Source organism: Citrobacter meridianamericanus, from assembly GCF_041320245.1.
Taxonomy (GTDB): domain Bacteria; phylum Pseudomonadota; class Gammaproteobacteria; order Enterobacterales; family Enterobacteriaceae; genus Citrobacter; species Citrobacter meridianamericanus.
This window is the reverse complement of the sequence record NZ_CP101036.1, coordinates 115344-345352: the sequence shown is the minus strand read 5'-3', so window position 1 is coordinate 345352 and position 230009 is coordinate 115344. Positions and strand designations below refer to the sequence as shown.

Annotated in this window: 214 protein-coding genes, 1 tRNA gene, 2 other RNA genes, 4 pseudogenes and 1 riboswitch (2 of these 222 cut by a window edge); of the genes and pseudogenes, 107 read left to right on the top strand and 114 right to left on the bottom strand. The window is 51.2% G+C overall.

The window, feature by feature from the left end; translation table 11 throughout:
• Positions 1 to 850: the 5' portion of an aspartate-semialdehyde dehydrogenase gene (gene asd, locus NMD08_RS01605; RefSeq protein WP_286539406.1), read on the bottom strand. It extends 257 nt beyond the left edge of the window; the window shows 850 of its 1107 coding nt (coding positions 1–850); the start codon lies at positions 848 to 850; its stop codon lies off the left edge, out of view.
• Between the two features lie 191 nt (positions 851 to 1041).
• Here asd and yhgN point away from each other — a divergent pair, with 191 nt between their 5' ends.
• The gene (gene yhgN, locus NMD08_RS01600; RefSeq protein ID WP_151224134.1) at positions 1042 to 1635 is read left to right on the top strand and encodes an NAAT family transporter YhgN; all 594 of its coding nucleotides are present in this window, start codon (positions 1042 to 1044) and stop codon (positions 1633 to 1635) included.
• A 404-nt stretch (positions 1636 to 2039) separates the two neighbouring features.
• A pseudogene (locus NMD08_RS01595) lies at positions 2040 to 2364 on the top strand (hypothetical protein).
• A gap of 94 nt (positions 2365 to 2458) precedes the next feature.
• Here NMD08_RS01595 and gntU read toward each other — a convergent pair.
• From gntU to NMD08_RS01570, 5 genes are all read right to left on the bottom strand, one after another.
• On the bottom strand, positions 2459 to 3799 hold the full coding sequence (gntU, locus tag NMD08_RS01590; protein ID WP_003023477.1) for a gluconate transporter: 1341 nt from the start codon (positions 3797 to 3799) through the stop codon (positions 2459 to 2461).
• The gene (gene gntK, locus NMD08_RS01585) at positions 3799 to 4329 is read right to left on the bottom strand and encodes a gluconokinase (RefSeq protein WP_003023475.1); all 531 of its coding nucleotides are present in this window, start codon (positions 4327 to 4329) and stop codon (positions 3799 to 3801) included. Before gntK ends, gntU begins: the two co-directional genes overlap by 1 nt.
• Before the next feature lie 141 nt (positions 4330 to 4470).
• Positions 4471 to 5466, bottom strand: coding sequence for a gluconate operon transcriptional repressor GntR (gene gntR, locus NMD08_RS01580; RefSeq protein ID WP_106107687.1), 996 nt, complete (start codon positions 5464 to 5466; stop codon positions 4471 to 4473).
• A 129-nt stretch (positions 5467 to 5595) separates the two neighbouring features.
• The gene (gene yhhW / locus NMD08_RS01575; RefSeq protein WP_003023472.1) at positions 5596 to 6291 is read right to left on the bottom strand and encodes a quercetin 2,3-dioxygenase; all 696 of its coding nucleotides are present in this window, start codon (positions 6289 to 6291) and stop codon (positions 5596 to 5598) included.
• A gap of 123 nt (positions 6292 to 6414) precedes the next feature.
• Positions 6415 to 7452, bottom strand: coding sequence for an oxidoreductase (locus NMD08_RS01570; RefSeq protein ID WP_151216879.1), 1038 nt, complete (start codon positions 7450 to 7452; stop codon positions 6415 to 6417).
• Positions 7453 to 7908: 456 nt separating this feature from the next.
• Here NMD08_RS01570 and yhhY point away from each other — a divergent pair, with 456 nt between their 5' ends.
• From yhhY to NMD08_RS01535, 7 genes are all read left to right on the top strand, one after another.
• Positions 7909 to 8397, top strand: a complete 489-nt coding sequence (yhhY, locus tag NMD08_RS01565; RefSeq protein ID WP_151216880.1) for an N-acetyltransferase — start codon at positions 7909 to 7911, stop codon at positions 8395 to 8397.
• Positions 8398 to 8444: 47 nt separating this feature from the next.
• A complete protein-coding gene (locus tag NMD08_RS01560; protein ID WP_187259962.1) occupies positions 8445 to 9329 on the top strand; it encodes a hypothetical protein in 885 nt (294 codons plus the stop codon).
• Between the two features lie 271 nt (positions 9330 to 9600).
• Positions 9601 to 10755 carry a type VI secretion system tube protein TssD gene (tssD, locus tag NMD08_RS01555; protein ID WP_370619427.1) on the top strand — a complete coding sequence of 385 codons (1155 nt, stop codon included), beginning with the start codon at positions 9601 to 9603 and terminating at the stop codon, positions 10753 to 10755.
• Between the two features lie 20 nt (positions 10756 to 10775).
• Positions 10776 to 11270: a YrhA family protein gene (locus NMD08_RS01550; protein WP_151216883.1), complete on the top strand. Its 495-nt coding sequence runs from the start codon at positions 10776 to 10778 to the stop codon at positions 11268 to 11270.
• Positions 11271 to 11288: 18 nt separating this feature from the next.
• Positions 11289 to 11546: a hypothetical protein gene (locus NMD08_RS01545; protein ID WP_370607901.1), complete on the top strand. Its 258-nt coding sequence runs from the start codon at positions 11289 to 11291 to the stop codon at positions 11544 to 11546.
• A gap of 40 nt (positions 11547 to 11586) precedes the next feature.
• Positions 11587 to 11865, top strand: coding sequence for a YrhB domain-containing protein (locus NMD08_RS01540; RefSeq protein WP_048232943.1), 279 nt, complete (start codon positions 11587 to 11589; stop codon positions 11863 to 11865).
• Positions 11866 to 11887: 22 nt separating this feature from the next.
• A complete protein-coding gene (locus tag NMD08_RS01535) occupies positions 11888 to 12139 on the top strand; it encodes a hypothetical protein (protein ID WP_049014307.1) in 252 nt (83 codons plus the stop codon).
• A 72-nt stretch (positions 12140 to 12211) separates the two neighbouring features.
• On the opposite strand, the gene ggt is transcribed toward NMD08_RS01535, so the two are convergent.
• Positions 12212 to 13957, bottom strand: coding sequence for a gamma-glutamyltransferase (ggt, locus tag NMD08_RS01530; protein ID WP_016151116.1), 1746 nt, complete (start codon positions 13955 to 13957; stop codon positions 12212 to 12214).
• A gap of 118 nt (positions 13958 to 14075) precedes the next feature.
• Between ggt and NMD08_RS01525 the strand changes: the two genes are divergently transcribed.
• The gene (locus NMD08_RS01525) at positions 14076 to 14516 is read left to right on the top strand and encodes a DUF2756 family protein (protein WP_370619425.1); all 441 of its coding nucleotides are present in this window, start codon (positions 14076 to 14078) and stop codon (positions 14514 to 14516) included.
• Here the strand turns inward: NMD08_RS01525 and ugpQ are convergent.
• From ugpQ to livK, 10 genes are all read right to left on the bottom strand, one after another.
• Positions 14513 to 15256, bottom strand: coding sequence for a glycerophosphodiester phosphodiesterase (gene ugpQ / locus NMD08_RS01520; protein WP_151216886.1), 744 nt, complete (start codon positions 15254 to 15256; stop codon positions 14513 to 14515). The genes NMD08_RS01525 and ugpQ overlap by 4 nt on opposite strands.
• The gene (locus NMD08_RS01515) at positions 15253 to 16323 is read right to left on the bottom strand and encodes a sn-glycerol-3-phosphate import ATP-binding protein UgpC (RefSeq protein WP_151216887.1); all 1071 of its coding nucleotides are present in this window, start codon (positions 16321 to 16323) and stop codon (positions 15253 to 15255) included. Before NMD08_RS01515 ends, ugpQ begins: the two co-directional genes overlap by 4 nt.
• A gap of 2 nt (positions 16324 to 16325) precedes the next feature.
• Positions 16326 to 17171, bottom strand: a complete 846-nt coding sequence (ugpE, locus tag NMD08_RS01510) for a sn-glycerol-3-phosphate ABC transporter permease UgpE (protein ID WP_151216888.1) — start codon at positions 17169 to 17171, stop codon at positions 16326 to 16328.
• A complete protein-coding gene (ugpA, locus tag NMD08_RS01505; protein WP_151216889.1) occupies positions 17168 to 18055 on the bottom strand; it encodes a sn-glycerol-3-phosphate ABC transporter permease UgpA in 888 nt (295 codons plus the stop codon). The genes ugpE and ugpA overlap by 4 nt, the downstream gene beginning before the upstream one ends.
• Positions 18056 to 18118: 63 nt before the next feature.
• Positions 18119 to 19435 (bottom strand): sn-glycerol-3-phosphate ABC transporter substrate-binding protein UgpB, encoded by a 1317-nt coding sequence (gene ugpB, locus NMD08_RS01500; RefSeq protein WP_151216890.1) that lies wholly within the window; start codon positions 19433 to 19435, stop codon positions 18119 to 18121.
• A 294-nt stretch (positions 19436 to 19729) separates the two neighbouring features.
• Positions 19730 to 20443, bottom strand: coding sequence for a high-affinity branched-chain amino acid ABC transporter ATP-binding protein LivF (livF, locus tag NMD08_RS01495; RefSeq protein ID WP_151216891.1), 714 nt, complete (start codon positions 20441 to 20443; stop codon positions 19730 to 19732).
• A gap of 17 nt (positions 20444 to 20460) precedes the next feature.
• Positions 20461 to 21228 carry a high-affinity branched-chain amino acid ABC transporter ATP-binding protein LivG gene (gene livG / locus NMD08_RS01490; RefSeq protein ID WP_003023438.1) on the bottom strand — a complete coding sequence of 256 codons (768 nt, stop codon included), beginning with the start codon at positions 21226 to 21228 and terminating at the stop codon, positions 20461 to 20463.
• Entirely contained in the window at positions 21225 to 22502 is a 1278-nt protein-coding gene (gene livM, locus NMD08_RS01485; protein WP_003023436.1) for a branched chain amino acid ABC transporter permease LivM, read from the bottom strand. The genes livG and livM overlap by 4 nt, the downstream gene beginning before the upstream one ends.
• Entirely contained in the window at positions 22499 to 23425 is a 927-nt protein-coding gene (gene livH / locus NMD08_RS01480) for a high-affinity branched-chain amino acid ABC transporter permease LivH (RefSeq protein ID WP_003023435.1), read from the bottom strand. Before livH ends, livM begins: the two co-directional genes overlap by 4 nt.
• Before the next feature lie 61 nt (positions 23426 to 23486).
• Positions 23487 to 24596 (bottom strand): high-affinity branched-chain amino acid ABC transporter substrate-binding protein LivK, encoded by a 1110-nt coding sequence (livK, locus tag NMD08_RS01475; protein WP_370619423.1) that lies wholly within the window; start codon positions 24594 to 24596, stop codon positions 23487 to 23489.
• A 546-nt stretch (positions 24597 to 25142) separates the two neighbouring features.
• Here livK and panM point away from each other — a divergent pair.
• On the top strand, positions 25143 to 25526 hold the full coding sequence (panM, locus tag NMD08_RS01470) for an aspartate 1-decarboxylase autocleavage activator PanM (RefSeq protein WP_151217210.1): 384 nt from the start codon (positions 25143 to 25145) through the stop codon (positions 25524 to 25526).
• Positions 25527 to 25683: 157 nt separating this feature from the next.
• Here the strand turns inward: panM and livJ are convergent, their stop codons facing one another.
• From livJ to ftsY, 5 genes are all read right to left on the bottom strand, one after another.
• Complete coding sequence (gene livJ / locus NMD08_RS01465; protein ID WP_370619421.1) at positions 25684 to 26787, bottom strand: branched chain amino acid ABC transporter substrate-binding protein LivJ; 1104 nt, start codon at positions 26785 to 26787, stop codon at positions 25684 to 25686.
• A 271-nt stretch (positions 26788 to 27058) separates the two neighbouring features.
• Entirely contained in the window at positions 27059 to 27913 is an 855-nt protein-coding gene (gene rpoH / locus NMD08_RS01460) for an RNA polymerase sigma factor RpoH (protein WP_003023425.1), read from the bottom strand.
• A gap of 270 nt (positions 27914 to 28183) precedes the next feature.
• Positions 28184 to 29242 (bottom strand): permease-like cell division protein FtsX, encoded by a 1059-nt coding sequence (gene ftsX, locus NMD08_RS01455; protein WP_103769551.1) that lies wholly within the window; start codon positions 29240 to 29242, stop codon positions 28184 to 28186.
• Positions 29235 to 29903 carry a cell division ATP-binding protein FtsE gene (gene ftsE, locus NMD08_RS01450; RefSeq protein ID WP_003023420.1) on the bottom strand — a complete coding sequence of 223 codons (669 nt, stop codon included), beginning with the start codon at positions 29901 to 29903 and terminating at the stop codon, positions 29235 to 29237. Before ftsE ends, ftsX begins: the two co-directional genes overlap by 8 nt.
• A 2-nt stretch (positions 29904 to 29905) precedes the next feature.
• Complete coding sequence (gene ftsY / locus NMD08_RS01445; protein WP_370619419.1) at positions 29906 to 31432, bottom strand: signal recognition particle-docking protein FtsY; 1527 nt, start codon at positions 31430 to 31432, stop codon at positions 29906 to 29908.
• A 150-nt stretch (positions 31433 to 31582) separates the two neighbouring features.
• Between ftsY and rsmD the strand changes: the two genes are divergently transcribed.
• Both rsmD and NMD08_RS01435 read left to right on the top strand, forming a co-directional pair.
• Complete coding sequence (gene rsmD / locus NMD08_RS01440; RefSeq protein WP_151216895.1) at positions 31583 to 32179, top strand: 16S rRNA (guanine(966)-N(2))-methyltransferase; 597 nt, start codon at positions 31583 to 31585, stop codon at positions 32177 to 32179.
• Entirely contained in the window at positions 32169 to 32444 is a 276-nt protein-coding gene (locus NMD08_RS01435) for a DUF1145 family protein (RefSeq protein ID WP_042311836.1), read from the top strand. The genes rsmD and NMD08_RS01435 overlap by 11 nt, the downstream gene beginning before the upstream one ends.
• Positions 32445 to 32496: 52 nt before the next feature.
• On the opposite strand, the gene NMD08_RS01430 is transcribed toward NMD08_RS01435, so the two are convergent.
• The 4 genes from NMD08_RS01430 to NMD08_RS01415 form a co-directional block, all read right to left on the bottom strand.
• Complete coding sequence (locus NMD08_RS01430; RefSeq protein ID WP_261990785.1) at positions 32497 to 33006, bottom strand: DUF1240 domain-containing protein; 510 nt, start codon at positions 33004 to 33006, stop codon at positions 32497 to 32499.
• A gap of 1 nt (position 33007) precedes the next feature.
• Positions 33008 to 33889, bottom strand: a complete 882-nt coding sequence (locus NMD08_RS01425) for a hypothetical protein (RefSeq protein WP_370619417.1) — start codon at positions 33887 to 33889, stop codon at positions 33008 to 33010.
• A 6-nt stretch (positions 33890 to 33895) separates the two neighbouring features.
• Entirely contained in the window at positions 33896 to 34375 is a 480-nt protein-coding gene (locus tag NMD08_RS01420; RefSeq protein ID WP_151223961.1) for an Hcp family type VI secretion system effector, read from the bottom strand.
• Between the two features lie 236 nt (positions 34376 to 34611).
• Positions 34612 to 34971, bottom strand: a complete 360-nt coding sequence (locus tag NMD08_RS01415) for a DUF2500 domain-containing protein (RefSeq protein WP_187259956.1) — start codon at positions 34969 to 34971, stop codon at positions 34612 to 34614.
• Positions 34972 to 35112: 141 nt separating this feature from the next.
• On the opposite strand from NMD08_RS01415, the gene NMD08_RS01410 reads away from it, so the two are divergent.
• Complete coding sequence (locus NMD08_RS01410) at positions 35113 to 35739, top strand: lysoplasmalogenase (RefSeq protein ID WP_151216897.1); 627 nt, start codon at positions 35113 to 35115, stop codon at positions 35737 to 35739.
• Between the two features lie 74 nt (positions 35740 to 35813).
• Positions 35814 to 38012: a Zn(II)/Cd(II)/Pb(II) translocating P-type ATPase ZntA gene (gene zntA / locus NMD08_RS01405; RefSeq protein WP_252838540.1), complete on the top strand. Its 2199-nt coding sequence runs from the start codon at positions 35814 to 35816 to the stop codon at positions 38010 to 38012.
• Positions 38013 to 38053: 41 nt separating this feature from the next.
• Here the strand turns inward: zntA and tusA are convergent, their stop codons facing one another.
• A complete protein-coding gene (gene tusA / locus NMD08_RS01400; protein WP_005121576.1) occupies positions 38054 to 38299 on the bottom strand; it encodes a sulfurtransferase TusA in 246 nt (81 codons plus the stop codon).
• A 168-nt stretch (positions 38300 to 38467) separates the two neighbouring features.
• Here tusA and NMD08_RS01395 point away from each other — a divergent pair, with 168 nt between their 5' ends.
• Together NMD08_RS01395 and NMD08_RS01390 are read left to right on the top strand one after the other, a co-directional pair.
• Positions 38468 to 39133 carry a 7-cyano-7-deazaguanine/7-aminomethyl-7-deazaguanine transporter gene (locus tag NMD08_RS01395; protein WP_370619415.1) on the top strand — a complete coding sequence of 222 codons (666 nt, stop codon included), beginning with the start codon at positions 38468 to 38470 and terminating at the stop codon, positions 39131 to 39133.
• Between the two features lie 72 nt (positions 39134 to 39205).
• Positions 39206 to 39763: a DcrB family lipoprotein gene (locus NMD08_RS01390; protein WP_151216899.1), complete on the top strand. Its 558-nt coding sequence runs from the start codon at positions 39206 to 39208 to the stop codon at positions 39761 to 39763.
• 3 nt (positions 39764 to 39766) lie between these two features.
• On the opposite strand, the gene NMD08_RS01385 is transcribed toward NMD08_RS01390, so the two are convergent.
• Positions 39767 to 40984 carry an MFS transporter gene (locus NMD08_RS01385; protein WP_187253820.1) on the bottom strand — a complete coding sequence of 406 codons (1218 nt, stop codon included), beginning with the start codon at positions 40982 to 40984 and terminating at the stop codon, positions 39767 to 39769.
• Positions 40985 to 41116: 132 nt separating this feature from the next.
• On the opposite strand from NMD08_RS01385, the gene NMD08_RS01380 reads away from it, so the two are divergent.
• The 3 genes from NMD08_RS01380 to nikR all read left to right on the top strand — a co-directional run bounded on the left by NMD08_RS01380 (position 41117) and on the right by nikR (position 43258).
• A complete protein-coding gene (locus NMD08_RS01380; protein ID WP_151216900.1) occupies positions 41117 to 42166 on the top strand; it encodes an AI-2E family transporter in 1050 nt (349 codons plus the stop codon).
• A gap of 62 nt (positions 42167 to 42228) precedes the next feature.
• Complete coding sequence (gene acpT / locus NMD08_RS01375) at positions 42229 to 42807, top strand: 4'-phosphopantetheinyl transferase AcpT (protein ID WP_151216901.1); 579 nt, start codon at positions 42229 to 42231, stop codon at positions 42805 to 42807.
• Between the two features lie 49 nt (positions 42808 to 42856).
• The gene (nikR, locus tag NMD08_RS01370; protein ID WP_151216902.1) at positions 42857 to 43258 is read left to right on the top strand and encodes a nickel-responsive transcriptional regulator NikR; all 402 of its coding nucleotides are present in this window, start codon (positions 42857 to 42859) and stop codon (positions 43256 to 43258) included.
• A gap of 17 nt (positions 43259 to 43275) precedes the next feature.
• On the opposite strand, the gene NMD08_RS01365 is transcribed toward nikR, so the two are convergent.
• Genes NMD08_RS01365 through NMD08_RS01355 form a run of 3 tightly spaced genes read right to left on the bottom strand, consistent with a single transcriptional unit; the run spans position 43276 to position 48211 of the window.
• The gene (locus tag NMD08_RS01365) at positions 43276 to 44400 is read right to left on the bottom strand and encodes an ABC transporter permease (protein ID WP_187259953.1); all 1125 of its coding nucleotides are present in this window, start codon (positions 44398 to 44400) and stop codon (positions 43276 to 43278) included.
• Positions 44400 to 47147, bottom strand: coding sequence for a ribosome-associated ATPase/putative transporter RbbA (rbbA, locus tag NMD08_RS01360; RefSeq protein ID WP_370619413.1), 2748 nt, complete (start codon positions 47145 to 47147; stop codon positions 44400 to 44402). Before rbbA ends, NMD08_RS01365 begins: the two co-directional genes overlap by 1 nt.
• Positions 47144 to 48211 carry an HlyD family secretion protein gene (locus NMD08_RS01355; protein ID WP_151216905.1) on the bottom strand — a complete coding sequence of 356 codons (1068 nt, stop codon included), beginning with the start codon at positions 48209 to 48211 and terminating at the stop codon, positions 47144 to 47146. Before NMD08_RS01355 ends, rbbA begins: the two co-directional genes overlap by 4 nt.
• 401 nt (positions 48212 to 48612) lie before the next feature.
• A riboswitch (M-box (ykoK) riboswitch) is annotated at positions 48613 to 48796 on the top strand.
• 57 nt (positions 48797 to 48853) lie between these two features.
• Between NMD08_RS01355 and NMD08_RS01350 the strand changes: the two genes are divergently transcribed.
• On the top strand, positions 48854 to 49867 hold the full coding sequence (locus NMD08_RS01350; RefSeq protein WP_370619411.1) for a magnesium transporter: 1014 nt from the start codon (positions 48854 to 48856) through the stop codon (positions 49865 to 49867).
• A gap of 217 nt (positions 49868 to 50084) precedes the next feature.
• Here NMD08_RS01350 and NMD08_RS01345 read toward each other — a convergent pair whose 3' ends face one another.
• Positions 50085 to 51206 (bottom strand): PIN domain-containing protein, encoded by a 1122-nt coding sequence (locus tag NMD08_RS01345; protein ID WP_052946600.1) that lies wholly within the window; start codon positions 51204 to 51206, stop codon positions 50085 to 50087.
• A gap of 611 nt (positions 51207 to 51817) precedes the next feature.
• On the opposite strand from NMD08_RS01345, the gene NMD08_RS01340 reads away from it, so the two are divergent.
• Complete coding sequence (locus NMD08_RS01340) at positions 51818 to 52162, top strand: abortive infection protein (RefSeq protein ID WP_069219449.1); 345 nt, start codon at positions 51818 to 51820, stop codon at positions 52160 to 52162.
• A gap of 183 nt (positions 52163 to 52345) precedes the next feature.
• On the opposite strand, the gene NMD08_RS01335 is transcribed toward NMD08_RS01340, so the two are convergent.
• Positions 52346 to 53347 carry a DUF4238 domain-containing protein gene (locus NMD08_RS01335; RefSeq protein WP_069219448.1) on the bottom strand — a complete coding sequence of 334 codons (1002 nt, stop codon included), beginning with the start codon at positions 53345 to 53347 and terminating at the stop codon, positions 52346 to 52348.
• Positions 53348 to 53716: 369 nt separating this feature from the next.
• On the opposite strand from NMD08_RS01335, the gene NMD08_RS01330 reads away from it, so the two are divergent.
• The 8 genes from NMD08_RS01330 (at position 53717) to NMD08_RS01295 (ending at position 62157) form a co-directional block, all read left to right on the top strand.
• Positions 53717 to 54514, top strand: a complete 798-nt coding sequence (locus NMD08_RS01330) for an RNA polymerase sigma factor (protein WP_155761566.1) — start codon at positions 53717 to 53719, stop codon at positions 54512 to 54514.
• Entirely contained in the window at positions 54501 to 55109 is a 609-nt protein-coding gene (locus NMD08_RS01325; RefSeq protein WP_145033333.1) for a hypothetical protein, read from the top strand. The genes NMD08_RS01330 and NMD08_RS01325 overlap by 14 nt, the downstream gene beginning before the upstream one ends.
• Before the next feature lie 7 nt (positions 55110 to 55116).
• The gene (locus tag NMD08_RS01320; protein WP_370619407.1) at positions 55117 to 57789 is read left to right on the top strand and encodes a UvrD-helicase domain-containing protein; all 2673 of its coding nucleotides are present in this window, start codon (positions 55117 to 55119) and stop codon (positions 57787 to 57789) included.
• Between the two features lie 17 nt (positions 57790 to 57806).
• Entirely contained in the window at positions 57807 to 58532 is a 726-nt protein-coding gene (locus NMD08_RS01315; protein ID WP_370619405.1) for a PD-(D/E)XK nuclease family protein, read from the top strand.
• Positions 58533 to 58625: 93 nt separating this feature from the next.
• On the top strand, positions 58626 to 59789 hold the full coding sequence (locus NMD08_RS01310; protein WP_081328883.1) for a multiubiquitin domain-containing protein: 1164 nt from the start codon (positions 58626 to 58628) through the stop codon (positions 59787 to 59789).
• Entirely contained in the window at positions 59789 to 61192 is a 1404-nt protein-coding gene (locus NMD08_RS01305; protein ID WP_370619403.1) for a ThiF family adenylyltransferase, read from the top strand. Before NMD08_RS01310 ends, NMD08_RS01305 begins: the two co-directional genes overlap by 1 nt.
• Positions 61192 to 61524: a DUF6527 family protein gene (locus tag NMD08_RS01300; protein ID WP_069219443.1), complete on the top strand. Its 333-nt coding sequence runs from the start codon at positions 61192 to 61194 to the stop codon at positions 61522 to 61524. Before NMD08_RS01305 ends, NMD08_RS01300 begins: the two co-directional genes overlap by 1 nt.
• A gap of 189 nt (positions 61525 to 61713) precedes the next feature.
• Positions 61714 to 62157, top strand: coding sequence for an antitoxin Xre/MbcA/ParS toxin-binding domain-containing protein (locus NMD08_RS01295; RefSeq protein ID WP_069219442.1), 444 nt, complete (start codon positions 61714 to 61716; stop codon positions 62155 to 62157).
• Between the two features lie 69 nt (positions 62158 to 62226).
• On the opposite strand, the gene NMD08_RS01290 is transcribed toward NMD08_RS01295, so the two are convergent.
• The 7 genes from NMD08_RS01290 to NMD08_RS01260 form a co-directional block, all read right to left on the bottom strand.
• The gene (locus NMD08_RS01290; RefSeq protein WP_155761565.1) at positions 62227 to 63375 is read right to left on the bottom strand and encodes a hypothetical protein; all 1149 of its coding nucleotides are present in this window, start codon (positions 63373 to 63375) and stop codon (positions 62227 to 62229) included.
• The gene (locus NMD08_RS01285; protein ID WP_175329937.1) at positions 63368 to 64807 is read right to left on the bottom strand and encodes a TnsD family Tn7-like transposition protein; all 1440 of its coding nucleotides are present in this window, start codon (positions 64805 to 64807) and stop codon (positions 63368 to 63370) included. Before NMD08_RS01285 ends, NMD08_RS01290 begins: the two co-directional genes overlap by 8 nt.
• Positions 64808 to 64824: 17 nt before the next feature.
• Positions 64825 to 66249: an ATP-binding protein gene (locus NMD08_RS01280; RefSeq protein ID WP_370619400.1), complete on the bottom strand. Its 1425-nt coding sequence runs from the start codon at positions 66247 to 66249 to the stop codon at positions 64825 to 64827.
• A 76-nt stretch (positions 66250 to 66325) separates the two neighbouring features.
• Positions 66326 to 67978, bottom strand: coding sequence for a transposase (locus NMD08_RS01275; RefSeq protein WP_370619398.1), 1653 nt, complete (start codon positions 67976 to 67978; stop codon positions 66326 to 66328).
• An 81-nt stretch (positions 67979 to 68059) separates the two neighbouring features.
• A complete protein-coding gene (locus NMD08_RS01270; RefSeq protein ID WP_370619396.1) occupies positions 68060 to 68488 on the bottom strand; it encodes a hypothetical protein in 429 nt (142 codons plus the stop codon).
• A 10-nt stretch (positions 68489 to 68498) separates the two neighbouring features.
• Positions 68499 to 69299, bottom strand: a complete 801-nt coding sequence (locus NMD08_RS01265; RefSeq protein ID WP_046670971.1) for a TnsA endonuclease N-terminal domain-containing protein — start codon at positions 69297 to 69299, stop codon at positions 68499 to 68501.
• Between the two features lie 154 nt (positions 69300 to 69453).
• Positions 69454 to 70647, bottom strand: a complete 1194-nt coding sequence (locus NMD08_RS01260; protein ID WP_088902982.1) for an NAD(P)/FAD-dependent oxidoreductase — start codon at positions 70645 to 70647, stop codon at positions 69454 to 69456.
• Between the two features lie 229 nt (positions 70648 to 70876).
• Between NMD08_RS01260 and pitA the strand changes: the two genes are divergently transcribed.
• The gene (gene pitA / locus NMD08_RS01255; RefSeq protein ID WP_370619393.1) at positions 70877 to 72376 is read left to right on the top strand and encodes an inorganic phosphate transporter PitA; all 1500 of its coding nucleotides are present in this window, start codon (positions 70877 to 70879) and stop codon (positions 72374 to 72376) included.
• Positions 72377 to 72440: 64 nt separating this feature from the next.
• Here pitA and uspB read toward each other — a convergent pair whose 3' ends face one another.
• Positions 72441 to 72776, bottom strand: coding sequence for a universal stress protein UspB (gene uspB, locus NMD08_RS01250; protein ID WP_151216907.1), 336 nt, complete (start codon positions 72774 to 72776; stop codon positions 72441 to 72443).
• Positions 72777 to 73168: 392 nt separating this feature from the next.
• Here uspB and uspA point away from each other — a divergent pair, with 392 nt between their 5' ends.
• Both uspA and dtpB read left to right on the top strand, forming a co-directional pair.
• A complete protein-coding gene (uspA, locus tag NMD08_RS01245) occupies positions 73169 to 73606 on the top strand; it encodes a universal stress protein UspA (protein ID WP_003023368.1) in 438 nt (145 codons plus the stop codon).
• A 281-nt stretch (positions 73607 to 73887) separates the two neighbouring features.
• Positions 73888 to 75360 carry a dipeptide/tripeptide permease DtpB gene (dtpB, locus tag NMD08_RS01240; RefSeq protein ID WP_048215357.1) on the top strand — a complete coding sequence of 491 codons (1473 nt, stop codon included), beginning with the start codon at positions 73888 to 73890 and terminating at the stop codon, positions 75358 to 75360.
• An 86-nt stretch (positions 75361 to 75446) separates the two neighbouring features.
• Here dtpB and NMD08_RS01235 read toward each other — a convergent pair whose 3' ends face one another.
• Positions 75447 to 75950 (bottom strand): Rrf2 family transcriptional regulator, encoded by a 504-nt coding sequence (locus NMD08_RS01235; protein WP_005122505.1) that lies wholly within the window; start codon positions 75948 to 75950, stop codon positions 75447 to 75449.
• A gap of 230 nt (positions 75951 to 76180) precedes the next feature.
• On the opposite strand from NMD08_RS01235, the gene NMD08_RS01230 reads away from it, so the two are divergent.
• The gene (locus tag NMD08_RS01230) at positions 76181 to 77380 is read left to right on the top strand and encodes an NAD(P)/FAD-dependent oxidoreductase (protein WP_210904176.1); all 1200 of its coding nucleotides are present in this window, start codon (positions 76181 to 76183) and stop codon (positions 77378 to 77380) included.
• Between the two features lie 43 nt (positions 77381 to 77423).
• Here the strand turns inward: NMD08_RS01230 and rsmJ are convergent, their stop codons facing one another.
• Both rsmJ and prlC read right to left on the bottom strand, forming a co-directional pair.
• Positions 77424 to 78173: a 16S rRNA (guanine(1516)-N(2))-methyltransferase RsmJ gene (gene rsmJ / locus NMD08_RS01225; protein WP_003023353.1), complete on the bottom strand. Its 750-nt coding sequence runs from the start codon at positions 78171 to 78173 to the stop codon at positions 77424 to 77426.
• 8 nt (positions 78174 to 78181) lie between these two features.
• Positions 78182 to 80224 carry an oligopeptidase A gene (gene prlC / locus NMD08_RS01220; RefSeq protein ID WP_370619391.1) on the bottom strand — a complete coding sequence of 681 codons (2043 nt, stop codon included), beginning with the start codon at positions 80222 to 80224 and terminating at the stop codon, positions 78182 to 78184.
• Positions 80225 to 80438: 214 nt separating this feature from the next.
• Here prlC and NMD08_RS01215 point away from each other — a divergent pair, with 214 nt between their 5' ends.
• Positions 80439 to 81281 (top strand): 23S rRNA (adenine(2030)-N(6))-methyltransferase RlmJ, encoded by an 843-nt coding sequence (locus NMD08_RS01215; protein WP_187259780.1) that lies wholly within the window; start codon positions 80439 to 80441, stop codon positions 81279 to 81281.
• Between the two features lie 104 nt (positions 81282 to 81385).
• Entirely contained in the window at positions 81386 to 82738 is a 1353-nt protein-coding gene (gorA, locus tag NMD08_RS01210; protein ID WP_187259781.1) for a glutathione-disulfide reductase, read from the top strand.
• Between the two features lie 66 nt (positions 82739 to 82804).
• On the opposite strand, the gene dinQ is transcribed toward gorA, so the two are convergent.
• Positions 82805 to 82888, bottom strand: a complete 84-nt coding sequence (dinQ, locus tag NMD08_RS01205; protein ID WP_003837776.1) for a damage-inducible type I toxin DinQ — start codon at positions 82886 to 82888, stop codon at positions 82805 to 82807.
• Positions 82889 to 82915: 27 nt separating this feature from the next.
• Here dinQ and NMD08_RS01200 point away from each other — a divergent pair, with 27 nt between their 5' ends.
• The gene (locus NMD08_RS01200; protein WP_005122496.1) at positions 82916 to 83047 is read left to right on the top strand and encodes a hypothetical protein; all 132 of its coding nucleotides are present in this window, start codon (positions 82916 to 82918) and stop codon (positions 83045 to 83047) included.
• A gap of 223 nt (positions 83048 to 83270) precedes the next feature.
• On the opposite strand, the gene NMD08_RS01195 is transcribed toward NMD08_RS01200, so the two are convergent.
• The gene (locus NMD08_RS01195; protein ID WP_151223968.1) at positions 83271 to 84665 is read right to left on the bottom strand and encodes a cytochrome-c peroxidase; all 1395 of its coding nucleotides are present in this window, start codon (positions 84663 to 84665) and stop codon (positions 83271 to 83273) included.
• Between the two features lie 427 nt (positions 84666 to 85092).
• Between NMD08_RS01195 and NMD08_RS01190 the strand changes: the two genes are divergently transcribed.
• A complete protein-coding gene (locus tag NMD08_RS01190; protein WP_151216912.1) occupies positions 85093 to 86742 on the top strand; it encodes an alpha,alpha-trehalase in 1650 nt (549 codons plus the stop codon).
• 27 nt (positions 86743 to 86769) lie between these two features.
• On the opposite strand, the gene NMD08_RS01185 is transcribed toward NMD08_RS01190, so the two are convergent.
• Complete coding sequence (locus tag NMD08_RS01185) at positions 86770 to 88359, bottom strand: STY4199 family HEPN domain-containing protein (RefSeq protein WP_187253830.1); 1590 nt, start codon at positions 88357 to 88359, stop codon at positions 86770 to 86772.
• A 168-nt stretch (positions 88360 to 88527) separates the two neighbouring features.
• On the opposite strand from NMD08_RS01185, the gene NMD08_RS01180 reads away from it, so the two are divergent.
• Both NMD08_RS01180 and NMD08_RS01175 read left to right on the top strand, forming a co-directional pair.
• The gene (locus tag NMD08_RS01180; protein WP_151216914.1) at positions 88528 to 89067 is read left to right on the top strand and encodes a GNAT family N-acetyltransferase; all 540 of its coding nucleotides are present in this window, start codon (positions 88528 to 88530) and stop codon (positions 89065 to 89067) included.
• 86 nt (positions 89068 to 89153) lie between these two features.
• Positions 89154 to 89504 carry a glycoside hydrolase family protein gene (locus NMD08_RS01175; protein WP_151223970.1) on the top strand — a complete coding sequence of 117 codons (351 nt, stop codon included), beginning with the start codon at positions 89154 to 89156 and terminating at the stop codon, positions 89502 to 89504.
• 18 nt (positions 89505 to 89522) lie between these two features.
• Here NMD08_RS01175 and NMD08_RS01170 read toward each other — a convergent pair whose 3' ends face one another.
• The 4 genes from NMD08_RS01170 to NMD08_RS01155 all read right to left on the bottom strand — a co-directional run bounded on the left by NMD08_RS01170 (position 89523) and on the right by NMD08_RS01155 (position 92576).
• Positions 89523 to 90125 (bottom strand): response regulator transcription factor, encoded by a 603-nt coding sequence (locus NMD08_RS01170; protein ID WP_187253833.1) that lies wholly within the window; start codon positions 90123 to 90125, stop codon positions 89523 to 89525.
• Between the two features lie 404 nt (positions 90126 to 90529).
• Positions 90530 to 90640 (bottom strand): EAL domain-containing protein, encoded by a 111-nt coding sequence (locus NMD08_RS01165; RefSeq protein WP_210904174.1) that lies wholly within the window; start codon positions 90638 to 90640, stop codon positions 90530 to 90532.
• 148 nt (positions 90641 to 90788) lie between these two features.
• Positions 90789 to 91229, bottom strand: coding sequence for a winged helix-turn-helix domain-containing protein (locus tag NMD08_RS01160; protein ID WP_151216916.1), 441 nt, complete (start codon positions 91227 to 91229; stop codon positions 90789 to 90791).
• A 588-nt stretch (positions 91230 to 91817) separates the two neighbouring features.
• Positions 91818 to 92576: an SDR family NAD(P)-dependent oxidoreductase gene (locus NMD08_RS01155; RefSeq protein WP_370619387.1), complete on the bottom strand. Its 759-nt coding sequence runs from the start codon at positions 92574 to 92576 to the stop codon at positions 91818 to 91820.
• Positions 92577 to 92695: 119 nt separating this feature from the next.
• On the opposite strand from NMD08_RS01155, the gene NMD08_RS01150 reads away from it, so the two are divergent.
• The 3 genes from NMD08_RS01150 to NMD08_RS01140 all read left to right on the top strand — a co-directional run bounded on the left by NMD08_RS01150 (position 92696) and on the right by NMD08_RS01140 (position 96288).
• The gene (locus NMD08_RS01150; RefSeq protein ID WP_370619385.1) at positions 92696 to 93595 is read left to right on the top strand and encodes a LysR family transcriptional regulator; all 900 of its coding nucleotides are present in this window, start codon (positions 92696 to 92698) and stop codon (positions 93593 to 93595) included.
• 47 nt (positions 93596 to 93642) lie between these two features.
• On the top strand, positions 93643 to 94671 hold the full coding sequence (gene yhjD, locus NMD08_RS01145) for an inner membrane protein YhjD (protein ID WP_151216919.1): 1029 nt from the start codon (positions 93643 to 93645) through the stop codon (positions 94669 to 94671).
• Positions 94672 to 94965: 294 nt separating this feature from the next.
• Complete coding sequence (locus NMD08_RS01140) at positions 94966 to 96288, top strand: MFS transporter (protein ID WP_003023312.1); 1323 nt, start codon at positions 94966 to 94968, stop codon at positions 96286 to 96288.
• A 44-nt stretch (positions 96289 to 96332) separates the two neighbouring features.
• Here the strand turns inward: NMD08_RS01140 and NMD08_RS01135 are convergent, their stop codons facing one another.
• Both NMD08_RS01135 and pdeH read right to left on the bottom strand, forming a co-directional pair.
• Positions 96333 to 98393, bottom strand: coding sequence for an AsmA family protein (locus tag NMD08_RS01135; protein ID WP_370619383.1), 2061 nt, complete (start codon positions 98391 to 98393; stop codon positions 96333 to 96335).
• 77 nt (positions 98394 to 98470) lie between these two features.
• Positions 98471 to 99238 (bottom strand): cyclic-guanylate-specific phosphodiesterase, encoded by a 768-nt coding sequence (gene pdeH, locus NMD08_RS01130; RefSeq protein WP_187253838.1) that lies wholly within the window; start codon positions 99236 to 99238, stop codon positions 98471 to 98473.
• A gap of 230 nt (positions 99239 to 99468) precedes the next feature.
• Between pdeH and NMD08_RS01125 the strand changes: the two genes are divergently transcribed.
• The gene (locus NMD08_RS01125; RefSeq protein ID WP_370619381.1) at positions 99469 to 100398 is read left to right on the top strand and encodes a sugar kinase; all 930 of its coding nucleotides are present in this window, start codon (positions 99469 to 99471) and stop codon (positions 100396 to 100398) included.
• 60 nt (positions 100399 to 100458) lie between these two features.
• Here NMD08_RS01125 and NMD08_RS01120 read toward each other — a convergent pair whose 3' ends face one another.
• The 3 genes from NMD08_RS01120 to hmsP all read right to left on the bottom strand — a co-directional run bounded on the left by NMD08_RS01120 (position 100459) and on the right by hmsP (position 105625).
• The gene (locus NMD08_RS01120; RefSeq protein ID WP_151216922.1) at positions 100459 to 101952 is read right to left on the bottom strand and encodes a pitrilysin family protein; all 1494 of its coding nucleotides are present in this window, start codon (positions 101950 to 101952) and stop codon (positions 100459 to 100461) included.
• A gap of 222 nt (positions 101953 to 102174) precedes the next feature.
• The gene (gene dctA / locus NMD08_RS01115; protein WP_003023301.1) at positions 102175 to 103461 is read right to left on the bottom strand and encodes a C4-dicarboxylate transporter DctC; all 1287 of its coding nucleotides are present in this window, start codon (positions 103459 to 103461) and stop codon (positions 102175 to 102177) included.
• Between the two features lie 157 nt (positions 103462 to 103618).
• Positions 103619 to 105625, bottom strand: a complete 2007-nt coding sequence (gene hmsP / locus NMD08_RS01110) for a biofilm formation regulator HmsP (RefSeq protein WP_151216923.1) — start codon at positions 105623 to 105625, stop codon at positions 103619 to 103621.
• A gap of 399 nt (positions 105626 to 106024) precedes the next feature.
• On the opposite strand from hmsP, the pseudogene megL reads away from it, so the two are divergent.
• Together megL and NMD08_RS01100 are read left to right on the top strand one after the other, a co-directional pair.
• Positions 106025 to 107211 (top strand): annotated as a pseudogene (gene megL, locus NMD08_RS01105) (methionine gamma-lyase).
• Between the two features lie 117 nt (positions 107212 to 107328).
• Positions 107329 to 108627 carry an aromatic amino acid transport family protein gene (locus NMD08_RS01100; protein ID WP_151216925.1) on the top strand — a complete coding sequence of 433 codons (1299 nt, stop codon included), beginning with the start codon at positions 107329 to 107331 and terminating at the stop codon, positions 108625 to 108627.
• Between the two features lie 31 nt (positions 108628 to 108658).
• Here NMD08_RS01100 and NMD08_RS01095 read toward each other — a convergent pair whose 3' ends face one another.
• The 13 genes from NMD08_RS01095 to NMD08_RS01035 form a co-directional block, all read right to left on the bottom strand.
• Entirely contained in the window at positions 108659 to 109861 is a 1203-nt protein-coding gene (locus NMD08_RS01095) for a sigma-54-dependent Fis family transcriptional regulator (RefSeq protein ID WP_187253841.1), read from the bottom strand.
• A gap of 176 nt (positions 109862 to 110037) precedes the next feature.
• On the bottom strand, positions 110038 to 111042 hold the full coding sequence (gene dppF, locus NMD08_RS01090; protein ID WP_003024319.1) for a dipeptide ABC transporter ATP-binding subunit DppF: 1005 nt from the start codon (positions 111040 to 111042) through the stop codon (positions 110038 to 110040).
• Entirely contained in the window at positions 111039 to 112022 is a 984-nt protein-coding gene (gene dppD / locus NMD08_RS01085) for a dipeptide ABC transporter ATP-binding protein (protein WP_187253842.1), read from the bottom strand. The genes dppF and dppD overlap by 4 nt, the downstream gene beginning before the upstream one ends.
• A 10-nt stretch (positions 112023 to 112032) precedes the next feature.
• A complete protein-coding gene (dppC, locus tag NMD08_RS01080) occupies positions 112033 to 112935 on the bottom strand; it encodes a dipeptide ABC transporter permease DppC (RefSeq protein WP_003837734.1) in 903 nt (300 codons plus the stop codon).
• Positions 112936 to 112944: 9 nt separating this feature from the next.
• Positions 112945 to 113964 (bottom strand): dipeptide ABC transporter permease DppB, encoded by a 1020-nt coding sequence (dppB, locus tag NMD08_RS01075; protein ID WP_151216926.1) that lies wholly within the window; start codon positions 113962 to 113964, stop codon positions 112945 to 112947.
• A gap of 161 nt (positions 113965 to 114125) precedes the next feature.
• Positions 114126 to 115733: a dipeptide ABC transporter periplasmic-binding protein DppA gene (dppA, locus tag NMD08_RS01070; RefSeq protein WP_151216927.1), complete on the bottom strand. Its 1608-nt coding sequence runs from the start codon at positions 115731 to 115733 to the stop codon at positions 114126 to 114128.
• Positions 115648 to 115884 carry a hypothetical protein gene (locus NMD08_RS01065; RefSeq protein WP_127674029.1) on the bottom strand — a complete coding sequence of 79 codons (237 nt, stop codon included), beginning with the start codon at positions 115882 to 115884 and terminating at the stop codon, positions 115648 to 115650. The genes dppA and NMD08_RS01065 overlap by 86 nt, the downstream gene beginning before the upstream one ends.
• A 512-nt stretch (positions 115885 to 116396) precedes the next feature.
• Positions 116397 to 116530: non-coding RNA, RtT sRNA (locus tag NMD08_RS01060), on the bottom strand.
• Between the two features lie 31 nt (positions 116531 to 116561).
• A non-coding RNA gene (locus tag NMD08_RS01055) (RtT sRNA) lies at positions 116562 to 116695 on the bottom strand.
• Between the two features lie 31 nt (positions 116696 to 116726).
• Positions 116727 to 116803, bottom strand: a tRNA-Pro gene (locus tag NMD08_RS01050).
• A 91-nt stretch (positions 116804 to 116894) separates the two neighbouring features.
• Positions 116895 to 118589: a kdo(2)-lipid A phosphoethanolamine 7''-transferase gene (gene eptB / locus NMD08_RS01045; protein WP_370619379.1), complete on the bottom strand. Its 1695-nt coding sequence runs from the start codon at positions 118587 to 118589 to the stop codon at positions 116895 to 116897.
• Between the two features lie 213 nt (positions 118590 to 118802).
• Positions 118803 to 120005 carry an MFS transporter gene (locus tag NMD08_RS01040; RefSeq protein WP_151223980.1) on the bottom strand — a complete coding sequence of 401 codons (1203 nt, stop codon included), beginning with the start codon at positions 120003 to 120005 and terminating at the stop codon, positions 118803 to 118805.
• 252 nt (positions 120006 to 120257) lie between these two features.
• On the bottom strand, positions 120258 to 120959 hold the full coding sequence (locus NMD08_RS01035) for an autotransporter outer membrane beta-barrel domain-containing protein (protein ID WP_151223981.1): 702 nt from the start codon (positions 120957 to 120959) through the stop codon (positions 120258 to 120260).
• A gap of 157 nt (positions 120960 to 121116) precedes the next feature.
• Between NMD08_RS01035 and tag the strand changes: the two genes are divergently transcribed.
• Both tag and NMD08_RS01025 read left to right on the top strand, forming a co-directional pair.
• The gene (tag, locus tag NMD08_RS01030; RefSeq protein ID WP_151216931.1) at positions 121117 to 121686 is read left to right on the top strand and encodes a DNA-3-methyladenine glycosylase I; all 570 of its coding nucleotides are present in this window, start codon (positions 121117 to 121119) and stop codon (positions 121684 to 121686) included.
• Positions 121676 to 122116, top strand: coding sequence for an N-acetyltransferase (locus NMD08_RS01025; RefSeq protein WP_151216932.1), 441 nt, complete (start codon positions 121676 to 121678; stop codon positions 122114 to 122116). The genes tag and NMD08_RS01025 overlap by 11 nt, the downstream gene beginning before the upstream one ends.
• Here NMD08_RS01025 and NMD08_RS01020 read toward each other — a convergent pair.
• Positions 122085 to 124418, bottom strand: coding sequence for a molybdopterin guanine dinucleotide-containing S/N-oxide reductase (locus NMD08_RS01020; protein WP_252838550.1), 2334 nt, complete (start codon positions 124416 to 124418; stop codon positions 122085 to 122087). The two genes, NMD08_RS01025 and NMD08_RS01020, sit on opposite strands and share 32 nt — an antisense overlap.
• A gap of 159 nt (positions 124419 to 124577) precedes the next feature.
• Between NMD08_RS01020 and NMD08_RS01015 the strand changes: the two genes are divergently transcribed.
• The 6 genes from NMD08_RS01015 (at position 124578) to ghrB (ending at position 130497) form a co-directional block, all read left to right on the top strand.
• On the top strand, positions 124578 to 125240 hold the full coding sequence (locus tag NMD08_RS01015) for an OmpA family lipoprotein (protein ID WP_151216934.1): 663 nt from the start codon (positions 124578 to 124580) through the stop codon (positions 125238 to 125240).
• Positions 125241 to 125341: 101 nt separating this feature from the next.
• Positions 125342 to 126358 (top strand): LacI family DNA-binding transcriptional regulator, encoded by a 1017-nt coding sequence (locus tag NMD08_RS01010; RefSeq protein WP_210904164.1) that lies wholly within the window; start codon positions 125342 to 125344, stop codon positions 126356 to 126358.
• Between the two features lie 99 nt (positions 126359 to 126457).
• Complete coding sequence (locus NMD08_RS01005) at positions 126458 to 127207, top strand: sugar phosphate isomerase/epimerase (RefSeq protein WP_187259792.1); 750 nt, start codon at positions 126458 to 126460, stop codon at positions 127205 to 127207.
• A 3-nt stretch (positions 127208 to 127210) separates the two neighbouring features.
• Entirely contained in the window at positions 127211 to 128149 is a 939-nt protein-coding gene (locus tag NMD08_RS01000) for a sugar kinase (protein WP_370619376.1), read from the top strand.
• Between the two features lie 70 nt (positions 128150 to 128219).
• Entirely contained in the window at positions 128220 to 129500 is a 1281-nt protein-coding gene (locus NMD08_RS00995; protein ID WP_151216936.1) for an MFS transporter, read from the top strand.
• A 22-nt stretch (positions 129501 to 129522) separates the two neighbouring features.
• Positions 129523 to 130497, top strand: coding sequence for a glyoxylate/hydroxypyruvate reductase GhrB (ghrB, locus tag NMD08_RS00990; protein ID WP_151223985.1), 975 nt, complete (start codon positions 129523 to 129525; stop codon positions 130495 to 130497).
• A gap of 58 nt (positions 130498 to 130555) precedes the next feature.
• Here ghrB and NMD08_RS00985 read toward each other — a convergent pair whose 3' ends face one another.
• Positions 130556 to 131266, bottom strand: coding sequence for a DUF3053 domain-containing protein (locus tag NMD08_RS00985; protein WP_003837709.1), 711 nt, complete (start codon positions 131264 to 131266; stop codon positions 130556 to 130558).
• Between the two features lie 379 nt (positions 131267 to 131645).
• On the opposite strand from NMD08_RS00985, the gene NMD08_RS00980 reads away from it, so the two are divergent.
• The 3 genes from NMD08_RS00980 to cueP all read left to right on the top strand — a co-directional run bounded on the left by NMD08_RS00980 (position 131646) and on the right by cueP (position 133151).
• Positions 131646 to 131936, top strand: coding sequence for an HTH-type transcriptional regulator (locus NMD08_RS00980; protein ID WP_151216938.1), 291 nt, complete (start codon positions 131646 to 131648; stop codon positions 131934 to 131936).
• Between the two features lie 278 nt (positions 131937 to 132214).
• Entirely contained in the window at positions 132215 to 132427 is a 213-nt protein-coding gene (gene cspA, locus NMD08_RS00975) for an RNA chaperone/antiterminator CspA (protein ID WP_000014594.1), read from the top strand.
• 184 nt (positions 132428 to 132611) lie between these two features.
• Entirely contained in the window at positions 132612 to 133151 is a 540-nt protein-coding gene (gene cueP / locus NMD08_RS00970; protein ID WP_370619373.1) for a copper-binding periplasmic metallochaperone CueP, read from the top strand.
• Between the two features lie 63 nt (positions 133152 to 133214).
• On the opposite strand, the gene glyS is transcribed toward cueP, so the two are convergent.
• The 3 genes from glyS to NMD08_RS00955 form a co-directional block, all read right to left on the bottom strand.
• On the bottom strand, positions 133215 to 135284 hold the full coding sequence (gene glyS, locus NMD08_RS00965; protein ID WP_187253849.1) for a glycine--tRNA ligase subunit beta: 2070 nt from the start codon (positions 135282 to 135284) through the stop codon (positions 133215 to 133217).
• Between the two features lie 9 nt (positions 135285 to 135293).
• On the bottom strand, positions 135294 to 136205 hold the full coding sequence (glyQ, locus tag NMD08_RS00960; protein WP_001168551.1) for a glycine--tRNA ligase subunit alpha: 912 nt from the start codon (positions 136203 to 136205) through the stop codon (positions 135294 to 135296).
• Between the two features lie 95 nt (positions 136206 to 136300).
• A complete protein-coding gene (locus tag NMD08_RS00955; protein ID WP_370619371.1) occupies positions 136301 to 136603 on the bottom strand; it encodes a YsaB family lipoprotein in 303 nt (100 codons plus the stop codon).
• A 172-nt stretch (positions 136604 to 136775) separates the two neighbouring features.
• Between NMD08_RS00955 and NMD08_RS00950 the strand changes: the two genes are divergently transcribed.
• Entirely contained in the window at positions 136776 to 137771 is a 996-nt protein-coding gene (locus NMD08_RS00950; RefSeq protein WP_187253850.1) for an acyltransferase, read from the top strand.
• Here the strand turns inward: NMD08_RS00950 and yiaB are convergent.
• The 3 genes from yiaB to xylA form a co-directional block, all read right to left on the bottom strand.
• A complete protein-coding gene (gene yiaB, locus NMD08_RS00945; protein ID WP_370619369.1) occupies positions 137768 to 138121 on the bottom strand; it encodes an inner membrane protein YiaB in 354 nt (117 codons plus the stop codon). The two genes, NMD08_RS00950 and yiaB, sit on opposite strands and share 4 nt — an antisense overlap.
• 167 nt (positions 138122 to 138288) lie before the next feature.
• Complete coding sequence (gene xylB, locus NMD08_RS00940) at positions 138289 to 139743, bottom strand: xylulokinase (RefSeq protein ID WP_370619367.1); 1455 nt, start codon at positions 139741 to 139743, stop codon at positions 138289 to 138291.
• Between the two features lie 71 nt (positions 139744 to 139814).
• Positions 139815 to 141137 (bottom strand): xylose isomerase, encoded by a 1323-nt coding sequence (xylA, locus tag NMD08_RS00935; protein ID WP_151216944.1) that lies wholly within the window; start codon positions 141135 to 141137, stop codon positions 139815 to 139817.
• A gap of 361 nt (positions 141138 to 141498) precedes the next feature.
• Between xylA and xylR the strand changes: the two genes are divergently transcribed.
• A complete protein-coding gene (xylR, locus tag NMD08_RS00930) occupies positions 141499 to 142677 on the top strand; it encodes a D-xylose utilization transcriptional activator XylR (RefSeq protein ID WP_151216945.1) in 1179 nt (392 codons plus the stop codon).
• Between the two features lie 73 nt (positions 142678 to 142750).
• Here xylR and NMD08_RS00925 read toward each other — a convergent pair whose 3' ends face one another.
• Positions 142751 to 143575, bottom strand: coding sequence for a protein bax (locus NMD08_RS00925; protein ID WP_151216947.1), 825 nt, complete (start codon positions 143573 to 143575; stop codon positions 142751 to 142753).
• Positions 143576 to 143891: 316 nt separating this feature from the next.
• On the opposite strand from NMD08_RS00925, the gene malS reads away from it, so the two are divergent.
• Positions 143892 to 145922 carry an alpha-amylase gene (malS, locus tag NMD08_RS00920; RefSeq protein ID WP_370619365.1) on the top strand — a complete coding sequence of 677 codons (2031 nt, stop codon included), beginning with the start codon at positions 143892 to 143894 and terminating at the stop codon, positions 145920 to 145922.
• Between the two features lie 174 nt (positions 145923 to 146096).
• Positions 146097 to 147347 carry a valine--pyruvate transaminase gene (avtA, locus tag NMD08_RS00915; protein ID WP_151223990.1) on the top strand — a complete coding sequence of 417 codons (1251 nt, stop codon included), beginning with the start codon at positions 146097 to 146099 and terminating at the stop codon, positions 147345 to 147347.
• A gap of 35 nt (positions 147348 to 147382) precedes the next feature.
• On the opposite strand, the gene NMD08_RS00910 is transcribed toward avtA, so the two are convergent.
• Together NMD08_RS00910 and yiaJ are read right to left on the bottom strand one after the other, a co-directional pair.
• Positions 147383 to 147856 carry a 4Fe-4S dicluster domain-containing protein gene (locus NMD08_RS00910; RefSeq protein WP_005120516.1) on the bottom strand — a complete coding sequence of 158 codons (474 nt, stop codon included), beginning with the start codon at positions 147854 to 147856 and terminating at the stop codon, positions 147383 to 147385.
• A gap of 117 nt (positions 147857 to 147973) precedes the next feature.
• Positions 147974 to 148789: an IclR family transcriptional regulator YiaJ gene (yiaJ, locus tag NMD08_RS00905; RefSeq protein WP_048213806.1), complete on the bottom strand. Its 816-nt coding sequence runs from the start codon at positions 148787 to 148789 to the stop codon at positions 147974 to 147976.
• Between the two features lie 217 nt (positions 148790 to 149006).
• On the opposite strand from yiaJ, the gene yiaK reads away from it, so the two are divergent.
• From yiaK to araD, 8 genes are read left to right on the top strand one after another with little or no spacing between them, the layout of a single operon-like run.
• Entirely contained in the window at positions 149007 to 150005 is a 999-nt protein-coding gene (gene yiaK, locus NMD08_RS00900) for a 3-dehydro-L-gulonate 2-dehydrogenase (protein ID WP_151216954.1), read from the top strand.
• A gap of 11 nt (positions 150006 to 150016) precedes the next feature.
• The gene (locus tag NMD08_RS00895; protein WP_151216956.1) at positions 150017 to 150481 is read left to right on the top strand and encodes a YhcH/YjgK/YiaL family protein; all 465 of its coding nucleotides are present in this window, start codon (positions 150017 to 150019) and stop codon (positions 150479 to 150481) included.
• Positions 150482 to 150493: 12 nt separating this feature from the next.
• A complete protein-coding gene (locus NMD08_RS00890) occupies positions 150494 to 151426 on the top strand; it encodes a DUF4862 family protein (RefSeq protein WP_370619363.1) in 933 nt (310 codons plus the stop codon).
• Positions 151427 to 151457: 31 nt separating this feature from the next.
• Positions 151458 to 152777, top strand: coding sequence for an MFS transporter (locus tag NMD08_RS00885; protein WP_187259801.1), 1320 nt, complete (start codon positions 151458 to 151460; stop codon positions 152775 to 152777).
• A 54-nt stretch (positions 152778 to 152831) separates the two neighbouring features.
• Positions 152832 to 154334 carry an FGGY-family carbohydrate kinase gene (locus NMD08_RS00880; protein ID WP_370619361.1) on the top strand — a complete coding sequence of 501 codons (1503 nt, stop codon included), beginning with the start codon at positions 152832 to 152834 and terminating at the stop codon, positions 154332 to 154334.
• Positions 154334 to 154996: a 3-keto-L-gulonate-6-phosphate decarboxylase UlaD gene (ulaD, locus tag NMD08_RS00875; protein ID WP_370620231.1), complete on the top strand. Its 663-nt coding sequence runs from the start codon at positions 154334 to 154336 to the stop codon at positions 154994 to 154996. Before NMD08_RS00880 ends, ulaD begins: the two co-directional genes overlap by 1 nt.
• Positions 154989 to 155849: an L-ribulose-5-phosphate 3-epimerase gene (locus NMD08_RS00870; RefSeq protein ID WP_187253857.1), complete on the top strand. Its 861-nt coding sequence runs from the start codon at positions 154989 to 154991 to the stop codon at positions 155847 to 155849. The genes ulaD and NMD08_RS00870 overlap by 8 nt, the downstream gene beginning before the upstream one ends.
• Positions 155843 to 156538, top strand: a complete 696-nt coding sequence (araD, locus tag NMD08_RS00865; RefSeq protein WP_151223994.1) for an L-ribulose-5-phosphate 4-epimerase — start codon at positions 155843 to 155845, stop codon at positions 156536 to 156538. The genes NMD08_RS00870 and araD overlap by 7 nt, the downstream gene beginning before the upstream one ends.
• Before the next feature lie 4 nt (positions 156539 to 156542).
• Here araD and NMD08_RS00860 read toward each other — a convergent pair whose 3' ends face one another.
• A complete protein-coding gene (locus tag NMD08_RS00860; RefSeq protein WP_187253858.1) occupies positions 156543 to 157358 on the bottom strand; it encodes a helix-turn-helix domain-containing protein in 816 nt (271 codons plus the stop codon).
• Between the two features lie 252 nt (positions 157359 to 157610).
• Here NMD08_RS00860 and NMD08_RS00855 point away from each other — a divergent pair, with 252 nt between their 5' ends.
• Together NMD08_RS00855 and NMD08_RS00850 are read left to right on the top strand one after the other, a co-directional pair.
• On the top strand, positions 157611 to 159011 hold the full coding sequence (locus NMD08_RS00855) for an MFS transporter (protein ID WP_370619359.1): 1401 nt from the start codon (positions 157611 to 157613) through the stop codon (positions 159009 to 159011).
• A 10-nt stretch (positions 159012 to 159021) separates the two neighbouring features.
• Entirely contained in the window at positions 159022 to 160977 is a 1956-nt protein-coding gene (locus NMD08_RS00850) for a glycoside hydrolase family 127 protein (RefSeq protein ID WP_370619357.1), read from the top strand.
• Between the two features lie 92 nt (positions 160978 to 161069).
• On the opposite strand, the gene NMD08_RS00845 is transcribed toward NMD08_RS00850, so the two are convergent.
• Positions 161070 to 161810, bottom strand: a complete 741-nt coding sequence (locus NMD08_RS00845) for a MipA/OmpV family protein (RefSeq protein WP_151216970.1) — start codon at positions 161808 to 161810, stop codon at positions 161070 to 161072.
• A 121-nt stretch (positions 161811 to 161931) separates the two neighbouring features.
• On the opposite strand from NMD08_RS00845, the gene NMD08_RS00840 reads away from it, so the two are divergent.
• Entirely contained in the window at positions 161932 to 162885 is a 954-nt protein-coding gene (locus NMD08_RS00840; RefSeq protein ID WP_151216971.1) for a LysR family transcriptional regulator, read from the top strand.
• A gap of 16 nt (positions 162886 to 162901) precedes the next feature.
• Here NMD08_RS00840 and NMD08_RS00835 read toward each other — a convergent pair whose 3' ends face one another.
• The 7 genes from NMD08_RS00835 to NMD08_RS00805 all read right to left on the bottom strand — a co-directional run bounded on the left by NMD08_RS00835 (position 162902) and on the right by NMD08_RS00805 (position 171463).
• Positions 162902 to 164038: an HlyD family secretion protein gene (locus NMD08_RS00835; RefSeq protein ID WP_151216973.1), complete on the bottom strand. Its 1137-nt coding sequence runs from the start codon at positions 164036 to 164038 to the stop codon at positions 162902 to 162904.
• Positions 164039 to 164043: 5 nt separating this feature from the next.
• A complete protein-coding gene (locus tag NMD08_RS00830; RefSeq protein WP_187253861.1) occupies positions 164044 to 164367 on the bottom strand; it encodes a DUF3302 domain-containing protein in 324 nt (107 codons plus the stop codon).
• Positions 164368 to 164551: 184 nt separating this feature from the next.
• Positions 164552 to 166090: an aldehyde dehydrogenase AldB gene (gene aldB, locus NMD08_RS00825; protein ID WP_151216974.1), complete on the bottom strand. Its 1539-nt coding sequence runs from the start codon at positions 166088 to 166090 to the stop codon at positions 164552 to 164554.
• Between the two features lie 92 nt (positions 166091 to 166182).
• Complete coding sequence (gene yiaY / locus NMD08_RS00820) at positions 166183 to 167334, bottom strand: L-threonine dehydrogenase (RefSeq protein ID WP_187259807.1); 1152 nt, start codon at positions 167332 to 167334, stop codon at positions 166183 to 166185.
• Between the two features lie 188 nt (positions 167335 to 167522).
• Positions 167523 to 169367: a selenocysteine-specific translation elongation factor gene (gene selB / locus NMD08_RS00815; RefSeq protein ID WP_151216978.1), complete on the bottom strand. Its 1845-nt coding sequence runs from the start codon at positions 169365 to 169367 to the stop codon at positions 167523 to 167525.
• The gene (selA, locus tag NMD08_RS00810) at positions 169364 to 170755 is read right to left on the bottom strand and encodes an L-seryl-tRNA(Sec) selenium transferase (RefSeq protein WP_370619355.1); all 1392 of its coding nucleotides are present in this window, start codon (positions 170753 to 170755) and stop codon (positions 169364 to 169366) included. The genes selB and selA overlap by 4 nt, the downstream gene beginning before the upstream one ends.
• Before the next feature lie 99 nt (positions 170756 to 170854).
• Positions 170855 to 171463: a glutathione S-transferase gene (locus NMD08_RS00805; RefSeq protein WP_075145483.1), complete on the bottom strand. Its 609-nt coding sequence runs from the start codon at positions 171461 to 171463 to the stop codon at positions 170855 to 170857.
• Positions 171464 to 171663: 200 nt separating this feature from the next.
• On the opposite strand from NMD08_RS00805, the gene NMD08_RS00800 reads away from it, so the two are divergent.
• The 5 genes and pseudogenes from NMD08_RS00800 (at position 171664) to NMD08_RS00780 (ending at position 176252) form a co-directional block, all read left to right on the top strand.
• Positions 171664 to 174171, top strand: a complete 2508-nt coding sequence (locus tag NMD08_RS00800; RefSeq protein WP_370619353.1) for a type VI secretion system Vgr family protein — start codon at positions 171664 to 171666, stop codon at positions 174169 to 174171.
• Positions 174172 to 174822 (top strand): T6SS effector amidase Tae4 family protein, encoded by a 651-nt coding sequence (locus NMD08_RS00795; RefSeq protein ID WP_052755108.1) that lies wholly within the window; start codon positions 174172 to 174174, stop codon positions 174820 to 174822. It abuts the gene before it with no gap.
• A complete protein-coding gene (locus NMD08_RS00790) occupies positions 174819 to 175433 on the top strand; it encodes a hypothetical protein (protein WP_252838562.1) in 615 nt (204 codons plus the stop codon). Before NMD08_RS00795 ends, NMD08_RS00790 begins: the two co-directional genes overlap by 4 nt.
• Before the next feature lie 86 nt (positions 175434 to 175519).
• Positions 175520 to 175813 (top strand): annotated as a pseudogene (locus NMD08_RS00785) (RHS repeat protein); the annotation flags it as partial.
• Between the two features lie 82 nt (positions 175814 to 175895).
• Positions 175896 to 176252 carry a hypothetical protein gene (locus tag NMD08_RS00780; protein ID WP_196615070.1) on the top strand — a complete coding sequence of 119 codons (357 nt, stop codon included), beginning with the start codon at positions 175896 to 175898 and terminating at the stop codon, positions 176250 to 176252.
• 448 nt (positions 176253 to 176700) lie between these two features.
• On the opposite strand, the gene NMD08_RS00775 is transcribed toward NMD08_RS00780, so the two are convergent.
• Positions 176701 to 177837, bottom strand: coding sequence for an HlyD family secretion protein (locus tag NMD08_RS00775; protein ID WP_370619350.1), 1137 nt, complete (start codon positions 177835 to 177837; stop codon positions 176701 to 176703).
• A gap of 2 nt (positions 177838 to 177839) precedes the next feature.
• A complete protein-coding gene (locus NMD08_RS00770; RefSeq protein WP_151216985.1) occupies positions 177840 to 178202 on the bottom strand; it encodes a DUF3302 domain-containing protein in 363 nt (120 codons plus the stop codon).
• Between the two features lie 533 nt (positions 178203 to 178735).
• Here NMD08_RS00770 and mtlA point away from each other — a divergent pair.
• From mtlA to mtlR, 3 genes are all read left to right on the top strand, one after another.
• Positions 178736 to 180649, top strand: coding sequence for a PTS mannitol transporter subunit IICBA (gene mtlA, locus NMD08_RS00765; RefSeq protein WP_151216986.1), 1914 nt, complete (start codon positions 178736 to 178738; stop codon positions 180647 to 180649).
• Positions 180650 to 180787: 138 nt separating this feature from the next.
• A complete protein-coding gene (mtlD, locus tag NMD08_RS00760; protein ID WP_286542863.1) occupies positions 180788 to 181936 on the top strand; it encodes a mannitol-1-phosphate 5-dehydrogenase in 1149 nt (382 codons plus the stop codon).
• Positions 181933 to 182523, top strand: coding sequence for a mannitol operon repressor MtlR (mtlR, locus tag NMD08_RS00755; protein ID WP_151216987.1), 591 nt, complete (start codon positions 181933 to 181935; stop codon positions 182521 to 182523). The genes mtlD and mtlR overlap by 4 nt, the downstream gene beginning before the upstream one ends.
• Positions 182524 to 182535: 12 nt before the next feature.
• Here mtlR and NMD08_RS00750 read toward each other — a convergent pair whose 3' ends face one another.
• Positions 182536 to 182742 carry a hypothetical protein gene (locus tag NMD08_RS00750; RefSeq protein WP_151216988.1) on the bottom strand — a complete coding sequence of 69 codons (207 nt, stop codon included), beginning with the start codon at positions 182740 to 182742 and terminating at the stop codon, positions 182536 to 182538.
• Positions 182743 to 183034: 292 nt separating this feature from the next.
• Between NMD08_RS00750 and NMD08_RS00745 the strand changes: the two genes are divergently transcribed.
• From NMD08_RS00745 to trmL, 5 genes are all read left to right on the top strand, one after another.
• Positions 183035 to 183397, top strand: coding sequence for a YibL family ribosome-associated protein (locus NMD08_RS00745; RefSeq protein ID WP_151216990.1), 363 nt, complete (start codon positions 183035 to 183037; stop codon positions 183395 to 183397).
• A gap of 262 nt (positions 183398 to 183659) precedes the next feature.
• Positions 183660 to 185315, top strand: a complete 1656-nt coding sequence (lldP, locus tag NMD08_RS00740; protein ID WP_151216992.1) for an L-lactate permease — start codon at positions 183660 to 183662, stop codon at positions 185313 to 185315.
• Positions 185312 to 186088 carry a transcriptional regulator LldR gene (lldR, locus tag NMD08_RS00735; RefSeq protein WP_151216993.1) on the top strand — a complete coding sequence of 259 codons (777 nt, stop codon included), beginning with the start codon at positions 185312 to 185314 and terminating at the stop codon, positions 186086 to 186088. Before lldP ends, lldR begins: the two co-directional genes overlap by 4 nt.
• Positions 186085 to 187275, top strand: coding sequence for a quinone-dependent L-lactate dehydrogenase (lldD, locus tag NMD08_RS00730; protein WP_151216995.1), 1191 nt, complete (start codon positions 186085 to 186087; stop codon positions 187273 to 187275). Before lldR ends, lldD begins: the two co-directional genes overlap by 4 nt.
• Before the next feature lie 49 nt (positions 187276 to 187324).
• A complete protein-coding gene (trmL, locus tag NMD08_RS00725) occupies positions 187325 to 187798 on the top strand; it encodes a tRNA (uridine(34)/cytosine(34)/5-carboxymethylaminomethyluridine(34)-2'-O)-methyltransferase TrmL (protein ID WP_151216997.1) in 474 nt (157 codons plus the stop codon).
• A 161-nt stretch (positions 187799 to 187959) separates the two neighbouring features.
• On the opposite strand, the gene cysE is transcribed toward trmL, so the two are convergent.
• From cysE to NMD08_RS00700, 5 genes are all read right to left on the bottom strand, one after another.
• On the bottom strand, positions 187960 to 188781 hold the full coding sequence (gene cysE, locus NMD08_RS00720; RefSeq protein ID WP_151216999.1) for a serine O-acetyltransferase: 822 nt from the start codon (positions 188779 to 188781) through the stop codon (positions 187960 to 187962).
• Between the two features lie 78 nt (positions 188782 to 188859).
• Positions 188860 to 189879, bottom strand: coding sequence for an NAD(P)H-dependent glycerol-3-phosphate dehydrogenase (gpsA, locus tag NMD08_RS00715; RefSeq protein WP_252838567.1), 1020 nt, complete (start codon positions 189877 to 189879; stop codon positions 188860 to 188862).
• On the bottom strand, positions 189879 to 190346 hold the full coding sequence (gene secB / locus NMD08_RS00710; RefSeq protein ID WP_003024155.1) for a protein-export chaperone SecB: 468 nt from the start codon (positions 190344 to 190346) through the stop codon (positions 189879 to 189881). The genes gpsA and secB overlap by 1 nt, the downstream gene beginning before the upstream one ends.
• A 47-nt stretch (positions 190347 to 190393) precedes the next feature.
• Positions 190394 to 190645: a glutaredoxin 3 gene (grxC, locus tag NMD08_RS00705; RefSeq protein WP_003024152.1), complete on the bottom strand. Its 252-nt coding sequence runs from the start codon at positions 190643 to 190645 to the stop codon at positions 190394 to 190396.
• A 50-nt stretch (positions 190646 to 190695) separates the two neighbouring features.
• Positions 190696 to 191127 carry a rhodanese-like domain-containing protein gene (locus tag NMD08_RS00700; RefSeq protein ID WP_005120473.1) on the bottom strand — a complete coding sequence of 144 codons (432 nt, stop codon included), beginning with the start codon at positions 191125 to 191127 and terminating at the stop codon, positions 190696 to 190698.
• A gap of 249 nt (positions 191128 to 191376) precedes the next feature.
• On the opposite strand from NMD08_RS00700, the gene gpmM reads away from it, so the two are divergent.
• Genes gpmM through NMD08_RS00685 form a run of 3 tightly spaced genes read left to right on the top strand, consistent with a single transcriptional unit; the run spans position 191377 to position 195150 of the window.
• Positions 191377 to 192921 (top strand): 2,3-bisphosphoglycerate-independent phosphoglycerate mutase, encoded by a 1545-nt coding sequence (gene gpmM, locus NMD08_RS00695; protein ID WP_040231588.1) that lies wholly within the window; start codon positions 191377 to 191379, stop codon positions 192919 to 192921.
• Between the two features lie 33 nt (positions 192922 to 192954).
• Positions 192955 to 194214, top strand: a complete 1260-nt coding sequence (envC, locus tag NMD08_RS00690; RefSeq protein WP_252838613.1) for a murein hydrolase activator EnvC — start codon at positions 192955 to 192957, stop codon at positions 194212 to 194214.
• A 3-nt stretch (positions 194215 to 194217) separates the two neighbouring features.
• Positions 194218 to 195150 (top strand): divergent polysaccharide deacetylase family protein, encoded by a 933-nt coding sequence (locus tag NMD08_RS00685; protein ID WP_370619347.1) that lies wholly within the window; start codon positions 194218 to 194220, stop codon positions 195148 to 195150.
• Here NMD08_RS00685 and NMD08_RS00680 read toward each other — a convergent pair whose 3' ends face one another.
• From NMD08_RS00680 to kbl, 3 genes are all read right to left on the bottom strand, one after another.
• On the bottom strand, positions 195151 to 196188 hold the full coding sequence (locus tag NMD08_RS00680) for a glycosyltransferase (RefSeq protein WP_370619345.1): 1038 nt from the start codon (positions 196186 to 196188) through the stop codon (positions 195151 to 195153).
• Between the two features lie 191 nt (positions 196189 to 196379).
• Positions 196380 to 197405 (bottom strand): L-threonine 3-dehydrogenase, encoded by a 1026-nt coding sequence (gene tdh, locus NMD08_RS00675; RefSeq protein ID WP_003024132.1) that lies wholly within the window; start codon positions 197403 to 197405, stop codon positions 196380 to 196382.
• A gap of 9 nt (positions 197406 to 197414) precedes the next feature.
• Entirely contained in the window at positions 197415 to 198611 is a 1197-nt protein-coding gene (gene kbl / locus NMD08_RS00670; RefSeq protein WP_370619343.1) for a glycine C-acetyltransferase, read from the bottom strand.
• A gap of 215 nt (positions 198612 to 198826) precedes the next feature.
• On the opposite strand from kbl, the gene rfaD reads away from it, so the two are divergent.
• The 7 genes and pseudogenes from rfaD to NMD08_RS00635 all read left to right on the top strand — a co-directional run bounded on the left by rfaD (position 198827) and on the right by NMD08_RS00635 (position 206095).
• Positions 198827 to 199759 (top strand): ADP-glyceromanno-heptose 6-epimerase, encoded by a 933-nt coding sequence (gene rfaD / locus NMD08_RS00665; RefSeq protein ID WP_003827312.1) that lies wholly within the window; start codon positions 198827 to 198829, stop codon positions 199757 to 199759.
• 9 nt (positions 199760 to 199768) lie between these two features.
• The gene (gene rfaF / locus NMD08_RS00660; protein WP_252838568.1) at positions 199769 to 200815 is read left to right on the top strand and encodes an ADP-heptose--LPS heptosyltransferase RfaF; all 1047 of its coding nucleotides are present in this window, start codon (positions 199769 to 199771) and stop codon (positions 200813 to 200815) included.
• A gap of 3 nt (positions 200816 to 200818) precedes the next feature.
• Positions 200819 to 201787, top strand: coding sequence for a lipopolysaccharide heptosyltransferase RfaC (rfaC, locus tag NMD08_RS00655; protein WP_151217009.1), 969 nt, complete (start codon positions 200819 to 200821; stop codon positions 201785 to 201787).
• 16 nt (positions 201788 to 201803) lie between these two features.
• A pseudogene (locus NMD08_RS00650) lies at positions 201804 to 202829 on the top strand (O-antigen ligase family protein); the annotation flags it as partial.
• A gap of 250 nt (positions 202830 to 203079) precedes the next feature.
• Positions 203080 to 204093, top strand: a complete 1014-nt coding sequence (locus tag NMD08_RS00645; RefSeq protein ID WP_370619340.1) for a glycosyltransferase family 2 protein — start codon at positions 203080 to 203082, stop codon at positions 204091 to 204093.
• A 1-nt stretch (position 204094) separates the two neighbouring features.
• Entirely contained in the window at positions 204095 to 205150 is a 1056-nt protein-coding gene (gene rfaQ, locus NMD08_RS00640; protein WP_370619338.1) for a lipopolysaccharide core heptosyltransferase RfaQ, read from the top strand.
• Complete coding sequence (locus tag NMD08_RS00635; RefSeq protein ID WP_252838571.1) at positions 205151 to 206095, top strand: glycosyltransferase family 8 protein; 945 nt, start codon at positions 205151 to 205153, stop codon at positions 206093 to 206095.
• Positions 206096 to 206119: 24 nt separating this feature from the next.
• Here NMD08_RS00635 and NMD08_RS00630 read toward each other — a convergent pair whose 3' ends face one another.
• From NMD08_RS00630 to NMD08_RS00615, 4 genes are read right to left on the bottom strand one after another with little or no spacing between them, the layout of a single operon-like run.
• Complete coding sequence (locus tag NMD08_RS00630; RefSeq protein WP_370619336.1) at positions 206120 to 207112, bottom strand: glycosyltransferase family 8 protein; 993 nt, start codon at positions 207110 to 207112, stop codon at positions 206120 to 206122.
• Between the two features lie 44 nt (positions 207113 to 207156).
• Positions 207157 to 208176 (bottom strand): glycosyltransferase, encoded by a 1020-nt coding sequence (locus NMD08_RS00625; protein WP_252838572.1) that lies wholly within the window; start codon positions 208174 to 208176, stop codon positions 207157 to 207159.
• Between the two features lie 30 nt (positions 208177 to 208206).
• A complete protein-coding gene (gene rfaP / locus NMD08_RS00620; protein WP_151217019.1) occupies positions 208207 to 209004 on the bottom strand; it encodes a lipopolysaccharide core heptose(I) kinase RfaP in 798 nt (265 codons plus the stop codon).
• A complete protein-coding gene (locus NMD08_RS00615) occupies positions 208997 to 210121 on the bottom strand; it encodes a glycosyltransferase family 4 protein (protein WP_151217020.1) in 1125 nt (374 codons plus the stop codon). Before NMD08_RS00615 ends, rfaP begins: the two co-directional genes overlap by 8 nt.
• A gap of 424 nt (positions 210122 to 210545) precedes the next feature.
• Between NMD08_RS00615 and waaA the strand changes: the two genes are divergently transcribed.
• On the top strand, positions 210546 to 211823 hold the full coding sequence (gene waaA / locus NMD08_RS00610; RefSeq protein ID WP_370619333.1) for a lipid IV(A) 3-deoxy-D-manno-octulosonic acid transferase: 1278 nt from the start codon (positions 210546 to 210548) through the stop codon (positions 211821 to 211823).
• 8 nt (positions 211824 to 211831) lie between these two features.
• Positions 211832 to 212311: a pantetheine-phosphate adenylyltransferase gene (gene coaD, locus NMD08_RS00605; RefSeq protein ID WP_370619331.1), complete on the top strand. Its 480-nt coding sequence runs from the start codon at positions 211832 to 211834 to the stop codon at positions 212309 to 212311.
• 36 nt (positions 212312 to 212347) lie between these two features.
• Here the strand turns inward: coaD and mutM are convergent, their stop codons facing one another.
• The 4 genes from mutM to radC all read right to left on the bottom strand — a co-directional run bounded on the left by mutM (position 212348) and on the right by radC (position 214566).
• Positions 212348 to 213157 (bottom strand): bifunctional DNA-formamidopyrimidine glycosylase/DNA-(apurinic or apyrimidinic site) lyase, encoded by an 810-nt coding sequence (gene mutM, locus NMD08_RS00600; protein WP_370619329.1) that lies wholly within the window; start codon positions 213155 to 213157, stop codon positions 212348 to 212350.
• A gap of 98 nt (positions 213158 to 213255) precedes the next feature.
• Positions 213256 to 213423, bottom strand: coding sequence for a 50S ribosomal protein L33 (gene rpmG, locus NMD08_RS00595; RefSeq protein ID WP_003024094.1), 168 nt, complete (start codon positions 213421 to 213423; stop codon positions 213256 to 213258).
• 22 nt (positions 213424 to 213445) lie between these two features.
• The gene (gene rpmB, locus NMD08_RS00590; RefSeq protein WP_002436699.1) at positions 213446 to 213682 is read right to left on the bottom strand and encodes a 50S ribosomal protein L28; all 237 of its coding nucleotides are present in this window, start codon (positions 213680 to 213682) and stop codon (positions 213446 to 213448) included.
• 218 nt (positions 213683 to 213900) lie between these two features.
• Positions 213901 to 214566 carry a DNA repair protein RadC gene (gene radC / locus NMD08_RS00585; protein ID WP_151217024.1) on the bottom strand — a complete coding sequence of 222 codons (666 nt, stop codon included), beginning with the start codon at positions 214564 to 214566 and terminating at the stop codon, positions 213901 to 213903.
• Positions 214567 to 214738: 172 nt separating this feature from the next.
• Here radC and coaBC point away from each other — a divergent pair, with 172 nt between their 5' ends.
• The 3 genes from coaBC to slmA all read left to right on the top strand — a co-directional run bounded on the left by coaBC (position 214739) and on the right by slmA (position 217108).
• Entirely contained in the window at positions 214739 to 215959 is a 1221-nt protein-coding gene (coaBC, locus tag NMD08_RS00580) for a bifunctional phosphopantothenoylcysteine decarboxylase/phosphopantothenate--cysteine ligase CoaBC (RefSeq protein WP_286539491.1), read from the top strand.
• Positions 215937 to 216395, top strand: coding sequence for a dUTP diphosphatase (gene dut / locus NMD08_RS00575; protein ID WP_006687626.1), 459 nt, complete (start codon positions 215937 to 215939; stop codon positions 216393 to 216395). The genes coaBC and dut overlap by 23 nt, the downstream gene beginning before the upstream one ends.
• A 116-nt stretch (positions 216396 to 216511) precedes the next feature.
• Complete coding sequence (slmA, locus tag NMD08_RS00570; RefSeq protein ID WP_005122608.1) at positions 216512 to 217108, top strand: nucleoid occlusion factor SlmA; 597 nt, start codon at positions 216512 to 216514, stop codon at positions 217106 to 217108.
• Between the two features lie 39 nt (positions 217109 to 217147).
• Here slmA and pyrE read toward each other — a convergent pair whose 3' ends face one another.
• Both pyrE and rph read right to left on the bottom strand, forming a co-directional pair.
• On the bottom strand, positions 217148 to 217789 hold the full coding sequence (pyrE, locus tag NMD08_RS00565; protein WP_061066836.1) for an orotate phosphoribosyltransferase: 642 nt from the start codon (positions 217787 to 217789) through the stop codon (positions 217148 to 217150).
• Between the two features lie 65 nt (positions 217790 to 217854).
• Positions 217855 to 218571 (bottom strand): ribonuclease PH, encoded by a 717-nt coding sequence (gene rph / locus NMD08_RS00560; RefSeq protein WP_003024054.1) that lies wholly within the window; start codon positions 218569 to 218571, stop codon positions 217855 to 217857.
• 125 nt (positions 218572 to 218696) lie between these two features.
• Here rph and NMD08_RS00555 point away from each other — a divergent pair, with 125 nt between their 5' ends.
• Positions 218697 to 219560: a YicC/YloC family endoribonuclease gene (locus tag NMD08_RS00555; RefSeq protein ID WP_003024052.1), complete on the top strand. Its 864-nt coding sequence runs from the start codon at positions 218697 to 218699 to the stop codon at positions 219558 to 219560.
• A 101-nt stretch (positions 219561 to 219661) separates the two neighbouring features.
• Here the strand turns inward: NMD08_RS00555 and NMD08_RS00550 are convergent, their stop codons facing one another.
• Positions 219662 to 220102, bottom strand: a complete 441-nt coding sequence (locus tag NMD08_RS00550; protein ID WP_048213724.1) for a hypothetical protein — start codon at positions 220100 to 220102, stop codon at positions 219662 to 219664.
• Positions 220103 to 220115: 13 nt separating this feature from the next.
• The gene (locus tag NMD08_RS00545; protein WP_370619327.1) at positions 220116 to 220787 is read right to left on the bottom strand and encodes a hypothetical protein; all 672 of its coding nucleotides are present in this window, start codon (positions 220785 to 220787) and stop codon (positions 220116 to 220118) included.
• Positions 220788 to 221229: 442 nt separating this feature from the next.
• Between NMD08_RS00545 and NMD08_RS00540 the strand changes: the two genes are divergently transcribed.
• Positions 221230 to 221847: a trimeric intracellular cation channel family protein gene (locus NMD08_RS00540; protein WP_370619325.1), complete on the top strand. Its 618-nt coding sequence runs from the start codon at positions 221230 to 221232 to the stop codon at positions 221845 to 221847.
• Here the strand turns inward: NMD08_RS00540 and ligB are convergent.
• Positions 221844 to 223523 (bottom strand): NAD-dependent DNA ligase LigB, encoded by a 1680-nt coding sequence (ligB, locus tag NMD08_RS00535; protein ID WP_370619323.1) that lies wholly within the window; start codon positions 223521 to 223523, stop codon positions 221844 to 221846. The two genes, NMD08_RS00540 and ligB, sit on opposite strands and share 4 nt — an antisense overlap.
• Positions 223524 to 223784: 261 nt before the next feature.
• Here ligB and gmk point away from each other — a divergent pair, with 261 nt between their 5' ends.
• The 5 genes from gmk to recG are packed head-to-tail and all read left to right on the top strand — an operon-like array spanning position 223785 to position 229658.
• Positions 223785 to 224408, top strand: coding sequence for a guanylate kinase (gene gmk, locus NMD08_RS00530; protein ID WP_151217029.1), 624 nt, complete (start codon positions 223785 to 223787; stop codon positions 224406 to 224408).
• A gap of 54 nt (positions 224409 to 224462) precedes the next feature.
• Positions 224463 to 224738, top strand: a complete 276-nt coding sequence (gene rpoZ, locus NMD08_RS00525) for a DNA-directed RNA polymerase subunit omega (RefSeq protein WP_000135058.1) — start codon at positions 224463 to 224465, stop codon at positions 224736 to 224738.
• Between the two features lie 18 nt (positions 224739 to 224756).
• Positions 224757 to 226871, top strand: a complete 2115-nt coding sequence (gene spoT / locus NMD08_RS00520) for a bifunctional GTP diphosphokinase/guanosine-3',5'-bis pyrophosphate 3'-pyrophosphohydrolase (RefSeq protein WP_003024038.1) — start codon at positions 224757 to 224759, stop codon at positions 226869 to 226871.
• A 10-nt stretch (positions 226872 to 226881) separates the two neighbouring features.
• A complete protein-coding gene (gene trmH / locus NMD08_RS00515; RefSeq protein WP_151217031.1) occupies positions 226882 to 227571 on the top strand; it encodes a tRNA (guanosine(18)-2'-O)-methyltransferase TrmH in 690 nt (229 codons plus the stop codon).
• Between the two features lie 5 nt (positions 227572 to 227576).
• Positions 227577 to 229658 carry an ATP-dependent DNA helicase RecG gene (gene recG, locus NMD08_RS00510; protein ID WP_151217033.1) on the top strand — a complete coding sequence of 694 codons (2082 nt, stop codon included), beginning with the start codon at positions 227577 to 227579 and terminating at the stop codon, positions 229656 to 229658.
• A gap of 42 nt (positions 229659 to 229700) precedes the next feature.
• Here the strand turns inward: recG and gltS are convergent, their stop codons facing one another.
• Positions 229701 to 230009 carry the final stretch of a sodium/glutamate symporter gene (gltS, locus tag NMD08_RS00505; protein WP_151217035.1) on the bottom strand. Its footprint extends 897 nt past the window's final position, so 309 of the gene's 1206 nt are visible here — the last part of the coding sequence; its start codon lies off the right edge, out of view; it ends in the stop codon at positions 229701 to 229703.

Below are 230009 nucleotides of genomic sequence, written 5' to 3'. Positions count from 1 at the left end.
TCAGTTTGATGGTGAACGCCTGGCTGTGGCAGCGCAGCGCGCCGACGCGCACGCACAGACCATCAACCGGGATCACGGAAGACGTGTTAAGAATTTTGTTGGTCTCCGCCTGTCCCTTCCATTCTTCTCGGCTCTGACCGTTATCGAGCTGTTTATCGATCCACGGAATCAGGCTACCGGCCAGCGGTACGCCGAAGTTCTCAACCGGCAGTTCACCGCTGCGGGACAGCGTCGTCACTTTACGTTCGATATCGAGAATAGCAGAGGACGGCGTCGCCAGTTCATCGGCCACATGACCATACAAATGGCCCATCTGAGACAACAGCTCGCGCATATGGCGTGCGCCGCCGCCAGAAGCAGCCTGATAGGTCGCTACAGATACCCAGTCGACCAGGTCGTTGGCAAACAGGCCACCGAGGGACATTAGCATCAGGCTAACGGTGCAGTTACCGCCGACAAAAGTTTTAATCCCTTTATTCAGGCCATCAGTGATGACATCCTGGTTAACCGGATCGAGGATAATGATGGCATCGTCTTTCATGCGAAGCGAAGAGGCCGCGTCAATCCAGTAACCCTGCCAACCGCTTTCACGAAGCTTTGGATAGATTTCGTTGGTATAATCGCCGCCCTGACAGGTCACGATGATATCGAGCGCCTTCAGCGCGTCCAGATCATAAGCGTCCTGAAGCGTGCCGGTCGCGGTTCCACCGAACGTCGGTGCCGCCTGCCCGAGCTGGGAAGTAGAAAAGAAAACAGGGCGAATGGCGTCGAAGTCACGCTCCTCAACCATGCGTTGCATGAGAACAGAGCCGACCATACCGCGCCAGCCGATAAAACCAACATTTTTCATAGCGTTTTTTTCCTGCAGAGATGTGTGCTGTGTATGTATGCCAGTGTCCTGGTGGCATATCCTTCACCATACAAAATGCAGCCAAAGTCGCAAGTGAAATTAATCAATGATAGCGAAGCCATCAGTAATGCGACTTATCCCGCTGCGCAAGCAAGCAGAAAGTCCGCGGTAATTATCAGGGAATTTGACTTATGAGTGAAATCATTTCTGCAGCAGTTTTATTGATTCTGATTATGGATCCGCTTGGAAACCTGCCCATTTTCATGTCCGTATTGAAACATACCGAACCAAAACGCCGCCGCGCGATTATGATTCGCGAGCTGTTCATTGCGCTGTTGGTGATGCTGATATTCCTGTTTGCGGGCGAGAAAATTCTGGCATTTCTGAATCTGCGCGCGGAAACCGTGTCGATTTCCGGGGGCATCATTTTGTTCCTGATTGCCATTAAGATGATTTTCCCCAGCGCCACCGGGAATAGCGCCGGACTTCCGGCGGGTGAAGAGCCGTTTATCGTTCCGCTGGCGATCCCGCTGGTAGCGGGTCCAACAATCCTGGCTTCATTAATGCTGTTGTCGCATCAGTATCCTAATCAGATGGGGCATCTGGTAATCGCCCTGCTGATCGCATGGGGCGGTACGTTTGTGATTCTGTTGCAGTCGTCGCTGTTTCTGCGTCTGCTCGGGGAGAAAGGGGTGAACGCGCTGGAGCGCCTGATGGGGCTGATTCTGGTGATGATGGCAACCCAGATGTTCCTCGATGGCGTACGGATGTGGATGAAGGGGTAACCGTTTTGAAGCTGGAGAACATGGCATTTCAGAGAACGATTCCGTTCACGTTATGTTCATTGCTTCTCTGAGATCTCGTCACCAGTGAACGTGCAAGGGAGGCGGCGGTGAGCCTCCCTTGCACGTTCACGGGCATCAGCGCTTCAGAGAAATGACACCACTGAGGTGAACGGAACCCTGAGCAATAATCACATGTTCACCCTACATGCTCAACTGAACGGCATTGCACTGTAATACCAGGTATTCCTTATGCTTTTAAACCGCTGAGAAAACGTATTTTCATTTCTGCGAAGCGCCTTCCGGAATACCCTCTTGCCAGCATCGCGGATAAGCATTATCTTCTCGCTGCACCTGCAAAATCAGGTGCCAGAATTAGCCTTCTGAACGCCTTCAGAGACTGCCCTATGGCGACGCCCCCTCTCTTTTCACACTCTTTATTTACCCTGCCCTTTAGCCATGCCACGGACTTCACCGAACTGGCGGATAACTGCGAGCGTGTTGTTGAAGGGCTGGTTGAATGTCATGACCCGTTTTCCCCTTTTCGAGCCTGAAACAGACCAGATGGGGCGTTACTGCCAGCTTTTGACGCATTTACTGATGAGCAAAACGCTTTCTGATGATATGGAGCGAGTAGCGGGTGATTTGCTGCAGGATTTGGTGGGCTATTTCGCCGACACGCTGAAAGCGCCGCGCTGGTTGAAAACCGAGGATGGTATGATGGTGCTGTAAAAAGCCGGGTGGCGCTTGCGCTTACCCGGCCTACGATGCGGATGTGTGCTCGTTTCCAGGCCCGGTAAGCGCAAGCACCACCGGGCAACAAGACTCAGCTCAACAGCTGGAAAGCAATCATACCGACAATTGCGCCGACCGTGCCGAGGATGGTTTCCATCATCGTCCAGGTCTTCAGCGTTTGTGCTTCCGTTGCGCCGGTAAATTTACCGAACAACCAGAAACCGGCGTCGTTAACGTGGCTGACCACGATCGAGCCGCCTGCGATACAAATAGACAGTGCTGCCATCTGCGCACCGGAGAAGTTTAGCTGTTCAATCACCGGCATCACCAGACCGACCGCCGTTAAGCAGGCCACGGTCGCGGAACCCTGAATGATACGCACCGCTGCCGCCAGCACGAAGCAGGTAATGGCAATCGGCAGACCCATTCCGGTTAATGCTTCGCCCAGCGCTGGACCGACGCCAGAATCAACCAACACCTGTTTAAACACGCCACCTGCACCAATCACCAGCAGGATAATCCCCGCCGGTTGCAGCGCGTGGCCGCAGATCTCCATCACTTTGTCTTTTGGCATACCCTGGCGAATCGCCAGACCGTAAATCGCCACCAGACACGCTACCAGAATCGCAGTAAACGGGTGACCGATAAACTCAAACCATTCATAAGTTGAAGAACCAACCGGCACAAAACGCGCGGCGATGGTTTTCAAACCAACCAATACCAGCGGCAGCAGGATCAGCGACAAGCTAAAGCCGAAGGACGGCATTTTACCTTCGCCCAGATGCGGCTCGGTAATGTCATCAGGAATGTTCAGCTCAACGTAACGGCTGATGAAATTCCCCCACAACGGCCCGGCGATAATCATGCCCGGAATCGCGGCACACAGGCCAATCAGGATCATCCAGCCAAAGTCAGCGTGCATCTGCGAAGCCAGCAACATCGGCGCTGGCCCTGGCAGTAAAAACGCCGCAGCTGCCGCTACGCCTGCAAACAGCGGAATGACTAATTTAACCAGGTTGGTACCGGTGTGACGCGCCATCGAGAACGCTACGCTAATCAGCAGCACAATTGCCACCTCAAAGAACAGCGGCAATGCACAGATAAGCCCGGCCAGGCCAATCGCGTAATGTGCGCGACTGTGACCGAAGGATTTCAGCATTTTGACGGCAATTTGATCGACTGCGCCGGTCTCATGCAAAATCTTGCCGAACATCGCCCCCAGTGCCACCACGATCGCCAGGAAGCCAAGCGTGCCGCCCATCCCCTTTTCCATGGTTGCCGCGATTTTATCGAGCGGCATACCGGAAAAGAGACCTGCACCAATAGACACCACCATCAAAGCAAGGAAGGCGTGCATACGCGCCTTCATCACTAAAAACAGCAGTAATAAAACGGACCCTACTGCTGTTAAAACAAGCGTTAATGTACTCACTACTTACTGCCCTGGTTAATAACCTCAATGGTGCTGGCGACCACACCGTCCAGTGGCTGATCGATATCGACCACCAGTACATCGTTTTCATTCGCACCCGGTTCTTCCAGCGCTTCAAACTGAGTTACCAGCATCTGCGTTTTGAAGAAGTGGCCTTTACGTGCTTTCAGGCGGCTTTCGATAACGTCAAAATCCCCTTTCAGATAGATGAAAGAGAGGTTCGGGTTACCGTCGCGCAGCTGGTCACGATAGACTTTTTTCAGGGCGGAACAGACGATCAGCGAAACCTTGTTGGTACGCTGCATCGCAAAGGCGGCGTCATTCAGCGCCTGTAACCACGGTTTACGGTCGTCATCGTTGAGTGGCTCACCAGAAGCCATTTTCATGATGTTGCTGCGCGGATGGAGAAAATCGCCATCAAGAAACGCGGCCTGCAGTTGATGCGCCACTTCACTGGCTACAGCAGATTTACCGCTGCCCGATACGCCCATCAGAACGTAAACGTGGTGATCATGATTAGTCGTGCTCAAAGCGTTGCCCCCACTGGTACAAGAATCTGGAAATTGTTACGGGTAACTGTTATCGGTAACATTGTCCAGCCGGATAAATAGAGAAGCAATATCCATTCGTGCTCGAAGTGTATAAGTGTGAGCTACTTCAAACTTGTTGGCTTAAATAGATCCGCCCGGTGACAAGGTGAAACCTAAATCTAACATTTTAGGTGTGACTGCTTCACCACGGATGCGCGCCAGCAGACGTTCAGCGCCAATGCTGCCCATGCGTTCACGCGGCGTGAGCACGCTCGCCAGACGCGGCTCCATCACCTGTCCGATGTCGTGACCGTGGAAACCGGCAATCGCCATATCGTCAGGAATTCTCAGCCCTAAACGCTGGCATTCAAAGGCCGCCCCTACCGCCAGGTCATCGTTGGTACAGAAGACGCCATCAAGCTGCGGGTATTCACGTCGCGCCTGACGGATGAGTTCAATACCGGACGAATAGGAGGAAGATTGTTCCACCATCACGCTATATGGCACCAGACCGGCATCATGCATGGCCTGCTCGTAGCCTCTCTGTTTGATGATAGTACGTTCATCAAGACGTGCGCCAAGATAGGCAACATGACGATGCCCGCGGGCAATGATCGCCGCAGTCATTTGGCGCGCAGCTTCGAAGTTGTCAAAGCCGACGGCAATATCCAGACACGGAGACTGGCTGTCCATCAGCTCAACCACCGGGATACCGGCGACCTCAATCATTTTCAGGGTACGAGGCGTGTGGCTACGCTCGGTGAGGATCAGACCGTCGATATTCCACGACAGCATCGACTCCAGACGCTCCTGCTCCATTTCGGGTTTATAACCGTAGTGCGCCAGCATGGTCTGATACCCATGGGCGTCGGTAACGGCCTCAATGCCGCGTAATACTTCAGCAAAAACCTGGTTGGTGAGAGAGGGCAACAGAACGCCGATAGCGCGGCTGGTGGCGTTGGAAAGGATATCAGGAGCGCGATTGGGAATATAACCCAGCTCATCAAGTGCAGCGGCAATTTTGCCCCGCAGCGCCACGGAGACCTGCTCCGGATTACGCAAAAAGCGGCTGACCGTCATTTTGGTCACGCCCACGCGGTCGGCTACATCCTGAAGTACGGGTCTTTTCTTTTTCATCGTCCTGAAGCGTTAAAAAGGGATAGATTTCCCCAGTTTACCACGGACGCATGGAATTAATGACAAACGATGAAAAGCCGGATGTCGACGTTTTCGCGTCTTATCCGGCCTACAAAGGGTTACAGCACGTTAGACTGGCGGCAGATCAAACAGTAACACTTCGCTGTCGCTGTCGGCATGAATAGAAATTGCCTGTTCATCCCAGATTGCCAGGCCATCGCTGGTAGTCGCTTTAGTTCCGTTAATGGTGACGTTGCCTTTAACGACCTGGATCCAGACGCGACGTTCAGCGGCAATCTGATGTACCGACTGCTCATCTTTGACCAACGCCCAACGGTACAGCTCCATATCCTGGTACACTTTCAGCGAGCCATCACGAGCATCCGGCGACAGCACCAGTTGTTTACCCTGAGCGGCATCGAAACGACGCTGTTCATAACGCGGCGTAATACCGTTCTCTTGCGGCATGATCCAGATTTGATACAGATGCAGCTTCTCAGTATTGCTCGGGTTGTACTCCGAGTGACGGATCCCCGTCCCGGCGCTCATAATCTGGAACTCACCGGCAGGAACCTGCTCTTTGTTACCCATGCTGTCCTGATGTTCTACCGCGCCTTCCAGCACGTAGGTCAGGATTTCCATATCTTTATGGGGGTGAGTGCCAAAGCCCTGGCCTGCGTCAATCACGTCATCGTTAATCACGCGCAGTGCCGAGAACCCCATAAAATTCGGGTCATAATAGTTGGCAAAAGAGAAGGTATGCCAGGAATCGAGCCAGCCATGATTCGCATGACCACGGTCATTAGCTTTGCGTAAATAGATCATTGTGTTCACCCCCAGATGTTTTCGATGGAGTAAGTGTGGACTCAATCCGCCTGGGATCATAGAGGGTGAAAATTGACTCCTCTGTTCAAAAAATATGAACAAGCCCAGAGGAGTCTGTGCAAGCTATTTGGCGAGGGTTATCGTCGCCGGAGATGCCTGTTCAAAGGCGCGTTCGAGAAGTTCCAGGTTGGTAAGAACTTCAGATTCCTTGACGTAATTAGGCGTACCGGCGGTCAGCGTCTGGTATAGCGCATCATAGACGCGACCATAGTCCCCTACTTCCGGTTTCATCTCTTCTTTTATCGTCAGGCCGTCATCGTTAACGTACTCCAGTACCCCGATGGAATCGTCAGCAGCGAAACCTGGATCACCCGGCATGATATTGGCCTTCAGGCTGGTTTCCTGCTGGTCGATGCCGTACTTCACAAACGAGCCTTTGGTGCCGTGAATGATAAACTTCGGATAGTCGATTTTCACCAGATGGCTGGTTTTAACAATGGCTTTCAGGTCACCGTAGAACAGTTGCGCTTCAAAGGTGTCGTCCGGGTTCGCTTTATTACGCAGGCTGCGAATGTCATAGGCCACGTGTTCAGGGCGACCGAACAGCGAGATAATCTGGTCCATAGTGTGTACGCCCAGGCCATAAAATGCGCCGTCCTGCGGCAGTCCCGGCTTAGTTTCCGCCTCGGGACGGTAGTAATCAAAATGGCTTTCAACCTCAACAATTTCGCCGAGTTTACCGCTCTCAATCGCCTTTTTAGCGGTTAGGAAGCAGGAGTCAAAACGACGATTCTGATACGGCGTAACGGTCAGCCCTTTGCTTTGCGCCAGTTCGAACAGCACTTTTGCTTCTGCCAGCGTCGGCGTGAACGGCTTCTCAACCAGCACGTTTTTACCCGCCTCCAGCGCACGTTTGGCGTAGTCAAAATGGCTGTCAGCATGGGTACAGACGATCACTAACCTCACCTGCGGATCGTTTAAGATCTCGTCGAGGTCGCTGGTGAAGTGAATATGCGAATACTGCGGCGCCTGCTCTTCCGGCCTGGCGTTACGGCGGAAAATGTGCGCGACATGCCAGCTATTTTTGCGGTTGAGGACGTACGGCAAATGGTAGCGAGTGGTACTTTTACCAAAACCAATAAATGCGCAGTGTAAGGTCATGAGACAGTCCTTTTGAAGATGATTGTCTACACCATAGCGCAAAGCGGCTGGAGACTGAATGTTGGATTCTTTGCCGGATGGCGTTTGAACTGCACCACAGGTGCGACAGGATCGGCCGTCGGCGTCGCAGGCAGTTTGTTCACGGCAAGCGCGCAGGGCCCGGAGCGTACTAAATGTACGTGAGGAGCACGAGCACTTCCCGGGGGCAAAATGGCAAGTAAGCCAGGCAGACACAAAACCCCAAAAAAAAGCCAGCAAAAGCTGGCTAAAGTAATACTGGAAGCAATGTGAGCAATGTCGTGCTTTCAGGTTCTCCATAGGGGTTCCCCTGAATGCAGAGCAATAATAATCATTCTCATTCGCACTTGTCTACTTCTTTTTGCAAAAAAATGCAGTTGACGGAATTTTCTTTCTCAGCGAGGGTAAAGACTCAATTAACCCTGAAGGAGATAAGGAATGAGTGAGATAGTGATTCGCCACGCTGAACCTAAAGATTACGACGCAATTCGTCAGATCCATGCCCAGCCGGAGGTGTATCACAACACGCTACAGGTTCCTCATCCTTCCATGGAGATGTGGCAAGAGCGACTAACCGAACGGGTCGGAATCAAACAACTGGTCGCGTGCATTGATGATATCGTCGTCGGACATCTCTGCATCGACGTTGCTCAGCGCCCCCGCCGCAGCCATGTCGCCGATTTTGGTATCTGCGTTGATGCCCGCTGGCAGAATCGCGGCGTTGCCAGCGCGCTTCTCCGTACGATGATCGACATGTGCGACAACTGGCTGCGCGTCGACCGTATCGAGTTAACGGTGTTTGTTGATAACGAACCTGCAATTGCGGTCTATAAAAAGCATGGCTTTGAGATCGAAGGGACAGGTAAGAAATACGGACTGCGCAACGGCGAGTACGTGGATGCGTATTTTATGGCGCGTGTGAAATAATGTTGAAGGGCGAGTCATCTCGCCCTGCTTATTGAAAGGACGCAATAGTGAAAAAGTTTGTTCCCCTGGTTTTACTGGCCTCGCTCTCTCCAGCTTTCGCCACGACCGTACAAAATCTCGATGCTGTCCCCGGCGCTATTCAACATCCTGAAGGTAAACAGATTTTTGCTGAGCAAATGGCAGGGGCAACACCTGCGAAAGGATTTGGTGAACTTCCGCAGGGATTATCAGAGAACCAGTGGATTGGCTGGGTTGCGCCAAACGAAAATCCTAATAATCTGATCCTCACCGGCGCCAAAGCCTGGGGCAAAGACGGAAAATACATTGGCGTCGCCTGTTTCGCAGACAATCAGGCCGATGCCGGGCAGGCAAAAAAGTACGCGGATAACACCTGTCCGGAAAACTACAGCAACGGACGCGCCAATAAATTATATCTCGGCGTTTTTTCCTGGCAGAACCAACAGCTAGTGCCTATTGCCCGCTCAGAAAAACCGTTAAACCAGATCTCGGCGTGGAATAAAGCCGCCGATAAAGAGAGCGATGATGAGTCCGTCAGACCGCTGGCTTATTATACAAAATTGGATCTGGCACCGTACCGGATCGCTCCCGATACTCTGGCGTTCGGGGTGCGCGGTGGCTACTCTGAGGCGTATTCAGGCGGCGGCGCATTTTATGAAGTGCTGGAGTTGTACACGATCAAAGACAACAAGATAATCAACGTGTTTTCCGACCTTGTTTATCAATATCAGGACATCGCCGGAGACTGGAACCAGGACGGAACGCGACAGCACGACATCAGCGAGAGTAAGTACATCCTGAAATTGCGGTCAGCAAAGACGCAGGGATTTTATGATTTGGAGGTCGTTAACCTGCAGGATAAAAGCAGTCACATATTTCGCTGGTCCGAATCACTGCAACAGTATGTTCCTTAACGGACGAATAAGGCCTGCAACGTTCAGAACGATGCAGGCCATCAATTTGGAATAAAAAACATCAACACATATTCAATTAATAATTCACAGTTATTAAATATACAAACACTTGCCCCACACATTATTTATATTCAGATTATCCTCAACAAAACCCACTTAAAATGAAACGTTTTGTTTCTGCTATATACGAACACCATCAAAAAGCGTAATTAAAAATGGAAGAATAAAAACCTCCGTTTTACAATAACACGTAATAAAGGATAAGGATGTCATGAGTGATATCGTCTATCTGATGGTTTCAGGGCAGCAACAAGGCGCCATTTCTGACGGATGTGGAACCACTGTATCTGTGGGTAATCGCTGGCAAATCGGACACGAGGACGAAATCTTTGCCTTTTCGCTCGCTAATAGTATAACCAGTACCGGCAAAGGCTCTCAGTTGCACGGACTACGCTTTTGTAAGCTGATCGATAAAAGCACGCCGTTGTTTATTAATGCGATTAACAACAACGAGCAATTGTATATGGAGTTTTATTTCTACCGCATCAATAGATTCGGTAGATGGGAGAAGTATTATTATATTCAACTGCGGGGAGCATTCTTATCCGGTATTCAGCAGCAGTTCAGTGAAAATAGTTTAGATACAGAAACAATAACCATCAGCTATGAATATATCCTCTGCAAACATCTTATTGCCAACACTGAGTTCAGTTACCTGGCGTTGCCCGAGAACTACAACCGCCTGTTTATCCCCCCTCCAAAAACGCCCACAGACAACGGCCTCAAAACGTTAAACAGCAAAGGGATTGGCAGACTGCTTGCCGCCGGAGGGATCTACAACGGGAATATAGAGGGGTTCAGGGAAATAGCAGAGAAGTTGGGAGGTGATGCGCCAGCGGGTTACGAGCAGGTTATGAATGAAAAAACTGCAGGCGCTGCACTTGCAGCAGGTTCTATTTTGTTAGCTAGACGCTCTAATTCTGAAATTTATCAAGAGATTAATATCTATCTTGGAAGATTGAGAGGTGAGCCGAAATTACTCAGTGGCGTAACAATAAAAGAAATAAATTATACCCGAAGAAACCCCACTGAAGCAGTGGTATTGCGAAAGGAATTTAATAGTACCATAAGGAAAAAATTCCTTATTGATCTCGCAAAAAATCCAAGTTTAGTCAATAGATTTAACTCAAATGACTTTTTAAGAATGAGTAATGGGAATACGCCTTATAACTATAGTGTTCACCATAAGTTACCATTAGATGATGGAGGAACAAACAACTTTGATAATTTAATATTAATAGAAAATGAGCCATATCACAAATTATTTACCAATATGCAATCCAATGTAACAAGAACAATGTTACCAGGTGAAAGCAAAACAACATTCTGGGCTATCCCATCAGGCTCAATTTATCCACTCAAATAGCAACCCAGGATTAAGTAAGAATGAAAATTGAAGATCTCTTAGTTGAATTAAAAAAGATGATGGATGATTTCGATTACCCTATAGAAGACGCCATAAAGAACTCCTTTGTTGAAAGTATCACAAAAAGAAACTCTGAAACTGAAACATCACCGATACTCGAACAATTATGCGATGAAGTCTGCATATTATTCTCTAATCAACCTGATTATTTAACATTCTTAGAAACAATGGATGGGTTTGAGTATAACGGATTAAGAATTTTCAGTGTTTCAATACCAGAACCTTTAGTTAAGAACTTATTTATCATGAACGAATTTTATAGAAATAATGATGACTATATAAATCCTGATCTTGCAGAACGATTAGTCATTGGTGACGATAGTATTTCACTATTCATCTATGATACTAAAACCTGTCTTTTTGAAATTAGAGATAACATCGGCACTGACAATGTATTTGGAACATTTAAATCCTTTACTGAATTTTTAAATGAAATTTTAGACACTGTTCGTTAATAACGACAAGAGCGCACAATGAGAAAAATATCTTTAAATTTTTTAGAACAAAAAGCAAAAGAAATTATCAGAAAGACATTGGGTGATTATATATTGCCAGACGATATACTTTCGCAATTGGCATTAGGAACAATTATTGATGGCGATGACAGAGTTTTTGTTTTATTCATACCTAAAGAACTTGCAAAAGATGCAATAGATATTCTCAGAGTAAGAATGAATGTTTACTCTGGAGAGGGTTTTGTTGAATATATTGGGCTTGAGCGAAAAGAGTAATAGGTCAACGATAAAGCTTCGTACCGCCAGGAAGATTTCTATGTTTACTTATGAAGAAGCCATAAACAAAGCTAATACATACCTTAGCGAGGCGGATGCTTCCGTCGTCATCACACTCCACGGACGGTTTGCAGAAGGTTGGTTTTTTTGCTTCGAATCGAGGGAATACCTCGAAACCGGAGACAACGCTTCCCGCCTGGCAGGAAATGTGCCTTTCATCATCGATAAAGATAGCGGTGAAATCGTTGATTTAGGTACTGCCTGGCCGCTGGAGAAATATTTAAAAGACTACGAAACGAGCAAAACAACACGAAGCTAAGCTTACTCGGACGCGATAAACCATGATAACTGAAACAGAATTTAACGTACTGAAAGTTATGGCCGAAAAAGATATTAACTGGAACTGGATAGCTCTGGATCGTGCGCTTTATACGAGAAACGTTCCTGGATTTGGTAACGTTGCTAATATCGTAACGAGCCTTGTCAATAGCGGATTGGTTGATGTTGTATATGGCGAAGATAAATCAAGACCACGCTACAAAGTAGCCCAAAATGGCTTTAACTTGATCAAAGAGCAACAGCATCTTTTTTAGTTTGAAATATTATGTTCGCTAAAAATTAAACTGTCCAAATCAGCCCTCTCCGACCGAAGAGGGCCGTTATCTTTAGTATCCCGCCGTTAAATCATCCACGGAACGCGGATCGGACGCGCCATACAGTGCGCCATCCGGTCCTACCATAATGCTCTGCGTGCTGCCCATCGCTTCCTTCAGTGCGACTTTCTGCCCTTTCTGTTCCAGCAGCTTAATGGTGTCCGGGCTAAACCCTTTCTCAACGCGCAGTTCATCGGGCAACCACTGATGATGGAAGCGCGGCGCGTTGGTCGCTTCGGCGACATTCATTCCAAAATCAATGCTGTTGACTACCATTTGCAGCACAGTAGTGATAATTCGGCTTCCGCCAGGACTGCCAGTAACCAGCCAGGTTTTCCCGTCTTTAACCACGATAGTCGGCGACATTGATGACAGTGGACGCTTCTTCGGCCCAACCGCGTTGGCATCGCCACCCACCAGCCCGTAAACGTTCGGCACGCCCGGTTTGGCGGAGAAATCGTCCATTTCGTTATTAAGCAGAATGCCGGTGTTTCCCGCCACAATCCCGGTGCCAAAGGTGGTGTTCAGCGTATACGTCACCGCCACAGCATTGCCGTCTTTATCCACCACCGAGAAATGGGTGGTCTGATTGCTTTCATACGGCGCGAGCTTGCCAGGTTTGATCTGGCTGGAAGGCTTAGCCTTGTTGATATCAATCTGATCGGCAAGCGATTTGGCATAGGCTTTATTGGTCAGCGCCTGCCACGGCACTTTCACAAAATCCGGGTCGCCCAGATACTCCGAACGGTCGGCGTAGGCATATTTCTCCGCTTCAGCCATTACCTGCATGGCATCAGCGCTGCCAAACCCGTACTTCTTCATATCGAAGTTTTCGAGAATATTGAGGATCTGCACGATATGAATTCCGCCAGAGGACGGCGGCGGCATCGAGAAGACCTGATATCCGCGATAGTCGCCGCTAATCGGCGTACGCTCCACGGCTTTATAGGCGGCTAAATCCTCTTTGGTCATCAGCCCGCCGTTCTTCTGCATTTCCTCAGCAATCTGATCGGCAATCGCCCCTTTATAAAACGCATCCGGGCCATTTTCGGCAATCATCTCCAGGCTTTTCGCCAGGTTCGTTTGCACCAGCTTGTCGCCCTTTTTCAGCGGCTCGCCGTCTTTCCAGAAAATGGCTTTGCTGTTTTCGTGATTAGGGAGCACTTCGCTGCCATAGGTTTTCAGATCGTCAGCCAGCGCGTCGTTAACAACAAAGCCTTCTTCCGCCAGCTTCATTGCCGGGCGCACGACTTTGTTCAGCGGCATCGTGCCATATTTCTCCAGCGCCAGCGAGAACCCCGCCACGGTACCCGGCGTACCGGATGCCAGATGTGAGGTTAGCGATTTTTTCGCATCGGCGTTGCCCTGCTCATCGAGGAACATGTCGCGGGTCGCGCCAGCAGGGGCCATTTCACGAAAATCAATCGCTGTGGTGTTACCGTCTTTGGTGCGCAGCAGCATAAACCCACCGCCGCCCAGATTGCCCGCCTGCGGATGCGTCACCGCCAGCGCGTAACCCACGGCAACGGCGGCATCAACGGCATTCCCGCCCTGTTTAAGAATATCCACCCCAACCTGGGTGGCTAACGCATCCACGGAAGCCACCATCCCCTGTTGCGCACGCACGGGATGGAACACATCTTCCTCAACACCGTAAGACACCGGCGGTGGTGCAGCCGGCGCAGCAGCCACGCTAAAACAACTTCCTGAGAGCAGAGCAGCAATGGCTACCCGGCGTAAAAACGTCGGTTTTATCATCGTTATTCTCCAGATGTATGGGGGTCGGCCCCCACTAAGCCTGGTGCATAACTCTGAAATAATCATCGTCACGGCGAGAAAGGAGTAAACTTAAACGATCCCCGAGAGGAGAAAAGCGATGAAACGACTCTTACTTTTAGCCATGCTCTTGCCCTTTGCAGGCTTTGCACAGCCCATCAACACCATGAATAACCCGAATCAGCCCGGTTATCAGATCCCGAGCCAGCAGCGTATGCAAACCCAAATGCAATCACAGCAGATTCAGCAGAAAGGGATGCTCAACCAGCAGTTGCAAACGCAGACGCGCATGCAGCAACAGCATATGGAAAACCAAATCAACACGAACACCCAGCACGTGCTACAGTCGCAGCCGGGCGAGTTGAATTCTGGACGGCAGCAAATGCTGCCTAACAGCAACGGTGGGATGTTGAGTGGACCCCGTAATCCGGACAGCTCGCTGAATAAGCAACATATGCTGTCGGAGAAAAAGAACGGCGACATGCTGAAGCCCTCCAGCACGCCGCAACCTAACGTTCCGTTAAAAACGATTGGGCCTTAACTGGGCTGGAAATCCGGACCAATGGTATCAATGGCATCGGTACAGATGCTGTCTACGCCCCAGCGCAGCAGTTCTGCCGCGCGCTGGGGTCGGTTTACGGTATAAACCAGTATACGTAGCCCCGCGTCGTGCAGCGCATCCACGCGCGTTTCATCCAACAGCTTGTGATTAAGGTGAATAGAAACGCAGCCAAGCCGGGTGGTCAGCTCACGCCAGTCCTCGCGCCACTCATCAAGCAGCAAGCCTCTCGGCAGTTCAGGCACCGCCTGTTGCGCCGCTTCAAGAGCATCAATCTCAAAGGATGACAACAGCGGTGGCGTCATTCCCGCCCACAGTTCACGCGCGGCCAGCGCCACGACCTTCCCGGTGAGCGCCCCCGTCCCGGTGGTGGGTTTGATCTCAATATTTGCCATCATGCCGTGTTGGCGGCAGCGCTCAGCAACTTGCGAGAGCAGCGGCAGCGGTTCGCCTTTAAACTCACCGCTAAACCAGCCCCCGGCGTCCACGCGCAATAAATCCTGCCAGTTCAATTCGCCTGCCACGCCCCAGCCGTTGCTGGTGCGTTCCAGGTTGTCGTCATGCAGCAAGAAGATCTCACCGTCTTTCGACAATTTAGCGTCAAACTCAATCATGGTATGCCCGTATCGCGCCCCCACGTCGATCGCCGCCAGGGTATTTTCCGGTGCCAGCTTACCGCCGCCACGATGGGCGACAATATGGGGGTAAGGCCAGTTACTCATACACGTTGTCCTGTTTCGCCATCAAAAAGATGCAGATGATTTTCTGGCAGATGCAGCCACAGCGTGCTGCCTGCAGTCGGGCGATGCTGATGCGCCAACCGCACCACCAGTTTTTGCTCACCCCAACGTCCATGTGCCAGATTATCCGCACCCAGCATTTCCAGCGTGTCGACGACCAACGGCACGCCACCTTCGGCCTGCGAGCTTAGCGCAATATGCTCCGGGCGGATACCCAGCGTCATGTTACGCCCAACACACTCCCCGGCGCTTCTACCGATAGGTAACGACATACCATCGCCCAGCTCAAAATGCGTACCCGAGGCGCTGATGCGACCGTCCAGCAGATTCATTGCGGGGCTGCCGATAAAGCTCGCCACAAAGCGGCTGGCAGGTTTCTCATACACCTCAACCGGGGTACCGATTTGCTCGGCAATGCCTTTGTTCATCACCATTACCCGTTGGGCGAGGGTCATCGCTTCAACCTGATCGTGTGTCACGTACAGCGAGGTGGTTTTCAGCCGACGATGCAGATGTTGTAATTCCAGACGCATCTGTACGCGCAGCTTGGCATCGAGGTTAGAAAGCGGCTCATCGAACAGGAATACCGCCGGGTCGCGGACAATCGCCCGCCCCATGGCCACGCGCTGGCGCTGGCCGCCGGAAAGCTCACGTGGACGACGTTTAAGCAGGCCATCCAGTTCGAGAATACGCGCTGCCTCTTTCACCCGCTCAGCAATATGCTCCTTGCCCATCCCGCGAATTTTCAGCCCCCAGGCCATATTTTCTTCCACGCTCATATGCGGGTACAACGCATAGTTCTGGAAGACCATCGCAATACCACGATCCTTTGGCTCCATTTCGGTGACGCGTTTATTATCAATCCAGATATCGCCGCCGCTCACCCGTTCAAGCCCAGCCACCATCCGCAATAGCGTAGATTTACCGCAGCCGGATGGCCCAACCATCACAATAAATTCCCCGTCCGCGACGTCCAGCGTCAGCGGTTTAATTACCTGGGTTTTGCCGTCCCAGCTTTTGGTTACTGCCTGTAGTTTTAAACCAGCCATTTTTATTTCTCACTATCGACCAGGCCACGTACGAAGGCACGCTGCATGGCTAACACGATGATTACCGGAGGGATGAGCGTCAGCAGCATGGCTGCCATTACCTGGTTCCACTGTGTGGTGCCTTCACCAGTGGCAATCATGCCTTTGATGCCCGCCACCGCAGTGCCCAAATTGACGTCGGTAATAATTAACAACGGCCACAGATACTGGTTCCAGCCGTAGATAAAGGTGATCACGAATAGCGCAGCCAGATTGGTTTTTGACAGCGGTAGTACGATATCGCGGAAAAAACGCATCGGTGACGCGCCGTCAATACGCGCCGCCTCAACCAGTTCATCCGGCAGGGTCATAAAGAACTGACGGAACAGGAAAGTCGCTGTCGCTGACGCCATCAACGGCAGCGTCAGGCCTGCATAGCTGTCGAGCATTTTCAGGTTGGCAATCACTTCTACCGTCGGGAAAATACGCACCTCAACCGGTAGCATCAGGGTGATAAAAATCATCCAGAAAAACAGGTTGCGCAGCGGAAAGCGGAACCAGACGATGGCGAATGCGGAGAGCATAGAAACGGTAATTTTCCCTACCGTAATGCTGAATGCCATGATGAAACTGTTGAGCATCATCAGCCAGAACGGCGCGCTGTTGACGCCCACGCCGTTGACCCAGATGTATTTCATGTTTTCCAGCAACTGTGTGCCGGGAACCAGCGTCATCGGCGTCTCAAACACTGCTTTATTGTCCAGCGTCGCCGCGACAAACGCGACGTACAGCGGAAACAGGATCACCATGATCCCCATAATCAACATGGTATGGCTGAATATTGTCAGCCCAGGACGGTTCTCAATCATTGGTAACGCACCTTACTTTCCACATAGCGGAACTGCACCACCGTCAAAATAATGACCAGGAACATCAGCACCACCGATTGTGCAGCGGAAGACGCCAGATCCAGCCCGACAAACCCTTCGCGATAGATCTTATAAATCAACGTAGTGGTCGCCTGTACCGGTCCACCTGCCGTGGCGGCATCGATCACCGGGAAGGTATCAAAGAAGGCATAAACCAGATTCACCACCAGCAGAAAGAAGCTGACCGGCGCAATCAGCGGCAGCGCCAGTTTAAAGAAGCGGCGAACCGGTCCTGCGCCGTCGATCGCGGCGGCTTCGATCAGCGATCGCGGAATAGACTGCAGTGCGGCAAAGAAGAACAGGAAGTTGTAACTAATCTGCTTCCAGACCGACGCGAACACCACCAGAAACATCGCCTGACCGCTGTTTTGCGCATGGTTCCAGTCATAGCCAAACTCACCGAGAAAATGGGTAATTAGCCCGCGTCCCGGGTTAAACAGGAAGATCCACAATACGGCAGCGACGGCCGGCGCAACGGCGTAAGGCAATAGCATCAGTGTCTGGTAAAAACGGCTGCCGCGTACCACGTAATTCACCAGCGCCGCAAAAAATAACGACACCAGTAAGCCGCTCACCGTGACTAACGTACTGAACTTAATGGTGGTCCAGAATGAATCAAGGTAGTACGGGTCATGGAACAGCGCGACAAAATTCTCCAGTCCGACAAACTGGCTGGAAAGACCAAACGGATCAACGGATAGTAGCGAGTACCACAGCGCTTCACCGGCGGGCCAGATAAAGAAAATAACAGTGATAACCAGCTGCGGGGCCACCAGCAAATAAGGAAGCCAGCGCGAGCGGAACACCGGACGAGATGAGGACATGTAGATTCTTTTCCTGGAAGGTGCCGGATGGCGGTGCAAGCACCTTATCCGGCACTTATACACTTAAGACTTGGTCGATTGCTCAAAGCGGCGCAGTAACTGATTACCACGCTCAACGGCGGCATCCAACGCCTGCTGTGGGGTTTTCTTCCCGGTCCATACCCCTTCCAGTTCCTCGTCCACAATAGTGCGGATCTGCGGCATGTTGCCCAGACGCAGCCCTTTGGTAAACGGCAACGGCGGTTTGTTCAGCATCTGGCGGGTGGCAATATCGGCCCCAGGATTCTTATCATAATAACCCTGCTCACGTGTCAGGTCGTATGCGGCAGTCGTGATCGGCAGGTAACCGGTTTTCTGATGCCATTCAGCCGCAATTTCTGGCTGTGCCAGGAAGTTGAGGAACTTTGCCACGCCTTCGTAGGTTGCTTTATCTTTGCCCTGCATCACCCACAGGCTGGCCCCGCCAATAATTGCGTTCTGCGGTGCGCCCTTCACATCAGCATCGTACGGCATCATGCCGACGCCGTAATTGAATTTGGCGTACTGGCGGATATTCGCTAATGAGCCGGAGGAAGCTGTAGTAATAGCACATTCACCGTTATAGAACTTTTCTGTGGATTCATCTTTACGCCCGAAGTAACTGAAATCCCCTTTTTTGTTCAGCTCTTGCAGCAAGGCAATGTGTTTTACCTGCTCGGGTTTATTGAATTCAAGTACCGCGTCAGCACCGTCAAAGCCATTGTTTTTGGTGGCGACCGGCAGACCGTTCCAGGCGCTGAAGTTTTCAATCTGAATCCAACCCTGCCAGCCACTGGCGTAACCGCACTTCATACCTGCGGCTTTCAGCTTCGCAGTGTATTCCGCCAGGTCCTGCCAGGTTTTCGGCGGTTGCTCAGGGTCTAAACCTGCTTTTTTGAAGGCATCTTTGTTGTAGTACAGCACTGGGGTGGAACTGTTAAAAGGCTGGGAGAGTAAATGTCCGCTTTTAGAGTCGGTGTAATAGCCGGAAACCGTCGGTACAAACTGAGATTCATCGAAGTTAATGCCAGCCTCTTTGAATACTTCATACACCGGTTTAATTGCTTTCGAAGCCATCATCGTTGCCGTACCCACTTCATAAACCTGCAGCAACGCAGGCGCGTTTCCGGTACGGAAAGCGGCAATACCTGCGCTCAGGTTCTGCTCATAGTTGCCTTTGTACTGCGGAACAATTTTGTAGTCGGGATTGGCGGCATTAAAGCGTTGCGCCAGAGAATCAACTTCTTTACCCAGTTCGCCTTCCATTGAATGCCAGAATGGGATGGTGGTGACCGCCAGTGCCTGACCTGCAAACGCCAGGCTAAGTGCCAGTCCTAAAGCTGTATGTCGTAACGATATCATCGGTTATCTCTCTTGTTGTGCCGGATGCGCGATATCACGCGTTTTATGCTCGCGGGGGTAACATGACATGCTCGAATGACAGAAAAATAACTTTTTTATTACAAAAAAAAGATAGTAAGGCGACAAACAGATGGCAAGGCGGTGAAAGTTGTAAGAAGGGAAAGTGGGAGCTGAGACACGTATAGGCAATTTAAATGAAACACCAGATGGCGATGTTTATGCCTCTTACCCGGCCTACACATACCGTAGGCCGAATAAAGCGTTTACGCCGCCATCCAGCAGGGAAGGAGAGAATTAACCGCCCAGATACGCGCTGCGCACCGCTTCATTAGCCAGTAACGCATCGCCGGTGTCTTCCAGCACCACATGACCGTTTTCCAGCACGTAGCCGCGATCGGCGAGCTTCAGCGCCTGGTTCGCGTTCTGTTCGACGAGGAAGATGGTCATCCCCTGCTCGCGCAATTGCTCTATGGTGTTAAAGATCTGCTGGATGATAATCGGCGCCAGGCCCAGCGATGGTTCATCAAGCAGTAGCAGCCTCGGCTGGCTCATCAGCGCACGGCCTATCGCCAGCATCTGCTGTTCGCCGCCGGACATCGTTCCCGCACGTTGAATACGGCGCTCATGCAGGCGAGGAAACAGGTCATACACCCACTTGATGCGTTCCTGAAACTGGTCCTTCTCGGCAAAAAAACCGCCCATCGCCAGGTTCTCTTCCACCGTCATGCGGGAAAACACGCGACGCCCTTCCGGGACAATCGCCACCGCTTCGCGCATGATTTTCGCCGTCTGCCAGTCGGTAATGTCTTTATCATCAAAGACGATTCGCCCGCTGGTCGCGCGCGGGTCGCCGCACAACGTACCGAGCAGCGTGGTTTTTCCCGCGCCGTTGGCGCCAATAAGCGTCACGATTTCACCTTGATTGATATACAAGCTGACGTCGTGCAGCGCCTGTATCTTGCCGTAGTGGGCGCTGACTTTATCAAACGATAACATCACCTTATCCATATTATCTCTCGCCCCCATTATGCTTCACCTAAATAGGCGCGGATCACGTCCGGGTTGTTACGAATCTGTTCCGGCGTCCCGTTCGCCAGCGGCGTGCCCTGGTTCACCACGTAAATACGGTCCGAAATCCCCATCACCAGCTTCATGTCGTGTTCAATCAACAAGATTGTCGTGTTGTGATGATTACGCAGCTCAGCAATCAGCTCGTCCAGCTCTTTGGTCTCTTTCGGGTTAAGACCTGCGGCGGGTTCGTCGAGCATCAGGATCTCCGGCTGGGTCACCATGCAACGGGCGATCTCCAGACGACGCTGATCGCCGTAGGCCAGGTTACTGGCCTGACGGTTGGCATGCTCCAGCAAACCAATACGCTCCAGCCAGGTGGCGGCGCGATCCAACGCTTCACTCTGCGCGCGGCGGAACGACGGGGTTTTCAACAGGCCCGAAAACACGCCGGTTTTCAGCTGCTGATGTTGCGCCACCAGCAGGTTTTCAATCACCGTCATCTCGCGAAACAAACGGACGTGCTGGAAAGTGCGCACCACGCCCATCCGCGCGATTTGCTGTCCCGGCAGCCCTTCCAGATGCTGGTCACGAAGCTTAATGGTACCGCCGGTGGGTTTATAAAAACCGGTCAGACAGTTGAAGACCGTGGTTTTTCCCGCGCCGTTTGGCCCGATTAACGAAACTATCTCCTGTGGCCGCAGCTCCAGCTCAACGTTGTTTACCGCCAGCAGACCGCCGAAGCGCATCATCAGGCCGTTAACGGATAATAATGGCTGACTCATGCCTGCTCTCCTTTTGCTTCCCCGTTTTTCAGTTTCAACTGTGGACGGGTCATCGGCAACAAGCCCTGCGGACGCCAGATCATCATCAGTACCATTAAACCACCCAGCATTAACATGCTGTATTCATTGAAATCACGCATCAACTCGCGGGACACCACCAGCAGGATGGCCGCGAGGATCACCGCGAACTGTGAGCCCATTCCGCCCAGAACCACAATTGCCAGCACAAAGGCCGACTCGGCAAAGGTGAAGGATTCCGGGCTGACAAAGCCCTGGCGCGCGGCGAACAACGTACCGGCAAAACCGGCGAACGCGGCGCTGATGGTAAAGGCGGTCAGCTTGATACGCGTAGGGTTTAAGCCCAGCGAGCGACAGGCAATTTCATCTTCGCGCAGCGCTTCCCACGCACGACCCAACGGCATACGCAGCAGACGGTTGATAACAAACAGCGAGAAGACCACCAGCAGCAGCGCCACCAGATACAGGAAAATCACACGGTCGGAGGGATCGTACTTCACGTTAAAGAAGTTGCTGAAGGTATCCCAGCCGCCTTCACGGGCGGTACGGCTAAACTCCAGACCGAAAAAAGTCGGTTTCGGGATCTGGCTGATACCGTTCGGGCCACCGGTCACTTCGGTGTTGTTGAGCAGCAGGATACGAACGATTTCGCCGAAGCCTAAGGTCACAATCGCCAGATAATCCCCGCGCAGACGCAGCACCGGGAAACCGAGCAAGAAGCCCGCAGCAGCGGAAACCAGCCCTGCCAGCGGCAGGCATGTCCAGAAGCCGAGGCCGTAATAGTGGTTCAGCAGTGCGAAAGTGTAAGCGCCGATGGCATAAAAGCCGCCGTAGCCCAGCACCAGCAGGCCGGAAAGCCCCACCACCACGTTTAAGCCGAGGCCGAGGATGATATAAATCATCGTCAGCGTGGCGATATCCACCGTACCGCGTGACACCATAAACGGCCACGCCACGGCAATCACCAGCAGCGCCACCAGAAACAGCTTCTGTTTAACGGTGGAGCCATCAATCGCCGGCAGAATAAACTTCGGCCCGGAGACGCTCTTCAGACCCTTCTGGAAGGCTGGACGCAGCAACTGGAAGAGGAAGACCACGCCAGTACCGATAAACACCCACTGCCAGCGAATATCCGCCGCGGAATCCACCACCAGTTTGGTGCCGTCAAGCTCCAGCTGGACGCCCATAAAGACGCCCGCCAGAACGAAGAACATCGCGGCAGAGAGCAGCGCCATTGCAAAATGCATCGGTTTCATACTTTCTCTACCTCCGGGCGACCCAGAATACCGGTCGGCATCACCAGCAGCACCAGAATCAGCAGCGCGAACGACACCACGTCTTTGTATTCAGTACTCAGGTAAGCAGAGGAGAGCGCTTCCGCGACGCCCAGAATCAGGCCGCCGATCATCGCCCCTGGAATACTACCGATACCGCCCAATACCGCTGCGGTAAAGGCCTTCATCCCGGCCATAAAGCCGATGTAGGGGTTAATTACGCCATAGAACTGACCGAGCAGCACACCCGCGACCGCCGCCATTGCCGCGCCAATCACAAAGGTCAGCGCAATCACGCGATCGGTATTTATACCGAGCAGGCTGGCCATTTTCAGATCTTCCGCGCAGGCACGGCAGGCGCGTCCCATACGGGAGTAACGGATAAACAGCGTCAGCGCCAGCATCGCCAGGAAGGTTACTATCCAGATAACCAGCTGCATGGTGGTGATGGAAGCAGAGAAGTTTTCGCTGCTGCCGACGGTCCACTGGCCGTTAAACAGGCTGGGTAATGCGACGTCGCGCGAGCCTTCCGTCAGGCTGACGTAGTTTTGCAGGAAGATGGACATCCCGATAGCGGAAATCAGCGCGATCAGTCGCTTGGAGCTGCGCACGGGCCGATACGCCACGCGTTCTATGCTCCAGCCGTAGGCGCTGGCAATCACAATCGCGCCGACGAAACCCGCCGCGACCAGTAGCCAACTGGAATCAATGCCCATCATCATTAGCGCAGCGATGATCATAAAGGAGACATAACTGCCGATCATATACACCTCGCCGTGGGCGAAGTTGATCATGCCAATAATGCCGTACACCATCGTGTAGCCGATGGCGATCAGCGCATAGGTGCTTCCCAGCGTGACGCCGTTAAACATCTGCTGCAAGAAATAGAGGAACTGCTCGGACATAAGGTAACCTTTCTTAACCCGCCCGTTTTACACGGGCGGTGGGATAACTCGTCTTCAGCGATTACTTCGCAACGGTCGATGATCCGTCCGCGTGCCACTGGAAGACACCAAACTCAAATCCCTTCAAATCGCCTTTTTCGTCCCATTTCAGCGGCCCAATCACGGTATCAGCCCCGTGTGCTTTCAAATCTTTCACCAGGTCCAGCGGCTCTTTGCTGCCGCTGCGGTCCATGGCGGTTGCCAATGACTGGACGGCTGCATACGTGATCCACACGTACGGGCCGCTTGGATCTTTCTTGTCAGCTTTGAGCGCATCAACGATCGCTTTATTCGCTGGATCCTGGTCATAACGTTTAGGCATAGTCACCAACATGCCTTCAGCGGCATCACCGGCAATGTTAGACAGCGACGCATTACCTACGCCCTCTGGTCCCATAAACTGGGTTTTCAGGCCGACAGAACGAGCCTGGCGCAACATTTGTCCCATTTCCGGGTAGTAGCCGCCGTAATAAACAAAGTCGATATTTTCTTTTTTCAGGCGGGCAATCAGCGCAGAAAAATCTTTTTCTCCGGCGGTGATTCCGTCAAAGAAGACGATATTGGCATTGCCTGCTTTCAGGCTGTCCTGTACCGAACGCGCCAGACCTTCACCATATTGCTGCTTATCGTGAATGATGGCGATACGCTGTGGTTTCACCTTCTCCAGAATGTATTTCGCGGCGGTCGGCCCTTGAGAGGAGTCCAGGCCCGCTGTACGCATAATGTGTGCGTAACCGCGCTGGGTCAGCTCCGGGTTGGTCGCGCCCGGGGAAATCATCAGAATGCCTTCATCTTCGTAGATATCGGATGCCGGTTGCGTGGAAGATGAGCACAGATGTCCAATAACGTACTGAATGCCGTCATTGACGATTTTGTTCGCTACCGCCACGGCCTGCTTCGGATCGCAAGCGTCGTCATATTCCACGGCGACCAGTTTGTCGCCTTTGATCCCGCCTTTGGCATTGATATCTTTAATGGCCTGACGCGCGCCATTAAATTCCATATCACCCCACTGCGCGACCGGGCCTGACATCGCGCCAACCACAGCGACCTTGATATCACCCGCCATGACCGCGTGTGACATGACCAGTGCTATCGCTCCTGCGATGATTGTTTTTGCATTCCGTTTCATATTCCTGAATCCCCATTCGTGACGTGTTTACACTTCATCCTTCAAGCTGCCTCTGTGTTGGCTATGTTCGCTCACCCCAGTCACTTACTTATGTAAGCTTCTGGGGATTCACTCTCTTGCCGCCTTGAGGCAACTTGAATGATTTTGTGTATATATGTTGTATTTATATGGTTAAAAAGCAGACTGTGCTTTTTTTGAACTGTACTATTTTTACCAGTCTCATTAATGGTTTAGCGCAGTTTTTTAAGCAAATTGATGCTAAAAGCTCTATTTTTCAGTCGATTAAGAAAAGATAATATTCTGCTTTTCACTATAGATAAACAAAAAAAAGCACGTTTGTCAGCATAAAATAACGGCACAAAGAGCGGAATAAAATGCTGCATTTCAGGGTATTATCCTGCCTATTTTTCAATCTCTGATGTTTCAAACTGTCAATATCGTTGTTACAAAACTATTAACCTGGTTAATCGAATAAAAAAGAGAAAGCATCCGGGTGAATTATTTCGGTACACTGATTCCATCTTTTGTGATTTGGACATGCTGTTAATGAAGCTGACCATCGTTCGTTTAGATAACTTTAGCGCCCAGGATCAGATTGATCTGGGCAAAATCTGGCCGGAGTACTCCCCCTCATCGTTAAGCGTAGATGAAACGCATCGGATCTACGCCGCGCGCTTTAACGAGCGCCTGCTCGGCGCAGTGCGGGTCACGCTGAGCGGCACACAAGGCGCACTGGATTCATTGCGCGTGCGCGATATCACCCGCCGTCGTGGTGTGGGCCAGTATTTGATCGAAGAGGTCATCCGGGTAAATCCTGATGTGAGTGCATGGTGGATGGCCGATGTCGGCGTTGAAGACCGCAGCGTGATGGCCGCGTTTATGCAGGCGTTAGGGTTTACGGCCCAGGAAAATGGCTGGGAGAAACGGTAGAAAACCGCCCCCAACCAATTGTATTACTAGTAGTTTCCCAAGAATTACGTGTTGCAGGCAGGCGGCAAGTTATAAAATCCCCGGAGCTTACATAAGTAAGTGACCGGGGTTGAATAACGCAGCCAACACACCTGCGGCGCGAAAGGCGCCGGGAAAATCACTTGGCGTCTGTCGCCGTCCCGTTAGCATGCCAGTCAAACACGCCAAACTCGAAGCCTTTCAGATCGCCCTTCGCATCCCAGGACAACGGCCCCATGACGGTTTCCACCGAGTTTGCTTTCAGGTATTTGGCAATTTCAGCCGGGTCGTCAGACTGGTTCAGACCAGCATGCAAAGATTGCAGCGCAGCGTAGGTGGTCCATACGAATGCACCACTCGGATCCTGTTTCTTGGCCTTGATGGCGTCCACAATCGGTTTGTTCGCTGGTACCTGGTCGTAGTTCTTCGGTTTCGTTACCAGTAAGCCTTCTGCTGATTCACCGGCGATATTAGACAGCGACACGTTCGCCACCCCTTCTGGTCCCATAAACTGAGTTTTCAGACCCGCAGCGCGTGCCTGACGCAGGATCTGCCCCATTTCCGGGTGGTAACCGCCGTAGTAAACGAAATCGATGTTCTCTTTCTTCAAACGCGCCACCAGCGTAGAGAAATCTTTCTCACCGGCGGTGATCCCGTCGAAGAACACCACGTCAGCGTTGGCTTTCTTGAGGTTGTCCTGCACGGAACGCGCCAGGCCTTCACCGTACTGTTGTTTGTCGTGAACGATCGCAATGCGCTGCGGCTTCACTTTTTCAACAATATATTTGGCGGCCGTAGGGCCCTGATCGGAATCCAGACCGGTGGTACGTAACACCAGGTTATAGCCGCGTGCGGTCAGCTCTGGCGCCGTAGCCGCTGGGGTGATCATCAGAATACCTTCGTCTTCATAGATATCTGACGCAGGCTGAGTGGAAGAAGAGCACAGGTGACCGATAACGTATTTAATCCCGTCGTTGACCACTTTGTTAGCAACCGCTACCGCTTGTTTCGGGTCACAGGCATCGTCATATTTCACCATGACCAGTTTGTCGCCTTTCACGCCGCCCTTGGTGTTAATATCTGCAATCGCCTGCTCTGCGCCGGTAAATTCCTGATCGCCATATTGTGCTACCGGACCGGACATCGCGCCGACAACAGCAACTTTAATATCCTTAGCAAACGCCATATTGCTCAAAGACAGGGCGATACATCCTGCCAATAACGCTTTACCCTTCATATTCATCCTGACAATCCCCATTATTGTGGTTATTACGTGTGTTGTGATGTTGTTGTTCAGCACTTTATTTCAATTATTGGATAGCTACCCGTGCTTTAGCAGCATACTCTGCTAAAACATACCCGATTTTTATGATTATGGAATAGCTAAATTTGACATGCAGATAACAACTTGATGACAAAAAGCATAGAACGTCAGGAGAGAGAAGGAGAGATAAAAACAAAAAACCCCGGATTTTCATCCAGGGTTTATTAGCATTTCCAGTTTGGCAGGAAGATTACGCTTCGATCGCCGCACGCAGTTTTTTCATGGCGTTTTTTTCAAGCTGACGAACACGTTCAGCGGAGACGCCGTAGCGATCGGCCAGTTCCTGCAACGTTGACTTGTTATCTTCATCCAGCCAACGAGCACGAATGATGTCCTGGCTACGTTCGTCCAGACCTTCCATTGCGTGGGTCAGTTTGTTTGCAGCCTGATCTTCCCAGTTGTCTTCTTCAATGCCGTCAGCAAAGTTAGATGACTTATCCTGAAGATACAGAACCGGTGCCATCGGCTGGCTGTCAGACTCGTCGTCTGAAGACATATCAAACGTCATGTCCTGCGCCGCCATACGGGATTCCATTTCACGCACGTCTTTACTGGACACGCCAAGCTCACGAGCAACCATTTCGACTTCGTCCTGGTTAAACCAGCCCAGACGCTGCTTGGTTTTACGCAGGTTAAAGAACAGCTTACGCTGTGCTTTGGTGGTCGCGACTTTAACGATACGCCAGTTACGCAGAACGTATTCGTGGATCTCAGCTTTGATCCAGTGCACGGCGAAAGACACCAGGCGCACACCCACTTCCGGGTTGAAACGGCGCACGGCTTTCATCAGGCCGATATTACCTTCCTGAATCAGATCCGCCTGCGGCAGGCCATAGCCCGCATAATTACGAGCAACATGAACAACAAAGCGCAGGTGAGACAGGATCAGCGTTTTAGCTGCTTCCAGATCGCCCTGGTAATGCAGCTTTTCAGCCAGTGCCCGCTCCTCGTCAGCCGACAACATCGGCCACGCGTTTGCAGCCCGGATGTAAGATTCCAGGTTACCAACAGGGGCTAAAGCTAAATTTTGCATTTCTTTGGTCATTCAAATCCTCTCAATCTTTTCATCTGGCGCATTGGCAAAATGCTAATTAGCAAAAACCAGTAGCAACAACCATGCCAGAGCTTATGAGCAACGAGAATATCATTCAATCTTTTATCAGACAGTGATTTTATCCACAAGTTCCATGTCGTACTGTGTATAGATTACGCACAAAATGTGACATCACGGTGAATGCATCGGGAAGAGGTTACAGGGACTCTTTCCCTGCAGAGCGAACGACTCAGTGCAGGGAAAGATTATACCAGAGATTTTTTAATCGGGGGTAAAGTGACGTAAATGTTGAACCGTGGCAAGCCAGGCTGCCACCCAGCCAATCATTGAGCACACCAGCAGTAACAGCAGGCATTCATCGAATGATAAGCCGTTGATATCAAACTTGGTCCCGAAAACCTGTGCCACTTCAGTCACCGCTGACGACAGTCGCATCACCAAAATTTCTGACAAAATCAGTGAAAGAAATGCACCGGAAAAACCCAACAGCGCGCCGCCGTAAAGGAACGGACGCAGGATAAATCCATCCGTCGCACCAATCAGTTTCTGGACGTTAATGGTATCGCGACGCGCAAAAATACTCAGACGCACGCTGTTACCGATGACGAGGAAGACCGCCGCCACCATCAGCACGCCAATCATCGCGGAAACGCGTCCGACAAGGCCCGTCAGCGCCGCCAGGCGAGCGAACCAGCTGTCATCCATCCGCACTTCATCAATCCCGTTGATTTGTGCGATACGGTCGCGCAGGGTGTTCAGCGATTCCGTGCCCTGAAAATCCAGTTTCGGGATCACCACCGCCACAGCCGGCAGCGGGTTCTCTTCCAGCATATCCAGCGCGCCGCCAAAGCCAGACCAGTTACGGAATTCGCCCAGCGCGTCGTCGCGAGAAAGATAATTCACTTTCTCCACGCCCTGCTCAGCCTGCAACTGACCAACTACTCGCGCCGCCGCATCATCATCCAGCGTTTTTTGCAGGTAAACGGTGATCTGCGGGGACGGATAATACTGGCTCGCCGCGTGGTTTACATTCTTATAAACCATGTAGCACACGCTTGGCAGCGTCAGGGAGATGGCAATAACCATCACCGTCAGAAACGTCGCCAGCGGCTTACTTTTCAGGTCTTGTAACGCGCCCTGGAACGCGTAACGTACCTGCTCGTTAAAGACGTTGGTTTTCCGCGAGTTCGGTTTTGGCGCGGCTTTTGCCCGCTTTGGCGCGTTGCGACCGCCGTCACCAGGCGCACCGCCCGATTTACGAAAACGATCCAGTCGGCTACCGAACTGTTTGATTTGATTGATAGCGTCACGTCTATTCATGCGCCAGGCCTCCATGCAGATGCCCATCGCTCAGAACCATTTGGCGATAGGAGCGACGGGAGATCAGGCCAATATCGTGCGTAGCCATTAATACCGTGACCCCGACGCGGTTAAACTCTTCAAACAGACGCAGGATCCCTTCTGACAGCGCGTCATCCAGGTTACCCGTTGGTTCATCCGCCAACAGTACCGCAGGTTTATTCACCACCGCACGGGCGATGCCCACGCGCTGTTGTTCACCGCCGGAGAGCTGAATCGGGAAGTTTTTCGCTTTGTCCAGCAGCCCTACCTTATCCAGCGCCGCTGACACGCGACGACGAATATCGTCCCCACTGGCACCCGCGATGATCAGCGGGATTGCCACGTTGTCAAACACGGTTCTGTCCATCAACAGGTGGTGATCCTGAAAAATCATACCAATCTGACGACGCAGAAACGGTACCTCACGGTTTTTCAAACGGCTGATGTCATGCCCGCTGAAGTAGATTTTCCCGGCGCTGGGCCGTTCAATCCCACAGATCAGCTTCAGCAGGGTACTTTTCCCCGCGCCGGAATGGCCGGTCAGAAACGCCATCTCGCCAGGCTGCATATGGAAGGTCACTCCCTGCAGCGCTTGTCTCCCACCGAGATAGGCCTTGCTGACATGTTCAAAGCGAATCATTGTTAATCCTCTCGGGCAAAAAGTGCCTCTATAAAATCGCCCGCTTTAAACGGACGTAAATCCTCGATACGTTCGCCCACACCGATATAGCGGATAGGGATGCCAAACTGATCGGCAACCGAGAAAATGACCCCGCCTTTCGCCGTTCCGTCCAGCTTGGTCAGGGTGATACCGGTTAAGCCCACTGCTTCATGGAACAGTTTGGCCTGGCTTATCGCATTCTGCCCGGTACTGGCATCGATAGTCAGCATAACCTCATGCGGCGCATCAACGTCCAGCTTCTTCATGACGCGAACGATTTTTTTCAATTCTTCCATCAGGTGCGATTTATTCTGCAAACGCCCTGCGGTATCAGCGATCAGCACGTCTACGTTACGCGCCTTTGCCGCCTGGATGGCATCAAAGATGACGGACGCAGAATCCGCGCCGGTATGCTGAGCAATCACCGGAATGTTGTTACGTTGACCCCAGACCTGCAGCTGCTCTACCGCCGCCGCACGGAAAGTATCGCCCGCCGCCAGCATCACCGATTTTCCCTGCTGCTCAAACTGGCGCGCCAGCTTGCCGATGGTGGTGGTTTTCCCCACACCGTTAACGCCAACCATTAAGATAACAAATGGCGTTTTACCCTCAACATTCAGCGGTTCGTCAACCTTCGCCAGAATCTCGCCCATCTCGTCTTTCAGCAGACCGTACAGCGCTTCTGCGTCTTTGAGCTGCTTGCGGCTGGCGCCTTCCGTCAGATTCGCAATGATCTTGCGGGTCGTTTCTACGCCCACATCGGCAATCAGCAGTTGCTCTTCCAGCTCTTCAAATAGATCATCGTCGATCTTTTTACCCCGGAAAAGACTGATAAATCCGGAACCAAGGTTTTCTTTGGTTTTCAGCAAGCTGCGTTTCAAGCGCGCAAAGAAACCTTCTTTCGTCGGTTTTTCCTGCTCCTGGACTACCTCTTCTTCTTCCGGTTCTTCTACAGCAGGTTCTTCTGGCGGCACCACCATAACCGATTCTTCAGCAGCCTCAGCGGCCAGCGCCTGTGCTTCGAGCTCTTCGTCGGTCAGTTGCGGCTCGTTTTCAGCTTCTTCTTCAGCCGCCTCAACGATTTCCACGGTTTCCGCTTCGGCCTGCCACTCTTCGGCAGAAACTTCTTCGGTTTTCACCTCTTCTGGCAGCGGCAATTCTTCGCGTTCGATAACCGCCGCAGCTGGCGTTTCCACTACAGTTTCAGCAATGGGTTCAGCAACCGGCTCAATTTCCGGCTGCGGTTGTTCGGTAACCGGTTCTTCTTCCGGCTGCAGTTTTTCGATTTCCGCAACCTGCTCAGTGACTTCCACAACCTCAGCAGCAAATGCTTCCGTTTCTGCTTCGCTATGGGTTTCCTGCGCGGGAGACGGTTCCTCAACGACGGCAATTTCTTCAGTAACCGGTTGTTGTTCTTCGTTTTTTACTTCTGTCTCGTTTTCCGGTGCCTGCTCTTTTTGACCAAAGCCCAGCCAGGAAAAAAAGCCACGTTTTTTCTCTTTCGCCATTTGCGACTACACTCCCCGCTGTTGCTTCATGGCACAGCGTCAACGCTATGTACATAGCAGCTAAAAAAATGATGAAATAGTCTATCACTTAACTTAACTCACATCACCGCCTGGAATGACATGCTATAGGCGGATTGAGCAATAATAGAAATGAAAAAACCGAATCACTCTGGCAGCGGACAGATCCGCATTATTGGCGGGCAATGGCGAGGCCGTAAACTCCCGGTTCCGGACAGCCCCGGATTGCGTCCGACCACCGACCGCGTACGCGAAACGCTGTTCAACTGGCTGGCGCCGGTAATGGTCGATGCCCACTGCCTGGACTGCTTCGCTGGCAGTGGCGCACTGGGGCTGGAAGCGCTCTCTCGCTATGCGGCAAATGCAACGCTACTGGAAATGGATCGCGCGGTATCTCAGCAGCTCCAAAAGAATCTCGCCACGCTGAAGGCAAATCACGCCCGAGTCGTTAACGCGAATACACTGGCATTTCTGGCTCAGGCAGGTACGCCGCATAACGTGGTGTTTGTTGACCCACCGTTTCGCAAAGGATTACTGGAAGAAACATTAACTCTTCTGGAAACGAATGGCTGGCTGGCGAACGAAGCGTATATTTACGTGGAAAGCGAAGTTGAAAACGGTTTGCCGCCGGTTCCGGTGAACTGGTCGCTATACCGTGAGAAAGTCGCCGGACAGGTCGCCTATCGCCTGTACCAACGTGAAGCACGAGGAGAACACAATGCTGATTAACCTGGGACGCCTGCTGATGCTGTGCGTCTGGGCATTTTTACTACTGAATATTTTCCAACCTTTTCCACGCCCGCTTAACATCTTCGTTAACGTCGCACTGATATTTATGGTGCTGATGCACGGCATGCAGTTGGCGCTGCTAAAAAGCACCATGCCCAAAGATGGCCCGCAGATGACCAGCGGGGAGAAAATCCGTATTTTTCTGTTTGGCGTCTTTGAGCTGCTGGTCTGGCAAAAGAAGATTAAAGATCAGTTGAAGAAATAACGGCGATCTTTTCGCCCGGCGGCGCGTAGCGAGCCGGGCCTGTTAAACACCATCACGGTGGTGATACGCCGTCCAGCTGATCTTTCAGTTTTGGAATATCTCTGCTGGCTCTTGTTTTTCGCAGGTGTTTCACCTGCTCGCAAATCTCTTCGGTTCGGGTGTAATAGGTACCAGACGTCGGACCTGGACGCTCACATAAAACATAGTGAGTACCAAGAGGATAAAAAATAACAATAAAAGAGAGGATATTGCCAACAACAAACCCTACACCCGCAATATGGATACCGATAGTAAATGCCCTGTCGAAGAATTTAGGCGGCTGCATGCTTTTCGTAAAGGTCACGTAGGCAATACATAAAACAAAGAAAAAACCCACAGGAAACATCAGCAGCAGAGAAAATGAACCCCAGAAAAAATAAACAATACTCCTGAATTCAATAAGATCGGTAATGTCTGGCACACTGGCGTGATAAAAACCCCAACTAACCCCACCAACAAAAAGCATAAAAAAAAATAACTTACATCTTTTCTTAATATTCTCCAGATTAATATTAAAGTTCATATCAATAAATTCCACCGTAAAGTGAACCTCTATATCCAGAGTGTCGAGAGTTCCACTCTGCAATTTTTTGCTGCTCTTTCATCCCATCACGAATACACGCTATAAGTTTGTCTGATAGCTCGTATTTTTCGTCCACTTCATTGAGGGCATAAGCAATGAAGAAACCTAACGCAACAGCACCAACAATTTCTCCCCAAACTGGAACAGCCGCACTCGTTACAAAAAAAGCCCCCCCCCAACGAATAATATTACCTGATAATCTTGAGACAAAAACACTTACAATCACCTTCGCCACATCCATCGTCACATTTCCCAGCAATGCAGCGACGTCATGCTCGGATTTAAACACCAGCTCAACCAACCGCCAGCATGCGGAAAACCAGATGCAGAATCTGGCCCCTGACATTATCCCATTTCGAAACCCGGCGCTGCCAATGCCCACTTCAAGTACTTTAGGATGATTTATCCGGTAACGGGTGCCGTTAAGAATGCGCCGCAGAGAAGGGTAGCCGGTAATCTTCACATACAGTTTTCCCTGGTAAGCATATTGCGTTGCTTTGACACCAAGTCCTTTTAAGGTGAAGACAATCTTTCCGGCTTGCTGATAAGAAAAAAGCTTTAACAGTTTTTTCGTCGCATCAGCTGTATCTTTGATATTACCGGCATAGTTCGTCGAAAAGCTGACGGTTTTGCTGCCCAGCAAATCAGCAATCACACCCTGCGCCTCTTCGAGCGTTAGTAGCATGATGTGTTGTGTATTGCTATTCAGATTATTCTTCAGCTTTCTGATTTCGTTTTCAATACGCTGATTATGTTGCCAGTTATTTCCTCTCAGAATATCTTCACGGTGATTCCTTACCCAGTCATAATACTTTTCCATCATTATCCCTTAATAAATTCGCTCATCCCACAGGCTGTATGCGCTGGTTCCTGCCATAATGTGCTCCCAGGTGATTGACTCATACGAAAGCTCAATGATTTCTTCTGGCTGACCCGCACTATCATCAATGGTATGAGGTACCTGTAAATGGATGCTGGATATTCTGGCATTGATAAGTTTTATCGCGTAATAACACTCATTTAAACCCGCCGGACTCGTGCGATAGAAGCTAAATTCACAGTTCAATGTTTCATTGTCTGTTATAGCTTTTCCTAACAAAGGCGAGGATTTATCTACCGGCTTAATAAACGTCAAACATTGATGGTTCACATTTTGTACCCGGCTCATGCCATGGTTAACTGTCATTACCATTATCTGGTCACGATGGGCAGGTTGTGATTTATTCCCGATTGAACTTACTGAAGCACATCCAGCAGAAATCAAACCCTGCGTCTGCCCATTTAAGGCCAGCCACATTGTATTCGCCATATAAATCCCTTAGTCTATTTTTAAAAATATCTATATATACGATGAAGTTGAAATAGAAGAATAGTGAAAGGCGGGTGAAAAAATAGTGATGCGATCGATGTTTTTAGGTAAGCAATAAATATATAACCTGCGAAATAATTATCAAGAAATTAATAAAAAATATACTTCAGAAGCATTATATATTTAATTTAAATTTATTGTCGGCGCTGATGCGATAAACACAGCGCCGATCGGCATTATTGCACCGGCGTAAACCCTTCAAAATGCGAACCTTTGTAGCTCAGCGTTCCTTTATCTCCGACCGTTAACGCATGGTACTGCTGAGCATCCAGACGAAACGTTTGTTCCAGGCCACCGCTTTGTGGCTTAAAGCTGGCTTCATAGCGCATGCTGGTTCCCGCCGGACTCACTTCCTGTTGACGGGAGCGTCGGTCGTTAAGCGGCTTTTCCCGCTTATTCGTCACCACCACCTGCTTTTGTACCAGCGGCGCGGCATCATTATCCGCTTTTTCACGTCGCTGCTGAACAAAGCGAAACGACGCTGCGACAACGATTAAGACAATGATAACAATGAAAAAAAGTGGTGGTTTGCTCATATTATTAACCCATCAGAAAATGCGGAAATAAGCATACATTGCCCGTTATGGTGTTGTCATCTGGCAGTATCGACCTCTACACTGGACAATAGAGCCGTAAGCACCCCGCTTACGAAAAAATAACGAATTCAAGGAACTAAGATGCTTTGGTCGTTTATCGCTGTCTGCCTTTCCGCATGGTTGTTCGTGGATGCTTCCTATCGTGGGCCTGCCTGGCAACGCTGGGTCTTTAAACCCCTGACGTTACTCCTGCTGGCGCTGCTGGCCTGGCAGGCACCAATGTTTAACGCTATCAGTTACCTGGTGCTGGCTGGCTTGCTGGCCTCGCTGCTGGGCGACGCGCTGACGCTATTGCCGCGCCAACGCCTGCTGTACGCAGTAGGGGCATTCTTCCTGTCGCATCTGCTGTATACCATTTACTTCGCCAGCCAAATGACGCTGTCGCTCTTCTGGCCTTTGCCGTTGGTACTGGCGGTGCTGGGGGCGTTGCTGATTGCCGTGATCTGGACGCGTCTGGAAGAGTTGCGCGTTGCTATTTGTACCTTTATTGGCATCACGCTGATGATGGTCTGGATGGCTGGCGAACTGTGGTTCTTCCGCCCGACCGCTCCGGCGCTGTCGGCATTTATGGGCGCATCACTCCTGTTCATCGGCAATATTGTCTGGCTGAGTAGCCATTATCGTCGCCGCTTCCGCGCCGATAACGCCATTGCAGCCGCCTGCTACTTCGCCGGACATTTCCTGATTGTTCGTTCGTTGTATCTTTAAAAAGCTTGACTCTGGAGTCGACTCCAGAGTGTATCCTCCGGTTAATACGAAATGATTATCAACCGGAGGATGCCATGCCGACACCCGCTACCAATGGCAAAAAAGCCCCACAATTCTCTTCTTTCAAGCCAGTCCCTGCGCCACAAAAGGCTGACGATTGCTGCTGCGAGGGAAGTTGCTCTACCCCACCCCCCGTATCCGATACCGTAATAGGTACCCGTTATTCCTGGAAAGTGGCAGGCATGGACTGCGCGGCCTGCGCCCGAAAAGTAGAGAATGCAGCCCGCCAGGTCAGCGGCGTCAACCAGGCCCAGGTGTTGTTTGCCACCGAAAAACTGGTCGTCGACGCCAGTTCCGATATCCGCCAGCAAGTTGAAAACGCAGTGCAAAAAGCAGGCTATACCCTGCGCGATGAAAACGCGACGGAAGCCGCCCCCGAGTCACGTTTTAAAGAAAACTTGCCGCTGATTTCGCTGATTATCATGATGGCGATTAGCTGGGGGCTGGAGCAATTCAATCACCCCTTCGGCCAGATAGCGTTTATCGCTACCACCCTGGTCGGTCTGTACCCCATTGCCCGTCAGGCTCTGCGTCTGATGAAAACTGGCAGCTACTTTGCCATTGAAACGTTAATGAGCGTGGCCGCCATCGGCGCGCTGTTTATCGGCGCGACGGCGGAAGCCGCCATGGTGCTGCTGCTGTTTTTAATTGGCGAGCGCCTGGAAGGATGGGCTGCCAGCCGTGCCCGTAAAGGGGTCAGCGCGCTGATGGCGCTCAAACCGGAAACCGCCACACGTCTGCGTAACGGCGAACGCGAAGAGGTGGCTATTAATACCCTCCGCCCTGGCGATATTATCGAAGTTGCCGCGGGTGGGCGTTTACCAGCTGACGGCAAACTGGTTTCCGGTTTTGCCAGTTTTGATGAAAGCGCCCTGACCGGCGAATCGATCCCGGTTGAACGTGCCACCGGCGAGAAAGTCCCGGCAGGCGCCACCAGCGTGGATCGTCTGGTCACGCTGGAAGTGCTCTCCGAACCGGGTGCCAGCGCCATTGACCGTATTTTGCAGTTGATTGAAGAAGCGGATGAACGTCGCGCTCCCATTGAGCGCTTTATTGATCGTTTCAGCCGGATCTACACCCCAGCCATTATGGCGGTTGCGCTGCTGGTCACCCTTGTACCACCGCTGCTGTTTGCCGCATCCTGGCAGGAGTGGATTTATAAAGGGCTGACGCTGCTGCTGATTGGCTGCCCATGCGCGCTGGTGATTTCAACCCCCGCAGCCATTACCTCTGGCCTTGCCGCCGCGGCGCGTCGTGGCGCGTTAATCAAAGGCGGGGCCGCGCTGGAACAACTGGGTAGAGTTACGCAGGTCGCGTTTGATAAAACCGGCACTCTGACCGTGGGTAAACCGCGCGTCACGGCGATTCACCCGGCGAGCGGTATTGGTGAAGCTGAACTACTGGCGCTGGCGGCGGCAGTAGAGCAAGGCGCGACACACCCGCTGGCGCAGGCGATTGTTCGGGAAGCACAAACGCGTGAACTGGTTATACCTGTCGCGAAAGAACAGCGCGCATTAGTCGGCACTGGCATTGAAGCGCTGGTCGATGGCGAGCGCGTGCTGATTTGCGCCGCCGGTAAGCAACCTGCCGATGCTTTTGCCGGGCAGATAAGCGAACTTGAAAGCGCGGGCCAAACGGTGGTGCTGGTGCTACGTAACGAGGCCGTACTCGGCGTGCTGGCCTTACAGGACACGCTACGCGAGGATGCCCGCCACGCCATCAGCGAACTTAATCAGATTGGCGTGAAAGGGGTGATTCTGACCGGTGATAACCCACGTGCAGCGGCCGCCATTGCAGGCGAACTGGGTCTTGAATTCAAAGCGGGGCTATTGCCGGAAGATAAAGTACAGGCCGTTACCCATCTCAACCAACAGTCGCCGCTGGCGATGGTTGGCGACGGCATCAACGACGCTCCGGCGATGAAAGCAGCCACCATCGGTATTGCCATGGGGAGCGGAACCGACGTCGCGCTGGAGACCGCCGATGCCGCCCTGACCCACAACCGCCTGCGTGGTCTGGTGCAAATGATTCAACTGGCACGCGCTACCCACGCCAATATTCGCCAGAACATTGCGATTGCGTTGGGTCTGAAGGGGATTTTCCTCGTCACCACACTGCTCGGGATAACCGGACTGTGGCTGGCTGTACTGGCAGATACGGGGGCGACGGTACTGGTGACCGCTAACGCGCTGCGGTTGTTACGTAAAGGATAGTTTTTTGCCGGATAAGCATTGGCGCCATCCGGCAAACAAAACTACTGACCTTTACGCAGCAGATAGCGGTACGGCAGCGAGTCGGTCTCTTTGGCCACCAGCTCATGTTCCATAAAGGTACAGAAACCGGGAATATCACGGGTTGTCGCCGGATCGTCGGCGACAATCAGCAGTGTTTCACCCGCCTGCATGCCGCGCACGGTTTTGCGCACCATCATAACAGGTTCCGGACAGCGCAGCCCCTGAGCATCAAGAGTATGGTCGGGAGAGGTAAACAGATCGCTCATCGTAGTCTCGTTCATTCAAAAACGGCGTTATTTTACGCTCTGTTGTGACGTAAGCCAATCAGGTTAACGATTGCGTGAAAAACAACCATTGCAATGTGTTCTTAAAGCAGTATCATGCGACGGTTTTTTATTGGGTTCCCTCACCCCATCCAACAAAAAGGTCACAATATGACTCCGTTTACACAATCTCAGCGCGTAAAAGCGTTGTTTTGGCTATCGCTATTTCATCTGCTGGTGATCACCTCCAGCAACTATCTGGTGCAGCTACCGATCTCCATTTTTGGTTTCCATACCACATGGGGCGCGTTTAGCTTTCCGTTTATTTTCCTCGCCACTGACCTGACCGTGCGTATTTTTGGCGCGCCGTTGGCACGACGCATCATCTTCGCGGTGATGATCCCCGCGCTGCTGATCTCTTATGTCGTTTCATCACTGTTCTATATGGGATTGTGGCAGGGATTTGGCGCACTGCTGCACTTTAACCTGTTTGTTGCCCGTATCGCCGCCGCCAGCTTTATGGCTTACGCGCTGGGACAAATTCTGGATGTGCATGTCTTTAACCGCCTGCGCCAGAACCGTCGCTGGTGGCTGGCACCAACGGCCTCCACCCTGTTTGGCAACATCAGCGATACGTTAGCCTTCTTCTTTATCGCCTTCTGGCGCAGCCCGGATGCCTTTATGGCCGAACACTGGATGGAAATCGCGCTGGTCGATTACTGTTTCAAGGTGCTGATCAGCATTATTTTCTTCCTGCCGATGTACGGCGTGCTGCTGAATATGCTGCTGAAAAGGCTCGCAGATAAATCCGAAATCTCTGCATTGCAGACGAGTTAAAGGTTCATTTTCCGAGTTGTGATAAGATGGACGAATGAGCCGTTATGGCCGTTTATCGAAAGGAAGAAGTCAATGCGCAATCTGGTTAAATATGTCGGTATTGGCCTGCTGGTTATGGGGCTTGCGGCCTGTGATAATAGCGATACAAAAGCGCCAGCAGAGAAGACTGCCGCAGAAAGTAACGCCACCGGACAACCGGTCAGCCTGCTGGACGGCAAACTCAGTTTTTCTCTGCCAGCGGATATGACCGATCAGAGCGGTAAGCTGGGGACTCAGGCGAACAATATGCACGTCTATTCTGACGCAACCGGCCAGAAAGCGGTGATTGTGATTGTCGGCGACAATACCAACGACGACCTGGCTGTGCTGGCAAAACGCCTGGAAGAGCAGCAACGTAGCCGCGACCCGCAGCTGCAGGTCGTCACCAATAAATCCATTGAGCTGAAAGGCCACACGCTGCAGCAGTTAGACAGCATCATCTCGGCTAAAGGCCAGACCGCTTACTCTTCTGTGGTGTTAGGCAAAGTAGATAACCAACTGCTGACCCTGCAAATCACGCTGCCTGCTGACGATCAGCAAAAAGCGCAGACGACAGCAGAAAACATCATTAACACGCTGGTTATCCAGTAACGGTTAAGACGATGACGCGGCCTCCGGTGACCCCACCTGAGGCCGTTTTTTTAACCGCCAGGTCAGTAATAACGCCACTGCTACCAGCCCTGCCGCCGCCAGATAGATAACTGGCACGCCCGCCCACGTCATTACCAGCCCAGCCAGCGGCCCGGTAACCCCCAGCGATAAATCCATAAACACCGTGTAGGTCGCCAGCGCAGCGCCCTGGTTTTGCTGCGGGACGGCTTTTACCGCCACCACGCCCAGCGCCGGGAAAACCAGCGAGAACCCCGCCCCGGCCAGCAGAACACCGATTTTTGCCATCCACGGCATGGAAGCCATCCCGACCAGTAACAGCCCAACAATCTCGACGCTAAAGCAGATCATCGCCACATTCAGTCCGCCTAAGCGGTTGATCCCATTTGGGAACAACAGACGCGTGCCCACAAACGTGCAGCTAAAAAGCGTCAGCGCGAAAGCCGCGCCGTCCCAGCCTTTGGCATCATAAAACAGGGTAATGAAAGTGGCGATCACGCCAAATCCGGCGGAGGCCAGGGCCAGCGCCATACCATACAACCAGACGCGCCCGAGCACCGCGCGGAACGGCAACGGTTTGCCTTTGCTGGCCTTTACCGCCTCACGAGGAAGCGCCAGCAATATTGCCGACAGCGCTACGCCCATTACCGTCAGCGCCAGCCCCTGTAAGCCACCCCAGGCATAACACAGTACACCCAGTGGGGCGCCTATCGCCATCGCACCATAGGTCACGATTCCGTTCCAGGAAATCACCCGCCCAATGTGCATTGAACCCACGACCCCTACGCCCCACAGCGTAGAGCCGGTCCCGGCAAAGCTTTGCCCGATCCCAAGGATCACGCGACCCAGGCATAACAGCAGCAGACTGGCCAGCGGCCAGTCGTTCGTTGAACCCGCCAGTAAATAGCCCAGACCACTTAAAAAACAGCCGCACAGTCCGAATACCACAATCTTCTTTGGTCCCAGCAGGTCGGCATAGCGACCGGCATGTGGACGGCTCAGCAGCGTAGCGAAATATTGCAGGCTGATGACCAATCCAGCCCAGAAGGCGCTGAACCCCATCACATCATGGACATAGCCCGGCAATACCGCGAGCGGCAGGCCGATGGTCAGATAGCTGGCGAAGTTGAACATCACCACAGAGACAATGCGCAGATTAAGGCGTAAACCGCTCAGCGTCGGTTCAGCGACGGGTTCGGGCATGGAGGGTCACCACGTTTTCACAACAGTGTTTCATTTCTACCATGTTGCCGCACAGAAATCAGCAGTCAGTTTAGGAATCTCAGCCGCAAGCCAGCCGCTACACTTAATGCAAAACGCAAACAGGAAGAAAATATGACAACTGCTCAGCCCGATAAAACGGGTTTGCACATTTTACTCAAACTGGCTGCTTTGGTGGTGATCCTCGCGGGTATTCATGCTGCGGCGGATATCATTGTACAGCTGCTGCTGGCCCTCTTTTTTGCCATTGTATTGAATCCGCTGGTCACCTGGTTTATTCGCCGGGGAGTAAGCCGCCCGGTAGCCATTACGCTCGTGGTAGTGGTCATGCTGATCGTCCTCACGGCACTGGTCGGCGTTCTGGCATCTTCGATCACTGAATTCATGGCCATGCTGCCCAAATACAATAAGGAGCTGACGCGCAAGGTCCTGCATCTGCAAGAGATGCTTCCCTTTCTAAATCTGCATATGTCCCCGGAGCGCATGCTACAACGCATGGACTCCGACAAAATAATGACCTTCACCACCACGCTGATGACAAGTCTTTCCGGCGCCATGGCCAGCGTTGTTCTGCTGGTAATGACGGTCGTCTTTATGCTGTTTGAGGTGCGTCATGTTCCTTATAAGCTGCGCTTTGCGCTGAACAACCCACAAATCCATATTGCGGGGCTGCATCGGGCGCTCAAGGGTGTATCTCACTATCTGGCGCTGAAAACGTTGCTCAGCCTATGGACCGGCGCTATCGTCTGGTTGGGGCTGGCGCTAATGGGGATTCAGTTTGCTCTGATGTGGGGCGTACTAGCCTTCTTGCTAAACTACGTGCCCAACATTGGCTCGGTCATTTCCGCCGTCCCGCCCATGATCCAGGCGCTACTGTTCAACGGCATTTACGAATGTGTGCTGGTTGGCGCGCTGTTCCTGGTGGTGCATATGGTGATTGGCAATATCCTCGAGCCTCGCATGATGGGACATCGCTTGGGATTATCGACGCTTATCGTCTTCCTCTCTCTGTTGGTATGGGGATGGCTACTCGGCCCGGTAGGCATGCTGCTCTCTGTGCCGTTAACCAGCGTATGTAAAATCTGGATGGAAACGACCACAGGCGGCAGCAAACTGGCAATTTTGCTTGGACCCGGCAGGCCCAAAAGCCGATTGCCTGGATAAACTTGCAAACAGCATGTGAAGAATGGTACACAACCCCATTATTACTAAAGGTTAGCCCTGATATGTACCGGATCGTTCTTGGGAAAGTTTCTGTTTTAAGCACTGACGCACTGCCCAACGCACTGAGTGAACAAGCCCCACAAGGAGCTCACCGTGCGCGCTGGATTGCAGGCCGGGTGCTGCTTTCCCATGTTCTTTCACCATTACCGGACATCGTCTACGGCGAGCAAGGAAAACCGGCTTTTTCCGCCGACACCCCGTTGTGGTTCAATCTCAGCCACAGCGGCGATGATATCGCCCTGCTGCTCAGCGACGAAGGGGAAGTCGGCTGCGATATTGAAGTCGTCCGCCCACAAGATAACTGGCAAACGCTGGCAAATACGGTATTCAGTCTCGGAGAACATGCCGAAGTCGAGGCTGAACACCCGGAGCAGCAACTGGCAGCATTCTGGCGCATCTGGACGCGTAAAGAAGCTATCGTTAAACAGCGCGGCGGCAGCGCCTGGCAAATTGTCAGCGTCGACAGTACCGCGCTAACTTCCTCGCTCTCTGTCAGCCAGTGCCAGTTTGACACCCTGAGCCTGGCGGTATGCACGCCAACGCCGTTTACCCTGACCGCCGACGCCGTACAAAGGCTGTAACGCTTTCATTCCCGTGCGCCGCCGCGCAATATCGTAAGGTTGAAATCTGATGCAACGTATCACCATCACACTTGATGACGATTTATTAGAAACGCTCGACGGCCTGAGCCAACGCCGTGGCTACCACAACCGTTCCGAAGCGATCCGCGATATTCTGCGCAGCGCACTGGCGCAGGAAACGACCCAGGAGCACGGCACACAAGGGTTCGCGGTGCTTTCGTATGTTTATGAGCATGAGAAGCGTGACCTGGCGAGCCGCATTGTTTCGACCCAGCATCACCACCACGATTTGTCGGTCGCTACACTGCACGTGCACATCAACCATGACGACTGCCTGGAAATCGCCGTACTAAAAGGCGACATGGGCGATGTGCAACATTTTGCCGATGACGTGATCTCCCAACGCGGGGTGCGCCACGGTCATTTGCAGTGCCTGCCGAAAGAAGAGTGAGTGCCTGTGCCGGATGTTTACGCCATCGTACCAATCGTCTTTCTAAAGCGCAGCAGCGCTATCATGAAGAACGCACTACCAATCGCCAGCAACGTCAGGAACTGCGGCCAGACAATACCGAACCCTGCGCCACGGTAAAGTATCGCCTGCGCGAGACTCACAAAATGCGTCGTTGGCATCGTCAACATGATGTCCTGCACCACCTGCGGCATGCTTTCACGCGGTGTAGAACCACCAGAGAGCATCTGTAACGGCAACAACACCAGAATCATCAGCAGTCCCAGCTGCGGCATAGAGCGCGCCAGCGTGCCCATAAAAATACCGATCGAAGTGGTTGCGAACAGGCTCAGCGCCACCCCCAGCATAAACAGAGGAATCGATCCCTCAATTGGTACGCCGAGCACGCCTTTTACCATCAGCATCAGCGACAGACCGGAAACCACCAGCACCACCAGCCCCATCGACCAGATTTTTGCCATCATGATCTCAAACGGCGTCACCGGCATCACCAGCAGATGTTCTATTGTCCCGTGCTCGCGCTCGCGAATTAGCGCCGAGCCAGTGAGCACAATCGCCAGCATGGTGATGTTGTTGATAATTGCCATCACCGCACCGAAGCGTGCAGGTTCCAGATTGGGGTTAAAGCGCATGCGCATTTCCAGCGCCACCGGCGGCTCACTGTTGTCACGGTAACGGGCCACAAAGCTGTTCACCTCGCCGCTGATGATGTTCTGGATATAGCTGTTGCCGGTAAAAGCCTGGCTCATCCGCGTGGCATCGACGTTAACCTGAATATCCGGCTGACGCCCGGCCAACACATCACGCTGAAAATCAGGCGGAATATTCACGGCGAAGGTATAGCGTCCGGCATCCAGCCCGGCATCCATCTCATCGGCGGTGATCATCTCCGGCGGTAAAAACCACGGGCGATAAAAGCTGTTCACAATCCGATTCGACAACTGCGACTGGTCCATATCGGCGATGGCAATCGGTGCCAGGTGCAACGAGCCCGGAAGGACGGTGGCGGAGGAGTAAACCGAAATCGTGAAGGCGAAGACAATCAGCGTCAGCATCGCCTTGTCGCCTAGCAGGCTGCGTAACTCTTTGATACCGAGGTTATAAATATTACGTAGTCGGCGCATCACCCCTCCTGTTTTTTCAGCAGTAATACGCTCAAACCAATCACCACCGGAATGGCTATCGCCAGCGGCATAAACAGCTGCCAGAGATCCGTCAGATCCAGCGCTTTAGAGAACGTCCCGCGCGCGATGGTCAGAAAATGGCTGGTCGGGTAAATTTCGCCAATCCAGCGTCCAGGCCCTTCGAGCGAGGCGACCGGGTCAATCATCCCGGAAAACTGCGTCGCCGGGATCAGCGTAATAATTGCCGTACCAAAAATGGCCGCGATCTGGCTTTTCATAAACGTAGAGATGAATAGCCCAAGCCCGGTGGCAATGGTGACGTACAGCAGCGCGGCCAGCGTCAGGGTCATAAAGCTGCCCTTATGCGGGACGCCGAACACAAACACCGACAGCGCGCACAGCAGCAGGAAGTTCAGCATGCCCAGCACGATGTAAGGCAACTGTTTACCGAGTAAAAACTCGCTGCGGGTGGTGGGCGTAACGTACAGGTTGATAATCGATCCAAGTTCTTTCTCGCGCACCACGCTCAAGGCGCTGAGCATAGAAGGGATCATCATCAGCAGCAGCGGGATGACTGCTGGAACAATCGCCGGCAAACTCTTCACATCGGGGTTGTAGCGATAGCGAGTTTCAATGGTCATCAGCCCGTTTTGCTCTCTGGCATTGGGTTGACGTGCCATCACGTCCTGTAGCCAGGTCTGGTGCATCGCCTGCACGTAGCCTCTGACCGTTTCAGCACGGCTCGGCATTGCGCCATCGACCCAGACGCCAATCTTCACCGGCGTGCCACGCGCGATATCGCGGCCAAAGTTTGGCGGGATCTCTATTGCTACCGCTACTTCGCCCGAACGCATCCGTTTGTCCAGCTCGTCATAACTGGTGAGCGGCGGCTGTTCGATAAAATAACGCGATCCCGCCAGATTGAGCGTCCACGCCTGGCTGCTGACGGTCTGGTCACGATCGAGCACCGAAAAACGCAGGTTTTCCACATCCATGCTGATGCCGTAGCCCATGATCAGCATCAGGATCACTGTGCCCATCAGCGCCAGCGTTGAACGAACCGGGTCACGTCGCAGCTCCAGCGCTTCACGGCGGCTGTAGCTAAACAAGCGCCGTAGGCTAAAGCCCTGCCGCGGCGGCTGACTATTTTCATGCGCTTTCGGAACATTGGCTGGCGGTAACTGAGCTTCCGGTACCGGGCCTGCCGCTTCCTGTAACCAGGAGATAAACGCCTCTTCCAGACTGGCGGCACCACGCTGTTTCACCAGTTCCTGCGGCGTGCCGCTGGCGAGTACTTTTCCGGCGTGCATCAGCGACATCCGGTCGCAGCGCTCCGCTTCGTTCATAAAGTGGGTGGAGATAAAAATGGTCACTTTGTCCTGCCGCGACAGATCGACCATCAGTTGCCAGAACATGTCCCTCGCCACCGGATCGACCCCGGAGGTCGGCTCATCAAGAATGAGCATTTCCGGACGATGGATCACCGCCACCGCCAGCGACAGGCGTTGACGGATCCCCAACGGCAGCGCGCCAGGCAACGCGTCTTCGACATCGGTCAGCGAAAAGCGCTCGCTCATCTCTTGTACCCGTCCCGGGATTTCTGCCTCGGGGATATGGAACAGTCGCGCGTGCAGCTCAAGGTTTTGCCGCACGGTCAGCTCGCTGTAAAGCGAAAACGCCTGCGACATATAGCCTACCCGGCTGCGGGTATCGATATTCTTCGGATCAACCGCTTGCCCAAACAACCATGCCTCACCTTCGCTTGCGGGCAGCAGACCAGTGAGCATCTTCATGGTGGTGGATTTACCGCACCCGTTGGAGCCGAGAAAACCGAAGATCTCCCCGCGCGGAATACGAAAGTTAACGTGGTCAACGGCAACAAACTTACCGAAGCGCATAGTCAGATCTTTCGCTTCAATAGCAATCTCTTCGTGTTCAGCGTGATACGGCGGGATCACCACCGGCTTATGCGCCTGACGCTGGGCTTCGGGTAACAGCGCGATAAACGCCTGCTCCAGCGTGTCGCTGTTGGTTTGTTCACGCAGCTGCTGGGCGCTCCCGGTGGCTAATACTTCCCCGGCGTTCATCGCTACCAGCCAGTCAAAACGCTCGGCTTCTTCCATGTAGGCGGTCGCAACCAGCACGCTCATGTTGGTCTGCCGCTGGCGAATGCTGTTAATCAGATCCCAGAACTGGGCGCGGGACAGCGGATCGACCCCGGTGGTGGGTTCATCGAGAATTAACAGTTCCGGGTCGTGGATTAACGCGCAGCACAGTCCCAGCTTTTGCTTCATCCCACCCGAGAGTTTCCCGGCGGGACGGTCGCGAAACGGCGCCAGTCCGGTGCTGTTCAGCAGCTCGGTTATCCGCGCTTCGCGTTCCGCTTTGTCATGACCAAACAGCCGGGCAAAGAAATCGACGTTCTCATATACCGACAACGTATGGTACAGGTTTTTCCCTAATCCCTGCGGCATCCAGGCAATACGCGGACAGACATCCTGGCGATGTTTCGGGTCACGCATATCGCCGCCCAGCACCATCACGTTGCCGTGTTCAATGACCCGCGCGCCGGAGATGAGCGACAGCAGACTCGATTTTCCGACGCCATCCGGACCAATCAGCCCCACCATACAGCGGGCGGGAATATCCAGCGTGATATTGTTCAGCGCTACCGTTTTCCCGTAATGCTGACTCACGCCGTCAAGGTGCGCCACGGGAGGAACGGGAAGGCGCGCCAGATGCGTCATTGCGGCAACCTCACGACCAGGTCGTCAGGCCAGGGGCGATTTTCATCGACACGCACCCACGCCATGCCCGGTAGACCGGTTTTCACATACTCCAGATGCTGCTGCAACAGTTCTGGCGGGATACGCGCTTTAACACGGAACATCAGCTTCAGTCGTTCATCGCTGGTTTCGACCGTTTTCGGCGTGAACTGCGCCACGCTTGCCACAAAGCTGATGGTCGCCGGAATACGCAGATCCGGCGCGGCGTCCAGCACCAGGCGGGCTTCACCGCCAATCTTTAATAAACCGGCCTGTTCAGTCGGTAAGAAGAACGTCATGTAAACATCACTGAGATCGACCATATTCAGCACGCGGCCCCCCGCGGAAAGGACCTCACCCGGTTCGGCTACGCGGTACTGTACGCGACCATCGCGCGGGGCTTTCAGTTCGCTGTCATCAATATCAGCTGCAATACGACGTTCGGTGGCCTGCGCGGCTTCTACGCGGGTTTGCGCCTGAATGATGCTGGTGCGGGCGGCTTCAATCGCGGCTTTTGCCGCAGAGACCTGCGCCTTTGCGGATTCCAGCGCCGCGCGCGCGCTTTCCGCCGCAGCCCTGTCGTCATCCAGCTGTTGCTCAGACACAGCCCCACGCTGGGACAGCGAGCGGGAACGTACGTGACGTTTAGAGACCGATTGCAGTTCCGCCTCGCGCTGCTTTACCACCGACTGCGCGGCGCGCATTTCACTTTGCCGCTGTTCCAGCAGCGCTCGTGCCGCCGCCACCGCGCTTTCGGCTTCTTTAATTTGCGCGACAGCTTCCAGTCGCTGCTCCTGCAGCACACGGGTATCCATTTTCGCCAGCACGTCGCCCTGGCGAACGAACTGCCCTTCCGAGACGAGGATTGTGTCAATTCGTCCGGCAATCTTGGTGGCAATATCCACTTCGGTAGCTTCAATTCTGCCGTTGCTGGCCGCGAAACCTTCCGGAATTCCCGCAGGACGTAACATCCACCACGCTATTGCGGCAACCGCTACCACAATACCCGCGCCCCACCACACCAGATGACGCTTAATCTTATCCATATCCGACCCGCCGTAATCCCTGTTATCAAACGATGCGTGTCACAAAGCCCACTGAACAGCTATTCAGCGGGAGATTCCATCCGGGATGAGAAGGAATGAGAAATAATGGCCAGAGTGCGGACAGGCGTGAAAGCAACGCACACCGCGAAGGACGTGAGTGACGAAAATGCTGTGAAATCGGGTAGTAATGTTGTCATCATCAGCGTTCCTGGCCGGAAATGAAACACGCATACTCATAACTGCTGTCTATTGAATACTAACACCTGGATTCAATATGTCTATTCGGTTGTCGTTTCCAGTTCAGCCCTGGCACAAGGAATATTTCGTATATCAACGATTGATAAACAATCGCAACTATAAACATAATCAATGATTAGGCATCCCTATAATAGCGGCTCATTTACCGATCTCGTTATGGCGAGGCTCCTGTACAAATACAAGTTACCGCCCTGCTGGTATCGAGAGAGACCACTCAGGGAAATACAGGCATCCATCGAATCAAGGTGTTGCCAAGGTAACTTCTGACGATTTCACCATCGGACAGATACGTTGTTCAGTGCTAAAACCAGGACGTAGGGATCTGCCTGCGCTAACCCCTGTCTTGTTCGCCCCTATGAGAGATTTTTTATAGGGAATTACATCATGTCATCTATGCCACTCTGCGCCGCCCATCATCCTATGCCGGATTTCAATGGCGACGCTATCGCGCAATATATGCGCACCGATTTTATTACTCTGCCCGACCATCTCAGCGTGAACGGCGCTCGCGAATACTTTGTTTCCCAACTCACAACAGATGATATTCCAGGCCAGGTCTTTGTTGTGGCAGGAAAAGCGCTGCGCGGGGTGTTATCCATCAAGCGCTTATTACAGGAAAAAGATACGTCGCTTAACATCAACCATCTTACGGACAGCTGTTTATTTCATGTAAAGCCTGATGATGAACGGGCGCAGGTCGTTGCCGAGTTAGCCGAACGCGAAGTCGACCTGGTTGCTGTCGTTGAGAAAGGCGAGCTGATTGGTTGTCTGATGGAAAAAGAGATCGCTCATCTACAGGAAGATGATGTTACCGAAGACGTTCAGCTTCAGGGCGCCACGCTGCCGCTGGAAAAACCCTATCTGGAAATTAGTCCGTGGACATTGTGGAAAAAACGTTCGGTCTGGCTCCTGCTGCTGTTTGTCGCAGAAGCCTATACCAGCAGCGTGCTTCAGCATTTTGAAGAAGCGCTGGAATCCGCGATTGCCTTGGCCTTTTTTATTCCGCTATTAATTGGTACTGGTGGCAACAGCGGTACGCAGATCACTTCGACGCTGGTACGTTCAATGGCGCTGGGGGAAGTGCGGCTGCGCGATATGGGCCGGGTGATCCGCAAAGAAGTTTCAACTTCGCTGCTGATCGCTCTGACGCTGGGTCTGGCAGGGTGCTTGCGCGCGTGGATGATGGGTATCGGCATGGAAATCACGCTGATCGTCAGCCTGACGCTGGTTTGCATTACGCTGTGGAGCGCCGTGGTGTCATCAGTGATCCCCATGGTGCTCAAGCGTATCGGCATTGATCCCGCCGTGGTTTCGGCCCCGTTTATCGCCACGCTTATCGACGGTACCGGGTTAATTATCTACTTTAAAATCGCCCAGCACTTTCTTGGTCTGAACTAATGATAACGCCCGGCAGCTCAGGTTGTCGGGCGTCACAGTCAGGCTGGCTGTGGATCGACAATAAAGTTTGTAGCTTAGAGGGCTCTTCAGTAAAAAGTTTGTAGTTGCATTAAGTGTTTACCATTTTCAGGGTGAAAGTGGTGAGAAGGGAAGAGTCAGGTTTTACTGACGCTCCGCACGGAGATTTCTGTTCAAGCCACACCCTGTGGCCTCTTTCTTATTCCCCGGCCGCTTCCCTACCAGCCTGTCCATGGACAGGTGCTGGCCTTTCTATGTATTCTGCTTCATCAAGATCAAGATCAAAGATGGTGTCCTCAAATGACACATCCAGGAGTTCAGCATTTGCTTTCAGCCCGTCAACAAAGCCAATTTCAATTCTGGCTGAATACTGCTCGAGATGGCGGAAGGTATCACTGCACTCCTGCATTCCATACATTACACGACCTTCTCTGTCCCAGTTGACCTTAGAGTAATCCACGGAGTTGTAGGTTGCCTCTAGGCTGACATTAAATACCACGTCATAGGTTGCTCCGTCAGTATCTACATCGATTAGCTGAAGCTCCGCGATCTCGATATGGAATATTTTGATATCGCTGACATCATGATCAATATCACCAGATGACACAGGAACAAACTCACCGCCCTCGAGTTTTTCACGGGCTTCATCCAAGACTCCTGCCTGCAGTTGTTGTAGCACACTGTCGGCGAATCCTGACAGGCCCGCCAGTTCCTCGTCATTTCTGTTAACTAGGTCCAGCAACTGTTCCAGTTTTTCGAGGTGAATGAAGTTGGGATTCTGCTCCGCCACCGCCTTCATATCATCGTCAGCACTGATGATATAAACCTTATGACAGCGTTCGCGGGCTACCTTGTCTACCGCCGCCAGAGAAAAAGCATCCGGAAATTCGGATTTCTTTGCTTCCCGATGAAAAGGAGGGACCCCCGAGAAATAGTCACGGAAAACCTGTGACGTATCAACAATGGAAACCGGAACATGCTCGGTCAAGCCGTTATCCATCAGGGCACGGAACTTTACCATCGCTTCTTCAAACACGGCGTCTGCATTAACACTGACAAACAGCCCACTGCCGGTGGCCTCCTCCGCAACACGCAGAAAGGCAACCGCTTTCTGAAACTTCTTCAACTGACTGACAGCGTCATCGGCGAAACTGCGGATATGGGATTCAATTTCTGAACGTATAACGTCAGTCACCAGAAGATGAATTTTTTCTTCTGCCACCATTTTTTCAAGGTGTGCCAGGTCATAGTGGCCGAACTGAAAACGTTTTGCCTGATAGGCGGAGGTATCGATAAACACCAGTCGTGTTTGCAGCTCCATACTGATTGCTCCGAAAGGAATAATGACTGGAAGCAAGCTTAGAGTAATTCACACGAAATAAAAACCAGTCCAGTCAGTGCTTCTAAATTCTGAAACTTTCGGATCTGATAAAGGCAGGATTAACAACAAACACACAGACGCATACGAATTTTAAAAACGTATGCTTCGCAGTATTTAACCACACCCATTTTCAAAAATAGCACTTTTTGTCAAAATCAAACTGGCAAAATTGTGCTAATGTGTAATTATTGGTGCTTTTGCGCTTTACAAACAAAAAATTTACCGATAAGATAATCCTGCAGCGTCATATTGCTCTGCGCCCCCTCCCCCCAAAAAAAAGTAACCTTCCTCTCCATGAATGACACCCGTCATCCAGGTGTGGATTTTTGCTGTTTATTTCCGGGAGCGCATGGTGGCGGACTTAAAATCAGTTCAGAAGGAGGTAACGAATGAATACATCGTAGCACGGCCAAGTAATACCACATTCAGTACGGTATCATCAGCGTTCACATCACGTGAGGCGCGGGGTGCCTTTTGACAAAAAAATGAGGTTCACAACATGAAAAACATTAACACATCCGTGTTATCAACAATTTGCCAATGGAGGCTCTATGAAAAACATGTCCGACATCGTGGGAATGTTCGCATTCCCTTACCAGACTGAAATCACTTTCGTTGCCGCGATTTTCAAAATCGCTAAACGCCTTGCCATTAGTGCCGGTGGGCATATCTGCCAGAAGCAATACTGGAGTGCGTGTCTCTGCGTTCTACTTCTTATGACTTACGTAGGAACAACAGCTACGGTGGTCTGGGTTGTAATGCCCTGGCTTAAGGCCTTTATCGTGTCGAAATTCGCACTTTCGCCACTATGGGCCACGCCAGTAAAAAGCGGGCTTATCTGGGGTATCGGTAAAATGGTTGCAGCCATTCGCCGAAAATTTACTCTAAGCAAGTAAGGATTCGCAAGCTACACGAACGCAGGGTGAATGTCAACAGTTATTCACCCTTGCCTCCTGGTGGTGGTCCCTGTGGCCACTGCTGTTTTCGCTTGGGTATTTTATGGCAAAACTCATCCTAGTCGCGATCATCGACCAGAGCCGGTATCGGCATTTCCCGGCACAGGTGGGACGGAATTTACTTTACAGCATGAACCTCGGCCCAGTCCGGTAACGATCATCATCCTCAAGCATTCGCTCAACCAGCGAAAAATCATTCTCACCGCAAAACACGTACTGTTCCGCATACTCCACCTGCAGCGCGTTGTAATGCGTAATATGTTCCAAGGTTAGCGGCATAAGAAGATAATCCGTAAACTGACTGACATGTTTGAGCATTTCAAACGGGTGTATGTGATGTGGGATCAGGTGCGGTGCTCTGGCAAGAAGATGATGCAGATGCTGCTTTTCACGAACCTTCTGTTCACGGATGGAAGGGCAGTACATGGCCAGCATTAGCGTCGATGAGAGCGGAAGGTAGATTTGTATCCCGCGAACGGCCAGACCGATATTACCGTACGGACCGAAATCATTGCTATTCTTCAGTACCACCGGATTGTCTGACACGTAGAACGGATGTTCTGGCTTTGTTTCCAGTAGGTACCAGTCCTTATTCAGCAGGTGATCAATATGCGACACCTGCTGGACAAGTTGTCGCAGAAAAATGTCTCTAGTATCCCCTTCGGACGACAGGCCCAGGGTTTCTAAAGCCATCTCCTTAGTCGAGCCGGTTGCCTCCATCTTATCAGTGAGCTTTGAAATCATGCCCGATATACGCTCCAGCTCACCGAAGGTACGTGCACGCTGCACGGCAACAAACACGGCCAGATTATAGCGTTCGTCTTCAGTAAGTAGTCGAATATCCCTGTGCTGCAGCAGCTCTGCAATTACCGGTGCCGCGTGGTGTTCGTATATCCCCAGCAGCGGTTCAAGACTCAGACGGTCCGGGTGATTATCGAGGTTGTAGAACGTATTCCTCACGGTGGCGTCATCCGGCGTGGTGGCATAGGCACGCCCGGAAGCTTTGTCAAAGGCATATAAACGCTGGCGTTTCCCTTTTCCCGAAATACTGAAGTGCTTCAGTAAGAAACGAGGAACAGTATGCTGCCTGACAACGTCGGTCTGCAGGTTTAATGACTCAGTCATAACATTATCTCTCTGACAGGCAGAGCAGGTGCTCTGCATTAACGGCACGACCCGTGGTCTTCCTCTCTATCATTGCATAACACTTGCTGCAGTTCCTGATATTGTTACCGCAGGCGCTTCTGGAAAGTCTTTTCCACTCGACCAACTTGCCGATGCATTCTGCGCACATTTCAATGTTTCCTGTCCCAGTCAGCGGTTAACCACCACAGAAAAACGGCTCTGGTTAAGCACTTACGATTCCTGTGACAAAAGAAATAGACGGGCCTGTTGTTATCAATCATGATTGCCACATCTCTTTGCGGCTTCGGCCACACTTTGCTGCCTGATATTCCCGGATGATTGGTTGGTAATTTAACGAGAAGTGAATCAGTGATGATTATACCGCTTAAAAAATGCACAAAAAAGGGTGAGCCCTACCAGCGCCGTACTGAAATCGAAGATATTCTGAGCGAGCTTGATACACTTGCTTTTGATCAATTGGTAGCCCGGCTTACCTGCTCAAATACACCCGTCCCCTTCGAAATACTCATTTATTACTTACGTCATAGTGAGATCAGGTTCTCGCAACAGCATCTTCAGCCAGTCTTCACCACGTTCTATAACCGTGTAGAATCGGCGCTATATAGGGCTCTGGCCCCAGCACATTTCGCTCATACAGCTTCTATTTGCGATGAAATTATGGATAAATTGTTCGAAATGATTGCGCATGAACGAAATTCTCAGAGTGACAATATGTACTACTGGGAGGTCAATTTTAACCACGCGTTGTCCAACTTTCGAACGGATGTGTTGAAAATAATAGGTCCAGCCCGGAAAACCGACCCTCTCATCAACTATCACCCCTTAATGAGGGAAGATGAAGAAGGTACCGTGCTTCATCCCGAAGTCGAGGCTGCCGCTGAACGCTTTTTCAACCCAAATCCCTCATTATTAGATGATGAATCTTTCCGGTTATGCCTTATGGAGGCGATTAACACGCTACCAGAAGATGAAAAACGTGTAGTTGGGTTATTCTTACAGGGTATGCAGATCGAATCTCTGAACCCGGAAGTGATGACCATCGCAAAAGCGTTAGCATGCACGGACAGAACTGTTCGCAACAGACTGAGTCGTGCTCACGAACTCCTGCGAACCCAACTGCAGAAGGAGGGCTATGATGAAATTTAAAAGCGAAGCGTCCAAAGAAGCCGTATTACACGCGTTTTCAAAGGAAAACAATCGCAATGCAGAAACACTGGCGAGTTATCTAAAACGATACCCGGAATACAATGAATCGATTATAGATTTATCTATTGAGTTACTGACAGCGCCTTCTTTCGATAAATTATCGACTGAATCGCAGTCAGATGAGAAGAGCAAAAAAGCTTGGTTAACATTCCAATCCATGCTGAACCCGGATGATCCGGCGTCCGCGATGTCTCAAAACATCGCTAATCCGCTGTCTGAAATGAACACTCTGCAGTTTAAAGAATTAGCAAATGACTTAAATGTCACTCGCCTTTTCTTGTCCCGCATCCGCGACAACGCAGTTCAGGTCAGCACGATACCTGCACAGTTTATTAAATTGCTTGCACAACATCTCAAGCTACCCATTGAGACATTACAGGAGATATTAACTGCTCCGCCTGAGATTGCTGCAGGGCAGCGTTTTAAGGCCTCAGGGAAACCCAGTGCGGGACAAAAAGTTACTTTTGATGAACTATTAGCTACATCAGGGTTAAGCGAGTCACAGCAGGTGATGTTGAAGGCCATGAAGGACTAATTGCAGAATGGATGCTATTGAAGCAGCCCGACAAACGGCTGAAAGTCTTCACCAAGCAGCGGCAAACCGGGGCTGCAATCTATGCGACCTGCTTGGTTATGTCCTTAATGAAGCCGAGCTACGAGATGTTGAGGTTTATGCTATTCCCAGTGGAGACCCTCAGCTTAACGGTGCCAGGGCTCTCTTTGACAGTCAAGCCAGAGTCATCCTTTACGAGGATGTGGGCAGCAGCTTTGAAAAAGCATTCCTAATCGCACATGAAATTGGTCACTTAGAACTCGAAGGCTCAGAAGAAGATAGCCTGACCAACAACACCGAACATGACCGGGCTTCTGAGAGCCCTGCCACAAGCATTGAAAGTGTCGTCGATTATGGGAGTCATGAGCGGCGGGAAGTAATAATGGACTTATTTGCTCGCGAGCTATTACTTCCCCGCTATCTGATGAGGAGCATGCACGTCGATGAGCACATGTCTTCGCACGATATTGCAGATAAATACCAAGCCCCTTTGAATGTTGTCCAGCAACAATTAGTTGATGCGCTTTTACTCCCGCTCTGTAAATCAGAATCTAATGCCCATTCGAACCCCGTCAGCCCGGTTGATTTAGATAAGTCGCAACAACTTGCTGCAATACATCGCGGTAGCCCGTTTCTGCTTCAAGCCGGCCCTGGCACTGGGAAAACCCGAACATTAGTGCATCGTGTTGAATCGTTGCTTGAAGAAGGGGTTGACCCAGGAGCAATCCTGATACTGACATTTTCCAATAAAGCTGCCGGTGAATTACGAGAACGCATTTCATCTAAACATCCTAAAGCAATCACTACATTATGGATTGGCACGTTCCATTCTTTTGGGTTAGATATCGTTCATCGCTTTCACGATCGCCTTGGCTTGTCTGAAAAACCAGCACTGATATCACGCGACGAAGCAATAGGCCTCCTTGAAGACGAGCTTGCATCGCTGGACATTAAGCATTTCCGGAATTTGTACGACCCTGCATTAGATCTGAGCGATATGCTATCAGCCATCTCACGGGCCAAGGATGAGGTGATCGATGCCACTGAGTACACAGCGCTGGCTGAAGCAATGCTGTCTGCAGCTACAGATGAAACTCAAACAATACAAGCAGAGAAATGTCTGGATGTTGCGCTCCTGTATCAGGCATACGAAGCATTACTGAAGCAAAGGGATAGTATTGATTTTGGCGATTTAGTCTCTCTTCCAGTGAAACTGGTAGAAGAAGATGCTGAGGTCAGACGTTCGCTTTCACTACGTCACCAACATATTCTTGTTGACGAATATCAGGATGTAAACCGGGCTTCTGTCCGTTTACTTAAAGCGATATCTGGTGATAGCAAACGACTTTGGGTTGTCGGAGACGCCAGACAATCTATCTACCGCTTCAGAGGAGCATCATCGACCAACATGGGGCGATTCGCCTCTGACTTCGATGGTGCAACAATCGAAAAACTGGATACTAATTATCGTTCCGGCGGCGAAATTGTCGAGCTATATCGTCTCTTCTCAGAAGACATGAAAGCTTCGGAAGGTGCATTGCCACTTAAGCTCAGAGCTAATCGTGGCAATCTGGGGAACCATCCTGAACTAAGATTAGCGACGACTGTAGATGACGAAATATCATTGATTGCAGGATCAATTGAAGAAAGCCGTTTAGCAGGCGTGGAATATAAAGATCAAGCTATACTCTGCACGTCAAATAATCGTCTGAGTGAAATTGCCGCCCATCTTGAAAAGCTGGGCATCCCCATTTTGTATTTGGGAAGCGTATTTGAACGCGATGAAATAAAAGACTTACTTTCATTATTATCTTTAGTCACCGACCGACGGGCTTCAGGCCTGATCCGCGCAGCGACAATACCTGGCTATAAGATAGATCTTGGTGATGTCCTCACAATTCAGAACCGCCTTCGTGAAGTTGACTGTCCTCCTCAAGACTGGATGTCATTAACAGACGAAGACTGCATGGTTGGCGAGCGTTCAGCTGACTCACTTATGCGCCTTTCACGAATTATTGGAGAATTTCAACCATACGACGCTCCTTGGGCAGTTTTAATGAGCCTAGTCATCGATCACATGGGTTGGGCAAAAAAAATATACCAGGCAGGTGATCTACAAAGCCAAATGAAAGGAATTGCTATCTGGCAACTTCTTAATTTTTCCCGCTCCCCCATCAAAGGGACGGGTTTTCCAATTGATCGGCTGTTATCAAGAATTCGACGTATTGTATTGTTATCAGAGGATCGTGAAATCAGGCAGTTGCCGCAGTCAACCCAGGAGATCGACGGGGTCCGACTGATGACCATACACGCCAGTAAAGGCCTGGAGTTTAAGGTCGTCCACCTTCCAGGTCTGATCGCTGGCGGTTTACCTGGATCTAATCGGTCACCTCGCTGTCCCCCACCGGATGGATTGATTAACGGTTCCCAGGGTATGACCGGGCTTGAAGCAACGAAGGCAGGCCATGATGAAGAAGAAGAGTGCAAATTCTTCGTAGCCACATCGCGAGCCAAAGACAACCTGGTTCTCTACGCGTCATCAATTCAGCCTAACGGTAATAAGCGAAATCGTTCAATTTTTATCGATCGTATAGCTTCTTCCCTTATTACCCGAAAAAACCGCCCCGGATACAGCTCCGACTATCTGAATCTGAGGTTCTGACGCCGGCCAAAGGAGCATTGTCGCTGACGGACAGACAGATTAGTTTGTACGAAAGGTGTCCAAGACGTTTTCTCTACACCCACATGCTTTCGTTAGCAGGAAAACGAAGTGAGAGCGGTTTTTTGAAAATGCATACCGCCATCTACGAGATTTTAGACTGGCTCAAACACAATCATAGCGATTCTTCGCCTGATATGAAGGAACTAGAGGCCCGGTTTAGAGAGTCCTGGCTCAAGAGTGGGCCTGTGGACCATAGTTACGCAGATGATTATCTGCGCATAGGTCAGCGTCTGGTCCAATATCTTATAGAGACCCGTCAGGGGCTTAAGCTGGTAAAACCAGAAGTCCTGCAACTGTCATACCCTGAAGGAACGATCATTGTTCTGCCCGACGAGGTAACGCTAAATAAGGATGGAACCCATTGTGTCCGGCGTATTAAAACAGGCAAAAAAGGTAGTGATGAATTTGACCGTATTGAATATACGCTCCTGTTAGAGGCAGCAGGGCGTCATTATGGCAAGGATTTCCGAGTGCAGGCCGTACACTTGGCCGGAGAAACCCAAGAGATCGTAACAGTGAGTACCCGTAAGCAAAAAGCGCGCCTCGATAAAGCTCAAACAGCTATAACATCGATAAGTCGTGGCTTTTTCCCCGCAAATCCGGAAAGCCGGGTTTGTCCGCGATGCCCGAACTTTTTTGTGTGTGGCAAAATTCCTATTGATGATTCTGAAAAAAATAAGTGATTTAGCTTTCCGGTTGGTGAATTCGTATCGATTAACCCTCTGAACGGCTCTGAAGCCGCATGGTGCGGTTAGCCATCAAGAGGATTACTCGATATGAACAATTCAAACTCGCCATTACAAGCATTCGTTGAGCACGAAGATATTGCTCTTTCCCGACGAGAAGGACGCCCGTTGCGCCCTGCTCATCATTACCTTATCGAAGTGCTTGACCCTGACTGGCATGGTACTGCTATCGAAATTACCGATCCTGTGCCAACCGGGCGCCAGATTTTAACGGCTGCAGGAAAAAATCCTGCTGAACAATACATGCTTCTGATGGTTGATGAAAAAGGCGTACTCACTGAGGTTAACCTTGAAGATCAAGTCGATGTATACAATCAGGGCGTTGAGCAATTCATTTTCTTCGAGAGTGACCGTCTTTTTTATGCATCACTAAATGGTCAGCGCTTTCCATGGGGACAATCTCACATTCGGGAAAATGTGCTGCGTAAAATTGGAAAAATCCCCGATAACTGCTCTATTTGGCTTGAACATCAGAGCCGGCCAGATGAGCTTCTTGAGGAAGGGCAAAGCGTTAATCTTGATGAACCCGGCCTGGAGAAACTGTACACCCGCCAAAAATGCTGGCAGCTCAATGTCCAAGGGGTCATTATCAACTCTGAGCAGCCAACAATCATTGCTAGGGATGCCCTCAAAGCTGCAGGTTTTAACCCTGATAAGGGCTGGATTTTGGTGCTTAAGGTTAAGGGTGAGCCAAAGCAGACTATTGCTATGGATGACGTTATAGATCTGAGAAAACCCGGCATTGAAAAACTGCGCCTTACCCCTGCAGAAATCAATAATGGCGAAGCGGTTGTTACTTTTTCCCAAGATTTCTCGTTACTTGATAAGGATAGCAACTACCTTAACCAGCAGAACTATGATTGGGAAACTCGTCTCGCAGGAGCTCGTCGCTGGCTGATTATCCATGGCTACCCCCTACCCGGGGGTTACAACCACGAGCAAATCAGTTTAGCCGTTGAAATTCCTACACTGTATCCAGATGCTCAGTTAGACATGTTCTATGTTTACCCTGCACTTACTCTTAGCAATGGGCAAATTATTCGCCAGACTGAATGTCAGGAAACAATTCTCGGTAATGCCTATCAGCGGTGGAGTCGCCATCTTAATGGGGCTACACGCTGGAATCCACAAACGGATAGTGTTACGACCCATCTGGCTGTAGTCGAAGAATCTCTTCTGCGGGAGGTGGAATAATGAAAATCGTAAACCATGACTCTCGCGTCAGACTTGCTCTGAGTGAGAACCATCACAAAACGCTACATCAGCATCTTTTCCCTGGGGACGGCCTAGAGGCTGCGGCCATTATCCTGTGCGCACAAAGTTCTGCATCTCGCTATGTCGTCAAAGACATAATGCCAGTTGATCATTCGACATGCCGTATACGCACCCACGACTACATCAGTTGGCCTGGTGCCTCTATTGAAGATGCCATTGATATGGCTGAGCAGCACAATTTATCAATAATACTCATGCACTCTCATCCTGGAGGGACATTGGTATTTTCTGATACGGATAATGACAGCGATCGTGAAACCTTACCGGCTTTATTCGAAGCCATCGAGCGGTCAGACGTTCTTCATGGCTCGGCCATCATGACTTCCGACGGAGCAATTCACGCGCGGTTTTATAACAGCCAGCTGGAAATTATCCCCGTTGACTCAGTACATTGTGCTGGTGACGATCTGAAATTATGGCGACTCACTGAATATGACAGACTCCAGCCGCGCCCCATGGCTTTTTCATCACAAATGGGTAAAGATCTACGTTCTCTTACCGCTTGTGTCGTAGGGGTATCAGGTACAGGGTCAGTCGTCGCTGAGCAATTGGCTCGTCTCGGGATCGGGCGGCTTATTCTTATCGACTTTGACGAAATTGAATTTAAAAACCTCAACCGCATTCTCAATTCCACAACCGAAGATGCGAGCAATTGCATAGCCAAAGTTACCAGCATGGCAGCTGCATTCTCTGCATATCGTAGTGACATCGAGGTGGTAACAGTTAAAGCCAGTATATCCACTCGCGAAGCCATAAATTCTGCAGGTATGGCTGATGTACTGTTCTGTTGCGTGGACAGCTTCGAAGGCAGACAGATGTGCGATCGCATCGCCGCGGCTTTCCTACAACCATTGTTTGATGTAGCCGTTACCATTCCTACCAGACAAACTGAAAACGGTGCAACAATTGGGGATGTATGTGGCCGTCTGGATTATGTGAAGCCCGGAGGAAGTACACTCGCGGATCGTGGTGTTTATACCCCAGAAACACTTCGCCGGGAGTACCTTCAAAAAGTTGCCCCCTATGAACTAGATGCACAGGTTGCAGAGGGATATATCAAAGGTATAGCTGATGAGGCACCTTCAGTGATAACTCTCAATATGCGAGCTGCCAGCGATTGCGTGATGGAATTCATCGCCCGAGCATACCCGTTTCGCCATGACCCAAATAGCAAACGAGCTCGCACAATTTTCTCACTTGCAGCCAGTGAAGAAGATTTCATCAGCGATTCAGACTTTGAGTGTGCACCAAACCATCATCTTGGCCGTGGATTAATTGAGCCGCTGATGGGCATGCCGATTTTTAACAAGGAGGTGAATTAATGCGTTGGCCCTACTGGATTTTAAAACTGAAAGAAGCTCTGTTGCCTCCCCGGCGAGTCATTATCGTAGAGGGGGACACTCCCCCAATGAAGCTCCCTCGACGCAATTTAGTCTTGGCACGAGAAGGCAGCGAGGATTGGGCTGTGGCATTTCACTGTCCTTGCGGATGCGGCAAGCGGCTTGAATTACTACTGCTCAAAGAAGCCAAGCCCAGTTGGTCAATCATGATTGATCAGAAGGACATTCCAACGCTGCATCCTTCAGTGTGGTTACAAAGAGACTGTAAATCTCATTTCTGGCTGCGAAATGGAAAAGTGATTTGGGTCAGTTAATCGTGCCTAGGGTATTCACTTCAGGCTGCCTGAAATAACACAGAAATAAAAGAGCGGTAGCCAATTTTGGTACATATAATCAAACTTTAACAAGTAAAGCGCGATAATAACCACTCGCGATTTATCCTTCTGGTCGGGCAATCGGACCAGCATTTGAATAGACCAGAATCATCGAAGAAGGAGTCAATGATGAAAACATTCAGTTTATCGACCTCACAGTCCAAGCCGCCACACTTATGGCAAGCAGCCGGGCTAAAAAAATCTACTGGCCCAGCGCTTCTGGGGCAGATTAGTGAAGGCCTGGATGGCAATGTTGCTCAACTAATCATTGATTGGGCTCAGATAACACAAAAGGACTTTTGCAAAATATCCGGTATTTCGCTAAGAACGCTAAGTCGCAGTCAGAAATCTCGATTCAACTCTGCACAAAGCGAACGGCTTGTGCGTTTTATCCGCATCATTGATAAAGCAGTAGAATTATTCGAAGGTGACTGGGATGGGGCCCGTAAATGGCTAAAAAATCCAAACATGGCGCTTAACTGGAAAGAGCCAATAGAACTAATGAAATCTGAAACTGGGGCATACGAGCTCCTAAAATTGATCACTCGCCTAGAAAATGGAGTTTACTCTTGATTATCTGTCGGCTGGCAGAGCGAAAGTATCGGGAGATCCCCCGTGAACATAATGCTAATAAATTCGTCACTAATCAAGTTTCAGCTGCACCTGACGACATATCAACATATTATGAATAGAATTATTGTGTATGTACTTTGGCGTTTTCATGTAGGACCATAAAGACTCTATCTGCAAAAGTGAGTAAAAGTCTTTACCCCATATTAGCCGTTGTTCGCATATATTAAGACAGTTTAATATTGGTTCTAATCTTTCTTTTTTAATTATTGGTTCGTAAACACAATGTCTCTCCCCCCAATGCATATGACATTTTGAGCAGTTTTCATTTGCATTTTTAACAATCGTTACTGAAATAGACTTATTCTGATTAAACCCTAGAGGAAATCTTTTGAATTGTAATCCATGTTTAACAAATGAAGCGAAAACATTATAATCTAATTCTATCAACTTCTCGAATGCTGCATAAATAACATTGTCATCAACATTTTTCATGAGTGGTACATTGATTCCTTCCATCTTTGGCGAGAGTGAACTATAAAACATACGATCGTATAAATATGATTTAAATTCTAACGCCTTTGAATTAAAAGAATAATACTCTCTCACTAAGAAATATACAGCTTTATAAGTACATGGCATCGAGAATATTAAATCCTCTGGATTTATAAAGCTTTCAATATTAATATTAGCTATTGCATTGTTTTTGATTTCACCCGAGTAATTTGATAGATCTATTTCTGCCATGGCATGCTTTATATTTCTAACTGTCTCATTCATGTTTCTCCCTGTGAGAATTAATAATGGTAGTTGATGAAATATACAATTAACCTCACCTTTCCATGCACTTAAAAAATATGCATGCCCATATTTAATAATCATTTCTTTAAAGCATGAAGGGCAATATAGTATAGGATCAGTACCTTTATATTTATGAATACTCGATGAACCGCCATAGACTTTTTTCATCAAATCAATGATTTCTCTTGGGTTACTTTTCCTAACATGAGTAGTTCTATAATACCCTTCTCGTTGTAACGATCTGAACAGTTTCATATCAGGTATCAAGCGCAATAATGGTGCTAATGTGTTTGGAAACACTGGTAAAGAATGCCAACACCCATTACTCCCAATAACAAATTCATAGGAATTGATGCCATAAGCATTCAAACATCTAAACAAATAGCTGCATATTGTTTCATCATCATAAATACTATTCATGATCGCCCCTATTAGTTTTTAGTTTCTTACATCCCTCTGAGTGAAGAGCTGGCGGTAGAATTGAATACAACAATGTTTTCTCATGATTATAGAGCCAGTAGAAATCGGCACTATATTTTTTCATGATGCCAGTTCGAGTGAGTTCAGGATATAGACGCCTACACTTAAGAATCTTAAATTTGCTTCTTCGTAAAAAGGATTGATAGTGACATAATTTTCTTCGCATTACGAGTCCGCTACATGAAGAAATAATGTTTTCGACACTCCCAACACTTATCTGACATCTCTCAGCAATGACCTTGCGATGGAATCCTAAAGCTGCTAAAAACTCAATTTTCTTGCTTAACTCTTCAGTAATCTTTCTGGGAGATGTCTCTAGCTTAACCCCATTAATTGCTGCATTTCTTTTTATAAAACAACGACTTCTCCCACAAATTTTGCTCATCTTATTCATGGAAATAGTTTTAGATATTATCTGTGAGAAATCTATTTCCGAATTAACTACATCCTCATTTGCTTTTTTAAATTTCGAATGGATTTCTAATTCAGCTTGAATACAATATTGAATTTCTGATATTGACTGAAATAACCAATATGCGAACAACAGATGTTTTCCAGGGTGTGTGCTAAATTCTGAATTTAGCAAATGGTAAAGATACCCATAGTCATTTTTGTCTAGAGGGATGTATGAATTTTTATTATAATTTGATTGCCAGATAAAATCGTAAAATGAATTCATCAACTTACGATGTCTTAATCGCCCATGATTTGTTATAAAACCTTCTTGATATAGTTTCTTCCTGTATAGCATTACGGCAGGATAATTAATTTTGTTGTTGCTCAGCATTTGTAAAAAATCGTTACTGAATAGTGCTAACCTAAAATATTCTTCAGGTGCTTGCTCACAGGTTATGAATGGTTTGGGTAAAAAACCGGCTACTAATCTTTGTCTCTGACTACATATATTTTTTGTCAGAACATTCCGATGAATAGCACAGACGCTAACGCCTGGAATCTGATGCATCCGATGCCAATAAGACATACCATATGCTCTAATATCTTCTTCGGCACATTTAGGACAATTTTTAAGAATGAGTGAACTTTCCGCACCAAATGATGGGAATTGACATCCTCGTAGCGCTCTGCTGTTATCACCTGATGTTAATGAATTATAAATTACCTCTCTGTGGTTCGGCAGACAATACATGAACAATGGAGCCAGAGTCTGCTGTGTTAATACTACATCATATATATTAACATCTTGAGATATAATTATTTTTAATGATCCTGTCATCGTAGGATGTATACTGCGCTTGTAAGATCCTAAGAGACCGTATATTTCATCTAAACCACTCCAACCAAATAATGTAACGAACCTTATCAACCGACTGATTAGCAGTTCATCGGGAAATGCCTTCGGTAACCATAGCATGACTACACCTCATTAATCTAGATTAGCAATGTGTCACAAATGCTCCCGTTTCTTTGCAAGACCTCCATAGATTCAGTCTGATACGCATATCTTTGAAACAAATCACAATCCTGTATTTTTTTAGCAATATCAGGAGTATTTAACAACTCAGAAATGCTTATTAAAAACTCATAGTGCTGTGCCCGGCTCAAGTCACCAGGGATCGACAAAAAGTCAGAATTATGCCTGAGTGCAATATTTTCTTCTTGCTTCTTATCTAGAGCAGATGTGGTATTTACTCTTTTCAACAACTCCACAGTACGGTTTAACCTTATTTCATTCACTGCATCTTGTGATGCGCGAATTGCACTAGCCGCACTAAACTCAAGTAGCTCTATTGTTATATTTTCATTATCTTGTCCAATAATAATGCGCTGGCTTTCACGAAAAATTCTCACTGCTAGCTCTAAATTCCCCACACTCAGGTCAAAGAGTTTGTCACTCAATGCTGTAGTTAAAGGGGTAAATGTTCGGGTCCATTGTAAAAGCCATAATTCATCTACAAAAAGCGACCATTCAGAGTCATTTTCTAATAATGACAGATCAAAATATCCATTACTCTCAGCCCGCCGGGCAGTTTTCAATGTTTTAGCAAGTAGGGTATTGAAAGGGGGATTCGCACAAAATAACACAGGGATACCCAGATTATTCATCATGCTATGAATGAAAGTGAGTAGTCTATCTGCCCCACCCGCCTTTGCAAGATTTAGGTTCTGCATTTCGTCGATAACGAGAATGCCAAGAAAGCATGATTTTATCCTAGCCTCAATTTGCTCTAATAGTAGTGGAATTGTTGCTGCCCGTTTTATAGGAATACACCCAAGCTTTTTATCCAATTCGGTCATTATCCTATAACAAAGTGCTTTGATGCTTGAATCAGCGGGGCAGTCAACTTTTAGCCAAACAATCTGCCTAGCGCAAATCAACTCTTCGTTATAGTTCTGATGTTCAATAACATCGGGATACCAGTTGAGGATTTGCTCCAACATACATGTTTTACCTACCCCACTTTCTCCAATCACGGTTATCCCACACCCTTTAGGGCTAAAAAAGCCCGTCACGGGGGGAATGCTGGGGCGGTTATCTACCGGATAATGTAAATAATTCATTGTCGTAGGTGAAAGTGGATTCTTAGCTGAATACCCTTCTTTAATTGCAGTTTCAATTGCCCTAAAGCAATCAATATAAATTGGCAGAGGTTGTCGGAGATCTTTCAATCTTGTAAGGTATTCTATGCGTATCTCGGGTTCCAGTAGCCTTTCATGGGCCATTACGCTCGGGTAACGACTCAACTGAACGCCAAGATCAGCGTCTGAAACTTTTTGTGGCAGTGATTCAATCAACGGATTTCCTCTGTGCTCAGGGAGAACAGCCGTATGGTAACAAGCTGGAATGACTCTCATCACTTCCTCCGGTTAAGCCTTGCCTTAGAACTAACTACAACATGAAAAAGAGAGGGGGAAAGTTGCAAAACAATAATCACCCTGTACTTTCATCGCTCCTTGTTTTATTTTTCCGTTTAAGCACTCCTATTTGCCTATTTATTTTATTTTCCTTATAACTGGTCACTAACATATCTGGAGTGCTCACGACTGATCCATCGTTATCCACAGAAGGCCTATTTAAATAAATCTCATTCTGACGCACATCTCTAATATTTTTTAACCTTTTGCTTTTTGACTGCGTATTTTTTGTTTCTTTTTGTCGTTTTTCTGCAGCACGTATTACACCTTGTTGAATATCATATCTCTTAATAGAGGTAGGTGTAATATCAGGTAGCGATGCTTTTCTTCTATTCCAGTCCATGACATATTCAATTTCCGCGCTATTTTTCCCGCTAAATACCTTAGACATTCGCATCAGATCACAACGAACAAAAGGACCATCATCAAATATTTTTACATATATAAAATCTGAATTATCCTGATCCACACGGGCCTCAAGTTTCCACCTGCCTGATGTTCTTGCTATGATTTTCAAATCAGAAAATGAAGATGAATCCCACTGATAGTACATATCTTTATTTAATCGAATCCCTTTTTCAGTCATGGAGACTAATACTTTAGGAAGCAATTGTGCTCTTATCTCAGCTTCATTAGCGTAACGCAACGCATGTCTATGATTTTCAATATGGGTATTCCAATAATTTAGCGGGGTTAATGGTAATTCAGATGCAATCATCAAAAGAGATTGTTTCATCAATACATTCTTGGTTGAATTATTATGCTCAAGAATTTGCTCAATAAGCAAAATGGTTACATCTTCAAGCGTCAAGCAAGCATCTAACCGTGGGTCTTTCTCACCCCGGATATAGGTCCTCCCATTGGTAGTACCAGCCAATTGGTGAACCAAATCATCGTTTAAAATCTTAAAATTTCGTTCAACAATACCTTTCATATCCGCCCGTCCAGAAGGGGCTATAAGCAAATTACCAATCAAAGGTACGGCTAACTTTTCCGGTTGCTCACAGACAAATTCACCTCTGTCACAAAGTAACTTTTGTGGTAAATGGTTGCACGGCCATTCCCTATCTTCTATTTCAAGACCAAATCTTGCACAGTATAATTTTTTATTTGTGAATGCATTAACCAGAGCCTGTCTTCCCGCACGCCAGGATGCATATTCCATAGAGACATGTAATCCTACAACCATCCGGCTTTCTTTATCCACAATCAGATACACTGTCGGACGCCCCATTACCCACCGATGATTAAAGGAGGAAACAATATGAACATCGAGTACTGTCGCATCCAATTCAAAGCAGCTACCCGGGACCTCAGTATGGTCTGTAGCACTACCCATAAGGGCCCGTTTATTCAACTGAAATTCTTTGAGTGTTGCCTGACGCTGTATAAGTTCATGCTGAGGGATAAGTTTTTTTATCCAATAGCGAAATGAATTCAATGAAGGCAATTTCTGCTCAAAACCTTCTATTTGAGCATCATTAATTTCATTGGCATAGTATGTTTTTATCATTTCATGATAAATGGAAGATAGGGGCTTTTTCTTACCCTTAGAAGTAAATTCCGCCATGCTTTTTAAAAAAACACGCTTATCTCCCTCAAAGACATTTCTATATATAGATGTAGTATCCATGTAGGGCGATTTTTTTTCTGGAGACCCACGTTTCACTTTTCCTGCGATGCGATCCCGTCCTTTTCCGCCACTATTTTTCCATGCAGGGAAAAGAGCATTTTTACTCTGTCCATACAGTCAAAATTTGTTGAGGGAACGATAGATTTTATTACAATAGGTATTATGTGATAACGCATGTTCAGACACCTTATTACTTCGATGGTTACCTACAAGATCCAGCAAAAACATAGGATCCTCAACAAGATCCTTTATCAAAGAGTAATTTTCATCGCGTTTCTTAGAATATATAGATGGTAGTTCATTTTCACTACTAATTTGATACGATGGAATATCAAACCTTGCTGGCTGGCATTCATTACTGTAGATTGCATTGTTCAGGTCCGAAATTAAAATGCATTCTGGCATTCTGAGTTTTCGTGCCTCTTCAGAAATTGAAAATATCACACAGATATCTGCATCATGATAAAGCTCAAGGATACGGTAACAGCCATCCTTCACGACCCCGATACCAGAAATTTTCCATATACTGTTGATTATCACACTCATCTTCCAGCCCTCACGAAGCATGATTAACCTGAGTAATGGTAACGACCCCGGTATCAACAACTGGAGTATCAAGGTCAATGCTGATTTTCTTACTCGCAATCAAAAATCTAAATAGAGATAGTGCATTATCTGCATCCATGCCTAGCTTTATCATGAAGTCCTGGCATGTTTCTGAAACCAAGATATTGCCAACAGGAATGAGCGTCAGGGCATCTTCAACCTCGTTTTCCAAGGGCATGTATCCTTGTCTAAGAGGTGAAGTTGCCCATTCAATATTACTGGACTGAATCCGTGTTTTTTCGCTGACGATAAAAACCTTAAATGTCACACCAAGTAGTTGCCACCAGATTCTTTCGAGATCTAACTTTTGAGCAACCCTCTCATTCAAAAGCTGTTGCTCTGGTTTTACGCATACCGCTTCGTACCATAACTGACCATCGCTATAGCAAGTAAGAAGAAAGTCAGTGGTCATTATTGAAGGTGTGTTAGTTTTGGGGATATGGGGATGTTGAATGCCGAGCGTTTCAGCAATTTTCATGCTAAGGCTCAAAGGAAGTAGGGGAAACTGCTCACGTATATCGATAACGCGATCAAGAAATTCAGCCTGATAAAAACAAGCACACTCCAACTGAGACAACAGATGATGCACCCGATTGCTTTTTAATCCTTGGATCTTCGCACTTGTGCCTTTGGAAGCGACATCCTGAACTCTAAGCCAAGGTTTATAGGCAGGCCCAGTACCTAACCCATAACGGTTCTTAAGGGCCCTTTGAAAGTCCTGAATAGTTAATAGATTACGCCCTCTAGCCATACCCCCCTGCCTTTACATTCAAAGGGTTTGCTTTTGAGTATAGATAACCTTGTAGACAGTAATGTTATCTGGCGCACATTAACTACACGCTTTATTTCTTTTCCCCACTTTCAACTACAAACCTTTTGCTTGAGCTACAAACTTTATTGTCGGTTCACACTGGCGCTAAATCTTGCGCACACGCCCAGGCGCTCGACCATGCCCACTGGAAGTTATAGCCTCCCAACCAGCCGGTAACGTCCATCACTTCGCCGATAAAATAGAGTCCCGGCACTTTACGTGCTTCCATCGTGCGCGATGAAAGCTCATTGGTATCAACGCCGCCCAGCGTGACTTCAGCGGTACGATACCCTTCCGTACCGTTCGGCTGCACCCGCCAATCGGTCAGCGTCTCAACCAGCGTTTGTTGATCGCGCACGTTAAGCTGTTTCAGCGAGACGTCCGGGATTTGCCCTAACTGCTGTAAACATTCCACCAGCCGTTTTGGCAACTGCATAGCAAGCGTATTCTTTAAGCTCTGATTAGGGTGGGCGCTGCGTTGGTCATCGAGGAAGCTCGCAAGGTCAACATCCGGCAACAAATTAATGCTGACAAATTCGCCTGGCTGCCAAAAACTGGAAATCTGCAGTACGGCCGGACCAGAAAGCCCACGGTGCGTAAAGAGCAGATTTTCACGAAAGACGGTGCCGTCCTCGGCGGTGATAACGGAAGAAACGGACACGCCGGAGAGCACCTGAAGCTGTTCCAGCAGTGGCTTATGCAACGTAAAGGGCACCAGTCCTGCGCGCGTTGGCAATACGTTCAGACCGAACTGTTCGGCAATTTTATAACCAAACGGCGTTGCCCCCAGACCCGGCATAGAGAGACCACCGGAGGCAATAACCAGCTTTTTCGTGCCCACGGTCATCCCGTTCAATTCGAGAATGAAATCATCACCCTCTCGCTCGACGCTCAGGACTTCGCTACGTAACCGCATAGTTACGTTACCTTTTTCGCATTCCGCCACCAGCATATCGACAATTTGTTGGGCGGAATCATCACAAAACAGCTGACCCAGCGTTTTTTCATGCCAGGCAATGCCGTGTTTGCCCACCAGATCGATAAAATCCCACTGCGTGTAACGCGCCAGCGCCGATTTGCAAAAATGAGGGTTTTGGCTCAAATAGGCGGCAGGCTCGACATAAAGATTGGTAAAGTTGCAGCGTCCCCCGCCAGACATGAGAATCTTACGCCCCGGCTTTTTACCATTATCAATCAGCAGTACGCGACTACCTGCTTGTCCTGCCTGCGCGGCACAAAACATACCCGCTGCGCCAGCGCCTATAATAACGGTATCAAACCTTTCCACGTTGCGATCCTCTCTAAAAAGCGGGTATGAATTGTAAAGATTCCTCAGTGGTCGCACCAGCACCAAACTACCGATAAAGGGTATTTAACTGAAATATATAGGATAATTCTTTAGTGGTGTAAAACAAAGCAGGAGACAAATCAAAAAAACTCTATATTTCACTTTGCCCGCGCCGCCAAAGTCACTGATAATGCGCCGCGTTCATGTCCTCAAAATGGCGTAACGTCCTATGCTACATTTGTTTGCTGGCCTGGATTTACATACCGGGCTTTTACTATTGCTTGCTCTGGCTTTTGTGCTGTTCTACGAAGCGATTAACGGCTTCCATGATACAGCCAATGCTGTCGCAACCGTGATCTATACCCGTGCAATGCGTTCGCAATTGGCGGTGGTCATGGCTGCGGTGTTCAACTTCTTTGGTGTTTTGCTGGGCGGTCTCAGCGTGGCATATGCCATCGTGCATATGCTGCCAACGGATCTGCTGCTCAATATGGGATCGTCACATGGCCTCGCCATGGTGTTCTCCATGCTGCTGGCGGCAATTATCTGGAACCTGGGTACCTGGTACTTTGGTTTGCCTGCATCCAGCTCCCACACGCTAATTGGCGCCATTATCGGTATTGGTTTAACCAATGCGCTGATGACCGGCACTTCTGTGGTAGATGCACTTAACATTCCGAAAGTTATCGGTATTTTTGCCTCGCTTATCATCTCGCCAATTGTTGGTCTGGTGGTTGCAGGCGGTCTTATTTTCATTCTGCGTCGCTACTGGAGCGGTACAAAAAAACGTGCCCGTATCCACCTGACGCCAGCAGAACGTGAAAAGAAAGACGGTAAGAAAAAGCCGCCGTTCTGGACGCGTATTGCACTGATCCTCTCCGCTATCGGCGTGGCGTTCTCTCATGGCGCTAACGACGGGCAGAAAGGCATTGGTCTGGTGATGCTGGTGCTGATTGGCGTAGCGCCTGCGGGCTTCGTGGTGAATATGAATGCTTCCGGTTACGAGATTACCCGTACCCGTGATGCCATCAATAACGTCGAAGTCTTCTTCCAGCAGCGTCCTGACCTGCTTAAACAGGCTACAGGCGTAGACCAGTTGATTCCGTCCCCGACGGACGCGGCACCAGCGACGACGACAGAGTTCCATTGCCACCCGGCGAATACCATCAACGCGCTGGAACGTGCGAAAGGTATGCTGGCGAACCTGGAAACCTACGACAAGTTAAGCGTTGAACAGCGCGGTCAACTGCGTCGCATTATGCTGTGCATCTCTGATACCACCGATAAAGTGGTGAAACTGCCTGGCGTAAGCGCTGACGACCAGCGTCTGCTGAAGAAACTGAAAGCTGACATGCTGAGCACCATTGAGTATGCACCTATCTGGATCATTATGGCCGTCGCACTGGCGCTGGGCATTGGTACCATGATTGGCTGGCGTCGTGTGGCGACGACTATCGGTGAGAAAATCGGTAAGAAAGGCATGACCTATGCTCAGGGGATGTCGGCGCAGATGACCGCCGCAGTCTCTATCGGTCTCGCCAGCTACACCGGTATGCCTGTTTCCACCACGCACGTTCTCTCCTCTTCCGTTGCAGGAACGATGGTTGTTGATGGCGGCGGTTTACAGCGTAAAACGGTGACCAGCATTCTGATGGCCTGGGTCTTCACCCTGCCAGCCGCAATTCTTCTTTCCGGCGGGCTTTACTGGCTCTCTCTGAAGCTTATCTAAGCGAATGCACGGAAAAAAAGCGGGTCAGAAAACTGGCCCGCTTTTTTTGTATCTGTCGTTGGCATCAGTGCCAGATAATCAGCGCAATCATGCTGATTAGCACCAGGCCACATAGCGCGCTGGTGAGAATGAACTGACCGCGAACCCGCTCACAGCGGCGAATAAACTCATCATCATGATGATCGCGGTAACGCTGAGCGTAGATATACCACACCAGACGCATCTGCTTGTTCGGTTGCCCATGCGAGGTAAAAAAGCCCCCACCATCTACATACTGGTAAAGCAATGGATCGCAACCACGAAGTACCACTAACAGTGCGCGTAACGAAGAAAAATAGCGCGCCATATTAACAATGCAAACGACACATAAAGCCCAGAACAATGCAATGGTGCTAATCATACCTCCTCCCCGGCGACCCGCCCACGGAACTCCTTTCCGGGACTACCGCTCCCCGATACCCTGCCAAATCATTCAGTGAAGAGTTCTGTCGAACCGTTCGTATTAGTATCACGCATCCGAACGCCTCTCTAGATAGTGTAGGAGATTAGTTAATTTTTTTGCCAGAAGGTTAATCGCTATCAATGCAATTAACTAAAAAATTTGTTTAACTGCTTGGCAAGCAAGGTGGATTGACGGATTATCCTGGTCGCTATAATGTAAGGATAGTCCTTATATGGTACGTTTTTACGACTGGGCTAGCCCCGCGCGCAAGGTTCGCAGGACGCGGATGACGCGGCGGCAGGTAAATGCCAGCAGGCTAGTCATCGACAACTTATGGAAGGAGTAACACTATGGCTTATAAACACATTCTTATCGCGGTTGATCTTTCTCCGGAAAGCAAAGTTCTGGTTGAAAAAGCGGTCTCTATGGCGCGGCCTTACAATGCTAAAGTCTCCCTTATCCACGTTGACGTAAACTATTCCGACCTGTACACCGGGCTTATCGACGTGAATCTGGGCGACATGCAGAAACGCATTTCTGAAGAAACCCACCACGCGCTAACCGAGCTTTCCACAAATGCAGGCTACCCTATCACCGAAACCCTGAGCGGTAGCGGCGACCTGGGTCAGGTTCTGGTTGATGCCATCAAAAAATACGACATGGATCTGGTCGTTTGTGGCCACCACCAGGATTTCTGGAGCAAACTGATGTCCTCCGCACGCCAACTGATCAACACCGTCCACGTCGACATGTTGATTGTTCCGTTGCGTGACGACGAAGAAGCATAAAACGCTGACCGTCGGGAGATAACCCGGCGCGCTGCAAGTCGTAAAGCCTGTAAACGCCCGCCTGTGCGGGCGTTTTTGTTTTTATCATCCAGACTCAATTAGTACATCAATCCAACAAATAAATCATAATTAGTGTGATCAACTAATTGGATCGAAAACTATCTCTATAATACTCTACGCTTGCGGTCAATAACCGCAGTCTATAACAAAATAAGACTTTTTCGGCGCGTTTAAGCATACGCGTTCATACTTTTCGGGATGGCTTTGAAAGGCGATGGAATATGAATAAAACTGCACCTACGGGCTTGCTGCAGCAACCTCGTCCGTTCTTCATGATCTTCTTTGTGGAATTATGGGAACGATTTGGCTATTACGGCGTTCAGGGCATCCTGGCGGTATTTTTTGTTAAGCAGCTCGGCTTTTCGCAGGAACAGGCGTTTGTCACCTTTGGTGCATTTGCCGCGCTGGTCTACGGTCTGATCTCGATCGGCGGCTACGTCGGCGACCACCTTTTAGGCACCAAGCGCACGCTGGTGCTTGGCGCCATTGTGCTGGCGATAGGCTACTTCATGACCGGGATGTCACTGCTTAAGCCCGATCTGATCTTTATTGCTTTGGGTACCATTGCCGTCGGTAACGGGCTTTTTAAAGCCAACCCGGCAAGCCTGCTGTCAAAATGCTATCCACCGAAAGACGCTCGTCTGGACGGGGCTTTCACTCTGTTTTATATGTCGATTAACATCGGCTCGCTACTATCGCTGTCGCTGGCACCGGTGATTGCTGATAAGTTTGGCTACGCGGTGACCTACAACCTGTGTGGGGCCGGGCTTATTGTCGCGCTGTTGGTCTACTTTGCCTGCCGTGGAATGGTGAAGAATATCGGTTCAGAGCCGGACCATAAGCCGCTGAATTTCCGGAATCTGCTGTACGTGCTGGCTGGTACGGTAGTGATGGTATTTATCTGTGCCTGGCTGATGCACAACGTGCAGATTGCCAACCTGGTGCTGATCGTCCTGTCGATTGCCGTGACCATCATCTTCTTTCGTCAGGCATTCAAACTGGATAAAACCGGGCGCAACAAGATGTTCGTGGCCTTTATCCTGATGCTGGAAGCGGTGGTGTTCTACGTGCTGTACGCGCAGATGCCAACTTCGCTGAACTTCTTTGCTATCAATAACGTGCATCATGAAATTCTTGGTTTCGCCATCAACCCGGTAAGCTTCCAGGCATTGAACCCGTTCTGGGTGGTACTGGCGAGTCCGGTGCTGGCCGCAATCTATACCCGTCTGGGAAACAAAGGCAAAGACCTGACCATGCCGATGAAATTTACGCTCGGTATGTTCCTGTGCTCGTTGGGCTTCCTGACGGCCGCCGCTGCCGGGATGTGGTTTGCTGATGCGCAGGGGCTGACATCGCCGTGGTTTATCGTGCTGGTGTATCTGTTCCAGAGCCTGGGAGAACTACTGATTAGCGCCCTGGGACTGGCGATGGTCGCCGCTCTCGTGCCGCAGCATCTGATGGGCTTCATTCTCGGGATGTGGTTCCTGACGCAGGCCGCCGCCTTCCTGATGGGGGGTTATGTCGCGACGTTCACCGCTGTACCTGAGAACATCACCGACCCGCTGCAAACGTTGCCTATCTACACCAACGTCTTCAGTAAGATTGGTCTGGTGACCCTGGCCGTAACGGTGGTGATGGCGATTATGGTGCCATGGCTGAACCGCATGATTAATACGCCAAGCACCGAGCAATAACCTTCAGTGCCGGATGGAGGCTATTGCCCAATCCGGCCTACATTCAACATGCCCGATCGCCTTGCGCTATCGGGCATTTTCACTCACTACCCTTTACGCGCGTCTATCCACTCTTGCACTTCCACCACAAAGGTGTCCGGCGCTTTGCGGTACATTTTGCGCGCCAAGTCCAGTATCGTATGCTGACCGAGCGCTTCTTCCATCCGCTGCTGGGCCATGTCCATTACCGAACGTACACCACAAATGCCTTCACAGGCCCACTGGGGCGGATGTTCCTCAAATACCGCCAGCCGCTGGCGAATTTCACGACATTCAAAGATGCGTTTATCGCCATCAATGGCATTCACCACATCCAGCACCGTGATGTGTTCAGCGGGTTTAGCCAACTGGAAACCACCGCCCTTACCCTCAATGCTGCGTACCAGGCCCGCTTTCGACAGACGGGTGAAAATTTTCGCCAGATAGTCATACGGTACGCTTTGCAGTTCGGCAATTTCCCGCACGCTCATATCCCGCGCGTCGCCCTTACTGTCGACCATACACATCAGGCTATGAATACCGTACTCAACCCCGGAACTGTAGAATGCCATTCTCTTATCTCAGCCAAAATTAATCTGAGTTGATTGTAGCTTTTTCGTTTCACTCATTCCAGACAGCAAAGTACCCCTCTTCACAATTAAAACTTAAATACATATTTATCAAACAGATAATAAAAACCCCCACCCTTTAAGGCAAAAAGGATCTCGATCGCATTGCAATCCTTAACTACGACAAATAAAATCCGAGTAAATAATTCGTAGTCACCAGTGAGAAAAAACCAATGCATAAACAAATTCTGATCGTGGGCGCCGGCTTTGCCGGTATGTGGGCAGCATTAAGCGCCGCGCGACTGGCGGACAAACACCAGCAGCCCATTGATATTACAGTGATTGCGCCACAGCCAGAGCTGCGTGTCCGCCCGCGCTTTTATGAAAGCGCCGTTCAAACCCTGGTCGCACCGCTGCAACCCTTGTTTGACGTCACTGGCGTCAACTTCCTGCAAGGTCACGTCGAGCAGATCCTCCCGGACTCTAAAGAAGTCAGTTGGCAAGATGCCAACGGTGAAATTCATTTACGCCGCTACGACCGCCTGGTACTCGCCAGCGGCAGTCACGTAAACCGCGACGCCGTTGCTGGTGCTGCCGAGTACGCGTTTGACCTCGACCAGCTCGAAAGCGCCGCCGTACTGGAGCAACACATTAAGGATCTGGCGCAGCAGCCAGAGAGCGAGGCTCGCAATACGGTCGTGGTCTGCGGTGGCGGCTTTACCGGGATTGAGATGGCGCTGGAATTACCGGGCCGTCTGCGCGAGATTTTGGGTACTGATGCTAAGACCAGAATTGTCGTAGTTGAGCGCGGTGCTCAGCCTGGCGGACGCTGGAGCCAGGAATTACGCGACGTGATTATCGAAGCCTCCGCTGAACTGGGCGTTGAATGGCTGGTTAATGCGGAAGTAGAGTGCGTGGATGCCTGCGGCGTCACGCTGAAAGATGGGCAGGTAATTGCCTCTCAAACGGTTATCTGGACCGTCGGTGTTCAGGCTAGCGGCCTGACCGGGCAGATTAACGCCCCGCGCGATCGTCAGGGTCGACTGCATGTAAACGGCAATCTGCAGGTGGTGGGCCATGAGGATATCTACGCCACCGGTGACGTCGCCTATGCGGCCACCGATGACAAAGGCAATCATGCGCTGATGACCTGCCAGCACGCCATCTTGCTGGGTAAATTCGCCGGTAACAATGCCGCCGCCAGCTTGCTGAACGTGGCACCACTGCCGTATCGCCAGGAAATGTACGTCACCTGTCTGGATCTCGGCGCGTGGGGCGCGGTGTATACCGAAGGATGGGACCAACAGGTGAAACTGACGCGAGCAGAAGCGAAAAAGCTGAAGGTGTCGATTGTCAGCGAGCTGATTTACCCGCCGAAGGCAGAGCGTGCGGCAGCGTTTGAAGTTGCCGATCCGTACGCGCCGTTTGTTTAAGCCGTAATGCCGGATACGGCTACCGCCTTATCCGGCCTGGAAACTACGCCGTCCCCGCATAAATATCAAACCGATGCCCTTTCGTAACTACCGCGTTCGGCGTGGCGACATCCGCCAGCGGTGGCGCGTAGTCCGGGCGCTTCACTACCACGCGTTTAGTGGCCAATTGACGTGCCGGCTCCAGCAGCCCATCGGCGTCGAGGTCCGGCCCCACCAGCGACTGAAACACGCGCATCTCTTTCTTAACCAGCGCACTTTTCTGCTTATGTGGGAACATCGGATCGAGATAGACCACCTGCGGGCGTGGCGTGATATCGGTTAATGCCGTCAGGCTTGAGGCGTGGATTAGCTGTAAACGTTCCTGCAGCCACGGGCCGATTTCCGGGTCCGCATAGCCCCGCGCCAGGCCATCATCAAGCAGCGCAGCGACCACCGGATTTCGTTCCAGCATCCGCACACGACAGCCCACCGAGGCCAGCACGAACGCATCGCGCCCCAGCCCGGCAGTGGCATCAACCACATCCGGCAGGTAATCGCCTTTAATACCGACCGCTTTCGCCACCGCTTCGCCGCGACCGCCACCAAACTTGCGCCGGTGAGCCATTGCGCCGCCAACAAAATCGACGAAGATACCGCCGAGCTTGGGTTCATCGCGTTTGCGCAGTTCCAGATGTGCTGTCGTCATCACCAGCGCCATCAGGTTATCTTCATCGTGTTCCAGTCCCCAACGGGCGGCAAGAACAGATAAGGCGCCGTCTCCGGCGCCTGTTTCATCGACTAAGCAGATTTTCACGTGAATAATCAGCCTTTAATCCCGTAATGCTCCAGCATCGCATCCAGCTGCGGCTCACGGCCACGGAAGCGTTTGAACAGCGCCATAGGCTCTTCAGAACCGCCACGGGTGAGGATGTTATCGAGGAACGACTGTCCGGTTTCACGGTTGAAAATCCCTTCATCTTCGAAGCGAGAGAAGGCATCCGCCGCCAGTACGTCGGCCCACAGATAGCTGTAGTAACCCGCCGCGTAGCCACCAGCAAAAATGTGGCTGAAGGCATGTGGGAAGCGGCCCCAGGTTGGGCCCGGCACCACTGCGACCTGTTTTTTAATTTCCGCCAGCGTGTCGAGGATTTTAGCCCCTTGCTGCGGGTTAAATTCCGCGTGCAGACGGAAATCAAACAGACCGAACTCCAGTTGACGCAGAATAAACAGCGCCGCCTGGTAGTTTTTCGCCGCCAGCATTTTATCCAGCAGTTCCTTCGGCAGCGGTTCGCCGGTTTCATAATGGCCGGAGATAAACGCCAACGCTTCCGGCTCCCAACACCAGTTTTCCATAAACTGGCTCGGCAGTTCGACCGCATCCCATGGCACACCGTTGATACCGGAAACGCCCGCGGTTTCGATACGGGTCAGCATATGGTGCAGACCGTGGCCGAACTCGTGGAACAGGGTGATCACTTCATCGTGGGTAAACAGCGCAGGTTTACCGTTCACCGGACGGTTAAAGTTACAGGTCAGGTAGGCAACCGGTTTTTGCAACGTGCCGTCACTTTTACGCATCTGGCCGACGCAGTCATCCATCCACGCCCCGCCGCGTTTATGTTCACGGGCATACAGGTCGAGGTAGAAGCTGCCGCGCAGCTCGTTGTTTTCGTCATACAACTCGAAGAAACGAACTTCCGGATGCCAGACGTCAACATCGGTGCGCTCTTTGGCAATGATGCCATAAATACGTTTAACCACTTCAAACAGACCGTTAACGGCTTTGTTCTCCGGGAAATAAGGACGCAGTTGCTCGTCGCTGATACTGTAGAGATGCTGTTTTTGTTTCTCGCTGTAGTAAGCGATATCCCACGGCTGCAACTCATCAACACCAAATTTCGCTTTCGCGAAGGCGCGCAGTTGAGCCAGCTCTTTCTCCCCCTGCGGACGGGCGCGTTTCGCCAGATCGGTCAGGAAGTCGAGGACCTGCTGCGGGTTTTCCGCCATTTTGGTCGCCAGAGATTTAAAGGCGTAGCTTTCAAAGCCCAGCAGCTGTGCCAGTTCGTGGCGCAGCGCGAGGATCTCTTCCATTATCGGGCTGTTATCCCATTTGCCAGCGTTCGGCCCCTGGTCAGACGCGCGGGTGGAGTAAGCGCGATACATCTCTTCACGCAGTCCCTGGTTGTCACAGTAGGTCATCACCGGCAGGTAACTTGGAATATCCAGCGTTAACAGATAGCCTTTTTGCTCTTTGGCTTCCGCCTGAGCCTTCGCCGCAGCCAGCGCACTTTCCGGCATCCCGGCAAGTTCCGCTTCGTCAGTCACCAGTTTGGTCCAGCCCATCGTAGCATCGAGGACGTTATTGCTGTACAAGTTGCCGAGCTCAGACAGACGGGTGGCGATTTCACCATAACGCTGCTGTTTTTCCTTCGGCAGACCAATACCAGAAAGCTCAAAATCGCGCAGCGCGTTATCGACCGCTTTTTTCTGCGCGGTACTCAGGGTGGCGTAATGATCGCCATCACGCAGGTCGCGGTACGCTTTGTACAGGCCTTCATGTTGTCCAACCCAGGTGCTGTATTCAGACAGCAGCGGTAGCGTTTGTTCGTAGGCTTCGCGCAGTTCCGGGCTGTTTTTCACCGAGTTCAGGTGGCTAACAGGAGAGAAAATACGCCCCAGCACATCGTCAACTTCCGCCAACGGCTGACAGAGATTTTCCCAGGTGTACGGCGCGCCCTGCGCAACCACGCGTTCAACGTTTTCGCGGCAATCGTTCAGCGCCTTAGTGACGGCAGGCACGACGTGCTCAGGCTGAATTTTAGAAAACGGCGGCAGTTCGAAGGGAGTCAGCAATGGATTGGTCATTAGCGCGGTCCTGTTGAAAAGAGTGAATGAAGCGCGTATCCGGCGCTGTGCATATTAATTTGTACAATGGGGTTAAGTGTAGAGGATTTCAATGCCAGGCGTTGCGCTTTCGCGGCAGTGACGACTTTTCTGTATACTGTGGCGATACGCTTTATTTTCGCCCGATATCGCGCTGTTTTCGGGCCTACGTTTATAACCTGGAACACGTTTACCCATGCTCAGTTATCGCCACAGTTATCACGCTGGCAACCACGCCGACGTCCTGAAACACACCGTCCAGAGCCTGATCATCGAGTCGCTCAAAGAGAAAGAAAAACCGTTTCTCTATCTGGATACCCATGCTGGCGCTGGCCGTTATCAGCTGAGCAGTGAGCATGCCGAACGTACCGGTGAATATCTGGAAGGGATCGCCCGTATCTGGCAGCAGGACGATTTGCCTGCCGAACTGGAACCCTACATTGGCGTGGTGCAGCACTTCAACCGTAGCGGTCAGTTGCGCTACTACCCTGGCTCTCCGTTGATTGCTCGCCAGTTGCTGCGCGAGCAGGACAGCCTGCAGTTAACTGAACTGCACCCGAGCGACTTTCCTCTGCTGCGCGGCGAATTTCAGAAAGATGAGCGCGCACGCGTGGCCAAGGCCGATGGTTATCAGCAGCTAAAAGCGAAATTACCGCCGGTTTCCCGTCGCGGGTTGATCCTTATCGATCCCCCCTACGAGATCAAAAGCGACTACCAGGCGGTGGTGACCGGTATTAACGAAGGCTACAAGCGTTTCGCGACCGGCACCTATGCGCTGTGGTATCCGGTGGTTCTGCGTCAGCAAATCAAGCGCATGGTCCACGACCTGGAAGAGACCGGCATCCGCAAAATTCTGCAAATTGAACTGGCAGTGCGCCCGGACAGCGATCAGCGTGGTATGACTGCGTCAGGCATGATTGTCATTAACCCGCCGTGGAAGCTGGAGCAACAGATGAACAGCGTTCTGCCGTGGTTGCACAGCAAACTGGTTCCGGCAGGAACCGGTCATACCTCAGTAAGCTGGATCGTGCCTGAGTAATCGCAGCCATCGGTGGAACCTTTTAATATCAGGTATACAATCGCGAATATTTTGGCGGATGGCGTAACGCTTCTCCGCCCTACAATGAACATGAAGGAGCGGTCATGACCAAGCACTATGATTACATCGCTATTGGCGGCGGCAGCGGCGGTATTGCCTCCATTAACCGTGCAGCAATGTACGGCCAGAAATGCGCACTGATTGAAGCCAAAGAACTGGGCGGCACCTGCGTTAACGTGGGCTGCGTACCGAAAAAAGTGATGTGGCATGCCGCCCAGGTCCGCGAAGCGATCCACATGTACGGGCCGGATTACGGTTTCGACACCACCATCAATAAGTTCGATTGGGATAAACTGATCGCCACACGTACCGCTTACATTGATCGCATTCATACCTCATACGACAACGTGCTGGGTAAAAATAACGTCGATGTGATTAAAGGCTTTGCCCGTTTTGTGGATGCCAAAACCATTGAAGTAAACGGTGAAACCATTACTGCCGATCATATTTTGATCGCCACCGGTGGTCGCCCGAGCCATCCGAGCATTCCGGGTGTGGAATACGGGATCGACTCCGATGGCTTCTTTGAGTTGCCCGCGCTGCCGAAACGCGTTGCGGTCGTCGGCGCAGGTTACATCGCCGTTGAGCTGGCGGGCGTGATTAACGGCCTGGGCGCCCAAACGCATCTGTTTGTGCGTAAACACGCGCCGCTGCGCAGCTTCGATCCGATGATCGTCGACACGCTGGTTGAGGTGATGAACGCCGAAGGCCCGACCCTGCATACGCACGCAATCCCGAAAGCGGTTGTTAAAAACGCTGACGGCAGCCTGACCCTGCAACTGGAAGATGGTCGTAGCGAAACAGTAGATTGCCTGATTTGGGCGATCGGTCGTGAACCTGCCACCGACAACTTCAACCTGGCGGTTACTGGCGTGAAAACCAACGAAAAAGGCTACATCGTCGTGGATAAATACCAGAACACCAGTGTTCCGGGAATTTATGCCGTCGGCGATAACACCGGTGCCGTTGAGCTGACGCCAGTTGCCGTCGCTGCAGGCCGTCGCCTGTCCGAGCGTTTGTTTAACAACAAGCCGGATGAGCATCTGGATTACAGCAATATCCCTACCGTGGTTTTCAGCCACCCGCCGATTGGTACCGTAGGCCTGACCGAGCAGCAGGCTCGCGAACAGCACGGCGATGACCAGGTGAAAGTGTATAAATCCTCGTTTACCGCGATGTATACCGCTGTTACCACCCACCGCCAGCCGTGCCGCATGAAGCTGGTTTGCGTCGGACCGGAAGAGAAGATTGTCGGTATTCACGGTATTGGTTTCGGGATGGATGAAATGCTGCAAGGCTTCGCGGTCGCACTGAAAATGGGTGCCACCAAGAAAGACTTTGATAACACCGTTGCCATTCACCCAACGGCGGCAGAAGAGTTCGTTACTATGCGTTAATCGCACTTCATGAGTGTTAAAGGGCAAAGAGGGGTTAGCTCTTTGCCCTTAGTTACGTTTCCGCTATCAGTTCAAAAGTTGCAGCAGATAGCGGATCAGCTCCAGCAACGCGATTAACGCTCCCAGAACGATGATTGCTTTATCAATCACCCGTTTTCTCCATCAGATGGAGTGAGAATGCACCCGCTTACTCATCCATTGCCTGTCACGGGGCATGCTCCATTGTTAGATGATAACTATCTCACCCCGGCCAGAGCATCGGCCAACGGCACCACCCGTTTCGCCGATCAGGACTTAGAAAGCGTTTAGCGCGCGTCCGGAAGGGATAAGTTACAGAGCTAACTGGATAAGTATACAGTTCTTTTAATCGTAACTGCCAGCGCATTCTTGCAATAGTACCGTTAAGGTAATAGGATTGAAGCGTTAGATGATAACTATCTCACTTCGGCCAGAGCCACCAACTCGGGCTGAAGCGTAAAAAAACCGACGTGAAGTCGGTTTTTTTACGTCCGAATCAGGACCAGGGCAAAGTCTATTTACCCTGCATATACGGCGTATACACCCCATTAAGGCTTTCGAGGAACGCCACGATATCGTCGATATCTTCCTGCGGCAGTTCTTTGCCTACCTGATAACGCAGCATCAGTTTTACCGCACCATCAAGCGTCGGCACATCACCGCGATGGAAATAAGGTGCAGTCAGCGCAACGTTGCGCAAACCAGGAACTTTCTGACGCAGTTTGTCACGTAATTCATTAGTGACGTTCATGCGGCCAATATCTGCGGCAGTGACCTCGCCGAAATTAAAGTCCTTTTTCAAACCCAATGGCTCAAATGAGCGTCCGCCCAGAATAATACCGCCATGACAGGTCGCACACTTATTATCTTTAAACAGCTGATAGCCATGTTTTTGCTGGGCAGTTAACGCCGCTTCATCACCACGTAGCCATTTATCAAACGGTGAATTTGGCGTAATCAGCGTTTTCTCAAACTCAGCAATCGCATCGGTAATATTATCCCCGCTGAATCCCTGCGGATAAACCGCGATAAACTCTTGTTTGAGTTGCGGATCCTTATCCAGTTTCTGGATAATTTCATCCCAGGATTTAGACGCCATTTCGATCGGGTTCAACGGTGGACCGCCAGCCTGCGCCTGCAATGTTGGCGCACGGCCATCCCAGAATTGTTCCACGTTAAAGACCGAGTTAAATACCGTCGGCGCATTGATAGGGCCAACCGCGCCGCCTACGCCGATTGACGTTTTGCGGCCATCCACGCCGCCCGCATTCAGGGCGTGGCAGTGCGCGCAAGAAATCGTGCTGTCACCGGAAATACGCGGGTCGTGGTAAAGCGTAAAGCCCAGCGCCACTTTACGGGCATCAGTCGGGATGCTTTCCGGTATCGGCTGCACTGGCTCATTACGATGCTGTGCGGCGGTATCGTTACTGGCGTAATACTGCTCGCGCTGTTTCGCAATCCAGCCCAGGATCTCTGCTCGCTCCGTATCGCTTACCTGGCCAGCCCAATGCAATGCGGTATAACGCGTCGGCGGCATGGTGTCGTACTGCATCACCCATTCAATTTTATTCAGGTCGCTTTGCGAAACGGGTTTATCTGCGACCAGCGCTGCACGAACAGCCTCAAGATTGAATGACTTATATCCCAGTTGAATATCGTAATTCATCAACTGTTTTGCAACGGGAAATGATGCATAGAAAGGTAATTCCGCGGAAGGGGTGTGGCAATAATCACATCCCTTTTCACGTAAAAATCCCAGTACTTTATTATTTTCTTCCAGCGTAGAGGCCTGAACATCAGCCTGTTTACTCCGTTGATTATCGTGATACCACACATAACCGGATAATCCAAAATAACAAATCACGACGCCAGCTATGGCTATCGCGGTAAGACGGGTAATGATTTTCATTATTTTACCCTCACCGTTGTGAGTTATTGTGACCCAGAGAAATTAGAAAAATGAGTGCATAGTCTTTATCAGACTTAACCATCATAGAAAGTAAGGGATTTATTATTTTGATAAGTATCAAGCAATTACATGGGGGATAACTATCGATAGAATAGCCTGTGCCTATTACGGAGATAAGCCGTTATGGTTTTCCGTTCACACCTCGTTGCAATCGAATGTTCTGAAAATGAAATATCTTCAGGTTGCGCTAAACTATGATTTTTTCATTATATTCATTGGGATAGTCTTATTTTCTAAATATTACGCTGCACTAAAACGTGATCAACCGCACGCTTTACTCACCAGATACCGAAGCGAATGTCTACGCTTAACTGACGACCGGGCAATAGCCTTAATCTTTCAACGTCCATCGGAGGTCTTTCTCATTATGCTCAACCAGAAACTACCCCACGCCCCTTCAGAAGAATTGACGATCGACATCGATCTGCTTTATGAAATGGATCCGTGCGAGTTAAAGCTGGATGAAATGATTGAGGCAGAGCCTGAGCCGGAGATGATTGCAGGGTTACCCGCCTCAGATGCGTTAACCCCAGCCGATCGTTACCTCGAATTGTTCGAACACGTTCAGTCGTCGAAACTGTTTGCCGATAGCAAAACCTTCCCCGATTGTGCGCCCAAAATGGACCCGTTAGACATTCTGATCCGCTATCGCAAAGTTAAACGCCACCGCGACTTTGATCTGCGACGTTTCGTCGAGAATCATTTCTGGCTACCGGAAACGCCCTCCAGTGAATATGTGTCCGATCCGGCAAGCTCGCTGAAAGAGCATATCGATCAACTGTGGCCGGTGCTGACGCGCGAACCGCAGGATCACATTCCCTGGTCCTCACTGCTGGCGTTACCACAGTCATATATTGTGCCCGGCGGACGTTTTAGCGAAACCTACTACTGGGATTCCTACTTTACCATGCTGGGTCTGGCAGAGAGCGGTCGCGAAGACCTGCTGAAATGTATGGCGGATAACTTTGCCTGGATGATTGAAAACTATGGCCACATCCCCAACGGTAACCGTACTTACTACCTGAGCCGTTCGCAGCCGCCGGTCTTTGCGCTGATGGTGGAACTGTTTGAAGAGGATGGCGTACGCGGCGCACGTCGTTACCTTGAACATCTGAAAATGGAATACGCATTCTGGATGGATGGCGCCGATTCCCTGGTGCTCAACCAGGCCTACCGTCACGTGATCAGAATGTCGGACGGCTCTCTGCTCAACCGCTATTGGGACGATCGTGATACGCCGCGTGATGAGTCATGGCTTGAAGATGTTGAGACCGCCAAGCATTCAGGCCGTCCGCCCAATGAAGTGTATCGGGATTTGCGCGCGGGCGCGGCCTCCGGCTGGGATTACTCCTCGCGGTGGCTACGCGATTCAGGCCGCCTTGCCAGCATACGCACCACTCAGTTCATCCCGATTGATCTGAACGCCTTCCTCTACAAGCTGGAAAGCACTATCGCCAATATTTCCGCGCTGAAAGGCGACAAAGAAACGGAAGCGCAGTTTCGCCAGAAAGCCAATGACCGCCGAGATGCGGTGAACCGCTATCTGTGGGACGATGAAAACGGCTGCTACCGCGATTACGACTGGCGACGCGAACAAATGGCCCTTTTCTCTGCCGCCAGTATTGTGCCACTGTATGTCGGTATGGCAACGCATGAACAAGCCGACCGACTCGCCAATGCGGTACGCAGCCGCCTGCTCACGCCGGGCGGGATCTTAGCAACCGAGCATGAAACCGGTGAGCAGTGGGATAAACCCAACGGCTGGGCCCCGCTGCAGTGGATGGCGATCCAGGGTTTCAAACTTTACGGCGACGACCATCTCGGGGACGAAATTGCCCGAAACTGGTTAAAAACGGTGAACCTCTTTTATCAGGAACATCACAAACTAATCGAAAAATACCATATAGCCGACGCCGCGCCGCGCGAAGGCGGCGGCGGGGAATATCCGTTGCAGGACGGCTTTGGCTGGACAAACGGCGTGGTACGCCGTCTCATCGGTCTGTATGGCGAACCCTAACAGTTGACAGTATGAGTTATCCGACCGTCAGTTAATTGCGTCGTAGAGCTCAGCATGAATTTTCTGCCATTTCTTGTTCTCGGAGCTTGGCTGTGCGCGAACGCGCAGCTCAGCCTGTTCAAGATCATATTGCTGACGTGCGATGACCGCCGGAACCGAACAAAAACTTTGTAGATAGCTTTTATGTAGCGATGTGAGTGACGTCCCATTCAACATCGCGTGGCTGAGTGAAGTCATAAACTGTCGACAGGGTTTACTTTCACTCATCTGCGAAGGATAACGCAGCAGCAGCCTCAATACCTCAGTATTGCCTGCCGCGAACGCCGGCTCTGTCCACGCCAGCCTCCAGTCCATCCCGCCCTGCAGGAACAGTGACGTCACGCGAGTATCGTTGCGTTCGATAGCCGCCCGCATGTTAAAGGCATCCCAGGTTATGCCCATTCGGGTTACTGCCTCCCGCGCAGTGGGAGCATCACGCCGTGGCTCCTCCTGTACGATTTCAACGGACTGGCCGGAAGACGCCTGCGGCGATGGCGAAGTAAATAACCAAAATGCTCCCAGCGAAATCACCAGCACCATCACGCCGACCGCAACCCACAACATGCCGGAAATCAGCTGTTCACGTTCTTCTGCCGTGCGTTTGGCTCGCTTCTCCGGCGGATCGATACTGTCTGCGATTTCCTGCTTATCGCCCCCCGCCTGCTCGTCTTTTTGCTTTGCGGCTTGCCAAAACTGGCGAACCATCGCCTCATCGGACTCCAGATACGACGCGGGATTAATACGCGTACGCCGTTCTTCAAATGCGCGCTGCACAGGGTGAGTAATCTGCCGATACTGGTATTCCAGCAACAGCAATTGTACTGAGGTTAGCGGTTGTTGCGCGATAACGCAGTTACGCGACAGGCGGCAGTCATCCAGAAACATCCGCAGCGTGATGCGTGGTTCAACAAACGACATGAGCACCGAAGTATCGTTAAAGATATCGCTAAAATGCCGAACGAATAACTTCTTATCAACGACCATTAGCGCCAGTTCACTAAACATCATGCCGTCCAACGCATCATGCCCTTCCCCCAACTTTAGCCAGCGACGCAAGCGTTCACCGCCAAAGTGCTGTTTCAGGAAGCTATTGAGCGGATGTTGATCCGGCCATACCTTTGCAATCAGTGACTTGAGGGTTAATTCTAATGCACGAAGCTGACGCTGCGCGCGCATCTGCGCATCCGGCTCTACAGGTGCAATTTCGGTTTGATACTTCAGGATGGGCTGTTGCTGGCGTAATTGCTCCAGAGAAGCGACAAAGCGCAGCGCAGAAATCAGCTGGTTTTCGCTGACGTCCTGGCCATTTTCATATTGTGGCACGCTCTGCTGAAGATGGCGTAGCCGTAGAGTGAACTGGCTCAATTGCGCATCATTCATTTGTAACCGTCTGGCGACAACGCCCCAACCGCCCAGATTCAGTCGCGCCTGGTCAAGTTGTTCGAGAAACCAGCGTGGATCTTTACCTTCTGATATGCGTACGCCTAGCATCAGCAAAATTTCTACCGAGGCCTGGCGGATTATCCCTAAACAATGTTCGAATGGTGTGCATGTCGCCTGTAACGCGCTATTGGTCATTATCTTCCCTAAAAGGACCCAAAAAAAAGCGGCCTCATCATGGTTTGTCGTTATCTTTTTTAAATGCAGCGCTGTGCCGGTGTAGACTAAAACATATTCATATAGCAAATAAATATGTTTTACAGTGACTTCCGCACAATCATTGAAAACTATTCTGGAGGGAAGCCTGTGCCTGTACTGAAAACCTCGCGTCTGATCTGCCGTCCGCTGACAAATGACGACTGGGCGTTCTTCTTAACGTTACAGCAGAATTCAGATGTGATGCGTTTTGTCGCTGACGCGCGTACTGAAGATGAGATACGGGCAGCCTTTGACTCCCGCCTGCCTGAATGGTCTCCCGGCAGCCCGCACTGGCTATGTCTGGTCCTGTGCGATAAGGCATCGGGAGCACCGCTTGGGGTGACTGGATATATTCATGAAAACAATGAATGTGCCGAGGTCGGTTTTCTGCTCGCCCCTGAAGCACAGGGGAAAGGTTATGGTGCTGAATCCCTGCATGCCGTTTGCGATTTTGCATTTACCACCGGAGGGCTACGCCGGCTTACGGCTTGCGTCACCGCAGGAAACGACGCTTCGCGACGTCTACTGGAAAAGGTCGGGTTCATTCACGAAGGCACGCTGCGGGAAAGCTACTGGCTGCATCAAACCTGGAATGATGACTGGATTTTCGGCCTGTTAAAACACGACTATCAGTCACCCGCAGCATAAGACGTTTTGCTGAAAAAACTGGCTGTATGGCAACTGGCGTAACGGAGACGGTTTCTTAAAATAGGTCTCTTTGTACAGAGATGAATATGCCACTCAATTCAACGCATTTCACACCCGCCTGTGTTGCATTTATTAAACAATGGCAAGGTCTGTCACTTGAAAAGTATCAGGATAAAAATGGTGTCTGGGTGATTGGCTACGGGCATGAAATCACATTCGATGAAAGCTTTCCTGCGCCTGTTTCGGTAACGCAGGCAGAAACACTACTGCTCGCGGATCTGGAAATCTGCGAGGAATTCATACACCAGAAAATGCCGCAAATAAAAGAAAGGTTTCAACAGGAAGCGTTAATTGCGTGGATTCTCAGCGTGGGGATAAGCCGGTTTTGTGCTGCAGAATTCTGCTCGGGGGCTTTTTCACAGCCAGAATCGTTCTGACTGTGAAATATTCGCCCATTAAATGGCGTCGTTTAACATCATTGCCGCTTGCGTACGGTTTTTTACCTCAAGGCGCTGATACAGCGACTCAAGATGGGCTTTGACCGTTCCGGTGCTGATATTTAACAACCGACCAATTTGTTTATTTGATTCTCCGGCGGCAAGCATAGTCAGAATCTCTCGCTGACGCGCACTAAGCGATCTGATATTTTGCCCGCTGCCCTCGGGAGTTGTCATACAATCTCTGGGGATGAATACCATTCCCATCGCAACGCTATTGAGTGCCAACGTGAAGGTTTCCGCGTCAGAGTCGCGTGGAACAATAGCCAGCACGTTCAATTGCGTAACCTCCTGCAGCCATTTTTTACGGCAGTCCGTTGCTGTCACCAGCACTTTTACCGTCGAAAAGCGTTGCGCTATCTGCTGTAGCAAGTTACGGCAGAACTCAGCGTCCTGGTCGCCATCCAGCATGACCAGCGCATCAGGGGTTTCTTCCAGTTTCTGCCAAAGGTCATCTGCCTGACTGACACCCTGAACATCAACTCCTGGAATACGCCCTTGCAAACTTACATTCATTCCATGAATAAATATCGACTGCCTGTCAAACATTATTACCTGCATTACTTATCTCCGTCTGAATAAGATACTAGCCTTAACACGCGGAAGGGTATTACCCGAGGGGTAAAATAAGAAGTCACCATTTGGCGGGGGCCATTTTACCGATAGACGGAGAAGAAAAAAGTAGAAATCGAAAATAGTTACAGCTCAAACCAAATAATCACACAAAGGGACAAATGTGGCGCCAAATATTAAGGAAATCCTTAATGTTTTGAGATAAAGCTCGGCTTATTAATATTAATTCTTCGAAGTTTATATTCTTTACTAAAAATAATAAACTCACGATAACAGAAAAAAATGTTACAAAACGAAATGTCGCATCAAATGATCATCACCTGTGATTTGCTGCCTGGCAGCGTTGGTATATCAATCGATACGGAAGGCTCCGGGTGATTGCATCACTGTGATCAGGTCTTCAAAGAGACAGGTCTGCATAAATAATACCCTTGAAAAAAATCACAGTTCTTTAAGTGCAAATAGTTGGCCTGAACCTGAGTCTCAACGCCTTCGGCAACCATCAGAATCTGACCCTGTCGTCCGGGCCGTTTTTGATATCTATCGAACCATAACGCTATTTAGCGAACATTAGTTGAAAATAAATAGAAAAGATAACGATAAAAAAAAGCCCCTCGCACAGCATGCTCAGGGCAAATACCTGGGTTGACATCACTCACTCAGGTTATCTATCTTCTCCCTTTTTTTGACAGCATGAGTCGGGAGTTCGCTCACTTTGTAATAAACGGGAATGACATCAGGATAATTGATGACATAACCCTGACCTCTTATATTAAGGATAAAATCTCTGGGTAATCCCAGCAGGCCAAGTTTATTATTAAGATTGTGCAGGACTTGCCATAATCGTTGCGCAGAGGGGCTCAGATTATGCGCCTCCCAGATTTTTTCAAATAATTCTTCTTTCGTTACTGGCTGGCTTCTGGCATTTATTAATAAATACAGAAAAAGCCTTAGCATTGTTTCATTAAAGTAAATTGACGCAAAAGCGATGTTTTTCTCGGTATGGCTACCCGTAAGCCGATACAGTCGGCGATTAGAAATATCAAAATGAATTTCAGCACCAATCATAAATCCATATAGACGATAGCCCATATCTTATACCCACGTTAAATGAAGACGAACATGCACCTCTACATATAAGCGTTGAGATAATCCATACCGTTTGTATGGTGGATTATATGGCTGCTATAAATACTTTCCAATCTACATCCCAATGTACTATGAGGAACCGGTCGTTTAGTATTCGTTTATGGTAGATTTGAGGTTATAAATGAATTTCACGGTTTATTATTCTTCCTATGCGAAATTTTCAGCACATGTACCATGTTTTCATATAAGCGATCAAGCACTCAATTTTTAATGTCGAATTTTACACATTTTAAAGAATTAAATCCTGATACGTGGAGAATATCAAGAAAATGGCGCACAGTCACAATCCGTCAGCAATCAAGTGACGTTTATATACTGGCATGGAGATGGGGAGGTGCTCATGGTTTCTTCTGAGGCAAATCCGCTGCCGAAGAAAATACTTAATTCAGAACGTTTATCCCGGATTTCTTTCCGCACAGCGATCGGGATATTAGATTCCAGATAATACCGGTAAACGCCACCAGCTATATTTTTGCCTGGGGTGGCGCGCCGGTTTTCTATTGCTTAAAAGTTGAATAAGATACGCGCGACTTACAGGAACATTCCGCCCGATACTTCGATACGTTGCGCTGTCATCCAGGCTAACTCATCACTGAGCAACGCGGCGATCGCGTCGCCAATATCATCCGGCAAACCCGCGCGCCCCAGTGCCGTTTGCGATGCTACATACGCATTCAGCTCTTGATTATCCCGCAGTCGACCACCGCCAAAATCGGTTTCAATCGCCCCAGGCGCGATGATGTTTACTGAAATCCCCCGCTCTCCCAGTTCTTTCGCCTGATAACGCGTCAGTACTTCCATCGCCCCTTTCATTGAGGCATAGGCGGCATATCCTGGCAGCGCAAAACGCGCCAGTCCCGATGAAACATTCAGGATCCTGCCGCCATTCTGGATCAACGGCAACAGACGCTGGGTCAGGAAGAAGGGGCCCTTAAAGTGAATGTTCACTAATTGATCAAACATCGCTTCGGAGGTATCGGCAAAAGTGCCATACAGACCAATACCGGCATTGTTCACTAAATAATCAAATGATTCACGATTCCACATGCTTTTCAGCTGCGCTTGCACCTCACGGGCAAAGGACTCAAAGCCAGCCACATCGCTGACATTCAGTTGTATTGCCGCAGCTTTTCTGCCTTTTTGCTCAATCTCAGCAACCACATCCAGTGCCGCCTGCAGCTGGCTGTTGTAGGTGAAGATAATGTCCATTCCTCTGTCTGCCAGCTTAAGTGCGGCATTTTTACCGAGTCCACGACTACCACCAGTCACTAATGCAATACGTTGCGTCATAAGAAACCTCATTTCCGACGTTGTGATGATTGAGATAAAGCTTATTAGGTGATAGAAAAACAATAAATATCACCTGTTGCGCATTACTGTTTCATCTGGAACAACAATAGGGCATGAGAATGGATAAAATTCACGCAATGCAGTTGTTCATCCGCGTCGCGGAACTGGAGAGTTTTTCACGCGCGGCAGACACTCTCGGTCTACCTAAAGGTAGCGTATCCCGCCAAATCCAGGCCCTGGAAAATCATCTCGGCACGCAGTTATTGCACCGCACTACCCGCCGCGTTCAGCTCACACAAGACGGCATGATCTATTACGAACGCGCAAAAGATTTGCTGAGCAATCTGGATGAACTGGATGGACTATTTCATCACGATCCCTCCAGCATCAGCGGCAAGCTGCGCGTCGATATGCCGGTTGGCGTAGCAAAAAATCTGGTGATGCCCCGCTTACCCACTTTCTTGCATCAGTATCCAGGCCTTGAGCTCGAACTCAGCAGCAGCGACCGCCTGGTGGATTTGATCCGCGAAGGCTTCGACTGTGTGGTACGCATAGGAACGCTGAAAGATTCAGGCCTGATTGCGCGTCCGCTGGGAAAACTCACGCAGATCAATTGCGCCAGCCCGCAATACCTCGCCCGCTTTGGGTATCCAGAAAGCCTGGAGGATTTAACCTCGCACGCGGTGGTGCACTATTCGGTCAATTTGGGAACGCGTGCGCAAGGATTCGAAGTGGCGACAGACAACGGCGCTAAATGGGTCAAAACCGGCGGCATGCTAACAGTGAACAGTACCGAAACCTATCATGCGGCATGTCTTGCCGGTCTGGGCATTATTCAGGTACCGCGCGTGGGCGTGCGTGATGCCCTGCATGCCGGTACGCTGGTAGAAGTATTACCGCAATATCGTGCCGAGCCATTACCGGTTTCCTTGCTCTATCCGCACCGTCGCAACCTCTCCCGTCGGGTACATCTGTTTATGGAATGGCTAACCGGCGTGATGAAAGACTACGTGGACTGACAAGCTATACTGTCCTGAGAATGAACAGAACAAGGATTATTGCCCTGATGACGCAGGAAAAAGAGATTAAACGCCCCATTCAGGAACTTGAGCACGCTCCCATCCCAAAAATTGAGACCCTGGAGCGTGAAAATACAGAGACCAACGGTAAGACTAACCAGGCGTTGAAAACTGCCCTGACCTTCGCTGAAAAAATTCAACGTCAGCCCATGATTGCCCATCTGATTCGCGCTGCGGAGCGGTTTAACGATCGCATGGGAAATCAGTTTGGCGCCGCGATCACCTACTTCTCGTTTCTGTCGATGATCCCTATTCTGATGGTGTCGTTTGCCGCCGCGGGTTTTATTCTCGCTTCGCATCCTACGCTGTTGCAGGATATCTTCGGCAAAATTCTGCTCAACGTCAGCGATCCGACACTCGCCTCTACGCTGAAAAACACCATTAACACCGCCGTACAGCAACGTACCACCGTCGGTCTGGTAGGGCTTGGTATCGCGCTCTATTCCGGCATTAACTGGATGGGAAACCTGCGCGAAGCTATTCGTGCCCAGTCGCGCGATGTCTGGGAGCGTACTCCGCAGGATCAGGAAAAAATTTGGGTTAAATATCTGCGTGATTTTATCTCATTGATTGGCTTACTGATTGCGCTAATTGTTACCCTGTCCATTACCTCCATTGCCGGTTCCGCCCAGCAAATGATTATCTCCGCGCTGTATCTCGACGGTATCGAATGGCTGAAGCCCGCCTGGCGGCTGATCGGTCTGACCATCTCCATTTTCGCCAACTACTTACTGTTCTTCTGGATTTTCTGGCGGCTACCGCGTCACCGCCCGCGTAAAAAGGCGCTGATTCGCGGGACATTTATTGCGGCTATTGGCTTTGAAGTGATTAAGATCGTCATGACCTACACGCTGCCATCGTTGGTAAAATCCCCTTCCGGCGCGGCGTTTGGTTCAGTGCTTGGACTGATGGCATTCTTTTACTTCTTCGCTCGTTTGACCCTGTTTTGCGCCGCCTGGATTGCCACAGCGGAATACAAAGATGACCCGCGTATGCCGGGGAAAACCCACCGCTAATTCATCAAATACTGCCGGATAACGCTCGCTTATCCGGCCTGACCAATGCTTAATTCGAAATCAACCGCATTATCAGAATTAAAATCCAGACCGTAACTTTTATTTAACCGAAAACCAGTTTTATCATCCAAGTTTTAAATTATGTGAAGCATTTCATGGAAGTGAAATCTCCAGCCTAAAAATTATCCCCTTTTTGCTCTTTTTTTGACCTCTCGCAAGGTTTGTTACAGATTGAAATGTCGCTTTTGCTGTGCGTAATATGGCCTTTCGTTCGGCCAAAAATAAGAAAATATTATGCAAGCAACAGCCACAACGCTCGACAATGAACAGGAACACACCCCGGTCAACTCGCGCAATAAAGTCGTCGTCGCTTCACTCATTGGCACTGCCATTGAGTTCTTCGACTTCTATATCTACGCCACCGCCGCGGTGATCGTGTTTCCTCATATCTTCTTCCCGCAGGGGGATCCGACCGCAGCAACGCTGCAGTCTCTCGCAACCTTTGCTATCGCCTTTGTGGCCAGGCCGATAGGTTCTGCTGTATTCGGGCATTTCGGCGATCGCGTAGGGCGTAAAGTCACGCTGGTTGCCTCACTGCTCACCATGGGGATCTCGACGGTTGTCATTGGCCTGCTGCCGGGCTATGAAACAATCGGCATTTTCGCCCCGTTGCTGCTGGCGCTGGCGCGTTTTGGTCAGGGTTTAGGTCTGGGCGGTGAATGGGGCGGCGCGGCGTTGCTGGCGACGGAAAACGCACCACCGCGTAAGCGCGCGCTGTACGGCTCATTCCCGCAGTTGGGCGCGCCTATCGGCTTCTTCTTTGCTAACGGCACGTTCCTGTTGCTTTCCTGGCTGTTGACCGACGAACAGTTTATGAGCTGGGGCTGGCGCGTACCGTTTATCTTCTCTGCGGTACTGGTGATTATCGGTTTGTACGTTCGCGTGTCGCTGCATGAATCCCCGGTCTTCGCCAAAGTGGCTGCGGCGAAAAAACAGGTGAAAATCCCGCTGGGTACTCTGCTGACAAAACATGTTCGTGTGACGATCCTCGGCACATTCATCATGCTGGCGACCTATACGCTGTTTTATATCATGACCGTCTATTCAATGACGTTCAGCACCGCCGCTGCCCCCGTAGGGCTTGGCCTGCCGCGTAATGAAGTGTTGTGGATGCTGATGATGGCGGTTATTGGCTTTGGCGTAATGGTGCCGGTGGCGGGCCTGCTGGCCGATGCGTTTGGTCGTCGCAAGAGCATGCTCATCATCACCACGCTTATCATTCTGTTTGCGCTGTTTGCCTTTAAACCGCTGCTCGGTTCTGGCAATCCGGTGCTGGTGTTCGCCTTCCTGTTGCTTGGCCTGAGCCTGATGGGTCTGACATTTGGTCCGATGGGCGCGCTGCTGCCGGAGCTGTTCCCGACTGAAGTGCGCTATACGGGAGCGTCGTTTTCGTACAACGTGTCATCGATTCTTGGTGCGTCCGTTGCCCCTTACATTGCCGCATGGCTGCAGGCGAATTACGGCCTGGCGGCGGTTGGTACGTATCTGGCATCGATGGCGGCGTTAACACTGATTGCGCTGCTGTTAACTCACGAAACCCGCCATCAGTCGTTGTAATTCTTTTGCCGGATGCGGTAGTGACACCGCATCCGGTGCTCTCATCACTTCTTCATCTGCGACAGGATCGTCCGACACTGATTCGCGTCCCCCTCTGACGGCGAAATCAGCGCCAGCAGAGCTGCCGCTGGCGTCACCAGCGTTGCCAGCGCGGCAGCAACCGCACCGCGCGCAATCAGCGGTCCGGCCTTCACGCCAGCCTGTGGATTTTTAAAGGTTCCACGGACATACAGCGGCGAACGCAGGGTAATAATACGGATACCTTTGCTCTCCGGATCGATGGTTAAATCCAGTTGCTCCGACGCAAAGCTCGCCGTACCGGTGACATTGATGACCGCGTTTTCGGTGTCGAAAGCAAAAATCTGCGGACGCGCCACCCCGTTAACAATATCCAGATTCGCTGCCGCGCAGTTTACCCGCACCTCATCATCACCAAATATCTGTCCGACGATATAATTGCCCAAATTCAAGCCAACAATTTCCATCAGATTCCGGCTGATTAACCCATCATTCATCAGCAGCTTCAGATTGCCATTGCTGTTACCCAGCAGCGCAGCGATCGAGTTTCCACTCCCGCTAAACCTGGCGTCACCGTTCATTTCTCCAAGCGTTTTCTGCATCAACTCTACATCCGGCATCAGCGCTTTTAGCTTCAGGCGTCGAGCCTGAATGTCCGCCTGCCCCCGCATCGGCTTTTTGCCCCCTTCCAGGTGGATGCTGGAGACAATGCTGCCCCCCGCGAGGCCAAATTTTAGCGGTTGCAGCCGTAGGTCGGCATTTTTCAGGATGATATGTGTGGAGAGATCGCTGATCGGCAAACTACTGCCGTGTTCGATACGTCGCCCTTTGAAACGTACGTCAGCATCCATCACGTTCCATTTGTCGGTTTCAAATCGGTCATATGGCAAAACCTTGTCCGCTGGCTGGACGCTCTTCTCGCCTTTGCGCTGCTCAGACTGTTTTGCCCGCTCCGCCCCTTTGCCTGAATCCACTCCGATCAGCGGCCCCAAGTCTGCCAGCCTCAGTTGGCGCGATTCAACATCCCCCTTCAGCATGGGTCGCGGTTTACCGGTGGTATAGGTCAGCGTTCCGTGAATATCGCTGTCGCCAATGCGGCCATTGAAATCGCGATAATCAAAAACAGAGGATTTTTCCGGATCAATTTTAGCAATCAGACGCCCGTCAGTTTCAAACGGCGGTGTATCCGGGAGCAGCACGCCGGTCAAATCGTACAAATCCCCTAGCGAATCTCCCGAGAATTTAAGTCGCAGATCCGCTCCGCCCATATTCATTGGATCGTTTATCGTACCCATAAACGCCACGCGCGTACTGCCCGAACGGAAATCAGCCTGAATCGGGAAAGAGGTTCCTTCGCCGCGCAGCGCCAGCATTCCGCCAATTTTTCCGCTACCGCTTAGCGGTTCGCCGTTATATCGCCCTTGCGCTTTCAGACCAAACACATAGTCCTCAACGCGAACGTTGCTCTCTTTACCTTTTGTGCCAGTCACTTCGCTAAAGGGCAATGGTTTCCCCAGCGGATCGATCAGGATCTCAAGCTCCGACTTCGTCACTTTATCGTTAATGGCGATCCGCCCTTGATCGAACAAAATGTTATCCAGCCGGAAAGACCATGCGGATGGCGACGGATTAGGGTCGCGGTTTTCGTCCCCAGCGAAGTTAAAGGTCCAGTTATTGTTTTTCTCCGACAGACGGATCAGCCGCGCATCGGGTTTTACCAGCTTGATCCACGGGAGCCAGACTGTCTTTGTCAGCAATGCCAGTGGGGCGAGCGTGGCTTCAACGCGCGGGAGATGCACCATGGTAACGTCAGGAATATCCGGCGGGTTGCCAAGGATGATATCTTCGGCATGAATATGCGGCCACGGAACCCAGCTACGCCAGCCGGTTTCCTGCTTTTGGCGTTCCCAAACCACGCCCAGGTCACCCCGTATAGCGAAGGGCCGATTGAGTTCTGTAGAGACTTTCTGGTTGATGGTCGGTTTGAGCCGATTCCAGTCAAATGTCGCAATCACAATGATGAGTACGACGATCAACAACAAGAAAACCCCTATTATTGAAGGGGTTATTTTGCCTGTTTTCGTCATGTCTAACCTCCTTATTTCCTTCCTTGCCTGTCCTAAAGATAGCCCAGCAGGAAAAAAGGAGGTGTTCTACATCTTCATCAAAGCGACAGCATCACGTCTTCGAGGGTATCAAGAGGCAATGGACGAGAAAGAAAATAGCCTTGCGCAGCAAAAGCCGGTGAGTTTTGGACATCGCGCCACTCTTCCAGCGTTTCAACGCCTTCGACAATCACGCCGCGGCAATAGCGATTCATCAGCTGTAATAGCAGCGTGAAGAGATTGCGACCTTCCGGCGTCTGGCGCAGCATGACAAACAGATCCCGCGCCACTTTGATATAGTCATAGCTCACTTCGCTTAGGGCCGAGAAGTTCGCCATTCCGGTACCAAAATCATCCAGCCAGAGCGGGCCAAACTCGCACATTGAGGCGAACGACGACCCCTTCGGTAAGCGGATGTGCTCCACCAGTTCAAAGCGCAACCACGGCAGACATTCGATGATTTTCAGAACGTCAGCATCCTGGCGCATCGCAATGAGTGTTGGCCCGTCGACGTTCACCGATGCCAGCAGGCCGTTAGCTCTAAAAAACGCCCCTTTTTGTTCGAGCTGCAAAAGCTGTTCTTTCACTACATCAACGCGATGCCGGACGGCCACTTCGGCAAAATAGCGATCTGGCGCGATACGGTGGGTGGGGTTTTCAGGATGGCTCACGACGGTCAGCAGCTCAACGGCCATCAGCCTTCCGTTGGTCTGGTAAATTGGCTGGTAGGTGTAAGCACGCTCGCACTGCAGCCAATAGCGTCTCTCCTGCAAGCTTTCAATACTCGCATCAGGCGTAATTAGCCGCTGGGTAACCTGCTTTATCATCTGAGATGTCCTGTAAATAAGAGTGTGACTGACCGGACTCGTCAAAGGTTATCGGCGCTCAGGCGCAGAACTTTACGTTCCGCCTCAGGCAAAATAGAAACTAAGCGGTAAAAAACGACGCAGAACACGTGCTGGCTCAAAAAAATAATGGAACGATGTTTTAATATAGTTGACCACTTAACACCCACAGCGCACACTAACGCTAATTTTTTTCACAGCAGGTTACGACTATGTCCAGAAAGATTGCCGTGATTGGCGAATGCATGATTGAGCTGTCACAAAAAGGCGCTGACGTTCAGCGCGGATTCTGTGGCGACACGTTGAATACATCCGTTTATATCGCCCGCCAGGTCGATGCTGCGGCACTTTCCGTACACTATGTGACTGCACTGGGTACCGACAGTTTTAGCCAACAAATGCTCGAATCCTGGCAGGGCGAAAACGTGGATACCTCATTAACCCAGCGCATGGAAAATCGCCTGCCGGGCCTTTACTACATAGAGACCGACAGCACTGGCGAACGTACTTTCTATTATTGGCGTAATGAAGCAGCCGCAAAATTCTGGCTGGAGAGCGAACAGTCCGCCGCTATTTGTAACGCGCTGGCGACATTTGACTATCTGTATCTGAGCGGGATTAGCCTGGCAATTTTAAGCCCGGCAAGTCGTGACAAACTGCTGTCGTTGCTGCGTGAATGCCGCGCCAACGGTGGAAAGGTCATTTTTGACAATAACTACCGTCCACGTCTGTGGAGCAGCAAAGAAGAGACGCAGCAGGTGTATCAACAGATGCTGGAATGCACCGATATCGCGTTCCTGACGCTGGATGATGAGGACGCGCTGTGGGGTGAAAAACCTGTTGCCGAGGTGATGGCTCGTACTCACGCGGCTGGCGTGCAGGAAGTGGTAGTGAAGCGCGGCGCAGACTCTTGCCTGGTTTCCATCGTGGGTGAAGAACTCATCGATGTCCCGGCCGTAAAACTGCCGAAAGAGAAGGTGATCGATACCACCGCTGCGGGAGACTCCTTCAGCGCAGGGTATCTGGCGGTACGTCTGACCGGCGGCGATGCCGCTGATGCCGCGAAACGCGGCCACCTGACGGCAAGCACCGTTATTCAGCATCGCGGGGCGATTATCCCACGCGACGCCATGCCGCAATAACTTGTTGTTCTTGTAGGCCGGGGGCGCTTCGCTTGCCCGGCCTACAGGTTACGATCCCCTTTATTGTACCGGCGGGATGTCCGTCACTTCAGGATGTGATTCATCCGTTTCAGCCGACGTTGCCGCTGCGCTAACCGGCGCCATAATGCTATCCCACGTCGCTTGCAGATCCTTCATATTGAATTCAGGCTCACCTTTCGGCTGCAGCAGAATTAACGCCATATCTTGCGACAGTTGCTGACGCAGATCCTGGTTCAGCATCTCAACGCTCAGGCTGTTAAGGAAGCTCTGGCGTAAACGCTGATACTGTTCCGGCGCAATATCCACGACCTGGTTTTGCAACGAACGCAAACGCTGGCTGATCAAGATATCGGTGTCGGTGCGGCCATAGGTGGCAAACAGCTTTTGCAGCTCCAGATTCTTTTGTGCGACCAGCGCATTGAACTCTTCCTCCGGCAAGCCCTTATCGCGCACTTTGGCCAGCTCACGCGCAACCGTACCGAGGTTCGCATTCAGCTTATCGTTCGGCGATTCAACGTTGATGGCGCACTGCGCACGCAGGAACAGCACCCGACAGTCAAAACCAAGGCCAATGTCTTTGGTATTGTTTTTACTCAGCTCCTGCTGAATGTGCCAAAACAGCGCCTCACGGGCTAAATCTGCGCGCCAGTAACGTAACAGCGCGGCAGATTCACGGATGGGCTGCCACGGCGTATCCCACATAATGGAAAGGCGATCCTGGCGTACCGCATCGGTCATAATGCTCACGGCTTCTGCACGCAGCGGCGAAAGCGTCGGTACTGGCGCAGGCGTTTCACGTTTTCCTTTTAACTCGCCAAAAGTTTTATTGATTTGCTCAGCCACGCTGCGCGCATCAACGTTACCGACGATAATCAGCGTCATCGCATCCGGGGTATACCATTTCTGATAGAAGGCGTGGATTTTTGTCGCATCGACAGGCGTTTTCAGCGGATCGGCTGGATCGTGGCCCAGCAACGTTGATCCCTTCAGACGATAGCGCCACCATCCCTCTTTGGTATCTGACGGCCAGGTTGCAACCATATCTTCGCTACTCAGCGCATGATTGACCGTTTCAGGGGTAATGCTCAGATTGCCGGAGATATTCGCCAGGTAAGAAAGTGACTCTTTCAGTAGATCGTTACGGCTGTTTGGCAGACTGAGGTTGTACAACGTGGAATCATAGGAAACGATAACGGGCGGCATGGGACGTTTGGGATCGAACCCCTGCTGCCACAATGAACGGGCTTGCGTGGCATCGAGGCCACCGCTTTGCGTCAGCGCGATACGTGGGATCGCATGGCTGAAACCACTCTGTTGCGTACTTTCGGTGAGTGAACCGGTATTAACCAGCAGGCGGACCTCAATACGGTCACTGGGGCGCTGGGGAGTGGCTAACACTTGCCACTGTAGACCATTTGCCAACGTGCCCTGTTGCCACGCCGGGTCAGGCTGGAGCGCATCTGCCTGCACATAGCCGGCAGTGGCCATCATCAGCAAGCCGCCCGCTAAAAGTCGAATTTTTGTGCCCTGCATGTGAACCCCTGATCAACTATCCTGGAAATAAAAAGACAGCCCGCAAAAGGACTCTCTGAATATGACGTTAAAAACACTTCGTGTTAGACCGCAAGAACATGAAAATGTCACGGAGGAAGTGAAAAAATCCCGACACCGCCGAATCGACGGTTTCAGGCACAGGGGTTAATTATGCGCAAACACCCGCAGTCCTGGAAGGGACTACGGGCATAAGTGGAGAGATTAAGAGGATATTTCGTGCGTTTTGCCATCCGGCGCACGATTATTCAGCACATCGTCCAGCTTTTTATGGTCCAGTTCTTTGACCCATTTGGCGACGACGACAGTTGCCACACCGTTACCGACCAGGTTAGTCAGCGCACGTGCTTCAGACATAAAGCGGTCAATACCGAGAATCAACGCCAGACCCGCAACCGGCAAATGGCCCACCGCGGAGATCGTCGCGGCCAGAACAATGAAGCCACTCCCGGTCACACCCGCAGCACCTTTTGAAGAGAGCAGGAGCACCACCAACAGGGTTATCTGATGGAAGATATCCATATGGCTGTTGGTCGCCTGAGCGATAAACACCGCCGCCATCGTCAGATAGATTGATGTCCCATCAAGGTTAAACGAGTAGCCCGTGGGAATAACCAACCCGACAACAGACTTCCGGCAGCCCAGTTTTTCCATCTTATCAAGCATACGCGGCAGTGCGGACTCGGAAGAAGAGGTACCCAGAACGATCAGCAGTTCTTCACGGATATAACGGATGAATTTGAAAATGCTGAAGCCGGTTGCGCGAGCAATCGAGCCCAGCACCACGACCACAAACAAAATACAGGTTATGTAGAAGCAGATGATCAACTGGCCCAACTGCACCAGCGTCCCAACGCCATATTTACCGATGGTAAAGGCCATGGCACCGAAAGCACCGATCGGCGCCAGACGCATGATCATGTTGATGATGCCGAAAATAACCTGCGAAAAGCTTTCAATCACGTTGAAAATCATCTGGCCTTTGCTGCCAAGACGGTGCAGCGCAAAACCAAACATTACCGCAAACAGTAATACCTGCAGGATATTGCCGCTGGCGAACGCGCCAATGACGCTACCCGGGATAATATCCATCAGGAAGCCTACGATCCCCTGGTCTTTTGCCTGTTCAGCGTAAATGGCAACCGCTTTAGCGTCCAGCGTCGCCGGATCGACGTTCATTCCGGCACCGGGCTGCACTACGTTGACGATGATAAGGCCGATGATCAGCGCAATCGTACTGACAATTTCAAAATAGAGCAGTGCAACCGCACCGGTGCGACCGACTGCTTTCATACTTTCCATGCCTGCAATGCCGGTAACGACAGTACAGAAGATGACAGGTGCGATGACCATTTTGATGAGCTTAACGAAAGCATCACCAAGCGGCTTCATTTGGGCGCCTAATTCAGGATAGTAATGGCCAAGGAGGATACCGATGGCAATTGCTGTCAGGACCTGAAAGTAAAGGCTTTTGAATATAGAGGTCTTCATAGGGTGTCCTTAAAGTAAAAACCACAGGTCTTGTAAGGTTTTGTTTAACCTGCGGCCCTAAAGTAACACCCACACAACATGACAGAAATGTGCCTGGATCATAATTGATACAGAAATGTTAAAAATTTTGAGCTGGCTCGCACAAGCGAGACCTTTTTTAACTTTTGTAATCAGCGTTTTCCGGCGCCAGATAACGTTCTTCGAAGATATTAGCCGGAACCGGTCGGGCAAACAGGAACCCTTGCGCCACTTCCACCCCCGCTTGCGATAACCATTCGCGTTGCGCTTCGGTTTCGACGCCTTCGGCAATCATCTGCAAATTGAGTCCATGCGCCAACTGAATAATGGCGGAGATCATACTGCAATCTTCAGGGACGCCATCGACAAACATCTTATCGATTTTGAGTACATCCACCGGTAGCGATTTCATATGCTGTAGCTGTCGCAGACCCGCATATCCCATACCAAAGTCGTCGAGGGCAATACGCACGCCCGCGTTGCGCAGCGGACGTAAAATAGCCACAGCGGCATGGGGATCATCAATATGCCGACTTTCGGTCACTTCCAGAATCAACGTCCCAGGCTTGATACGATAGCGGTTTAGCAATTCCAGCAGATCCGACACCATACTTGGGTGCATTAGCTGTAGCGCAGACAGATTCACCGAAAGCGGCAGCATCAGACCACGTTCCTGCCAGGCCGAAAGCTGGCGGCATGTCTCTTCCAGCACCCAGTAACCTACCGTCACCATCAGGCCACAGGACTCAATCCTGTCGATTAGCCCTTCAGGCAGTTCCCAGCTTCCGTCCGGCTGCTGCATGCGCAATAAAGCCTCTGCGCTCAATATTTTACCGCTGGACATTTCCACCTGCGGCTGCATCCACAACGCAAACTGATGGTTATCCAGCGCGGTAAGAATATCGTTCTCTTCCGTCAAACGCTGCTGCGCTTCTTCCATCTGCAACGGATCAAAGAACTGAATCTGGTTTTTACCTTTATGACGCGACGTTAACACGGCTGAGAGCGCGCGGCGGTATAGCTGTTCTGCGGTCAAATCGCCATTAAACATCGCCACCCCAATGTTGCAGGTGGGACGGAGTTGAATCCCCTGAATCGGTAACCGCTCGTTAACGATAGTGAGTACTTGCTGACCTAACGTAATCGCGTGCCAGGGCTCCTTTACGCCATGTGCGATAATGGCAAAGTCATAGCCGCTCACCTGGGTAAGTACCATTCTGGGGGCCAATACTGATTTCAGTTTTTCAACCAGCGTAAGCAACAGGATTTCCCGCTGGGTCTCGGATAACACCCCCGCGGTATCACGCAGGGTTTCGCAGGTGACAATCATCAGCGCCGTCGTCTGCTGGCGGGTAACAACCTGCTCCAACAGCCCCATCAGGAACGACTTGTTGGGCAGTTCGGAAACCGGGAACCGCATTGAATAGTCGCTTTGTTCGTCAGTGTAGCGCTGAATCTGCTGCTGATTAAGGTTGTAGCTACGCACCAGCAGGCCAATCTCATCGTCCTGATGCAGGCGCGGCAACGCCAGCTGATAGCCAATCAGATCCTGCTGAGGGATATCGTTCAGCTCGCGAGCGATTTTACGTAATGGATGCAAAATCAATCGGTTAATGCACCATGAGATCGCCACCGTGAGTACCAACGATAAAAGTAAGTAAATGGTCACTAACGTTGAAAGCGTGCTCATTACGAACTTGTACATACGGTACGAATCCGCCTGCAGCACCAGATACGCCAGCGGTTGCGGGTTCGCTGAGCGCTCGAGGGAATATACCGGCAGCGAAATTTGCACCGGAAGTTCAAACAGGCGAGTTACCGTAACAGGAACTGGGCGCTCAGGAATAAAACTCATCCGTAGAGCCTGAAACTGATTGGGCAGCACCACATCGGCGCGGCTGACCACGCCTGCTGGCCGAATACTTTTTAAAATGGCTTCCGCTTCAGGAATATCCCCTTTCAGGATAGTGCCCGACAGAGGCTCACGGACGGAGCGAGCGATACTTTCCAGTTGCGTAGCCGTGTTATAGCGGTTCTGCTGTACCAGATGGAACAACAAAACGGTGCAAAAAATAAACACAAACACCATGACAACGGCCGCAACCATTGCCATCTGCTTAATTGTTAACGAGCGGCTGACACGCAAACTGACTCTCCACGGATAGACGAAACTGCCGTCAGAGTATACCCGATCGTAGCGGTATTAAGAGAGGCGGTATCTGAAAACTTCCCAACGTGCATTATCGCGACAGGATAGGCACGTGGCGACGAGATTTATCTGCATTTAAGCCGAAAAAGGCCGCAAGGTCGCCTCTTGCGGCCTGGTTCGGGCGCATGTTGCCGTTACGGCAGGCAGACGCCCGCAAAGTGCATTACTTCCTGGTATGCATCCTGCACGCTGGAAAGATTCTTGCCAGTTGGCAACATTCCTGCCGACAATTAATGCCAGCAGATACATAACTCATTGATATCTATTAGTTCACTTTCTGGCACAGCGATTGCTATTTGACTGTGAGCTGTTCTGTTCCGAATCAAAGGAGATATCATGTCTGACTGTCGTACTTACGGATTCAATACCCAGATCGTTCACGCGGGGCAACAACCCGACCCTTCAACTGGCGCGCTTAGTACGCCTATTTTCCAGACTTCAACGTTTGTATTTGACAGCGCCGAACAAGGTGCCGGCTCGAAGAGTCCGGGTACATTTACACCCGTTTAGGCAACCCCACCACCGATGCGCTGGAGAAAAAGCTGGCGGTGCTGGAAAGAGGTGAAGCCGGGCTGGCCACCGCGTCCGGTATTTCTGCCATCACCACCACGCTGCTGACGTTGTGCCAGCAGGGCGACCATATCGTTTCCGCCAGCGCGATTTACGGCTGCACCCACGCATTTCTGTCGCACAGCATGCCGAAGTTCGGCATTAACGTCAGCTTCGTCGACGCGGCAAAGCCTGAAGAAATCCGCGCCGCCATGCGTCCGGAAACCAAAGTGGTGTATATCGAAACGCCCGCCAACCCGACGCTGTCGCTGGTCGACATTGAAACGGTAGCCGGTATCGCCCATCAGCAAGGCGCACTGCTGGTCGTGGATAACACCTTTATGTCGCCCTACTGTCAGCAGCCTTTGCAACTGGGCGCGGATATTGTGGTGCACAGCGTCACCAAATATATCAACGGTCACGGGGATGTGATTGGCGGCATCATTGTTGGTAAGCAGGAGTTTATCGACCAGGCGCGGTTTGTTGGCCTGAAAGATATCACCGGCGGCTGCATGAGTCCTTTCAATGCGTGGTTGACGCTGCGCGGGGTTAAAACGCTGGGTATTCGAATGGAGCGCCACTGTGAAAACGCGTTGAAAATCGCCCGTTTTCTCGAAGGGCATCCGTCCATTACCCGCGTCTATTACCCTGGTCTGTCTTCGCACCCGCAGTATGAGCTGGGCCAGCGGCAGATGAGCCTGCCAGGAGGAATTATCAGCTTCGAAATCGCCGGCGGTCTCGATGCTGGCAGACGGATGATCAATTCTGTAGAATTGTGCCTCCTCGCGGTCAGTCTCGGTGATACCGAAACCCTCATTCAGCACCCAGCGTCTATGACACATTCGCCCGTTGCGCCAGAGGAACGGCTTAAAGCAGGTATTACCGACGGGCTTATCCGTCTTTCTGTGGGTCTTGAAGATCCAGAAGATATTATTAACGACCTTGAACACGCCATCAGAAAGGCAACATTCTGACCATTACGACCTGAACCGACGCCGATCGGTTCAGGTCGTTGAGAATCAAGGCACAACAGTCTGGCTATACGCACAATCCTCTTCCGGGGAGCGCGCGTATTTTGGGCAGGGGGTTCTATGCAGGACAACACAATACAATTAAGCAACAATACAGCAACCGCCGTACCATTCTCAAAAAAGATACCGTTTACGAAATACGATTTTGGCTGGGTATTACTGTGCATCGGCATGGCAATTGGTGCCGGAACGGTGCTAATGCCAGTACAAATTGGCTTAACTGGCATTTGGGTGTTTATCGTTGCCTTTATTATTGCCTATCCGGCAACCTATATTGTGCAAGATATTTATTTAAAAACATTATCAGAAAGTGAAACCTGTAATGACTATACCGATATTATCAGTCATTACCTGGGAAAGAACTGGGGCGTATTTCTTGGCGTCATCTATTTTCTGATGATTATTCACGGGATATTTATTTATTCCTTATCGGTGGTTTTTGACAGCGCCTCATATATCAAAACTTTTGGTTTGACCGATGCCGATCTTTCGCAGTCAATAATCTACAAAGTGGCCATTTTTGCAGTGCTGGTCGCCATTGCTTCCGGGGGAGAAAAATTGCTGTTCAAAATTTCCGGCCCGATGGTGGTGGTCAAAGTGGGTATCATCATCGTGTTTGGTTTTGCGATGATTCCGCACTGGAACTTCTCTAATATCAGCGCTTTCCCTGAAGCCTCTGTTTTCTTTCGCGACGTGCTGCTAACCATCCCGTTCTGCTTCTTCTCTGCGGTGTTTATTCAGGTGTTGAACCCTATGAACATCGCCTACCGCAAACGAGTGGCGGATCGAGTGCTGGCCACACGTATGGCTATACGCACGCATCGGATCAGTTACATTACGCTGATTGCGGTCATCCTGTTTTTCTCTTTTTCTTTTACCTTTTCCATTAGCCATGAAGAAGCCGTATCAGCCTTCGAACAAAATATTTCCGCATTGGCGCTGGCGGCACAAGTCATTCCCGGACAGATTATTCATATCACCTCAACGGTGCTAAATATCTTCGCCGTATTAACCGCGTTCTTTGGTATTTATTTGGGATTCCACGAGGCGATTAAAGGAATCATTCTTAACGTTCTGAGCCGCGTTATTGACGTGGAGAAAATTAATCCTCTGGTGCTTACGCTGGGTATTTGTACCTTTATTGTTATCACCCTGGTGATTTGGGTATCGTTTCGCGTATCGGTACTGGTGTTCTTCCAGTTAGGCAGCCCGCTGTACGGGATTGTGTCGTGTATTATTCCGTTTTTCCTGATCTATAAAGTCACGCAGCTGGAAAAACTGCGCGGGCTGAAAACCTGGCTAATCCTGCTGTACGGGATCCTGCTGTGCCTGTCGCCGTTACTGAAGCTGATTGAATAATCCGTTTAGCGCCGTCAACACCTGGCGGCGCTTAGCTCACACTCTCCAGTTGATAGCTGCGAATTTTATTCAGAACCGTGGTATGTGACACCCCCAGCGCTTTGGCGATATGCCGCGACGACACATTCTCCTCCACCATCTGTTCAATTAGCTGGCGTTCAGCACACAAAACCTGCTCTTTAAAAGGACGTTCTGTTGAGCCTTGCTCAACGACAGGTAGATTCAGCATCCCTAATTCTTCCCGCGTAATGACATCGGATTCCGCCATTAGCATCAGACGAATAATGGTATTTTCCAGTTCGCGCACGTTTCCCGGCCAGCTGTGATGGTGCAGGGCATCAAAACAAGCTTTATCCAGAATGATCCGCCGCTGGAATTCCTTTGCGTATTTCTGCACAAAGTGGCGAATCAACAGACTGATATCCTGCGGGCGCTCCCGCAAGGGTGGAATAGTCAGAGAAAGTACATTGATGCGGTAATAGAGATCGGCCCGCAGCAGGCGTTGCTCCACCATATCTTCCAGATTGGCGTTGGTTGCCACAATAATGCGTACATTAACCGGAATAATTTGTGCCCCGCCAACGCGACGGATCCCGCCATCCTGCAGTACGCGCAATAATTTAGCCTGTAAACCCAGCGACATTTCACCAAATTCATCGAGAAAAAGGGTGCCTTTATCGGCCATTTCAAACAACCCTTTTTTACCTTTACAGTCCGCGCCGCTAAAAGCCCCTTTCTCATAGCCAAAGAATTCACTCTCCATCAACGACTCAGGAAGCGCAGAGCAGTTAACCGGAATAAACGGATAAAAACGCCGCTGCCCGGAATTATGGATAGCCCGGGCCAGCAGCTCTTTGCCTGTGCCCGTATCGCCACGGATCAGAACGGTATATTTGCTGTCAGCAATTTTTATCGCCTTTTCGATAAGCGAGTGCATGCTCTGGCTGCTGCAAATAATGTCAGAGAAATAGCGCGGGCGTTCCGGCTCAGACATCGACAACTCGCTTATCTCTTCGCACAGGTAAGCGACATTAATAATATCGGCACGCTGGCTTAAACAGGATTGCACGCAGGAAATATCCTGTAACTGGCGGCACCAGGATTTTATCAGGATCCGTCCAGGCGTGACTTTCATGGAGATGATATTGATATCGCAGCAGGAAAATTCCTTCAGGACATCCTCAACCATCGACAGACGATCAATTGTTTTAATATCCCAGCGTATCGTAACCACATTTGCTCCTGATAGTTAGCAACTGCGAAATAGATATTTCTGTGACGAGAGGAAATCTGACTACATTTTATACGCTGCGGAATAATGTTCTGCCATAGGACTCACATTGTGGACGGAAAAACAAAATATAAAAAAACCGGAGCACAAGGCTCCGGTTATTGGGTCATAACCCACGTTTATTGCTGTGGGTTTTCATCCTGGTCAACGGCGAAACAAGCTACCAATTGACCGCCATAGTCTTTTAACTGTGGCTGAAGCTGAGTACACGGACCAAAGCGACGACGGCAACGGGCGTTGAACGCGCAACCTGGTGGCGGATTCAGCGGGCTTGGCAGCTCACCGGTCAGCTTGATACGCTCGCGGCGATCGTCGGGGTTCAGACGCGGCGTTGCGGAGAGCAGCGCCTGAGTGTACGGATGCCGTGGATTATTGAAGATCTGATCCTTGGTTCCTTTTTCCACGCAGCGGCCTAAATACATCACCATCACTTCATCGGCAATGTGCTCTACCACCGACAGGTCGTGCGAGATAAAGACGTATGACAGCCCCAGTTCCTGTTGCAAGTCCATCATCAGGTTCAGCACCTGCGCACGTACGGAAACGTCCAGCGCCGAGACCGGTTCGTCGGCAATCACCACATCCGGGTCAAGCATCAAACCGCGGGCAATGGCGATACGCTGACGCTGGCCGCCGGAAAACATATGCGGATAGCGGTCGTAGTGCTCGGTTTTCAGCCCCACTTTCGCCATCATCGCCAGCGCTTTTTCACGACGCTCCTCTTTGCTGAGCGTGGAGTTGATCAGCAACGGCTCTTCCAGAATCTGCCCGACTTTCTTACGAGGGTTCAGGGAACCGTATGGGTTCTGGAACACTATCTGGATTTTCTGCCGACGCAGCTTCTGCGCCTGCGGGTCGTGCTTAAGCAAATCCTGTCCCTGGTAATACAGCTCACCGCCGGTCGGGATTTCAATCATCGTCAGCAGACGGCCAAGCGTGGATTTTCCACAGCCCGACTCACCTACCACCGCCAGCGTTTTACCGCGCTCCAGGGTAAAGGAAACACCATCCAGCGCTTTCACCAGGCGTTCCGGGGCGAACATGCCCTTCTTCACCGGGTAGTGTTTTTTCAGGTCAATTGCCTGCAACAGCGGCTGTTGCGCGGCGGCCTTTTGCGTACTCATAGCCCAGGCCTCCCGGCATCATCAAGTGGGTAGTGGCATTTCGACTGACGACCGCCTTCCAGCAGGTTCAGTTCAGGTTCTTCAGCGCGGCATTTGTCGGTCGCATAGGGACAGCGCGGGTTCAGTAAACAGCCGTTCGGACGGTCATATTTACCTGGTACCACGCCCGGCAACGAGGCCAGACGCGCTTTGTCCTGAGCAAACTCCGGCAACGCTCGCAGCAACGCCTGGGTATACGGATGGCGCGGCGCACGGAAAATATCCTGCGCGGCCCCGGTTTCCACGACCTGCCCGGCGTACATCACGATGATTTTGTGCGCCGCTTCGGCCACCAGCGCCAGATCGTGGGTAATCAAGACCAACGCCATGTTCTCTTTTTGCTGCAGTTCCAGCAGCAGCTCGATGATCTGCGCCTGAATAGTCACATCCAGCGCCGTTGTCGGTTCATCGGCAATCAGCAGCTTCGGACGACAGGCAATCGCCATGGCGATCATCACGCGCTGGCTCATCCCACCGGACAACTGGTGCGGATAGACATCCAGGCGCGAGGCCGGATCGGGGATCCCCACCAGCGTCAACAGGTCGATCGCCCGCTGAATACGCGTTTTTTTATTGCCGCCCTGGTGCACCTTGATGGCTTCCATAATCTGGTAGCCAACGGTGTAGCACGGGTTAAGGCTGGTCATCGGGTCCTGGAAGATCATTGCCACTTCCGCCCCCACCAGCTGGCGGCGCTCATTCTCAGAGATGCGCTTCAGGTCGCGACCATTAAACTCCAGATTTTCAGCCATAACGCGGCCGGGGTAGTCAATCAGTCCCATAATTGCCAACGAACTGACGGACTTACCAGAGCCAGATTCCCCAACAATGCCAACCACTTCACCCTGGTTCACACTGTAGCTAATGCGGTCCACGGCACGGAATTCTGAACCCACATCACCGAAGTGCACCGATAATTTATCTACATTTAATAACGCCATCTCGAACCTCTTACTGCTTCAGTTTGGGATCGAGCGCGTCACGCAGACCGTCACCCATCAGGTTAAATGCCAGTACCGTCAGCAGGATCGCCAGCCCCGGGAAGGTCACGACCCACCAGGCACTTTGAGCGAACTGCAGCACGTCAGAGAGCATGGTGCCCCACTCCGGCGTCGGCGGCTGTGCGCCCATCCCCAGGAAGCCGAGGGCAGCCATATCGAGAATGGCGTTCGAGAAGCCAAGCGACGCCTGAACAATCAGCGGCGCAAGACAGTTAGGAAGAATGTTGACGAACATCTGGCGCATCGCACCTGCCCCCGCCACGCGGGATGCGGTGACATAGTCGCGGTTAACCTCCACCAGTACGGCAGCGCGCGTCAGACGCACATAGTGCGGCAATGCCACGAACGTCAGCGCCAGCGCGGCATTGCCAATCGAGGGACCAAATACCGCCACCAGCACCAGCGCCAGTAACAGGCTCGGCAGCGCCAGCATAATATCAACCACACGCATGATGACGTTATCTACAATCCCGCCAAAATAACCGGCGATAAGCCCGAGAACCACGCCCATCAGCAGGGAGAGCACCACCACCAGACAGCCAACCAGCAGCGACAGACGCGCACCGTACATCAGGCGGGACAGCACATCGCGGCCCACATCATCAGTACCAAACAGATGCGCCATGGAACCGCCTTCCTGCCATGCAGGCGGAGCCAGCAGCGTATCGCGGAACTGGTCGGCCGGGTTGTACGGCGCGAGAACGTTGGCAAAGACCGCAATCAGGATCATCACCACCACATACACCAGCCCAACAACCGCGCCTTTGTTGCGTTTAAAATAGTGCCAGAACTCCTGCAACGGGGTCATGGGCACCGGTGCAGCAATAACTTTATTTTCAGTAACCTGTGACATGATGGCCCCTTACTTCTTATGCCGAATACGCGGGTTCACCACGCCGTACAGCAGGTCTACCAGTAGGTTGACGAGGATAATCATCGTCGCGACCAGTAATACCCCGCCCTGCACTACCGGATAATCGCGGCGTTGCAGCGCATCGATCAGCCAGCGCCCCAGACCCGGCCACGAGAAAATGGTCTCAGTCAGGATCGCCCCGGCCAGCAATGTACCGACCTGCAGGCCGATAACGGTCACAACGGGCAGCATGGCGTTGCGCAGAGCATGAATGATGATGACGCGCATCCGGGTCAGGCCCTTGGCGCGCGCGGTACGAATGTAATCCTCACCCAGCACTTCCAGCATCGATGAACGGGTCATACGCACAATGACCGCCAAAGGTATAGTGCCCAGTACCATTGCCGGCAGGACCATATGCGCCAGCGCATCGATGAAGTTGCCCTGTTCACCCCAGATAGCGGTGTCGATCAGCATAAAACCGGTCAGGGGGTTGGAATCATCAAGGAACACCATGTCGCTCACCCGACCGGAAACTGGCGTCAGGTTCCACTGTACGGAAACCAGCATGATAAGCATCATGCCCCACCAGAAGATCGGCATGGAGTAACCGGTCAGCGCAAGGCCAACGGCAGTATGATCGAAAATGGAGCCGCGCTTGACGGCAGCGAGAACACCCACCGGAATACCTACTGCGACGGCGAAAATCATCGCGCAGACGCCGAGTTCCAGCGTCGCTTTGAAGCGAGGTACGAACTCTTCCCACACCGGTAAGCGGCTTTTCAGCGAAATACCTAAATCACCATGCATAACCCCCCAGATATAGTGGAGGTACTGTTGCCACATCGGTTTGTCCAGACCGAGTTCAGCCAGCAGTTGAGCATGACGCTCAGGGGAGATTCCACGTTCACCCGCCATGATCATTACCGGATCGCCGGGGATCATATGGACAAAGGCAAAGGTGAGAAGAGTGATACCGATAAACGTGGGGATGACGAGTCCCAAACGTCGGAGAATGAACTGCAACATAACCCGGATTCTCTCTAATGACGCACGGCCTGGAACCGTGAGTCTGTATTGCTCACAAATCTTATCTCCCCCTCCAACGAGAGGGAGATAAAGCATTACTGTCAGGCAGCGCTACGGTGACCCGACTTAACGGTCCGTAGCGCTGCCTGGCTTGCTTTTAATTATTCGACAGAGACGTTTTCGAAGTGGTGTTTGCCTAATGGATCAACCACATAGCCTTTTACTTCTTTACGCACTGGTTCATACACGGTGGAGTGAGCAACAATCAGAGCCGGTGCCTGATCGTGCATAACAACCTGAGCTTGCTTGTACAGTTCAATACGTTTGTTGTGATCGTCGGTCGCTCGCGCCGGTTGGATCAGGTCTTCAAACGGCTTGTAGCACCAGCGAGAATAGTTAGAACCGTCTTTCGCTGCCGCACAGCTGAACAGGGTGGCGAAGAAGTTGTCCGGATCCCCGTTATCACCGGTCCAGCCCATCATCACGGCCTGATGCTCACCCGCTTTGGCGCGTTTCAGGTACTCGCCCCACTCATAGGTCACAATCTTGGCCTGAACGCCAATTTTCGCCCAGTCAGCCTGAACCATTTCCGCCATACGGCGCGCGTTCGGGTTGTAAGGACGCTGTACCGGCATCGCCCACAGTTCAACGGTAAAGCCTTTGTCCTGACCGGCTTCCTTCAACAGCGCTTTGGCTTTCTCAGGATCGTAGGTGTAGTCCTTAACGTCGTCGTTATAGCCCCACATGGTCGGCGGGATCAGGTTCTTCGCGGCGACGCCAGCGCCCTGATAAACCGCTTTAATGATCGCTTCTTTGTTAACCGCGTAGGTCAGCGCCTGGCGGACTTTCACGTCATCAAACGGTTTCTTCTCTGTGTTGAAAGAGAGGTAGCCAACGTTCAGACCAGCCTGCTCCATCAGGTTGATATTTTTATCCTGCTTCATGCGCGCGATGTCAGCCGGGTTCGGGTACGGCATTACCTGGCACTCGTTCTTCTGCAGTTTTGCGTAACGCACGGAAGCGTCAGGCGTAATGGAGAAGACCAGACGGTCGATTTTAGGCTTAGTGCCCCAGTAACCTTCGAATGCTTTATACAGAATACGGGAGTCTTTCTGGTACTGCTGCAGCTGGAACGGACCGGTACCGATTGGGTTCAGATCCACTTTCTCCGGGGAACCGGCTTTCAGCATGTTGTCTGCATATTCTTTGGAAAGAATAGAAGCGAAGTCCATAGCCAGGTCAGCCAGGAATGGTGCTTCCGGGCGAGTCAGCACGAACTGAACCGTTTTATCATCCACTTTTTTCACTTCGGAGATCAGGTCTGGCAGACCCATCCCTTCGAAGTATTCATAGCTGCCGCCAGACACTTTGTGGTACGGGTTCTGGGCATTTTTCTGACGATCGAAAGAGAACACCACGTCATCAGCGTTTAAATCGCGCGTCGGTTTAAAATCTTTGTTGTCCTGCCACTTCACGCCCTGACGCAGGTGGAAGGTATAGGTTTTACCGTCTTCGCTGATTTCCCACTTCTCAGCAAGGCCCGGGACCACTTCAGTTGTACCGGTTTTGAACTCGACCAGGCGATTATAGATCGGCACGGAGCTGGCATCATAGGTGGTACCAGAGGTGAAAAGCTGTGGGTTAAAGCCTTCAGGAGATCCTTCTGAACAATAAACCAGAGTTTTAGCCTGTACGCTTGCTGCGACGGTCATAGCCACCAGGCTCAGACCAAGCTTCAGCATCCCTGACTTCTTCAAGGAAATACTCATTCTTCTGCTCCAAATGTGATGTTTGTTGTTTTACCCTTTGCAGTGGGTTTGCACCGCCTGGCCTTTTTTGTTTTTTACCCGGCCGGGTCAGCGTTAAGAGGATGGGGATTCCGTTCACATAAGCGACTGAGTTGCAGTGCGGATTCTCCATGAAATGCCCCTCATGCCCTACAATCTGTCAACAGAATGTGAAAACGTCAATACAGGTAGCCGCGATTTGCACCAACGGTGAGAATTGGCAGACAAAGATTAAAAAAAGTGCAAGCGGGTATTTTCAGCAGGGAAATTTGTGCTACGCGCACTATGCCAGAATAAACATCTTCATACTTCTCAACATTTAGTGATTAACATTTATGCAATTTATTCAAATTTTCCCAATGAATGCTGCATATCTGAGCGATTAATGCCATGAACGTTAAAACGCACAGCGGAAAATGCCAGCGTCAGCCATAAGTAGCGCAAAAAAAGTTTCATGCAAACATAAAAAAAGGCAATGGAATATGTCACAGAATCGTTAACAGTCAGTGGGAAGTGGTGCACAATTTTTACAGATAAAAGGAAGGTCAATTTAGGTCGGTGAGAGCGGTACTTCTTCCCCCGGAGGTTCTCATCCTCTCGGGCTATAAAGCAAAAAACCCTGCTCGTTGAGCAGGGTTTCAAATTTGGTCGGTGATAGAGGATTACTCGCCACTGCGTGGCTCGCCCTGCGGGCCGTTGCTTACGCAACGTTCTCTCGCTACGCTCGAGTCGAACCTCTTAACCCCGGAGGTTCTCATCCTCTCAGGCTATAAAGCAAAAAACCCTGCTCGTTGAGCAGGGTTTTAAATTTGGTCGGTGATAGAGGATTACTCGCCACTGCGTGGCTCGCCCTGCGGGCCGTTGCTTACGCAACGTTCTCTCGCTACGCTCGAGTCGAACCTCTTACCCCCGGAGGTTCTCATCCTCTCGGGCTATAAAGCAAAAAACCCTGCTCGTTGAGCAGGGTTTCAAATTTGGTCGGTGATAGAGGATTCGAACCTCCGACCCCTTCGTCCCGAACGAAGTGCGCTACCAGGCTGCGCCAATCACCGAATGCGGGGCGCATCTTACTGCTCAGCCGCGCGCCCGTCAATCCCTTAGTAACAAAATGCCATTCGATCGGCGAGAAAGTCAGCAGGCCTGTTACTGGGCCACTGCTTTCTGCCCGTCCGGGATACGGCACCAGTTGTTATTCTCGTTAATACCGCCATTTGGCGAGGTATAACCGAGGCAACCCAGAACGGTATCGTACAGTTCCACATGACGACGCGGCACCTTCATCTCAGCTTCTTGCTTCAGGTGCGCAAACGCCTTCGCATGGTCAGGGTCTTCCAGATATTTGTCTGACATCCACACCATCATAGGAACGCGGAACTGCTCTGGCGGCGCCATTTTACGCGGTGTACCGTGCAGGTGCTCCCGTTCATTAATCGACTCGCCGTGATCGGCGGCGTAGAACACGATCGCTTTCTTATCGCGCAGCTGATCAAACACCTGAGTAATAAAGTGATCAACGTAGGTTACCGAATTATCAAATGAGTTAATCATCTCCTCTTTCGAGCAGCCACTATCTACGTTGACACACTCCGGCTTCCACTGTGCATATTCACGGGTGTAACGCTGGGTGTAGTTAAAGTGCGAGCCTTTGGTGTGCAGAATAATCAGACGCTTTTCACCATCATCAGTCTTCTGTAAAGATTGCTGCATCTCATTAATCAGCAGCATATCGTCAACGTTTTTGCCACGGTTACGCGGCTCAGCGCCAATCTGCTCACGGTAGGCGATGTTCTCCGCCATGGTATTGCTGTAGAACCACATCTCACTTTGCATTGCGTAGAGGTCTGTCTTGAACCCTAACTGACCGAGCACGGAAAAGACGTTTTGTTCTTTCAGAGTACGCTGAGGGTTTTCTTCCGCCCCACCTTCGCGCACAAACATACAGCGCAGCGAAAGTTTGGTCGCAGTGTCACAAGAGTATCCACGGAATGCGGCCAGATTTTTCTCCTGGGCGAGCCTTGGCGTGGTATTTCGTTCATAACCAAAAATCCCCATATGATCCCAGCGAGTCGTTTCGCCGATAATAAAGACCACATAAGTGTCGTCGAGGTTTTTGGGCGCAACATACGTAAACTTCTTCGCCGGGTTCATCAACGATTTGTTGTCTGAAGATTCATCCACCTGTGCCCAGGCGTACAAACCCAGCGCAGAGAGCCAGTTAGACGGCAAATAGGAGTTCGCAACGACCCCACCGTAGCTGGGTAAATCAATGCCTGTTTCACGCTCAACGCTTTTCTGTTGCATGCTGAGCAGACGAATGGGCGCCCACACCATCAGGCCAGCCAATAAAACCGCCGCTACGCTACGCCATCTCATGCCTGGCGTACGAATCTGTTTCATCAGGGTATAGCGGCAGCGATTACTCCAAATCAGAACCAACGGTAAAATGCTGACCGAAACCAGCCACACGATAAAATGCCAGCCGACAACTTCTTTTGATAAATCAATATCGGTAGTCATGACCGAGGCAATAATACCGTAGCCAATGACCACGTTCAGGAAAGTCATGTAATAGCTGGCACCGGCAGAACAGAGCACCACAAACGTTGCCAGTACACGCCAGACTCGTCGGCCAAATAAAGAGAGAATACGGAGTAAAAAGAAGGTCACCAGCACAGTGCCTGCTAATTCAACAACCGCAGAAAGTCCTTTCCAGACGGTAAACTCGTGCGCATATCCGCTAAAGCGACGGAAAAACACAGCGCAATTCATAAAGAGACCGATATAGATCGCGAGCAAGAAACTCAGCTTCTGCTGCGTCATCGATTTGATATATCTCATGCAAACAAACCCTGGAACAAGGGATAAAAACACCCTGTGTAAAGGCCTGTCAGACCCTACAGGGGAAAAGTGCGACAAGTGCAGATAATAAGACAATTCTACAGCGCAGGTAAGTAGACCACAGGAGGGAAGAAAAGTGCTTATAGAGAATGCAAAGGGCGCATATATTTTTGTAAATATATGCGCCGGGTATTAATCAAACCACTAATAGATTCAGGCGTGTGCCTCGGTATAGACGCTACGCTGCGGCTGACGAATAGTGGTAGAAAGCGCCAGCGAGATGATTAACAGCGCAAAGATAACGCAGAAGGTGACATAGAAACCGCCAAACAGCGAAGCGATAATCGAGCCACAAATACTGCCGATACCAAAACCAAGGTAGATAACACCGTAGTTTTTCGCCAGGTTATTCAACCCGAAGAACTCGCTGACCAGTGATGGGAACACGGTGATAGTGCCACCAAAGTTGAAGGCAACACAGGCAATTGCGGTAAAGAAGGTTATGTCATTCAGCGGCGCGAACAACAGTGCGGCCATACCCACCAGCGAAACGACCTGACCAATAGTGATAACGCGAATACGGGAGATTTTATCGGACAGAATACCCAGAACCAGACGACCAGACAGGTTAGCGATAGAAATCACGGTCACCGCGTTTGCCGCCGTTGCCACATCCATATTTGCCAGACTTTGTGCGATATCTTTTGCCACGCCAATTACGTACAGCCCGCTCATACACGCCGTCAGAAACATCACGGCCAGCATCCAGTACTGCGGTTTACGCATGGACTGCGCCAACGTGTAGTCGTTCTCCATTACGCCATTTTTGGCCTTCACTTCCTGATTCGGCGCATCTTTCATCAGCGTGGAGCCAAAGACGATCATCACCAGCACAATCGCGCCCCAAATCATGAAAGTTTTTTCCAGACCCACGGTGCTCAAAAGTTGGCTGTCGATAAATTTAAAACCGAGGCTGCCAAGGCCATAAGAACCGATGGCGAACGCAGAAATCAGTCCCTTACGCTCCGGGAACCATTTTACGCAGTTGGAAAGTGTTAACAGATAGCCCGCACCATCCGCCAGACCAACCAGCACGCCGGCGCTCAACCACAGCATAATCAGGCTGTCAGAATGGGCGGTTAAGAAGAAGCCAACGCCGAGTAAAATACCGGACGCCATGGTGACGCGCTTCACGCCAAAACGTTCCTGCAACTTCCCGGCGACGGAAGAGGAAATCGCCAGCCCAAGGCTCAGCAAACCAAAGGAAAATGCTACCTGGCTCACTGGCGCATCAAGCTTAGAAGAGAGCGCACCGTTAAACAGGCTCCAGGTATAAACAGAACCTAAGGCAAATTGAGTAATGATGGTGCCGATCAGTGTCAGCCAGCGGGTACGCTGATAATCAGAAGTTTTCATGGCAGTCTTCCTGCATAAACAAAATGGGAAATTCTCTGCCAACAACCATACCGAAGCGCTTTTATAGCCAGGGGAAAATGGCATGAAATGCCGCCAGGATGGAATGAACTGCCTGGAATGCGGAATGAATGACGAGACAAAAAGTCCGGTTACTGAATTTTATCGCATGAGTTAGTACACACTATCGCTGAGATGCGTATAATTGTTGATATCAACATGTAATCAAGATGTTTATTTGATGATTTTTTCGCGTTAAAATTTGGCGCTTACTCCCATGGTGTACATATAGTCGCTGTTGTTGGCACTATTTTCCGCCTGCGAGAGCGCCGCGTAAGCCGCCATGTGCGGGTTCAACAGCATATCCGCACCCACAGTAACATCCACCCAGTTACCGTCCTGACCCACCGCCGTCATGCGGCTGAGGCCCGACTGCGCTTTCCAGATATTTTCGCCAAACTGCTGGTTATAGCTGATTTGCGCCCACGGTCGCACATCGCCGAACTGCGAATTGACGCGCCAGCCTAACGTGCTGACGCTGGCATGCCACAGCGGATCGGTCTGCGTTACCGACGTCGCACTATCGCCAAATTCATTATAAGTAGAGGTGGTCGAACCGTCATAATGCAGTGCCGCAACCGGACCGGTCGTAACTTGCCTTGAGAGCGGGAAGTTCCAGCCCATACTCATGCCGCTGGTTGCATCCATTGGCGTATCATCGACCAGATTCACCACGGGACCCGCCACGTTTTGAGTGGAGCGAATACGTTCTTCCAAAATATCGTTATAACGCGGTTGGTGATCGCTGTCCCATGTATAACGTTCAGCCGTATGTCCTGACATTGCATCAACGATATATTCTTGTTGCCAGCCATATGCTGTATTGATGGACAGCGCACAAACTACAACGCTCGCCAGAGTTAACCTCTGACGACCACTACTGTTTCTTATAAGCATCAACGCGACTCCAGAAAAGAGCCGAATTCGGCGATATTATTGTCATTGTGTGAAGTATTTGGGCCTGAAGGCCTTATATTAAATATTGTCTTTTTAGCTGGCGCGTCAAGGCGGGCCGAATGAAATTTTTACGCCAGTAAAAACAGCGAGGAAGAATATGCAGCGTTGCGGATGGGTCAGTCAGGATCCACTTTACATTGCCTACCACGACAAGGAATGGGGCGTCCCGGAAACCGATGGCAAAAAGCTGTTCGAAATGATCTGCCTCGAAGGCCAGCAGGCAGGGCTATCGTGGATTACCGTACTGAAGAAACGGGAAAACTATCGCCACGCCTTTCACCATTTTGACCCGGAAAAAGTGGCGGCCATGACTGAAGAGGACGTGGAAAGGCTGGTACTGGATGCCGGCATAATTCGCCATCGCGGAAAAATTCAGGCCATTATTGGCAACGCGCGCGCTTACCAAACGATGACGCAAGACGGAGAGTCATTTAGCGAGTTCGTCTGGTCATTTGTTGATCACCAACCGCAAGTGACCCGCGCCGCCAACCTGAGCGATATTCCCACCTCAACGCCTGCGTCAGATGCGCTATCTAAGGCGTTAAAAAAACGCGGGTTTAAGTTTGTCGGCACCACCATCTGTTACTCCTTTATGCAGGCGTGCGGACTGGTCAACGACCATGTCACCAGCTGCATCTGTTACCCGGGAGAACAACATGATTCGTGAATCAAAGGCTGATGATCTACCGTCAATTCTGGCGCTGTGGATGGAAAGCACGATCCATGCTCATCCGTTTATCGAAGAACGTTACTGGCGCGAAAGTGAATCCATCGTGCGGGATGTTTACCTGCCCGCCGCACAAACCTGGGTGTGGGAAGAAGAAGGTGCGCTCAAAGGTTTTGTCAGCGTCATTGACGACCGCTTCCTCGGCGCCCTGTTTGTCGCACCTACCGCCATCAGAAGCGGGATCGGCAAAGCGCTGGTACACCATGTGCAGCAGCGCTTTTCGTTACTCAGCCTCGAGGTGTACCAGAAGAATCAGTCAGCGGTGAACTTCTACCATGCGCTCGGTTTTCGCATTGAAGACGGCGCATGGCAGGAGGAGACTCACCATCCTACGTGGATTATGGGCTGGCAGGCGGATCAAACGCAGTAAGCGCCAGGTTCGGTCCGCTGTATTTTTCGAGCCACACCAGCGCAGTGTTGCCCGCGCAGCCATTCCCCAGCTTCGAGCTGGGGAGATCTTTGGTCAGCACGTTGACGGCGCCATTTTTACAAATACCGTCAGCTGTCGGCTCCAAATCAGGCCAGGCACCTTCATGAATACAGATGACGCCAGGTTTGATGCCTTCCGTCACCACGGCCCCCGCCAGAACGTGTCCACGTTGATTCCACACCCTGACTGTGTCGCCATCCGCAATGCCGCGCGCGTTGGCATCCTGCGGATGAATCGTTACCGGCTCACGATCCGCTACTGCATACTGCTCACGCAACGCGCTGTAGTTAAGCTGGCTGTGCAAACGGTGCGCCGGATGCGCGGAAAGCAGCTGTAACTGATCCGGCTCGGCGTTACCGAACCATTCATCCGGCTCCAGCCACATCGGGTGGCCCGCACAATCCGCATAGCCGTAACCGGCAATCTTCGCGGAGTAGATTTCAATTTTGCCGCTGTCCGTTTTCAGCGGATGCGCCTGCGGGTCGCGGCGAAAATCCGCGAAACGGATAAACTGCGCGCTGGTGGCGTTTTCCGGCATTTCAATCAGCGCATTTTGCTGCCAAAACAAGGAGAATGGCGGCAACGTCACCTGCTGGCTGGCCCCACGCTGCCCGGCAATATTGTAAAACGTCTCCAGCCATTCCAGCTCGCTTTTGCCTTCGGTGAATCGCTCATAACCGCCCTCTTCCCAGCGTTCACTCAGTTCGGCAAAAACATCATAATCATTTCGCGCTTCATACTGCGGCGGGACGACCTGCTTCATCGGCACCAGGTGCTGGTTGCTGTAATCGCCAGTCATGGTCAAATCATTGCGCTCAAAAGAAGTGGTCGCTGGCAGCACGATATCGGCATGCTTCGCTGCGGCGGTCCAGAAACATTCCGAGATAACCACCAGCTCCGGTTTTTGCCAGGCGCGAATCAGACGGTTGGTATCCTGATGATGCGTGAAGTTGGCACCGCCCGCCCACCACAGCATCCGGATATCCGGGAAATGGCGATCCATACCGTTATGCTGGTAAAAACCACCCGGGTTTTCCAGCGCTTCGACTATCCGCGCCACCGGGATTTTATCCACTGCATCGGTGCCGCCTTTAACGCTGCCCTGCATTGAAGCCAGCACCGCAGCACGGCGCGTCGGGTTCCCGCCATTGGCAAAATGGTACGATAGACCAAAACCACCGCCTGGCGTCCCAATCTGCCCAAGCATGGCGGCCAGGGTAACGATCATCCAGTGTTTCTGCTCGCCATACTGCTGACGCTGCATGCCCCATCCCGCCATCAGCATGGTAGTATTTTGATGAAATATCGCCGCGAGTTCACGTATTTTTGCTGCCGGAACACCACAAATTTTAGCCGCCCACTCCGCCGTTTTCGCAACATCGTCAGATTTACCCAGTAGATAATCCGAGAAAAGGTCATATCCCGTCGTACACCGGGCGAGAAAATCGACATCGTGCCAATCGTTTTCCACCAGCGTATGCGCGATGCCCAACATCAGCGCCACGTCGGTCCCCATATGCGGGGCAACCCATTCCATCTTATCGCCAAAGAATTCGACGCTTTCCGATCGCATCGGATCGATACAGATCAAACGTTTGCCGCTGTCGCGCAAAGCCTCAAAGTAAGTAAGACCCTGTTCGTCGGAGGCATTCCAGGCGATCTTCAGGGTATTCAGCGGATTAGCGCTCCATAACACCACCACCTCGCTGTTCTCCAATACCACAGGCCAGCTGGTTTGCTGCTGGTAAACTTCGTTACCGCCCACCACGTAAGGCATGATGGCCTGCGCAGCCCCCGTCGAATAATCCCCCAGATGCCCGGTATAACCGCCTGCCAGCGCCATATAACGCTGTAGCAGAGTTGCCGCTTTGTGTAACACGCCGTTAGAGCGCCAGCCATAGGAACCGGCAAAAATCGAGGCCGGGCCGTAGCTGTCACGGATACGTTTATGCTGCGTATGGATAAGATTCAGTGCCTCGTCCCAACTGATGCGAACAAATTCATCCTGCCCGCGCACGCCCTGCGGGTCCTCCGGCGAGGCGAGAAAGCCTTTACGCACCATTGGAAAACGTACCCGCGTTTTACTGTGCACCTGGTTATGCACCACGGTTTGCAAAGAGTTGGGATGGGAAGTGGGCAGCGCGCCACGCGAGGAGAAAACCGTCTCTCCATCGGTTTCGACGAGAACAGGTCCCCAGTGGGCGGCGGTTAACACCGAGTAATGTGCGGGTGAATTAGCCAAGATGGCGCTCCTGAATGCGATGTAACGGCTTATTTATTATGCCGTTCAATGTTACTTACAAATTTCAGAGTCTTCCCTGGAATTTTCTTCATGTTCACACGTCATAATCAACCGCCACGGTCGCTGTGGCAAAGAAGAAAAAGTCATTAAGGAATTAAGATGAAGAAACGTGTTTTTGTTATTGCTGCCATCGTGAGCGGCGCCCTGGCGGTTTCTGGCTGCACAACAAACCCTTACACCGGCGAACGTGAAGCGGGTAAATCCGGCATTGGCGCGGGTATTGGTTCTCTGGTCGGCGCGGGCATTGGCGCACTCTCTTCTTCGAAGAAAGATCGCGGCAAAGGCGCACTAATTGGCGCGGCGGCGGGTGCGGCCGTTGGCGGCGGTGTCGGTTATTACATGGACGTGCAGGAAGCCAAACTGCGCGACAAAATGCAGGGAACGGGCGTCAGCGTGACGCGTAGTGGCGATAACATCATTCTGAATATGCCGAATAACGTCACCTTCGACAGCAGCAGCGCCAACCTGAAACCTGCTGGTGCCAACACCCTGACCGGCGTGGCAATGGTACTGAAAGAGTACAATAAAACCGCCGTCAACGTGCTGGGCTTCACCGACAGCACTGGCAGCCAGGATCTGAATATGCGTCTGTCGCAGCAACGCGCGGACTCCGTGGCCAGCGCCCTGATCACTCAAGGAGTTGCAGCTAACCGTATCCGCACTCAGGGTATGGGTCCGTCAAATCCGATCGCCAGCAACAGCACGGCGGAAGGTAAAGCGCAGAACCGTCGCGTAGAGATTACCTTAAGCCCTCTCCAGTAACGTTTTGTGCCGGATACTGGCAGTGCCCAATCCGGCATGTAGCACTTGCCATCGTTGATTTTCGCGTTAAGGTGTTCACACCAAAGTCAGGGAAATCAGCGATGAGCAAATCAACAAGGGCAACCATCAGCGATGTGGCGAAAGCCGCAAAAACCGGCAAGACCAGCATTTCACGCTATCTCAACGGTGAAAAGCACCTGCTTTCCGACGCGCTATTGGCCCGCATTGAACAAGCTATTGCCGATCTCGATTATCGTCCCAGCCTGATGGCAAGAGGCCTTAAACACGGTCGTACCCGTCTGATTGGCCTGATCATCGCCGATATTACTAATCCCTACTCCGTCAACGTGCTAAGCGGTATTGAAGCCGCCTGTCGCGATAAAGGCTTTACTCCACTGGTGTGCAACACCAACAACGAAGTGGATCAGGAGTTGCATTATCTCGACCTGCTGCGCAGTTACCAGGTCGAAGGGATTGTGGTCAACGCCGTAGGGATGCGCGAAGAAGGGCTAAACCGCCTGCAGCAGTCTGCTCTGCCAATGGTGCTGATTGATCGCAAAATTCCGGATTTCGCCTGTGATATGGTCGGGCTGGATAACACCCAGGCGGCAACGGTTGCCACGGAACATCTGGTTGAGCAAGGTTTTGAAGCCATTTTGTTCCTCAGCGAACCGCTGGGCATGGTGAATACCCGCCGCGAGCGCCTGAGCGCTTTTCGCGCCACCCTCGCACAGTACCCCGGCGTTATCGCGCAAAATGCCGAAGTCCTACTAACGGACAATACACAACTGGATGACACACTGCGCCAGTTTCACCAGCAGCATCGGGGAATGCGCAAAGCCGTTATCTCAGCCAACGGCGCCCTCACGCTGCAGGTTGCCCGCGCCCTGAAGCGCATTGGCCTTAACTGGGGCAGCGATATCGGTCTACTCGGTTTTGACGAACTGGAATGGGCCGAACTGGCGGGCGTTGGTATTACCACGTTGAAACAACCCACATGGCAGATTGGCTACACCGCCGTTGAGCAGGTTGTACGCCGGATCGATGGCGGCTCTGCTGCCATTCAGGAACAGGTCTTCTCCGGCGAACTGATCGTTCGCGGCTCTACCGCCCGTTAAATTTCCTTCGTGATGGTGATCATAAATTCGACATCATTAACTTTTCTTTGGAACCGGTTCCATCTAGCGTTATAGCAAGAACGCTAGTCTGGAGTTTCCATGAAAAGAAAAATTATGGTGGTCACTGCCGCCTACGGCCACGACCAGGTACGGATCGCAGGCGGGCAAACGGCAATGTTGCCTATTATTGCCGAAGCCGGTGCTGACGGCGTCGAAATTCGCCGCGAGTTGCTGACCGATGCCGAGCTGCACACGCTGTCCACGATGGCCTCTGCTATCGAAATTTTCGGCCTGCTGGCCTGTTACTCAGCCCCTGAGTCACTGTTCCTTAAGGACGGTAGCCTCAATCCCCGACTTCCCGCGTTACTCGAAGAAGCGCAGACCCTTCAGGCGCTGTGGCTAAAAGTCTCCCTCGGTCATTTCTCCCATACCGAACAGTTCAACGTTTTACGTGAATGGCTGGACAACAGCGGAATGGAACTGGTTGTCGAAAACGATCAGACAACCTGCGGACGCCTGCAGCCGATGCAGCGCTTTAACCAGGCCTGCCAGACGCAGAATCTGCCGATATCTCTGACCTTCGATATGGGCAACTGGCTGTGGGTGGGCGACTCCCCGGAACTGGCGGCGCAGAAACTGGCGTCAACCGTTGGGTATATCCATGTCAAAGCCGCAGTGACGCATCGCGATAGCTACCGTGCCGTGCCGCCTGATGCAGCCGATCCGCGCTGGCTGGCGCTGTTGAAAACGCTGCCCGGCGATGTCCCGCGCGGCATTGAGTTTCCCCTGGAAGGGCAGGATTTGACGGCGGTTACCCGCCATTACGTCGAGCTGTTACGCAAGGAGTAACGCATGAAAAATTCATTGGATGTGGTAACGATTGGTGAAGCGATGGCGATGTTTGTCGCCACGCAAACCGGCGAACTGGCGGATGTGGAGCAGTTTATCAAGCGCGTTGCTGGCGCTGAACTCAATGTGGCGACCGGTCTTGCCCGGCTGGGCCTGAAGGTCGGTTGGGTAAGCCGCGTTGGCAACGACAGTTTTGGCCGTTTTATCGTTAAGTCGCTGGAAAAAGAAGGGATTGATGCGCAGGGAGTCACCCGGGATGGCCGTTACGCTACCGGCTTTCAGCTTAAATCTAAGGTCGAAAATGGAACCGATCCCATTGTGGAATACTTCCGCAAAGGTTCTGCTGCCAGCCACCTCAGCATTGAGGATTATCACGAAGCTTACTTCGCCAGCGCACGCCACCTGCACCTGAGCGGCGTAGCGGCTGCGCTTTCTGCCAGCTCTTATGAACTGTTAGCCCATACCGCCCGCACACTGAAAGCGCAAGGGAAGAGCATCTCGTTCGACCCGAATTTACGCCCAGTGCTGTGGAAAAGCGAAGCTGAAATGGTGGAAAAACTGAACCGTTTGGCGTTCCAGGCTGACTGGGTTTTACCTGGGTTAAAAGAGGGCATGATTCTAACCGGTCAGCAGACGCCTGAAGCCATCGCCGACTTTTATCTGCGCCATGGGGTGAAGGCCGTGATTATCAAAACCGGGGCTGATGGTGCCTGGTACAAAACCGCCAGCGGCGAACAAGGCTGCGTCGCACCGGTAAAAGTCGACAACGTAGTCGATACGGTCGGCGCAGGCGATGGCTTTGCCGTTGGCGTTATCAGTGCCCTGCTGGAAGGGCGTTCGCTGCATCAGGCGGTGACTCGTGGCAATAAAATTGGCGCACTGGCCATTCAGGTTCAGGGCGACAGCGAAGGATTACCCACACGTGAACAATTAGGGGAATAAATTCCCGACCAACTCTGTCTCTGTACCCTACATTCAGAGGCGGCGTATCAGCATAACCAGAGGGCAGTCTATGAATAGCTCAACCAATGCAGCAAAACGCTGGTGGTATATCATGCCAATCGTGTTTATCACGTACAGCCTGGCGTACCTTGACCGCGCGAACTTCAGCTTCGCCTCCGCCGCCGGTATCAATGAAGATCTCGGCATTACTAAAGGGATCTCTTCCCTACTGGGCGCGCTGTTTTTCCTCGGCTATTTCTTCTTCCAGATCCCAGGCGCAATTTACGCCGAACGCCGCAGCGTGCGAAAACTGATTTTTATCTGTCTAATTCTCTGGGGCGCATGCGCATCGTTAACCGGCATGGTCAGCAATATTCCAATGCTTGCCGCCATCCGCTTTATTCTTGGTGTCGTTGAAGCCGCGGTCATGCCCGCAATGCTGATTTATATCAGTAACTGGTTTACGAAGTCCGAGCGTTCGCGTGCTAATACCTTTCTGATCCTCGGTAACCCAGTCACTGTCCTGTGGATGTCTGTGGTTTCCGGATATTTGATTCAGGCGCTGGGCTGGCGGGAAATGTTCATCATCGAGGGATTCCCGGCCATCATCTGGGCATTCTGCTGGTGGGTACTGGTAAAAGACAAACCGTCTCAGGTCGGCTGGCTGTCAGAGTCTGAAAAAGCCGCCCTTCAGGCACAGCTGGAAAAAGAGCAGCAAGGCATCAAAGCTGTGCGTAACTATAGCGAAGCCTTCCGCTCACGTAACGTGATCCTGCTGTGCATGCAGTATTTCGCCTGGAGTATTGGGGTCTATGGTTTTGTTCTGTGGCTGCCGTCCATTATCCGCAACGGCGGCGCAAATCTGGGGATGGTTGAGGTTGGCTGGCTGTCATCCGTACCTTATCTGGCGGCGACGGCAGCAATGATCCTCGTCTCCTGGGCCTCCGATAAACTGCAAAATCGTAAGCTGTTTGTCTGGCCACTGTTACTGATAGCTGCTTTCGCTTTTATCGGCTCCTGGGCCGTGGGTGCAGACCACTTCTGGATTTCTTACACCCTACTGGTGATTGCGGGCGCGGCCATGTATGCCCCTTATGGTCCTTTCTTTGCCATCATTCCTGAAATGCTGCCGCGTAACGTTGCCGGGGGTGCAATGGCGCTGATTAACAGTATGGGCGCGCTAGGCTCATTCTTTGGTTCATGGTTTGTCGGCTACCTCAATGGCGCAACCGGCAGCCCGTCCGCGTCGTACATTTTTATGGGGGTAGCGCTTTTTGTCTCAGTGTGGCTAACTTTGATCGTTAAGCCTGCTAATAATCAACAGCTACCTATTGGCGCACGCCACGCTTAAATTTTAACTTACGGAGATTCGCATGAAACCGTCCATTATTCTCTATAAAGCGTTACCTGACGATTTACTGCATCGCCTAGAAGAGCATTTTACTGTGACACGTGTGCCTAACCTGCGCCCGGAAACCGTCGCACAGCACGCCGAAGCTTTTGCCAATGCGGAAGGTCTACTGGGCTCCAGTGAAGCCGTCAATACCGCTCTACTGGAGAAAATGCCGAAACTGCGTGCGACCTCCACGATTTCCGTCGGCTATGACAACTTCGACGTCGAAGCTCTTAACACCCGTAAGGTGCTGCTGATGCACACGCCAACCGTACTGACGGAAACCGTCGCTGATACGGTGATGGCGCTGGTGTTAAGCACCGCTCGCCGCGTGGTGGAAGTGGCTGAACGGGTGAAAATTGGTGAATGGACCAAAAGTATCGGGCCGGACTGGTTTGGTACGGATGTGCACCACAAAACGCTGGGGATTGTTGGCATGGGCCGTATTGGGCTAGCGCTGGCGCAACGGGCGCATTTCGGCTTTAGCATGCCGATTCTCTATAACGCCCGCCGCCATCATCAGGAAGCGGAAGAGCGCTTCAACGCGCGCTACTGCGATCTTGATACGCTGTTGCAGGAGTCCGATTTTGTCTGCCTGATCCTGCCGTTAACCGAAGAAACGCATCATCTGTTTAGTCGCGAACAATTTGCCAAAATGAAGTCTTCCGCCATTTTCATAAACGCCGGACGCGGGCCGGTGGTCGATGAAAAAGCGTTGATTGCTGCCCTGCAAAACGGGGAAATTCATGCTGCTGGCCTGGATGTGTTTGAGCAGGAGCCATTACCGGCAGACTCACCGCTGCTGTCGTTGCCAAACGTGGTTGCCGTGCCGCACATTGGCTCAGCCACGCACGAAACACGCTATAACATGGCGGCCTGTGCGGTGGATAACTTAATCGATGCGCTGCAAGGACGCGTTGAGAAGAACTGCGTGAACCCGCAAGTCACGCGATAAACAAAAGGCCGGGTAGCACTTACGCTCACCCGGCCTTACAGCTCTTACAGCGGCTTAATTACTGAGCGGCATTCACCGCAGCAGTCCAGGCCTGGTTAAATGCCTGATGTTGAGAAGCCAACGGGCCAATCAGCGTGTTGTACTGACTTGCCTGCTGCGACGTTGGGAACTGGATACCGTTGGCGACAAAGCTCACCTGCGTATCCTGCTGCGCCACAAAATCACCAACCTGCACTAACTGCTGCGTGAAGATTTGCGCGGCAGGGATCAGCGGCTGTAACGCCTCTGCAGGTACAGTGACAACTTTATTGTAAACCTGGTCAAAGACCGGCTTCAGATCCTCGCCCTGCTTCAGTGCGCCATGCGCAGCATCCGCCTGCAGTTTCGCATTCTGCAACTGTTGCCCTAACACGCCCAGCGCACCATTTGCCTGACGCAGCGGTTCACGCTGAGTCACATAATCCTGAGGAACACGAATCGCATTCACGCTATCAACCACCGGGCGCAGACCGGAGTCCATCGCCTGATTAACCTGCTGCGAATAGCCATACAGAATCGCGTAATCGGACACAAACGGGCCAAACTGTTTTTTCTGATCTGCGGTCAGCGTTGGTAAACGCTCTCCACTACGCATTGCAGTATTCTGCAGAAAATCGATAAACGCTTTGCGCTGATCGCCTTCTTTATCAAAACACCCACTCAGGCCAACTACCATTAAGAGCGCCAAAACAGGCGCAAACCAGCGAGAGCAGGACTTACCTGTCGCCATTTTAATACTCCTTTCACCCAAAAATGCGCACAACGACACCCGCGTGCCTGACGTTGACAAGGATAGTCCAGGTCAGCCCCGCAAGATACCCTTTCCGCGTAATCTTGTGGGGGAAAATAACCGTTCTGGCCATCCTGCGTTTTGCGAAACAATGCGCCATTCACTGCGCGTCATCATATTTTAGTCATCTTTACAATCGGGGTCGATCGTTCGAGATCCCGACCTTTATCAGTTTGTTAGCCTGCGAAAGATTGTTACCCACTACCTGCTGAAACGAATCCACCTCTCAAACCCCAAATCCGACTTCATTTTTTGCGACTACTCTTAATGAGCTTCGAGAAAATTCACGATCCCGCTGTGTGATTTATAGGAGTTCTCAATGGAATACAAAGATCCTATGTTTGAACTGCTAAGCAGTCTGGAGCAGATTGTTTTTAAAGATGTATCGCAGACCGTCGCTCTGACGCAAAAAACCAACCCTTTCACTGAATTTGAACAGCTACGACGAGGGACAGGTTTAAAAACAGACGATTTTGCCCGGGCAATGGGCGTGACGGTCGCGATGGTTCACGAATGGGAGTCTAAACGCGTTAAGCCTTCCAGTACCGAATTGAAGCTGATGCGTCTGATTCAGGCAGACCCGAGATTAAGTAAGCAATTGATGGATTGAACTATTTTTTAATTTTACTTCATAACGGTCCTGTAAAAGGGCCGTTCCCTTAAGAAGGTTATCCACAAAAAAGAAAATAGTAGTTGCATCCACATGCGTAAAATGAGTTAATGCCCTCAACGGTTTGACGTACAGACCATTACAGCAGTTAGTAAGGCAAGTCCCTTCAAGAGTTATCGTTGATACCCTCGTAGTGAGCATTTCCTTTACTGTTAAAAAATCTGTAAAGCACGCCATATCGCCGAAAGGCACACTTATTTTTTAAAAGGTAATACACTATGTCCGGTAAAATGACTGGTATCGTAAAATGGTTCAACGCTGACAAAGGTTTCGGCTTCATCACTCCTGACGATGGCTCTAAAGACGTGTTCGTACACTTCTCTGCTATCCAGAACGATGGCTACAAATCTCTGGACGAAGGTCAGAAAGTTTCCTTCACCATCGAAAGCGGCGCTAAAGGCCCGGCAGCTGGCAACGTAACCAGCCTGTAAGCTTAAAAAGCTCAAAATTCTGAATCCCTGCCAAACGGCGGGGATTTTTTTATTTATAGTTCGTACAACGCCTCGCCCACACGTCTTTGCATTACTTTACCCGTCGCCCCTTTGACCTTTCCCTAAGGGCAAGCTTTATAGTGAGCCAGTCTGTATTCCACAACGTTCACAAGGAATTGAAGCTATGTCGAAATCCTCATTGCTGCTGGCTTTAGGTTTACTCACCACCGGTAGCGTGTTCGCGGCAACTCCGGAAGCCACTTTTTTGGCGGAACACGGGCTCAGCGGAAAATCCGTCGAGCAAATCGTCGAGGCCATTGACCTGTCTCCCCAGAGCCGCCCGCTGCCGTACTCGGCATCCATCACCAGCACTGAACTGAAGCTCTCTTCGGGCGATCAGATCTATACCCTGCCACTCGGTGACAAGTTCTATCTGTCATTTGCCCCTTATGAATGGCAAACACATCCTTGCTTCAACCACAGCCTTTCCGGTTGCCAGGGCGAAATGCCGGAGCAGAAATTCAATGTCAAAGTCACGGATAACAAGGGTGATGTGGTGCTACAAAAAGAGATGAAGAGTGGTCGAAATGGCTTCGTCGGGGTTTGGCTACCGCGCAATATGGCAGGCACAATCGCAGTAAGCTACAACGGCAAAAAAGCGGAGTATCCCATTAAAACCATGGAAGACAGCCAGACCTGTCTGACTAAATTACAATTGCGCTAACAACAAAAAAAAGCCGGATGGCGCAATTGCTTATCCGGCATTTTCTAAGTCAGCTCAGGACCGTTACTGCAGCAGCGAAATATCCGCCACGCGCAGGAACAGTTCGCGCAGTTTTTCGAGCATGGATAGACGGTTAATACGCAGATCTTTATCTTCTACATTAACCATCACTTTTTCGAAGAACGCATCAACCGGTTCACGCAGTGCTGATAACTCAACCAGCGCTTCCTGGTAATGTCCAGCGGCGAAAACAGGCTCCAGCTTATCGCGCAGCACCACAACCTGCATCGCCAGCGCAATTTCTTCCGGCTCTTTCAGCGTTGCCGCATTCACACGGTCATTCAACGTTTCTTCAGACTTCGCCAGAATATTTGATACGCGCTTGTTCGCGGCAGCCAGCGCGGACGCAGCCTCCAGCGTACGGAAGTGCGAAACAGCCTTCATACGTGCATCGAAATCAGCCGGACGAGTCGGACGACGCGCCAGCACGGCCTGGATGGTATCGACGGTGTAACCTTCGTCCTGATACCAGGCGCGGAAGCGACCGAGCATAAAGTCGATAACGTCATCCACCACGTTGGCGTTAGTCAGCTTGTCGCCATACAGACGAACAGCCTCTTCCGTCAGCGTTTGCAGATCCAGATTCAGGTTCTTCTCAACGATGATACGCAGCACGCCCAGCGCGGCACGACGCAGCGCAAACGGATCTTTGTCGCCTTTCGGATGCTGACCAATACCGAAGATACCCGCCAGGGTGTCCATCTTGTCAGCAATCGCCACGGCACAAGCCACCGGGTTAGACGGCAGGTCATCACCGGCAAAACGCGGCTGATACTGCTCGTTCAGCGCCACGGCAACATCTTCCGCTTCGCCATCGTGACGCGCGTAGTGCATTCCCATCACGCCCTGGGTGTCGGTGAACTCGAAGACCATGTTGGTCATCAGGTCGCACTTGGACAGCAGGCCAGCTCGCGTTGCGTGGTTAACGTCAGCGCCAATTTGACCAGCAATCCAGCCCGCCAGCGCCTGGATACGGTCAGTCTTGTCGCGCAGCGTACCCAGTTGCTGTTGGAACAGCACGGTTTGCAGACGCGGCAGATGGTCTTCCAGACGTTTTTTACGGTCGGTATTGAAGAAGAATTCGGCATCCGCCAGACGCGGACGAACCACTTTCTCGTTGCCAGAGATAATCTGGGTCGGATCTTTTGATTCGATGTTGGCCACAAAGATAAAGTTCGGCAGCAATTTGCCGTCGTTCGCGTAAACCGGGAAGTACTTCTGGTCGCCTTTCATGGTGTGTACCAGCGCTTCAGACGGAACAGCGAGGAATTTATCTTCGAACTTCGCGGTCAGAACAACCGGCCATTCCACCAGTGAGGTGACCTCTTCCAGCAGGCTTTCACTCAGATCAGCGTTGCCGCCAATTTTACGAGCCGCCTCTTCAGCATCGGCTTTGATTTTCGCTTTACGCTCAGCGTAATCCGCAATCACTTTGCCGCGCTCACGCAGGATTTCCGGGTACTGATCGGCAGAATCGATGGTGAATTCCGGCTCGCCCATAAAACGATGGCCGCGGATCACGCGATCGGACTGGATACCCAGAATCGTTGCCGGGATGACTTTGTCGCCCAGCAGCAGGGTCACGGTGTGAACCGGACGCACGAAGTGAACGTCAGACGCGCCCCAGCGCATCAGTTTCGGGATCGGCAGTTTCGCCAGTGAGGTGGCGATCATGTTCGGCAACAGCGTTTCAGCGCTTTCGCCTTTCACATGCGCGCGATACAGCAGCCATTCGCCTTTGTCGGTGGTCAGACGCTCAGCCTGATCAACCGTGATACCGCAACCGCGCGCCCAACCTTCTGCCGCTTTGCTCGGTTTGCCTTCCGCGTCAAACGCTTGGGCAATGGCCGGGCCGCGTTTTTCAACTTCACGGTCCGGTTGAGATTCAGCAAGGGCAGCTACTTTCAGCGCCAGACGACGTGGAGCGGCGAACCACTCTACGTTGCCGTGTGCGAGGCCAGCGTTGTCCAGCTCCGCGGTAACGTTCGCAGCAAAGGACTCAGCCAGGCTGCGCAGTGCTTTTGGTGGCAGCTCTTCAGTGCCGATTTCCACCAGAAAAGTTTTCTCAGACATGGCCGCCTCTTATTTGTCTTTGTTGCACATCGGGAAGCCAAGGGCTTCACGGGAAGCGTAGTAAGCTTCTGCCACTGCTTTGGTCAGGGTGCGAATGCGCAGGATGTAGCGCTGACGCTCGGTGACGGAGATGGCTTTACGCGCATCCAGCAGGTTGAAGCTATGGGCGGCTTTCAGAATGCGCTCATACGCAGGCAGCGGCAGCGGGTTTTCCAACGCCAGAAGCTGCTGCGCTTCTTTCTCGTACTGCTCGAAGCAGGTGAACAGGAAGTCCACGTCAGCGTATTCAAAGTTGTAGGTGGATTGCTCCACTTCATTCTGATGGAACACGTCGCCGTAGGTGGTTTTACCCAGCGGGCCGTCGCTCCAGACCAGGTCGTAAACACTGTCTACGCCCTGAATGTACATGGCCAGACGTTCCAGACCGTAGGTAATTTCCCCGGTCACGGGTTTACATTCCAGACCACCAACCTGCTGGAAGTAGGTGAACTGCGTCACTTCCATGCCGTTCAGCCACACTTCCCAACCCAGACCCCAGGCACCCAGCGTCGGGTTTTCCCAGTTATCTTCCACGAAACGAATATCGTGAATGGTCGGGTCCATACCCAGCTCTTTCAGAGAACCCAGGTATAGCTCCTGAATGTTGTCCGGTGACGGCTTAATCACTACCTGAAACTGATAGTAGTGCTGTAAGCGGTTCGGGTTTTCGCCATAGCGGCCATCGGTCGGACGACGGGAAGGCTGCACATAAGCAGTCGCCATCGGTTCCGGCCCTAGCGCACGCAGGCAGGTCATTGGGTGAGATGTCCCCGCGCCGACTTCCATGTCCAATGGTTGAACAATGGTGCAGCCCTGGCGAGCCCAGTAATCCTGTAAGGTCAGGATCAAGCCCTGGAAGGTCCTGGTATCAAACTTTTGCATATTATTTCGTGCTGGATACGTGTGGATTTAAAGGAAGCGGTCAGTATACCCGCTGGCTGCAAGATATACAGTACGAAACGGGAAAAAGGGGGAACTTAGCGCATGGAAAGGTGCAAAAACTGCCCGTCTGCATCAAAAGAGCAGACAAAACTCTCTTTACGGAAGGTCGAACCCCGCATCTCATAGCTGCCCTGGAATTGTTCCAGGCCGGAGATATCAATTTTCAGCGCGTCAGTGTTATAAATCTGTGCCGCCTCATTTTTGCACAGTGACTCCATATCCAGCGAGCGCGTTGCATTGACCTTAACCTTTTGCGCCTTCTGCGTGGGCGGCGGTGTGTCGGCGCACGCCACCAGCAAAAGGGTCGCGAACGCGGGAAAGAAATACTTCATCATCATTTTATTACCGCCTGGTTTGCTGGTCAGTCTTATTATTAGTGTCTGGAAACGGATCCTATTTTCAGAATCTCATCAGACCATCTCAAGCTTTAGCGTAAGAACTCGGATTATTCCAGTGAGCTACGCATGCAAAATTTCGGTCAGACTTTTTTTAATGGATACAGAGGAACTGATGCAGCCCAAAATTTACTGGATTGATAATCTGCGCGGGATCGCCTGTCTTATGGTCGTGATGATCCACACCACGACCTGGTATATCACTAATGCGCAAAGCGTCAGCCTGTTGAATTGGGATCTGGCCAACGTGCTCAATTCCGCCTCTCGCGTCAGCGTCCCGCTGTTCTTTATGATTTCGGGCTATCTGTTTTTTGGCGAGCGCAGCGCCAAACCGCGCCATTTCACGCGCATCGCGCTCTGCATTTTGTTTTACAGCAGCGTGGCGTTGGCCTATATCCTGCTGTTTACCTCGATCAACGCTGAACTGTCGCTGAAAAACTTGTTGCAAAAGCCGGTGTTCTATCACCTGTGGTTTTTCTTCGCGATCGCCGTTATCTACCTGATTTCGCCGCTGATACAGGTAAAAAACATCAGCGGCAAGATGCTGCTGGCACTCATGGTGGTGATAGGTGTGATTGCCAATCCCAACACCGTCTCGCAAAAAATTGGCGGCTTTGAGTGGCTTCCGGTCAACCTGTACATCAGCGGCGACACTTTCTACTACATCGTGTACGGCATGCTGGGCCGGGCGATTGGCATGATGGATACGCAAAAGCGCGCGCTCACCTGGCTCTGTGCGGCGTTATTCATCACCGCCGTGTTTATTATTTCTCGAGGCACGTTGTATGAACTGCGCTGGCGAGGCAATTTTGCCGATACCTGGTACCTCTACTGCGGCCCGGCAGTGTTTATTTGTGCAGCCTCACTCCTGACACTGGTCAAAAATACGCTCAGCACGCGCACTCTGCCGGTACTGGGCCTTATTTCCCGCCACTCATTAGGAATTTATGGCTTTCATGCGCTGATCATTCACGCGTTGCGCACCAACGGTATAGAATTCAAGAACTGGCCACCGCTGGATATGCTGTGGATTTTCAGCGCCACGCTGGCAGGAAGTTTACTGTTGTCCATATTGTTGCAGCGCATCGATACGCGCAGGTTGGTAAGTTAATCCCCCATATATTGCAGACGCAGCAACAAAACTTGCCCCAGTAGACATATGATGAATGCCACCGGGTACAGCCCCTTTTCGAGGGACGATACCGGGGCATTCCATACCCCCACCAGCAGTAACCCAACGGTTATTAGCACCACCATCTGACACACGGAAGCGAAGCGTTCGTCGTTCTGATTGAGATTTACAGCACGTTGATAAGCGTAGGTCACAAACATTCCCGTCATCAGCACGCCGAAAAAATAGCCTTTGCTGCTCAATAACGGGCACGCCAGCCATAGGCCAATAACGTATATCAGTGCGCCAGAGAGGAATAGTATCCATGGCAACAGCCTTGTCGTCTTCATTGGGATCTCCTTATCCATCAGAGATACAATATGAATAACCCACTACAGACAACACAGAAAAATGCCACTACGCCGGACTTTCAGAATAAATTCATGCGTGATGGTTATTTGTTTGATTGAAATATACATTTGATAAATCCCCTCTGTTTACCAGAGGGGATTTAGGGTCAGGACATCAGCGGCTGTAATTGCTGATAGATTCGGCGGAAGGTTTCCCGACGCTGTTGGTACAGCGCGTGGCGCCCGGCGTCAGGATAATGCGCCTGCTCCAGCGTAAGCTGAGGCAGTAGGTCTGATAAAGGCCGCTGCGTATTCATGGCAATTTGCGCCAGTCGCGCCGCGCCGAGTGCAGGGCCGACATCGCCGCCGGTACGGTAATCCAGCTGCAATCCACTGATGTCAGACAGCATCTGACGCCAGTACTCACTGCGTGCCCCGCCGCCAATCAGCGTAATACTGGCAGGCTGCACGCCGCAGGCATGTACCACGTCCATACCGTCAGCCAGCGCAAAACCCACGCCTTCCAGCACCGCCTGAGCCAGTTCCGCCGGACCATGCTGATGCGTCAGACCAAAAAATACACCCTTCGCCTGAGGGTTGTTGTGTGGCGTACGTTCGCCGGACAGATAGGGTAAAAACCAGACCGGCTCAGCGTGTTCATCCGCCTGTTGCGCTGCGGCAATCAACGCAGGAACGCTCGCCAGCCCGGTTAATTTTGCCGCCCAGTCCAGGCAGGATGCCGCACTTAGCATCACGGACATCAGGTGCCATCTTTCAGGTAAAGCATGGCAAAAACTATGGACCGCGCTTTCCGGTTTGCTGAGAAAACCATCACTGACCGCAAAATAGACCCCTGAAGTCCCCAGCGATAACATTGCCTGACCGGCATTCATCATGCCGACGCCAACCGCTCCCGCCGCGTTATCACCGCCTCCGGCAACCACCGCAACCTCCTGCATTCCCCAGGCCCTGGCGACCTCCGGCAACAATGTTCCGGTAATCTCACTACCTTCATAAAGCTCAGGCATATGCGCACGGGTCAGTTGACAGGCGGCCAGCATGACATCACTCCAGTCACGCTTCGCGACATCCAACCACATGGTACCTGCCGCATCGGACATATCGCTGGCGAAATCGCCGGTCATACGCAGGCGCAGATAATCTTTCGGCAGCAGGACTTTATCAACCCGGCTGAAAATCTCCGGTTCGTGGCGCTGCACCCACAGCAGCTTTGGCGCGGTAAAGCCAGGCATCATCAGGTTACCGGTGATGCCACGCGATTGCGGAACCCGCTCCTCAAGCATGACGCACTCTTCAGCACAGCGACCATCGTTCCACAGAATAGCCGGACGCAATATCTTCTGTTGCTCATCCAGTAGCGTCGCACCGTGCATCTGTCCGGCAATCCCCAGTGCTTTCACCTCGCGAAGTGAATGCTGGTGACCCAATGCTTTCACAACCCGATCCGTTGCCAACCACCACTGCTCAGGGTCTTGTTCAGACCATAATGGATGCGGGCGCGAAACGGTGAGTTTCTCCGTGTGCGAAGCGACCACATCCCCCAGCTCGTTAAGCAGAATGGCCTTTACGCCTGATGTGCCAAGATCTATCCCGATATACATAAGGCATCGTTCCTTAAAGAAAGGCCCGGTAGCGCGAGCTTACCGGGCTTACGGACGCTCTCAGAGACCCGTTATTTATCGAACAAATAATGGTTCACCAGATTTTCCAGCAATTCCTGATGACCGCTCTGGTGCACTGGCGCCAGGTTATGTTGTTCAGCGTACTGCGCAATTTCCGTCAGCGTCATCTGCCCTTTCAGAATTTGCTGGCCCAGCTCACCATTCCAACCGGCATAACGTTTTGCCACGCGCTGGTCCAGACCACCGTCTTCAATCATGCGCGCTGCAATTTTCAGCGACAGTGCCATGGTATCCATCGCGCCAATATGACCATAGAACAGATCGTATTTATCGGTACTCTGACGACGCACTTTGGCATCGAAGTTCAGGCCACCGGTGGTGAAACCGCCCGCTTTCAGGATTTCGTACATCACCAGCGCATTCTCTTCTACGCTGTTCGGGAACTGGTCAGTGTCCCAGCCCAGCTGCGCGTCACCACGGTTGGCATCGACAGAGCCAAACAGACCCAACGCAATAGCGGTGGCGATTTCGTGATGGAACGAGTGGCCCGCCAGCGTGGCATGGTTAGCTTCAATATTCAGTTTGATCTCTTTTTCCAGACCGAACTGCTTGAGAAAGCCGTAGACGGTCGCCGCATCGTAATCGTACTGGTGCTTGGTCGGTTCCTGCGGCTTCGGTTCGATAAGCAAGGTACCCTGGAAACCGGTTTTGTGTTTGTGTTCCACCACCAGTTGCATGAAGCGACCAATTTGCTCACGCTCCTGACGCAGATCGGTATTCAGCAACGTCTCATAGCCTTCACGACCGCCCCACAGGACATAGTTTTCGCCACCTAACTTATGTGTGGCATCCATGGCCGTAACCACCTGCGTGGCGGCCCAGCTGAATACTTCCGGATCCGGATTCGTTGCCGCGCCCGCGCCGTAGCGTGGGTTGGTGAAGCAGTTTGCCGTTCCCCACAGCAGCTTCACTCCGCTCTGTTCCTGTTTTGCCGCCAGCACATCAACCATCTGCGCAAAGTTGTTTTTGTACTCTTTCAGTGAAGCCCCTTCAGGCGAGACATCCACGTCATGGAAGCAGTAGTAAGGCACATTCAACTTGTGAAAGAACTCAAATGCCACATCCGCTTTGCGTTTCGCCAGCGCCAGTGCTTCACCAGGCTGCTGCCACGGACGATCGAAAGCGCCCATACCGAACATATCCGCACCGTTCCAGCAGAAGGTATGCCAGTAGCAGGCAGCAAAACGCAGATGATCTTCCATGCGTTTGCCCAACACGATTTCGTCAGGATTGTAATGGCGAAATGCGAGCGGGTTAGTAGATTTAGTCCCTTCGAAACGAACGCGATCGAGTTGGTCAAAATAAGCCGGCATAATAAGCTCCATAATCAGGTAATACGGTAAGTAAACTGCGATATGGCTATACTGGAATTTCCTGATTTATTGCTCAATTACGTTATTTCACACCGCTATTAAGAGAATACCCAAACGTGCGCTGGCTCCCAAAAAAACGCGATGAAAGAAGAAATAAAAAAGCGATCGCGATCGAAGGTTAGCCATTAAACAAAAAACCGTAATGCGTAGATTAAAAATGACAATTGCCTTCCCGCTGGCTGTATGTAAATTTTGCCTGGCCTCAGGCAATCAGGAAATTTGTCACGCTTCATCAAGCAGTCGTACCGGCGGTTTTGCTAGTATCGACAGGCCCACGTTAACCTTTCCAGGACAGGTTCTTATGTTTGATAAACGTCACCGCATCACTCTGTTATTTAATGCCAATAAAGCCTATGACCGCCAGGTGGTAGAAGGAGTGGGTGAATATTTACAGGCATCGCAATCCGAGTGGGATATATTCATTGAGGAAGATTTCCGCGCCCGTATTGATAATATTAAAGACTGGCTCGGCGATGGCGTTATTGCCGATTATGACGATGATGACATTGCACAATTACTTGCCGATGTCGATGTTCCAATCATCGGCGTTGGGGGTTCCTACCATCGGGAGCAAGATTATCCCCCGGTACATTACATTGCTACCGACAATCACGCGCTGGTAGAAAGTGCTTTCCTGCATCTGAAAGAAAAAGGGGTAAACCGCTTTGCGTTTTACGGCCTGCCTTCGTCAAGCGGTAAACGCTGGGCCGCGGAACGTGAATATGCGTTTTGCCAGTTGGTGGCAAAAGAAAAGTACCGCGGCGTCGTCTACCAGGGGCTGGAAACTGCGCCGGAAAACTGGCAGCACGCGCAAAATCGTCTGGCAGACTGGCTACAAACGTTGCCGCCTCAAACCGGCATTATCGCGGTCACCGACGCGCGGGCACGACACGTCCTGCAAGTCTGCGAGCACCTGCATATTCCGGTACCAGAAAAGCTGTGTGTGATAGGAATAGACAACGAAGAACTGACCCGTTACCTGTCGCGGGTAGCGCTGTCATCCGTGGCTCAGGGAGCCAGGCAGATGGGCTACCAGGCCGCAAAACTCCTGCACCGCTTGCTGGCGAATGAAGTGCTGCCTCTACAACGCATTCTGGTTCCTCCAGTGCGCGTGGTAGAGCGGCGCTCAACCGATTACCGCTCCTTGACCGATCCTGCCGTAATTCAGGCCATGCACTTTATTCGCAATCATGCCTGTAAAGGGATTAAGGTTGAACAAGTGCTGGATTCAGTGGGAATTTCACGTTCGAATCTGGAGAAGCGCTTTAAAGAAGAGGTCGGAGAGACCATCCACGCCGTGATTCATGCCGAAAAGCTGGAAAAAGCGCGCAGTCTGCTCGTTTCTACCACGCTTTCGATCAACGAAATTTCACAGATGTGCGGCTATCCGTCGCTGCAGTATTTCTATTCAGTCTTTAAGAAAGAGTACGATACGACGCCAAAAGAGTATCGCGATGTGAACAGTGAAGTGTTGCTATAGAGGGAATTGCCGGATGGCTACCTGGTCTGATCCGGCCTACAAGGTAATTTGTAGACCGGATTAGCACACGAAATTACATATGTGCGGCGATTAAGCGTTGGTTATCCTGATACATGGCGAACAGATAGTTGTTGTAGCTCTGTCCTTTCGTGGAATACCCCTTCAGCTTATGGATCATCGCGGTAGCGGTGACTTCCTGATCGGCCTTACGCAACTGCGCGCGTGACTTACGGAAAGAAGAGTAAGCCGGGTGCGTGTTCAGGTTAATGACGTAGGCATTTACCGACTCTTTCACCGATTCAAACTGTGAATAGCCTTTCACCTTACCCGGTGCGTTATTGCAACTACCTTTGCCACATTTCATGCCAAACAGGTTGTTGTTGCTCCGCGCCAGCTTCGACGTCCCCCAGCCGCTTTCGGCCGCAGCCATGGTTGCAACCATGCTGGTCGGGATAATGTCTACGCGCTCAAGCAGCGTATTCCACGGAATTTTACGCGTGTTGCCAGACCAGCTCACCTTGTAGCGCTTCGCGATGTCTTTCATACGCGTGCGCTCAGTGGGTGACCAGCGGTTCTGGTACTGTTTTGAAATCAACCAGTTACGATCCGCCGTAATGGCAGCATTTTGGCTGGTAATATAAGGCATAACCGTCCGGAGAAACGCTTTTTTCCTTGGTGTTCCGGAAGGGTATTTTCGCAAATCAGGAAGTGAACTACTCTTTGCACTATTGCGAGAATACTCTTGTTTACTGCTTACCTGTTTATTACTTGCCTTGATTACCTGAGGCTTGTGACTCGTTGTCGCCGTGTGTGTCTTTGCCAGCGCCTCACCCGAAAATACCACGGTGAGTAACATAAGAATCATTGCCCCATATCGTCGAATGGGAGTCAATATCATTAGGTCTCCTGGTCGGATTTATGCATTCCAACACCTTATATTTTTCACAAAAATGAGAGATGAATCTCAAATCATATCAAAAATAGCCGTCAAGAGCACCCAAAGGAATAGTCCAATTCTGAAACTATGTCACGCATTAACGGTTCAGGGCGCCATTAATTCGAAGAAAATGTGGAGGTTATCGCAAAATCAGTTCATTTTTTGAACGCGTTAGCTCCCCCTCACTTCTCCTCCTGGCGGAATCGACTCAAAGGAGGAGTTTCCGGCCTGATTTCACTGGCACACTGGCGAAAATCGCAGCATCAAGGACAGCATTATGAAACTTGCCGCCGTTGCGCTGGCGCTGATACCCGGCTTTGCCATCGCCTCATCATGGACTTCTCCAGAACTTCCCACCTTCGAAGCGGAAGGTACGGGTAAATTCGTCAGCCATGCAGCGTTGACGAAGGGTACTCGCCCTTTGATTCTGAATTTTGACCAACAGTGCTGGCAGCCTGCCGATGCGATAAAACTCAACCAGATGCTATCGCTAAAACCGTGTGAAGGCGCGCCGCCGCAGTGGCGTTTATTCAAAGACGGCGATTACACGCTGGAAGTCGATACCCGGTCCGGCACACCGACGCTAATGCTCTCGGTCAAAAACACCGTAGGGCCCGCCACCGTCCAGATTCGCCAGTGCCCAAAATGGGATGGTTCGCCGTTAACGCTGGACGTGAGCCAGACCTTCCCGGAAGGTGCCGTGGTGCGCGATTTCTACAGCCAGCAAACGGCAACAGTAAAAAACGGGTCGATTACCTTACAACCCGCCGCAACCAGTAACGGACTGTTGCTGCTGGAACGGGCAGAAACCGATGCCCCCGCCGCTTTCGACTGGCATAACGCCACGGTATATTTCGTCCTGACGGACCGCTTTGTGAATGGAGATCCGAGCAACGACCACAGCTACGGACGTCGCAACGACGGCATGCAGGAAATTGGCACTTTCCACGGTGGCGATTTGCGCGGCCTCACCAGTAAACTCGACTACCTGCAACAACTGGGCGTCAACGCCCTGTGGATCAGCGCACCGTTTGAGCAAATCCACGGCTGGGTTGGGGGCGGCGCCAAAGGAGATTTTCCCCACTACGCATACCACGGCTACTACACCCAGGACTGGACCACGCTTGACGCCAACATGGGTAATGAAGCGGATCTGCGTGCGCTGGTTGATGGCGCACACCAGCGCGGCATCCGTGTCCTGTTTGATGTGGTGATGAACCATACCGGCTACGCCACGTTGGCGGATATGCAGGAGTATCAGTTTGGGGCACTGTACCTATCGGGCGATGAGCTGAAAAAAACGCTCGGGGAACGCTGGACGGACTGGAAGCCCGCTGCCGGACAGAGCTGGCACAGTTTTAATGATTACATCAACTTCAGCAATAAAGCCGGCTGGGAAAAATGGTGGGGGAAAAACTGGATCCGCACCGATATTGGCGATTACGACAATCCTGGCTTTGATGACCTGACCATGTCGCTGGCGTTCCTGCCCGATCTGAAAACCGAATCCACCACACCTTCCGGGCAGCCAAACTTTTATCAGCACAAGCCGGATACGCGCGCCAAAGCCATTGCTGGTTACACCCCCCGGGATTATCTGACCCACTGGCTCAGCCAGTGGGTGCGAGATTATGGGATTGACGGCTTTCGGGTCGATACCGCCAAACACGTCGAGCTTCCCGCCTGGCAGCAGCTAAAAACACAGGCCAGCGCGGCACTGCTCGAATGGAAGAAAGCCAACCCGGACAAAGCGCTGGATGATAACCCCTTCTGGATGACCGGCGAAGCCTGGGGTCACGGCGTAATGCAGAGCGATTATTATCGTCACGGCTTTGATGCGATGATCAATTTTGACTATCAGGAACAGGCGGCAAAGGCCGTCGATTGTCTGGCAAACATGGATCTCATCTGGCAGCAGATGGCGGATAAACTGCAGGACTTCAACGTCCTGAGTTATCTCTCCTCGCACGATACGCAGTTGTTCCGCGAAGGTGGAGACAAAGCCGCCGAGCTATTGCTGCTGGCGCCGGGCGCGGTACAGCTCTTTTATGGCGACGAGTCGGCCCGACCTTTTGGCCCAACCGGCTCTGACCCATTACAGGGTACACGCTCAGAGATGAACTGGCAGGAGGTGACCGGCAAATCTGCCACCAGCGTCGCGCACTGGCAGCGTATCAGTCAGTTCAGGGCCAGACATTCCGCTATTGGCGCCGGTCAACAAACCACGCTGGCTTTGAAGCAGGGATACGGATTTATCCGCGAACATGGCGATGATAAAGTCATGGTGGTGTGGGCCGGCCAGCATTAACCAGGCTAGCGTCCGGTGTCGTCATCTGGCCGGACGCAGCTCAAAACAATTCACCAGCCTGATACGTTTAGGCAGCATAAAACATCAATCCAGCCTGATACCCCTGATTTGCACCCTGCTATGGGTAGCGCTATGGTTAGCCACTTTATTACTCAGTTCGACAGACCACCAGCTATGACATTCTCACTTTTTGGCGACAAATTTACCCGCCATTCAGGCATCACACGCCTGATGGAGGACCTCAACGACGGTTTACGCACCCCTGGCGCCATCATGCTCGGCGGCGGCAATCCAGCGCAAATTCCAGAGATGCAAAATTACTTTCATTCTCTGCTGGCAGATATGCTGGAAAACGGCAAAGCCACTGATGCGCTTTGTAATTATGACGGTCCACAAGGTAAAACCGAGCTACTGTCTGAGCTGGCGAAACTGCTACGTGAGAATCTGGGTTGGGATATTGAGCCACAAAATATTGCACTGACAAATGGCAGTCAGAGCGCGTTTTTCTACTTATTCAACCTCTTCGCCGGACGTCGCGCCGATGGAACCACCCGAAAAGTGTTGTTCCCATTGGCACCGGAATACATTGGCTATGCCGATTCCGGGCTGGAAGAAGATCTCTTTGTCTCCGCGCGTCCGAACATCGAACTGTTGCCGGAAGGTCAGTTTAAGTATCACGTTGATTTTGAACACCTGCACATCGGTGAAGAGACAGGCATGATCTGCGTGTCACGTCCGACCAATCCGACAGGTAACGTGATCACCGATGATGAGCTGATGAAGCTGGATCGGCTGGCCAACCAGCATGGGATCCCGTTGGTGATTGATAATGCCTATGGCGTACCGTTCCCTGGCATCATCTTTAGCGAAGCACGCCCGTTGTGGAACCCCAACATTGTGCTGTGCATGAGTCTTTCGAAGCTGGGTCTGCCGGGTTCCCGCTGCGGCATCATTATCGCCAATGAAAAAATCATCACAGCTATCACCAATATGAACGGCATCATCAGCCTTGCACCTGGCGGAATGGGTCCGGCAATGATGTGCGAAATGATTAAGCGCAACGACCTCTTGCGTCTGTCCGAGACGGTTATCAAACCGTTTTATTACCAGCGCGTACAGGAGACAATTGCGATCATTCGCCGCTATTTACCTGAAGATCGCTGCCTGATTCATAAACCAGAGGGCGCGATTTTCCTGTGGCTGTGGTTCAAAGATTTACCCATCACTACTGAACTGCTGTATCAGCGCCTGAAAGCGCGTGGCGTGCTGATGGTTCCCGGCGACTACTTCTTCCCAGGGCTGGATAAACCCTGGCCGCATACGCATCAGTGCATGCGGATGAACTACGTGCCAGAGCCGGAGAAAATCGAAGCGGGAGTGAAGATTCTGGCTGAAGAGATCGAACGCGCCTGGCTGGAAGGCTGATGATAAACCCGACCCAGGCACGGGTCGGGCTACTTTCACAGCGGCTGGGAACGTAGACGCTGTTTCTGGACGCTGACCGCATCTATACACTGCAACGCGCTGGTCGGGCAGGCTTCGACACACGCGGGTCCCGCCTCACGGTGCCAGCACAAATCGCATTTTATCGCCTGCACCCGTGACGAGCGGGCGACGACATTCATTGCCCCAAACGGACAAGCCAGCATACAGCTTTTACAGCCAATACAACGCGCCTGTTCAACGAAGATATGTCCATGTTCACGACGAATAGCGTGCGTTGGGCAAACATTCGCGCAAGGAGCATCTTCACATTGATGACAAGCGACCGCCGTCGTAAAGGCGTCATCTTTAATCACGCGGATCCGCGGAGTAAACGCAGTGGAAGAGACCGACGCACAATCCTGGTTTTGCTGATGCGCGACGACACAGGCCACTTCGCAGGTACGACACCCAATACATTTTGCCGCATCCGCCATAATAAACGCGTTCATTTTCCCCTCCCTCTGCGTGAAAAACACAGAGTGCCAGAGAGGTCACCCTTGTCGCTTTGATCGGACAGGGGAAACGGTTAAATTTTGTCAGGTGCCTGAACGACGCCAGGCATGCGCCTAATCGCGAACGGTAAAGCCCAGCTCATTGGAAATGGCCTGCGCGGTTTCCCGCAGCGGCTTGAGTAAATTCTTTTCTCCAACCTGCTTCAGGCGCGAGGTAGAGAGTGAAATCGATACCGAGTACGGCACCCGCCCATGAATATCAAACACCGGCACGGCAATGCAGGAAACCCCCAGCTCGTTCTCTTCCCGATCCATTGCCATGCTGCTTTCGCGAATCTGTGCCAGCTCATCGTACATGGCCGGTAAACCAGTAATCGTATTGCGGGTCAGCGGCTGAATCAGATCCTGGTGGCTCTGCCAGTAAGATTCCACATAGTCCGGATGACCAAACGCCATATAAATTTTGCCCATCGCTGAGCAATACAGCGGCATATGCTGGCCGATATAAGCGCGGGTACGCAGCATGCCCGTTGTCGGCTCCAGCTTATAAATCAAAATCGCATGGTCGTCTTCACGACTGGAGAAGTTGATGGTTTCACCGGTGGCGATATTCAGCGCTTCAAGGTGCGGCGCAGCAACATGGATGATATTCAGTGACGACAGCGCCTTCTGACCCACGGCAATAAATTTGGTGGTCAGGCGATAACTCCCCGCCGCTGGCGCGGGGGTGACATATCCGCAGGATTGCAGCCCTTGCAGCAGTCGATGCACGGTACTTTTGTTCAGCCCTGCCAGTTCAGACAAATGCGCCAACGGGCAACCATTCGGATAGTTGCTCAAAATCTCAATCAACATCAAACCACGGAACAGGCTCTGACTTCCGGCTGGCCTCTCTTTGTCTTGCGTCATTTCACTCTCTTTAGTGCCCATCGCTTCCGCTCCCCTTTTCGTCGCGCTCTGATGGTAGCGCAAAGTGTGTTTCAGTTCACGATCTGAACCAAAAAAACACAACTGTTTGATTTTGATGATTTTAAAAAACAAGCCGCCCCGTTGATCTGTCAAAATTTGATCGCTATATTTGAAATCAGATTTCGCATAGTGAAATTTAGAGATAAAAAAGCGATCAAATTTAAACAAGGAAACAGGAATGAAAGTTACTTTTGAGCAGTTGAAAGAAGCGTTCAATCGGGTACTGCTGGCACGCGGTATCGCCGTTGAAACCGCCGATGCCTGTGCCGAAATGTTTGCCCGTACCACCGAATCCGGCGTGTATTCGCACGGCGTGAACCGTTTTCCCCGTTTCATTCAGCAACTGGATAACGGTGACATCATTCCTGAAGCCAAACCGCAGCGCATTACCAGCCTGGGGGCAATTGAGCAGTGGGATGCCCAACGTTCGATCGGCAATTTGACGGCGAAAAAGATGATGGACCGAGCCATCGAACTGGCCTCCGATCACGGTATTGGCCTGGTCGCGCTGCGTAACGCCAACCACTGGATGCGCGGCGGCAGCTATGGCTGGCAAGCAGCGGAGAAAGGCTACATTGGTATCTGCTGGACCAACTCCATTGCCGTGATGCCTGCATGGGGTTCTAAAGAGTGCTGCATAGGCACTAACCCGCTGATTGTTGCCATCCCCTCCACGCCGATCACCATGGTCGATATGTCGATGTCGATGTTCTCCTACGGCATGCTGGAAGTGAATCGCCTGGCCGGTCGTGAACTGCCGGTGGACGGCGGGTTCGACGATGAAGGTAACCTCACCAGAGAACCTGGCGTTATCGAGAAAAACCGCCGTATTTTGCCAATGGGTTACTGGAAAGGTTCTGGCCTGTCGATTGTGCTGGATATGATCGCCACCCTGCTTTCAGACGGTTCTTCCGTGGCCGAAGTCACCCAGGACAACAGTGATGAATATGGCGTTTCACAGATTTTCATCGCCATCGAAGTAGACAAGCTGATTGATGGCGCATCCCGCGACGCCAAACTGCAGCGGATTATGGATTTCATCACCTCCGCCGAACGCGCCGATGAAAACACACCTGTTCGTCTACCAGGTCACGAGTTTACAAAGTTGCTAGATGAAAACCGCCGCAACGGTATCACCGTTGATGACAGCGTCTGGGCCAAAATTCAGGCGTTGTAAGGAGTCAGAGTATGATCTTTGGACATATCGCTCAGCCTAACCCGTGTCGTTTACCCGCGGCGATTGAAAGAGCGCTCGACTTTCTGCGCAGCACAGACTTCCGCAAACTGGAACCGGGCGTAGTGGAAATCGACGGTAAAAACATCTTTGCGCAAATTATCGATTTAACCACGCGTGATGTTGCCGAAAATCGCCCGGAAGTGCATCGCCGCTACCTGGATATTCAATTTCTGGCCTGGGGTGAAGAAAAAATCGGTATCGCGATTGATACCGGGAATAACCAAATCAGTGAATCGTTATTAGAACAGCGCGATATTATTTTTTATCACGCCAGCGAACATGAATCTTTCATCGAAATGATTCCGGGAAGCTATGCCATATTTTTCCCGCAGGATGTTCACCGTCCTGCATGTCATAAAACTGTCGCCACACCGATCCGCAAAATAGTTGTGAAGGTTGCTATTTCAGTTTTATAAAAGGAGCACAACATGAGCGTTAATAATGCCGGTTATATAATCGGTGCGTACCCCTGTGCACCCTCATTTCACCAAAAGAGTGAAGAGGAAGAGAAGGAATTCTGGCGACAGCTCGCCGATACCCCGGATATTCGAGGGCTGGAGCAGCCCTGCCTTGAACATCTTCACCCGTTAGGCGACACATGGTTATTGCGCCATACGCCGGGCGACTGGCAAATCGTGGTCACCGCCATTATGGAAACCATGCGCCGTCGTGGCGCAAACAGCGGTTTCGGGTTGGCTTCCAGCGACGAAGATCAGCGTAAAGCCTGCGTGGCGTATTACCGTCATCTGCAGCAGAAAATCAACCATATCAATACGGCCCACGCCGGAAAAGTGATTGCGCTGGAACTACATGCCGCTCCCAATGCCAGCAATCCAAATGTTGCGCAGGCCACCGACGCACTCGCCCGTTCGCTTAAAGAGATAGCCAATTGGGACTGGTCATGCGATCTGGTGCTGGAACATTGTGATGCTATGACCGGTATTGCGCCGCGCAAAGGCTTTCTGCCTTTAGACAATGTGCTGGAGGTCATTGCCGGGTATGACATCAGCGTGTGCATTAACTGGGCGCGATCGGCCATTGAAGGGCAAAATCCCGCCCTGGCGTTGACCCACACGCAGCAGACCAAACAGGCTGGAAAATTGGGGGCGCTGATGTTCTCCGGCACCACAATAACGGGAGACTACGGCGAGTGGCAGGACTTGCACGCCCCGTTTGCTCCGTTCTGCTCACAAAGTCTGATGACCATCGACCATGCCCGCGAATTATTCGCCTGCGCAGAAGCCAAACCATTGCAATTTGCTGGTATTAAATTGCTGGAAATAAACGCCAATGCAGATGTGAACCATCGCGTAGCGATATTGCGTGACGGTATCGCGACGTTAAATAAAGCAAAAATATAAAAATAAAATACTACTCTACGAGAATATTAATATGAACATGACCTCTCGCCCTACACTCAAAGATATACCCCGTCAGCGCTGGCTGCGAATTATCCCACCTATTTTAATCGCCTGTATTATTTCTTATATGGACCGCGTCAATATCGCCTTTGCGATGCCGGGGGGTATGGATGCCGAATTAGGTATTTCCGCCACCATGGCAGGACTGGCTGGCGGTATTTTCTTTATCGGTTATCTGTTTTTACAGGTTCCCGGCGGAAAAATTGCCGTTCACGGTAGCGGCAAGAAATTTATCGGCTGGTCACTGGTTGCCTGGGCAGTGATATCCGTCCTTACGGGGTTGATCACTAATCAATATCAACTGCTGGTTTTGCGCTTTTTACTCGGTGTAGCCGAAGGCGGCATGCTGCCGGTGGTGCTGACGATGATCAGTAACTGGTTCCCCGACGCCGAGCGTGGTCGTGCCAATGCGATCGTGATTATGTTTGTGCCGATTGCCGGAATCATTACTGCCCCGCTCTCGGGTTGGATTATCACCATTCTCGACTGGCGCTGGCTGTTCATCATTGAAGGTTTGCTTTCCGTCGTTGTACTGGTGTTGTGGGCCTATACCGTTTACGACCGTCCGCAGGAGGCACGCTGGATCTCTGAGGCCGAGAAAAATTATCTGGTCGAAACACTGGACGCCGAGCAAAAAGCCATTGCCGGAACGGAAGTCAAAAACGCCTCGCTGGGCGCGGTGCTTTCCGATAAAACCATGTGGCAGCTCATCGCACTGAACTTCTTCTATCAGACCGGGATTTACGGTTACACCCTGTGGCTGCCGACCATCCTCAAAGAGTTGACGCACAGCAGCATGGGACAGGTCGGTATGCTCGCCATTCTGCCGTACGTCGGGGCCATTGCCGGGATGTTCCTGTTCTCTTCTCTCTCTGACCGCACCGGTAAACGCAAGCTATTCGTCTGCCTGCCATTGATTGGCTTTGCCCTGTGCATGTTCCTTTCCGTCGCGCTGAAAAATAACGTCTGGCTGGCTTATGCCGCGCTGGTCGGCTGCGGCTTCTTCCTACAATCGGCAGCGGGCGTGTTCTGGACCATTCCGGCGCGTTTGTTCAGTGCGGAAATGGCCGGTGGCGCACGCGGGGTCATCAACGCGCTGGGCAATCTCGGCGGCTTCTGCGGTCCTTATGCGGTCGGCGTACTCATCACCCTGTATAGCAAAGATGCGGGGGTTTACTGCCTGGCTATCTCACTGGCTCTGGCCGCGCTGATGGCGCTGCTGCTGCCAGCCAAATGCGATGCCGGTGCCGCTCCGCTAAAGACACTGAATCCACATAAACGCACAGCGTAAAACAATGCCCGGTGGCGCTAGCACAGCGCCATCCGGCAAAAATGAGATAACAAGATGAGTGAGAAAAAGACCTTCTGGCTGGGTATTGATTGTGGCGGTACGTATCTGAAAGCCGGGTTGTATGACGCCAAAGGTCATGAGCATGGCATTAATCGGCAATCGTTACAGACCGCATCGCCATTGCCCGGTTACGCCGAACGCGATATGCACCAGTTGTGGCAACAGTGTGTAGCTACGATCGCCGGGCTGTTAGCGCGCACCGGCGTCTGCGGAGATCAAATCAAAGGTATCGGTATTTCCGCTCAGGGCAAAGGCCTGTTCCTCCTCGATAAGCAGGATAAACCGCTGGGCAATGCCATCCTCTCTTCCGACCGCCGGGCGATGGAAATCGTCCAGCGCTGGCAGCAGGATGGAATTCCCGAGCAGCTCTACCCGATCACCCGCCAGACGTTATGGACCGGGCATCCGGCATCATTGCTGCGCTGGGTGAAAGAGAATCACCCCCACCGTTACGCGCAAATTGGCTGCGTCATGATGGGCCATGACTATCTGCGCTGGTGCTTAACCGGCGTCAAAGGCTGCGAAGAGAGCAATATTTCCGAGTCGAACCTCTACAACATGACTTCGGGTCAGTACGACTCGCGCCTGACCCAGTGGCTGGGCATCAGCGAGATCGACAATGCACTACCGCCGATTGTCGGCTCAGCAGAAATATGCGGGGAAATCACCGCTCAGACAGCCGCCCTAACCGGTCTGGCGGCGGGCACGCCCGTCGTCGGCGGACTGTTTGATGTGGTTTCCACCGCACTCTGCGCCGGTATCGAAGATGAATACACCCTCAACGCAGTGATGGGAACCTGGGCCGTCACCAGCGGGATCGCCCACGGCCTGCGCGACCACGAAGCTCATCCCTACGTTTATGGCCGCTATGTCAATGACGGGCAGTACATCGTTCACGAAGCCAGCCCGACCTCTTCCGGCAATCTGGAATGGTTTACCGCCCAGTGGGGCGAACTCTCTTTTGCTGAGATCAATCAGGCCGTTGCCAGTTTACCGAAAGCCGGTAGCGAGCTGTTCTTTCTCCCATTTTTGTACGGCAGCAACGCCGGGCTGGAGATGACCAGCGGCTTTTATGGCATGCAGGCGATACACACTCGCGCCCACTTATTGCAGGCCATCTACGAAGGCGTGGTTTTCAGCCACATGACCCACCTCAATCGCATGCGCGAACGCTTTACGAAGGCGCATACCCTGCGCGTCACCGGCGGTCCGGCGCACTCCGACATCTGGATGCAGATGCTGGCAGACGTCAGCGGTTTACGTATCGAATTGCCGCAGATTGAAGAGACCGGCTGCTTTGGCGCTGCGCTCGCCGCCCGCGTCGGCACCGGCGTTTATTCCAACTTCAGCGACGCCCAGCGCAGCCTGGAGCACCCGGTGCGCACGCTGTTGCCGGACGCCGCCGCACAGGCGAGCTACCAGCGTAAATACCGCCAATATCTGGATTTAATTACCGCACTACAGGGCTACCACGCCCGCATTAAGGAGCACGAATGATGAGTCGACCATTACTGCAACTGGCGCTCGACCACACCAGCCTTGAAGTCGCACAACGCGACGTCGCGCTGCTAAAAGAGAGCGTCGATATCGTTGAGGCGGGGACGATTCTCTGCTTAACCGAAGGGCTGAGCGCCGTGAAAGCCCTGCGCGCCCAGTGCCCGAATAAAATCATCGTCGCCGACTGGAAAGTGGCCGATGCGGGCGAAACCCTCGCGCTCCAAGCCTTTGGAGCAGGTGCAAACTGGATGACCATCATCTGTGCCGCGCCGCTGGCGACGGTAGAGAAAGGTCATGACGTCGCGCAGTCCTGCGGCGGTGAAATTCAGATGGAGCTGTTCGGCAACTGGACGCTGGATGATGCCCGCGACTGGTATCGCGTTGGCGTTCGCCAGGCGATTTACCATCGCGGACGCGATGCTCAGGCCAGCGGACAACAGTGGGGAGAAGCAGACCTGGCACGCATGAAGGCGCTTTCTGATATCGGTCTGGAACTGTCGATTACTGGTGGGATCACGCCCGCCGATCTGCCGTTGTTCCGCGACATTAACGTCAAAGCCTTTATCGCCGGGCGCGCGCTGGCGGGGGCGCAAAACCCAGCGCAGGTTGCTGGCGAATTCCATGCGCAAATCGAGACCATCTGGGGAACACTGCATGCGTAACCATCCATTAGGTATCTATGAAAAAGCACTGGCCAAAGACCTTTCCTGGCCGGAACGGCTGGTGCTGGCGAAAAGCTGCGGTTTTGATTTCGTCGAGATGTCGGTGGATGAAACCGACGAACGCCTGGCGCGTCTCGACTGGAGTCCAGCTCAGCGCGCCTCGCTGGTTAGCGCGATGCTGGAAACCGGCGTGGCGATCCCGTCAATGTGCCTGTCAGCCCACCGTCGTTTTCCCTTTGGCAGCCGCGATGAAGCCATGCGTGAGCGGGCGCGAGAAATTATGAGCAAAGCCATTCGCCTGGCGCGCGATTTAGGCATTCGCACCATTCAACTGGCAGGCTACGACGTCTATTACGAAGAACATGACGCAGGCACGCAGCAGCGCTTTGCCGAAGGACTGGCATGGGCAGTGGAGCAGGCTGCCGCTGCGCAGGTGATGCTGGCGGTAGAAATCATGGATACCGCATTTATGAACTCGATCAGCAAGTGGAAAAAGTGGGATGAAATGCTGTCATCGCCGTGGTTCACCGTCTATCCAGACGTGGGCAACCTCAGCGCCTGGGGGAACGACGTCACTGCTGAATTGACGCTGGGCATTGACCGCATCGCTGCTATCCACCTGAAAGACACGCTGCCGGTAACCGAAACGCATCCGGGCCAGTTTCGCGATGTACCGTTTGGCGAAGGGTGCGTGGACTTTGTTGGTATCTTCAAAACGTTGCATCAACTGAACTATCGCGGGTCGTTTCTGATTGAAATGTGGACTGAAAAAGCGAAAGAGCCGGTACTGGAAATTATCCAGGCACGGCGCTGGATAGAAGCACGCATGCAGGAAGGAGGATTTCAATGTTAAAACAACTGAAAGCCGAGGTGCTGGCGGCAAACCTGGCGCTTCCGGCTCATGGCTTAGTTACCTTTACCTGGGGCAACGTCAGCGCAGTGGATGAAACACGTAAACTGATGGTGATTAAGCCATCCGGCGTGGAATATGACGTGATGACCGCCGACGACATGGTGGTGGTGGATATTGCCAGCGGCAACGTGGTGGAAGGCAACAAAAAACCGTCGTCCGACACGCCAACCCATCTGGCGCTGTATCGTCGTTATCCACAGATCGGCGGGATCGTCCATACCCATTCTCGCCACGCGACGATCTGGTCGCAGGCGGGTCTGGATCTCCCGGCATGGGGCACCACGCATGCCGATTATTTCTATGGTTCTATTCCGTGTACCCGTCTGATGACCGCTGAAGAGATCAACGGCGAATATGAATATCAAACCGGAGAGGTGATCATTCAGACCTTCGAGCAACGCGATCTCAATCCGCTGCAGGTTCCGGCGGTATTGGTGCACTCCCACGGACCGTTCGCCTGGGGTAAAGACGCGGCAGACGCGGTGCATAACGCCGTGGTGCTCGAAGAGTGCGCATACATGGGGTTGTTCTCTCGCCAGTTAGCCCCGCAGTTGCCGGATATGCAGTCTGAGTTGCTGGATAAACATTATCTGCGCAAACACGGGGCAAATGCGTATTACGGGCAATAACGGGTCAGGCGCTATTGATATGTTCTTTGCAATAGCGCCGTTTCCACGCCGCGGGCGTCAGGCTGGTGTGTTTGCGGAAGATTTTGCGAAAATAGCCCACGTCATTAAACCCACATTTCATTGCCACTTCAGTAAGCGATAGCGAGTCACTGATCAGCAGTTTTTCTGCCGCCCTCACCCGCTGGCGATGCAACGCTTCGGTTAACGTCAGACGAAAAGCGCCACGAAAAACGCGCCCCAGATAGTCCGCATTGCAATGCAGTTCTTTCGCCAACGTTGAGGCGGAAATCGGCAGGTGAAACCGGGTGTGAATAATTTGCTGTGCTTTCCAGGCCAGGGCATTCCCGGGGCTGTCGACGGGTTGCTCGCTGGCGGCTGCGGATATTTGCTGCAAAATCAGCAGTAGAATCAGTTCCAGCGCCATGCTGCGATGAATATTTTCCTGTTCACGTAAGAACTGGCGAAACAACGAAATAATATATTGTGGCTCACCCACCCGGGAATGCTGAGGTATAGCAAGTAACGATCCTGCTATTGATGCTTCATTTTCTGCTGTGACCTCAAAGTGCAACCAGTAAAATTTCAAATCAGCCGGAAATTGCCCAACGCCAATATGCGATCGCTGTGGCCACAGCAGCAAACTTTCTCCGGCATTCACGCAAAAAACTGTCTGGCCTTCGCGAATCGTTAATGTCCCTTTTTCAACAAAGATAATTTCCCAGGATTGCAATCGTCGCGCAGGATGACTGCCCACGCCCCGGGAAATAAATAGCCCACCATTTTGCACTTTAATCGGAAGAGACATGGATAATTCGAGCATATATATTCAAATTCCCGCTTTTTACATTATTTAAACTGCTATTTATCATTGATTATTCACGATAAATTAGCTTTCCGCTGGATCGAAATCACATTTTTATAATGAAGTCGGAATTGTCATCTTTTTATACTTTTCTCTTCCCTTGTTGACCCAAACATTTCGTGCAGAATAAATAACGTATTTTGCAAATTACAAACAAATAACCCGCAACGTAGCGGGAAACTTTCTGAACATCCTCTCCGGGAGTTATTTATGACTTCGGCTCCGATTACAACATCTGATTTGGCACAGCGTGCCCAGGACGACAAATTATCCCTGCGTGAAAAAATTGGTTATGGGCTAGGCGATGCTGGCGGGACGGTAATTACCTGCCTGATCATGAACTTCCTGACATTTTTCTACACCGATGTCTTCGGGTTAACGCCTGCGCTGGTCGGCACATTATTTATTGCCCTGCGTATATTTGACGCCATTTCCGATCCCGTCATGGGCGTGCTGGCCGACCGTACGCAAAGCCGCTGGGGGCGCTTTCGCCCGTGGCAACTGTGGGTTGCGATTCCGATTGGTATTATTGGCGTACTGACTTTTACCGTCCCGGACGCCAGCATGGGCGTCAAAATCGCCTGGGCGTTCGGCACCTATCTGCTACTCTCCGTCAGCTATACCGCCATCAACGTGCCGTACTGTGCGCTGATCAATACGATGACGACTCGCCACAATGAAGTGATCGCCTGCCAGTCCTGGCGCTTCGTGCTGTGCGGTGTAGCGGGATTCCTGGTCTCTGTTGGCCTGCCGTGGATGGTGGATGTCCTGGGTCAGGGCAATGCCGCGCAGGGTTATCAGTTTGGCGTGGGCATCCTGTGTGCCATTGCGGTGGTGATGTTCCTGTGCTGCTTCTTCTGGGTGCGCGAGCGTGTGCCGCTGGCAATGATGGGAAAATTTACCCTGCGTGAGCACATTGGCGGACTGCGCAAAAACGATCAGCTATTGTTGATGTTGGTAATGTCTTTCCTGCTGATCAACGTCTTTAATATTCGCGGCGGCGGGTACATGTATTTTATTACCTACGTGCTGGAAGGCAGCACCGCCTATACGTCGCTGTTTTTCACCATGGTCACCTTCGCGTCCATCATCGGGTCAGTGATCGTCAGCCCCCTGACCCGCCGCATTGATACCGTCAAACTCTATTACTACACCAACCTGGTGCTGACGGCCCTGGCGATACTGATGTGGTTCCTGCCAACCGGCCCGGCTCATCAGACACTGTGGCTGGCAGTCATCCTCGGTAACGGCATTATTTTAGGCTTCACGCTGCCGCTGCACTTCTCACTGATGGCCTTCGCCGACGATTACGGCGAGTGGAAAACCGGCGTGCGTTCCTCCGGCATGAATTTCGCCTTCAATCTGTTTTTCATCAAGCTGGCCTGGGCCTCAAGTGCAGGGATCATCAGCCTGCTATTTATTTTTGTCGCCTATCAGCCAGGCGCCGGTAACCAAACCGCCAGTTCGCTGCAAGGGATTACCGCAATGGAAACGCTGCTGCCCGCGCTGTTCCACCTGCTGCTGGCGCTGTCAATCCGCATCTGCAAACTCAGTAACCCGATGATGTCGCGCATTGCCACCGATCTGCGTCAGCGTCATGTACAGCCTTAAGGAGCACGAAATGAACGTACTGGAAGTCGACCTGCATAAGCTCACAGTCAGCGATCCGTTCCTCGGACAATATCAGCAGTTGGTGCGCGACGTGGTGATCCCCTATCAGTGGGATGCGCTCAATGACCGCATTGCAGAGGCGGAACCCAGCCATGCGATAGAGAATTTCCGTATCGCCGCAGGTCTGCAGGATGGTGAGTTTTACGGGATGGTTTTTCAGGATAGCGACGTGGCGAAATGGCTGGAGGCCGTTGCCTGGTCGCTGTGTCAGAAACCCGATGCGGAACTTGAGAAAACGGCCGATGAAGTCATTGAACTGGTGGCCGCAGCGCAGTGTGAAGATGGCTATCTCAATACTTACTTCACGGTGAAAGCCCCGAATGAACGCTGGACCAACCTCGCCGAATGTCATGAGCTGTACTGTGCCGGTCATTTAATTGAAGCGGGTGTCGCGTTCTTCCAGGCAACGGGAAAGCGCCGTCTGTTAGAGGTGGTGTGTCGCCTGGCGGATCACATCGACAGCGTGTTTGGACTCGGGGAGAATCAACTGCACGGCTACCCCGGACACCCGGAAATCGAGCTGGCGCTGATGCGCTTGTACGAAGTGACCCAGCAACCTCGCTATATGGCGCTGGTAAATTACTTTGTTGAACAGCGCGGCACACAGCCTCATTTCTATGACGAAGAGTACGAGAAACGCGGCCAAACCTCTTACTGGCACACCTACGGCCCGGCGTGGATGGTGAAAGATAAGCCCTATAGCCAGGCACACCAACCGATTTCAGAGCAGCAAAAGGCTATTGGTCACGCGGTACGCTTTGTCTACCTGATGACCGGCGTGGCGCATCTGGCACGCTTAAGTCAGGACGAAGGCAAGCGCCAGGATTGCTTGCGTCTGTGGAAAAACATGGCCCAGCGCCAGTTGTACATTACCGGCGGGATCGGCTCGCAAAGCAGTGGCGAAGCGTTTAGCGGCGATTACGATCTGCCTAACGACTCAGTGTACGCAGAAAGCTGCGCCTCAATAGGCCTGATGATGTTCGCCCGGAGAATGCTGGAAATGGAGGCCGACAGTCAGTATGCCGACGTGATGGAACGCGCCCTGTATAATACGGTGCTGGGAGGTATGGCGCTCGACGGCAAGCATTTCTTCTACGTTAATCCGCTGGAAGTACACCCTAAATCATTAAAATTCAATCATATTTATGACCACGTGAAGCCCGTTCGCCAGCGCTGGTTCGGCTGCGCCTGCTGTCCACCGAATATCGCCCGCGTGTTAACCTCAATTGGTCATTACCTCTACACGCCACGTCAGGATGCGCTGTATATCAATATGTACGTGGGCAATAGCATGGAGGTCCCTGTTGCAAATGGCTCGCTTAAGCTACGTATTAGCGGGGATTACCCATGGCATGAACAGGTAAAAATCGCCATCGAATCACCGCAATCGGTGTATCACACCCTCGCTCTGCGCCTGCCAGACTGGTGCTCCGCACCGCAGGTTTTGTTGAATGGTCAGCCGGTTGCGCAGGATATTCGCAAAGGCTATTTGCACATCAGCCGAACCTGGCAGGAAGGCGATACGCTCAGTTTGACCCTGCCGATGCCGGTACGTCGGGTGTACGGAAATCCACTGATGCGCCATGTGGCAGGGAAGGTCGCCATTCAACGTGGGCCGCTGGTGTATTGCCTGGAGCAGGCCGACAACGGTGAGGAGCTACATAATTTGTGGCTGCCGAAAGAGAGTGAATTCCGGGTATTCGAAGGTAAAGGTTTGTTCAGCCATAAGATGTTAATTCAGGCTGAAGGTGTGAAGCAAAGTAGTGCCAACGCCTCACAGCAATCCTTGTGGCACTACGATGTTTCACCGGCTTTGCGTCAGGCGCATACGCTGACGTTTATTCCGTGGTTTAGCTGGGCGAATCGTGGTGAAGGCGAAATGCGTATTTGGGTGAATGAGCTGTAATTGAAAACGTGCCGGATAATGACGCTTCGCGCTTTATCCGGCCTGGCGCACTGAAAAGATTGCCCTCCTCCCTGAGGACAAACGGGTGAGAATCAGAAACGCCAGGTTAACCCGGTCAGGAATGTGAAGCTGTCGTCACGATCAACCATCGGGCTATTTTTGATGTCATCCGGCAACGCACTGTAGTTGGCGCTGGCCAGCAGCGTCAGGTTGCTGGTCAAAGCGTATTTCGCGGTCAGTGCAACATACGGTGTCCAGCTGTCGCCAGGGGAGTAGCTTGATAACCCACTACGGCGGGATTCATTGCCAGAGATACCGTAATAATATTGGTTGAAGTTTTCGTCATAGTAGAGCACGCCAATCGCCGGCGTCAGCGTCAGCTTGCCCATCGGCATCTGGCGGAACAGAGATAATTCCCCGACCCAACCGTTGCTGTTATCCAGCACATCCGCTGCGGCGGAGACTTTCACGCTGCCCCATCTTTCATGGTGATACCATGCTGCACCTGCCATCGCGGTAGCGTCACGCTTATCCAGCATTTTCATCGCATGGTCGTCGTTATCGCCTGGATCAAACTCAAGCGGCATATATGAGGCAGTAATACTAAATTCATTACTTTCGTTTTTTGAAAGAATATAACCTAACGTTGTTTGCCTAAAATAAAAGGATTCACTTTCATAACTGGCAAGCGGTGCAACGTGAACATTATCATTATATCCACGATAAGGTGATTCATTATATACAGCGCCACCGCCAAGAGAAAATTCTGCGGCTGATGCACTCGCCATAAAAGAAAAAGCAATTAGCGCCACAACATTGCGTTTAATTAACATGCCAACTTTCCATTTTAAAATAAGCTACAAAGCGCGTGCATAATAATGCTTACAATTTCATCGATGCAACATTCATATTTATATAGTAATATATAAAATCATATATATATTGGGCTTTGCGATGAATAAATTACAACTCAAACACCGGGAATTGAAGATTATCTCGGTAATCGCTGCCAGTGAGAACATCAGCCACGCAGCGACCATCCTCGGCATTGCGCAAGCCAACGTCAGCAAATATCTTGCTGATTTTGAATCAAAAGTAGGGTTAAAAGTTTTCGACAGAACCACCCGACAACTCACCCTTACTCCGTTTGGCAAGGCACTGCTTCCCTACATCAACGACATGCTGGACAGAACCGAACAGCTGAATAATTTCATTGCTGATTATAAGCATGAAAAAAGCGGGCGAGTCACAGTTTATGCGCCAACTGGGATAATTTCTTACTTATCACAAAAAGTTATTGCAGAAATAAAAAACATTGGCGGTATTTCTCTTACACTAAAAACATGTAATCTGGAACGTAAAGCATTTTATGAAGGCGTTGATTTTCCGGATGATTGTGATGTTTTAATTACCTACGCTCGTCCAAAAGATGAGTCATTGGTTGCGAGTTTCATAACGAAATATGCAGTGATGGCTTTTGCCAGTCCGGAGTATCTCAGAAACCATCCTATTAACTGCCCCGAAGACCTTGAACACCACTCCTGTATCTTGATTGATTCAATGATGATTGACGATGCAAATATTTGGCGATTCACCACTCTCGAAAGTAAGGAGATGCGCGACTATCGTGTGACAGGGAATTACGTTTGCGATAATACGCAGTCCGCACTGGCACTGGCACGTAACCATCTTGGTATTGTTTTTGCGCCAAATACCAGCGTACAGCAAGATATTGAAGCCGGACTGCTGGTTCCGTGCTTCACTGAACAATATGAATGGTGGCTGGATCTGGTGGCGATTTTCCGCAAACGCGAATACCAGCCCTGGCGAGTACAGTTTATTCTTGATGAGATGTTGGGGGAAATTCGCCGGCAGCTTACTCAGTCGCAGAAACAGCAGACTGAGTAAGCAAAATAGCCTGATTTTAATGATCGAGATACAGGTAATGCACCCAACTGGTCATGCGCAACAAGACCTTGCGCATGACTGACACATGTTCGAAGTGGTCTGAATAAACGGCGACCTGCGCGTAAATCCCATCAGGTAACTCGCTAACCTCCGCATTATCATTCAGCTCAATCGTGGCAATCACACCTTCCGAACCAGGCGTGGAATTTAAAGATTGCAGCGCCCCGTTCGACTGGTATGTGCCGCCCGGCACTGCCGGACTAATCGCAGCCAGTTTACCGCGAAATACCTTACCCGGCAGCGCGTTAAACACCACTTCAGCTTCATCACCTGGTTCCAGACGCAGCAGCGAGTTTTGACGGAACTGGGCGATAATTTGCCGTTTTTGATCCGGGATAAACACCATCACCGGACGCATCGGTAACGCAGCGGCATAGGTTCCGGGACGCATCAGCACCTGCGTAACGTAACCATCGCTGGGCGCACGAACCACGGTTTGATCCAGATTGAATTCCGCCTCAGCCAGTTGTGCCTTCAGGCTGGCAATTTGCGAATTCTCACCCATTATCAGGCTGTCTAACTGGCTTTGTATTTGCTGCTGCTCTGCGACAGAGGATTTCACCGACGCTTCCTGCGCCAGATAGTTTTGCCGCGCCGCATCGATATCGCGTTCAGAAAAAGGATTCACCTTCGCCTGACTCCCCTGCACATAACGCTGGTAATCTTTCGCCAGCTTGTCACGGGTAGCCTTAGCCCGCTGCGTGTTGGCTTTCATTTCGTCCAACTGCGCCACCAGCGCCTGCTCTTTATGTTGTGCTGTAACAATATCGGCTTTCAGGCGATCAACCCGTGCCTGATAACGCCCCGGATTAAGCTTGAACAGAACTTCGCCTTTTTTAATCAGCGTATTCTTCTTATCCGTCACTTCTGTTACTACACCCGTTACCTGCGGCACTACGGGAATAGAAATTACCGCCTTTTGCGCCTTATAGGTATACGGATGGTTATAATTCATCAGTAGTATCAGTCCACAAACAATGAATATACCGCCCAATACCGCAGTGGGCACGGTCCATTTGTTGACAGGAATTTTAAATATTTTAAATATTGACCACGCACACGCCACATAGGTCAAAACGATCAGTAAATCCATCGATATTACTCCGCCGGAGAGGTCTTAACCTCACCCAGTTTCTTTTCCAGATCAGCTACCCGTTCCTGCAGTTGAATAAGGGAAGAATCAGCGCTCTGCATCCCCCAGCCTCGCTCCGGGCGATACAGTGTTGCCCAGATCCACAAAAAAGGCCAAATAACATGTAAGGTGAACAAACTCACCCAGCCCGCAACATGTATTGCGTCGGCATGAGGATGGTTACGTTTTTTTGCAATCAGGTAGGGAATATCATGCAGAATAATAACCCCATAAAAAATGACCAGGAATACAAAAACAAGCACTCCTAATGCAAAATAATCAAGAAACATATTTGCCTCAGAGATTGAAATAACAAATAAGAATTCTATTTAGATTAACAAATAGATTGAATGATAGTAGATGAGTATGTATATGAAGTGCAATTATCTTATTTATATAACGACATATGGGTTTATATATAACTGAAGAATAAAGATATGCCCGGCGCAAAACCGGGCAATAAGTGATGAGAAATTAAAACAGCCCCAGCGGTTTATCCGAGTAGCTCACCAGCAGGCACTTGGTTTGCTGATAATGCTCAAGCATCATCTTATGCGTCTCGCGTCCGATGCCCGATTGCTTATAGCCGCCGAACGCCGCATGTGCCGGGTAAGCGTGGTAGCAGTTGGTCCATACACGCCCCGCCTGAATCCCACGGCCCATCTTGTACGCCAAATTACCGTTACGGCTCCAGACGCCAGCGCCTAGCCCATATTGAGTGTCATTGGCGATTTCCAGCGCCTCTTCCATGGTTTTGAAGGTCGTGACGGCCAGCACCGGTCCGAAGATCTCTTCCTGGAAAACTCGCATGTTGTTCTTGCCAAACAGAATGGTCGGTTCGAGGTAGTAACCCTCTTTTAACTCGCCATCGAGGAGCTTGCGCCGCCCACCGGTGAGAACATCTGCCCCTTCTTTCTTACCAATGTCGATGTAATTCAGTATGGTTTCCAGTTGACCATGCGACACCTGCGCACCCATCTGCGTCACACTGTCTAACGGATTACCGCTACGAATACTCTCCACGCGGCGAATGGCTCTTTCCATAAAACGTTCGTAAATGGATTCCTGTACCAGCGCACGGCTTGGACAGGTACACACTTCGCCCTGGTTGAAGGCAAACAGCGCAAAACCTTCCAGCGCTTTGTCAAAAAACGCATCTTCTTCATCCATCACGTCAGCGAAGAAGATGTTGGGTGATTTCCCACCCAGCTCCAGCGTCACAGGGATAATGTTCTGCGTGGCGTACTGCATGATCTGCTGCCCAACTTCCGTTGAACCGGTAAACGCCACTTTCGCAATGCGTTTAGACGTCGCCAGATACTCACCAATTTCCCCACCCGCGCCGTTTACCACGTTCACCACGCCAGGTGGGAGCAGATCGCCGATAACGTCCATCAGCAGCAGTACGGACAGTGGCGTCAGGCGGGCAGGTTTAAGCACTACGCAGTTACCCGCTGCCAGCGCAGGCGCCATCTTCCAACTGGCCATCAGCAAGGGGAAGTTCCACGGAATAATTTGTCCTACCACACCGAGAGGTTCATGGAAGTGATAAGCCACGGTCTCGCTATCAACTTCGCTTATTCCCCCTTCCTGCGCACGAATACAGGAAGCGAAATAGCGGAAATGATCAATCGCCAGCGGCACGTCTGCCGCGCTGGTTTCACGGATGGGTTTACCGTTATCCCAGGTTTCTGCCGTCGCCAACAGTTCCAGGTTTTGCTCCATACGGTCGGCGATTTTGAACAGAATCGCCGCCCTGTCCTGCACGGATGTTTGCGCCCACTTGTCTTTTACTTTGTGCGCGGCATCCAGTGCCAGATCGATATCCTTTTTGCCGGAAGAGGCCACTTCGCACAGTAATTGCCCGGTTACCGGCGTCAGGTTTTGGTAATACTCGCCGTCCACAGGGGCGACCCAGTCACCACCGATAAAGTTATCGTATCGGGCTTTTAACTTCAGAGGGTAACCATACTCGCCGGGATAAATACGCGTTGAAGGGGGGTTGTTGGTCATGACCGTCTCCTTGCTGTAGGGGTACTACAAGGGTAGACGGAGCTGGCGAATTATTCGCCAGCCATTTACTGCTTTACGACAGGTATCACGAATTACATGGCAGCGCGATAAATCGCCATGATTTCTTCATGAGTCGCCTGAATCGGGTTAGTGAAGCCGCAGGCATCTTTCAGGGCATTGGTCGCCAGTACGGCAATATCCTCTTCCTTCACGTTCAGCTCACGCAAACCAGCCGGAATATTCACTTTCTGCGCCAGTTCGCGGATCGCCGTAATGCAGGCTTCTGCCCCTTGCTCTGCGCTCAAACCAGCAACGTTCACGCCCATTGCCCCTGCGCAATCGCGCAGGCGAGCGGCAGCTACTTTGCTGTTGAAGACCTGCACATGTGGCAGCAACACAGCATTACATACGCCGTGCGGCAGATCGTAGAAGCCACCCAACTGGTGCGCCATAGCGTGTACGTAACCCAGAGAGGCATTGTTAAAGGCCATGCCCGCGAGAAACTGCGCGTAAGCCATGGCTTCACGCGCCTGAGCATTGCTGCCCTCTTCAACGGCGACCGGCAGGTTTTGTGTAATCATGGTGACCGCTTTCAGCGCACACGCATCGGTAATTGGCGTGGCGGCAATTGACACGTAGGCTTCGATAGCGTGGGTCAACGCATCCATACCGGTAGCCGCCGTCAGAGACTTCGGCATTCCGACCATCAGCGAGGAGTCATTAACCGACAGCAGCGGCGTAACGTGCTTATCGACAATCGCCATTTTAATGTGGCGTACTTCATCCGTAATGATACAGAAACGGGTCATTTCTGATGCCGTGCCCGCGGTGGTGTTAATGGCGATCATCGGCAACTGCGGTTTTGCAGAACGGTCTACACCTTCGTAATCGCGAATATCGCCGCCGTTAGCGGCCACCAGAGCGATACCTTTCGCACAATCGTGCGGAGAACCGCCGCCGAGAGAAATAACGCTATCACATTCGTTTTCTGTCAACATTTGCAGGCCAGCGGCAACGTTGCTGGTCGTGGGATTAGGATGCGTACCGTCGTAAATTACGCTGAAAATATCACGTTCCTGTAATGCCTTTTGAATCTCGCCAGCCATACCTAATTTCGTCAGCATGGCATCCGTGACAATCAGCGTACGGCGAAAACCATATTCCGCCATTGTATTCATTGCGTCTTTTAATGAATCAGCGCCAATTACATTCACGGAAGGAATAAAAAATGTTGAAGCAGCCATTGTACGATCCTTAATTACTCTAAAGAGTCAGGAAGCATACGAGTGAAATATCCAACAAAATATGATCGTGGTTGTTATTTTAATAACACCCACAATTAAAAAGCACATTAGGTTCATAATCTAATGTGCTTATTTCTTTCAATATCTATTTTGTATTAATTCATTTAATTCCTGAATTAATTGTTTCATTACTTTTCAGGGAACAGTAATGCATCGCGTAATAAATGATCATTTCCCCGACGACGCGTAAAACCAATGCGGTCAAAATATTCCAGAATCTGAATAGCCAATTTTCGTCCAACGTTAAGCCTGTCGCGGAAATCGGCAGCACAGGTCGATCCTTTCTCCTGATCCAGCTCGCGGATCATATTGGCAAAAGCCACAATCCGATCGTTACGGTAATAGCGATCTTTAACGATCGCGGTGATGATGCCTTGCTGCGCCGCTTGCCGTAACGCCATACGCATTATCTGCTCATCCGTACCGGTCTGTTTTGCCAGATCGCGTACCCACCATGGCTCATCACCAAAAAGTGATTCTACTTTTTGCCAGATAGCCTGCTGCTCATCGCTAAAACCGGCCTTATGATCGGGCAAATGCAGCCAGCCATGATGACTATGGATGACGCCGCTCTCACGCATCTTTTCAATCAGCAGCAGCACCAGTGCTTCGTCTTCCATTGGTAAAGCCATCCGGCGCAGGCGTTCGCGCCCAGGTCCTGGCTCATCACGGTGCTGGTCGTGGTAAGTCGCCAGCGTATCGAGGATTTTGCGCTGCCAGCGTGCGGCAACGGTGGCATCCAACAGACTGTATCCCGCCTGAATAAAGCCATGCTGCTCAATCAACGGACGCATGCCGTTACCGTTGAGCTGACGCGCCCATGCGAAGTCGGGAATATTCACCGCTCCACGCGTCAGATGTAGAGCCAGGGCGTCACCGTCACTTTGCGACTTCTCCAGCGCCGCCAGCCATTGTAAATACTCCGGCTTACGCTTCCCGCGACGCGGCGGATTGAGCGTTACCACGCGGGCGCCAGCCAGCGTCGTGCGGGCCGAAATATCGCGCAGCACCAGACGATCGTTATCGGCGAGCCAGAGCGGCGTATCAAACACCAGTTCCGCCAGCGTCCCTTCAAGCAGCGAGATTCTCCCGGTAACGTGGCTGGCAGCGTGGTGAATATGCAGAGGTTGCCACTGCATCAGCGGTGCCGCATGTTCTAAAGAGACAATCACGCGGGTAAACGCCTCTGGCGGCGCATCAGAAAGCAGCCAGTCGCCGCGGTTAAGTTCTTCTTTTTGCGCATCACCGGCAATATTCAGCGCAATACGTTGCCCCGCCTGTGCGCGATCGGTGGCGTGATTTTGCGCATGCAGACTACGTACGCGCATCGGTTTGTTGACGCCGGTGAGCCACAACGTGTCACCGACATTCACTTCACCGCTAAGCGCCGTCCCGGTCACCACCAGCCCCGCACCTTTGACCGTAAAGGCACGGTCAATCGCCAGGCGAAAGCTGCGATCGCAGGCATGCTCACGCGACGTCAATTGCAGCAAATGATCGCGTAGTTCTTCGATTCCACGGCCTTCACTGGCGGCCGTCACAAACAGAACCGCATCCGCGAAGCCATAGTTCTCAAGTGTGGTGTGCACCTCGGCACGCACCGCCTTGATGCGAGCTTCATCCACGCGATCGGCCTTGGTGAGCGCCACGGTGATCTGAGGATTGCCCGTCAACTGCAGAATTTGCAAATGCTCACGCGTTTGCGCCATCACGCCGTCATCACACGCCACCACCAGCAGCGCATGGTCGATGCCGCCAACACCCGCCAGCATGTTAGACAGAAACTTTTCGTGTCCGGGCACATCGATAAATCCCAGTATCCGCCCGTCCGGCTGCGGCCAGTAGGCATAGCCGAGATCGATGGTCATGCCGCGTTTTTTTTCTTCCGGCAGACGGTCGGCGTTCACGCCGGTAATCGCCTGTAATAACGTTGTTTTTCCGTGGTCAACGTGTCCGGCGGTTGCAATAATCATTTCAGCATCATCTCCATAAACCGGGTCTCGTCTTCAAGGCAGCGCAGATCCAGCCACATACGGCCATCATAAATTCGGCCAATGATCGGCACGGGCACCGCACGCCAGCGGGCGGCCAGTGCGTCGAGGCGGCTACCGCGCCCGTCATGAGGGGTAAAGGTTAATGCTGCGCTGGGCAGCCTATCAACCGGTAGCGAGCCGCTGCCAATTTGCGACAGGCAAGGCATGACGTTCAAGGCAAATTCATCGCCGTAATGCTCAGCAAGCCGCGCCTGTAATTGTTGTGCCTGCGCGTGGACAGCCTCCTGCGAGCGAGTGAGTTGGCGTAACGTCGGCAACTTCTGCGCCAGCGCTTCCGGGTGCAGGTAGAGCCGCAGCGTCGCTTCCAGCGCTGCCAGCGTCATTTTATCAGCCCGTAATGCGCGTTTCAGCGGATGACTCTGTAAACGAGCGATCATCTCTTTTTTACCGACGATAATCCCGGCCTGCGGCCCGCCCAGCAGTTTATCCCCAGAGAAGCTCACCAGACTCACTCCAGCGGCAATCAGCTGTTGCGGCATCGGTTCCTGTGGCAATCCATACTGGCTGAGATCGACCAGCGAGCCGCTGCCGAGATCCGCCACTACCGGCACATCCAGTTCCTGACCAATGGCGGCCAGCTCAGCCTCATCCACCGACTTCGTAAAGCCTTCTATGCTGTAATTACTGGTATGGACTTTCATCAGCAGACCGGTGTTTTCATTCACCGCCTGACGGTAATCTTTCTCATGGGTCCGGTTGGTAGTACCGACTTCGCGCAGAACACATCCGGCCTGACACATCACATCCGGAATACGAAACGCGCCGCCAATTTCCACCAGCTCACCGCGCGAAACGACCACCTCTTTACCGTTAGCCGTGGCGGCCAGCATCAGTAAAACCGCTGCCGCATTGTTATTGACGATACAGGCATCCTCCGCCCCCGTCAGACGGCAGAGTAGATCCGCCAGCGCCCGATCCCGATGTCCACGTCCGGCATCATCCAGGCTATATTCCAGCGTCACCGGCGTGCGCATTGCTTGCACCACCGCCTCGATCGCATCTTCGGCCTGCGACGCGCGCCCAAGATTGGTATGCAGCACCGTTCCAGTGAGATTAATCACCGGACGCAACGCGCTTCGCGATTCTCGTTCCAGACGGGCGCTGGCTTCTTGCGCCCAGTCCTCACACCATGCCGGGAGCGCATGCGTGTCGCGAATCGCTTCTCGGGCTTCGTCGAGCATATGACGCAGCAGGTCAACCACCCGGGTATGACCGTGAGACTCACGTAAGGCTGGGAAGGCGCTATCGCGCAATAAACGATCGATAGCGGGAAGCTGGCTGTAGAGTGAACGCATGTCGGTTGTCATGAAAGGGCCTGGCTGTTGGTGGCCCTCTCCACCGTGGAGAGGGCTATCGATATAGGGAGGATTGTACCGTGACTTTGCTCAGGCGGACATACATGCACATCAAGCCTTTGGCGGTTCTGTGCGGGCAAAACTTTCGCGTTGAAAGAGCGTTTCCACCAGTTTGACCAGACGCGGGCGGTCCACACACCAGCCGGGTGCGACCCGACGGAAATTGAGATAACCGACGGCACAAGCAATCGCGATGGTAGCCAGGTTAACCGTATCCGTTTTCAGCGTACCGTCCGCCAGATAGCCTTCCAGCATATCCAGACTACGGGTAATTTTCTCTCGCTGGCGTAACAGTTCGGTTTCTGACTGCTGCGCGGCGGGGCGAGCCTGCTCGCGTACCGAGACTAATCCCGCATCCATAATACCGTCGGCCAGCGCTTCCAGTTGACGAACTTTGAGTGCCGCTAACGGTTCACGCGGCAGCATGGCTGGCGCAATATCCAGCAGCTCTATGTATTCTGCAATGATCGGAGAGTCAAACCAGTACTCACCCTCATCGGTGACTAACGCGGGCACTTTTCCTAGCGGGTTATAACGCGCCACGCCGCTATCCGCGTTATAAGGAAGTTCATTCACAAATTCGAAGGTGATACCCTTTTCCAGTAACAGAATAGAAATTTTACGCACAAAAGGGCTGGTATAGCTGCCAATGAGTTTCATGCCGGGTCCTTTTTGCCAACAAAAATATCAGTATGGCTCAGGTCGCCGTAAATGGCAGGTGATGACTTACATTCTTACTGTTTTACTTATGACCTAAACGTTTTCTGAATTTAAGCTGCTTTTTATACAACGTACTTTTCCCTGCATTGTTCGGGACGTATGGTTCTCTGCAAAAGTATGAATACGTCACGGAGTAACTCATGTCACAGCAGGGACTGCGCTTTACGCTCGACGTGGACGGGTTAGTGGCGATGAGCACCGCCGTCGTCAGCTTCACCCTCAGCCAGAATCTCTCCACCCCCTTTTTGCTCTGCGTTGATATCGCCAGCGGCCTGCCTGACCTCACCGCCACAGATTTTCTCGAGAAAAACGCCACCCTCACTGTCTGGCAGGGGGCTGTTGCACTGCGTTATCTTCACGGCATCATCACCGGCGTGGAGCTCAGGGAGAACAACGACTGGCAGATGAATTACCAGCTGACTGTTTCGCCCCCGCTCTGGCGGGCAGGGCTGCGGCAGAACTTCCGCATCTTTCAGCAGCAGGATATCCAGACTATTTCCGCCACCCTGCTTGCTGAAAACGACGTCACTGACTGGGTGCCTTCCTTTTATGAGCCCCATCCCGCCCGCGAATTCTGCGTGCAGTACGGCGAAACTGACCTCAATTTTCTGAGCCGCCTGTGGGCCGAAGAGGGTATTTTCTTCTTTGACTGGTTCCTCCCGACCGGTCCCGACCAGAAACTGGTGCTCTGCGATGACGTCGCCGGGGTCTCCACACTCGGCGAAATGCCCTTTAACCCGAACACCCGGGAAGCCACCACCGCATGCATCAGTGCGTTCCGCTACCGGGCGCAGATTCGCCCTTCCTCAGTTGAAAACCAGGATTACACCTTTAAAGTCCCCGGATGGCCCGGTTACTTCAGCCACCACGCCAAAAACCTCAACGGCCAGCGCACACAGTATGAAATCTTTGATTATCCGGGACGCTTCAAAGACGTACAGCATGGTCAGGACTTTGCCCGCTACCAGGCGGAGGGCCACCGGCAGGATGCTGAAACGGCAGCCTGCGTGAGCAACTCCCCGAAACTGTGGCCCGGCAAACGTTTTACACTGACCGGTCACCCGTCAGAAACGCTGAACCGCGAATGGCAGGTCACCGGTTCTGTACTGGAAGGAAGGCAGCCACAGGCGCAGCACGGCAGCTCCGGCGAAGGCACCACACTCAGTAACCACCTGGACGTCATCCCGGCCGACCGGACATGGCGTGCCTCCCCGCGGCCCAAACCCGCCGTGGACGGCCCGCAGAGCGCCATTGTCACCGGTCCTGCCGGCGAGGAAATCTTCTGCGACGAGCATGGCCGGGTGCGGGTGCGTTTCCACTGGGACCGCTACTGCCCGGGAAACGAAGACAGCTCCTGCTGGGTGCGGGTGTCACAGGCGTGGGCCGGTGCCGGATTCGGCAACCTCGCCATTCCGCGTGTGGGTCAGGAAGTGATAGTGGATTTCCTGAACGGCGACCCGGACCAGCCCATTATTATGGGCCGCACCTACCACCAGGATAACCGCTCGCCGGGCAGCCTGCCGGGCACGAAAACGCAGATGACCATCCGCTCGAAGACCTACAAAGGTGGCGGATTTAACGAACTGAAATTCGATGATGCGACGGGCAATGAGCAGGTCTATATCCATGCGCAGAAGAACATGGATACGGAGGTGCTGAACAACCGAACCACTGATGTGAAGGTGGACCATACGGAGACCATCGGCAATAACCAGAGCATCACTGTGGGACTCGGGCAGACCATCACGGTGGGTAAAGAAAACGCATCCGGACACGACCGGACAGTCACGGTCGCGCATGACCAGCGCAACACGACGGGGAATGACCGTCAGGTGACGGTGAGTCATGATGACACGGTGACCGTAAAAAACGACCGGAAGACAGAAGTGATGCACGACCGGCGTGAGCAGGTGGGGAATGACGAGACGCTGGTTGTGGGCAATGACCGGAAGATGTCGGTGAAGGGAAAACAGGAGCAGACCACCACCGGCGACCATGTCAGCCTGGTGAAAGGGATGAAGAGCCTGGAGGTGAAGGGAGACCTGGCGCAGAAGATAAGCGGCGCGCTGGGGATCAAGGTACAGGACGATATTGTGCTGGAAAGCAGCAGCCGGATAAGCCTGAAGGTGGGCGGTTCGTTTGTGGTCATCCACCCGGGCGGCGTGGACATTATGGGGCCGAAGATAAACCTGAACGGCGGGGGGAGTGCGGGAACGCCGGTGGGGGTGATGCAGCCGGGCGCGCTGGAGGCGCTGGCGGATAATGCGGGAGACGGGAAGGATAACAGAAGTGGCGATGGTGATAACGGTGCCGGGAGTGGAGTGGGCGATGACCAGGGTTACTCCAGCAGTGGGGATGATGAACAGGATAATAAAGAGAAAAAAATCACCTCAATTAGCTGGTCTTATGGTGAAGAACAAACAGAGCTTAGTGATATATCTAGACACTATGTTGATTTGAATCTTCATATGCATACTCTAAATTATGATATAGGTGAAAACGTAAGTTGTGATGTTTTTTATTTCACTCCTGATGGGACGGAGGATAGCCTTTCTGTTAGTGCTGATGTAAATAAAAATAATGAAGCTATTGCGATGAATATTTTTTCTGATATTTCCTCTAAAATATATCTTTACTATGGTGATTAAATGGCTGGGATAGTGACGGTTAAAGAAAAGGGTAAAGACATAGGCAAGGTCGTTGTAAAAAGACCACCGTATGACCTCATCAAGGAAAAATATTTGGACCTATTCCCTAACAATGTAGATACGGGTGCTCCGTTGGATAGTGCCGCTTCTGTATATTTTGCGTATCTGTGGGTCGGTGGGCATGCTTTTAGAGAGTATAAAAGAAATCCATCCGCATATGGTAACGCATGCGCGTTACGAATCAGTTACGCTTTGAATATGTCTGGGATGCTTATTCCATCAAAGGTTTCGGTGTTGCCTACAACAAAAATTGGTGGGAATAGAATACTCCAGGGCGGAAATGAATATGTGATTGATGGGGGTAAATATTATTACATATATTCCGTAGAAAATCTCATAACTTTCCTTGAGTACGCTTGGGGAAAAGCAGACATGTTTAAATATGTTCCAAAGAGAGTTTCACAATTAGATGAACTTAAGAAAATGAATAAGAAAGGGATTGTTATATTTTACATTGACGGATTTAGTGATGCGACTGGTCATGCTACTATCTGGGATGGAGTTAAATGCCTTGATGGCAGTACATATTATGATCCGTCGTTACATCCAAAACAGACACTTACTGCTATTAAATTTTGGGATCTCAAATGAAGTTAAGAATGTTCTTTATACTTTCATTATTGAGTTGTGGTGAAGTGTTTGCTTCAGAGCCAGATTATATCCTGCGAGGCAGAGCAATATTATCTCAGTGGGGGGAGGTTTATTGTATTAAAAAGTATGTTTTGCAAGGGGTTGATAACAATGATGTTAATGATTCATTACATCTATTTGATTATAGTGATAGAGTGAGCTCTTTAATTTATAGTGATATTTCTAAAGGTAATGTATTTTATTACATAGATAAGAATATCAGTGATTTTGGGAATTTAGTTAATGGAAAACGGTTAAATCTCATCGCTTGTGTTGAGTTGGCGGATTCTGTTAAGTATATAGAATTTATAAAAAAACAAGACCGATATTTTTACCAAAATAATGCTGGCGTGGGATCTGTAATTCGGTCCTGTGGGCAGAAAATTCCATTTGGAGGATACTGGAGAATGATCTCAAGGTATGGCATTTATGAAAGTCGTAGATTTAAAAAAGGAGATATTTTTCCTGAGTGGAAAAGTAATGATGGATTTAATGGTGGCGAATGGATTCTTGAGTCAAGGGATGATGGCGGTCCCATTAAATTAGATGTCCCATATTTTAAATTTGATTAAATAAATTTAAAAATCAACATCGGGCTTAGGGAAAGATCACACTAAAGAGTGTTTTTTGTACAGATAAATAGAAAGGAACTATCTATGCCCACAGCCCTTACGACTACACACCATATTGTCGGAAATGGGTGAAACCAAACCTGACCTGCACACCGTGGGATGATCCCAGCTATCCTGGGATGGACACAAAGACAGCAAGAGATTACCTCCCACAAAAAGATTGGCAAATAGATAAATTACCTGCGGGATATACTTGCGCAGAGACTTATTTATTCCCAGACCTTGATGACCCCGGAGGACCTGCAACGGCAGGGATAGATGATTTGGCTGAATTAGGAGTTAAAGGTGCTCAGAGAATTATGAGAGGAGCAAGAAAATGAAACGATTTTTATTAATTTTTTTACAATCATCATTAATTTTAATGCATTAGCATCTTGTGAAATACATCCTGCCGAAGGCTCCTTGCAGGACTTGCTGGATGCAGCTGAAAAAAAAGCGTTTTACGATAATGAAATTACACATATTAATGTGAGAAGCCATATCAGGGGTGCTTTTGCTCAGGAAAAGAGTAGCGACCCTGCGCAGTTGTTGGCAATTCTTGATAATTCATCCATGGTAAAATACTTCAAAGCAGAGAATTCGACTTACGCTCGTATGACCGCGTATCTTCCTAAAAAAATGAATCTTACGAATGTGTCACCGAGATTCAATATGGAGTACTTCGTAGTGAGAGAAAGTAAATCCTGGCTGAGGAAATGCATAATAGCAGTGTGGCCGGAAGAGGCATGGAGCCAAAACGGAAGATCTACATCATTGTAGACTGCCGCTGGCGCTGATTGATGCCGATAACCGTGTGATATGACGGGCGGAAAATGACGAATGGGGTAATCTGCTTTATGAAGATAACCCGCTGAATCTGCAACAGCTTATCCGGTTGCCAGAACAGCAGCGGGATAAAAAAACTGGGCTGTACTCCTCCCGACTGGCTAGAAAGGTTTAAGAAAAAACAACATGCTGTTTAAACAGACTCTGATAGATAATTTATTAAGCAATCGATACTTCCTCTATGTCTTACGAAAATGATCAGTGTGACTATTGTAAATCAATAAATATCCGAGGATATGAGTCAGATTGAATGGTGGAGGGGAAAAAAGAATAACCTCAAGTAAACATATTCAACATCCAAGGTAAATGAATTGCTATTTACAACATATAAACAATTCACTTTACCTTGGTTAAATTTCTATCCGTGTAATCCAATATCAACTCAATGATCCAAATAAAGGTAATGCATCCAGCTGGTCATGCGCAGCAGCACTTTACGCATCACTGAAACGTGAGCGAAATGGTCGGAATAGACCGCCACCTGAGCATAGATACCGTCCGGCAGCGCATCCACATCGCCATTGGGATCCAGCTCAATCGTGGCCAGCACGCCATCGGTACCCGGCACTACAGTCAGAGACTGCAATGCTCCCTGGGCCTGATAAGAACCGCCCGGCACAACCGGCAGAATTCTGGTGAGCTTGCCGGAGAATACCTGGCCTGGCAGCGCGTTGAAGACCACTTCCGCTTCATCACCCGGTTTAAGACGCAACAACGAATTCTGACGGAATTGCGCCACGATTTGCCGCTTCTGTTCCGGAATAAACACCATCACCGGGCGCAGAGGCAGCGCGGCGGCGTAGGTTCCGGGCCGAATCAGCACCTGCGTAACATAGCCGTTGCTGGGGGCACGGACGATAGTCTGCTCAAGATTGTATTTGGCTTCAGCGAGCTGAGCGCGCAGAGACGCAACCTGAGATTGCTCCCCGTTGACCATACTGTCTAACTGGCTCTGAATCTGCGTCTGCTCGGCAACGGAGCCTTTTACCAGCGCATCCTGTGCCAGGTAGTTCTGCCGCGCGTTGTCGATATCGCTTTCAGAGAAGGGATTAACCTTCGCCTGGCTGCCCTTCAAATAGCGTTGATAATCTTTATACAGACGATCGCGTTCAGCGGAAACGCGGGTAGTATTGGCGACGGCTTCAGAAAGTTGGGCTTTCAAATTGTCGATGTTGTGCGTGGCGGTAACAAGATCAGCCTGCAGTCGATCCACTCGCGCTTGATAACGCACGGGATCGAGTTTAAATAACACCTCGCCTTTTTTAATTAGCTGATTATTTTTATCTGTCACCTCACTCACAATTCCAGTGACCTGCGGGGTTAGAGGAATTGAAATAACCGCCTTTTGCGCCGTAAAGGTATACGGATGGTTATAGTTCATTAATAAGATGAGTCCCGCCACAATAAACACTCCACCTAATGCGGCGGTGGCAAGCGTCCATTGGTTTACAGGAATACGGAATATTTTAAAGATGGCCCAGGCAAATGCCACGTAAGTCAGGACAATCAACAAATCCATGATCAAATCTCCGGAAAGGTGGAGTTATCGTCTTTTTTCTCCCCATCCAGTCTTTTTTCCAACTGGGTGATGCGCGTAGCCAGCGCGGCAACTTCAGGGTCAGGTTCCTTTCCGGTTGGCGTAATGTGTGACTGCATCCCCCAGCCTCGTTCTGGCTGATAGAGCGTGGCCCAAATCCACAGGAACGGCCAAATCACATGCAGTGTAAAAAGGCTCACCCAGCCCGCCGTATGAATGGCATCGGCATGGGGATGATTGCGCTTCTTAGCCATGTTATAGGGAATATCATGGATAGCGATGATTCCGTAAAACAGAACCAGAAAAACGAAGATCAGCACACCTAACGCGAAATAGTTTAGAAACATACCCGCCTCGTATTCACGCTAATCAGAGCTTTCAATTGCAGGCAGCCGAAAGGAGTCATGGCTGGTAATTTGAACATAATTGCAGTTAGTCATTTTCGCCATCCCATCAGGGTAAAAATTTGCAGGTTGACGGCTCGCGAGGTAGCAACAAGAAATGGATGATGAAACAGAATCCGCGCCAGATCACACCAGGAGAAATCCAGGCAAATATTTATTGCGAAGCAGATCACAAATACTCAACAAACAGCCAAAGCAAAAACGTGAACAAGTTCACATTTAAGTGTCTTTTTCAGCGCATTCTTGCGTAATGATGTTTTTTTATACTGGTATTTTGTGATCAAAATCACATTAAGTAATACCGTAAACCCTATATTTACGTGACATTGATCACACTAAAAGTCGTCGACTGGACAGTTGAACGATTCAGTGCCAGATTTCGCAGTATCTACAGGGTCCGGCTACCTCCTGCCGCTACATTAACAAACCTCGGGCTTTTAGCCTGCGCGACAGCAAACATAAGAAGGGGTGTTTTTATGTCATCCGATATTAAGATCAAGGTGCAAAGCTTTGGTCGATTCCTCAGCAACATGGTGATGCCAAATATCGGCGCGTTTATCGCGTGGGGTATTATCACCGCATTATTCATTCCGACAGGGTGGTTGCCGAACGAAACGCTGGCGAAGCTGGTCGGCCCAATGATCACCTATCTGCTGCCGCTGTTGATCGGTTATACCGGTGGTAAGCTGGTTGGCGGCGAGCGTGGCGGTGTGGTCGGTGCTATCACCACTATGGGCGTTATCGTCGGTGCGGATATGCCGATGTTCCTCGGCGCGATGATCGCAGGTCCGCTGGGCGGCTGGGCTATCAAACATTTCGATGGCTGGGTAGACGGTAAGATCAAGTCCGGTTTCGAAATGCTGGTGAATAACTTCTCCGCTGGCATCATCGGGATGATCCTCGCCATTCTGGCATTCCTTGGCATTGGCCCATTGGTTGAAGCACTGTCCAAAATCCTGGCGGCAGGCGTTAACTTCATGGTTGTCCATGACATGCTGCCGCTGGCGTCAATCTTCGTTGAACCGGCGAAAATCCTGTTCCTCAACAACGCCATCAACCACGGTATTTTCTCACCGTTGGGTATTCAGCAGTCCCATGAGATGGGCAAATCCATCTTCTTCCTGATTGAAGCTAACCCGGGTCCGGGTATGGGCGTTCTGCTGGCATACATGTTCTTCGGTCGCGGCAGCGCTAAACAGTCTGCAGGCGGCGCGGCTATCATCCACTTCCTGGGTGGTATCCACGAAATTTACTTCCCGTACGTGCTGATGAACCCGCGTCTGATCCTGGCCGTTATTCTCGGCGGTATGACTGGCGTATTTACACTGACTATCCTGAACGGCGGTCTGGTATCTCCGGCCTCTCCGGGTTCTATTCTGGCAGTACTGGCAATGACGCCGAAGGGCGCTTACTTCGCTAACATCGCAGCTATCTGTGCTGCAATGGCGGTCTCCTTTGTGGTCTCAGCCATTCTGCTGAAAACCAGCAAAGTGAAAGAAGAAGATGACATTGAAGCCGCAACCCGTCGTATGAACGACATGAAAGCGGAATCCAAAGGCGCATCTCAGCTGGCAGCGGGTGACGTTACCAACGACCTGAGCCATGTGCGTAAAATCATTGTTGCCTGCGATGCCGGCATGGGTTCCAGCGCCATGGGTGCGGGCGTACTGCGTAAGAAAGTGCAGGATGCCGGTCTGTCTCAGATTTCTGTCACCAATAGCGCGATCAACAATCTGCCGCCGGATGTGGATCTGGTCATTACCCACCGTGACCTGACCGAACGCGCTATGCGCCAGGTTCCGCAGGCACAGCACATTTCGCTGACCAACTTCCTCGACAGCGGTCTGTACTCCAATCTGACCGAACGTTTGGTCGCTGCGCAGCGCCACAACGTGAACGAAGAGAAAGTCCGCGATCACCTGAAAGACAGCTTTGAAGAGGGTGATACCCACCTGTTCAAACTGGGTGCGGAGAATATCTTCCTTGGCCGTAAAGCCACCAACAAAGAAGAAGCGATTCGCTTTGCCGGTGAGCAATTGGTGAAAGGCGGCTACGTTGAGCCAGAGTACGTCGAGGCGATGCTGGACCGCGAAAAACTGACCCCAACTTACCTCGGCGAGTCCATCGCTGTACCGCACGGTACGGTTGAAGCCAAAGACCGCGTGCTGAAAACCGGCGTGGTATTCTGCCAGTATCCAGAAGGCGTACGTTTCGGTGAAGAAGAAGACGATATCGCCCGCCTGGTCATTGGTATCGCTGCACGTAACAACGAGCACATCCAGGTGATCACAAGTCTGACTAACGCGCTGGATGACGAATCCGTGATCGAACGTCTGGCCCATACCACCAGCGTGGATGAAGTTCTGGAGCTGCTGGCGGGTCGTAAGTAAACCCCATTGCCCGATGGCGCTACGCTAATCGGGCCTACGGTTTCCTCTCCCGCAAGGGAGAGGGTTTGGGTGAGGGGAAATCTATGCAGTCCCTCACCCCAGCCCTCTTGGGTAAAAACATTAATGAAGGTTAATACTATGAAAGCATTACATTTTGGCGCAGGTAATATCGGTCGTGGCTTTATCGGCAAACTGCTGGCGGACGCGGGGATACAGCTGACGTTCGCAGATGTAAACCAGGTCGTGCTCGATGCCCTGAATGCCCGTCATAGCTATCAGGTTCATGTGGTCGGTGAAAACGAGCAGGTTGATACCGTTTCCGGCGTCAACGCCGTAAGCAGTATCGGCGATGATGTCGTCGACCTGATTGCTCAGGTAGATTTAGTCACCACCGCCGTCGGTCCGGTCGTGCTTGAGCGTATCGCTCCGGCCATCGCCAAAGGGCTGGTTAAACGCAAAGCGCAGGGTATCGTGACTCCGCTGAATATCATCGCCTGTGAGAACATGGTGCGCGGAACAACCCAGTTGAAAGGCCACGTCATGAACGCGCTGGCAGATGAAGACAAAGCCTGGGTTGAAGAACATGTAGGCTTCGTCGATTCCGCCGTAGATCGCATCGTTCCCCCTTCAGCTTCTGCAACCAACGATCCGCTGGAGGTCACCGTCGAAACCTTCAGTGAGTGGATTGTCGACAAAACGCAATTCAAAGGCGAACTGCCAAACATCCCGGGAATGGAATTAACTGATAACCTGATGGCATTTGTCGAACGTAAACTCTTCACGCTGAACACCGGGCATGCTATAACCGCGTACCTCGGAAAATTGACCGGTCATCAGACCATCCGTGACGCGATTCTCGACGAGAAAATCCGTGCAGTGGTTAAAGGTGCGATGGAAGAGAGCGGCGCGGTACTGATCAAACGCTATGGCTTTGATGCGGCAAAACATGCAGCATATATTCAGAAAATCCTCGGTCGCTTTGAAAACCCGTATCTGAAAGATGACGTTGAGCGCGTTGGCCGTCAGCCACTGCGTAAACTGAGCGCGGGCGATCGTCTGATTAAACCGCTGCTGGGCACGCTGGAGTACGGCCTGCCGCACGCGAATCTGGTCACCGGTATTGCAGCAGCGATGCATTATCGCAGTGAAGAAGATCCGCAGGCACAGGAACTGGCCGCGCTGATTGACGAAAAAGGTCCGCAGGCCGCGCTGGCGCAGGTTTCCGGTCTGGATGCCAATAGTGATGTGGTGGCGGAGGCGGTTAACGCATATAACGCGACCAAATGATTGAGAATGTGGCGCAGGTCAGCCTGCGCCCAAATGACAGATTGTCAGATATGCAGGCAATAATGGAACAAACGCAGGCCTTTGAAAATCGTGTGCTTGAGCGTCTGAATGCTGGCAAAACCGTACGCAGCTTCCTCATCACCGCCGTAGAACTGCTCACCGAGGCGGTGAATATCCTTGTGCTTCAGGTATTTCGCAAAGATGACTATGCGGTAAAATATGCTGTAGAACCGTTGCTCGACGGCGATGGACCGCTGGGCGATCTTTCCGTTCGTCTGAAACTCATTTACGGTCTGGGCGTACTCAGCCGCCCGGAGTATGAAGATGCGGAACTGCTGATGGCGCTGCGGGAAGAGTTAAACCATGACGGCAATGAATACGCGTTCACCGACGACGAGATTCTTGGTCCGTTTGGCGAACTTCACTGCGTGGCGGCACTCCCGCCGCCGCCACAGTTTGATACCTCAGACTCAGGTTTGCACGCTATGCAGATCCAGCGCTACCAGCAAATGGTGCGCTCCACGATGGTACTTTCCCTGACCGAGCTGATTTCTAAAATCAGCTTAAAAAAAGCCTTTCAAAAATAAGAGCCTGCCGGCTTACTTCTCTTCCTGCTGCGGTCGATACAGCTGCCGATAGTACGCCAGACGTTGCAGATACAGCTGCGCGTTCTCCTGTGGTATTTCAGAAGGGACTACGTCGCGCGGCGGTGTTTTATTCAAATATTCGCGAAAAGCCTGGCTAGAAGCCATAAAATCGACCGTCTTATCAATTAAAGCCGAAACGTTCTCACCTATTTTCGCCATAATCTTCCCTCCTCCATGTATTAACCGCACCCAGCCTGTGCGGTTTCTCATTTAAGTTTAGGATCGGTTGGGCGATTATATTGAGGAAAACGTGCTTCGCTATAAACCTGCCAACAAAAAGCGCCATAGCCAATCTTATCGCTTAAAGTTCCTTATTAATCAAAAAAGTAGCATTACCATTAGCTGAATAATACTTACAGCATTTGATTATTTATCTTCGATGAGTTGTGAATAATCCCGCTCTGCGCGCATACTATAGGATATTCATCCTATTTTTATCAGAAGCTATCCTATGAAAGAAGTCGAAAAAAACGAAATTAAACGCCTGAGCGATCGTCTTGACGCAATCCGCCACCAGCAGGCTGACCTGTCCCTGGTTGAAGCCGCCGACAAATATGCCGAGCTTGAGCAAGAGAAAGAAACACTGGAAACTGAGATCGCACGACTGCGTGAAGTGCACGGTCAGAAGCTGAGCAAAGAAGCGCAAAAGCTCAGCAAACTCCCGTTCCGTCGTGCCATCACCAAAAAAGAACAGGCCGACATGGGCAAGCTGAAGAAGAGCGTGCGCGGCCTGATCGTCGTTCACCCGATGACCGAACTTGGCCGTGAAATGGGCCTGAAAGAGATGACGGGCTTCGCGAAAAACGAGTTCTAGTCTGCCACCGGGCAACACTCGCTTGCCCGGTTCTTCGCTTTCCCTCGCAATTGGCCCTACCAATTTCAGTCAGATCCTACCAACACCTCACATTTCATTAAAATGTGCGTACATTACCGTTGCCAACAAATAACATTTGATTAACCATTCATTGTCATTACCCCTACACAACAATATTGGCAGGGCCACTTTTACACATAATGTGACGAAGAGATGAGCACAGACTCATTGCATTATGTCAGCGGCCCCCAGGAGACCTGCAATGAATCTCTGGCAACAAAACTACGACCCGGCCGGTAACATCTGGCTTTCAAGCCTGATTGCCTCGCTACCTATTCTGTTCTTTTTCTTCGCGCTGATTAAGCTCAAGCTGAAAGGCTATGTTGCGGCATCGTGGACGGTGGTGATCGCGTTGTCGGTCGCCTTATTGTTCTACAAAATGCCGGTCGATCACGCGCTGGCTTCTGTGGTGTACGGTTTCTTCTATGGTCTGTGGCCGATTGCCTGGATCATTATCGCCGCGGTATTCGTCTATAAAATCTCGGTAAAAACCGGGCAGTTCGACATTATCCGTTCGTCGATTCTCTCCATCACTCCTGACCAACGTCTGCAAATGATCATCGTGGGCTTCTGTTTTGGGGCGTTTCTGGAAGGTGCCGCTGGCTTTGGTGCGCCCGTCGCAATTACCGCTGCGTTGCTGGTTGGCCTCGGCTTTAACCCGCTGTATGCGGCAGGGTTATGCCTGATTGTGAACACCGCGCCGGTGGCGTTTGGTGCAATGGGTATTCCAATTCTGGTTGCCGGTCAGGTCACCGGGCTGGACAGCTTTGAAATCGGCCAGATGGTGGGTCGCCAGTTGCCGTTCCTGACGATTATCGTACTGTTCTGGATCATGGCGATTATGGACGGCTGGCGCGGCGTGAAAGAGACCTGGCCTGCGGTAATGGTCGCTGGTGGTTCGTTTGCTATCGCGCAGTACCTCAGCTCGAACTTTATCGGGCCGGAACTGCCGGACATCATCTCTTCTCTGGTTTCTCTGGTCTGCCTGACGCTGTTCCTGAAACGCTGGCAGCCAGTGCGCATCTTCCGCTTTGGCGACATGGGCGCTTCCCAGGTTGATCAGACGCTGACTCGCACCCGTTATACCGTTGGACAGGTGGTTCGCGCCTGGTCTCCATTCCTGTTCCTGACCGCCACCGTCACACTGTGGAGCATCCCGCCGTTTAAAGCGCTGTTTGCCCCTGGCGGCACGATGTACCACTGGGTGGTCAATATTCCGGTGCCATTCCTCGACAAACTGGTAGCCCGCATGCCGCCGGTGGTACACGAAGCCACAGCCTACGCGGCGGTGTACAAGTTCGACTGGTTCTCGGCAACCGGTACCGCCATTCTGTTTGCCGCGCTGCTGTCAATCGTCTGGCTGAAAATGAAGCCGTCTGCCGCTCTGCAAACCTTTGGCAGCACGCTAAAAGAGCTGGCGCTGCCCATCTACTCCATCGGAATGGTACTGGCATTCGCGTTTATCTCTAACTACTCGGGGCTGTCTTCAACGCTGGCATTGGCGCTGGCGCACACCGGCCACGCCTTTACCTTCTTCTCGCCGTTCCTCGGCTGGCTGGGGGTATTCCTGACCGGTTCAGACACCTCATCAAACGCACTGTTCGCGGCTCTGCAGGCAACGGCAGCTCAGCAAATTGGCGTCTCTGATGTACTGCTGGTTGCGGCGAATACCACCGGTGGCGTGACCGGTAAGATGATCTCCCCGCAGTCAATCGCCATCGCCTGTGCGGCCGTGGGGCTGGTGGGTAAAGAATCTGACCTGTTCCGCTTTACCGTGAAACACAGCCTTATTTTCACCTGTATGGTGGGTGTGATCACCACGCTGCAGGCCTATGTCTTAACCTGGATGATTCCATGATAGTGATGCCCAGACGCCTGTCAGACGAGGTCGCATCTCGTGTGCGGGCGCTGATTAAAGAACAACAGCTGGAGGCGGGCATGAAATTGCCCGCTGAGCGCCAACTGGCCATACAGCTCGGCGTATCCCGTAACTCACTGCGCGAGGCGTTAGCCAAGCTGGTAAGTGAAGGCGTGCTGATTAGCCGTCGTGGCGGCGGGACGTTTATCCGTTGGCAGCATGAACCGTGGTCCGAACAAAACATTGTCCAGCCACTGAAAAGCCTGATGGCGGACGACCCTGATTACAGCTTCGATATTCTCGAAGCCCGCCACGCCATCGAGGCCAGCACCGCCTGGCACGCCGCCATGCGCGCCACGGCCGCCGACAAAGAGAAAATCAGGCTCTGTTTCGAGGCCACACAAAGTGAAGATCCGGATCTCGCTTCACAAGCAGACGTTCGCTTTCACCTTGCCATCGCTGAAGCCTCGCATAACGTGGTGTTGCTACAAACCATGCGTGGTTTCTTCGACGTATTGCAGTCTTCGGTAAAACAGAGTCGCCAACGTATGTACCTGGTGCCGCCGGTGTTTTCACAGCTCACAGAACAACACCTTGCTGTGCTGGACGCGATTGTCGCTGGGGACGCCGACGGCGCGCGAAAGGCAATGATGGCGCATCTCAGTTTTGTCCATACCACCATTAAACGCTTTGATGAAGACCAGGCCCGCCAGGCGCGTATCACCCGTCTGCCCGGTGACCATAATGAAATTAGCAGGGAGAACAACACATGATTATTTCAGCAGCCAGCGATTATCGCGCCGCAGCCCAGCGCATTCTACCTCCTTTCCTGTTCCACTACATTGACGGTGGGGCGTACGCGGAGCATACCCTGCGCCGTAACGTGGAAGATTTATCAGAGGTAGCACTACGCCAGCGCGTGCTGAAGAACATGTCAGATCTTAGTCTGGAAACCACCCTGTTTAACGAAAAACTGTCGATGCCAGTAGCCCTCGCGCCTGTCGGTTTGTGCGGCATGTACGCACGCAGGGGCGAAGTTCAGGCTGCCGCCGCCGCTGATGCCAAAGGCATACCATTTACGCTTTCGACGGTATCCGTCTGCCCAATTGAAGAAGTCGCCCCGACCATCAAGCGTCCGATGTGGTTCCAGCTTTACGTCCTGCGCGATCGCGGCTTTATGCGTAACGCCCTGGAACGCGCCAAAGCCGCAGGCTGCTCCACGCTGGTTTTTACCGTCGATATGCCCACGCCCGGCGCACGCTATCGTGACGCTCATTCAGGTATGAGCGGACCAAATGCGGCACTGCGTCGTTACTGGCAGGCAGTTACCCATCCACAATGGGCATGGGACGTTGGCCTGAACGGTCGGCCGCATGATTTAGGCAATATTTCGACGTATCTTGGCAAGCCCACCGGCCTTGAGGATTACATCGGTTGGCTGGCGAATAACTTTGATCCGTCCATTTCCTGGAAAGACCTCGAGTGGATCCGTGAGTTCTGGGATGGCCCGATGGTGATCAAAGGGATCCTCGATCCAGAAGATGCCCGCGACGCCGTGCGCTTTGGCGCCGACGGGATTGTGGTTTCCAACCACGGTGGGCGCCAGCTAGATGGCGTGCTTTCTTCCGCCCGCGCGCTGCCCGCCATTGCCGATGCGGTAAAAGGCGATATCGCGATTCTGGCCGACAGCGGGATCCGCAACGGTCTGGACGTGGTGCGCATGATTGCGCTGGGTGCGGATAGCGTGCTGCTGGGCCGTGCTTACCTGTACGCGCTGGCAACCCACGGCCAGGCCGGTGTGGCGAATCTGCTGAACCTGATCGAGAAAGAGATGAAGGTGGCAATGACCCTGACCGGTGCGAAATCCATTAGCGAAATCAGCCGCGATTCACTGGTACAGGAACTGGGCAAGAGCCTGCCTGCCGCATTGGCTCCTCTGGTCCAGGGTGATGCCGCGTGAGGGTGAATTAAATATCTGTTATTCTGCCCCCCGTTATTAAGGGGGCAGTATGCTTAACATCGTTTTGTTCGAACCAGAAATCCCGCCAAATACCGGCAATATTATCCGTCTTTGCGCCAATACCGGCTTTCGTCTGCATATTATTGAGCCAATGGGCTTTACCTGGGACGACAAGCGCCTGCGTCGCGCAGGGCTGGATTACCATGAATTTACCGCCGTGCTGCGCCACCCTGATTATGCCACTTTCGTCGCCGCAGAAAATCCGCAACGTCTGTTTGCCCTGACCACCAAAGGTACGCCAGCGCATAGCGCAGTAAACTATCAGGATGGCGATTATCTGATGTTTGGCCCGGAAACACGCGGTCTGCCAGCCAGCATTCTCGACGCGTTACCAGCCGAACAAAAAATTCGTATTCCGATGATGCCGGACAGTCGCAGCATGAACCTGTCTAACGCGGTGTCGGTAGTGGTGTATGAAGCCTGGCGCCAGTTAGGTTATCCTGGCGCGGTATTGCGTAGTTGATTTGTGTCGGGTGCGGCTAACGCCTTATCCGACCTACGGCAGAATTTAACGTTTACTTTTCGAGCGTTATCGGCGCAGTCAGGTTGAACATGGACTGCGCGCAGTACGTGAGGATGGCGAGCACAGTCCTGGTTCAAGATGACAAGTAAGATAGCTCGAAATCAGATGCCATCGCCATACTCGAACGTATGATGTATCCCGTTGAAATGCTGATCCATATCCATAGACGGCTTATCGCTGTCAGGCTTGCCGACGATGCGCGCCGGAACGCCTGCGGCAGTCGTATGCGGGGGAACAGGCTGTAAAACGACGGAACCTGCGCCAATCTTTGCGCCACGCCCGACTTCAATATTGCCGAGAATTTTTGCTCCCGCACCAATCATCACACCTTCACGAATTTTAGGATGTCGGTCACCGCCGGATTTACCGGTCCCGCCAAGCGTGACGGATTGCAAAATAGAGACGTCGTTTTCAATCACCGCAGTTTCACCGACCACAATACCGGTGGCGTGATCGAGCATAATCCCCCGGCCAATTTTTGCCGCCGGGTGAATGTCTACCTGAAAGCTAACGGACACCTGATTTTGCAGAAAGATCGCCAGCGCCTGACGCCCCTGGTGCCACAGCCAGTGACCGATACGATAGGCCTGAAGCGCGTGAAAACCCTTCAGATAAAGAAGTGGGGTGGAATATTTATCGACGGCCGGGTCACGCGTGCGCACCGCCTGAATATCACAAGCCGCCGAAGCAATCATTTCAGGATCGGCCGCGTAGGCCTCTTCCACGACTTCTCGAATCGCAATGGCAGGCATGATCGGAGAAGCGAGTTTATTCGCCAGCATATAACTCAGCGCACTGCCGAGGTTTTCATGCTTGAGCAGCGTTGCGTGGTAAAAACTGGCTAGCATTGGCTCACATTCCGCCAGTGCCCGGGCTTCCGCTTTAATGTTTTTCCAGACGATATCCAGTTCTTCACACGGCATTGCATACTCCAGAAGGTAGCAAAACGACCAACCCGTTCTACGCGGGTCGGGTCGTTAGATTGAAACGGTTCCTTACGGCTAGTGGCTGCTTCGCTCGTCCTTGCGCGCACGACCTAATAACGTCAATGCTGCCTCGCGCGCGTTTTTTCCGCAATACAATACTTGATAAATTTCCTCGGTTATTGGCATCTCGACACCAAAACGGTGCGCCAATTCACGAACTTCTTTCGTATTGCGATAGCCTTCAACCACCTGACCAATCTTGTCCTGCGCGCCCTGCACGTCCATACCCTGGCCGAGCATCATGCCAAAACGACGGTTACGCGACTGGTTGTCGGTACAGGTCAGCACCAGATCGCCTAAACCCGCCATCCCCATAAAGGTGGCAGGATCGGCACCCAGCGCCGCGCCAAGGCGAGACATTTCGGTCAGTCCGCGGGTGATCAATGCGGTTCGCGCATTCGCGCCGAAGCCGATGCCGTCAGACATCCCCGCGCCAATAGCAATAACGTTTTTCACCGCGCCGCCAAGCTGCACGCCAATGAAATCCGGGTTGCTGTAAACGCGGAAGCTTTTACCGCAGTGCAGCAACTGCTGGAGATCGTCAGCAAAGGTGTCGTCCGTCGAGGCCAGAGAGATCGCCGTCGGCATACCTGCTGCCAGCTCTTTGGCGAACGTCGGACCGGAGATGACCGCCAGTGGAATAGCATCCCCCAGCGCTTCGCGTGCGACGTCCTGCAGCAGACGTCCCGTTTCCGCTTCCAGACCTTTTGTCGCCCAGACTAGCCTCGCGTCAGGACGCATCAGCGGTTTGATGTTACGCAGCACTTCGCCAAAGACGTGGCTCGGCACCACCACCAGGATATTACGACTGGCGGCCAGCGCAGTGGCTAAATCACTTTCCAGGCGCAGTGTGTCAGGAAAAGGCACATCAGGAAGGAACGCGACGTTGCAGCGATCGTGCTCAAGGGTCGCGATATGTTTCGGATCATGGCCCCACAGGACAACCTGATGGCCATTTCTTGCCAGGGTGATGGCAAGAGCGGTGCCGTACGAGCCGGCACCAATCACAGTCATTGAAGCATTACTTTGGTTCATCAGGCATCCTGATGTTCTTCAGTACCTTCGCCAGCCTGCTGCTGTAAATAGTTCATGAACAGCGCATCAAAGTTGACCGGCGCAAGGTTCAGTTGCGGGAATGTACCGCGTGAAACCAGGCTGGTGATGCATTCGCGAGCATACGGGAACAGAATGTTCGGGCAGTATGCGCCAAGGCAATGCGCCATCTGAGTCCCTTCAATACCACTGATGGAGAAAATACCGCCCTGCTGAACTTCGCACAGGAACGCAGTTTCTTCACCCAGGGAAGCCGTTACGGTGACACGCAGCACTACTTCATACACATCATCTGCCAGTTGGGTAGAGGCGGTATCAAGATCAAGTTTAACCTCTGGCTGCCAATCTTTCTGGAAAACATGCGGTGCATTTGGCGCTTCGAAAGATACATCCTTGGTATAAATACGTTGGATCTGGAAAGCCATTTCAGTGTTATTTTGTTCTGACATGTTGAGAAAACCCTTTAGTGTTGTCCTTTAAATACTATCCGTACGCCTTAACGCAGCAGGGGATCAAGTCCACCACGCGCATCCAACGCATACAAGTCGTCACAACCACCAATGTGCTGTGCATCAATAAAAATCTGTGGAACCGTTGTACGGCCACTGCGCTTGATCATCTCTTCACGCTTCACGGCATCGCCGTCAATCGGAAGTTCCTGGAAACTCACCCCCTTGCTGTTCAACAGCGCTTTTGCACGATGGCAAAACGGGCAGGTTGCTTTGGTATAGATCTCAATATTGGCCATGACTTATCTCCAGTGTTCTTTTACCCTGCAGGATAAAAACGGCGGGTAAATTACTTGCCGCGAACCAGTGGCAGATTCTCACCACTCCAGCCCGCTACGCCGTCTTTCAGTACAGATACCTGCTCAAAACCGGCTTTAATCAGCGCAGTTGCTGAATCCTGGCACTGCATACCAGAGCCATCAACCACAATAACAGGTTTGTTTTTGTGTTTTTCCAGCTCGCCAAAATTGTTGGCTTTGATTTCGCTCGGCAGCAGGTTAGTAGAGCCTGCGATATGACCTTTGCGGAAGTCGTCGCGCTGACGTAAATCGACGATAACGGCGTCTTCTTTATTGATGAGACGTGTAGCTTCGCCGCGCGTAATCACCTTCACTTTTGAGGTCAGGCTCTTAAACGTGGTAAACAATACAGCCGCCAGTAACGCAATCCAGGCGATACTCAAGACAGGGTGGCGACTAACAAATTGCATAATTTCTTGCATGGGGGGTAACAACTCCCGACTCAGTGATTAAAAAAACCAGGAAAGGAGTATACCTGCGCGTTGGCGCAAATACAGCCAGAGCGTGCATTGGATTGCATTTTTGCGGGGCGCTACGGAAAAAAAAATGTAAATCAGTGTTCACCCTGGCACGCGATCCCCCATTATTTGATCTTCGGGGGCTACTTTATCGATTCAGCTGTAGTAAAATTATGCAATTATTTTTTATCTATTGAGTGTGAGGTTGTCGCAATGTCGGTTTCTAAAAAACCTATGGTACTGGTGATTCTGGATGGCTATGGCTATCGTGAAGACAGCCAGGATAACGCCATCTTTAATGCCAAAACCCCGGTAATGGATGCTCTGTGGGCAAAACGTCCGCATACCTTGATTGATGCGTCTGGTCTGGAAGTCGGTCTGCCCGATCGCCAGATGGGCAACTCCGAAGTGGGTCACGTCAACCTGGGCGCGGGCCGCATCGTTTATCAGGACCTGACCCGTCTGGATGTTGAAATCAAAGAACGTACATTCTTCGCCAACCCGGTGCTGACCGATGCGGTCGACCAGGCAAAAAATAGCGGTAAAGCGGTACACATCATGGGTCTGCTCTCTGCTGGCGGCGTTCACAGCCACGAAGATCACATCATGGCGATGGTAGAAATGGCCGCTGAACGCGGTGCTGAGAAAATCTATCTGCACGCTTTCCTTGATGGCCGTGATACCCCGCCGCGCAGCGCTGAACATTCCCTGCAGAAATTCGAAGAGAAATTTGCCGCACTGGGCAAAGGTCGCGTAGCGTCCATCATTGGCCGTTACTATGCCATGGACCGCGACAACCGTTGGGATCGCGTGGAGCAGGCTTATGACCTGATGACGCTGGCAAAAGGCGAATTCCAGTTCGCTACAGCTGTTGAAGGTCTGCAGGCGGCTTATGCCCGTGACGAAAACGACGAATTCGTTAAAGCCACCGTGATCCGTGCTGAAGGCCAGGCTGAAGCTGCTATGGAAGACGGTGATACGCTGATTTTCATGAACTTCCGTGCTGACCGTGCGCGTGAAATCACCCGTGCGTTTGTTAACGCTGACTTCGACGGCTTCGCCCGTAAGAAAGTCGTTAACCTCAACTTTGTGATGCTGACCGAATACGCGGCCGACATCAAAACTGCGGTTGCTTACCCACCAGCATCTCTGGCCAACACCCTTGGCGAGTGGATGGCGAAGAACGACAAAACGCAGTTGCGTATTTCCGAAACCGAAAAATACGCGCACGTGACCTTCTTCTTTAACGGCGGTGTAGAAGAGCCGTTCAAAGGCGAAGACCGTATTCTGATCAACTCACCGAAAGTCGCGACCTACGATCTGCAGCCGGAAATGAGCTCTGCTGAGCTGACCGAAAAACTGGTTGCTGCGATTGAGAGTGGGAAATACGACACCATCATTTGTAACTACCCGAACGGCGATATGGTGGGTCACACCGGGGTGATGGAAGCAGCGGTTAAAGCGGTTGAAGCGCTGGATCACTGCGTTGAGCAGGTGGCTAAAGCGGTTGAATCCGTTGGCGGCCAGTTGTTGATCACTGCAGACCATGGTAACGCAGAGCAAATGCGCGATCCGTCCACCGGTCAGGCGCATACTGCGCACACCAACCTGCCCGTTCCGCTGATTTATGTCGGTGGCAAAAACGTCAAAGCAGTTGAAGGCGGCAAACTTTCTGATATCGCCCCGACCATGCTGACGCTGATGGGTATGGAAATCCCGCAAGAGATGACTGGTAAGCCGCTGTTCATCGTGGAATAATCCCTCCCCATGAGGGGAAAGGCGATTAATACCATCACCCGGGCCGTGAAACTGCGTAAGTTTTCAGTCAGGCCCTTGTTCTACGCCAGCGCGCTTAGCGCTGGCGTATTGCTGTGCGCCTTTACCGCCCACGCGGACGAACGCGATCAGCTTAAATCTATTCAGGCTGATATCGCGGCAAAAGAACGCGCGGTACGCCAACAGCAACAACAACGCTCCACCCTCCTCGCTCAACTAAAAGCTCAGGAACAGGCTATCGCCGTGGCCGCAAGGCAACTGCGCGAAACACAAAACTCACTGGCGCAGTTGAATGCGCAAATCGCTGAGATGAACGCCGCACTCGCGAAGTTGGAAAAACAGCGGGCCGCACAAGAACGCAGCCTGGCAGCCCAGCTCGATGCAGCATTTCGTCAGGGCGAACACACCGGCATTCAGCTCATCCTAAGCGGTGAAGAGAGCCAGCGCGGGCAACGTCTACAGGCCTATTTCGGTTACCTGAACCAGGCGAGGCAAGAAACTATCGCGCAGCTGAAACAAACCCGCGAAGAGGTCGACTCGCAAAAAGCCGAGCTTGAAGATAAGCAAAGCGAACAGCAGACGTTACTGTACGAACAGCGCGCCCAGCAGGCTAAACTGGAGCAGGCGCGTAATGAACGCCAGAAAACGCTCTCGGGTCTGGAATCATCGATTCAACAAGGTCAGCAGCAACTGGGCGAAATGCGCGCCAACGAATCACGCCTGCGCAACAGCATTGCTCGCGCCGAAGCCGCAGCCAAAGCACGCGCAGAACGTGAAGCCCGCGAGGCGCAAGCCGTACGCGATAAGCAGCAGGATGCGTCACGAAAAGGCTCAACCTACAAGCCAACCGAAAGCGAAAAATCTCTGATGTCGCGTACCGGTGGTTTAGGTTCGCCGCGCGGCCAGGCATTCTGGCCCGTTCGTGGTCCAACGCTACATCGCTATGGCGAACAGCTGCAGGGTGAGCTACGTTGGAAGGGGATGGTTATTGGCGCATCCGAAGGCACCGAAGTTAAAGCTATTGCCGATGGTCGCGTCATTCTCGCGGACTGGCTGCAGGGCTATGGCCTGGTGGTGGTCGTTGAGCACGGTAAAGGCGATATGAGCCTGTACGGTTATAACCAGAGCGCGCTGGTCAGCGTCGGTACACAGGTTCGCGCCGGGCAACCTATTGCACTTGTGGGTAGCAGCGGCGGTCAGGGCAGGCCAGCACTCTATTTCGAAATTCGTCGCCAGGGTCAGGCGGTCAATCCACAGCCGTGGTTGGGAAGATAAGTTTTGCCTCATTTTCGTCGTCTGGTACTCTCTCTCGCCAGCCTGCTGGCCTTCGCAACACCTGTATTTGCTGGCAAACTCGCCATCGTCGTTGATGATTTCGGCTACCGTCCGCACACTGAAAATCAGGTGCTGGCGATGCCTTCCACAGTCTCTGTTGCCGTTCTGCCAAACGCGCCACATGCGCGTGAAATGGCGACTAAAGCGCATAACAGCGGGCATGAAGTGTTGATCCACCTGCCGATGGCGCCACTGAGCAAGCAGCCATTAGAGAAAGATACTTTGCGCCCGGAAATGAGCAGCGAAGAGATTGAGCGAATTATTCGCGACGCGGTCAGCAAAGTACCGAATGCGGTCGGACTGAACAACCATATGGGCAGCGCGATGACCTCCAGCCTGTTCGGCATGCAGAAGGTGATGCAGGCACTGGAGCGCTACGATCTCTACTTTCTGGATAGCATGACCATCGGCAACAGTCAGGCAATGCGCGCAGCATCAGGAACTGGCGTGAAGGTCATCAAACGCAAAGTCTTCCTCGATGATACGCAAAACGAAGCCGACATTCGCCGTCAGTTCAATCGTGCCGTCGAGCTTGCGCGCCGCAACGGCTCAGCAATTGCCATTGGGCACCCACACCCTTCGACGGTTCGTGTTCTGCAGCAGATGCTTTATAACTTGCCAGCGGACATCACACTGGTTCGCCCAAGCAGCCTGCTCAATGAACCACAGGTGGATACGTCCAGACCAAACTTCACATCGCCGAAGAACGGTACGCCAGATACGCCGCGTAACCCTTTCCGCGGTGTAAATTTGTGCAAACCGAAGAAACCGATAGAGCCGGTTTACAACAGCCGCTTCTTCAGTGTGCTCGGTGAAAGCATCACCCAAAGCACGCTGGTGCAGTACATGCGCCTGCAGTGGCAGGGCTGGCAATAATTAGTCTTTAATATCCAGCGTTAAATGGGCCAGGCGGCGCGGCGTCAGTGATTTATCGCGCCACTGACTAAAGCGGATGGCCCACAATAGCACCTGATAACCCAGCTTAGCGCTGCAAATATTGCTCACCATGCGCTTGAACATACCCGACACGAAAACCTCGGCAATCATACGCTGGCGGATTTTTTCATCCGGCTCTTTACGGATGCAATGACAAACGCGTAGCGCTTCATAAATCACTTGCTGTTTGAACTCGGGGTAAATGGGAATGCGTCCGGCGTAATCATGATTCATCTTATCCAGCAGACGGGTAATTTTGATGTAGTGGCGCTGGTAAGCCAGGTTCTTCTCTCCGGTACGCGGCAGACGACTGACGGACGCACCGTGCAGGAAGTATTTGTAAAGCGGGACTTCCGTGTAACGGGTACGTTTGGCGTTAAACATAAACTCCGTCGTCCAGATAATATCCTGGTGGTGCAGACCGGACAGGAAAGTCAGTCCGGCGTCGCGAATGGTCTGATGACGGTATACGCCCATCCAGACAACGTGCCGCCAACGGCGACTGGCTAACGCTTTGCGTAACCAGTCCGGCCCGGTCATCACGCCGGTAGAACGAATTCGATCGGTAGGAATAGATGCCCATGTGTGGCCGGTTTCCGCAATACACCAATCAGCATTGCACTGCGCAACGTCCAGATTATCTTTCAACGCCATATTCATCAGCGTTTCATACATTTCCGGATAGGCAATATCATCGCCGTCTACGTATGCGATGTACTCGCCCCTGGCGACTTCCATACCGGTATTACGCGCCGCAGATACCCCACCATTGCGCTGGTGCAACAGATGCACGTGCGGATAACGATCCGCATAAGACTGAGCAAGCTCCGCTGAGTTATCCGTAGAACCATCATTCACAATGATGATCTCGAGGTTCTTCCAGGTTTGCGCAATCAGCGAATCCATACACGCAATGAACGGTTCACCCGTGTTGTACAGGGGCATAATGACGCTCAGGAGACCAGGGGTATAGGTCATATCAAATCCAGCCAGACAATAGAGTAATCGGCACTTTTTAGCATATTAAGCGGCAGATTTTCAGAAAAAAATATTAATTCTTTAGCGAAAAATGCGCCGGGCGGGAAGGCTCATGCAAGCAAAAAAAGCCCCGGATGTTAATGATAATCAACATCCGGGGACAACACTCAGAATCCACTGACTGGATAGGGTTAATCCCAGCTCAGGATCACTTTCCCTGACTGGCCTGAACGCATAGCGTCAAAGCCCTGTTGGAATTCATCGATGGAGAATCGATGGGTGATGATCGGCGACAAATCCAGACCAGACTGGATCAATGCAGCCATTTTGTACCAGGTTTCAAACATCTCGCGACCGTAGATACCCTTAATAAACAAACCTTTAAAGATAACCTTTGTCCAGTCAATAGACATGTCGGATGGTGGAATGCCCAGCATAGCAATGCGGCCACCGTGGTTCATAGTGTCCAGCATGGCGCGAAACGCGGGCGGCGCACCGGACATCTCCAGGCCCACATCAAATCCTTCAGTCATACCCAGTTCAGCCATCACGTCGGTCAGATTCTCTTTCGATACGTTGACCGCACGAGTGATGCCCATTTTACGCGCCAGCTCAAGGCGATACTCATTAACATCGGTAATCACCACGTGACGCGCGCCAACGTGCTTCGCAACCGCCGCAGCCATAATACCGATTGGACCCGCGCCGGAAACCAGCACATCTTCCCCAACCAGATCGAATGACAGCGCCGTGTGTACCGCATTACCGAACGGATCGAAAATAGACGCCAGGTCGTCGGAGATGTTGTCCGGGATTTTAAACGCGTTAAACGCCGGGATCACCAGGTATTCCGCAAAGCAGCCAGGACGGTTTACGCCGACGCCGGTGGTATTGCGGCACAGGTGAGTCCGCCCACCGCGGCAGTTACGGCAATGTCCGCAGGTGATATGACCCTCACCGGAAACACGATCGCCGATTTTAAAGCCTTTAACTTCCTGACCGATGCCAACAACTTCGCCGACATATTCATGCCCAACGACCATCGGTACCGGGATGGTTTTTTGCGACCATTCATCCCAGTTATAAATGTGAACGTCAGTCCCGCAGATGGCTGTTTTACGGATTTTAATCAGCAAATCGTTATGGCCGACTTCCGGTTCAGGAACGTCGGTCATCCAAATGCCCTCTTCCGCTTTCAGTTTGGATAACGCTTTCATTTCACATCCTCAGGCAATAACGCCCAGTTGTTTACCAATGCGTGTGAACGCCTCAACAGCACGCGTAATCTGCTCAGGGGTATGCGCCGCAGACATCTGGGTACGGATACGCGCCTGACCTTTCGGAACCACCGGATAGAAGAACCCGGTAACGTAAATCCCCTCTTTTTGCAGTTCACGAGCAAAGTCCTGCGCGATCACCGCATCACCCAACATCACCGGGATAATCGCGTGATCGGCACCGGCCAGCGTAAAGCCAGCGGCAGACATTTGCTCACGGAACTGACGTGCGTTCGCCCACAGTCGGTCACGCAGTTCAGCTCCGGATTCCACCATCTCCAGTACCTTAATGGACGCAGCAACAATCGCCGGAGCCAGTGAGTTGGAAAACAGATACGGACGAGAACGCTGACGCAACCACTCAACCACTTCTTTGCGCGCTGCAGTGTAACCTCCGGATGCGCCACCGAGTGCTTTACCCAGTGTCCCGGTGATGATGTCCACACGGCCCATTACGTCACAATATTCATGGGAGCCACGACCATTCTCACCGACAAAACCGACGGCATGAGAGTCATCAACCATGACCAGCGCGTCGTATTTATCTGCCAGGTCACAAACGCCTTTCAGGTTAGCAATCACGCCGTCCATAGAGAACACGCCATCGGTGGCGATCAGGATATGACGAGCACCCGCTTCACGCGCTTCTTTCAGGCGCGCTTCCAGCTCGACCATATCGTTGTTGGCGTAACGGAAACGCTTTGCTTTACACAAACGAACGCCGTCAATGATAGAAGCATGGTTCAGGACATCAGAGATAATGGCATCTTCCGCACCCAACAGCGTTTCAAACAGGCCGCCGTTGGCATCAAAACAGGAAGAGTAAAGGATGGCATCTTCCATACCGAGGAATGCCGCCAGTTTTTGCTCCAGTTGCTTATGGCTGTCCTGGGTACCGCAAATAAAGCGTACCGAAGCCATGCCAAATCCGTGAGAATCCATACCTACTTTTGCCGCCGCAATCAGCTCCGGGTGGTTAGCCAGCCCCAGATAGTTGTTCGCACAAAAGTTAATAACGTGGCTTCCGTCCGCCACGGTGATATCCGCCTGCTGGGCAGATGTAATAATGCGCTCTTCTTTAAACAATCCTTCCGCACGTGCGGTGTCGAGATCGTTCGTTAACTGTTTGTAAAAATCCCCACGCATTTCAATTCTCCAGACTGGGCAAATTTCAGCACATATTACCCAAAGCTATACGTTGATACGAGATGACGCATCACCACTTCTTCAAAATGAAGCATAAATCACGTGTACCCGCACGGCTTATCGGTGAATGGCTGAAGCCTGGGCCATGTAGTGATATGATAGAAAGTATTCGTGTCTGAGATTGTCTCTGACTCCATAATTCGAAGGTTACATTTATGATCATCGTTACCGGCGGCGCGGGCTTTATCGGCAGCAACATCGTTAAGTCCCTGAATGATAAAGGCATCACCGACATTCTGGTGGTGGACAACCTGAAAGACGGCACCAAGTTTGTTAACCTGGTGGATCTGAATATTGCTGACTACATGGACAAGGAAGACTTCCTGATCCAGATTATGGCCGGGGAAGATTTCGGCGATATCGAAGCGATTTTCCACGAAGGCGCATGCTCTTCCACCACCGAGTGGGACGGCAAGTATATGATGGATAACAACTATCAATACTCTAAAGAGCTGCTGCACTACTGCCTGGAGCGTGAAATCCCGTTCCTGTACGCGTCCTCCGCCGCCACCTACGGCGGTCGCACTTCTGATTTCATCGAATCCCGTGAATACGAGAAACCACTGAACGTTTACGGCTACTCAAAATTCCTGTTCGACGAGTACGTTCGTCAGATCCTGCCGGAAGCCAATTCTCAGATTGTTGGCTTCCGCTATTTCAACGTCTACGGACCGCGTGAAGGCCATAAAGGCAGCATGGCGAGCGTCGCTTTCCACCTGAATACCCAGCTCAACAATGGCGAAACGCCAAAACTGTTCGAAGGCAGCGAAAACTTCAAACGTGATTTCGTTTACGTTGGCGATGTGGCTGCAGTGAACCTGTGGTTCCTGGAAAACGGGGTTTCCGGCATCTTTAACCTCGGTACCGGTCGTGCGGAATCTTTCCAGGCCGTTGCTGATGCTACGCTTGCGTACCACAAAAAAGGCAGCATTGAGTACATTCCATTCCCGGAAAAACTGAAAGGCCGCTACCAGGCGTTTACCCAGGCAGACCTGACTAACCTGCGCGCAGCGGGCTATGACAAGCCGTTTAAGACCGTTGCCGAAGGCGTAACGGAATATATGGCCTGGCTGAACCGCGACGCGTAAGAAGTTAGCATGAAAATACTGGTGATCGGCCCGTCATGGGTGGGCGACATGATGATGTCGCAAAGTCTCTATCGCACGCTTAAGGCGCGCTATCCCCAGGCGATAATCGACGTGATGGCACCGGCATGGTGCCGTCCGCTGCTGTCGCGTATGCCTGAAGTCAACGAAGCCATCGCCATGCCGCTGGGACACGGCGCGCTGGAGATTGGCGAACGCCGCAAACTCGGTCACAGCCTGCGTGAGAAACGCTATGACCGCGCTTATGTGCTGCCTAACTCGTTTAAATCCGCGCTGGTGCCTTTTTTTGCAGGCATCCCGCATCGCACCGGTTGGCGTGGCGAAATGCGCTACGGCCTGCTCAACGATGCGCGCGTGCTGGATAAAGACGCATGGCCGCTGATGGTCGAACGCTATGTAGCCCTGGCCTACGATAAAGGCGTGATGCTGTCGGCTAAAGATTTGCCGCAGCCTCTGCTATGGCCACAGTTGCAGGTCAGCGAAGGTGAAAAGTCTCTGACTTGTAGTCAGTTCTCCCTTTCTGCCGAACGCCCCATCATCGGTTTTTGCCCAGGTGCGGAATTTGGTCCGGCGAAACGCTGGCCACACTACCATTACGCAGAACTGGCTAAGCAACTGATCGACGAAGGTCATCAGATTGTGCTGTTTGGCTCAGCAAAAGACCATGAAGCCGGAAATGAAATCATGGCAACGCTAAGCGTTGAGCAGCAGGCCTGGTGCCGTAATCTGGCGGGTGAAACGCAGCTTGAGCAGGCCGTCATTCTGCTCGCCGCCTGCAAAGCGGTCGTCACCAACGACTCTGGATTAATGCACGTTGCCGCAGCGTTGAATCGACCTCTGGTAGCGTTGTATGGCCCAAGTAGTCCGGACTTTACTCCGCCGTTGTCGCACAAAGCACGGGTTATTCGTCTGATTACGGGCTATCACAAAGTACGCAAGGGCGATGCGGCAGAAGGCTATCACCAAAGTCTGATTGACATCACTCCCCAGCGCGTACTGGAAGAACTCAATGACCTGTTGTTACAAGAGGAAGCCTGACGGATGCGGGTTCTGATCGTTAAAACGTCTTCTATGGGCGATGTACTGCATACGTTGCCCGCATTAACCGATGCGCAACAGGCCATTGCGAACATTCAATTTGATTGGGTGGTCGAGGAAGGATTCGCCCAGATCCCTTCCTGGCATGCAGCCGTTGACCGGGTTATCCCCGTCGCGATTCGCCGCTGGCGTAAAGCCTGGTTTTCAGCGCCGATTAAAGCCGAGCGTGAAGCATTTCGCGATGCGGTGCGTTTGCAGCAGTATGACGCGATAATTGATGCGCAGGGTCTGGTTAAAAGCGCTGCGTTGGTGACGCGTCTGGCGCGGGGCGTCAAGCATGGTATGGACTGGAGTACGGCCCGCGAGCCGTTGGCTAGCCTGTTTTATAATCGCAAACATCACATTGCCAAACAGCAGCACGCGGTAGAACGTACGCGTGAATTGTTCGCCAAAAGTCTGGGATATGCCAAACCGCAGTCGCAAGGTGATTACGCTATCGCTCAGCATTTTGTAAATCGATGCAATGCTGATACAGGCAAATATGCCGTATTTCTGCATGCCACAACGCGCGATGATAAGCACTGGCCGGAAGCCAACTGGCGGGAGCTAATTGGCCTGTTAAATAACGCAGGCATACGTATTAAACTGCCCTGGGGCTCCCCCCATGAAGAAGCGCGAGCCAAAAGGTTGGCAGAAGGTTTTCCTTACGTCGATGTCCTGCCGCGGATGAGTCTGGAAGAGGTTGCTCGCATCCTGGCGAGGGCAAAATTCGTGGTGTCGGTTGATACAGGCCTAAGTCATTTAACCGCCGCGCTGGATCGCCCTAATATCACGTTATACGGCCCAACAGACCCAGGATTGATTGGTGGGTATGGAAAGAATCAATACACACAGCAGAGCCATTCCGGAAAATTGCAGGATCTGGACGCAAGCTTAGTCAACGTATCGCTAATTGATAATAATTTGCTTTAACTTTAAGAGACGATCTATGCTTCGCCAACATACGCTTTCTCGTTTTGCTTGTAGTATCAAAAATAATCCTTTCGATTTTATATACGTCTTATTTTATGCTGGGATCCTGGTAACTCTTGCGATGCTACTGGTCAATCCAGATGAAGCATTGAAGGTATTTATTTTCTCCACGGCTCTGTCTCTGCCGATTATAGGAAAAAATATAAAGTATGTGTGCAGTCACAAACAAAACCTGGTTTTGCCTTTTATGTTGCTGCTCTTCGGTTTGCTCCAGATTATTTGGGTAGAAGTATTTAAACAACCAGGCTCAGCCTTTACCGGCGCCTATCGTTCATACCAGAACGGTGGAAAAGTGATGATTTTCACCGCACTGGTTATGACAGCTCTGACATCGCGAGAGCCGTGTGCCGATAAAACTCGCATTACCAGTATCTGGACGCTCCTCACAGCAATCGGCTTGTATCTTTTCGCGGGCTACCAACTTGCTGGAGCTGCTGAACCTTTAAATTACCGTGTTGCACTGGGTTTTGAACATCAAACAAGCACAGCCTATGCACTTACGTTAATTGCGTTACTGGCGTCACAAGCCATTATTAATCTACGTCTGAAACGCACCGTTTTATTCTATCTGTTACATTTTTTGATATCGCTGGCGGTGATCATCACAACGCAGACCCGAGCAGCGATATTAGTGTATCCGATCCTGAGTATCGGATTATTTTTCATGCACTACCGCCACAACCGCACTATGTTATTAAAAGCATTACTGGCCTTTGTGGTGCTGGCCGGGCTGGCGACAATTCCGTTAAAACCAGTCATTGAAAGTCGCTATCAGAACTTCCTGGTCGATCTGCACTCTTATAATCAAAACAATAGCAATACCTCTATTGGCGCGAGACTTGCGATGCAACGGGCAGGTATTGAATCCGGGAAAGGCCATGACTGGGGACAGTCACTTGAACAACGCGGCGCAGAAATTCAACGACTTGCGGTGCAAGATACTTCCCTACAAGGAGCTCTTGAGTTCATTAACGTCCATCTGCATAACGAAATCATTGATACCTTTTCGCTAAAGGGCATCCCTGGGGTTGTTGTGCTACTCTTGCTCTATATCGCCATGTTATTAACAGCTTACTGGCAACGTAGCCCCTTGTTGTTCGTTATCTCAGGCGCAATCGCTATCTATGGCTTGAGTGATTTATTATTATATGCCAAAGGTGAAGCTCTGAGCTGCGTACTGGCGTTATGTCTAGCAGCGATGCTGAGCACGAATCTAATGAGAGAACGATGCCATGATTAACGCATCAGGTTATTTACTGAGCATTATTATACCTGCGTACAACAATGCTGAATTTATCACAGCGACGTTGGCGTCTATTCACCAAAACATCACTGATGATGTGGAGATAATCATTGTTAACGATGGCTCAACAGATTTAACTGAAGAGCGCATCAAGGCATTTTATCGTGAGCAGAATTGCAATAACGTCAAGTACATAAGTCATAAAAACCAAGGAGTTGCTATCACCCGTAACGTTGGGCTTACCCATGCGACGGGGAAATATATTGGCTTTGTTGACAGTGATGATATTGTCTGCCCAGATTATTTCACAATCCTTCTCCCTAAATTGAGAGCGGGTAAGTATGATATTGTGGAGTTCAACTTAACCAGAGATATCCATAATTTGTATCACCACAAACCTGATACGGAAGACTCTCTGGTGCAACACGAAATCATTTTAACAAACGATAACTACGCGCCGCTGATACCAACTTTTCGTGCCGGACAATGGCATCTCGTGACGAAAATCTTCCATCGTGACGTGATTGGTATGGATCGATTTGAAGAATATCGCCGCTATGAAGATGTTATTTTTTGTCCGTTCCAATATTTCAAATGCCATACTATTTTAAAAATAGAGCAAAAACTATATTTTTACCGAGTAAATGATAAAAGTATTACCGAGAACATTATTGATAGTGATGCGGATAGTATCTTTTTTGCTATGCGTAAAATGTATAACCATATAAATAGTAATAGCGCAAAGCGTACTGTTGCCACATTTATGATCATCAACTGTTTTCTGGAAGGACGCAAACTGTTACGCAAGAAAAAAGGTTATTATCGCTACAGCGAAAGCATGCTGAATGACATTCAGAATGCACTAGCATGCTGTGACACAAAAATCGTTAAGAAAAAAATAATTCTTAAAATGAAATACCCCCATATTGATCGTTCTATTTCTGAAATAAGATATAAAACAATATCTGGTTTTAAGAACTTATTTTTTCGAAAGGGATTTTAACATGTTTGAAAAAATTGACCGAGTTCTTATTTGCAAGCTCAAATTTTATGGAGATGTTCTGTTAACAACGCCGGTCATTGCCAGCATTCGGGCTCGTTATCCACATGCCAAGATCGATCTGCTCCTTTATAAAGATACCAAAGCAATCTTAGCAGCCCACAAAGACATCAATGCATTTTATCTCATTGAGAAAAAACAGGGCCTGCTGGCAACAGCAAAAAATTATCTCTCAGTACGTCAGCAACTGAAGAAAAATCACTATGACCTGATTGTTAACCTTACCGAGCAATGGCCAATTGGTGCACTTATCGCCTCTTTACGCCGTCCTTCAATTGCCTTCCAGCGCGAGAAAAATCACTGGAACCGACTTTTTACGCGAGTAACCCCCTCAATTGGGACACATATTGTTGAACAAAACCTATCGATTCTAAAAGGCATTGGTTTTAGCGAAGCAGAATTGAAGAAAGAGATGTCACTGAGTTATCGGCAGGACGATTATCAACATCTGGTATCCCTGTTACCCACGTTGCCTGCGCAGAAATATGTCGTTATTCAGCCCACTGCCAGGCAAGAGTTTAAATGCTGGGATGATGAGAAGTTCGCGCATGTTATAGACCACCTGCATCAGCGTGGTTTGCATGTTTATCTTACCTGTGGGCCAGCATTAAGTGAGCAGCAACAGGTTCAGCGCATTGCTGAACTGTGCCAATCTCCCCCCGACCTGACGCTGGCAGGTAAAACAACCTTCCTGCAACTGGCTGCGTTGATCGACCATGCTGTTTTGTACATTGGTGTCGATTCTGCACCGATGCATATGGCAGCAGCGCTAAAGACACCGCAAGTTTGCCTGTTTGGTGCCACCAATTTTCAACAATGGAAGCCGTGGTCTGATAAAGCCATTTTGATTTGGGCTGGCGAATACCATCCGATGCCTTCGCGGGATGAACTTGACCGGTCAAAAAAATATCTGACATGGATACCGGAACAGGCCGTGGTTGACGCTATCGATACGGTACTTCATGATAATGACAATGTTCAAGGTAATGAGAAAGCATAAATGGACAACAAAAATAACATTATTAATATTGCTTACTGTACAGATGCTAATTATCTGGAATATGTAGCAGTGTCCATTATGTCTGTCATAATGAACAACCCGGAACAGGACCTGTCATTTTTTGTCTTTGTGTATGATGTTACTGACGAAGAAATCAATAAACTGCGTTCTACTAGTGATAAAATTCAGGTTATCAGTATCGATAAAGAAGAGATTGAAAAGTATAATAATGACTTTGCAATCAAACATCTGAACCGTTCAATCTATATGAGGTTGGTCGTACCTCGCCTACTTAAAGATAAAGTAGAGTACTTTATCTATTTAGATGCAGATACTCTTTGCTTCGACAAAATTCATGATATTAATAGCATTGATATTAGCGAGGTAATTTGTGCTGCCAGTCATGACTCGTTAAATAACACTGATATCAAAAATGCCAACCGCTTAAAGCTTAATACTTCCTCTTATTTTAACTCCGGATTTCTTTATATTAACATAAAAAATTGGCTTAAAAATGATATTGAAAAAAAAGCCAATCAGATTCTATTTGATCGGGGAGAAAGCCTCCCCTACCCTGATCAAGATGCCTTGAATATTGCAATCGATGGCAATGTCAAATTCATTGATAATCGATGGAATTTTTTATTTAACTGGTTTAATGACCAACAAAAAGATATTTTCTTCTATCAAAAAGAGACACTGCCGCGAATTATTCATTTCACTGGCGGAAGAAAGCCCTGGTATAAAGAACATACAGGGCTTTCACAGCAACTCTATCTTTTCTACCATCATTTTACACCATGGCAGAACACAGAAATGCGCTCTTATGCTCCACGTATGAGGCCTACTGATTATAGGGTTTACTCGCGTCAGGAAGCCAAAAGGGGAAATTACCTCAGTTCTATCAAATGGTATCTGAAATATCTCAATACAAAACTGCGCTAAGTAAAAACTCCCTTACGGGAGTTTTTACTTATTTTGTAACTTTGCACGTAAATAGCCGATATAGCTAATTACTGAAGCACAATATTTTCCTTGCAGCCTTTCATGTCGTGATTTCTTCTTATATTGCTTTGGCGTTCTGGCTAGTAACAACGGAATATCAGCCCATGGTGAAACCTTCCACGCTTGTACAAAGTACTGCGCCGAAGGATAATTTGCCCAAGAGTTCCACGGTTTAGTCACGCCAACATAGTGGATTAGAATAGTATCAGGTTTTATGTAATCTTTATATTTTGTAACATCTTTGCTTTTTAACTCTTGTTTAATACCATAAATAGCATTAAACCTTCTTTCCAGAAAGATCACTTTCTTTAAGAAGAGAATATTCAAAACATCCTGATCTGGGAATGAAAGCTTATTGTTTTTATCCAATAAAATATCAAAAGCAGAATTGATGTAATTTTGTTTTTTCCACTTTTTAAGATTTGCATAAATTACACCAGAATTGAAATAATCTCTATTTTCCTCAATATCTCTGGCAGGGCTATCATCAACATCAGTGATTACCGCCGCAACATGATCCCTAAGATCAGTTTGCGTAAGTTCGAAAAGGGAACCCTTACATATTACATCCGCATCAATGTATAGCAGCGTATCAATTTCCTCACCAAGATACTCAAAGGCTATAAATCTGAAATACATTGCGTGCGACCACGCGTGGCCACTTGGTAATACTTTTAACCCATTAGCATCCATAACATAAATTGTGATGTTTGTAGAAAATTGCTCTGCTAATTTTGCAACCCGCTGCTTGTAATCATCATCAATGTAGTCGGTAAAAAGATGAAAATGGATATTTAAATCTTTATTATTCAACAGTACCGATGTCATCGAGATTGCGGCACCAAACATAAAATTTCTGTCAACACCCCAAGCGATGTTAAGTTGTGCTTGTTGTCCAGATGGTGCTTGATTAAAATCAAGGATATTTTTTATAGACTGATGACAATCAAAATTCATTCGCTACACCTATTTAATTTATTACCAACAAGTTATTTTTATACTCAATATATTTTTGTATTGTGTAACTTATTTTTTATGTACATAACATGACTTAGCACAGAGCGGATATATTTCCGCTGCACTCTCTCATGCCGTGACTTTCGTTTATACAATTTTGCTGTATTTGCATTTAATAAGGATTTTTCCGCCCATGCGGATTTTTTATATGCGTCGATGAAAAATTTAGCCACTGGATATTTTGCCCATGTATGCCATGGTTTAGTGACACCGACATAATGTATTAAAACAGTATCATCTGTAATATAATTCTGGTAAATTTTATCGTTTTTATTTTTTAGTTCCTGATCTACACCATAAATGCAGTTAAAATCTCGTCTCAGGAAAATCACATTACCAACGAATAATATATTCAGAACATCCTGGTCAAAATAAAGCAGTTCTTTTTGGCGTTCATCTAAGATAGAAAATGCCTTTGTCAATAACTGCTGCTCACGCCAAACTTCAAGATTCGCAAACACCACTCCGGAGTTAAAGTATCCATTACTCAGTTCAGGAATACCGAGCCTGTTGCCGGATTTAGTACGTACTTCATCAACATCATTGATAACAGCAGCATATTCCCCACAGAAGTTAATCTCGGTAAGTTCTCGTAGAGAACCTTTGCAAATGACATCGGCATCAAGATACAGTACCGAACTTAACTCAGTACTTAAATATTCAAATGCGAAATAACGATAGTACATTGCATAAGTCCATGCTTTCGTACTCGGCAACTCACGAAATGCCGCGTTATCGAACACAAGGACAGTGACTGTCGTACTGTACATTTGCGTCAGGCGTTTTACGCTCTCCAGATAATCATCATCGATATAGTCTGTTGCTATATAAAAGTGAATATCAATATCAGGATTATTCACTAATACTGAGGTCATAGAAATGCCGGAACCAAACAAAAAATTACGATCGACGCCATACGCAACACTTAATTTTTTACTCTTATCATGCGAGGAGCTGTCGATAACATGTTTTTGAATGATTAGCTTCTGGAAATCAATGTTCATAATAAAATGGCCTCAAACTTCATGTGTTATTTATAGCGCTTTTCTAATTGTTCTTTGTCTTATTTTTTGCGCTTTTGTGACAGCCTGTTCAAACAACCTGACTTCCTGACGAAAGATTTCACGTAGTGGCATCGAAAAATAGACACGTAAAAAACGATAGATATCTCTGGGCGTCAACCCGATCTCAAGTGAAGAGAAATAGAGTCCAATCAGATCCTTATCCCGCCAGCGACGTGGTACATGCTGGCGTATTTGTGCACGATGCAAATCAATTACGGAAAGTTTGATGTTCGCAACGTCTGCCGGCATCGGCTGCTGGAGCAGGAAATGGCAGATATAGCAATCCCGGTGATTTACCCCGCCCCGATGCATTTTACCCACCATTTCTGCCACGCGGGTAATAATTGTCCGTTTTAATACAAAATCAGGGCGCTCAACTTTCCACCTTGCACAAAAATCTTCAAGGCTTATGGCAGGAGAGAGATCTTCAGTGATGATAAATGAGGTTCGCTCTAAAGGATTCAGTCCTTTCTGCCCAAATGCAACACCGGTCATTGTGTCAACATTCAGTTCCTGTAAGCGATGAATTGCCAACCACTCACGGTCTGCGCCAAGTACAGGCATACGTAAAGAAATAAGGTTCTTAACCACTTCTTTAAGCGTGGTTCCATGATGATATTTAAGGAAATACCCTTTACCCATCATCTCAAAACGCAGGGTTCGCCGTGTTTCCAGAGCGCGAAAAACTTCACCATCCAACTTAGTGACTTCCGTAAACGGGTCTTTTCCTTGCCATTGCGTGGCAAATGGTTCTTTTAACTCAATCATTATCAAGACCTAAAATGATATCCGCAGCCTTATCTGCCAGGCTGTAGAGATCTTCTGTATCAGCAAAATGCCGCGCGTTCCTGACCCAATAACTTCTCTGCTCATTATTTTGCAGCGCATCGAAAAGTGCTGTATTCAGATTTTCCTGTTCAAAAGGTTCAGGAATCACCACCCCACACTGGGCGGCATTAATATAACCCGCATAGCCGCATACTTCAGTGGTTAATACTGGCAGCCCGGCAACTACAGCCTCCAACAAGACAATACCAGCAGCTTCCTGAACAGCCGGGTGAAGCAATAAATCGGCCGCAGACATCAATTCAGCGACATCATCCCGCCCCGAGAAGAACTGCACTTGTTCTTCAATACCCAATTGACGAGCCTGAGTGCGGTAACGATCGGCCTTATCCTGACCAACAACCATCAATCGCGTACGGTGACGTATAGCCTCAGGTAAAGAAGCCAACGCCTGCAATGTTCTTGGCACGCCTTTGCGTTTGAAATCAGAACCTACCTGCAGGAGTAGAAACTGATCGAGACCAATACCGTTTTTTTCTCTGACAATCTGCCTGCTGTTTTCAGGTTGCTGGCTGTACTTTCTGTCAGGGTATATTCCTGGTGGCAGAATACGAAAACGCTGGCTCTCAGTTTGGTAATGATGTTTGAAATCACCAATTTGTTTATCAGTTAACATCAATAGCGTGGTACCAGCACCTTGCTGAAATGCCGCTTTTTCAAAAGCGGAGTAATGCCGGTACCGACGCGTCAACTTGTAGAAAAAGCCTTTCTCACGGGCGACTTTCTCCGCGTAGCAAACGTCGGCTGCGTAATACACATCCAAGCCAGGCATTTTGTTAAACCCGACGACACGATCGACGGGATGCTGACGTAAATAATCCTGAACCCACTGATAATATTGCTCATTTTTCCCGTGATTGGTTCTGGATGAGACGGGGACAAGTATAATTTCCAGTTCATCCGGACGCTCGCCCTGCCATGACTGGGTAAACACCTGAACATGATGACCACGCGCAGCAACCGTAAGTGCTACCCGCAAGAAATCACGCTGTAGCCCACCATAGGGAAAATATTTGTACAAACAAAAAGCAATATTCATGCATCAATATCCGCATCGCGTCGCCAGACATACCGAGTCGGAAACATCAGAGTCGTGTAATCCAAGCCTGAACCATTAAAAGATTACCTCTCATGTTTTCGAAACGTCCCTGCCCGCTAGCTACCTGAAATTGTGCAGTAGTATATCATTTATTGCCACGCATTCCGAAATGAATATTTTTTGAACAAAAAACAAAATAATCTATTAAAAACATAAAGATATAAATTAAAATAGCTCACCAGAAAACCCACGCCGCACAAGACGTTAAGTCATGTAAATGCGGTCCTATGCATTTTTGAAATAACCACCTGTTAAAATAATGCTTCACCAATTCCATCGTTTTGAGACAACCTGGATAAAAATGATGGTAAAGCCATAGTTAAATACATAGAATCCCCAGCACATTCATAAGTCAGCTACCATTATGCTCGAATTGCTTTACACCGCCCTTTTCTACCTTATTCAGCCTTTGATCTGGATACGGCTTTGGGTGCGCGGACGTAAGGCTCCGGCCTACCGTAAACGCTGGGGTGAACGCTACGGCTTTTACCGCCGTCCGCTAAAGCCAGGCGGCATCATGCTTCATTCGGTATCTGTGGGTGAGACGCTGGCAGCGATCCCTTTGGTCCGCGCTCTGCGACATCGTTACCCTGACTTGCCAATCACGGTTACCACCATGACGCCAACTGGCTCAGAGCGTGTCCAGTCTGCGTTTGGTGCTGACGTTCAGCACGTCTATTTACCTTACGATTTACCTGACGCACTCAATCGTTTCCTGAATAAAGTTGACCCCAAGCTGGTGTTAATTATGGAAACTGAGCTATGGCCAAATCTCATTGCAGCACTGCACAAACGCCATATTCCTCTGGTTATCGCCAACGCCCGGCTTTCAGCTCGCTCGGCTGCTGGCTACGGGAAATTGGGTAAATTTGTTGGCAGATTGCTACGTCGCATTACGCTCATTGCTGCGCAAAATGAAGAAGATGGCGCGCGTTTTATTGCGCTTGGCGCCAGAAGCAATCAGGTCACCGTTACTGGTAGCCTGAAGTTTGATATTTCCGTCACGCCACAACTGGCTGCAAAAGCGGTTACATTGCGTCGGCAATGGGCGCCTCACCGCCCGGTATGGATCGCAACAAGCACCCACGACGGTGAAGAAAGCATTATCATTGCCGCCCATCAGGCGTTATTAAACCAGTTCCCTAATCTATTACTGATTCTGGTACCCAGACATCCTGAACGATTCCCGGATGCCATCAACCTCGTACGCCAGGCTGGACTAAGCTATATGACACGCTCTTCGGGCGAAGTTCCGTCATCAGGTACTCAGGTCGTGATTGGCGACACCATGGGCGAGCTGATGTTGTTGTACGGTATTGCCGATCTTGCTTTTGTCGGCGGTTCACTGGTCGAACGTGGTGGGCACAACCCACTTGAAGCGGCAGCGCATGCCATTCCGGTACTGATGGGGCCACATACGTTTAATTTTAAAGATATTTGCGCCCGCCTTGAACAGGCAAGCGGACTGATCACCGTCACCGACGCAAGCACGCTGGCGAAAGAAGTCTCTTCTTTACTGACCGATGCAGATTATCGTAATTTTTATGGCCGTCACGCAGTTGAAGTTCTGTATCAAAATCAGGGCGCGCTTCAGCGTCTGCTGCAGCTGCTGGAACCTTATCTGCCACCCAAAACGCATTGAGGCAAGCCATGCAAAAACGGGCGATTTATCCAGGAACCTTTGATCCCATAACTAACGGCCATCTTGATATCGTGACGCGTGCGACCAGCATGTTCGATCACGTAATCCTGGCAATTGCCGCAAGTCCCAGTAAAAAACCGATGTTTCCCCTTGAAGAGCGCGTTGAGCTGGCACAACAGGCAACGGCGCATCTCGGCAATGTGGAAGTTCTGGGCTTCAGCGATCTGATGGCAAACTTTGCCCGCGATAATCAGGCTAACATTCTGATCCGTGGTCTACGTGCGGTGGCTGATTTTGAGTATGAAATGCAGCTGGCCCATATGAACCGTCATCTCATGCCGCAACTGGAAAGCGTCTTTCTGATGCCGTCTAAAGAGTGGTCATTTATCTCATCGTCACTGGTGAAAGAAGTCGCCCGCCACCAGGGTGACGTGACGCATTTTCTGCCGGAAAACGTCCATCAGGCATTATTGAGTAAACTGAAGTAATTCGTCTGGCCGGATGAGCGTCCGGCCGATAGGGTGTTATTTCTGACAGCACCTGCAGTAGAACGTTGTGCGCTGGGCGTGTTTTGTCGCAATGACTGGCGCGCCGCATACGCGACAGGGTTCGCCTTCTCTCCCATAGACCTGCAGCTCCTGAGCAAAATAGCCCGGCTTACCGTCACTTTGCAGAAAATCCTTCAGCGTCGTCCCGCCCTGCTCGATAGAACGCAGCAAAACCGCCTTGATAACGCGCACCAGCAGTTCACACTCATCCTGCGACAGCGATGACGCCAGACGGTCAGGATGGATACCCGCCGCAAACAGCGACTCGCTGGCATAGATGTTTCCCACCCCCACCACCAGCTTGTTATCCATCAGCCAAGGTTTAATCGCGGTTTTCTTCTTCGCACATTTCTGCTGCAGGTAACCGGCATTGAAATCGTAGCTCAGCGGCTCAGGGCCAAGATGGGCGAAGACATTATGCCCATCCAGTTCTTTAGTCCACAGCCAGGCACCAAAACGACGCGGATCGGTATAACGCAGGACTTTGCCGTTACTCATCACCAAGTCGACGTGGTCATGCTTTTCTGCCGGAAGCTCTTCAGGAAGGATACGCAAACTACCCGACATCCCCAGATGAATGATTACCCAGCCATCCGGCAGCTCCAGAAGCAGGTATTTCGCGCGCCGCTGTACGCTCAGAACAGGCTTATCACTCAGACGATAGATTTCCTCTGATACCGGCCAACGCAAACGACCGTTACGCACAGTCGCGTGCATAATCGTTGCTCCCACCAGATGCGGCTCAATCCCGCGACGACTGGTTTCGACTTCAGGTAATTCAGGCATAGTATCTCCGGCGGTGTATCAGGTCTCATTAATATGGGGACGGCCAGAAAACAAAAAACCCCGCCGAGGCGAGGTTTTTTGCTACATCGAAACTAAAATTATTTGATTTTAGCTTCTTTGTACAGTACGTGCTGGCGTACAACTGGATCGAATTTTTTCAGTTCCAGTTTTTCCGGCTTAGTACGTTTGTTCTTCGTGGTGGTGTAGAAGTGACCTGTACCAGCAGAAGAAACCAGCTTGATTTTCTCGCGAATACCTTTAGCCATGATTTATTTCCTCTTTAAGTACTTAGTACTTTTCGCCACGGGCACGCAGTTCAGACAGAACTGTATCGATGCCTTTCTTATCGATTACACGCATACCTTTAGCAGATACGCGCAGGGTGACAAAACGCTTCTCGCTCTCAACCCAGAAACGGTGAGAGTGCAGGTTCGGCAGGAAACGGCGTTTAGTCGCGTTCAGTGCGTGGGAACGGTTGTTACCGGTCACCGGACGCTTGCCAGTAACTTGGCAGACTCGGGACATGTCTATTCTCCAAAAATCAAATTAGCTCGAGCTTCGTATGGGGTATCGGCGCCTCGTCAGGCTTTACAGCCCGGTCATCGCATAGTTCTAAGTGAACTCTCGATTGCCAGGCCCAAATGCCAAACCCGAGATTCTCAAAGGTGGCGTAGTATACGCTGACCCGGCGTTATGCTCAAGTCCCGAACAGACAAAGATCCCGATGGATCGCGTAAAGTGCATTAAATCCAACCGCGTTCCGCAAAAGAAACGCACTCTCCGCGCCCAATGACCAGATGATCAAGCACCCGGATATCCATGAACTGACAGCATTTCACAACACGCTCGGTGATGAGTTTATCTGCTTTGCTCGGCTCTGCACACCCTGAAGGGTGATTATGCGCAAGGATCACTGCGGAAGCATTCATTTTTATCGCTTCGCGGACAATTTCTCGCGGATGTACCTCGACGTGGCTAATCGTACCGGAAAAAAGTTTACTGTGTTTAATCACGCGATGTTGAGAATCCATAAAGATCACAAAAAAGATCTCGCGTTCCTCTTGTGAGAGCTGACTTTGCAGAAATTCACGCGCCATTTCCGGGCTAAGTATTGCGCGCTCCTCAATCACCCGTACGTTGTAGTAACGCCTCGCCAGCTCCGCTATTCCCTTCAACTGTGCATACTTCGCGATACCGATGCCCTGAACATAGCTGAAATCCATGTAATCAGCAGACAACAGGCCATACAGCGAATCAAAATGCTGAAGCATCTCTTTCGCCAGCGTAAGCACATCTTTACCCAGCATCCCGGTGCGTAAAAAAAGAGCCAGTAGCTCAACGTCGCTCAGCGAGCTAGCGCCCTGCGCCAACAGCTTTTCCCGAGGCATTATACGTCCTGTATTTTCCATGCTTTTCCCCTCATTTCGCATCCGCATAGTGGCATAACGCCAGCGGAGAATCGACGCGCTGTTATCACTTCTTCGTAGCGCCTCGCAAACTGGATCGCGGGCAAAAGCACGACACATTGCGGATTGTGATAAAATATCCGCCTTCTGGTGAAACCCAACAGGAAAGATCATGATGAGCCTGGCCGGTAAAAAAATCGTACTTGGCGTCAGTGGCGGTATTGCTGCGTACAAAACCCCTGAGCTGGTGCGTCGTTTACGGGAACGCGGCGCTGACGTCCGCGTGGCGATGACCGAAGCGGCAAAAGCGTTTATTACTCCTCTGAGCTTACAGGCAGTTTCGGGTTATCCCGTTTCCGACAGCCTGCTTGACCCCGCAGCCGAAGCTGCGATGGGCCACATTGAGCTGGGGAAATGGGCCGATTTGGTTATCCTGGCCCCTGCGACGGCAGACCTGATTGCCCGCGTTGCCGCCGGTATGGCCAACGATCTGGTGTCTACGATTTGTCTGGCAACTCCAGCGCCTGTTGCCGTGCTGCCGGCCATGAACCAGCAGATGTACCGCGCTGCCGCTACCCAGCACAATCTGGGCGTTCTTGCCTCACGCGGTTTGCTCATTTGGGGCCCTGACAGCGGTAGCCAGGCATGTGGCGATGTCGGTCCTGGACGTATGCTGGATCCATTAATGATTGTGGATATGGCGGCAGAACATTTTTCACCTGTCAAAGATCTGCAACATCTCAACATCATGATTACAGCGGGTCCGACGCGTGAACCGCTTGATCCCGTAAGGTATATTTCCAACCACAGTTCCGGGAAGATGGGATTTGCTATCGCAGCCGCTGCAGCAAAACGCGGGGCAAACGTCACGCTGGTATCAGGTCCGGTTTCGTTAACCACACCGCAATTTGTCCAGCGCGTTGATGTAATGACCGCGCTGGAAATGGAAGCCGCCGTGCAATCTGCGGTACAACAACAGCATATTTTTATCGGCTGCGCCGCAGTCGCTGATTACCGCGCTGAAACTGTCGCCCACGAAAAAATCAAAAAGCAGGCGACGCAGGGTGATGAATTAACAGTAAAAATGGTCAAAAATCCGGACATCATCGCCGGTGTTGCCGCACTGGATGCTAACCGACCTTTTGTCGTTGGGTTTGCCGCCGAAACAAATAATGTGGAAGAATATGCCCGGCAAAAACGCATCCGCAAGAACCTTGATGTGATCTGTGCGAACGACGTTTCGCTGTCAACTCAAGGGTTTAACAGCGATAGCAACGCATTACACCTTTTTTGGCAGGATGGAGACAAAGTCTTACCGCTTGAGCGTAAAGAACTCCTGGGCCAATTATTACTCGACGAGATCGTGACCCGTTATGATGAAAAAAATCGACGTTAAGATTCTGGACCCGCGCGTAGGGCAACAATTTCCGCTCCCGACGTACGCCACTTCTGGTTCTGCCGGACTTGACCTGCGTGCTTGTCTTGATGACGCCGTAGAACTGGCGCCGGGCGCAACAACGCTGGTGCCTACCGGGTTAGCCATCCATATCGCCGATCCTTCTCTGGCGGCGGTGATGCTCCCGCGCTCCGGGTTGGGCCATAAGCACGGTATCGTACTGGGCAATCTGGTCGGTTTGATTGATTCCGACTACCAGGGCCAACTGATGGTATCCATCTGGAACCGTGGTCAGGACAGCTTCACGATTGAACCGGGCGAACGCATCGCGCAGATGGTATTTGTACCGGTCGTACAGGCTGAATTTAATCTGGTGGAAGAGTTTGAAGCCACCGATCGTGGCGAAGGTGGCTTCGGCCATTCCGGGCGCAAGTAACCCGCAGAAAAGTATCCCACAGCGTAATAACGCAATAACATACCGCAAACAATCGTTTGCGGTCGCTGTGTGGATGCCTGCCTGGCAAGAGCTTATTTTCAGGGGTATTTTGTAACATGGTAGAAAAGCAAACTGCGAAAAGGAATCGTCGCGAAGAAATACTTCAGTCTCTGGCACTGATGCTTGAGTCCAGCGATGGTAGCCAACGCATCACCACAGCAAAGCTGGCAGCCTCAGTTGGCGTATCCGAAGCGGCATTGTATCGCCATTTTCCCAGCAAGACTCGCATGTTCGATAGCCTGATTGAGTTTATCGAAGACAGTCTGATTACCCGTATCAATCTGATTCTGAAAGATGAAAAGGATACTAACGCGCGCTTGCGTCTAATCGTCCTGCTGATTTTAGGGTTCGGTGAACGTAATCCCGGCCTGACGCGCATTCTGACCGGACACGCGTTGATGTTCGAGCAAGACCGTCTGCAAGGCCGCATTAACCAGCTGTTTGAGCGAATTGAGTCGCAGCTACGCCAGGTTCTGCGAGAAAAAAGAATGCGTGAAGGTGAAGGCTACACCGTGGATGAAACGCTGCTGGCCAGCCAGTTACTGGCTTTCTGCGAAGGTATGCTGTCTCGGTTTGTACGTAGCGAATTTAAATATCGTCCAACGGATGATTTCGACACCCGCTGGCCGTTAGTTGCCGCTCAATTGCAGTAACACAGTTGCCCGGTAAGCTTAACGCTACCGGGCGATGACTTACACCCCAAACTCTTCGCGATACGCCCGGACTGCGGCCAGGTGCTCTGCCATTTCAGGTTTTTCTTCCAGATAGGCAATCAGATCTTTCAGGGTAATGATAGAAATCACCTTGCACCCATAATCGCGTTCCACTTCCTGAATCGCTGAAATCTCGCCGCGACCGCGTTCCTGACGATCGAGAGAAATCAGTACCCCTGCCAACGTCGCACCATTTGCCTGGATTATCTCCATGGATTCACGAATCGCAGTACCGGCAGTGATCACGTCATCCACCAGCATCACGCGCCCCTCAAGTGCGCTACCAACCAGATTGCCACCTTCACCGTGGGTCTTCGCCTCTTTACGGTTAAAGCAGTACGGCAAATCTTTATCGTGGTGTTCAGCCAGCGCAACGGCCGTTGTAGTCGCAATCGGAATACCTTTGTACGCTGGGCCAAACAGCAAATCGAACTCAATACCGGAATCCACCAGCGCTTCGGCGTAAAAACGGCCTAACAGAGCCAGGTCGCGCCCGGTATTAAACAGTCCGGCGTTGAAGAAATAGGGGCTTTTACGCCCGGATTTCAGCGTAAACTCGCCAAACTTTAGTACCTGCTTGCTAAGCGCAAACTCAATAAACTGGCGCTGATACGGTTTCATGGATTCGCTCCTCATCTCACTTTATTACAGACAAAAAAAAGGCGACTCATCAGTCGCCTTTAAAATCAATTTTCTAACGCCGCCTTCTGCGTCGCTACAATGGATTCGATTCCCCCTCGGGCCAACGCCAGTAGGGTGAGAAGTTCTTCATGGCTGAATGGCTCACCTTCCGCCGTGCCCTGTACTTCAATAATACGGCCATCTTCAGTCATCACCACGTTCATGTCGGTTTCTGCTGCTGAATCCTCAACGTACTCGAGGTCACAGAGCGCTTCACCGTTAACAATACCCACGGAAACCGCCGCGACCATCCCTTTCATCGGGTTAGTTTTCAGTTTACCGCTCGCGACCAGCTTGTTCAGCGCATCAGCTAACGCAACACATGCACCGGTAATGGATGCGGTGCGCGTACCGCCATCTGCCTGAATAACATCGCAATCCAGCGTAATAGTGAATTCGCCGAGCGTTTTCAGATCAACGGCGGCGCGCAGCGCGCGGGCGATAAGACGCTGGATTTCCATGGTACGACCGCCCTGCTTACCTTTCGCCGCTTCACGGGCGTTACGGGTGTGTGTGGCGCGTGGCAGCATGCCATATTCTGCGGTGATCCAACCCTGGCCCTGACCTTTCAGAAAACGCGGTACGCCTTCATCAATAGAAGCGGTACATAGCACTTTGGTATCACCAAATTCGACCAGCACGGAGCCTTCAGCGTGTTTTGTATAATTACGGGTCAGGGTGACGGGACGCACCTGATTGGCACTACGACCTGCTGGACGCATGATAAAATCTCCGGCTTGAAACGAATGTGGCTGCGCATTATACGGACTTCCGACTGTTATTCCTATCCTGACAAGACGTGGATGGCTATAATCCTCCCATCTCATCTTTAAAAACAGGAACGTCTATGATCCGCAGCATGACCGCTTACGCCCGGCGTGAAATCAAGGGTGAATGGGGTAGCGCTACCTGGGAAATGCGCTCGGTAAACCAGCGTTATCTGGAAACTTATTTTCGCCTGCCGGAGCAGTTCCGTAGTCTCGAACCCGTTGTTCGCGAGCGTATTCGCACGCGTCTGACGCGCGGTAAAGTCGAATGTACGCTGCGTTTTGAGCCTGATGCCAGTGCACAAGGCGAGCTGATTCTGAATGAAAAACTCGCTAAACAGCTCGTTAGCGCTGCTAACTGGGTCAAAATGCAGAGTGATGAAGGTGAAATTAACCCGGTTGATATCCTGCGTTGGCCAGGTGTAATGGCAGCCCAGGAGCAAGATCTGGACGCCATTGCCGCCGAAATCCTCGCCGCGCTTGACGGTACGCTGGATGACTTTATCGTTGCGCGTGAAACCGAAGGTCAGGCACTGAAGGCGTTGATTGAGCAGCGTCTGGAAGGCGTCAGCGCCGAAGTAACGAAGGTACGTGCGCATATGCCGGAAATCCTGCAATGGCAGCGCGAGCGTCTGGTAGCCAAACTGGAAGATGCTCAGGTGCAGCTGGAAAATAACCGCCTTGAGCAAGAACTGGTGCTGATGGCACAGCGTATCGACGTGGCTGAAGAACTGGATCGCCTGGAAGCTCACGTCAAAGAAACCTACAACATTCTGAAGAAAAAAGAGGCGGTTGGCCGTCGTCTGGACTTCATGATGCAGGAATTCAACCGTGAGTCGAATACTCTGGCATCGAAGTCTATCAATGCCGAAGTGACTAACTCCGCAATTGAACTGAAGGTATTGATCGAGCAAATGCGCGAGCAAATTCAGAATATCGAGTAATTTTGAATATCATCCCTATGCTATCGTAACGTACTAGATAGCCTGCTCAATGCAGGCTATCCGTACCGCCAGTAAGTGCTGACTTATATAAAATTGAATACTTATTTATCTGGCATATATTTGTCGTTATAAATACTCTTCAGAATATCAATCCGAACAGCATTACTGCTGTTCATATTCACGACTGTCAGTACTTCATCGGATCCCCTGAGACGCCAGCATTCTGCCTCAACATCACATTTTACCTGTTTTTCATAGCCCGCCATTGAGAGATATTTACTAATCCTCCCCGTATCCCTGGTATCATGGAACGTAACACTCCATACATCAGCCTTAGGACCAGAAATGTTCGTATAATTAAAGTCATACACTTGGGATATTCTCGGCATTTTTTTTAAAACTTGAGGAGTGTAATAATCATATTTGGCTTTATCAAACTCTGTATATTGTGCGTTACCTGCAAGTCTCATTTTTATATTAGGCCAGAAATAAGAGCTGCATATAGCTATTATCATCAGCACTATTATGACTGCCTGTTTCATATGTTTCCCTTTTTTACCAGTTAACGACCGTTCCATCTCTTGAAACTATTTTAACGTTACCAGAACTAAAGTCGCTGTAAGGTATCACTGTTCTCATGAATGAGGGTAAAACACCTTTTACAGGAAGAGCTAAAGCTGATTTCATCGGATCGGGAAATAATATCGGTTGGAATGAGGTGTTTTTAAAAGAGCCGATTGGACCATAATAATCCCAACGCCTGAGGGCTTCCTCTTTGCTGACGGGCTGCAATAGCGGGAATGGGTTACTATATGAGACTACGCGGTAGAACCCCAGCAAATCGGATACTAAATCCTCACCACTGAAACCGCTGTCGGTGTAAAGATAAAAGGGGAAATTTGACTGTAAACCTTCAAAACGATGAGCAAGCGCCATTATCATGGAAAGTGCTATACTATATCGTTCAAATAAACATCGCCCTTTTCTAATTCTCCATCTGATGAACTTCCCAATTGTGAGCCCTCCTCTTCCCATACTTTGAGTGTATTTTACATCGTAATAATCCTTTCCTGAATGCTCGCCTTGGTGCATATCCGAGAGTAACTTTCTGACATCATCTCCTCGAGCATGTCCCATATCTATCCACCCCAAAACTTCGGTGTAGATTATCCCACTTCTTAAATGTCCAGCCTCTCTGCCATCCTGAATTTCCTCTCTTACGCTCATGTCTATCACTCCGACTGACTAAATGCTGAAGATTTTGCTGTATATGTGTCTACACGCATAGAAGCGATAGCTGAGGGGGGCATTTTTCAGAATAGAGGCCGCTGAATATCAGAGTTTACTTAGGATGACTTCTCTAATGGCTTCTGGAGTGTCAACTTGTCCAATGGTCGGGGGGATAGTTTTGTTGAAATATCATACGTGGCTCGCCAGTAAACGGCGGCGCTAAGTGCTTTTCCGATGGGCATGTTTATAACCTCTCACTAAGCATTATATTTTCTCATCACTTATCACCATAACTAATATCGTTATGCGCACAACATATGGCATTTTCTTCAAACAAGCATTAGCTGTAGTTATTAGAATCACTTCACCTTAGAAAATCTCAATCGTGACAGTGCGCACAAATCGTTAAGCTTAGCCCCCAGCAAATCAGGGGGAATACATGCTGTTACACGTTTTATACTTAATTGGTATTACTGCCGAAGCCATGACCGGTGCGCTTGCGGCTGGGCGTCGTCGTATGGATACATTTGGCGTCATTATCATTGCCACCGCAACGGCCATTGGCGGTGGTTCAGTTCGCGACATTCTTCTCGGCCATTATCCGCTCGGCTGGGTAAAGCACCCTGAATACGTCATTATCGTGGCGACCGCTGCGGTACTCACGACCATTATTGCTCCCGTCATGCCCTACCTGCGTAGAATATTCCTCGTACTGGATGCGCTGGGCCTGGTAGTGTTTTCTATCATTGGCGCTCAGGTGGCGCTGGATATGGGCCATGGACCGATTATCGCCGTGGTCGCTGCGGTCACGACCGGGGTTTTCGGCGGCGTATTACGTGATATGTTCTGTAAACGCATCCCACTGGTGTTCCAGAAAGAACTGTATGCCGGCGTATCATTTGCCGCTGCCGTGCTGTACATCGTGCTGCAGCATTATGTCTCCAGCCACGATGTGGTGGTTATCTCCACCCTACTTTTCGGCTTTACCGCCCGACTACTGGCGCTGCGCCTGAAGTTAGGTCTGCCTGTATTTTACTATCGCCATGAAGGCCATTAAGGCATAAAGCCCGCGATCCGCTGAGCAGCTAACCAGTTGCTCAGCGCTGTGACCTCTCGATCCTCCAGCCACTGGATCACCTGCCGAGCCCGCCGCTCCCCCATAAAAGGAAGCTGCCGCCAGCTTTGTTCACTACGCACGTGTAACTGCGACCATGAACCATCCCGACTGGCATTCAGCGTAGCCTGTGTTATCGGTATTCCCATAGCAATCAGCCAGCGCGTGAACGGAAGATCGCGCGACAAGTTGAACTGATGCCATAACTTCTTCCCTTTGCTTACACCAAATGTGGACTGTAGTTGTTCCTGAGTTAGCCCAAGCCAGGAAAAGATATGCTCAAAACGATATGCCTGATTGAGCTCCCGCCATCCCGCCTCGCCGATACCTTCCAGCCCCAATACCTCTTTGGTACCCAGCCAGACCAGCCTGGCAACAAACTGCTCATAACACTCCGGGGTAGCATAAAAACAGGTTAATGAATTAAAGCGACCCTCAGGTGGAGCTGGTTTAGTACGCTGAGTACTCCGCCAGACGACTTCGTCTATACGGGGGATCCCCTGCCCGGCAAGGCTTATCAGAATCTGATCGCCAGGCGCAATATCCCATTCATTCCAGCGTCGGACAGAGCCAATATTGACGCGCTGCACTCGTTTATCATCCAACATGACGGGGGCCAGCGATGCCACCACCGCAATTTTCCCGCTTTTGCCAACAGAGAACTGAATACCCGTTACCTCAGACACCCTGGCCACGGGAGGATATTTCCACGCTGCCAGCCAGTCTCCCTGTCCGGGTAGCCAGTATCGCGCCTGCGGCTCTTTTCCCGTTCGCACAACTACGCCATCCGTCACAAAAGGTAATGCTGAAGTCCACCAACTGGCGCGTGCCTGCTCGACATCATCTGCACTCTTCACGGCCCTGGAAAAATGTTGCGTGAAACTGAACCCGGCAGCAGTGAGTTGTTCCAGTCTTTCAGACATGACCGCAGGACCATCGGGCCAGGCCCAGATAAAAATAGCCAGCGAGCCTAATAATTCCGGATTGCTCTGGCGCATCATCAATCCAGCAACCTTCGAGCGGGCGTTCATTCCCCCTCTCTGCTTCTGAATATGCCCCTCTTGCTGCAAAAAAATCTCACCCTGCAACGTACTGTTAGCGAGATTCCCCTTGGTGGAATGTGGTACGGAAGGAATCTGAAGAACCTTTTGCGTCCAGTCTTCGCCTTTCAGGCCATTACCACGGCTAATCGCCCGTACCAGATTGCCATTGCGATAGACTAACGTCACTGCCACGCCATCCACCTTCGGTTGCACCCAGAGATCGCTGCGAGCCTGCATCCATTGCTGAAGCGCTTGCTTATCGGCAAGTTTTCGAACTCCCGTATGGGGAACAGGATGCGAGACAGTGCCACTTATTGGGGGTGCAGACAGCTCGGGTGGGGCTTCACCGCCAAAACAGCGCTGCCATTGGATGAGTTGTGCATTGAGCTGGTCATAAACACCGTCGTCTACGGCACTTTCACCCTGTTTCCAGTAACTGTCATTCCACTGTGTTATCTGCTGCTGTAGTCGTGAAATTTCCTCATTTGCCCGGGCAGGCGACCAGACGGGGCAAACCGCCCATACAGGTAAATTCCAGACCAGTAGAACCAGCCCTATGCATTTCCATAATCCCATGCTACCTCCGCTGAACACTGCAATTCCAGGCAGATATAGCGCGAAATAATAGGGAAACAGAGTGGCAAAAAAGCATCCTGCGAGCACCGTTCCTGACATTTGCACGTATTGCTGCAAATCATCGATAAAACAGGAAACTGATACGCAAAACGCAATAAACATGCGCAAAAAGTGTGACAAGGGCTACGTCACATAGCGGCTACGTGTATAATAAGCCCGTATGTAGGCTCTCTTTCGACAATCACATACATTAAGATACTCATGGCTCAAGGCACGCTTTATATTGTTTCTGCCCCCAGTGGCGCGGGTAAATCCAGCCTGATTCAGGCTTTATTAAAGACCCAACCGTTGTATGACACCCAGGTTTCTGTTTCGCACACCACGCGCGCACCGCGCCCGGGGGAAGTGCACGGTGAACACTATTTCTTTGTGAACCATGATGAATTCAGAGCCATGATTGGCAGAGACGCGTTCCTGGAACACGCTGAGGTATTCGGTAATTATTACGGCACTTCGCGTGAGACCATTGAGCAAGTACTGGCATCCGGCGTAGACGTCTTTTTAGATATCGATTGGCAAGGTGCGCAGCAAATTCGTGAAAAAATGCCGCATGCGCGCAGTATTTTTATTTTGCCGCCATCTAAGATTGAGCTGGACCGACGTCTTCGTGGCCGCGGTCAAGATAGCGAAGACGTGATCGCAAAACGTATGGCGCAAGCTGTTGCAGAAATGAGCCATTACGCCGAATATGATTATCTTATTGTGAATGATGATTTCGATACCGCCCTGGGCGATTTGAAAACCATCATTCGCGCCGAACGTCTGCGCATGAGCCGCCAAAAGCAGCGTCATGACGCTTTAATCAGCAAACTGTTGGCAGACTGAACCCACATTCAGTATCATGCCCAGTCATTTCTTCACCTGTGGAGCATTTTAAGTATGGCACGCGTAACTGTTCAGGACGCTGTAGAGAAAATTGGTAACCGTTTTGACCTGGTACTGGTCGCCGCGCGTCGCGCTCGTCAGATGCAGGTAGGCGGAAAGGATCCGCTCGTACCGGAAGAAAACGATAAAACTACCGTTATCGCGCTGCGCGAAATCGAAGAAGGTCTGATCAACAACCAGATCCTCGACGTGCGTGAGCGCCAGGAACAGCAAGAGCAGGAAGCCGCTGAATTACAAGCCGTTACCGCTATTGCTGAAGGTCGTCGTTAATCACAAAGCGGGTCGCCCTTGTATCTGTTTGAAAGCCTGAATCAACTGATTCAAAACTACCTGCCGGAAGACCAGATTAAGCGTCTTCGGCAGGCGTATCTCGTTGCACGTGACGCTCACGAGGGCCAGACACGTTCAAGCGGTGAACCCTATATCACGCACCCGGTAGCGGTAGCCTGCATTCTGGCCGAGATGAAACTCGACTATGAAACGCTGATGGCTGCGCTACTGCATGACGTGATTGAAGATACCCCAGCCACCTACCAGGACATGGAGCAGCTTTTTGGTAAAAGCGTTGCAGAGCTGGTAGAAGGGGTATCAAAGCTTGATAAGCTTAAGTTTCGCGATAAGAAAGAGGCGCAAGCTGAAAACTTTCGCAAGATGATTATGGCGATGGTGCAGGATATCCGCGTCATTCTCATCAAACTTGCTGACCGTACCCACAATATGCGCACGCTGGGCTCATTACGCCCGGACAAGCGTCGCCGCATCGCCCGTGAAACCCTCGAAATTTATAGTCCGCTGGCACACCGTTTAGGTATTCATCACATTAAAACCGAGCTGGAAGAGCTGGGTTTTGAAGCGCTGTACCCGAACCGCTATCGCGTGATTAAAGAAGTGGTTAAAGCCGCTCGCGGCAACCGCAAAGAGATGATCCAAAAAATCCTCTCAGAAATCGAAGGGCGTTTGCAGGAGGCAGGTATTCCGTGTCGCGTGAGCGGGCGCGAGAAGCACCTGTACTCTATCTACTGCAAAATGGTGCTCAAAGAGCAGCGTTTTCACTCCATCATGGATATCTACGCTTTTCGCGTTATCGTTCATGATTCCGATACCTGCTATCGCGTACTCGGCCAGATGCATAGCCTGTACAAACCACGTCCTGGTCGCGTGAAAGACTATATCGCCATTCCAAAAGCGAACGGATATCAGTCTTTGCATACCTCAATGATCGGCCCTCACGGCGTTCCGGTTGAAGTACAAATTCGTACTGAAGACATGGATCAGATGGCGGAAATGGGTGTGGCAGCGCACTGGGCTTACAAAGAGCACGGTGGCGAAAGCAGCACCACCGCACAAATCCGCGCTCAGCGCTGGATGCAAAGCCTGCTGGAACTGCAGCAGAGCGCCGGTAGCTCGTTTGAATTTATTGAAAGCGTCAAATCTGATCTCTTCCCGGATGAGATTTATGTTTTCACACCGGAAGGGCGTATTGTTGAACTGCCTGCCGGTGCTACACCTGTCGACTTCGCCTACGCCGTACATACCGATATCGGTCACGCCTGCGTCGGCGCACGTGTCGACAGACAGCCTTACCCGCTTTCACAACCACTGTTTAGCGGTCAGACCGTTGAGATTATTACCGCGCCGGGCGCACGTCCGAATGCAGCATGGCTCAACTTCGTCGTTAGTTCGAAAGCACGAGCAAAAATTCGCCAGTTGCTGAAAAACCTCAAGCGCGATGATTCCGTCAGCCTGGGGCGTCGACTGCTCAACCATGCCCTGGGCGGTAGCCGTAAACTGGCTGAGATCCCACCAGAAAGCATCCAGCGTGAGCTTGAGCGCATGAAGCTCGCCACGCTTGACGATCTGCTCGCAGAAATTGGTTTGGGTAACGCCATGAGTGTGGTGGTTGCGAAAAACCTCCAGCAGGGCGAAGCAACGGCAAACGTCCCAGCGCAATCTGGTCACGGTCATCTGCCGATTAAAGGCGCAGACGGCGTGCTGATCACTTTCGCGAAATGCTGTCGTCCGATTCCAGGCGATCCCATCATTGCCCACGTCAGTCCGGGTAAAGGTCTGGTGATTCACCATGAATCCTGCCGTAACATTCGTGGCTACCAGAAAGAGCCTGAGAAGTTTATGGCGGTGGAATGGGATAAGGAGACAGAGCAGGAGTTCATCACTGAGATTAAGGTGGATATGTTTAACCACCAGGGTGCTCTGGCGAACTTGACGGCGGCAATAAACACGACCACCTCCAATATTCAAAGTCTGAATACGGAAGAGAAAGATGGCCGCGTCTATAGCGCCTTTATTCGCCTGACCGCCCGCGACCGTGTGCACCTGGCGAATATCATGCGCAAAATCCGCGTCATGCCGGACGTGATTAAAGTCACCCGTAACCGTAACTAGAACACGTTTTATGAATGAACAGCGCTATGCACGTATCCGCGAGATGCTCGCACGTCGTCAGCCCGATCTGACCGTCTGCATGGAAGAGGTCCACAAGCCTCATAACGTTTCCGCTATCATTCGTACTGCAGATGCGGTCGGCGTGCATGAAGTCCACGCCGTCTGGCCGGGTAGCCGCATGCGTACCATGGCCTCTTCTGCCGCAGGCAGCAATAGTTGGGTACAGGTTAAAACGCACCGCACCATTAGCGATGCGGTCACACATTTAAAAAACCGGGGTATGCAGGTTCTGGCAACCCATCTGTCAGATAAAGCTGTGGATTTTCGCGAGATTGATTACACACGCCCCACCTGCATCCTGATGGGCCAGGAAAAAACCGGCATTACTCAGGAAGCGTTGGATCTGGCGGATCAGGATATCATCATTCCCATGACTGGCATGGTGCAGTCACTGAACGTCTCAGTCGCCTCCGCGCTGATTCTGTACGAAGCGCAGCGTCAGCGGCAAAACGCCGGCATGTACCGCCGAGAAAACAGTATGCTGCCGCAAGATGAGCAGCAGCGTTTGCTGTTTGAAGGCGGTTATCCTGTGCTGGCGAATGTCGCTAAGCGCAAAGGCCTTCCCTACCCTCACGTAAACACGCAGGGCGAAATTGAAGCCGATGCAACGTGGTGGGCCACTATGCAGTCTGCGAGATAAACGCGATGAAAGGCCGTTTACTGGATGCCATCCCACTCAACTCTCTGACCGGCGTTGGCGCAGCGCAAAGCAGTAAACTGGCGAAAATTGGCCTGCACACCGTGCAGGACCTCCTGCTACACCTCCCCCTGCGTTACGAAGACCGCACGCATCTGTACCCTATTGGCGAACTGCTGCCGGGCGTCTATGCCACCGTTGAAGGCGAAGTGCTGAACTGCAATATCACCTTTGGCGGTCGCCGGATGATGACCTGTCAGATCAGCGATGGCTCGGGCATTCTCACCATGCGCTTTTTCAACTTCAGCGCAGCAATGAAAAACAGTCTCGCCACCGGGCGCCGGGTACTGGCCTATGGCGAAGCCAAACGCGGGAAATACGGCGCTGAGATGATCCACCCGGAATACCGCGTGCAGGGCGATCTCAGCACGCCGGAATTGCAGGAAACGCTCACGCCGGTGTATCCAACTACCGAAGGTGTTAAACAGGCTACGCTGCGTAAACTGACCGATCAGGCGCTGGATTTGCTTGATACTTGTGCCATTGCCGAACTGCTACCACCGGAATTACTGCAAGGCATGATGAGCCTGCCAGAAGCCCTGCGCACTTTGCACCGTCCACCGCCGTCACTGCAGTTGAGCGATCTGGAAACCGGTCAGCATCCGGCGCAGCGACGTCTCATTCTGGAAGAGCTGCTGGCGCATAACCTCAGTATGCTGGCATTACGCGCCGGGGCGCAGCGTTTTCATGCCCAGCCGCTGAGCGTAAACAACGCGCTGAAAGATAAGCTGCTGGCGGCGCTACCGTTTAAACCGACTGGCGCACAGGCCCGCGTTACCGCTGAGATCGAACGTGATATGGCACTGGATGTCCCGATGATGCGCCTGGTACAGGGCGATGTCGGCTCCGGTAAGACCCTGGTCGCGGCGTTAGCCGCCCTGCGCGCTATCGCACATGGTAAGCAGGTTGCGCTGATGGCACCCACCGAACTGCTTGCTGAACAGCATGCGAATAACTTCCGTAACTGGTTTGCGCCGCTGGGCGTTGAAGTGGGCTGGCTGGCAGGTAAACAGAAAGGTAAAGCGCGCCAGGCGCAGCAGGAAGCTATCGCCAGCGGTCAGGTGCAGATGATTGTCGGCACGCACGCAATTTTCCAGGAACAGGTGCAGTTCAACGGACTGGCGCTGGTTATCATCGATGAACAGCATCGTTTTGGCGTGCATCAGCGTCTGGCGTTATGGGAGAAAGGCCAGCAGCAGGGTTTCCATCCGCACCAGCTAATCATGACTGCCACGCCAATCCCGCGCACGCTGGCGATGACCGCTTATGCCGATCTCGACACATCGGTCATTGATGAGCTCCCACCAGGACGTACGCCCGTCACTACGGTGGCGATTCCGGACACCCGCCGCAGCGACATCATTGATCGCGTACGCAACGCCTGTACCCACGAGGGGCGCCAGGCATACTGGGTCTGTACGCTGATTGAAGAGTCTGATCTGTTAGAAGCTCAGGCAGCAGAAGCGACGTGGGAAGAGCTTAAAATTGCGCTGCCAGAACTCCATATTGGCCTGGTACACGGCCGAATGAAGCCAGCCGAGAAACAGTCGGTAATGGCGGGATTTAAACAGGGTGAACTGCATCTGCTGGTTGCTACCACGGTGATTGAAGTGGGTGTGGACGTGCCCAACGCCAGCCTGATGATAATTGAAAACCCGGAGCGCCTGGGCCTGGCCCAGTTGCATCAGCTACGTGGCCGTGTAGGTCGTGGCGCGGTGGCCTCCCACTGCGTCCTGCTCTACAAATCACCGCTGTCAAAAACCGCGCAAAAACGCCTGCAGGTTCTGCGCGACAGCAACGACGGGTTCGTTATTGCGCAAAAAGATTTGGAGATTCGCGGTCCCGGTGAGCTCTTGGGTACTCGCCAGACTGGAACGGCAGAATTTAAAGTCGCGGATTTACTGCGCGATCAGGCTATTATCCCGGAAGTTCAGCGCATTGCTCGCCATATTCACGAACGATATCCGCAACAGGCCGTAGCGCTAATAGAGCGCTGGATGCCGGAAACCGAACGCTACTCCAACGCATAGTCAATTCGGAGTGTCGGCGGATGTTACTCCGCCGCACAACCATTATTGCGCAAAAATCGGCAACAACAGATACAGCTTAATCACCAGCGCATTGACGATATCGATGAAGAACGCGCCCACCATCGGCACCACCAGAAACGCCATATGGGATGGCCCAAAACGTTCGGTAATTGCCTGCATGTTGGCAATCGCCGTTGGTGTCGCGCCGAGGCCAAAACCGCAGTGCCCGGCTGCCAGCACAGCGGCATCGTAGTTCTTACCCATCATGCGCCAGGTGACGAATATTGCGTACAGCGCCATGAAAATGGCCTGAACAACCAGAATTGCAAGCATCGGCAGGGCCAGAGAAGC

What these genes read in the sequence shown, in the direction of transcription:
- NMD08_RS01380 (WP_151216900.1), top strand. Translation starts at nt 41,117, where the DNA reads ATGACAACTGCTCAGCCCGATAAAACGGGTTTGCACATTTTACTCAAA.
- livK (WP_370619423.1), bottom strand. Translation starts at nt 24,596, where the DNA reads ATGAAACGGAATGCAAAAACAATCATCGCAGGAGCGATAGCACTGGTC.
- waaA (WP_370619333.1), top strand. Translation starts at nt 210,546, where the DNA reads ATGCTCGAATTGCTTTACACCGCCCTTTTCTACCTTATTCAGCCTTTG.
- rpmB (WP_002436699.1), bottom strand. Translation starts at nt 213,682, where the DNA reads ATGTCCCGAGTCTGCCAAGTTACTGGCAAGCGTCCGGTGACCGGTAAC.
- pdeH (WP_187253838.1), bottom strand. Translation starts at nt 99,238, where the DNA reads ATGATAAAGCAGGTTACCCAGCGGCTAATTACGCCTGATGCGAGTATT.
- NMD08_RS00845 (WP_151216970.1), bottom strand. Translation starts at nt 161,810, where the DNA reads ATGTTAATTAAACGCAATGTTGTGGCGCTAATTGCTTTTTCTTTTATG.
- gntR (WP_106107687.1), bottom strand. Translation starts at nt 5,466, where the DNA reads ATGAAAAAGAAAAGACCCGTACTTCAGGATGTAGCCGACCGCGTGGGC.
- tag (WP_151216931.1), top strand. Translation starts at nt 121,117, where the DNA reads ATGCAGCGTTGCGGATGGGTCAGTCAGGATCCACTTTACATTGCCTAC.
- rph (WP_003024054.1), bottom strand. Translation starts at nt 218,571, where the DNA reads ATGCGTCCAGCAGGTCGTAGTGCCAATCAGGTGCGTCCCGTCACCCTG.
- NMD08_RS00895 (WP_151216956.1), top strand. Translation starts at nt 150,017, where the DNA reads ATGATCTTTGGACATATCGCTCAGCCTAACCCGTGTCGTTTACCCGCG.
- NMD08_RS00830 (WP_187253861.1), bottom strand. Translation starts at nt 164,367, where the DNA reads ATGTTTCTTGATTATTTTGCATTAGGAGTGCTTGTTTTTGTATTCCTG.
- NMD08_RS01065 (WP_127674029.1), bottom strand. Translation starts at nt 115,884, where the DNA reads ATGGAGAATCCGCACTGCAACTCAGTCGCTTATGTGAACGGAATCCCC.
- rpoZ (WP_000135058.1), top strand. Translation starts at nt 224,463, where the DNA reads ATGGCACGCGTAACTGTTCAGGACGCTGTAGAGAAAATTGGTAACCGT.
- avtA (WP_151223990.1), top strand. Translation starts at nt 146,097, where the DNA reads ATGACATTCTCACTTTTTGGCGACAAATTTACCCGCCATTCAGGCATC.
- slmA (WP_005122608.1), top strand. Translation starts at nt 216,512, where the DNA reads ATGGTAGAAAAGCAAACTGCGAAAAGGAATCGTCGCGAAGAAATACTT.
- NMD08_RS00630 (WP_370619336.1), bottom strand. Translation starts at nt 207,112, where the DNA reads ATGAATTTTGATTGTCATCAGTCTATAAAAAATATCCTTGATTTTAAT.
- gmk (WP_151217029.1), top strand. Translation starts at nt 223,785, where the DNA reads ATGGCTCAAGGCACGCTTTATATTGTTTCTGCCCCCAGTGGCGCGGGT.
- livF (WP_151216891.1), bottom strand. Translation starts at nt 20,443, where the DNA reads ATGGATAAGGTGATGTTATCGTTTGATAAAGTCAGCGCCCACTACGGC.
- dtpB (WP_048215357.1), top strand. Translation starts at nt 73,888, where the DNA reads ATGAATAAAACTGCACCTACGGGCTTGCTGCAGCAACCTCGTCCGTTC.
- lldR (WP_151216993.1), top strand. Translation starts at nt 185,312, where the DNA reads ATGATAGTGATGCCCAGACGCCTGTCAGACGAGGTCGCATCTCGTGTG.
- NMD08_RS01420 (WP_151223961.1), bottom strand. Translation starts at nt 34,375, where the DNA reads ATGGCGAATACAATGTGGCTGGCCTTAAATGGGCAGACGCAGGGTTTG.
- NMD08_RS01170 (WP_187253833.1), bottom strand. Translation starts at nt 90,125, where the DNA reads ATGCAGGTAATAATGTTTGACAGGCAGTCGATATTTATTCATGGAATG.
- grxC (WP_003024152.1), bottom strand. Translation starts at nt 190,645, where the DNA reads ATGGCCAATATTGAGATCTATACCAAAGCAACCTGCCCGTTTTGCCAT.
- NMD08_RS00885 (WP_187259801.1), top strand. Translation starts at nt 151,458, where the DNA reads ATGAACATGACCTCTCGCCCTACACTCAAAGATATACCCCGTCAGCGC.
- NMD08_RS01235 (WP_005122505.1), bottom strand. Translation starts at nt 75,950, where the DNA reads ATGGCATTCTACAGTTCCGGGGTTGAGTACGGTATTCATAGCCTGATG.
- NMD08_RS01525 (WP_370619425.1), top strand. Translation starts at nt 14,076, where the DNA reads ATGAAACGACTCTTACTTTTAGCCATGCTCTTGCCCTTTGCAGGCTTT.
- mutM (WP_370619329.1), bottom strand. Translation starts at nt 213,157, where the DNA reads ATGCCTGAATTACCTGAAGTCGAAACCAGTCGTCGCGGGATTGAGCCG.
- aldB (WP_151216974.1), bottom strand. Translation starts at nt 166,090, where the DNA reads ATGACCAACAACCCCCCTTCAACGCGTATTTATCCCGGCGAGTATGGT.
- NMD08_RS00860 (WP_187253858.1), bottom strand. Translation starts at nt 157,358, where the DNA reads ATGCTCGAATTATCCATGTCTCTTCCGATTAAAGTGCAAAATGGTGGG.
- NMD08_RS00805 (WP_075145483.1), bottom strand. Translation starts at nt 171,463, where the DNA reads ATGAAACTCATTGGCAGCTATACCAGCCCTTTTGTGCGTAAAATTTCT.
- rsmD (WP_151216895.1), top strand. Translation starts at nt 31,583, where the DNA reads ATGAAAAAACCGAATCACTCTGGCAGCGGACAGATCCGCATTATTGGC.
- yiaJ (WP_048213806.1), bottom strand. Translation starts at nt 148,789, where the DNA reads ATGGGCACTAAAGAGAGTGAAATGACGCAAGACAAAGAGAGGCCAGCC.
- NMD08_RS01435 (WP_042311836.1), top strand. Translation starts at nt 32,169, where the DNA reads ATGCTGATTAACCTGGGACGCCTGCTGATGCTGTGCGTCTGGGCATTT.
- lldP (WP_151216992.1), top strand. Translation starts at nt 183,660, where the DNA reads ATGAATCTCTGGCAACAAAACTACGACCCGGCCGGTAACATCTGGCTT.
- NMD08_RS01005 (WP_187259792.1), top strand. Translation starts at nt 126,458, where the DNA reads ATGAAAAGAAAAATTATGGTGGTCACTGCCGCCTACGGCCACGACCAG.
- ghrB (WP_151223985.1), top strand. Translation starts at nt 129,523, where the DNA reads ATGAAACCGTCCATTATTCTCTATAAAGCGTTACCTGACGATTTACTG.
- selB (WP_151216978.1), bottom strand. Translation starts at nt 169,367, where the DNA reads ATGATTATTGCAACCGCCGGACACGTTGACCACGGAAAAACAACGTTA.
- NMD08_RS01415 (WP_187259956.1), bottom strand. Translation starts at nt 34,971, where the DNA reads ATGAGCAAACCACCACTTTTTTTCATTGTTATCATTGTCTTAATCGTT.
- cysE (WP_151216999.1), bottom strand. Translation starts at nt 188,781, where the DNA reads ATGCCGTGTGAAGAACTGGATATCGTCTGGAAAAACATTAAAGCGGAA.
- ligB (WP_370619323.1), bottom strand. Translation starts at nt 223,523, where the DNA reads ATGGGATTATGGAAATGCATAGGGCTGGTTCTACTGGTCTGGAATTTA.
- NMD08_RS00890 (WP_370619363.1), top strand. Translation starts at nt 150,494, where the DNA reads ATGAGCGTTAATAATGCCGGTTATATAATCGGTGCGTACCCCTGTGCA.
- NMD08_RS00745 (WP_151216990.1), top strand. Translation starts at nt 183,035, where the DNA reads ATGAAAGAAGTCGAAAAAAACGAAATTAAACGCCTGAGCGATCGTCTT.
- acpT (WP_151216901.1), top strand. Translation starts at nt 42,229, where the DNA reads ATGTACCGGATCGTTCTTGGGAAAGTTTCTGTTTTAAGCACTGACGCA.
- NMD08_RS01100 (WP_151216925.1), top strand. Translation starts at nt 107,329, where the DNA reads ATGCAGGACAACACAATACAATTAAGCAACAATACAGCAACCGCCGTA.
- NMD08_RS00835 (WP_151216973.1), bottom strand. Translation starts at nt 164,038, where the DNA reads ATGGATTTACTGATCGTTTTGACCTATGTGGCGTGTGCGTGGTCAATA.
- NMD08_RS01120 (WP_151216922.1), bottom strand. Translation starts at nt 101,952, where the DNA reads ATGCAGGGCACAAAAATTCGACTTTTAGCGGGCGGCTTGCTGATGATG.
- NMD08_RS00550 (WP_048213724.1), bottom strand. Translation starts at nt 220,102, where the DNA reads ATGAAACAGGCAGTCATAATAGTGCTGATGATAATAGCTATATGCAGC.
- NMD08_RS00950 (WP_187253850.1), top strand. Translation starts at nt 136,776, where the DNA reads ATGCAGCCCAAAATTTACTGGATTGATAATCTGCGCGGGATCGCCTGT.
- rfaC (WP_151217009.1), top strand. Translation starts at nt 200,819, where the DNA reads ATGCGGGTTCTGATCGTTAAAACGTCTTCTATGGGCGATGTACTGCAT.
- dppC (WP_003837734.1), bottom strand. Translation starts at nt 112,935, where the DNA reads ATGTCACAGGTTACTGAAAATAAAGTTATTGCTGCACCGGTGCCCATG.
- NMD08_RS01140 (WP_003023312.1), top strand. Translation starts at nt 94,966, where the DNA reads ATGCAAGCAACAGCCACAACGCTCGACAATGAACAGGAACACACCCCG.
- dppB (WP_151216926.1), bottom strand. Translation starts at nt 113,964, where the DNA reads ATGTTGCAGTTCATTCTCCGACGTTTGGGACTCGTCATCCCCACGTTT.
- NMD08_RS01135 (WP_370619383.1), bottom strand. Translation starts at nt 98,393, where the DNA reads ATGACGAAAACAGGCAAAATAACCCCTTCAATAATAGGGGTTTTCTTG.
- gpmM (WP_040231588.1), top strand. Translation starts at nt 191,377, where the DNA reads ATGTCGGTTTCTAAAAAACCTATGGTACTGGTGATTCTGGATGGCTAT.
- trmL (WP_151216997.1), top strand. Translation starts at nt 187,325, where the DNA reads ATGCTTAACATCGTTTTGTTCGAACCAGAAATCCCGCCAAATACCGGC.
- NMD08_RS01280 (WP_370619400.1), bottom strand. Translation starts at nt 66,249, where the DNA reads ATGAGAGTCATTCCAGCTTGTTACCATACGGCTGTTCTCCCTGAGCAC.
- NMD08_RS00615 (WP_151217020.1), bottom strand. Translation starts at nt 210,121, where the DNA reads ATGAATATTGCTTTTTGTTTGTACAAATATTTTCCCTATGGTGGGCTA.
- NMD08_RS01430 (WP_261990785.1), bottom strand. Translation starts at nt 33,006, where the DNA reads ATGAACTTTAATATTAATCTGGAGAATATTAAGAAAAGATGTAAGTTA.
- tdh (WP_003024132.1), bottom strand. Translation starts at nt 197,405, where the DNA reads ATGAAAGCGTTATCCAAACTGAAAGCGGAAGAGGGCATTTGGATGACC.
- NMD08_RS00545 (WP_370619327.1), bottom strand. Translation starts at nt 220,787, where the DNA reads ATGAGCGTAAGAGAGGAAATTCAGGATGGCAGAGAGGCTGGACATTTA.
- mtlR (WP_151216987.1), top strand. Translation starts at nt 181,933, where the DNA reads ATGATTGAGAATGTGGCGCAGGTCAGCCTGCGCCCAAATGACAGATTG.
- rfaQ (WP_370619338.1), top strand. Translation starts at nt 204,095, where the DNA reads ATGTTTGAAAAAATTGACCGAGTTCTTATTTGCAAGCTCAAATTTTAT.
- panM (WP_151217210.1), top strand. Translation starts at nt 25,143, where the DNA reads ATGAAGCTGACCATCGTTCGTTTAGATAACTTTAGCGCCCAGGATCAG.
- NMD08_RS01200 (WP_005122496.1), top strand. Translation starts at nt 82,916, where the DNA reads ATGCACCCGCTTACTCATCCATTGCCTGTCACGGGGCATGCTCCATTG.
- mtlD (WP_286542863.1), top strand. Translation starts at nt 180,788, where the DNA reads ATGAAAGCATTACATTTTGGCGCAGGTAATATCGGTCGTGGCTTTATC.
- NMD08_RS01355 (WP_151216905.1), bottom strand. Translation starts at nt 48,211, where the DNA reads ATGGATAAGATTAAGCGTCATCTGGTGTGGTGGGGCGCGGGTATTGTG.
- nikR (WP_151216902.1), top strand. Translation starts at nt 42,857, where the DNA reads ATGCAACGTATCACCATCACACTTGATGACGATTTATTAGAAACGCTC.
- NMD08_RS01160 (WP_151216916.1), bottom strand. Translation starts at nt 91,229, where the DNA reads ATGGGCTATCGTCTATATGGATTTATGATTGGTGCTGAAATTCATTTT.
- NMD08_RS00790 (WP_252838562.1), top strand. Translation starts at nt 174,819, where the DNA reads ATGAAGTTAAGAATGTTCTTTATACTTTCATTATTGAGTTGTGGTGAA.
- NMD08_RS01310 (WP_081328883.1), top strand. Translation starts at nt 58,626, where the DNA reads ATGAACAATTCAAACTCGCCATTACAAGCATTCGTTGAGCACGAAGAT.
- NMD08_RS00540 (WP_370619325.1), top strand. Translation starts at nt 221,230, where the DNA reads ATGCTGTTACACGTTTTATACTTAATTGGTATTACTGCCGAAGCCATG.
- NMD08_RS01125 (WP_370619381.1), top strand. Translation starts at nt 99,469, where the DNA reads ATGTCCAGAAAGATTGCCGTGATTGGCGAATGCATGATTGAGCTGTCA.
- dppD (WP_187253842.1), bottom strand. Translation starts at nt 112,022, where the DNA reads ATGGCGTTATTAAATGTAGATAAATTATCGGTGCACTTCGGTGATGTG.
- NMD08_RS01035 (WP_151223981.1), bottom strand. Translation starts at nt 120,959, where the DNA reads ATGCTTATAAGAAACAGTAGTGGTCGTCAGAGGTTAACTCTGGCGAGC.
- coaD (WP_370619331.1), top strand. Translation starts at nt 211,832, where the DNA reads ATGCAAAAACGGGCGATTTATCCAGGAACCTTTGATCCCATAACTAAC.
- NMD08_RS01340 (WP_069219449.1), top strand. Translation starts at nt 51,818, where the DNA reads ATGAAAAACATGTCCGACATCGTGGGAATGTTCGCATTCCCTTACCAG.
- livM (WP_003023436.1), bottom strand. Translation starts at nt 22,502, where the DNA reads ATGAAACCGATGCATTTTGCAATGGCGCTGCTCTCTGCCGCGATGTTC.
- yiaB (WP_370619369.1), bottom strand. Translation starts at nt 138,121, where the DNA reads ATGAAGACGACAAGGCTGTTGCCATGGATACTATTCCTCTCTGGCGCA.
- NMD08_RS00980 (WP_151216938.1), top strand. Translation starts at nt 131,646, where the DNA reads ATGGAATACAAAGATCCTATGTTTGAACTGCTAAGCAGTCTGGAGCAG.
- NMD08_RS01155 (WP_370619387.1), bottom strand. Translation starts at nt 92,576, where the DNA reads ATGACGCAACGTATTGCATTAGTGACTGGTGGTAGTCGTGGACTCGGT.
- ugpB (WP_151216890.1), bottom strand. Translation starts at nt 19,435, where the DNA reads ATGATATCGTTACGACATACAGCTTTAGGACTGGCACTTAGCCTGGCG.
- radC (WP_151217024.1), bottom strand. Translation starts at nt 214,566, where the DNA reads ATGGAAAATACAGGACGTATAATGCCTCGGGAAAAGCTGTTGGCGCAG.
- NMD08_RS00870 (WP_187253857.1), top strand. Translation starts at nt 154,989, where the DNA reads ATGCGTAACCATCCATTAGGTATCTATGAAAAAGCACTGGCCAAAGAC.
- NMD08_RS01150 (WP_370619385.1), top strand. Translation starts at nt 92,696, where the DNA reads ATGGATAAAATTCACGCAATGCAGTTGTTCATCCGCGTCGCGGAACTG.
- NMD08_RS01395 (WP_370619415.1), top strand. Translation starts at nt 38,468, where the DNA reads ATGACTCCGTTTACACAATCTCAGCGCGTAAAAGCGTTGTTTTGGCTA.
- NMD08_RS01300 (WP_069219443.1), top strand. Translation starts at nt 61,192, where the DNA reads ATGCGTTGGCCCTACTGGATTTTAAAACTGAAAGAAGCTCTGTTGCCT.
- livJ (WP_370619421.1), bottom strand. Translation starts at nt 26,787, where the DNA reads ATGAATATGAAGGGTAAAGCGTTATTGGCAGGATGTATCGCCCTGTCT.
- rfaD (WP_003827312.1), top strand. Translation starts at nt 198,827, where the DNA reads ATGATCATCGTTACCGGCGGCGCGGGCTTTATCGGCAGCAACATCGTT.
- NMD08_RS01215 (WP_187259780.1), top strand. Translation starts at nt 80,439, where the DNA reads ATGCTCAGTTATCGCCACAGTTATCACGCTGGCAACCACGCCGACGTC.
- rpmG (WP_003024094.1), bottom strand. Translation starts at nt 213,423, where the DNA reads ATGGCTAAAGGTATTCGCGAGAAAATCAAGCTGGTTTCTTCTGCTGGT.
- yiaK (WP_151216954.1), top strand. Translation starts at nt 149,007, where the DNA reads ATGAAAGTTACTTTTGAGCAGTTGAAAGAAGCGTTCAATCGGGTACTG.
- NMD08_RS00840 (WP_151216971.1), top strand. Translation starts at nt 161,932, where the DNA reads ATGAATAAATTACAACTCAAACACCGGGAATTGAAGATTATCTCGGTA.
- NMD08_RS01175 (WP_151223970.1), top strand. Translation starts at nt 89,154, where the DNA reads ATGCCACTCAATTCAACGCATTTCACACCCGCCTGTGTTGCATTTATT.
- livH (WP_003023435.1), bottom strand. Translation starts at nt 23,425, where the DNA reads ATGTCCGAGCAGTTCCTCTATTTCTTGCAGCAGATGTTTAACGGCGTC.
- yhhY (WP_151216880.1), top strand. Translation starts at nt 7,909, where the DNA reads ATGAGTGAGATAGTGATTCGCCACGCTGAACCTAAAGATTACGACGCA.
- zntA (WP_252838540.1), top strand. Translation starts at nt 35,814, where the DNA reads ATGCCGACACCCGCTACCAATGGCAAAAAAGCCCCACAATTCTCTTCT.
- NMD08_RS01350 (WP_370619411.1), top strand. Translation starts at nt 48,854, where the DNA reads ATGTCATCTATGCCACTCTGCGCCGCCCATCATCCTATGCCGGATTTC.
- tusA (WP_005121576.1), bottom strand. Translation starts at nt 38,299, where the DNA reads ATGAGCGATCTGTTTACCTCTCCCGACCATACTCTTGATGCTCAGGGG.
- ugpA (WP_151216889.1), bottom strand. Translation starts at nt 18,055, where the DNA reads ATGTCCTCATCTCGTCCGGTGTTCCGCTCGCGCTGGCTTCCTTATTTG.
- NMD08_RS01320 (WP_370619407.1), top strand. Translation starts at nt 55,117, where the DNA reads ATGGATGCTATTGAAGCAGCCCGACAAACGGCTGAAAGTCTTCACCAA.
- NMD08_RS01190 (WP_151216912.1), top strand. Translation starts at nt 85,093, where the DNA reads ATGCTCAACCAGAAACTACCCCACGCCCCTTCAGAAGAATTGACGATC.
- lldD (WP_151216995.1), top strand. Translation starts at nt 186,085, where the DNA reads ATGATTATTTCAGCAGCCAGCGATTATCGCGCCGCAGCCCAGCGCATT.
- kbl (WP_370619343.1), bottom strand. Translation starts at nt 198,611, where the DNA reads ATGCGTGGGGATTTTTACAAACAGTTAACGAACGATCTCGACACCGCA.
- NMD08_RS00700 (WP_005120473.1), bottom strand. Translation starts at nt 191,127, where the DNA reads ATGCAAGAAATTATGCAATTTGTTAGTCGCCACCCTGTCTTGAGTATC.
- rfaP (WP_151217019.1), bottom strand. Translation starts at nt 209,004, where the DNA reads ATGATTGAGTTAAAAGAACCATTTGCCACGCAATGGCAAGGAAAAGAC.
- NMD08_RS01000 (WP_370619376.1), top strand. Translation starts at nt 127,211, where the DNA reads ATGAAAAATTCATTGGATGTGGTAACGATTGGTGAAGCGATGGCGATG.
- gpsA (WP_252838567.1), bottom strand. Translation starts at nt 189,879, where the DNA reads ATGAACCAAAGTAATGCTTCAATGACTGTGATTGGTGCCGGCTCGTAC.
- yhgN (WP_151224134.1), top strand. Translation starts at nt 1,042, where the DNA reads ATGAGTGAAATCATTTCTGCAGCAGTTTTATTGATTCTGATTATGGAT.
- yhjD (WP_151216919.1), top strand. Translation starts at nt 93,643, where the DNA reads ATGACGCAGGAAAAAGAGATTAAACGCCCCATTCAGGAACTTGAGCAC.
- NMD08_RS01545 (WP_370607901.1), top strand. Translation starts at nt 11,289, where the DNA reads ATGAGAAAAATATCTTTAAATTTTTTAGAACAAAAAGCAAAAGAAATT.
- NMD08_RS01335 (WP_069219448.1), bottom strand. Translation starts at nt 53,347, where the DNA reads ATGACTGAGTCATTAAACCTGCAGACCGACGTTGTCAGGCAGCATACT.
- uspB (WP_151216907.1), bottom strand. Translation starts at nt 72,776, where the DNA reads ATGATTAGCACCATTGCATTGTTCTGGGCTTTATGTGTCGTTTGCATT.
- xylR (WP_151216945.1), top strand. Translation starts at nt 141,499, where the DNA reads ATGTTTGATAAACGTCACCGCATCACTCTGTTATTTAATGCCAATAAA.
- NMD08_RS01265 (WP_046670971.1), bottom strand. Translation starts at nt 69,299, where the DNA reads ATGGCTAGAGGGCGTAATCTATTAACTATTCAGGACTTTCAAAGGGCC.
- NMD08_RS00795 (WP_052755108.1), top strand. Translation starts at nt 174,172, where the DNA reads ATGGCTGGGATAGTGACGGTTAAAGAAAAGGGTAAAGACATAGGCAAG.
- selA (WP_370619355.1), bottom strand. Translation starts at nt 170,755, where the DNA reads ATGACAACCGACATGCGTTCACTCTACAGCCAGCTTCCCGCTATCGAT.
- ugpQ (WP_151216886.1), bottom strand. Translation starts at nt 15,256, where the DNA reads ATGAGTAACTGGCCTTACCCCCATATTGTCGCCCATCGTGGCGGCGGT.
- NMD08_RS01195 (WP_151223968.1), bottom strand. Translation starts at nt 84,665, where the DNA reads ATGAAAATCATTACCCGTCTTACCGCGATAGCCATAGCTGGCGTCGTG.
- dut (WP_006687626.1), top strand. Translation starts at nt 215,937, where the DNA reads ATGATGAAAAAAATCGACGTTAAGATTCTGGACCCGCGCGTAGGGCAA.
- NMD08_RS00995 (WP_151216936.1), top strand. Translation starts at nt 128,220, where the DNA reads ATGAATAGCTCAACCAATGCAGCAAAACGCTGGTGGTATATCATGCCA.
- dctA (WP_003023301.1), bottom strand. Translation starts at nt 103,461, where the DNA reads ATGAAGACCTCTATATTCAAAAGCCTTTACTTTCAGGTCCTGACAGCA.
- NMD08_RS01365 (WP_187259953.1), bottom strand. Translation starts at nt 44,400, where the DNA reads ATGCGCCGACTACGTAATATTTATAACCTCGGTATCAAAGAGTTACGC.
- NMD08_RS01345 (WP_052946600.1), bottom strand. Translation starts at nt 51,206, where the DNA reads ATGGAGCTGCAAACACGACTGGTGTTTATCGATACCTCCGCCTATCAG.
- NMD08_RS01425 (WP_370619417.1), bottom strand. Translation starts at nt 33,889, where the DNA reads ATGATGGAAAAGTATTATGACTGGGTAAGGAATCACCGTGAAGATATT.
- xylB (WP_370619367.1), bottom strand. Translation starts at nt 139,743, where the DNA reads ATGTATATCGGGATAGATCTTGGCACATCAGGCGTAAAGGCCATTCTG.
- NMD08_RS00625 (WP_252838572.1), bottom strand. Translation starts at nt 208,176, where the DNA reads ATGAACATTGATTTCCAGAAGCTAATCATTCAAAAACATGTTATCGAC.
- gorA (WP_187259781.1), top strand. Translation starts at nt 81,386, where the DNA reads ATGACCAAGCACTATGATTACATCGCTATTGGCGGCGGCAGCGGCGGT.
- pitA (WP_370619393.1), top strand. Translation starts at nt 70,877, where the DNA reads ATGCTACATTTGTTTGCTGGCCTGGATTTACATACCGGGCTTTTACTA.
- NMD08_RS00850 (WP_370619357.1), top strand. Translation starts at nt 159,022, where the DNA reads ATGAACGTACTGGAAGTCGACCTGCATAAGCTCACAGTCAGCGATCCG.
- NMD08_RS01540 (WP_048232943.1), top strand. Translation starts at nt 11,587, where the DNA reads ATGTTTACTTATGAAGAAGCCATAAACAAAGCTAATACATACCTTAGC.
- glyS (WP_187253849.1), bottom strand. Translation starts at nt 135,284, where the DNA reads ATGTCTGAGAAAACTTTTCTGGTGGAAATCGGCACTGAAGAGCTGCCA.
- NMD08_RS01015 (WP_151216934.1), top strand. Translation starts at nt 124,578, where the DNA reads ATGAAGAAACGTGTTTTTGTTATTGCTGCCATCGTGAGCGGCGCCCTG.
- NMD08_RS01305 (WP_370619403.1), top strand. Translation starts at nt 59,789, where the DNA reads ATGAAAATCGTAAACCATGACTCTCGCGTCAGACTTGCTCTGAGTGAG.
- cspA (WP_000014594.1), top strand. Translation starts at nt 132,215, where the DNA reads ATGTCCGGTAAAATGACTGGTATCGTAAAATGGTTCAACGCTGACAAA.
- recG (WP_151217033.1), top strand. Translation starts at nt 227,577, where the DNA reads ATGAAAGGCCGTTTACTGGATGCCATCCCACTCAACTCTCTGACCGGC.
- xylA (WP_151216944.1), bottom strand. Translation starts at nt 141,137, where the DNA reads ATGCCGGCTTATTTTGACCAACTCGATCGCGTTCGTTTCGAAGGGACT.
- rfaF (WP_252838568.1), top strand. Translation starts at nt 199,769, where the DNA reads ATGAAAATACTGGTGATCGGCCCGTCATGGGTGGGCGACATGATGATG.
- prlC (WP_370619391.1), bottom strand. Translation starts at nt 80,224, where the DNA reads ATGACCAATCCATTGCTGACTCCCTTCGAACTGCCGCCGTTTTCTAAA.
- trmH (WP_151217031.1), top strand. Translation starts at nt 226,882, where the DNA reads ATGAATGAACAGCGCTATGCACGTATCCGCGAGATGCTCGCACGTCGT.
- NMD08_RS00770 (WP_151216985.1), bottom strand. Translation starts at nt 178,202, where the DNA reads ATGTTTCTAAACTATTTCGCGTTAGGTGTGCTGATCTTCGTTTTTCTG.
- NMD08_RS01165 (WP_210904174.1), bottom strand. Translation starts at nt 90,640, where the DNA reads ATGGTTGCCGAAGGCGTTGAGACTCAGGTTCAGGCCAACTATTTGCAC.
- dppA (WP_151216927.1), bottom strand. Translation starts at nt 115,733, where the DNA reads ATGAGTATTTCCTTGAAGAAGTCAGGGATGCTGAAGCTTGGTCTGAGC.
- NMD08_RS00800 (WP_370619353.1), top strand. Translation starts at nt 171,664, where the DNA reads ATGTCACAGCAGGGACTGCGCTTTACGCTCGACGTGGACGGGTTAGTG.
- NMD08_RS01390 (WP_151216899.1), top strand. Translation starts at nt 39,206, where the DNA reads ATGCGCAATCTGGTTAAATATGTCGGTATTGGCCTGCTGGTTATGGGG.
- cueP (WP_370619373.1), top strand. Translation starts at nt 132,612, where the DNA reads ATGTCGAAATCCTCATTGCTGCTGGCTTTAGGTTTACTCACCACCGGT.
- NMD08_RS01230 (WP_210904176.1), top strand. Translation starts at nt 76,181, where the DNA reads ATGCATAAACAAATTCTGATCGTGGGCGCCGGCTTTGCCGGTATGTGG.
- secB (WP_003024155.1), bottom strand. Translation starts at nt 190,346, where the DNA reads ATGTCAGAACAAAATAACACTGAAATGGCTTTCCAGATCCAACGTATT.
- NMD08_RS01385 (WP_187253820.1), bottom strand. Translation starts at nt 40,984, where the DNA reads ATGCCCGAACCCGTCGCTGAACCGACGCTGAGCGGTTTACGCCTTAAT.
- dppF (WP_003024319.1), bottom strand. Translation starts at nt 111,042, where the DNA reads ATGAGTACGCAAAAGGCCGCCGCGCAACAGCCGCTGTTGCAGGCAATT.
- yiaY (WP_187259807.1), bottom strand. Translation starts at nt 167,334, where the DNA reads ATGGCTGCTTCAACATTTTTTATTCCTTCCGTGAATGTAATTGGCGCT.
- NMD08_RS01295 (WP_069219442.1), top strand. Translation starts at nt 61,714, where the DNA reads ATGAAAACATTCAGTTTATCGACCTCACAGTCCAAGCCGCCACACTTA.
- NMD08_RS01550 (WP_151216883.1), top strand. Translation starts at nt 10,776, where the DNA reads ATGAAAATTGAAGATCTCTTAGTTGAATTAAAAAAGATGATGGATGAT.
- NMD08_RS00645 (WP_370619340.1), top strand. Translation starts at nt 203,080, where the DNA reads ATGATTAACGCATCAGGTTATTTACTGAGCATTATTATACCTGCGTAC.
- malS (WP_370619365.1), top strand. Translation starts at nt 143,892, where the DNA reads ATGAAACTTGCCGCCGTTGCGCTGGCGCTGATACCCGGCTTTGCCATC.
- araD (WP_151223994.1), top strand. Translation starts at nt 155,843, where the DNA reads ATGTTAAAACAACTGAAAGCCGAGGTGCTGGCGGCAAACCTGGCGCTT.
- ggt (WP_016151116.1), bottom strand. Translation starts at nt 13,957, where the DNA reads ATGATAAAACCGACGTTTTTACGCCGGGTAGCCATTGCTGCTCTGCTC.
- NMD08_RS01325 (WP_145033333.1), top strand. Translation starts at nt 54,501, where the DNA reads ATGATGAAATTTAAAAGCGAAGCGTCCAAAGAAGCCGTATTACACGCG.
- pyrE (WP_061066836.1), bottom strand. Translation starts at nt 217,789, where the DNA reads ATGAAACCGTATCAGCGCCAGTTTATTGAGTTTGCGCTTAGCAAGCAG.
- NMD08_RS01025 (WP_151216932.1), top strand. Translation starts at nt 121,676, where the DNA reads ATGATTCGTGAATCAAAGGCTGATGATCTACCGTCAATTCTGGCGCTG.
- NMD08_RS00955 (WP_370619371.1), bottom strand. Translation starts at nt 136,603, where the DNA reads ATGATGATGAAGTATTTCTTTCCCGCGTTCGCGACCCTTTTGCTGGTG.
- rbbA (WP_370619413.1), bottom strand. Translation starts at nt 47,147, where the DNA reads ATGACGCATCTGGCGCGCCTTCCCGTTCCTCCCGTGGCGCACCTTGAC.
- NMD08_RS00750 (WP_151216988.1), bottom strand. Translation starts at nt 182,742, where the DNA reads ATGGCGAAAATAGGTGAGAACGTTTCGGCTTTAATTGATAAGACGGTC.
- NMD08_RS00635 (WP_252838571.1), top strand. Translation starts at nt 205,151, where the DNA reads ATGGACAACAAAAATAACATTATTAATATTGCTTACTGTACAGATGCT.
- ftsE (WP_003023420.1), bottom strand. Translation starts at nt 29,903, where the DNA reads ATGATTCGCTTTGAACATGTCAGCAAGGCCTATCTCGGTGGGAGACAA.
- NMD08_RS01535 (WP_049014307.1), top strand. Translation starts at nt 11,888, where the DNA reads ATGATAACTGAAACAGAATTTAACGTACTGAAAGTTATGGCCGAAAAA.
- tssD (WP_370619427.1), top strand. Translation starts at nt 9,601, where the DNA reads ATGAGTGATATCGTCTATCTGATGGTTTCAGGGCAGCAACAAGGCGCC.
- NMD08_RS01040 (WP_151223980.1), bottom strand. Translation starts at nt 120,005, where the DNA reads ATGAAAACTTCTGATTATCAGCGTACCCGCTGGCTGACACTGATCGGC.
- uspA (WP_003023368.1), top strand. Translation starts at nt 73,169, where the DNA reads ATGGCTTATAAACACATTCTTATCGCGGTTGATCTTTCTCCGGAAAGC.
- eptB (WP_370619379.1), bottom strand. Translation starts at nt 118,589, where the DNA reads ATGAGATATATCAAATCGATGACGCAGCAGAAGCTGAGTTTCTTGCTC.
- NMD08_RS00910 (WP_005120516.1), bottom strand. Translation starts at nt 147,856, where the DNA reads ATGAACGCGTTTATTATGGCGGATGCGGCAAAATGTATTGGGTGTCGT.
- rpoH (WP_003023425.1), bottom strand. Translation starts at nt 27,913, where the DNA reads ATGACCAAAGAAATGCAAAATTTAGCTTTAGCCCCTGTTGGTAACCTG.
- NMD08_RS01570 (WP_151216879.1), bottom strand. Translation starts at nt 7,452, where the DNA reads ATGACCTTACACTGCGCATTTATTGGTTTTGGTAAAAGTACCACTCGC.
- glyQ (WP_001168551.1), bottom strand. Translation starts at nt 136,205, where the DNA reads ATGCAAAAGTTTGATACCAGGACCTTCCAGGGCTTGATCCTGACCTTA.
- NMD08_RS00925 (WP_151216947.1), bottom strand. Translation starts at nt 143,575, where the DNA reads ATGATATTGACTCCCATTCGACGATATGGGGCAATGATTCTTATGTTA.
- mtlA (WP_151216986.1), top strand. Translation starts at nt 178,736, where the DNA reads ATGTCATCCGATATTAAGATCAAGGTGCAAAGCTTTGGTCGATTCCTC.
- NMD08_RS01185 (WP_187253830.1), bottom strand. Translation starts at nt 88,359, where the DNA reads ATGACCAATAGCGCGTTACAGGCGACATGCACACCATTCGAACATTGT.
- coaBC (WP_286539491.1), top strand. Translation starts at nt 214,739, where the DNA reads ATGAGCCTGGCCGGTAAAAAAATCGTACTTGGCGTCAGTGGCGGTATT.
- NMD08_RS00985 (WP_003837709.1), bottom strand. Translation starts at nt 131,266, where the DNA reads ATGGCGACAGGTAAGTCCTGCTCTCGCTGGTTTGCGCCTGTTTTGGCG.
- NMD08_RS01515 (WP_151216887.1), bottom strand. Translation starts at nt 16,323, where the DNA reads ATGGCTGGTTTAAAACTACAGGCAGTAACCAAAAGCTGGGACGGCAAA.
- NMD08_RS00855 (WP_370619359.1), top strand. Translation starts at nt 157,611, where the DNA reads ATGACTTCGGCTCCGATTACAACATCTGATTTGGCACAGCGTGCCCAG.
- NMD08_RS01270 (WP_370619396.1), bottom strand. Translation starts at nt 68,488, where the DNA reads ATGAGTGTGATAATCAACAGTATATGGAAAATTTCTGGTATCGGGGTC.
- yhhW (WP_003023472.1), bottom strand. Translation starts at nt 6,291, where the DNA reads ATGATCTATTTACGCAAAGCTAATGACCGTGGTCATGCGAATCATGGC.
- NMD08_RS01285 (WP_175329937.1), bottom strand. Translation starts at nt 64,807, where the DNA reads ATGCTATGGTTACCGAAGGCATTTCCCGATGAACTGCTAATCAGTCGG.
- NMD08_RS01290 (WP_155761565.1), bottom strand. Translation starts at nt 63,375, where the DNA reads ATGAATAGTATTTATGATGATGAAACAATATGCAGCTATTTGTTTAGA.
- ulaD (WP_370620231.1), top strand. Translation starts at nt 154,334, where the DNA reads ATGAGTCGACCATTACTGCAACTGGCGCTCGACCACACCAGCCTTGAA.
- ftsY (WP_370619419.1), bottom strand. Translation starts at nt 31,432, where the DNA reads ATGGCGAAAGAGAAAAAACGTGGCTTTTTTTCCTGGCTGGGCTTTGGT.
- NMD08_RS00775 (WP_370619350.1), bottom strand. Translation starts at nt 177,837, where the DNA reads ATGGATTTGTTGATTGTCCTGACTTACGTGGCATTTGCCTGGGCCATC.
- NMD08_RS00880 (WP_370619361.1), top strand. Translation starts at nt 152,832, where the DNA reads ATGAGTGAGAAAAAGACCTTCTGGCTGGGTATTGATTGTGGCGGTACG.
- ugpE (WP_151216888.1), bottom strand. Translation starts at nt 17,171, where the DNA reads ATGATTGAGAACCGTCCTGGGCTGACAATATTCAGCCATACCATGTTG.
- livG (WP_003023438.1), bottom strand. Translation starts at nt 21,228, where the DNA reads ATGAGTCAGCCATTATTATCCGTTAACGGCCTGATGATGCGCTTCGGC.
- NMD08_RS00680 (WP_370619345.1), bottom strand. Translation starts at nt 196,188, where the DNA reads ATGACCTATACCCCTGGTCTCCTGAGCGTCATTATGCCCCTGTACAAC.
- ftsX (WP_103769551.1), bottom strand. Translation starts at nt 29,242, where the DNA reads ATGAATAGACGTGACGCTATCAATCAAATCAAACAGTTCGGTAGCCGA.
- NMD08_RS01410 (WP_151216897.1), top strand. Translation starts at nt 35,113, where the DNA reads ATGCTTTGGTCGTTTATCGCTGTCTGCCTTTCCGCATGGTTGTTCGTG.
- NMD08_RS00555 (WP_003024052.1), top strand. Translation starts at nt 218,697, where the DNA reads ATGATCCGCAGCATGACCGCTTACGCCCGGCGTGAAATCAAGGGTGAA.
- NMD08_RS01010 (WP_210904164.1), top strand. Translation starts at nt 125,342, where the DNA reads ATGAGCAAATCAACAAGGGCAACCATCAGCGATGTGGCGAAAGCCGCA.